General features: G+C 38.1%; 210 protein-coding genes, 4 tRNA genes and 1 pseudogene (2 of these 215 cut by a window edge). 114 read left to right on the top strand and 101 right to left on the bottom strand.

Annotated elements, in window-relative coordinates; genetic code table 11:
- The 3 genes from QF042_RS04575 to QF042_RS04565 form a co-directional block, all read right to left on the bottom strand.
- On the bottom strand, positions 1-2,273 hold the 5' portion of the coding sequence (locus QF042_RS04575; protein WP_307525793.1) for a TAT-variant-translocated molybdopterin oxidoreductase. The gene continues 760 nt to the left of window position 1, outside the view; the window shows 2,273 of its 3,033 coding nt (coding positions 1-2,273); the start codon lies at positions 2,271-2,273; the stop codon falls past the left edge of the window.
- 48 nt (positions 2,274-2,321) lie between these two features.
- Positions 2,322-3,623, bottom strand: a complete 1,302-nt coding sequence (locus tag QF042_RS04570) for a c-type cytochrome (protein WP_307525791.1) — start codon at positions 3,621-3,623, stop codon at positions 2,322-2,324.
- Positions 3,624-3,877: 254 nt separating this feature from the next.
- On the bottom strand, positions 3,878-4,858 hold the full coding sequence (locus tag QF042_RS04565) for a deoxyhypusine synthase family protein (RefSeq protein WP_307525789.1): 981 nt from the start codon (positions 4,856-4,858) through the stop codon (positions 3,878-3,880).
- Positions 4,859-6,348: 1,490 nt separating this feature from the next.
- On the opposite strand from QF042_RS04565, the gene QF042_RS04560 reads away from it, so the two are divergent.
- On the top strand, positions 6,349-7,479 hold the full coding sequence (locus tag QF042_RS04560) for a BamA/TamA family outer membrane protein (RefSeq protein ID WP_307525787.1): 1,131 nt from the start codon (positions 6,349-6,351) through the stop codon (positions 7,477-7,479).
- 246 nt (positions 7,480-7,725) lie between these two features.
- On the opposite strand, the gene QF042_RS04555 is transcribed toward QF042_RS04560, so the two are convergent.
- From QF042_RS04555 to QF042_RS04535, 5 genes are all read right to left on the bottom strand, one after another.
- Positions 7,726-8,061, bottom strand: a complete 336-nt coding sequence (locus tag QF042_RS04555; RefSeq protein WP_307525785.1) for a YbbC/YhhH family protein — start codon at positions 8,059-8,061, stop codon at positions 7,726-7,728.
- Positions 8,062-8,075: 14 nt separating this feature from the next.
- Positions 8,076-9,629, bottom strand: a complete 1,554-nt coding sequence (locus QF042_RS04550) for an N-acetylmuramoyl-L-alanine amidase (RefSeq protein ID WP_307525783.1) — start codon at positions 9,627-9,629, stop codon at positions 8,076-8,078.
- Positions 9,626-9,994 (bottom strand): BlaI/MecI/CopY family transcriptional regulator, encoded by a 369-nt coding sequence (locus QF042_RS04545; protein WP_108197999.1) that lies wholly within the window; start codon positions 9,992-9,994, stop codon positions 9,626-9,628. The genes QF042_RS04550 and QF042_RS04545 overlap by 4 nt, the downstream gene beginning before the upstream one ends.
- Positions 9,995-11,566: 1,572 nt before the next feature.
- Complete coding sequence (locus QF042_RS04540; protein ID WP_307525780.1) at positions 11,567-12,238, bottom strand: DUF1345 domain-containing protein; 672 nt, start codon at positions 12,236-12,238, stop codon at positions 11,567-11,569.
- Positions 12,239-12,242: 4 nt separating this feature from the next.
- Entirely contained in the window at positions 12,243-13,025 is a 783-nt protein-coding gene (locus QF042_RS04535) for an O-methyltransferase (protein ID WP_307525778.1), read from the bottom strand.
- A gap of 44 nt (positions 13,026-13,069) precedes the next feature.
- On the opposite strand from QF042_RS04535, the gene QF042_RS04530 reads away from it, so the two are divergent.
- Positions 13,070-13,933 (top strand): transglutaminase-like domain-containing protein, encoded by an 864-nt coding sequence (locus QF042_RS04530; RefSeq protein WP_307525776.1) that lies wholly within the window; start codon positions 13,070-13,072, stop codon positions 13,931-13,933.
- 18 nt (positions 13,934-13,951) lie between these two features.
- A complete protein-coding gene (locus tag QF042_RS04525; RefSeq protein WP_307525773.1) occupies positions 13,952-15,076 on the top strand; it encodes a glycoside hydrolase family 18 protein in 1,125 nt (374 codons plus the stop codon).
- On the opposite strand, the gene QF042_RS04520 is transcribed toward QF042_RS04525, so the two are convergent.
- From QF042_RS04520 to QF042_RS04480, 9 genes are all read right to left on the bottom strand, one after another.
- Positions 15,071-15,553 carry a CAP domain-containing protein gene (locus QF042_RS04520; protein WP_307525771.1) on the bottom strand — a complete coding sequence of 161 codons (483 nt, stop codon included), beginning with the start codon at positions 15,551-15,553 and terminating at the stop codon, positions 15,071-15,073. The two genes, QF042_RS04525 and QF042_RS04520, sit on opposite strands and share 6 nt — an antisense overlap.
- 68 nt (positions 15,554-15,621) lie before the next feature.
- A complete protein-coding gene (locus QF042_RS04515; protein WP_307525769.1) occupies positions 15,622-16,449 on the bottom strand; it encodes a glycoside hydrolase in 828 nt (275 codons plus the stop codon).
- Positions 16,450-16,715: 266 nt separating this feature from the next.
- The gene (locus tag QF042_RS04510; RefSeq protein ID WP_307525768.1) at positions 16,716-17,531 is read right to left on the bottom strand and encodes a hypothetical protein; all 816 of its coding nucleotides are present in this window, start codon (positions 17,529-17,531) and stop codon (positions 16,716-16,718) included.
- A gap of 12 nt (positions 17,532-17,543) precedes the next feature.
- Positions 17,544-18,458: an alpha/beta hydrolase gene (locus QF042_RS04505; protein ID WP_307525766.1), complete on the bottom strand. Its 915-nt coding sequence runs from the start codon at positions 18,456-18,458 to the stop codon at positions 17,544-17,546.
- Positions 18,459-18,487: 29 nt separating this feature from the next.
- Positions 18,488-18,877 carry a type II toxin-antitoxin system VapC family toxin gene (locus tag QF042_RS04500; RefSeq protein ID WP_307525764.1) on the bottom strand — a complete coding sequence of 130 codons (390 nt, stop codon included), beginning with the start codon at positions 18,875-18,877 and terminating at the stop codon, positions 18,488-18,490.
- Positions 18,859-19,059, bottom strand: a complete 201-nt coding sequence (locus tag QF042_RS04495) for a hypothetical protein (protein ID WP_307525761.1) — start codon at positions 19,057-19,059, stop codon at positions 18,859-18,861. The genes QF042_RS04500 and QF042_RS04495 overlap by 19 nt, the downstream gene beginning before the upstream one ends.
- Positions 19,060-19,133: 74 nt before the next feature.
- A protein-coding gene (prfB, locus tag QF042_RS04490) for a peptide chain release factor 2 (RefSeq protein WP_307525759.1) occupies positions 19,134-20,208 on the bottom strand; the annotation gives its coding sequence in 2 pieces (ribosomal slippage) (positions 19,134-20,147 and positions 20,149-20,208; 1,074 coding nt in all).
- 159 nt (positions 20,209-20,367) lie between these two features.
- Positions 20,368-21,672, bottom strand: a complete 1,305-nt coding sequence (locus tag QF042_RS04485) for an amidohydrolase (protein WP_307525757.1) — start codon at positions 21,670-21,672, stop codon at positions 20,368-20,370.
- 235 nt (positions 21,673-21,907) lie between these two features.
- Positions 21,908-22,417 carry a hypothetical protein gene (locus QF042_RS04480; RefSeq protein ID WP_307525755.1) on the bottom strand — a complete coding sequence of 170 codons (510 nt, stop codon included), beginning with the start codon at positions 22,415-22,417 and terminating at the stop codon, positions 21,908-21,910.
- 156 nt (positions 22,418-22,573) lie between these two features.
- Between QF042_RS04480 and pgi the strand changes: the two genes are divergently transcribed.
- The 7 genes from pgi (at position 22,574) to QF042_RS04445 (ending at position 30,604) form a co-directional block, all read left to right on the top strand.
- Complete coding sequence (pgi, locus tag QF042_RS04475; protein WP_307525747.1) at positions 22,574-24,220, top strand: glucose-6-phosphate isomerase; 1,647 nt, start codon at positions 22,574-22,576, stop codon at positions 24,218-24,220.
- A 170-nt stretch (positions 24,221-24,390) separates the two neighbouring features.
- Positions 24,391-25,704 carry a pitrilysin family protein gene (locus QF042_RS04470; protein WP_307525746.1) on the top strand — a complete coding sequence of 438 codons (1,314 nt, stop codon included), beginning with the start codon at positions 24,391-24,393 and terminating at the stop codon, positions 25,702-25,704.
- Between the two features lie 33 nt (positions 25,705-25,737).
- A complete protein-coding gene (locus tag QF042_RS04465) occupies positions 25,738-27,819 on the top strand; it encodes an insulinase family protein (RefSeq protein ID WP_307525744.1) in 2,082 nt (693 codons plus the stop codon).
- A 390-nt stretch (positions 27,820-28,209) separates the two neighbouring features.
- The gene (locus QF042_RS04460) at positions 28,210-28,563 is read left to right on the top strand and encodes a hypothetical protein (protein WP_307525742.1); all 354 of its coding nucleotides are present in this window, start codon (positions 28,210-28,212) and stop codon (positions 28,561-28,563) included.
- Positions 28,564-28,620: 57 nt separating this feature from the next.
- Positions 28,621-29,163 (top strand): YceI family protein, encoded by a 543-nt coding sequence (locus tag QF042_RS04455; protein ID WP_307525740.1) that lies wholly within the window; start codon positions 28,621-28,623, stop codon positions 29,161-29,163.
- A 6-nt stretch (positions 29,164-29,169) separates the two neighbouring features.
- The gene (locus QF042_RS04450) at positions 29,170-30,117 is read left to right on the top strand and encodes a DUF5777 family beta-barrel protein (RefSeq protein ID WP_307525739.1); all 948 of its coding nucleotides are present in this window, start codon (positions 29,170-29,172) and stop codon (positions 30,115-30,117) included.
- A gap of 34 nt (positions 30,118-30,151) precedes the next feature.
- Positions 30,152-30,604: a ubiquinol-cytochrome c reductase iron-sulfur subunit gene (locus tag QF042_RS04445; protein ID WP_307525737.1), complete on the top strand. Its 453-nt coding sequence runs from the start codon at positions 30,152-30,154 to the stop codon at positions 30,602-30,604.
- Positions 30,605-30,666: 62 nt separating this feature from the next.
- Here QF042_RS04445 and QF042_RS04440 read toward each other — a convergent pair whose 3' ends face one another.
- From QF042_RS04440 to QF042_RS04430, 3 genes are read right to left on the bottom strand one after another with little or no spacing between them, the layout of a single operon-like run.
- The gene (locus QF042_RS04440; RefSeq protein ID WP_307525735.1) at positions 30,667-31,809 is read right to left on the bottom strand and encodes an ABC transporter permease; all 1,143 of its coding nucleotides are present in this window, start codon (positions 31,807-31,809) and stop codon (positions 30,667-30,669) included.
- The gene (locus QF042_RS04435) at positions 31,809-32,870 is read right to left on the bottom strand and encodes a glycosyltransferase (RefSeq protein ID WP_307525733.1); all 1,062 of its coding nucleotides are present in this window, start codon (positions 32,868-32,870) and stop codon (positions 31,809-31,811) included. Before QF042_RS04435 ends, QF042_RS04440 begins: the two co-directional genes overlap by 1 nt.
- A 52-nt stretch (positions 32,871-32,922) precedes the next feature.
- A complete protein-coding gene (locus QF042_RS04430; protein ID WP_307525732.1) occupies positions 32,923-33,900 on the bottom strand; it encodes a lysylphosphatidylglycerol synthase domain-containing protein in 978 nt (325 codons plus the stop codon).
- A gap of 41 nt (positions 33,901-33,941) precedes the next feature.
- Here QF042_RS04430 and ruvC point away from each other — a divergent pair, with 41 nt between their 5' ends.
- Positions 33,942-34,529 carry a crossover junction endodeoxyribonuclease RuvC gene (ruvC, locus tag QF042_RS04425; protein WP_307525730.1) on the top strand — a complete coding sequence of 196 codons (588 nt, stop codon included), beginning with the start codon at positions 33,942-33,944 and terminating at the stop codon, positions 34,527-34,529.
- Between the two features lie 435 nt (positions 34,530-34,964).
- On the opposite strand, the gene QF042_RS04420 is transcribed toward ruvC, so the two are convergent.
- The 3 genes from QF042_RS04420 to QF042_RS04410 form a co-directional block, all read right to left on the bottom strand.
- Entirely contained in the window at positions 34,965-35,858 is an 894-nt protein-coding gene (locus QF042_RS04420) for a DUF4349 domain-containing protein (RefSeq protein WP_307525728.1), read from the bottom strand.
- 1,079 nt (positions 35,859-36,937) lie between these two features.
- Positions 36,938-37,156, bottom strand: a complete 219-nt coding sequence (locus tag QF042_RS04415) for a hypothetical protein (protein ID WP_029278686.1) — start codon at positions 37,154-37,156, stop codon at positions 36,938-36,940.
- A 57-nt stretch (positions 37,157-37,213) separates the two neighbouring features.
- Positions 37,214-37,981, bottom strand: coding sequence for a 5'-nucleotidase, lipoprotein e(P4) family (locus QF042_RS04410; RefSeq protein ID WP_307525723.1), 768 nt, complete (start codon positions 37,979-37,981; stop codon positions 37,214-37,216).
- 174 nt (positions 37,982-38,155) lie between these two features.
- On the opposite strand from QF042_RS04410, the gene QF042_RS04405 reads away from it, so the two are divergent.
- Positions 38,156-38,851 carry a hypothetical protein gene (locus QF042_RS04405; protein WP_307525721.1) on the top strand — a complete coding sequence of 232 codons (696 nt, stop codon included), beginning with the start codon at positions 38,156-38,158 and terminating at the stop codon, positions 38,849-38,851.
- 74 nt (positions 38,852-38,925) lie between these two features.
- On the opposite strand, the gene QF042_RS04400 is transcribed toward QF042_RS04405, so the two are convergent.
- The 9 genes from QF042_RS04400 to QF042_RS04360 form a co-directional block, all read right to left on the bottom strand.
- On the bottom strand, positions 38,926-40,053 hold the full coding sequence (locus QF042_RS04400; protein ID WP_307525719.1) for an ATP-binding protein: 1,128 nt from the start codon (positions 40,051-40,053) through the stop codon (positions 38,926-38,928).
- 202 nt (positions 40,054-40,255) lie between these two features.
- On the bottom strand, positions 40,256-41,140 hold the full coding sequence (atpG, locus tag QF042_RS04395) for an ATP synthase F1 subunit gamma (protein ID WP_307525717.1): 885 nt from the start codon (positions 41,138-41,140) through the stop codon (positions 40,256-40,258).
- A gap of 86 nt (positions 41,141-41,226) precedes the next feature.
- Positions 41,227-42,801 (bottom strand): F0F1 ATP synthase subunit alpha, encoded by a 1,575-nt coding sequence (atpA, locus tag QF042_RS04390; RefSeq protein WP_108197969.1) that lies wholly within the window; start codon positions 42,799-42,801, stop codon positions 41,227-41,229.
- A 156-nt stretch (positions 42,802-42,957) separates the two neighbouring features.
- Entirely contained in the window at positions 42,958-43,497 is a 540-nt protein-coding gene (gene atpH / locus QF042_RS04385) for an ATP synthase F1 subunit delta (RefSeq protein WP_307525714.1), read from the bottom strand.
- A 61-nt stretch (positions 43,498-43,558) separates the two neighbouring features.
- Complete coding sequence (locus QF042_RS04380) at positions 43,559-44,053, bottom strand: F0F1 ATP synthase subunit B (RefSeq protein WP_307533254.1); 495 nt, start codon at positions 44,051-44,053, stop codon at positions 43,559-43,561.
- An 86-nt stretch (positions 44,054-44,139) separates the two neighbouring features.
- Positions 44,140-44,352 carry an ATP synthase F0 subunit C gene (gene atpE, locus QF042_RS04375; protein ID WP_025144011.1) on the bottom strand — a complete coding sequence of 71 codons (213 nt, stop codon included), beginning with the start codon at positions 44,350-44,352 and terminating at the stop codon, positions 44,140-44,142.
- 42 nt (positions 44,353-44,394) lie between these two features.
- Positions 44,395-45,525: a F0F1 ATP synthase subunit A gene (gene atpB / locus QF042_RS04370; RefSeq protein ID WP_307525708.1), complete on the bottom strand. Its 1,131-nt coding sequence runs from the start codon at positions 45,523-45,525 to the stop codon at positions 44,395-44,397.
- Positions 45,526-45,539: 14 nt separating this feature from the next.
- Positions 45,540-45,929 (bottom strand): hypothetical protein, encoded by a 390-nt coding sequence (locus tag QF042_RS04365; RefSeq protein ID WP_307525706.1) that lies wholly within the window; start codon positions 45,927-45,929, stop codon positions 45,540-45,542.
- Positions 45,930-46,115: 186 nt separating this feature from the next.
- Positions 46,116-46,340 carry an AtpZ/AtpI family protein gene (locus QF042_RS04360; protein WP_307525705.1) on the bottom strand — a complete coding sequence of 75 codons (225 nt, stop codon included), beginning with the start codon at positions 46,338-46,340 and terminating at the stop codon, positions 46,116-46,118.
- A 109-nt stretch (positions 46,341-46,449) separates the two neighbouring features.
- Here QF042_RS04360 and QF042_RS04355 point away from each other — a divergent pair, with 109 nt between their 5' ends.
- The 5 genes from QF042_RS04355 to uvrC all read left to right on the top strand — a co-directional run bounded on the left by QF042_RS04355 (position 46,450) and on the right by uvrC (position 54,050).
- Positions 46,450-49,215, top strand: a complete 2,766-nt coding sequence (locus QF042_RS04355; protein WP_307525703.1) for a gliding motility protein — start codon at positions 46,450-46,452, stop codon at positions 49,213-49,215.
- 104 nt (positions 49,216-49,319) lie between these two features.
- Positions 49,320-51,539: a transglycosylase domain-containing protein gene (locus QF042_RS04350; RefSeq protein WP_307525701.1), complete on the top strand. Its 2,220-nt coding sequence runs from the start codon at positions 49,320-49,322 to the stop codon at positions 51,537-51,539.
- Positions 51,540-51,616: 77 nt separating this feature from the next.
- Positions 51,617-51,847, top strand: coding sequence for a hypothetical protein (locus QF042_RS04345; RefSeq protein ID WP_307525699.1), 231 nt, complete (start codon positions 51,617-51,619; stop codon positions 51,845-51,847).
- Positions 51,848-51,849: 2 nt separating this feature from the next.
- Positions 51,850-52,218 carry a type II toxin-antitoxin system VapC family toxin gene (locus tag QF042_RS04340; RefSeq protein WP_307525697.1) on the top strand — a complete coding sequence of 123 codons (369 nt, stop codon included), beginning with the start codon at positions 51,850-51,852 and terminating at the stop codon, positions 52,216-52,218.
- Between the two features lie 29 nt (positions 52,219-52,247).
- Positions 52,248-54,050 (top strand): excinuclease ABC subunit UvrC, encoded by a 1,803-nt coding sequence (uvrC, locus tag QF042_RS04335; RefSeq protein WP_307525695.1) that lies wholly within the window; start codon positions 52,248-52,250, stop codon positions 54,048-54,050.
- A gap of 127 nt (positions 54,051-54,177) precedes the next feature.
- Here uvrC and gldN read toward each other — a convergent pair whose 3' ends face one another.
- The 8 genes from gldN to QF042_RS04295 all read right to left on the bottom strand — a co-directional run bounded on the left by gldN (position 54,178) and on the right by QF042_RS04295 (position 61,957).
- Positions 54,178-55,086 (bottom strand): gliding motility protein GldN, encoded by a 909-nt coding sequence (gldN, locus tag QF042_RS04330; RefSeq protein ID WP_307525693.1) that lies wholly within the window; start codon positions 55,084-55,086, stop codon positions 54,178-54,180.
- 7 nt (positions 55,087-55,093) lie between these two features.
- Positions 55,094-56,626, bottom strand: a complete 1,533-nt coding sequence (gene gldM, locus QF042_RS04325; protein WP_307525691.1) for a gliding motility protein GldM — start codon at positions 56,624-56,626, stop codon at positions 55,094-55,096.
- Positions 56,627-56,668: 42 nt separating this feature from the next.
- Entirely contained in the window at positions 56,669-57,472 is an 804-nt protein-coding gene (gldL, locus tag QF042_RS04320; RefSeq protein ID WP_215132250.1) for a gliding motility protein GldL, read from the bottom strand.
- Between the two features lie 40 nt (positions 57,473-57,512).
- Positions 57,513-58,838 carry an SUMF1/EgtB/PvdO family nonheme iron enzyme gene (locus QF042_RS04315; RefSeq protein ID WP_307525688.1) on the bottom strand — a complete coding sequence of 442 codons (1,326 nt, stop codon included), beginning with the start codon at positions 58,836-58,838 and terminating at the stop codon, positions 57,513-57,515.
- A gap of 221 nt (positions 58,839-59,059) precedes the next feature.
- Positions 59,060-59,830: a uroporphyrinogen-III synthase gene (locus QF042_RS04310; protein ID WP_121284044.1), complete on the bottom strand. Its 771-nt coding sequence runs from the start codon at positions 59,828-59,830 to the stop codon at positions 59,060-59,062.
- A gap of 14 nt (positions 59,831-59,844) precedes the next feature.
- Entirely contained in the window at positions 59,845-60,822 is a 978-nt protein-coding gene (locus QF042_RS04305; RefSeq protein WP_307525684.1) for a DUF4271 domain-containing protein, read from the bottom strand.
- Positions 60,823-60,911: 89 nt separating this feature from the next.
- Positions 60,912-61,508 (bottom strand): mobile mystery protein B, encoded by a 597-nt coding sequence (locus QF042_RS04300; RefSeq protein WP_307525682.1) that lies wholly within the window; start codon positions 61,506-61,508, stop codon positions 60,912-60,914.
- Positions 61,499-61,957, bottom strand: coding sequence for a mobile mystery protein A (locus tag QF042_RS04295; RefSeq protein WP_307525680.1), 459 nt, complete (start codon positions 61,955-61,957; stop codon positions 61,499-61,501). Before QF042_RS04295 ends, QF042_RS04300 begins: the two co-directional genes overlap by 10 nt.
- Positions 61,958-62,146: 189 nt before the next feature.
- Here QF042_RS04295 and hemW point away from each other — a divergent pair, with 189 nt between their 5' ends.
- The 7 genes from hemW (at position 62,147) to QF042_RS04260 (ending at position 68,899) form a co-directional block, all read left to right on the top strand.
- Positions 62,147-63,280 (top strand): radical SAM family heme chaperone HemW, encoded by a 1,134-nt coding sequence (hemW, locus tag QF042_RS04290; RefSeq protein ID WP_307525678.1) that lies wholly within the window; start codon positions 62,147-62,149, stop codon positions 63,278-63,280.
- A gap of 127 nt (positions 63,281-63,407) precedes the next feature.
- Positions 63,408-64,190, top strand: a complete 783-nt coding sequence (locus QF042_RS04285; protein ID WP_307525676.1) for an SDR family oxidoreductase — start codon at positions 63,408-63,410, stop codon at positions 64,188-64,190.
- A gap of 346 nt (positions 64,191-64,536) precedes the next feature.
- A complete protein-coding gene (locus tag QF042_RS04280; RefSeq protein ID WP_307525675.1) occupies positions 64,537-65,088 on the top strand; it encodes a fasciclin domain-containing protein in 552 nt (183 codons plus the stop codon).
- A 320-nt stretch (positions 65,089-65,408) separates the two neighbouring features.
- Positions 65,409-66,290, top strand: a complete 882-nt coding sequence (locus tag QF042_RS04275; RefSeq protein ID WP_307525672.1) for a cupin-like domain-containing protein — start codon at positions 65,409-65,411, stop codon at positions 66,288-66,290.
- A gap of 87 nt (positions 66,291-66,377) precedes the next feature.
- Positions 66,378-67,163 (top strand): DUF3050 domain-containing protein, encoded by a 786-nt coding sequence (locus QF042_RS04270; protein WP_307525670.1) that lies wholly within the window; start codon positions 66,378-66,380, stop codon positions 67,161-67,163.
- A gap of 128 nt (positions 67,164-67,291) precedes the next feature.
- The gene (locus QF042_RS04265) at positions 67,292-68,170 is read left to right on the top strand and encodes a cupin-like domain-containing protein (protein ID WP_307525669.1); all 879 of its coding nucleotides are present in this window, start codon (positions 67,292-67,294) and stop codon (positions 68,168-68,170) included.
- 114 nt (positions 68,171-68,284) lie between these two features.
- On the top strand, positions 68,285-68,899 hold the full coding sequence (locus tag QF042_RS04260) for a sugar O-acetyltransferase (protein ID WP_307525667.1): 615 nt from the start codon (positions 68,285-68,287) through the stop codon (positions 68,897-68,899).
- A 190-nt stretch (positions 68,900-69,089) separates the two neighbouring features.
- Here the strand turns inward: QF042_RS04260 and QF042_RS04255 are convergent, their stop codons facing one another.
- On the bottom strand, positions 69,090-69,515 hold the full coding sequence (locus QF042_RS04255; protein WP_307525664.1) for a nuclear transport factor 2 family protein: 426 nt from the start codon (positions 69,513-69,515) through the stop codon (positions 69,090-69,092).
- A 93-nt stretch (positions 69,516-69,608) separates the two neighbouring features.
- Between QF042_RS04255 and QF042_RS04250 the strand changes: the two genes are divergently transcribed.
- The 7 genes from QF042_RS04250 (at position 69,609) to QF042_RS04220 (ending at position 76,093) form a co-directional block, all read left to right on the top strand.
- Positions 69,609-70,097, top strand: a complete 489-nt coding sequence (locus QF042_RS04250) for a PfkB family carbohydrate kinase (RefSeq protein ID WP_307525662.1) — start codon at positions 69,609-69,611, stop codon at positions 70,095-70,097.
- Positions 70,098-70,101: 4 nt separating this feature from the next.
- Positions 70,102-70,491, top strand: coding sequence for a carbohydrate kinase family protein (locus tag QF042_RS04245; protein WP_307525660.1), 390 nt, complete (start codon positions 70,102-70,104; stop codon positions 70,489-70,491).
- Between the two features lie 574 nt (positions 70,492-71,065).
- A complete protein-coding gene (locus QF042_RS04240) occupies positions 71,066-72,163 on the top strand; it encodes a VWA domain-containing protein (protein ID WP_029274175.1) in 1,098 nt (365 codons plus the stop codon).
- A 60-nt stretch (positions 72,164-72,223) separates the two neighbouring features.
- Positions 72,224-72,517, top strand: a complete 294-nt coding sequence (locus QF042_RS04235; protein ID WP_307525657.1) for a DUF3861 domain-containing protein — start codon at positions 72,224-72,226, stop codon at positions 72,515-72,517.
- A 20-nt stretch (positions 72,518-72,537) separates the two neighbouring features.
- Positions 72,538-74,025: a sigma 54-interacting transcriptional regulator gene (locus tag QF042_RS04230; protein ID WP_307525656.1), complete on the top strand. Its 1,488-nt coding sequence runs from the start codon at positions 72,538-72,540 to the stop codon at positions 74,023-74,025.
- A 36-nt stretch (positions 74,026-74,061) separates the two neighbouring features.
- Positions 74,062-74,781 (top strand): AAA family ATPase, encoded by a 720-nt coding sequence (locus QF042_RS04225; RefSeq protein ID WP_307525654.1) that lies wholly within the window; start codon positions 74,062-74,064, stop codon positions 74,779-74,781.
- A 55-nt stretch (positions 74,782-74,836) separates the two neighbouring features.
- On the top strand, positions 74,837-76,093 hold the full coding sequence (locus QF042_RS04220) for a metallophosphoesterase (protein ID WP_307525652.1): 1,257 nt from the start codon (positions 74,837-74,839) through the stop codon (positions 76,091-76,093).
- Between the two features lie 167 nt (positions 76,094-76,260).
- Here the strand turns inward: QF042_RS04220 and QF042_RS04215 are convergent, their stop codons facing one another.
- From QF042_RS04215 to QF042_RS04200, 4 genes are all read right to left on the bottom strand, one after another.
- Positions 76,261-76,950, bottom strand: a complete 690-nt coding sequence (locus tag QF042_RS04215) for a response regulator transcription factor (RefSeq protein WP_086547960.1) — start codon at positions 76,948-76,950, stop codon at positions 76,261-76,263.
- 93 nt (positions 76,951-77,043) lie between these two features.
- On the bottom strand, positions 77,044-77,550 hold the full coding sequence (locus tag QF042_RS04210) for a sensor histidine kinase KdpD (RefSeq protein ID WP_307525649.1): 507 nt from the start codon (positions 77,548-77,550) through the stop codon (positions 77,044-77,046).
- Between the two features lie 8 nt (positions 77,551-77,558).
- Complete coding sequence (locus tag QF042_RS04205) at positions 77,559-78,719, bottom strand: hypothetical protein (protein ID WP_307525647.1); 1,161 nt, start codon at positions 78,717-78,719, stop codon at positions 77,559-77,561.
- A 3-nt stretch (positions 78,720-78,722) separates the two neighbouring features.
- On the bottom strand, positions 78,723-80,606 hold the full coding sequence (locus tag QF042_RS04200) for a prolyl oligopeptidase family serine peptidase (protein ID WP_307525645.1): 1,884 nt from the start codon (positions 80,604-80,606) through the stop codon (positions 78,723-78,725).
- Positions 80,607-80,834: 228 nt separating this feature from the next.
- Here QF042_RS04200 and QF042_RS04195 point away from each other — a divergent pair, with 228 nt between their 5' ends.
- Entirely contained in the window at positions 80,835-82,658 is a 1,824-nt protein-coding gene (locus QF042_RS04195) for a tetratricopeptide repeat protein (protein ID WP_307525643.1), read from the top strand.
- A 30-nt stretch (positions 82,659-82,688) separates the two neighbouring features.
- On the opposite strand, the gene QF042_RS04190 is transcribed toward QF042_RS04195, so the two are convergent.
- Complete coding sequence (locus tag QF042_RS04190) at positions 82,689-83,291, bottom strand: GNAT family N-acetyltransferase (RefSeq protein ID WP_307525641.1); 603 nt, start codon at positions 83,289-83,291, stop codon at positions 82,689-82,691.
- A gap of 18 nt (positions 83,292-83,309) precedes the next feature.
- The gene (locus QF042_RS04185; protein ID WP_307525639.1) at positions 83,310-83,573 is read right to left on the bottom strand and encodes a hypothetical protein; all 264 of its coding nucleotides are present in this window, start codon (positions 83,571-83,573) and stop codon (positions 83,310-83,312) included.
- A gap of 108 nt (positions 83,574-83,681) precedes the next feature.
- On the opposite strand from QF042_RS04185, the gene QF042_RS04180 reads away from it, so the two are divergent.
- Complete coding sequence (locus QF042_RS04180; RefSeq protein ID WP_307525637.1) at positions 83,682-83,984, top strand: DUF4286 family protein; 303 nt, start codon at positions 83,682-83,684, stop codon at positions 83,982-83,984.
- A 30-nt stretch (positions 83,985-84,014) separates the two neighbouring features.
- Here QF042_RS04180 and QF042_RS04175 read toward each other — a convergent pair whose 3' ends face one another.
- The 3 genes from QF042_RS04175 to dtd form a co-directional block, all read right to left on the bottom strand.
- Positions 84,015-84,341, bottom strand: a complete 327-nt coding sequence (locus tag QF042_RS04175; protein WP_116248788.1) for a nucleotide pyrophosphohydrolase — start codon at positions 84,339-84,341, stop codon at positions 84,015-84,017.
- Positions 84,331-85,872 carry a glycosyltransferase family 39 protein gene (locus QF042_RS04170; RefSeq protein ID WP_307525634.1) on the bottom strand — a complete coding sequence of 514 codons (1,542 nt, stop codon included), beginning with the start codon at positions 85,870-85,872 and terminating at the stop codon, positions 84,331-84,333. Before QF042_RS04170 ends, QF042_RS04175 begins: the two co-directional genes overlap by 11 nt.
- 92 nt (positions 85,873-85,964) lie before the next feature.
- Positions 85,965-86,417 (bottom strand): D-aminoacyl-tRNA deacylase, encoded by a 453-nt coding sequence (gene dtd / locus QF042_RS04165; protein ID WP_307525633.1) that lies wholly within the window; start codon positions 86,415-86,417, stop codon positions 85,965-85,967.
- 30 nt (positions 86,418-86,447) lie between these two features.
- Between dtd and QF042_RS04160 the strand changes: the two genes are divergently transcribed.
- The 4 genes from QF042_RS04160 (at position 86,448) to QF042_RS04145 (ending at position 93,739) form a co-directional block, all read left to right on the top strand.
- A complete protein-coding gene (locus QF042_RS04160; RefSeq protein WP_307525631.1) occupies positions 86,448-87,473 on the top strand; it encodes a hypothetical protein in 1,026 nt (341 codons plus the stop codon).
- Complete coding sequence (locus QF042_RS04155; protein WP_307525629.1) at positions 87,439-89,865, top strand: hypothetical protein; 2,427 nt, start codon at positions 87,439-87,441, stop codon at positions 89,863-89,865. Before QF042_RS04160 ends, QF042_RS04155 begins: the two co-directional genes overlap by 35 nt.
- A 99-nt stretch (positions 89,866-89,964) precedes the next feature.
- Positions 89,965-92,418, top strand: coding sequence for a hypothetical protein (locus QF042_RS04150; protein WP_307525627.1), 2,454 nt, complete (start codon positions 89,965-89,967; stop codon positions 92,416-92,418).
- A gap of 298 nt (positions 92,419-92,716) precedes the next feature.
- Positions 92,717-93,739, top strand: coding sequence for an IS110 family transposase (locus QF042_RS04145; RefSeq protein WP_307525625.1), 1,023 nt, complete (start codon positions 92,717-92,719; stop codon positions 93,737-93,739).
- A gap of 112 nt (positions 93,740-93,851) precedes the next feature.
- Here QF042_RS04145 and QF042_RS04140 read toward each other — a convergent pair whose 3' ends face one another.
- Positions 93,852-94,898 carry a 3-oxoacyl-ACP synthase III family protein gene (locus tag QF042_RS04140; protein WP_215124980.1) on the bottom strand — a complete coding sequence of 349 codons (1,047 nt, stop codon included), beginning with the start codon at positions 94,896-94,898 and terminating at the stop codon, positions 93,852-93,854.
- A 128-nt stretch (positions 94,899-95,026) separates the two neighbouring features.
- Between QF042_RS04140 and QF042_RS04135 the strand changes: the two genes are divergently transcribed.
- Complete coding sequence (locus QF042_RS04135) at positions 95,027-95,308, top strand: ATP-dependent Clp protease adaptor ClpS (protein WP_029274160.1); 282 nt, start codon at positions 95,027-95,029, stop codon at positions 95,306-95,308.
- Between the two features lie 119 nt (positions 95,309-95,427).
- Here the strand turns inward: QF042_RS04135 and QF042_RS04130 are convergent, their stop codons facing one another.
- On the bottom strand, positions 95,428-96,027 hold the full coding sequence (locus QF042_RS04130) for a thioredoxin family protein (RefSeq protein WP_307525618.1): 600 nt from the start codon (positions 96,025-96,027) through the stop codon (positions 95,428-95,430).
- A gap of 367 nt (positions 96,028-96,394) precedes the next feature.
- Positions 96,395-97,180, bottom strand: a complete 786-nt coding sequence (gene rsmA, locus QF042_RS04125; RefSeq protein ID WP_307525617.1) for a 16S rRNA (adenine(1518)-N(6)/adenine(1519)-N(6))-dimethyltransferase RsmA — start codon at positions 97,178-97,180, stop codon at positions 96,395-96,397.
- Between the two features lie 189 nt (positions 97,181-97,369).
- Here rsmA and pdxA point away from each other — a divergent pair, with 189 nt between their 5' ends.
- The 19 genes from pdxA to ade all read left to right on the top strand — a co-directional run bounded on the left by pdxA (position 97,370) and on the right by ade (position 116,356).
- Entirely contained in the window at positions 97,370-98,449 is a 1,080-nt protein-coding gene (gene pdxA / locus QF042_RS04120; protein ID WP_307525615.1) for a 4-hydroxythreonine-4-phosphate dehydrogenase PdxA, read from the top strand.
- Between the two features lie 318 nt (positions 98,450-98,767).
- Positions 98,768-99,946, top strand: coding sequence for a nitrate/nitrite transporter (locus QF042_RS04115; protein ID WP_307525613.1), 1,179 nt, complete (start codon positions 98,768-98,770; stop codon positions 99,944-99,946).
- Positions 99,947-100,037: 91 nt separating this feature from the next.
- Positions 100,038-100,880 carry a sulfurtransferase gene (locus tag QF042_RS04110; RefSeq protein ID WP_307525611.1) on the top strand — a complete coding sequence of 281 codons (843 nt, stop codon included), beginning with the start codon at positions 100,038-100,040 and terminating at the stop codon, positions 100,878-100,880.
- 159 nt (positions 100,881-101,039) lie between these two features.
- Positions 101,040-101,570 carry a DUF177 domain-containing protein gene (locus QF042_RS04105; RefSeq protein WP_307525609.1) on the top strand — a complete coding sequence of 177 codons (531 nt, stop codon included), beginning with the start codon at positions 101,040-101,042 and terminating at the stop codon, positions 101,568-101,570.
- Between the two features lie 15 nt (positions 101,571-101,585).
- On the top strand, positions 101,586-101,777 hold the full coding sequence (rpmF, locus tag QF042_RS04100) for a 50S ribosomal protein L32 (protein ID WP_025143959.1): 192 nt from the start codon (positions 101,586-101,588) through the stop codon (positions 101,775-101,777).
- A gap of 102 nt (positions 101,778-101,879) precedes the next feature.
- Positions 101,880-102,818, top strand: a complete 939-nt coding sequence (plsX, locus tag QF042_RS04095; protein WP_131529499.1) for a phosphate acyltransferase PlsX — start codon at positions 101,880-101,882, stop codon at positions 102,816-102,818.
- A gap of 18 nt (positions 102,819-102,836) precedes the next feature.
- Positions 102,837-103,835, top strand: a complete 999-nt coding sequence (locus QF042_RS04090) for a beta-ketoacyl-ACP synthase III (protein ID WP_307525599.1) — start codon at positions 102,837-102,839, stop codon at positions 103,833-103,835.
- A 116-nt stretch (positions 103,836-103,951) separates the two neighbouring features.
- Complete coding sequence (accB, locus tag QF042_RS04085; RefSeq protein WP_307525598.1) at positions 103,952-104,428, top strand: acetyl-CoA carboxylase biotin carboxyl carrier protein; 477 nt, start codon at positions 103,952-103,954, stop codon at positions 104,426-104,428.
- Between the two features lie 97 nt (positions 104,429-104,525).
- Positions 104,526-105,869 carry an acetyl-CoA carboxylase biotin carboxylase subunit gene (gene accC, locus QF042_RS04080; RefSeq protein ID WP_307525596.1) on the top strand — a complete coding sequence of 448 codons (1,344 nt, stop codon included), beginning with the start codon at positions 104,526-104,528 and terminating at the stop codon, positions 105,867-105,869.
- Positions 105,870-106,039: 170 nt separating this feature from the next.
- Positions 106,040-107,245 (top strand): LVIVD repeat-containing protein, encoded by a 1,206-nt coding sequence (locus tag QF042_RS04075; RefSeq protein WP_307525594.1) that lies wholly within the window; start codon positions 106,040-106,042, stop codon positions 107,243-107,245.
- Between the two features lie 119 nt (positions 107,246-107,364).
- Positions 107,365-108,246, top strand: coding sequence for a twin-arginine translocase subunit TatC (gene tatC, locus QF042_RS04070; protein WP_307525593.1), 882 nt, complete (start codon positions 107,365-107,367; stop codon positions 108,244-108,246).
- A gap of 45 nt (positions 108,247-108,291) precedes the next feature.
- Positions 108,292-108,729 carry a ribose 5-phosphate isomerase B gene (gene rpiB, locus QF042_RS04065; protein ID WP_057931793.1) on the top strand — a complete coding sequence of 146 codons (438 nt, stop codon included), beginning with the start codon at positions 108,292-108,294 and terminating at the stop codon, positions 108,727-108,729.
- Positions 108,730-108,755: 26 nt separating this feature from the next.
- Entirely contained in the window at positions 108,756-110,390 is a 1,635-nt protein-coding gene (locus QF042_RS04060) for a M28 family peptidase (protein ID WP_307525590.1), read from the top strand.
- A gap of 107 nt (positions 110,391-110,497) precedes the next feature.
- A complete protein-coding gene (locus tag QF042_RS04055) occupies positions 110,498-110,707 on the top strand; it encodes a DUF2281 domain-containing protein (RefSeq protein ID WP_307525588.1) in 210 nt (69 codons plus the stop codon).
- Positions 110,707-111,093 (top strand): type II toxin-antitoxin system VapC family toxin, encoded by a 387-nt coding sequence (locus tag QF042_RS04050; RefSeq protein WP_307525586.1) that lies wholly within the window; start codon positions 110,707-110,709, stop codon positions 111,091-111,093. The genes QF042_RS04055 and QF042_RS04050 overlap by 1 nt, the downstream gene beginning before the upstream one ends.
- A gap of 143 nt (positions 111,094-111,236) precedes the next feature.
- Complete coding sequence (locus QF042_RS04045) at positions 111,237-112,622, top strand: LutB/LldF family L-lactate oxidation iron-sulfur protein (RefSeq protein WP_373459060.1); 1,386 nt, start codon at positions 111,237-111,239, stop codon at positions 112,620-112,622.
- A 30-nt stretch (positions 112,623-112,652) separates the two neighbouring features.
- On the top strand, positions 112,653-113,129 hold the full coding sequence (locus QF042_RS04040) for a thiamine pyrophosphate-dependent enzyme (RefSeq protein ID WP_307525582.1): 477 nt from the start codon (positions 112,653-112,655) through the stop codon (positions 113,127-113,129).
- On the top strand, positions 113,074-114,630 hold the full coding sequence (locus tag QF042_RS04035) for a thiamine pyrophosphate-dependent enzyme (protein WP_307525580.1): 1,557 nt from the start codon (positions 113,074-113,076) through the stop codon (positions 114,628-114,630). The genes QF042_RS04040 and QF042_RS04035 overlap by 56 nt, the downstream gene beginning before the upstream one ends.
- A gap of 88 nt (positions 114,631-114,718) precedes the next feature.
- The gene (gene ade / locus QF042_RS04030; RefSeq protein ID WP_307525578.1) at positions 114,719-116,356 is read left to right on the top strand and encodes an adenine deaminase; all 1,638 of its coding nucleotides are present in this window, start codon (positions 114,719-114,721) and stop codon (positions 116,354-116,356) included.
- Here ade and QF042_RS04025 read toward each other — a convergent pair whose 3' ends face one another.
- The 4 genes from QF042_RS04025 to QF042_RS04010 all read right to left on the bottom strand — a co-directional run bounded on the left by QF042_RS04025 (position 116,357) and on the right by QF042_RS04010 (position 120,289).
- On the bottom strand, positions 116,357-116,701 hold the full coding sequence (locus QF042_RS04025) for a DUF5615 family PIN-like protein (protein ID WP_307525576.1): 345 nt from the start codon (positions 116,699-116,701) through the stop codon (positions 116,357-116,359).
- The gene (locus QF042_RS04020; protein ID WP_307525574.1) at positions 116,701-116,937 is read right to left on the bottom strand and encodes a DUF433 domain-containing protein; all 237 of its coding nucleotides are present in this window, start codon (positions 116,935-116,937) and stop codon (positions 116,701-116,703) included. Before QF042_RS04020 ends, QF042_RS04025 begins: the two co-directional genes overlap by 1 nt.
- A gap of 38 nt (positions 116,938-116,975) precedes the next feature.
- Positions 116,976-117,584, bottom strand: a complete 609-nt coding sequence (locus tag QF042_RS04015) for a SprT-like domain-containing protein (RefSeq protein WP_307525572.1) — start codon at positions 117,582-117,584, stop codon at positions 116,976-116,978.
- Positions 117,585-118,021: 437 nt separating this feature from the next.
- The gene (locus QF042_RS04010; protein WP_307525570.1) at positions 118,022-120,289 is read right to left on the bottom strand and encodes a helix-turn-helix domain-containing protein; all 2,268 of its coding nucleotides are present in this window, start codon (positions 120,287-120,289) and stop codon (positions 118,022-118,024) included.
- Between the two features lie 632 nt (positions 120,290-120,921).
- Here QF042_RS04010 and QF042_RS04005 point away from each other — a divergent pair.
- Positions 120,922-122,505 (top strand): peptide chain release factor 3, encoded by a 1,584-nt coding sequence (locus QF042_RS04005; protein WP_307525569.1) that lies wholly within the window; start codon positions 120,922-120,924, stop codon positions 122,503-122,505.
- 92 nt (positions 122,506-122,597) lie between these two features.
- Here QF042_RS04005 and QF042_RS04000 read toward each other — a convergent pair whose 3' ends face one another.
- Positions 122,598-123,635, bottom strand: a complete 1,038-nt coding sequence (locus QF042_RS04000; RefSeq protein ID WP_307525567.1) for a YafY family protein — start codon at positions 123,633-123,635, stop codon at positions 122,598-122,600.
- 598 nt (positions 123,636-124,233) lie between these two features.
- Between QF042_RS04000 and QF042_RS03995 the strand changes: the two genes are divergently transcribed.
- From QF042_RS03995 to QF042_RS03975, 5 genes are all read left to right on the top strand, one after another.
- A tRNA-Ser gene (locus QF042_RS03995) sits at positions 124,234-124,296 on the top strand.
- A gap of 362 nt (positions 124,297-124,658) precedes the next feature.
- Complete coding sequence (locus tag QF042_RS03990; RefSeq protein WP_307525565.1) at positions 124,659-125,645, top strand: slipin family protein; 987 nt, start codon at positions 124,659-124,661, stop codon at positions 125,643-125,645.
- A gap of 173 nt (positions 125,646-125,818) precedes the next feature.
- On the top strand, positions 125,819-126,580 hold the full coding sequence (locus QF042_RS03985; RefSeq protein ID WP_307525563.1) for a nucleotidyltransferase domain-containing protein: 762 nt from the start codon (positions 125,819-125,821) through the stop codon (positions 126,578-126,580).
- A complete protein-coding gene (locus tag QF042_RS03980) occupies positions 126,570-127,631 on the top strand; it encodes a DNA polymerase beta superfamily protein (RefSeq protein ID WP_307525561.1) in 1,062 nt (353 codons plus the stop codon). The genes QF042_RS03985 and QF042_RS03980 overlap by 11 nt, the downstream gene beginning before the upstream one ends.
- A gap of 4 nt (positions 127,632-127,635) precedes the next feature.
- Positions 127,636-129,060, top strand: a complete 1,425-nt coding sequence (locus tag QF042_RS03975) for an RtcB family protein (protein ID WP_307525560.1) — start codon at positions 127,636-127,638, stop codon at positions 129,058-129,060.
- Between the two features lie 104 nt (positions 129,061-129,164).
- On the opposite strand, the gene QF042_RS03970 is transcribed toward QF042_RS03975, so the two are convergent.
- The 15 genes and pseudogenes from QF042_RS03970 to QF042_RS03900 all read right to left on the bottom strand — a co-directional run bounded on the left by QF042_RS03970 (position 129,165) and on the right by QF042_RS03900 (position 142,283).
- The gene (locus QF042_RS03970; protein WP_307525558.1) at positions 129,165-129,455 is read right to left on the bottom strand and encodes a type II toxin-antitoxin system RelE/ParE family toxin; all 291 of its coding nucleotides are present in this window, start codon (positions 129,453-129,455) and stop codon (positions 129,165-129,167) included.
- Entirely contained in the window at positions 129,455-129,661 is a 207-nt protein-coding gene (locus QF042_RS03965) for a DUF2683 family protein (protein WP_307525556.1), read from the bottom strand. The genes QF042_RS03970 and QF042_RS03965 overlap by 1 nt, the downstream gene beginning before the upstream one ends.
- A 293-nt stretch (positions 129,662-129,954) precedes the next feature.
- The gene (locus QF042_RS03960; protein ID WP_307525553.1) at positions 129,955-131,208 is read right to left on the bottom strand and encodes a pyridoxal phosphate-dependent aminotransferase; all 1,254 of its coding nucleotides are present in this window, start codon (positions 131,206-131,208) and stop codon (positions 129,955-129,957) included.
- 27 nt (positions 131,209-131,235) lie between these two features.
- Positions 131,236-132,567, bottom strand: coding sequence for an argininosuccinate lyase (gene argH / locus QF042_RS03955; protein WP_307525551.1), 1,332 nt, complete (start codon positions 132,565-132,567; stop codon positions 131,236-131,238).
- A 122-nt stretch (positions 132,568-132,689) separates the two neighbouring features.
- Positions 132,690-133,022: a DUF5615 family PIN-like protein gene (locus QF042_RS03950; RefSeq protein ID WP_307525549.1), complete on the bottom strand. Its 333-nt coding sequence runs from the start codon at positions 133,020-133,022 to the stop codon at positions 132,690-132,692.
- A complete protein-coding gene (locus QF042_RS03945) occupies positions 133,022-133,243 on the bottom strand; it encodes a DUF433 domain-containing protein (protein ID WP_116248819.1) in 222 nt (73 codons plus the stop codon). Before QF042_RS03945 ends, QF042_RS03950 begins: the two co-directional genes overlap by 1 nt.
- A gap of 61 nt (positions 133,244-133,304) precedes the next feature.
- Entirely contained in the window at positions 133,305-134,372 is a 1,068-nt protein-coding gene (locus QF042_RS03940; protein ID WP_307525547.1) for a M20 family metallo-hydrolase, read from the bottom strand.
- A 119-nt stretch (positions 134,373-134,491) separates the two neighbouring features.
- Positions 134,492-135,304 (bottom strand): pyrroline-5-carboxylate reductase, encoded by an 813-nt coding sequence (gene proC / locus QF042_RS03935; RefSeq protein WP_307525545.1) that lies wholly within the window; start codon positions 135,302-135,304, stop codon positions 134,492-134,494.
- A 307-nt stretch (positions 135,305-135,611) separates the two neighbouring features.
- Positions 135,612-136,442 carry an acetylglutamate kinase gene (gene argB / locus QF042_RS03930; RefSeq protein ID WP_307525543.1) on the bottom strand — a complete coding sequence of 277 codons (831 nt, stop codon included), beginning with the start codon at positions 136,440-136,442 and terminating at the stop codon, positions 135,612-135,614.
- A 112-nt stretch (positions 136,443-136,554) separates the two neighbouring features.
- Positions 136,555-137,529, bottom strand: a complete 975-nt coding sequence (locus QF042_RS03925; RefSeq protein WP_307525541.1) for an acetylornithine carbamoyltransferase — start codon at positions 137,527-137,529, stop codon at positions 136,555-136,557.
- 179 nt (positions 137,530-137,708) lie between these two features.
- Positions 137,709-138,839 (bottom strand): aspartate aminotransferase family protein, encoded by a 1,131-nt coding sequence (locus QF042_RS03920; protein WP_307525537.1) that lies wholly within the window; start codon positions 138,837-138,839, stop codon positions 137,709-137,711.
- A 31-nt stretch (positions 138,840-138,870) separates the two neighbouring features.
- Positions 138,871-139,242: a four helix bundle protein gene (locus QF042_RS03915; RefSeq protein WP_183767535.1), complete on the bottom strand. Its 372-nt coding sequence runs from the start codon at positions 139,240-139,242 to the stop codon at positions 138,871-138,873.
- A gap of 41 nt (positions 139,243-139,283) precedes the next feature.
- Positions 139,284-140,305, bottom strand: a pseudogene (argC, locus tag QF042_RS03910) (N-acetyl-gamma-glutamyl-phosphate reductase).
- Between the two features lie 90 nt (positions 140,306-140,395).
- Entirely contained in the window at positions 140,396-141,583 is a 1,188-nt protein-coding gene (gene argG / locus QF042_RS03905; RefSeq protein ID WP_307525533.1) for an argininosuccinate synthase, read from the bottom strand.
- 1 nt (position 141,584) lies between these two features.
- Positions 141,585-142,283: a GNAT family N-acetyltransferase gene (locus QF042_RS03900; protein WP_307525531.1), complete on the bottom strand. Its 699-nt coding sequence runs from the start codon at positions 142,281-142,283 to the stop codon at positions 141,585-141,587.
- Positions 142,284-142,864: 581 nt separating this feature from the next.
- Between QF042_RS03900 and QF042_RS03895 the strand changes: the two genes are divergently transcribed.
- Positions 142,865-143,566, top strand: a complete 702-nt coding sequence (locus QF042_RS03895) for a DUF4397 domain-containing protein (RefSeq protein WP_307525529.1) — start codon at positions 142,865-142,867, stop codon at positions 143,564-143,566.
- A 114-nt stretch (positions 143,567-143,680) separates the two neighbouring features.
- On the opposite strand, the gene QF042_RS03890 is transcribed toward QF042_RS03895, so the two are convergent.
- Genes QF042_RS03890 through QF042_RS03875 form a run of 4 tightly spaced genes read right to left on the bottom strand, consistent with a single transcriptional unit; the run spans position 143,681 to position 150,105 of the window.
- Complete coding sequence (locus tag QF042_RS03890) at positions 143,681-144,664, bottom strand: DUF5007 domain-containing protein (protein ID WP_307525526.1); 984 nt, start codon at positions 144,662-144,664, stop codon at positions 143,681-143,683.
- A 17-nt stretch (positions 144,665-144,681) separates the two neighbouring features.
- Entirely contained in the window at positions 144,682-145,368 is a 687-nt protein-coding gene (locus QF042_RS03885; RefSeq protein ID WP_307525524.1) for a hypothetical protein, read from the bottom strand.
- 27 nt (positions 145,369-145,395) lie between these two features.
- On the bottom strand, positions 145,396-146,913 hold the full coding sequence (locus QF042_RS03880) for a RagB/SusD family nutrient uptake outer membrane protein (protein ID WP_307525522.1): 1,518 nt from the start codon (positions 146,911-146,913) through the stop codon (positions 145,396-145,398).
- 12 nt (positions 146,914-146,925) lie between these two features.
- On the bottom strand, positions 146,926-150,105 hold the full coding sequence (locus tag QF042_RS03875) for a SusC/RagA family TonB-linked outer membrane protein (protein WP_307525520.1): 3,180 nt from the start codon (positions 150,103-150,105) through the stop codon (positions 146,926-146,928).
- A gap of 452 nt (positions 150,106-150,557) precedes the next feature.
- On the opposite strand from QF042_RS03875, the gene QF042_RS03870 reads away from it, so the two are divergent.
- From QF042_RS03870 to QF042_RS03850, 5 genes are all read left to right on the top strand, one after another.
- A complete protein-coding gene (locus QF042_RS03870; protein WP_307525518.1) occupies positions 150,558-152,987 on the top strand; it encodes a TonB-dependent receptor in 2,430 nt (809 codons plus the stop codon).
- A 67-nt stretch (positions 152,988-153,054) separates the two neighbouring features.
- Positions 153,055-153,765 (top strand): DUF4198 domain-containing protein, encoded by a 711-nt coding sequence (locus tag QF042_RS03865; protein ID WP_307525515.1) that lies wholly within the window; start codon positions 153,055-153,057, stop codon positions 153,763-153,765.
- A gap of 77 nt (positions 153,766-153,842) precedes the next feature.
- Positions 153,843-155,996: a DUF6607 family protein gene (locus QF042_RS03860; protein ID WP_307525513.1), complete on the top strand. Its 2,154-nt coding sequence runs from the start codon at positions 153,843-153,845 to the stop codon at positions 155,994-155,996.
- 391 nt (positions 155,997-156,387) lie between these two features.
- Positions 156,388-157,527, top strand: a complete 1,140-nt coding sequence (locus QF042_RS03855; RefSeq protein ID WP_307525511.1) for a M28 family metallopeptidase — start codon at positions 156,388-156,390, stop codon at positions 157,525-157,527.
- Between the two features lie 152 nt (positions 157,528-157,679).
- Positions 157,680-158,756 (top strand): DUF5694 domain-containing protein, encoded by a 1,077-nt coding sequence (locus tag QF042_RS03850; RefSeq protein WP_307525509.1) that lies wholly within the window; start codon positions 157,680-157,682, stop codon positions 158,754-158,756.
- A 117-nt stretch (positions 158,757-158,873) separates the two neighbouring features.
- On the opposite strand, the gene QF042_RS03845 is transcribed toward QF042_RS03850, so the two are convergent.
- The 4 genes from QF042_RS03845 to QF042_RS03830 all read right to left on the bottom strand — a co-directional run bounded on the left by QF042_RS03845 (position 158,874) and on the right by QF042_RS03830 (position 162,552).
- Positions 158,874-159,878: an LLM class flavin-dependent oxidoreductase gene (locus QF042_RS03845; RefSeq protein ID WP_307525507.1), complete on the bottom strand. Its 1,005-nt coding sequence runs from the start codon at positions 159,876-159,878 to the stop codon at positions 158,874-158,876.
- A gap of 150 nt (positions 159,879-160,028) precedes the next feature.
- Positions 160,029-160,715: a bifunctional 2-polyprenyl-6-hydroxyphenol methylase/3-demethylubiquinol 3-O-methyltransferase UbiG gene (locus QF042_RS03840; protein ID WP_307525505.1), complete on the bottom strand. Its 687-nt coding sequence runs from the start codon at positions 160,713-160,715 to the stop codon at positions 160,029-160,031.
- Between the two features lie 147 nt (positions 160,716-160,862).
- Positions 160,863-162,263, bottom strand: coding sequence for an MBL fold metallo-hydrolase RNA specificity domain-containing protein (locus tag QF042_RS03835; RefSeq protein ID WP_307525502.1), 1,401 nt, complete (start codon positions 162,261-162,263; stop codon positions 160,863-160,865).
- 61 nt (positions 162,264-162,324) lie between these two features.
- The gene (locus tag QF042_RS03830; RefSeq protein WP_307525500.1) at positions 162,325-162,552 is read right to left on the bottom strand and encodes a YtxH domain-containing protein; all 228 of its coding nucleotides are present in this window, start codon (positions 162,550-162,552) and stop codon (positions 162,325-162,327) included.
- 78 nt (positions 162,553-162,630) lie between these two features.
- Here QF042_RS03830 and QF042_RS03825 point away from each other — a divergent pair, with 78 nt between their 5' ends.
- A complete protein-coding gene (locus QF042_RS03825; protein ID WP_307525499.1) occupies positions 162,631-163,254 on the top strand; it encodes an HAD family hydrolase in 624 nt (207 codons plus the stop codon).
- A 667-nt stretch (positions 163,255-163,921) separates the two neighbouring features.
- Here the strand turns inward: QF042_RS03825 and QF042_RS03820 are convergent.
- Positions 163,922-165,601, bottom strand: a complete 1,680-nt coding sequence (locus QF042_RS03820; protein WP_307525498.1) for a DUF6600 domain-containing protein — start codon at positions 165,599-165,601, stop codon at positions 163,922-163,924.
- A gap of 278 nt (positions 165,602-165,879) precedes the next feature.
- Between QF042_RS03820 and QF042_RS03815 the strand changes: the two genes are divergently transcribed.
- Together QF042_RS03815 and QF042_RS03810 are read left to right on the top strand one after the other, a co-directional pair.
- Positions 165,880-166,581: an SAM-dependent methyltransferase gene (locus QF042_RS03815; RefSeq protein ID WP_307525495.1), complete on the top strand. Its 702-nt coding sequence runs from the start codon at positions 165,880-165,882 to the stop codon at positions 166,579-166,581.
- A 786-nt stretch (positions 166,582-167,367) separates the two neighbouring features.
- The gene (locus QF042_RS03810; protein WP_055913183.1) at positions 167,368-167,547 is read left to right on the top strand and encodes a hypothetical protein; all 180 of its coding nucleotides are present in this window, start codon (positions 167,368-167,370) and stop codon (positions 167,545-167,547) included.
- 92 nt (positions 167,548-167,639) lie between these two features.
- Here QF042_RS03810 and QF042_RS03805 read toward each other — a convergent pair whose 3' ends face one another.
- On the bottom strand, positions 167,640-168,164 hold the full coding sequence (locus tag QF042_RS03805) for a DinB family protein (RefSeq protein WP_307525492.1): 525 nt from the start codon (positions 168,162-168,164) through the stop codon (positions 167,640-167,642).
- A gap of 167 nt (positions 168,165-168,331) precedes the next feature.
- Positions 168,332-168,649, bottom strand: a complete 318-nt coding sequence (locus QF042_RS03800) for a hypothetical protein (protein ID WP_307525490.1) — start codon at positions 168,647-168,649, stop codon at positions 168,332-168,334.
- A 306-nt stretch (positions 168,650-168,955) separates the two neighbouring features.
- On the opposite strand from QF042_RS03800, the gene QF042_RS03795 reads away from it, so the two are divergent.
- A complete protein-coding gene (locus tag QF042_RS03795; RefSeq protein ID WP_307525489.1) occupies positions 168,956-169,717 on the top strand; it encodes a M57 family metalloprotease in 762 nt (253 codons plus the stop codon).
- A gap of 85 nt (positions 169,718-169,802) precedes the next feature.
- On the opposite strand, the gene QF042_RS03790 is transcribed toward QF042_RS03795, so the two are convergent.
- The gene (locus QF042_RS03790; protein WP_307525487.1) at positions 169,803-170,474 is read right to left on the bottom strand and encodes an epimerase; all 672 of its coding nucleotides are present in this window, start codon (positions 170,472-170,474) and stop codon (positions 169,803-169,805) included.
- A gap of 105 nt (positions 170,475-170,579) precedes the next feature.
- A complete protein-coding gene (locus QF042_RS03785) occupies positions 170,580-172,712 on the bottom strand; it encodes a S9 family peptidase (protein WP_307525485.1) in 2,133 nt (710 codons plus the stop codon).
- A gap of 418 nt (positions 172,713-173,130) precedes the next feature.
- On the opposite strand from QF042_RS03785, the gene QF042_RS03780 reads away from it, so the two are divergent.
- A complete protein-coding gene (locus QF042_RS03780; RefSeq protein ID WP_307525483.1) occupies positions 173,131-173,994 on the top strand; it encodes a DMT family transporter in 864 nt (287 codons plus the stop codon).
- Positions 173,995-174,490: 496 nt separating this feature from the next.
- Here the strand turns inward: QF042_RS03780 and ppsA are convergent, their stop codons facing one another.
- A complete protein-coding gene (gene ppsA, locus QF042_RS03775; protein ID WP_307525481.1) occupies positions 174,491-177,106 on the bottom strand; it encodes a phosphoenolpyruvate synthase in 2,616 nt (871 codons plus the stop codon).
- A gap of 377 nt (positions 177,107-177,483) precedes the next feature.
- Here ppsA and QF042_RS03770 point away from each other — a divergent pair, with 377 nt between their 5' ends.
- Genes QF042_RS03770 through QF042_RS03760 form a run of 3 tightly spaced genes read left to right on the top strand, consistent with a single transcriptional unit; the run spans position 177,484 to position 179,257 of the window.
- On the top strand, positions 177,484-178,131 hold the full coding sequence (locus QF042_RS03770) for an SDR family oxidoreductase (RefSeq protein WP_307525479.1): 648 nt from the start codon (positions 177,484-177,486) through the stop codon (positions 178,129-178,131).
- Positions 178,109-178,288: a hypothetical protein gene (locus QF042_RS03765; RefSeq protein WP_307525477.1), complete on the top strand. Its 180-nt coding sequence runs from the start codon at positions 178,109-178,111 to the stop codon at positions 178,286-178,288. Before QF042_RS03770 ends, QF042_RS03765 begins: the two co-directional genes overlap by 23 nt.
- 60 nt (positions 178,289-178,348) lie before the next feature.
- Entirely contained in the window at positions 178,349-179,257 is a 909-nt protein-coding gene (locus tag QF042_RS03760; RefSeq protein WP_307525475.1) for an AraC family transcriptional regulator, read from the top strand.
- 19 nt (positions 179,258-179,276) lie between these two features.
- Here QF042_RS03760 and QF042_RS03755 read toward each other — a convergent pair.
- The 3 genes from QF042_RS03755 to QF042_RS03745 all read right to left on the bottom strand — a co-directional run bounded on the left by QF042_RS03755 (position 179,277) and on the right by QF042_RS03745 (position 181,449).
- Positions 179,277-179,361 (bottom strand) — tRNA-Ser (locus tag QF042_RS03755).
- An 88-nt stretch (positions 179,362-179,449) separates the two neighbouring features.
- Positions 179,450-180,880: a pyruvate kinase gene (gene pyk, locus QF042_RS03750; RefSeq protein WP_307525473.1), complete on the bottom strand. Its 1,431-nt coding sequence runs from the start codon at positions 180,878-180,880 to the stop codon at positions 179,450-179,452.
- A gap of 149 nt (positions 180,881-181,029) precedes the next feature.
- On the bottom strand, positions 181,030-181,449 hold the full coding sequence (locus QF042_RS03745; RefSeq protein WP_307525471.1) for an IPExxxVDY family protein: 420 nt from the start codon (positions 181,447-181,449) through the stop codon (positions 181,030-181,032).
- A 158-nt stretch (positions 181,450-181,607) separates the two neighbouring features.
- Between QF042_RS03745 and QF042_RS03740 the strand changes: the two genes are divergently transcribed.
- The 3 genes from QF042_RS03740 to rnc all read left to right on the top strand — a co-directional run bounded on the left by QF042_RS03740 (position 181,608) and on the right by rnc (position 183,943).
- On the top strand, positions 181,608-181,844 hold the full coding sequence (locus tag QF042_RS03740; protein ID WP_008508386.1) for an acyl carrier protein: 237 nt from the start codon (positions 181,608-181,610) through the stop codon (positions 181,842-181,844).
- Between the two features lie 21 nt (positions 181,845-181,865).
- Positions 181,866-183,119: a beta-ketoacyl-ACP synthase II gene (gene fabF, locus QF042_RS03735; protein ID WP_307525470.1), complete on the top strand. Its 1,254-nt coding sequence runs from the start codon at positions 181,866-181,868 to the stop codon at positions 183,117-183,119.
- Between the two features lie 95 nt (positions 183,120-183,214).
- Complete coding sequence (gene rnc / locus QF042_RS03730; protein ID WP_307525468.1) at positions 183,215-183,943, top strand: ribonuclease III; 729 nt, start codon at positions 183,215-183,217, stop codon at positions 183,941-183,943.
- Between the two features lie 200 nt (positions 183,944-184,143).
- Here rnc and QF042_RS03725 read toward each other — a convergent pair whose 3' ends face one another.
- From QF042_RS03725 to QF042_RS03715, 3 genes are read right to left on the bottom strand one after another with little or no spacing between them, the layout of a single operon-like run.
- Positions 184,144-184,854 (bottom strand): hypothetical protein, encoded by a 711-nt coding sequence (locus tag QF042_RS03725; RefSeq protein ID WP_307525465.1) that lies wholly within the window; start codon positions 184,852-184,854, stop codon positions 184,144-184,146.
- Positions 184,855-184,860: 6 nt separating this feature from the next.
- Positions 184,861-185,577 (bottom strand): hypothetical protein, encoded by a 717-nt coding sequence (locus tag QF042_RS03720; RefSeq protein ID WP_307525463.1) that lies wholly within the window; start codon positions 185,575-185,577, stop codon positions 184,861-184,863.
- Entirely contained in the window at positions 185,574-186,284 is a 711-nt protein-coding gene (locus tag QF042_RS03715; RefSeq protein ID WP_307525462.1) for a hypothetical protein, read from the bottom strand. Before QF042_RS03715 ends, QF042_RS03720 begins: the two co-directional genes overlap by 4 nt.
- 70 nt (positions 186,285-186,354) lie before the next feature.
- Here QF042_RS03715 and QF042_RS03710 point away from each other — a divergent pair, with 70 nt between their 5' ends.
- From QF042_RS03710 to QF042_RS03680, 7 genes are all read left to right on the top strand, one after another.
- On the top strand, positions 186,355-187,083 hold the full coding sequence (locus QF042_RS03710) for a 1-acyl-sn-glycerol-3-phosphate acyltransferase (protein WP_307525460.1): 729 nt from the start codon (positions 186,355-186,357) through the stop codon (positions 187,081-187,083).
- A 372-nt stretch (positions 187,084-187,455) separates the two neighbouring features.
- Positions 187,456-188,319: a YicC/YloC family endoribonuclease gene (locus tag QF042_RS03705; RefSeq protein WP_307533252.1), complete on the top strand. Its 864-nt coding sequence runs from the start codon at positions 187,456-187,458 to the stop codon at positions 188,317-188,319.
- Positions 188,320-188,378: 59 nt separating this feature from the next.
- The gene (gene gmk, locus QF042_RS03700) at positions 188,379-188,945 is read left to right on the top strand and encodes a guanylate kinase (RefSeq protein ID WP_086548056.1); all 567 of its coding nucleotides are present in this window, start codon (positions 188,379-188,381) and stop codon (positions 188,943-188,945) included.
- A 68-nt stretch (positions 188,946-189,013) separates the two neighbouring features.
- The gene (locus QF042_RS03695; protein ID WP_307525456.1) at positions 189,014-189,382 is read left to right on the top strand and encodes a four helix bundle protein; all 369 of its coding nucleotides are present in this window, start codon (positions 189,014-189,016) and stop codon (positions 189,380-189,382) included.
- Positions 189,383-189,443: 61 nt separating this feature from the next.
- The gene (gene nadD / locus QF042_RS03690) at positions 189,444-190,037 is read left to right on the top strand and encodes a nicotinate (nicotinamide) nucleotide adenylyltransferase (protein ID WP_307525454.1); all 594 of its coding nucleotides are present in this window, start codon (positions 189,444-189,446) and stop codon (positions 190,035-190,037) included.
- A gap of 136 nt (positions 190,038-190,173) precedes the next feature.
- On the top strand, positions 190,174-191,874 hold the full coding sequence (locus QF042_RS03685; RefSeq protein ID WP_307525452.1) for a glycoside hydrolase family 3 protein: 1,701 nt from the start codon (positions 190,174-190,176) through the stop codon (positions 191,872-191,874).
- 195 nt (positions 191,875-192,069) lie between these two features.
- Positions 192,070-192,273, top strand: a complete 204-nt coding sequence (locus QF042_RS03680; RefSeq protein ID WP_307525450.1) for a hypothetical protein — start codon at positions 192,070-192,072, stop codon at positions 192,271-192,273.
- Positions 192,274-192,376: 103 nt separating this feature from the next.
- Here QF042_RS03680 and QF042_RS03675 read toward each other — a convergent pair whose 3' ends face one another.
- Positions 192,377-192,910 carry a thioredoxin family protein gene (locus QF042_RS03675; RefSeq protein WP_307525448.1) on the bottom strand — a complete coding sequence of 178 codons (534 nt, stop codon included), beginning with the start codon at positions 192,908-192,910 and terminating at the stop codon, positions 192,377-192,379.
- A gap of 260 nt (positions 192,911-193,170) precedes the next feature.
- Here QF042_RS03675 and QF042_RS03670 point away from each other — a divergent pair, with 260 nt between their 5' ends.
- The 13 genes from QF042_RS03670 (at position 193,171) to QF042_RS03610 (ending at position 209,599) form a co-directional block, all read left to right on the top strand.
- Entirely contained in the window at positions 193,171-193,824 is a 654-nt protein-coding gene (locus QF042_RS03670; protein ID WP_307525446.1) for a TatD family hydrolase, read from the top strand.
- Positions 193,825-193,987: 163 nt separating this feature from the next.
- Complete coding sequence (locus QF042_RS03665) at positions 193,988-194,782, top strand: tRNA threonylcarbamoyladenosine dehydratase (protein WP_307525445.1); 795 nt, start codon at positions 193,988-193,990, stop codon at positions 194,780-194,782.
- 247 nt (positions 194,783-195,029) lie between these two features.
- Complete coding sequence (locus tag QF042_RS03660) at positions 195,030-195,452, top strand: endonuclease domain-containing protein (protein WP_307525443.1); 423 nt, start codon at positions 195,030-195,032, stop codon at positions 195,450-195,452.
- Between the two features lie 82 nt (positions 195,453-195,534).
- On the top strand, positions 195,535-198,753 hold the full coding sequence (locus tag QF042_RS03655) for an exodeoxyribonuclease V subunit beta (protein ID WP_307525441.1): 3,219 nt from the start codon (positions 195,535-195,537) through the stop codon (positions 198,751-198,753).
- Between the two features lie 7 nt (positions 198,754-198,760).
- Complete coding sequence (locus QF042_RS03650) at positions 198,761-201,616, top strand: PD-(D/E)XK nuclease family protein (RefSeq protein WP_307525439.1); 2,856 nt, start codon at positions 198,761-198,763, stop codon at positions 201,614-201,616.
- 215 nt (positions 201,617-201,831) lie between these two features.
- Positions 201,832-202,254, top strand: a complete 423-nt coding sequence (gene tnpA / locus QF042_RS03645; protein WP_307525438.1) for an IS200/IS605 family transposase — start codon at positions 201,832-201,834, stop codon at positions 202,252-202,254.
- A 19-nt stretch (positions 202,255-202,273) separates the two neighbouring features.
- Positions 202,274-202,831, top strand: a complete 558-nt coding sequence (locus QF042_RS03640) for a GNAT family N-acetyltransferase (protein ID WP_307525437.1) — start codon at positions 202,274-202,276, stop codon at positions 202,829-202,831.
- A 286-nt stretch (positions 202,832-203,117) separates the two neighbouring features.
- Positions 203,118-203,831, top strand: a complete 714-nt coding sequence (locus QF042_RS03635; RefSeq protein WP_307525435.1) for a DUF4372 domain-containing protein — start codon at positions 203,118-203,120, stop codon at positions 203,829-203,831.
- Between the two features lie 11 nt (positions 203,832-203,842).
- Positions 203,843-204,334, top strand: coding sequence for a transposase (locus tag QF042_RS03630; protein ID WP_373459059.1), 492 nt, complete (start codon positions 203,843-203,845; stop codon positions 204,332-204,334).
- A gap of 420 nt (positions 204,335-204,754) precedes the next feature.
- Positions 204,755-205,741, top strand: a complete 987-nt coding sequence (locus QF042_RS03625) for a pyruvate dehydrogenase complex E1 component subunit beta (protein ID WP_307525433.1) — start codon at positions 204,755-204,757, stop codon at positions 205,739-205,741.
- 437 nt (positions 205,742-206,178) lie between these two features.
- Positions 206,179-206,751 (top strand): pentapeptide repeat-containing protein, encoded by a 573-nt coding sequence (locus QF042_RS03620; protein ID WP_307525431.1) that lies wholly within the window; start codon positions 206,179-206,181, stop codon positions 206,749-206,751.
- Between the two features lie 44 nt (positions 206,752-206,795).
- A complete protein-coding gene (locus QF042_RS03615; RefSeq protein ID WP_307525430.1) occupies positions 206,796-207,170 on the top strand; it encodes an iron chaperone in 375 nt (124 codons plus the stop codon).
- 137 nt (positions 207,171-207,307) lie between these two features.
- A complete protein-coding gene (locus tag QF042_RS03610) occupies positions 207,308-209,599 on the top strand; it encodes a Tex family protein (RefSeq protein WP_307525429.1) in 2,292 nt (763 codons plus the stop codon).
- Between the two features lie 94 nt (positions 209,600-209,693).
- Here QF042_RS03610 and QF042_RS03605 read toward each other — a convergent pair whose 3' ends face one another.
- Entirely contained in the window at positions 209,694-210,782 is a 1,089-nt protein-coding gene (locus QF042_RS03605) for a mechanosensitive ion channel family protein (protein ID WP_307525427.1), read from the bottom strand.
- Positions 210,783-210,980: 198 nt separating this feature from the next.
- Here QF042_RS03605 and pnuC point away from each other — a divergent pair, with 198 nt between their 5' ends.
- The 8 genes from pnuC to tsf all read left to right on the top strand — a co-directional run bounded on the left by pnuC (position 210,981) and on the right by tsf (position 216,825).
- A complete protein-coding gene (gene pnuC, locus QF042_RS03600; protein ID WP_307525426.1) occupies positions 210,981-211,592 on the top strand; it encodes a nicotinamide riboside transporter PnuC in 612 nt (203 codons plus the stop codon).
- 97 nt (positions 211,593-211,689) lie between these two features.
- On the top strand, positions 211,690-212,385 hold the full coding sequence (locus QF042_RS03595; RefSeq protein ID WP_307525424.1) for an AAA family ATPase: 696 nt from the start codon (positions 211,690-211,692) through the stop codon (positions 212,383-212,385).
- Positions 212,386-212,592: 207 nt separating this feature from the next.
- Positions 212,593-213,132, top strand: coding sequence for an ORF6N domain-containing protein (locus QF042_RS03590; protein ID WP_307525422.1), 540 nt, complete (start codon positions 212,593-212,595; stop codon positions 213,130-213,132).
- Between the two features lie 92 nt (positions 213,133-213,224).
- Positions 213,225-213,776, top strand: a complete 552-nt coding sequence (locus tag QF042_RS03585) for a hypothetical protein (RefSeq protein WP_307525420.1) — start codon at positions 213,225-213,227, stop codon at positions 213,774-213,776.
- Between the two features lie 379 nt (positions 213,777-214,155).
- Positions 214,156-214,599, top strand: a complete 444-nt coding sequence (rplM, locus tag QF042_RS03580; protein WP_116248884.1) for a 50S ribosomal protein L13 — start codon at positions 214,156-214,158, stop codon at positions 214,597-214,599.
- A gap of 3 nt (positions 214,600-214,602) precedes the next feature.
- Positions 214,603-214,989, top strand: coding sequence for a 30S ribosomal protein S9 (rpsI, locus tag QF042_RS03575; protein ID WP_025145383.1), 387 nt, complete (start codon positions 214,603-214,605; stop codon positions 214,987-214,989).
- Positions 214,990-215,007: 18 nt separating this feature from the next.
- Positions 215,008-215,868 carry a 30S ribosomal protein S2 gene (rpsB, locus tag QF042_RS03570; RefSeq protein ID WP_116248885.1) on the top strand — a complete coding sequence of 287 codons (861 nt, stop codon included), beginning with the start codon at positions 215,008-215,010 and terminating at the stop codon, positions 215,866-215,868.
- A 111-nt stretch (positions 215,869-215,979) separates the two neighbouring features.
- Complete coding sequence (gene tsf / locus QF042_RS03565) at positions 215,980-216,825, top strand: translation elongation factor Ts (protein ID WP_307525414.1); 846 nt, start codon at positions 215,980-215,982, stop codon at positions 216,823-216,825.
- Positions 216,826-217,055: 230 nt separating this feature from the next.
- Here the strand turns inward: tsf and QF042_RS03560 are convergent, their stop codons facing one another.
- Complete coding sequence (locus QF042_RS03560) at positions 217,056-218,276, bottom strand: metallophosphoesterase (RefSeq protein ID WP_307525412.1); 1,221 nt, start codon at positions 218,274-218,276, stop codon at positions 217,056-217,058.
- 72 nt (positions 218,277-218,348) lie between these two features.
- Between QF042_RS03560 and nagA the strand changes: the two genes are divergently transcribed.
- The 5 genes from nagA to frr all read left to right on the top strand — a co-directional run bounded on the left by nagA (position 218,349) and on the right by frr (position 225,295).
- Positions 218,349-219,443, top strand: a complete 1,095-nt coding sequence (gene nagA / locus QF042_RS03555; RefSeq protein WP_307525410.1) for an N-acetylglucosamine-6-phosphate deacetylase — start codon at positions 218,349-218,351, stop codon at positions 219,441-219,443.
- Between the two features lie 6 nt (positions 219,444-219,449).
- Positions 219,450-220,412, top strand: coding sequence for an MBL fold metallo-hydrolase (locus tag QF042_RS03550; RefSeq protein ID WP_307525407.1), 963 nt, complete (start codon positions 219,450-219,452; stop codon positions 220,410-220,412).
- Between the two features lie 132 nt (positions 220,413-220,544).
- A complete protein-coding gene (locus QF042_RS03545; RefSeq protein ID WP_307525405.1) occupies positions 220,545-223,814 on the top strand; it encodes a carboxypeptidase regulatory-like domain-containing protein in 3,270 nt (1,089 codons plus the stop codon).
- Positions 223,815-223,987: 173 nt separating this feature from the next.
- On the top strand, positions 223,988-224,692 hold the full coding sequence (gene pyrH / locus QF042_RS03540; RefSeq protein WP_086548079.1) for a UMP kinase: 705 nt from the start codon (positions 223,988-223,990) through the stop codon (positions 224,690-224,692).
- Between the two features lie 39 nt (positions 224,693-224,731).
- Positions 224,732-225,295, top strand: a complete 564-nt coding sequence (gene frr / locus QF042_RS03535; protein WP_307525403.1) for a ribosome recycling factor — start codon at positions 224,732-224,734, stop codon at positions 225,293-225,295.
- A 55-nt stretch (positions 225,296-225,350) separates the two neighbouring features.
- Here the strand turns inward: frr and QF042_RS03530 are convergent, their stop codons facing one another.
- From QF042_RS03530 to QF042_RS03520, 3 genes are all read right to left on the bottom strand, one after another.
- Positions 225,351-226,367, bottom strand: coding sequence for a LacI family DNA-binding transcriptional regulator (locus QF042_RS03530; protein WP_307525401.1), 1,017 nt, complete (start codon positions 226,365-226,367; stop codon positions 225,351-225,353).
- 148 nt (positions 226,368-226,515) lie between these two features.
- Positions 226,516-226,660 (bottom strand) — tRNA-Asp (locus tag QF042_RS03525).
- Between the two features lie 71 nt (positions 226,661-226,731).
- Positions 226,732-226,848, bottom strand: a tRNA-Asp gene (locus QF042_RS03520).
- Between the two features lie 156 nt (positions 226,849-227,004).
- Here QF042_RS03520 and QF042_RS03515 point away from each other — a divergent pair.
- Positions 227,005-227,481: an Lrp/AsnC ligand binding domain-containing protein gene (locus QF042_RS03515; protein WP_025145395.1), complete on the top strand. Its 477-nt coding sequence runs from the start codon at positions 227,005-227,007 to the stop codon at positions 227,479-227,481.
- Between the two features lie 1,099 nt (positions 227,482-228,580).
- Here QF042_RS03515 and QF042_RS03510 read toward each other — a convergent pair.
- A complete protein-coding gene (locus QF042_RS03510) occupies positions 228,581-229,564 on the bottom strand; it encodes a nucleoside recognition domain-containing protein (protein WP_307525397.1) in 984 nt (327 codons plus the stop codon).
- A 4-nt stretch (positions 229,565-229,568) separates the two neighbouring features.
- Positions 229,569-230,686 carry the 3' portion of a ferrous iron transporter B gene (locus QF042_RS03505; protein ID WP_307525395.1) on the bottom strand. It continues 4 nt past the right edge of the window, so only the last 1,118 of its 1,122 coding nucleotides appear in the window; its start codon lies beyond the right edge, outside the window — the gene reads right to left on this strand; the stop codon is at positions 229,569-229,571.

Raw genomic sequence — 230,686 nt, 5'->3', positions numbered from 1 at the left:
TCGATTGCCATAACCCAGTTGTTACCTGGTTTTTCGTATTGATCCCAAAGATCGTAATCTTTATGCTCGCCTTTTTCGTTACCAGCTCCAGGGTTTTTCAAGTACTCTTTAAAAGTAGCTTCTTTAATTACTGCACGGCCTTCGAAAGAGTGGTGAGTTTGTGTTTGAGCCAATTCGTAATAACCGCCCGTTGGGGTAATGGTTACCGAAGTAGCATATTGGAAAGTTCCATTTACAAAAGAAACAAAAGGGAAAGCATTTTTACCCACATCGTTACCAGCTTTACCAACTTTGGTACGGCCATAACCTAACGCGATAGATGCAGTTCCCTGTGCTTGTCCTGGTTGGATCAATACCGGAAGATCTACTGAATATCCGTTACTAGCTTTAACCGTTACAACATCAAATTCTTTAACTTTTAATTTCTCAGCAAATTTTGGTGCAAGTGCAACATAGTTATCCCAGGTTACTTTAGAAACCGGATCAGGTAATTCCTGTAAAAATGCATTGTTTGCATTTTTACCATCACGCATCGGGATGCTTTCGTAAACCTGTAATTCTACTTCTTTAGCTAGTGCTTTGCTGCTGCTCACGATTGAAGTAGCAACTTGTGCTAAAGATTGAGTGAATGAATAAGCTGCAGCAGGTTTTGCTGTTGTAGTAACTACACCTTTATCTAAAACTTCTTCCCATTTCAAACCAACAGCCGGTAACATTTTAGCTTCCCAATTGCTGCGTACAAACTGATAGTAGTCTTTAACAGGAGCATCAGCCCAGGTTAATAAACTCTCTTCAGCCTGGCGGCTATTGAAAACAGGATTAATAGTTGGCTGAACGATAGAATAATATCCTTCGTAAGCGTTTGCATCACCCCATGATTCTAAGTAGTTATGGTTAATTGCAATAGCATCACAAGCGGTCGCGGTTTCATCTGCACGATCAGAGAATGAAATTTTAGCAGGAACCTTAGCTAATGCATCGGTAAATGCTTTTGCATTTGCAGTATCGTAAACTGGGTTACTGTTTAAGAATAAAACAGCGCCAACTTCGCCACGGCTCATTTCAGCAATTAAACCATTAAATTCGGCATCGTTGCCTGCATATAAATAACAAGGGTTATCTAAATTAATAGTGGTACCATAACTTCCGATAGCGGCATTAATGGCATTTACCAAAATCTGAGTAGAAACATCGTTCGAACCGCAAACTACCAGGCCTTTACCTTTAGCTTGTACTAATTCTTTAGCCACTAATTTAATTACTTTATCAGCAGTGGTATTATTACCTAACGTTCCGCCAGGTAAAGCACCACCAGTAATTGCATTATATAAAGCAATTAAAGCAGGTCCCTCTTCCGATAATTTAACCGGAACACGGGTATCTGCATTAGAACCTGTTAAGCTCATTCCACTTTCAAACTGAATGTGGCGGCTCATTTTTTTATTTTCTAACGATTTGTAGTCACGATTAGCTGTATATTGAGCAGTAAACTCTTCCCCGCTAATCCAGGTACCTAAGAAATCGGCACTGAAACTTACAATTAAATCGGCTTTATCAAAGTTGTATTTTGGTAATACTGCCTTACCGAAACTGTTTTGGTTAGCCTGGATAATACCAGTATAAGAAACCGCATCGTACTGAACCAATTTAGCAGCAGGATATTTTGCAATAAACTGTGCAATAACGGCATTAGTTGATGGGCTGTTTACGGTTGATGCTACAATACGGATTTTCTTTCCACCCGCCTGTGCTTTTGCCAACTCGCCTTTTACAAAGCTGTCGATTTTTGCCCAGGTAGTTTCTTCAACCTTTCCGTCTTTTACTAAAGCTGGTGCTTTTAGTTTAGATACATCATATAAATCTAAAACCGAAGCCTGCGCTCTTGCATCTGTACCACGGAAAAACTCCCCAGCATTAGGATTTGGTTCAATTTTAATTGGGCGTCCCTCTCTTGTTTTAACTAAAATACTCTGGCCATTAAAGCTCGAAGTATAATAGTTAGGAATACCCGGAGTAACCTCTTCAGGTTTTACCAGGTAAGGAATAGATTTATGAACAGGGGCAGTTTGACAGGCTGCCAAAGTTACTGCACCTAAACCAAAACCTAACGCCTTTAAAAAGTCGCGGCGTGGGGTAACGGTACTTAACCCTGCTTCATTTAAAACATCTTCTATTGGAAGTGGCTCGGCGAATTCGTTTTTGCTATTCTTAACAAAATCGGGTGTATTGTTATACTCCTCTAAGCCTTTCCAGTATTTTTTGTTGCTTTCCATTTAAGCTATATTACTGTTTATTCGAACGTTCTTACTAAACTCTATCTATTAATAGTGGCATTTACCACACTCTAAACCACCCAATAACGCTGGTGTAATTTTCTCGCCTTTTTTAATCTTTTCGTGCGCTTCGATAACCTTAGCGTAGAAAGCATTATTTTTCTGACCAGAAATATCTGTTTCTTTATGGCAGTTAATACACCATTTCATGGTTAATGGAGAATATTGGTAAATTTCTTCCATGGTATTAACCGGACCGTGACAGGCGAAACACACAGGCTCTGTTGGTTGTAAACCTTTTGCTTTACGAATTGCATCTTCTGCAACCACAACGTGTTGTGAGTGATTGAAGTAAGCAAAATCTGGTAGGTTGTGAACACGTACCCACTCCATTGGCTTAGCTTTACTCTCATCATATTTCTGAGTCTCCGGATCGTAACCTAAAGCATTGTAAATCTTTTTAATTTCCGGAGAAATTTCACCTTCATACTTATCTCTTGCCTGCACTGCTTTATGGCAGTTCATACAAACATTTAAGGATGGGATAGTAGCATTTTTCGATTTAAATGCGCCGTTGTGGCAATACTGACAATCGATTTGATTGATCCCAGCATGTAACTCGTGGGAGAATTTAATTGGCTGTACTGGTTGGTAACCGGTGTGAACACCAGTGTTCCACATACCCATCCAACCGAATGAGCCTAAACAGATGATTAAACACAAGATAAAGAACATCACAAATTTCTTGTTTTTGAACATCTTGCGGATACCAACCTTTAATGGTACATCCTCTTCAATCTCGATACCTTGTTTCTGTAAAATTAAGCGCTCTAACAGTTTAGAAGCCCGACCTAAGATTACCAAAACAACAATCGCCAATACAACGATAGCTACAATACCTGCAATTGATAAACCTGAAGTGCCTTCCTCCTTAGCTGAAGAAGAAGAAGCAACAGTTGCATCACCTTTTGGCTTAGGCTCACCTTCTTGAATGTAAGCTAAAATATCTTTAACTTTAGTTTCATCCAACTCAGGGAAAGAAGTCATTGCTACTTTACCATTGTCGTTGAATAATTTAACCGCCTCCGGATTTCCCGATGCGACCAATCCCTGAGAATTAGGAATCCACTTTAAAAGGAATTCTTCTGAATGGCGATCGGTTACTCCAGTTAAGGCTGGACCGACTAATTTCGCATCTAAGGCGTGGCATGACGAACATTTAGCTTTGAAAAGCGTTCTCCCCTCTTTAGCATCCTGCGCGTTAACAGTCGAAACCGCTATTACAGAAATTGCTGAAAATACGAATAACGACTTCCAAACGCTTTTTAAAATCATCGAGATATCTCTCATAATGAACACTTTATACTTATTTAATTTACTTTTTGTTGTGAACTTGATGCCTGAGCTATTGTAGCCCCATCAAAACTTGAACAAAAGTATAACTTATTAATAAATCCCATGACATAATAGTGACTGGAAATACAATTTATAATCATTCTAAACAAATGCCGATTCTGGCCACTGAGACAATAAAAATGCCCATTTTTGACACTTTATCTCAAATGGGCATAACAAAACAATTTTGTTTTATTAAAATGTTATCCTTATTGTTTTAGTATCCAGGCAAACATTAATGGTGCAACGATTGTCGCATCGCTTTCTACAATAAATTTCGGTGTGTGAATATCTAATTTACCCCAGGTAATTTTTTCATTTGGAACGGCTCCGGAATATGAACCATAAGATGTAGTGGAATCAGAAATCTGGCAGAAATAACTCCAGAAAGGAATATTTTCCATTTCCATATCCTGATAAAGCATCGGAACTACACAGATTGGAAAATCTCCTGCAATACCGCCACCAATTTGGAAGAAACCAATTCCCTTACCAGCGCTATTGGCAATATACCAGTTTGCTAACCAGCCCATGTACTCAATTCCACTTTTCATGGTAGTAGCTTTAAGCTCCTCTTTCATTACATATGAGGCAAAAATATTACCCATTGTAGAATCTTCCCATCCCGGAACTACAATTGGCAGGTTCTTTTCTGCCGCAGCAAGCATCCACGAGTTTTTAGGGTCTATTTCATAATATTGTTCCAAATCGCCGCTTAAAAGCATTTTGTACATAAACTCATGTGGAAAATATCTTTCACCCGCAGTATCTGCATCTTTCCATATTTTATGAATATGTTTCTGCAGACGACGGAAAGCCTCTTCTTCAGGGATACAGGTATCAGTAACACGGTTGTAATGGTTCTCTAAAAGATCCCACTCGTCCTGCGGGCTTAAATCACGATAGTTTGGTACACGTTTATAATGTGAATGTGCTACCAGGTTCATAATATCTTCTTCAAGGTTTGCACCAGTACAAGAAATAATAGCCACTTTATCCTGGCGAATCATCTCTGCAAGTGAAATTCCCAATTCTGCAGTACTCATTGCACCAGCAAGTGTGATCATCATTTTACCACCTTCATCTAAATGCGTTTCGTATCCTTTAGCCGCATCCATCATTGCCGCAGCATTAAAATGGAGGTAATTACGCTCCATAAACTGAGATATTGGTCCTCTTGTATTGCTCATTTCGTTTTGTATTGTTTGCCGCAAAAATAGGTATTTAGGCCGAAAGGTTAAAACGTAAAAGCGTTTAGCGTTTGGAGCATGGCGTTTGGAGCATGGCGCTTAGGGCATGGCGCCAATTAACTGATATAAAATTAGCATATCATTCTCTCACAATTCGTCATCCTGAACTTGTTTCAGGATCTTTTATGGAAATTGAGCTAATATCTTTTATTTGAAAAGCAGCTGAAGTAGCATTTATCAAAGCCAGCCCGGCTTTTCGGTACAAGTCCTCGGCTCGTGCCTCACCTGTGGGCTTTCTCCTTCAATCCGGTTTAGGTGGCTGCAGACAGCGGAAATAATGCAGTTGGCAATTGACAGTTTGCAGTTATTAAAGAACAATAACCAGCTAACATGCCAGTTGGAAGTTTGGCGCTTGGAACCGATTTAAACAATTAACACATCTCTAGTGATTGTCATCCTGAGCGTAGTCGAAGGATCTTTTATTTGAAAAAGCTTTGCAGTAGCTTTTATTAAAGGTAGCCCGGCTTTCCGGTACAAGTCCTCGGCTCGTACCTCACCTGTGGGCTTTCCCCTTCAATCCGGTTTAGATGGGACACGTCGTGCTACTATTAAAGCTTCCCCCACCCCACGCTAAAAAGCAATAGCATTATGCGCTCTGCAACCTCAAATAGTAAGATATCCTGGCCACATAAACCCGATCGGAAGCGGTATCCCGATTTTTCATCGGGATTTAGCAGAGAGCGGGACTGAATAGGCCTAAATGCTGCTGTGCCTGCTTTCCAAAAAAATAAGATAACAGTGTCAATAATATAGTTGGCAATTGACAGTTGCAGGTATTAATGAATAATAACCAGCTAACACGTCAGTTGGGAGTTTGGCGCTTGGAACCGATTTAAACAATTAACATATCTCTAGTGATTGTCATCCTGAGGGTTAATTTCTTGTATAAAAATCAATATAAATGACTGCGTGATTTTAGTGGGTTGATAGGCTGCGAGGGATCGTCATTCCCAACTCGATTGGGAATCTTAATGCAAGCGCTTTAAGATTCCCGCCTGCGCGAGAATGACGACCACACTAATGGATTCTGTCAATGGTAGCATATCCTGTCCACCTAAACCCGACCTTAGCGAGATGCTCCCAATTTTTTCAATTAGAGCAGAAGCGTGGGCGGGACTATACTAAAACTAAATGCTACTGTACTTGCTTTCAAAAAAACAATAAAATAACCGTTAATATAAGAATTCGCTTCAAAGTGATTAACTGAACGATTAACCAAAATGTAGTTTTCAATAGGCAGTTTGCAGTCACCAACGAACAAATGACCAGTGAACATCTGAGTTTGGAGTGGAGCGTTTGGCGTTTGGAGTCAGTTAACCAATTTAAAAAATTAACCAAAATGTAGTTTTCAATTGGCAGTTTGCAGTCACCAATGAACAAATGACCAGTGAACTAATGAACTATTACTTAATTTCCTTTTCTTTGCCTTGATGAAAAAATATTATCTAGTTATTTTACTCGCCCTCATCTCAGGAAGTTCCTTTGCGCAAATGAAACTAATCAGAAAGATGCTCTCGAATGAAAAAGATACTACCCGCAAAGCCAGCTTTTTACCACTGCCGGCTTTCGGCTATAGTCAGGAAACAGGTTTCGAATTTGGGGTTGGCGCTATTTATTCCTTTTATATTAATAGAAAAGATACTTTGAACAGGAGTTCTAACTTTTCATTAAATACAACCTACTCCACAAAAAAAACAGCTAATCTTGCCTTAAAAGGTGATGCCTGGACAAAAGGAAATAAATACCACTTTATTGGCGATATCCGCTTCAAAAACCAACCCTTCAATTTTTACGGTATTGGCAATAATGCACAAAAGGTAGATGAGGATAAACTAGATCAAAGGGTTTTCAAGGTGCTTTTCGATGCAGAAAAGAATATTGTACCTAAGGCTTATACAGGTGTTTCGCTGGGTTTTGAAAATTACCGCTTTATAGATAAGGAAGTTGGTGGCATTTTTACCACTAACCCACAGATTTTAGATAAAGATGGTGGCTCTGTAGCCTGGATAGGTGCATCGCAGAGTTACGACACACGGAACAGCAATAATTACCCAACAAAGGGCTTTTTTGGTAGGGCAACCTATCAGTACGCACCCGATTTTTTTGGAGGCGATAGTTTTAACGGCTCGCAGATCAAATTAGATCTTCGTGGTTTCTTCAGTTTGGCACCAAAAGTAGTTTTAGGCGTACAGGGCATTTTTTACACCATCCAAAGCAAAAGCACACCATTTTATTTATTACAACAATTAGGTAACGACCAAATGATGCGTGGTTATTATAGTGGCCGTTACCGCGATGAAAACCTGATGGCCGCACAAGCCGAAATCCGTTACCGTTTTATGAACCGTTTTGGTATCGTAGCTTTTGCCGGTACGGGTAAAGTATTTTCAAATGGCCAATTTAACGGCGACGGGCTAAAACCAAACTTTGGAATTGGTGGCCGCTACTTTTTTGATCCTGCAAAAGGTTTAAGTGTAAGGGTAGATTACGGAATAGGTGAAAAATTACCAAACGAGAAACGCCAAGCAGGATTTTATATCAGTTTAGCGGAAGCGTTTTAGAAGAATGGAAATGGATTGTAAGGGCTTTAGATTATCATCCTGTCCGTTTATACTCGCTTTGTCATCCTGAGCGTAGTCGAAGGATCTTTAACCACAGATTCATACAGATAAAATTATTGCAACGGAAACACAGAAAGCACGCAGAATATTTATTAATCATCAACCTGTCAGATTTGTCATCTACGCTAGTCGGGATTTGTAGTCCCGTTTGCAGAACTAAGGATTAAAAATCCTTAGTTCTGTATATCATTTCCCATGGTAAAGCATCAAAACTTTCCCATCAGACTTCTGTATTTCAATATGTGGCACACCACCATCCATACCTTTTCCTAGGGTTCCATCAACCACCCAAATTTTATCATCCTTCAATGTTGAAATAAAAGGTTTCTTTTCAAGCACTTTCTCTCCATAAATCCTGACAAAAAACACCTGTGCAAGCTGAACCGCGGTTGTACTATCAGGCACATAGCCTTGGCCCATATCCCATTTCCTTGTGTTTACTTCAGGTTTGCATTTCATAAACAATGTAGTCAGGATAAAAGCAATCAAGAATAATGGAATGGCTTTGTAATTTGCTGACATTTCTTTTAATTTATTTAACAACCCCTTTTCGAAAAAGCAACAAAGCCATCTAAAATCAGGTTACTGATCCTTCTGATATTTTTCTCCTGGTTGATATAATCAAGCGTCTTACTGTCGGATATATTTCCAAGCTCAATTAAAACCGCTGGTGCCTTCGATTCTCTCAATAAAAACAGACTTCCGTTTTTTAAAGAATCTCTTACTTCCATTCCATTAAGCTGTTTCAGTTTGCTTAAAATACCGGCACCTAAATCTTCAGCACTTTTAATATTGCTATTTTGTTTAGAAACATACACCTCAATACCATTAAAAGGAACGCTAATACCCGAAAGTACTGCATTGTGGTGGATCGAAATAAATGCAGTAACATCCTGTTTAGGTAAACGGTCTTTAAGTGTTAAAAATTGATCGGTATTTCTGGTTAATATCACCTTAATTCCTCTTTTTGCTGCTTCTTCTTTAAGAATTTTTACCGCCCTTAAATTGAGGTCTTTTTCCTTTTGCCCATCTAATGCAGTAACCGCCCCGTCTTTACCCCCATGCCCGGCATCAATAACCAATATAGGCTCTACTTCATTAAAAGCAGTATTTGGATTAACTTTAATATCGCTATTTAAATACCTCATGGCATAAACATTTGGCTTTATCGGCGCATCTGCCGATGCCTGGTTTCCGGCTAATGTTTTCTCAACCATAATTTCTTTGCGGTTTATAAATGCCATACAGCAAATCATTAAAACCGGAATAATGGCTAAATAGGCAAGCTTTTGCAGCTTTGTGTTTGGTTTTTTATACAACATCATGATTCTATTTTTTAGTGGAAGTTTACTAAAACTATTAATGGCTAAATTTTTAGCTGGCATAGCCAGGTTTAAAAGTAAAGAAGCATAAACCTTCTTATCTGCAATTTTAGCAATTTCACGGTCGGCCAGAAATTCGTGGTTATGATTAATGGCACTCCGCCAGAAATAAATAATAGGGTTAAACCAAAGGATTGCGGTTACGAGATTAACCAAAAGTTTGTCCAATGCATGCAGCTGCTCTACATGGATCGATTCGTGTTTAATTACCAGTTCTTTTTCATCAGATTGTAATGACGAATCGACAATGATCTGATTAAAAAAAGAACAGTTTTTTATACCCGATTGCTGATCAACCAAAATAACAGCTCCATCTCTATTTAAAGTATATTTACGCAGTTGGATCTGGATGCGTGCCATCATAAAGAACATCCTAAAAATCAGGATGGCTAGAATAGAACAATAGCCATACACAAGCAATTGACCCCAGTTTAGGTTATGGTGAGTAACGCTGCCTTCATCTATAAAATCCTGCTCCACAAAACCATCATTGCTATACCCTATTTTTGAGGGAATCTCCTGACTGGCTACCACTACTTCATGACGATTTTCGATGGTAACTGCCGGAATACTAAAGCTAAACACCAGCATCATTAACAAATAAGCACGATTCAGGTTAAAAAACGTAAGCCTGGCCAGCAACAACTGGTAAGCGGCAAAAAATATCAGCGTACAAGCTGAAACCTTTAATAAGTAAATTAAAATCATGGCTTTGGATCTTGGTTAATGATTTTTTTAATTTCTTCTATATCTTTTTCACTTAGTTTTTCCTCTTTTACCATAAACGATAAAAGGCTGGTTGGAGAATTATCAAAATAACCAGAAAACAATTTGGAAAAGGTAGTTTTGGCATATTCATCTTTGGTAATGGCCGGAAAGTATTCGTAAGTTTTTCCATAAGCCTTATAATTAACATAACCTTTCTTCTCTAAAAGCCTAACAATTGAGGAAATGGTATTGTAAGGTGGTTTAGGCTCCTCTTCCAGTTCATCAATAATATCTTTCACAAATGCCTTTTGCAGTTTCCATAAAACCTGCATAATACGTTCTTCTGCTTTGGTTAATTCTTCCATACTCAAATCTATAACTTATTTTTCAGTTTTACAACTAAAAAACAAGTTATATTACTGAAAAACCAGTTTAAAATCATAAAACACTGAATTACAGATAAATAAAAATCTTATATTCTCTATTTGAAAACAATAGGATTGTGATTCCTGGCAATTGAAGCCCTGCCATTCGCTTTATCCCGAAGAAACCTGTGAAACAAGCAAACACACAATAAAAAACAAAAGAATCGTGCTTAAATCGGGATGCTCGCTGCTGGCAGGTTTATAACAGAAAAGCTTGCTCCTGGCATGGAGCCAAAGGTATTTATCCCTTGTTCTTAAACCCGATCGAAGCGGGATGCCGATTTTTTTCAATTGGCAGAAGCGGGAGCGGGACTGAAGCCTGCCAAAAGAGCTGGATTGTACATTTCCTATCCCATCATTAACATTTTTTATTTGAAAACGAACGGCCTTTGGTTCTTGGCTATTGTAGCCCTGCCATACGCTATAGCCCTCATAAAAAATTCGGGGCTACCGCTGCTGTCAGGTTTATAACCGAAAGGACTGCTCCTGAAATGGTGCCAAAAGTATTTATCCCTTGTTCTTAAACCCGATCGAAGCGGGATGCCAATTTTTTCAATTGGCAGAAGCGGGAGCGGGACTGAAGCCCGCCAAAAGAACAGGACTGTTCATTTCCTATCCCATACATTAACATTTTTTATTTGAAAACGAACGGCCTGTTGTTCTAGGCTATTGTAGCCCTGCCATACGCTATAGCCCTCATAAAAAATTCGGGGCTACCGCTGCTGTCAGGTTTATAACCGAAAGGACTGCTCCTGAAATTGAGCCAAAAGTATTTATCCCTTGTTCTTAAACCCGATCGAAGCGGGATGCCAATTTTTCAATTGGCAGAAGCGGGAGCGGGACTGAAGCCCGCCAAAAGAACAGGACTGTTCATTTCCTATCCCATACATTAACATTTTTTATTTGAAAACGAACGGCCTGTTGTTCTAGGCTATTGTAGCCCTGCCATACGCTATAGCCCTCATAAAAAATTCGGGGCTACCGCTGCTGTCAGGTTTATAACCGAAGGACTGCTCCTGAAATTGAGCCAAAAGTATTTATCCCTTGTTCTTAAACCCGATCGAAGCGGGATGCCAATTTTTTCAATTGGCAGAAGCGGGAGCGGGACTGAAGCCCGCCAAAAGAATTGAACCACTCATTTCCTATCCCATACATTAACATTTTTTCTTTGAAAACGAACGGCCTTTGGTTCTTGGCTATTGTAGCCCTGCCATACGCTATAGCTCTCATGAAAAATTCGGGGCTACCGCTGCTGTCAGGTTTATGACCGAAAGGACTGCTCCTGAAATTGAGCCAAAAGTATTTATCCCTTGTTCCTAACCCGATCGAAGCGAGATGCCGATTTTTTTCAATTGGCAGAAGCGGGAGCGGGACTGAAGTCCGCCAAAAGAACTGAACTGCTCATTTCCAAAAAACTACGATTACTAAAGAACCAGCCAAGGCCAGACCAAACTTACGAAGTTCTCCTTCGCTTAGGCCTTTCTAAACTTCGTAAGTTTTTCCAAAAAGAAATTATTTGCTTAAGCCTGCTAATGCATTGATGGTTAAAGCTACAATTACAGTATTAAAGATAAAGGCGATTAAACTATGTAAAAGGGAAAGCCGTCTGATCCTTCTGCTCGAAATTTCGACATCAGAAACCTGGAAAGTCATGCCCAACACGAAAGAAAAGTAGGCAAAGTCAATAAAATCGGGCTCATCATCTCCAGGAAATTCCAGCCCTGCTCCTTTTTTATCCATATGTTTCTTCTTATCGTCGCCATAATAAAGGTGTGCATAACGCATGCTAAAGGTAGTGTGCACCAAAAACCACGACAAAAACATCCCTGTAATGGCCACTACGAGATCGAGCGGTTCAATATCTTTATTCATTAACAGCAGCACTACAGCGAGTAAACCCGCAAAGGTAGATACCACCACAATGGCAAAAATTTCGCCCCGTGTTTCATCTTGCATTTTAGCTTTAAGATGTGTTTCGGCGACTGAGGTATGAAAAAACATATACCAGTGGAGGGTAATGAGCATTAAACAAAACGCATCCCAACCAAACATGATATGCGTAAGCGCACTCATTTTAATAAAAAGCGACACCAAATAAAAAGCAATTCCCGAAAATAAGCTAATCAACAAAATAAACATTGCTGATCTTTTCTGAATACCTTCTAACTGGGGTTCAACATTCATTTTTTTAAAATTTAAGCTTAAAGTGTTCCTTTGCCTGTCCTTTTTTAAAGTAAACCAAACCAATCCAGAATAGATCTACGGTTAACGTAACATCAGGATGGTTTTTAATTTCTGCCCAGGCTTCCTTCATGCCCTCGCTCCAATAAATATCGTCAAAAATGAGCAGCGAATTCTCATTAATTTTAGGTAAACACCATTTAAAATAATTCAGGGTAGCATCCTTACGGTGGTTACCATCAATGTAAACGAAATCTAAACTTGGTTGTTTGGCAATAATATCAGGCAGGATTAAATCAAAATTGCCCACATGAAGTTCGATATTCTCTAAATTTAGATCCTGGAAATTTTTCTTCGCCACTTCAGCCGTTTGCGGACAACCTTCTATCGTGATCACTTCGGTCTGAGGATCTGTCTTAGCAAGATAAGCGGTGGTAATACCCAAACAGGTACCCAATTCTATTGCACTTTTTGCCTGGGTATTTTTAGCTAGCCGATAAATAAGCTTGGCCAACCTCGGACTTTTTAACGCATTCTTGGCAATCTGACTTACCTTCTTTGTACGGTTTTTATTGAGGTGAGAACCCGCCCCAAGGTCTGTAACGGTGATTATCGAATCGTCATTAAAAAGTTTTTTTCGCTGTTCTTCTATGTTTTTGTATTCAGATTTGTCGGTAAAATCGTAAATTACCTCATCAGCGAGCTTGTACACGAATGGTGAGTGCGTTCCATGTCGGCTTTTTGCTGTTAAACGGTGTTTAAGGTAATCTGTAATAAATTGAAATAGCATAATATTGCAAAAGTAATTAAACACTGCAAACGTAGGTATGTTTTATGGAAAATAACGCAGAGATAAGTGCTTTAGTAAAATTGTTGGATGATCCTGACGAGGAAGTATTCCATCATGTAGAGAAGAAACTGCTTGAATATGGCGGCGAAGTGGTACATTTTTTAGAAAATGCCTGGGAACAGTCTTTTGATGGCTTGTTGCAGGAGCGAATTGAAAATATTGTTCATCAAATCCAATTTAAAACGGTTAAAGAAGATTTAAACTTATGGTATTTAAGTGGTGCTTTCGATTTACTACAGGGGGCATTAATTATTAACCGGTACCAATATCCCGATTTAGATGAGCAAAAAGTAATTAACCAGCTGGAAGAAATTAAAAGAGATATCTGGCTGGGCCTTCAACACGAAATGAGTTCGGTTGAAAAAGTAAAACTGATTAATCACGTTTTGTATCAACAGTATGGTTTTGGTGGCAATACAAAAAATCATCACGATCCTCAAAATTCTTATTTAAACCAGGTACTGGAAAGCAAAAAAGGCAACCAGATTTCACTGGCCATTATCTATTCTACCCTGGCACAGAAATTAGACATGCCTGTTTATGGGATCAATTTACCACAGCATTTTATTTTAGGTTATCTAGATGATAGTAAACAGGAAGGAACCGAATACGGCGTACTTTTCTACATCAATGCCTTTAACCGTGGTAATATTTTCGGCAAACATGATGTTGATCAGTTTCTGCGTCAGCTTAATTTAGAGGCCCTGCCCGAATACTATAGACCATGTAGCAATACCGATATTATCCGCCGTGTAATCAGAAACCTGATTTCGGCATACGAAAACGCCGGCGCAACAGAAAAAGTAGCCGAACTAACCGAATTACAAAATATTATTGCTGAAAAATAACCGTTTTAATTTTAGCCCGTGCATAAAAGAAATATCAATTACAACACCACCACATTCAGAGTTACCGCCTTCGTGATGCTGACGCTGCTATTAAGTTTCAATGTAAAAGCGCAAAAACATATAAAACCCAATGTAATTGCATACTATACCGGGCAAAATACAGTGATAGATAGCTTCCCAATTGAAAAACTGAGTCACCTGATCTATAGTTTTGGGCACTTAAAAGGCGATAGCATAAACATTAACTCGGCTAAAGATTCTGCGCTGATTACAAAGATGGTCAGTTTAAAAAAGCGTAATCCAGATTTAAAGGTGATGATTGCCATGGGTGGCTGGAGTGCCTGTAAAAACTGCTCTGAAGTATTTAGCAGGGTTGATGGCCGGAAAACATTTGCTAAAAGCACCAAAGAAATACTCGACTTTTTCCATGCCGATGGGATAGATATTGATTGGGAATATCCGGCAGTGGTAGGCTTCCCAAGCCATAGATATACGGTAGATGATAAACATAACTTCACTTTACTGATTAAAGAATTACGTAAAAAACTGGGTAAAAAAGCCGAAATCAGTTTTGCTGCAGGCGGTACAAAGAACTGTATTGATTCTTGTTTCGAATGGGATAAGGTAATGCCATTGGTAAACCGGGTTAATTTGATGAGCTACGATCTGGTTAGCGGTTATGCGGTTAAAAGTGGTCACCATTCACCTTTATATTCTACCGGCGAACAAGATTTATCGGGCGATTATGGCGTAAAAGCATTGATAAAATTAGGTGTACCTGCGCAAAAAATAGCATTGGGAGCCGCCTTTTATGCCCGTATTTTCGAAAACACGACAGATGCAAACCAGGGTTTATACCAGCCTACCAAATTTATCAGCGGCGTTTCTTTTAAGGATTTTAAAAAGCAGTTCACTACAGAAAATGGCTATACCTACTATTGGGACGAGACAGCCAAAGCCCCCTATTATTATAATCCTCAAATGAAGTACTTCGCCAGCTTTGATGATCCCAAATCAATTTCATTAAAAACCAAATATGTCATTGATCAAAAATTAAATGGCATCATGTTTTGGGAATTGACTGATGATGCTTATAGCAATGGCTTACTGGATGTGATTGACAAAACGATAAAAGAATTATAACGGACTACCAAAGGTTACCACCCAATAATTTTGTACCATACCTGCGCCTGCTTCTTTACTTTTAGCATCCATCATGGCTTTACAATGGCTTACACTATTTTTCCATGCTGTAATTACAAGATCGACCTCAGAATATCCCTTAGCTAAATTTTCCGCTCTAAAATCGCCTTTATAACCTGCGTTTAATGCCCGCTCAGCTGGAGTACCGCCATCTGGAGATAAATGATCAAAATAATTTTGTTGAGCCATATCTTTTGCATGGGCTATTGCAGCATTTTGCAATTGGTTATTTAAAGATAAATCGGGTACCGGGGCCATATATTCAGTACCGCAATTACATCCGCTTTGTCTCAACAGATTAATTTGGTTAATCAATAAACTAACATTGCTTTCTGGCTTCTTTATTTCATCCTTTTTGCATTGCATCAATAAAACGCAGAGCAATATACCAGCAAGCATGATCAGGTATTTTTTCATATTCTATTTACACTACAAATGGAGGCAGCCATTAAGCCACCTCCAAATTAAATATTTGTTTTTATAAATTAAAAAGCTCTTTCTCTGCCCAGATAAATATTTTTACCGGTGTAAAAAGTATTGCCAGACGGACCAGGAGAGCCGCTATCGCCTTCCATTTGCATGTTGATGATTAGCCACATGGGTTTGTTTACCGAATTACTCATGGTATGTTTGGCTACCCAAACGTTATCGATATAATAATGGCAATCTACATCTGTTGCGCTTACTTTGTTGTACCAGCATTTGTAATTATGGTACGAGCCTGCATTAGAAACTGCAGTGAGTTTATTCTCCCAGCCGCCATCATAAGTATTCTGCCAATTGGTATTACTGCCTTTAAATTCCATAATATCACTTTCAGGTGGCCATGAGTTTACCCCTGTAATCCAGAATGCGGGCCAGGTACCTCTGCTTGTAGGCACGGCGAAATCGCCAGAAATGGTATAACTGGGAAACTGATCGTTAATGAGCACCTGCTGTTTGGCGTGGCAGGCACCAGAGTTATACCATATCGCCACGTTAGTAAAACCGTTAGCCGTACTGTTTCCTGGTGATGAAGCCAGGCGCGTAGCTTTAATCGTTAACACGCTTCCACTTAACGAAATTTGATTATGGTTAGAAGAGCTGCCTACCATACGTGCAGATCCATTATGATCGGTACCCCAGGGATAATTATAATTCCATTGTGCCTCAAAATTAGTGTAATTGGCAAAAGAGGTTCCGTCAATCAATGTTTCCCAGGCCTTAACCTCGCCTTTTTCTGTTTTAACTTCTGCTATATCTTTTTTACAAGATAAAAGCGCTACAAACATGCATACCCATAGCATACATAATTTCATTTTTTCATTTCTCATTTTTTTTTATTTAGGTAAATATTTGGTTAGGGCACAAGCATCATTTCAATCTTTAAATTGACATGCTCGTAAACAAATGTAGACGACTTGTTACCAAAAAATAAGGGGCTAAATCGTAAAAAAAGAGTGGTAAAATGAGCGTTTACGCTCTGGTCACATAAATGTTTTGAAAATCATTTAAAAACAAAAGCCAGATCATGGAGCATGATCTGGCTTTTTCTATTTTTATACCTTTATTGTAAGTATTATTTAAATCGAATTTTTGTCTATTTACAATTATACACCAAATTAAAAATTGCAGAAGATTCATTTAATACTGTTCCGTCACTCAATTTCTGTGCACTTTTTACTGAAGTGTATATTGCGTTGCCTTTAGCATCAAATTTGTAACTGTAATCAGAAACCAGCTGAGCATTTAATTTTGCTGAACGTTGTATAGATTTTATGACCACATTTTTAGAATGTTTCCCGAAGTAACCGCCAGGCATATAATCAACAATTACTGAAATTGGATCAGAAGTCTCGTATGGATTAACGGCGAGTTGACTTGAGTATTCGTACGTGGTTGTTTCTACTTCCCCATCTTCAGTATAGGTAATTTTGCTTTGTATCAGGTTTCCATTCGAATAAGTAAGTTCGGCAGTAGAATTTAAACTCTTATCTAAATAACTCTTTACCACACTGAGGTAGCCGTCAGCATTATAAGCATAGGTTCTGGTTACCGGAATACTGACACCGTTTACATTAAAAAAATCGGAATTATAACTTGAAACAGCTTTTCCGCCAGATATGGTTAGCTCTGTTTTTTCTCCGTCAGGTAACACACCCGTAATTTTTGTTTCAGTATAAGTGTATATCCTGCTTTCGCCATCACTGGTAGCCTTAGTCAGTTTACCGGATGCGTCATAAACATAGTTAATAGAATACTGACCCAATATACCTAAGTCAGCATTTACTGTAGTAAGTTTACAGCCATTTCCATTAGGATCGGGTTTGGCATTCCAATTAATTTCTTTTTTACAACTTGCTATTGATATGATAGCAACAAAAGCTACCATAACATATTTAATTGTTTTTTGCATTAAAATTTCCGGTTAAGAGGTTAAAATATCAGCAAAGATATTAAAATTTCTCTTTTTTTTCATCCAGATAGCCAACAGGTTAAACCAGTCTACATCAGAAGTTTTGTTAATCAAACCAAAACCATGGCCACCCTTTTCATATAGGTAAATATCGGTATCTATCTTATTCTGCTTTAGTGCCTCATTCATTAATACACTGTTTTCGTAAGGCACCGTCTTATCGTCTTTAGCATGCACGAAGAAAGTTGGAGGCGTTTTTTTGTTTACATTTTTATTCGCAGAGAAATAATGTTTTAAACTATCCGCAGGATTTGGTCCCAACAAATTTTTCATGGTACCAGTGTGTACAGATTCTTCAAAACTGATTACAGGATAAATTAATGCAGCGAAATTTGGCATAAGATCTATCTTTTCAGGGTTTGAAATTTTAAGATCGTTATAATGGGCAACCAAAGTTGAGGCAAAATGCCCTCCGGCAGAAAAACCCATAATCCCGATCTTGTTGGTTTTAATTCTGTATTTTTTTGCATTTTTTCTAATCAGATAAATGGCTTGCTGTGCATCCTGTAAAGGACCATAGGTCTTATCAACCATAATCTGATCGCTCGGCAACCGGTACTTCAATACGAAAGCGGTAACCCCTATCGCATTAAATCTTTTGGCCACATCAATGCCTTCGTGGCTAAATGCCAAAGCACCATAACCTCCGCCCGGGCAAATGATTACAGCTGTTCCGTTGGCGATATTTCTAGGCGCTTCAAAAACCGTAAATGTTGGCACCGATACCTTGGTAATACTCAACGTACCATTTGCACGTACTTCTGTATTTTCTATATAATCAGCAGGAGTTGGCTTAGCGCCTGGAATTTCTCCCTGGTATAAGGGCACAATTTCCTGGGCATTTGCTGTGATGAAATAAAGAAGCATTATTGGTATTAAAAAAAATTTATTCATAACTATAAAGTACTCGGATTAACACATTTTAAGGATGTAACTTTAACAAAGTCTTTATCATTATCTGCTATAAGAGTAAGGTTATTTACCAAACAAGTTGCAGCTATTAATGCATCAGGCAGTTTTAAGTTGTACGTTTTTCTAACCCTAATCGTTTCAGCAATAATTCCATCCTGCAGGCCTAAAATAATTGAAATTGATACAAATTTTTGATATACAATAATATCATCTGGATTTGTTGGCTTCCATACCTGCAATTCTATTTCTGAAATAAACGACATCACAGATTCTACATCCACAATATCATCCATATATTTCAAACCTTTTGGAGAGAAGGTTCCATTTAAATATTTTATGGCTGCCGACGTATCAATTAAATATCTCTCTGCCATTCTCCACGCAAATCATTTAATTGTGCATCAATGGCTTTCGCATTCATCTGATTTTTAATTTGATTGCGAAGTTCAGAAGTTTTAATGTTTTTTTTAATCACTCGGATAAGATGCAATTCTTCCAATTCCTTCAAAAGTTTATACGCTTTTTGGTTGGTTAATTCTATGATCAATGTATCCATAATGGTTGAGATTAATAAAGCCCCGCTTCAGTCAAATATACAAAATTTACAATTAATTGAGCTGAAGGCTCAATTTAAAACTCCATTAAATAAGCTTTCAAGAAATCGTTTATATCGCCATTTAAAACGGCATCAGGATTTGAAGTTTGATAATTGGTACGGTGATCTTTTACTCTTCTATCATCGAGCACATAACTCCTGATCTGCGAGCCCCATTCAATTTTCTTTTTCGATCCCTCTACAAGTGCTGTTGCTTCATTACGCTTACGTTCTTCAATCTCGTACAATTGCGATTTAAGCAAACGGATTGCATTCTCCTTATTTTGCAGCTGCGATCGCGACTCCTGGTTTTTAATAATAATGCCCGATGGTTTGTGGTATAAACGCACAGCAGTTTCCACTTTGTTTACATTTTGTCCGCCTGCCCCACCAGCCCTGAATGTTTCGAATTCTATGTCAGCAGGGTTAATATCAATCTGTATGGTATCATCAACCAAGGGATAAACATAAACAGAAGCAAAAGAGGTATGCCTGCGGGCATTTGAATCGAAGGGAGAAATCCGAACTAAACGGTGTACACCATTTTCGCCTTTAAGATAACCGTAGGAGAAATCGCCATCAAATTGAAGTGTTACCGATTTTATACCTGCAACCTCCCCTTCCTGACTATCCTGTTCGGTAATTTTATAACCGTTCTTCTCACCCCACATCATATACATCCGCATCAACATATAAGCCCAGTCGCAGCTCTCCGTTCCACCAGCTCCGGCAGTAATCTGTAAAACGGCAGAAAGCTGGTCTTCTTTGCTACGAAGCATATTTTTAAGCTCCAGTTCTTCTACAGCAGTTTTTGCGACCTCGAACTGATCTTGGAGCTCAGCTTCTGAAGCGTCGCCCGATTGAAAAAATTCGAACATCACCGCTGCATCCTCAACCGCACTATTGGTTTGGTTAAAGCCATCCGTCCATTTTTTCTTTGAACTGATTTCGGCAAGAATTTTTTCTGCTTTTTTAGGGTCGTCCCAGAAATCGGGAGCCATTGTTAATTTTTCTTCTTCGCGGATAGCGTAAAGTAGCTCATCAACGTCAAAGATACCTCCTCAGCGACGTTACTCTGTCCCTTAAATCCTGAATATTTTCTTTGGTCATGGTAACAAATATAGGAAATCGCTTTGAGCATAGCGCATGGCGGAAAGCGATTTCAATTAAAAACTGTCCCCTTACTGCATATTAACCAAATTTATTTTCTTTAACCAATCAGGCATGATAACGAATGAACCAATGACTATTGAACTAATGAACCAACTCCTATTTCTTCATCGACATATAATCTAAAGTAAGATTGGAAAGTAATTTAACGCCCAATACGAAGCCGCTTTCATCAAGATAAAAATCGGGGGTATGGTGCGAAGGGGCTTTTAAAGGATCTTTACCTTTTGGCATCCCCCCTAAAAATACAAATAAGCCAGGTACCTTTTCCTGAAAGAAAGAAAAATCTTCTGCTCCTGTAACAGGTGGTTTTAATTTCACATGATCCTTACCTGCTGTAGTTTCCATACTGGGCAGCATTTTTTCGGTTAATGCAATATTGTTAAAGGTAACCGGATAATGATTACTGTAAGGGATTTTAACTTCTGCCGTAGCTCCACCTGCCTCGGCGGTTTTGGTTACAATGGTTTTGATCCTATCGATAAACATGGCCTCATCTTCCTTGCTAAAGTTACGTACCGTGCCCAACATTTCTACCTTTTCGGGAATAATGTTCGAACGTACACCGCCATTGATGGCTCCTATAGTAACCACGCCTGGATTTTCAGTCACATTTAAATTCCTACTTACTATGGTTTGCAAACTGTTAATAATCTGAGCAGAAACCACCACCGGATCGATACTGCTCCATGGGTAAGCCCCATGTGCCTGTCGGCCGGTAACCGTAATCTTCATATCGTTTACAGCAGCCATTGTTCCGCCCGGGCGATAAGTTACATCGCCAACTTCGGTTTGAGAATTGATATGCAAGCCGAAAATCACATCAACTTTAGGGTTTTCGAGCACGCCCTCTTTAATCATTAAAGCAGCTCCACCTTCATCGCCGGCAGGTACGCCTTCTTCAGCGGGTTGAAATATAAATTTCACCGTCCCTTGAATATCTTTTTGCATAGAAGCCAGCACTTCTGCTACGCCCATTAAAATAGCCACATGGCTATCATGACCACAGGCATGCATTACACCTACCTCTTGTCCGTTATATTGTGTTTTCACCTTTGAGGCAAATGGAACATCTACCCGCTCTGTAACAGGCAAACCATCCATATCGGCACGCAAGGCCACTACTGGCCCGGGTTTACCTCCTTTTAGCACACCAACCACTCCAGTTTTCGCTACACCTGTTTTTACTTGTATACCTAAAGACTCCAGGTGTTTTGCAATAATGCCAGCTGTTCTTACTTCAGTATTTCCCAATTCAGGATGTTCGTGAAAATCGCGTCTCCAGGCAATTACTTTTTGTTCGATAGCATCGGCTTTTTTCGAAACCAATGGTCTTAAATCTGACTTTTGGGCAAAAGAATTTAATGCCAGTAGCGAAAAACCGATCAGGAATATTTTCTTCATATGACTATTTAGTTTAGGTGCTCTAAGCTAAACAATTTTAGGGAGAGATGGAATTTGGTCTTAGCTGAACAGATAACAACAGTATTTCTGCAAGTATCGACGCTAAGGTTTCCAAAATGGATTTTAGAGTTGTCAACTTTAATGGCAGGTTTGCTATAAAAGTTGACAGCTCTTCTTAAGTATATATTTTTACGGGTAGATCAAAAGGACATGGATCCTAAAAATCAGTAAATGCTTAATTAAACATTCCCTTCAGTTTATCCATAATACCGCCACCACCGGTTTGGCCAGGTTGCGCCGCCTGTCCACCACCGTTAAACATCCCGATTACATCACTAACATCAAATTTACCGTCATCACCTCCCAAACTTCCCAAAACATCTTTGATGTTAAAAGCACTATCGTTCGGGTCATTTGTTTTTTGGGTAAACCTGGCAATCAGGCCCGGAATAATACTTGCTGCCAAAGACTTTGCCGTATCGGCATTAATGCCCAGGTCACTTAATTTATCCATAAAACTCCCCGTAGCCTGCTCAGCAACATGAGTACCTTCTGCTTTGTTACCGTTAAATATATCGGTTAATGCACCGATATTACCTGATGATACCTGATCTTTCAGCGTATCGAAAATAGAACCAGATGCAGCTTGGATTACGGCTTCATTGTGTTCATTCGGAATAGCTGTATTGTTTACAACACTTTCCTGTACGTTTTCACGCACCATATCATTTAAATTTTCTAACATAACGTAGAATTAAAGGTTAAAATAATTGATGAACCAACAGGGACGCTGTATTAAAGTTAATGTGTTTAATCGACATTAAAAATTCTTATTGATTTAGCACATTAAAAAGACCATTTTAAATTTTTGCTTTATTACTTTTACAAAAAAACAAAGATTATGTTACCTAAAGTAAATTTCACAGAAACTGAGGCCTATAAGTATTTAGCCGATCATTTCATAGATATCAATCAAAAAAGCATTAAAGATCTTTTTGCTGATGATGCAGATCGTTTCAATAAGTTTTCTGTTTTTTTTGAGGATATTCTGCTAGATTATAGCAAGAACCGTATCAGCGATGAAACATTTGCACTATTGATTCAATTGGCTCGTGAGTGTAAATTGGATGAAGCTATAAAATCGATGTACAATGGCGATAAGATAAATGAAACGGAAGACCGTTCGGTGCTTCATATTGCCTTACGTAATTTAAGCAATGCCCCAATTTTAGTTGATGGTAAAGATGTGATGCCTGAAGTAAATGCCGTACTGGCTAAAATGGAGAAATTTAGCAACAGCATCATCAGCGGCGAATGGAAAGGTTATACCGGCAAAGCCATAACTGATGTGGTAAATATTGGTATCGGTGGGTCAGACCTCGGTCCTGTAATGGTTACCGAAGCTTTAAAGCATTATAAAAACCACTTAAATATTCACTTTGTTTCGAATATTGATGGCACACACATCGCCGAAACATTAGCAGATTTGAATGCTGAGACAACATTATTCTTAGTTGCATCGAAAACTTTTACTACACAAGAAACCATGACGAATGCACACTCTGCCCGTACATGGTTTTTAGAAAAAGGTGGTAAAGAAAGTGATATTGCCAAACACTTTGCAGCATTATCTACCAATGCTAAAGACGTTTCTGCTTTTGGTATCGATACCGAAAACATGTTTGAGTTTTGGGATTGGGTTGGCGGTCGTTACTCCTTATGGAGCGCTATCGGCTTATCCATTTCATTAAGTATAGGCTTCGATAATTTTAAACAATTGTTAGCTGGCGCCCATGCAGCTGATAACCACTTTAAAACTGCCGAGTTTGAAAGTAACCTGCCTGTAATTTTAGGTTTGTTAGGCGTTTGGTATATCAATTTCTACAATGCAGAAACACAGGTTATTTTACCTTACGACCAATATATGCACCGTTTTGCTGCTTATTTCCAACAGGGAGATATGGAAAGTAATGGTAAACATGTTGATAGAAACGGCAATGAGGTTGATTATGAAACCGGACCGATTATCTGGGGTGAGCCTGGAACAAACGGCCAGCATGCCTTTTATCAGTTAATCCACCAGGGCACCAGAATTATTCCTGCTGATTTTATTGCGCCTGCACAGAGTTTAAATCCATTAGGTGATCACCATCCTATCCTATTGTCGAACTTTTTTGCGCAAACAGAAGCTTTGATGAACGGTAAAACCGAAGAAGAAGTAACAGCTGAGTTAAGGAAGGATGGTAAATCAGATTCAGAAATCGAAAAAATTGCTCCTTTTAAAGTATTTGAAGGCAATCGCCCAACAAACTCAATATTATTGAAAAAAGTAACACCATATACTTTAGGCAGCTTAGTAGCCATTTACGAACATAAAATATTTGTTCAGGGCATTATCTGGAACATCTTTAGTTTCGATCAGTGGGGAGTAGAACTTGGTAAACAATTAGCCAAAAAGATTCTTCCGGAGCTGGCAGGCAGCGAAAAAGTTTCAAGCCATGATAGTTCTACCAATGGCTTAATTAACCAATACAAGGCCTGGAGGTAAAATATATTTCAAAAAAAAGCGGGTTTAGTGCTCGCTTTTTTTGTTTTAATCCATATTTTAGACCGTCCTTAATATCTATTTCACTCAAGTGAAACCAAATTAACTTATTTAAGAAATCGTTACTTGCTTTTACCTTTGATTTCTATTCATTAAAAACAAATTATATGCTCATGAAAAAAAGAATTCTCTTTGCTTTGGCTATTTCTGGTCTGTGCTTAAGTGCTTCTGCCCAAAAAGTACAGTTTACGGAATTCGACCTGGACAATGGTCTCCACGTCATTCTACACGAAGACAAAACCGCTCCCGTTGTTGCCGTTTCGGTAATGTACCATGTTGGCTCTAAAGACGAAGAAACCCAGCGTACAGGCTTTGCTCACTTTTTTGAACACTTATTATTCGAAGGTTCGGATAATATCAAAAAAGGTGAATTTATGAAATTAGTGAGTAGTAATGGCGGACAGAACAATGCCAATACTTCTCAAGACCGTACTTTTTACTATGAAGTTTTTCCATCAAACCAATTGGAACTGGGTTTATGGCTGGAAAGCGAAAGAATGTTACACCCGGTAATTAATGAAAGCGGTGTAAAAACACAGAATGAAGTGGTAAAGGAAGAAAAACGTTTACGCATAGACAACTCACCATATGGAAAATTTACAGAGAAAATTTTCTCTCATTTGTTTGATGGTCACCCTTACCGCTGGCAACCTATCGGCTCCATGGAGCATTTAGATGCTGCAAAATTGAGTGAGTTTATCGCTTTCTTTAAAAAGTATTACGTACCCAACAATGCAGTTCTAACCATTGCCGGCGATTTAGATGTAGACAAAACAAAAGCTTTGGTAAAATCTTACTTCGCTGAAGTGCCTAAAGGTGCACCAATTGTTCGTCAGGAATTCAAATTACCCGAAATTACCAAAGAAATCATTGATACAGCCTACGATGCCAATATTCAGATCCCAGCTATTTTTGCCGCTTACCGTGTACCAGGCATGAAGAGCAGAGAGAGCAAGGTATTAGGTATGGTTAGCTCTATTTTATCAGAAGGAGGAAGTTCGAGATTAAGCACTAAAATGGTTGATCAAAAGAAAACAGCTCTACAGGTTGCTGCTTTTAACTATTCGCTTGAAGATTACGGTGCATATATTACACTTGCACTACCCAATAAGAATACTCCGCTTAACGATTTATTAAAAGATATTGATGAAGAAGTTTTACGCCTTCAAACAGATTTAATTAGTGAAAGCGATTATAAAAAGCTACAGAACAAGTTTGAAAACAATTATGTAAGTGCAAATAGCAAAATGCTTGGTGTTGCCGAAAACTTAGCTGATGGTTATACTTTCCATGATAAGGATACAAACGACATTAACAAGGAATTAGAAGTAATCAGATCCATTACCCGCGAGGAGATCAGAGATGTTGCTAAAAAATACCTGAACAAAAACCAAAGAGTTGTATTGTATTACTTACCTAAGAAATAAGCTGATCGCTTTTTCATTTTAATTATTAAAAACATGAAGAAATTATTCATTATAGCTGCAGTTTCCTTATTGGCTCAAGGTATTTCAGCACAAACAATAGATCGAAGCCATAAACCAAAACCAGGCCCTGCACCGATTATTACTGTTGGCGATCCTGTTATTTATAAATTAGCAAATGGCATAACTGTTTTGGTGGTAGAAAACCATAAACTACCTAAAGTATCAGCAAGTTACAGTATCGATGCAGGTCCTATTACCGAAGGTGCAAAAGCAGGCGTTGTTGGGTTGATGGGCAATATGCTGAACGAAGGAACCACAACGAAGACAAAGGCACAATTTGACGAGGCCGTAGATCAGTTAGGTGCCGATGTAAGTGCTGGTTCATATGGTGGTAGTGCTTCTGCTTTAACCCGTTATTTTCCTCAGGCATTTGCTTTAATGGCCGAGAGTATCCGTAAACCTGCTTTCCCGGCAGAATCTTTCGAAAAACTAAAATCGCAAACCATCACCGGATTAAAATCCAACGAGAAAAGTGCAAAAGCCATTTCAGCGCGTGTAGTAAATGCATTGGCTTATGGCAAAAACCATCCTTATGGAGAGTTTGAAACGGAGGCTTCTATAACAGGCATCACTTTAGACGATGTAAAAGCAGCTTATAAGAAATACATTACCCCATCAAGAGGTTACTTAACTTTTGTAGGCGATATTAAACCGGAAGCGGCAAAAGCTTTGGCAGAGAAAGCCTTTGGCGATTGGAAAGGAACTGCATTAACTTTACCAGTACTTACTAAAGTTACTAATCCTGCCAAAACAGAAGTAGACATTATCAATGTAAGTAATGCAGTTCAATCTGAAATTACGGTTGTTAACTTAATCGACTTACCGATGAGCAGCCCTGATTATTTCCCGATTTTATTGGCGAACCAAATCTTAGGTGGAGGCTCTGAATCTAGATTATTTGACAACCTTCGAGAGAAACATGGCTTTACTTATGGTGCATACTCAAGCACAGGTTCTGGTCGTTTCCAATCTAAATTTTCGGCTAATGCTGCTGTTAGAAACGAGAAAGTTGATAGTGCAGTGGTCGAGTTCTTAAAAGAAATTAACACTATCCGCACGATAAAGGTTACTGCTGATGAATTACAGAATGCGAAAAATCTTTTTAACGGATCGTTTGCACTGGGCTTAGAAAATCCGGCACGTACTGCAGGCTTCGCTAGTAATATCTTAATTAATAATTTACCAAAGGATTTTTACCGCACTTATTTACAAAAGATTAATGCCGTAACTACCGATGATATTTTAAGGGTAACCAAAAAGTATTATAATCATGATAATACACGAGTAGTTATTGTGGGTAAAACTGATGCATTTGCTGTTGGTTTATTCAAAGCAGGTTTTAAACCACGGGTTTTCGACAACTATGCAAATCCGGTTCAAGAAAATGAAGTAACACTCTCTCCCCCTCCTCCCGTACCAGCACAAATTATCAGCAACTACATCAAAGCAATCGGTGGTGCAGAAGCAATTAAAAAACTTACTTCTTTACAGCAAAATGGAGAGATGGAAATGCAAGGTCAAAAATTAACGGTTACCATTAAAAACATGGCACCTAACTTAAGCAGCATGGAAATTTCTATGGGGGGCCAAACTGCAATGAAACAGGTTTACAATGGTAAAACAGGTTATGCGATGCAGATGGGGCAAAAAGCTGAATTAACTGGCGATGACCTGGCTGAAAAGAAAGATGATAAAGGTTATGGCGGTCAACTGTACTATGCAACTGATGGGACTAAAATTGAATCAGCAGGAACGGCAAAAGTTGGTACTGCTGATGCATTTAAATTAAATATCACTTCTCCTTCAGGCAAAAAGAAAACTGAATATTACGACACCAAATCAGGCTTACTTTTAAAAGACGAAAGCACCACTACCAAAGGTGGAGTTGAAATTAATCAATCTACGGAATATTCAAACTACAAAAAAGTTGGCGATGTATTATTTCCGTTTACTTTAACTCAATCGGTGGTAACCCCACAAGGTTCTCAGGAATTTTCAGTTGTAATTAAAGACATTAAAGTCAATCCGCCATTAAAAGCCGAAGATTTTAACTAGGTTTTAGCTATAATTTATCTCGAAAGCCGTTCCGATGTAAAATCGGGACGGCTTTTTTTTGTGTTTTTTTTTATTGCAGGCAACCAATGCTAAGAAAGCTACGTAACCATTAAGATTTCAACAGGAATCCGATTAAAACCCGGGCTGGACTCAAAAAACAGTGAAGATTTTTAACTAAACAGAACATAAACTTTAAACTACAGAGGCATGACAGCAAAAAAACAAGTTATCGCAATTCTATTTGCTGCATTTCTAATCATGTTATGCATATCGGTAAAAGCAAAAAACAATTCGGCCATCGCCGCAAAAATTTCAATTGCCCTGCACAGCAATCGAATATGAGGATCTAGAAATGAATCTATCACCAATTTTAATCTTAATTAAATATCTATGAAAAAACAAAATTCAATCTTTTTATTAGCCGCAATTACTGCCATGCTTTTTGCCTGCTCTAAAAAACAAGCAGAAGAATTAAAGCCTGCTGGTCCTACCCCGGTAAGCACTGCCAATGTAACCTACACAAATTTTGCCGGAGCACTGTTTCAAACCAAATGTAACAGCTGCCATGGTCCTAATGGGGGCATTAAAGTGGTATGGGCATTAAATGGCTTGGCTTCTATAAAAAATGATGCACGTGTAGCTAATTCAGTTTTGGTTACTAAAACTATGCCTAAAGGCGGGTCTTTAACCGCAAGCGAAAGAGAATTATTACAAGCTTGGGTGGATAAAGGTATGCCAGAATAAATAAGGATTAACGCCAAATCAAGAGGATTCCATTAAAAAATTTAAATAAATACACCGATGCAAAAACTACTTTTCACCTTAATAGCCTTGTTATTATGCACAGGTATAAAAGCGCAGATATGGGTAAGTAAAAATGTAACTTCTTCATTTTTCTCTTCAACACCTGTTGAAGATATCGATGCTTTGAGTAAAACAGGGGCTTCGGCCGTCAATATCAAAACCAACGACATCATTTTCAAAATCAACAATACCTCTTTTCAATTTAAGAAGAAGTTGATGCAGGAACATTTTAACGAAAACTATATTGAAAGCGATAAATACCCAACCTCAGACTTTAAAGGAAAAATTATAGAACAAATTGATTTTTCGAAACCAGGCACTTATCCAATCACCATAAAAGGGAACCTGCAAATCCATGGGGTTACCAAAGAATATCAGGTCAAAGGTTCGCTGGTGATTACAGCTGATGAGGTAAAGGCTACTTCAAACTTTAATGTAAAACTTGTCGATCATAATATTAAAGTTCCAACAATTGTTTTCAAACAAATTGCCGAAACCATACAGGTAAAAATGACGGCTACTTATCAACCTAAAAAATAAAATTTTATGAAATATCATCTGAAATCTCTTATATACCTATTTATTATTGGCTTACCAACTTTGGCTTTTGCCCAAGATTCACTTGAAAATGCGCTGAAAATGCCCATCGAAAAGAAAAATGTGCGGGCTACTTTTAAGGCCACTAAACTCATTAACATACAAACCAATGAAACCATTTACAAAAATGAGATGGATTTCAGGGTAGATCACCGGTTTGGAGATATTGCCGGATCTGGTGGCGGGATTAAGAACTTTTTTGGCCTGGATCAATCAACCGATATCCGTATTGGCTTTGAATATGGAATCAGCGACAAACTTTCTGTAGGTATAGCCAGGGCAAAGGGCGCTGGAGTAGTCACGCAATTATACGAAGGGAACTTAAAATATCGGTTGCTGGAACAAACCGATGATGAAAAAATACCCGTAGCAGTAACATTGTTTGGCAGTACAACCATTGCAGCCGTAAAAGCTTCAACCGATCCAACAACGGTGAATGCTTACAGCGAATTTCAGGACCGTTTGACCTATGTGGTGCAAGCTGTAATTGCCCGTAAATTTAATTCGAACTTCTCCATGCTGGTAATGCCATCATACATACACCGCAACTTTACTGTTTTTGGAGATCAGAACGATATGCTTGCACTGTCGGTTGGTGGGCGTATTAAGATCACTAAACGGATGGCTTTTGTTGCCGATTATACTATTCCATTCAGAGATAAAGATAAAAAAGCCTACCTCGAAAGCACATTGGGAACACAATATTACAAGACACTTGGTGCGGGACTGGAGTTTGAAACTGGTGGACACATTTTCCATCTCAACTTTACCAACGCCACGGCCATTCAGGAATCGCAATTTATTACCGATACTAATACTTCCTGGCTTAAGGGACAATACCGCTGGGGTTTTAGTATTGCCAGAAGGTTCTCCTTTGATAAGAAGAAAGCAAAATAGATCAAATTCAACCAAAAATAAAAACTAAACAATTATGGAACGTAATGAATTTATCAAATCATTGGGACTGGGTGTTGCCATGGTTTGCACCGGAGCTTGTTTTTCTGCTTGCGGTAAAAAAAGTGATTCACCAGAACCAAGCAAGCCAAATGGTGGTGGTGTTCCTTCTGGTACGACTGCAAGTGTAGATCTGGCTACGCAATTACTAAGCGTTGGCGCATCTATCACTGTAAACAGCATATTGTTGATCCGTACTGCAGCGGGGAATACCAGCACCTCATTTGTGGCTACACAAGCTGTTTGCCCACACCAGGGTGGTGCATTAAGTTTTATCCAGGCCAGCAATTACATTCAATGTGGCTTACATAGTTCGAGGTATACCACTTCGGGCAGCATTTTAGCACAACCAAATGATGGTGGCACCACCAGTGCGTTAAAAGTTTATCCGCTTACTGTTTCAGGAAATACACTGACTGCTACAGCATAATTTTTTGTTTTTAAGGGTAAAGCAGTATCGTAATTGGTGCTGCTTTTTTATTATAATAGGATTTAAACGGTCACATTCTGCCCTTTTACATCAAAGGCATCGCGTAAGCCTATGGCCAGCACATTAAAGGCATAAACAGTAAACATAATGGCTAAACCGGGCAAAATAGCCAGGTAAGCTGCGTCCATAATGATATAACCATAATGTTCTTTAATCATACTACCCCAACTGGGCATCGGTGGCTGAGCACCAAAACCTAAAAAGCTTAAGCCAGTTTCTAATAATATAGCTGAGGCAAAATTAGATGAGGCTACCACTAAAATCGGGCCTGCAATGTTCGGTAATATATGTTTGATGATGGTTCTGCTTGTACTAAACCCTAAAGCTCTTGCTGCCTCCACAAATTCGACCTCTTTTAAAGCCATTACCTGTCCACGCACTAATCTGGCAACGTCTACCCAGGTGGATAAGCCTACTGCAATAAAGATCTGCCAAAAACCCTTGCCTAAAGCAAATGATATGGCAATAACTAGCAGTAACGAAGGGAGTGACCAAACAACATTCATAAACCAGCTGATTGTGGCGTCTACACGCCCACCAAAATAGCCAGCAATGGCTCCTAAACTCACGCCAATAAAGAGGGAGATCAGAACAGCCATTAAACCTACCGATAGTGAAACACGGATGCCTAAAATTAACCGGCTTAATAAATCACGCCCGTAAATATCAGTCCCTAAAATATAAGTCTTTTTGTAGATATTATTTTTTTCGAAAAGCCCTTGTGGAGTACCTTTTTTTGAGGGCAATACGCAAGAGGGGCACAAATCCTTCAGTTCATACCTCGTTTCTTTGGCTTTTTCGTCCTCACCAATATATTCCTGTACAAAAACTAACTGATCTTTGATTTTGTACGAGGTAATCGGGATACTTTTAAAAGTTGGTGTCTGCCCGTCGAGCATCCGCCCGAAAAAGTTAAGCTTTTTTACCTTAGGGTTCCTGCTGATAATTAAAAAAGTAAATGTACTCCCGGGTTTCTTTTTGTTTAACTGAAGAATCTGAACATTCGCATTTTGAGAATCATCAGGCATAATTAAATAACCTAAAATACCCATCACCATTAAAAGTAAAATAAAAACCAATCCGCCGAAGGCGAATTTATTCCGTTTAAATTTTAACCATACTTTTTTTGATGGGCTATTATCCATTATCTAACCATTCTGCCTTTCCAATTGTATTTACCACTGTTTCCGGCAATACCGATGTATACCATATAAAGTACATGCAGCACATTTAAAACCGGTATTAAAATGAGCAAACTGCGCCTTTTTGCAAAGCCGGTTACATCCCATAAAAATAAGGTTTCTAAAACCATTTTAACCAATAATTGATAAAATGTGATCGCTAAAAACCCCGGAATAAAAAGTCCTGTGATAAAATTTGCGAGAATAGAAAGGTTAAAGATCCAAATGAGTACCCCCAACACAATAATGGCCTTATTTTTATAACGGGTACTCTTTGAGGCCCAGCGTTTGCGTTGCTGTATAAATGCGCCCAAGGTTTCTTTTGCGTGCGTGTATACAATGGCTTCTCTATTTTTGAGGAAACCAATCTGATCCGGATATTTGGCTGCAATTTTATGCAACAGTAGCTCATCATCGCCCGATGCCAGATCATCTATCCCCTGGAAGCCACCAACTTCATAAAAAGTTGTTTTTTCGTAGGCCAGATTTGCGCCATTACAGGTTGATGGCTGTTTGTTTCCAATGGTAGAAGCACCCAAGCCAATAAGATATAGAAACTCTAAGGATTGCAATCTTTCAAAGAAACTTTTCTCCTGAAAATAAGCTACGGGAGAAGAGATCATTTTATAGTTTTTCTGCTCGTATAGGTTTACAATGGTAGCCAGCCAATCGGGGCCCATCCTGCAATCCGCATCTGTAGTAATAATCAGATCACCAGAGCAGCTACCTATTGCTGTTTGGATGGCTTTCTTTTTGTATGAATTTAAGGCCCTGTCTTCATTTAGCTTAATCAGTTTCACATTCCGATCCGCATAACTCAATACAATTTCGCCGGTACGGTCGGTAGAGTGATCATCAATAATAATAATCTCTGTTAAAGCTTTAGGATATTGCTGGGCAATCAGATCATCAATCGTTTTGGTGATATTTTCTTCCTCATCCCTTGCAGCAACAATTATAGAAACCTTGGTTTGGGGATCTGATTTTTGTGGCGTAAAATAGATCAGGTTATGCCACCCTCTCATAAAATTAAGCACCAAAAAACCATAAATTAAGGTTAAAGCAGCAGATATAAGACTAATTAGATTTAAGATTTCCAAAAAAATTGAGTTTAAAAACGAAATAAGTGCCTAAGATAGCAGGAATTATAATATTTATGAGCCAAATACTTGCAGTACATGCAATAACAGCCACATGTTGATCGGTTACATGTTTAAATAGTTCAACAGCGGTAACACTTCTGATGCCAACATCAAAAAGATCTAAAGATGGCAATGCCGATTGAACCAAAAAGAGCAAACAGGTCATCATTATAATATCGGCATAATGCAAACCCGGTATTAACCAGATAAACAAAATAAAATATTGCGAGCTAAACACCAAATAACGGGCAAAACAATAAGTGATGATTTTAAACAGTTCTCTTTTTCGGTAGCGACCTAAAATGCTGTAAAACTTCTTGTATTTCCTGGTGAATTTAATAGAGAGTAAAATCCCATTTAACCACCGGATGTTAAAATAAAAGATCAGGAAAAACAGGCAGAAAAATACCGCCAGAAATACCACTGCGATAAACAGCACATGATCGATCGGGATAAAACGGTAAACAAAAAAACAAGCTGCAATAGCACCAAAAACATTCGTTAATACCAATTGGCCGATACTACCTACACTCATGGCCACAATACCAACAATTCTTCTTTTGGGTGATAGGAAAAATACCCTTCCTCCATACTCTCCTAGCCTGTTAGGCGTAAAAATAGCCAGTGTTAATCCGCAAAATACCGATTCGATAGCACGATAAAAACCAATGGACTCAATGTGGCTCATTAAGTATTTCCATTTTCCGGCCTCCAAAAACCAATTCACAAACATTAATAACACCACAATACCGATGATGGTAATAATTTCTGTTTGAGGAATATCCTGTAATAATGTACTGAAATCGTGAAGATTTTTATTCGCAACAAGCTTATGGTAAATAAACCAAAAAGCAAATATTACAATTGCAGCTTTGATGATGAATGATAATATTTTTTTGTTCTTGCCTGTCAAGATTATCTTTTTAGTTTGCAAATATGCTTAATATTGCTGTAATGTTGAACGAAAAAAAGGAACGGGTTATTATGGGCATTGATCCAGGAACGGCGGTGATGGGTTATGGCGTAATTTTAGAGAAGGGAAATAATACAGAACTGATCAGTTTAGGGGTAGTGAAAATGACCCATTTAGACGATCCTTTTCTTAAGCTTCAGCGGATTTTCGAAAAAACAGTGATTTTGATCGATCAGTATAAGCCTGATGTTCTGGCCATCGAAGCACCGTTTTATGGTAAAAATATTCAAGTATTGTTGAAACTGGGTCGCGCACAGGGCATTGCCATCGCAGCCGCGCTCTCCAGAAATATCTCGGTTACCGAATATTCTCCACGTAAGATCAAACAATCGATTACAGGCAGCGGTAATGCCACGAAAGAGCAAGTGGCGGCTATGCTGCAACGCTTATTAAATTTTAAGGAAACACCTGAGTTTTTAGACGCTACCGATGGCTTGGCTGTAGCCGTTTGTCATTCGTTCCAAAAAATTGCCACAGGTGGTAAATCTAAAACCTATTCGGGTTGGGAGTCTTTTGTAAGCGATAATAAAACTAAGGTTAAAGGTTTGGCGGTTAAGGCAAAGAAGTAGTTCTCATTTCCAAGTTCCCGTCACCCTGAATTTATTTCAGGGTCTATTTATTTATTAAATTTATATTTTAAAGTGGTCCGTGCGGACACGGACCATGGAGGGCGTTGGTGAACCACCATAATATTAGTTAGTAGATAAAAAAAGGATGTCAATCCTGGGGGGGTATTTATTGTATAAAATCAATATAATGACAGAAGAATTTAAGGTGGTAAATCGCCTCTAAGTGTCGTCATTTCGACCGTAGTGGAGAAATCTTTTAAATTTCATTTCAATAACTGGGTTCAAAGATCTCTCCATTCCGTTGCACTCCAGTCGAGATGACGCCTCTTTTATAGGAGCCTGTCAATGGTAGTGTAGTCGACGGACAACTATCTTTATTTTCAATTATAAAAACGTCTTCGACTACGCTCAGACTGACAACCGATAGAATAATTCTTATTGCCGAGCACGATCAATCATATTTTTTGTAGCCTCTTCCATTGCTAATTTATTCTTACGAACAAAATATTTTATAGTGAAGAAGATTGCAACACCAACCAATATTAACATCCACAAATTGGAAATAGCAATAATGATTTCTTTAAAGATCGTCCAGCCATTTACAATACCTAACCAAAGCCTGTTTATAAATGCCGGGCGGTAGTCGTACAAATTGTCATTGGCAACAATCATCGTTTTAACGGTATTATCCTGGTAAAAATTAAGGGTAATGGTACTGAATTTTACACGACTATCGATTTGCATATTCTCGATTTTCTTATCCACATAATCGTCTTTGATGTAAAGAGAAGATTCAACATTGGCGCTTTTTTTCGAGGCTACTTTATTGATCTTTTCAATCGCATCAACTCGATTCTGAGCTTTTAGTTTATTGGCTAAATAAGCGATACTTTGATCGTCCATTTTCATCGATTGGTGATCTACAAAGACAGCCATTTTTGCGATGGTATTGGTAAATTCGTCTAGTTTCTCTGACGGAACCCTGGCTACCAAATAACCCTGTGTACGATAGGAGGTAATTTCTTTTAATGAATCGGTAGATTGTTTAACCTTATCCGTTTCCTGGATAGAGCTTTCAATAGAAAACTCAGCCACTGTTCCGCCCTCGGCTTTAATGGTTTTGCTAAGCTGTTCTTTGGTGTTTTGAACATCTTTAACCCGAAAACGCATGTCTGCAGTTTTAATGATTTTTTCGGCTGCTGTAGTATCTGCAGATTCTTTGTTCAGCTCCTGTGTGCTGACAGCATCGGCACTTGCATACTTTTCATTTGATTTCTGGCAGCCAAAAATTGTTAAAACTATGGCTATAGCAATAATATTCCTTTTCATGATTGTGTGGTTCTAAATAAATAATCATTTTAAATATTTGCTTCAAATGGCCATAAGAAGTGTAGCGTTTTGGTTAGCTTTTAACGCTGTGTTTTATCTTAATACCATAATCGTATTTAGGTAACCCAATGTTGAGTTTGGGGCAGCGAAAGGGGAGTTTGTAGGGATTTCGCTTAAACACATTGCAGGTTTATTTTTTAAAAATAGTTGCAATTTTCAGCAATAGCCCATTAGATCTGAAACAACATTTTATTTTTTTGGAAAGCAAATCCAGAAGCGGTTGGGTTATAACAGCCCCGCCATTTGCTTTAGTCCCGACGAAAAGTCGGGAGCTGCCGCGGCTGTCGGGTTTAGGATAGAAAGGTCTGCCTAAGTAACTTAAACCTGACAGGAGCGGGCACCGAACGTAGAGAGGTAAAGCGGATGGCAGGACTTTCGGAACCGATGCCCACAGGAATCTGCTTTTCAAAAAAGAAAGCTACATTTTCAGCAAAACAGCTATTAATATCCAAACAATATTTTTATTTTTTTGGAAAGCAAATACAAAAGCGATTAGGCTGTCGGGTTTAGAATAGAAAGGTCTGCCTAAGTAACTTAAACCTGACAGGAGCGGGCACCGAACGTAGAGAGGTAAAGCGAATGGCAGGGCTTTCGGAACCGATGCCCACAGGAACCTGCTTTTCAAAAAAGAAAGCTACATTTTCAGCAAAACAGCTATTAATATCCAAACAACATTTTATTTTTTTTTGGAAAGCAAATACAGAAGCGGTTGGGTTACAACAGCCCCGCCATTTGCTTTAGTCACGACGAAAAGTCGGGAGCTGCCGCGGCTGTCGGGTTTAGGATAGAAAGGTCTGCCTAAGTAACTTAAACCTGCCAGGAGCGGGCAACAAACGTAGAGAGGTAAAGCGGATGGCAGGGCTTCGGAACCGATGCCCACAGGAAACTGCTTTCAAAAAAAAGACTCGCTAATTCTACTTAAACCTATCAGGTTTTTGAAACCTGATAGGTTTGTTTAAAAACAAAAAAGCCGATCATGAATGAATATGACCGGCTTTTATATCTTGATCGCAATTGACTTATGCGTCTAATATTTTGAATACCCCTTTAATGGCAATAATTGCACCGATGAACAAAACAATCCAGGATGCTAAAGATACTTGCCACGAATCGTAAGCGAAACGTGCGTAAGTACCCACCATGCAAACCAGTACACCAAAAATCATTAATTTATAAATTCCTGGCTGGTTAGCCGTTTTCATACTTTCTGTATTGTGCTTTAATTCGTTGTTCTCCATAATGTTTATTTTTATGATGCTGCAAAAGTAATACTTATTGCTGAATAATTATAAAACTTAGTAACTTTTTAATCGTTCAAATCTTTGTTTTGCTTTATCTTTATCACTGAGTTTTTCTCCCTGATACAAAGGCTTTTCCCAATCGCCGTACATTGGGTTTGGTAATACGATATACTTTGCTCCAAATAGGTTCTGATTTGCGTTTACCTGTTCAAAGGTATTTTTATTTTCGCGATAAAAAACATTACTGAAATCGCTTAAATTATCGCCACATAACAGGAGAATATTATGCGTTTCATTAATTTTTTGGCGGCGGGGCTCTTTATTGGAGGTTCCTTTCGAAACCACTAAATGCGCATCATCAGCAAAAGGAAATCCAAAGTGCTGCAGGTTTTTCAGCGTTGCTGCATAATCCTTTTCATCGCGGTTACTCACATAAAAAATTTCGATATGCTTTGATGCTGCAAACTTTAAAAAAGCCAAAGCACCCGGAACGGTATCGGCCTGAGCCAGATTTGTCCATTCTGTCCAATCTGCAGGATTGTAGCTTAAACCTTTTTTAATTTCATAGCCTTGAAAAGCAGAATTATCTAACACGGTTTCGTCAATATCAACAATCACACAATTTGGCTTTTTGCTGGTATCGGCCCATAATGCTTCTTTTAATGATAAACGGGCAAAGTTATAGGCCTGAAAACATAAGGCCCTATACTCGCCCGAAGTTTGCTGCCAAAGCACAGCATTGGTATAATCTCTCGCTGGATTTTGAGCTGCAGCTACAAGTGGTAGCAAAAATGATATAATGATGAACAGGTATTTTTTCATGATTTGGAATTAAGGCTCAAAGATATTAAACTCCTGTAATGCAGCATTCATCTAAACATCATTTAAATCATATCAGATAAATACACAACAAAAAATCTCGAATAATTTAATCTATTAATTTTTTAGTTATAGAAATTTATTAGTTTTGGGTACACACAAATAAAATCAATTACTATGAAATTTAAACACTTACTAGGGGTAGCTATTGCCCTATTTTTCTTTGCGGCCTGCAAGAAAGATAACCCGATTATTGAACCAAAAAACGCATTAGAATTACTTAAAGATTCAGCATCGTACTCTATTGATGGAAAAACCTATAATGCTATTGGTATTGAAAAGAACTGGACTTATACGACACAATCAAATCTTAAAATTACCTCTGGAGTAAACTTCAATTATCAATTAGAAGGAGACAAAGATTCTCTACTATTTGTAAGAGAATATAGCATTAGAGCTCCCTATACTAACATTGCAATTTCATTTGTAAAAATATACAACAAAAATGAAACAGAATTTACAAATGAAAATAATGGCGGACATCTAAATTATCCAAAAAACAAAACAAATATATTTTCTCCTGGTTTATATAAATATTCAACTGAGTTTTATAGAAGCAATTCTACTTCTGGAATTGCATTTACACTAATCAACCAACAAGGAGTATTTAAATCATATAGTCAATCGGATTTAGGGAAACAGGCATCTGTTACACAAAGTGATCAAAATGGCTCGAAATTTGAAATTATTAGTTTAAAAAAACGAAAATTAGATTATCTGTTAGAAGCTAAATTCAATCTAAATGTTTTTGATGAAAATAAAAAACAGCTGAAAATAGAAAATGGATATTTAAGACTAAGTATACTAAAATAATTAATACCCATTATAAAATAAAAAAGTCCACTTCAATTTAAGGAGTGGACTTCTCTGTTTCATTGCCAAAACAATTAACCATTCAAAAAACTTCCTCTTTCCGATTTTGATAAGATTAGCGTTTCTGCTTCCGGATAAGCTTGCGTAAAAGTTACAGGGATTTTATTTTTACCTCTTTCGCTCCATTTAAACTCAACAGCTAAAAATTTCCCTTTCGTTTTTTCAATATAATCAATTTCTTGCTGCTGTGTAGTGCGCCAAAAAAAGCAATCTGCTTCCATTTGATGCTGATGCAAAAACTTTATCCGCTCAGCAATCATATAATTTTCAAACAATGCACCAACATCATTTCTGTTAGCTATTGGGTTAAAATTCCGCGTAATGGCGTTTACAATGCCGGTATCATAAAAATAGATTTTCTTATTCTTTTTGATTTCATTTCGCACATTACCTGCAAAGGCCGGTAAAGTAAAAATCACAAAGGACTTTTCGAGCAAATTGATGTATTTATCTACCGTTTTTTGATCTGCTTTAACCAGCTGCGCCAGTTCAGAGAAATTAACCTCGCTACCGATCTGCAAAGCCAAAGCCTTTACTATTTTTTCGAACAGTAAGGGCTTTTTAACTTCTTCTAAAGCAAATAGATCTTTATATAAATAACTATCTGCAAGTAGTTTTAAATGTTCTTCAGCATTATGCGGATCATTAATTATTTCGGGATAAGAACCGTAAATCAAGCGCTGCTCCAGTGATCTTTCTTCAGTAAGGAAGTCGGTATCGTTTACCAATTCGGCATATGAAAAAGGCAATAGCATCATCTCGTATTTCCGTCCCGTTAAAGGTTCATTAATTTTACCTGATAACTCAAAAGCTGATGAACCTGTAGCGATGACCTGAACGCTTTTAAAACGGTCTACAATAATTTTAATCAATAAACCTACATCATTTATACGTTGGGCTTCATCTATAAAAAGAACCTCATAATCACCAAGCATTTGCGCAATCTGCGTGGCGTTAGGTTTAGCCAGCGTTTCCCTCACATCTGCATCGTCTCCATTGAGGTATAAAGTCTTTTTATCCACTCTAGCCAACAATTGTTCAACAAAAGTAGTTTTGCCTGTTTGCCTTGGGCCAAATATGATAAAAGCTTTTCCTTTAAAAAGCCTTGCAAAAGCATAATCCAACTGTTTTCTTATAATCATGGCCAATTATTATAATACAAAAGTATAATAATTTTGGATTACAATCCATAAAAAACATAATAATTTTGGATTACAATCCATAAAGAACATAATAATTTTGGATTAGGCTAGCAATGGATCACAAAAAAGCCCATTTCAATTCAGAAATGGGCTTTTTATTATTTGACTGAGGACTAAGGACTTGCGACTTTAGACTCAATAACTATCCGTTTAATGCTGCTGCACCACTTACAATCTCAGTTAACTCAGTTGTAATTGCTGCCTGACGTGCCTGGTTGTACGAAAGTTTTAAGGCTTTCAACAACTCTCCAGCGTTTTCAGTTGCTTTATCCATTGATGTCATACGTGCACCGTGCTCAGAAGCGTGAGAATCTAAAACGGCTTTGTATAACTGAATTTTAACAGATTTAGGAATCAATTGTTCTACAATCTCTTCCTGCGAAGGTTCTAGAATGTAATCAACATTGGTGGTTTTAGTTTCAACCTTTGTTTCTTCTGCTTTTGGTAAAGGCAACAACTGCTCAGTAGTAATAAATTGAACGGCTGCATTTTTAAAACGATTGTAAACAACCTCCACTTTATCAAACTCACCTTTAATAAAACCGGCCATAATGGCATCGGTAATTTTGGTTACGTTTTCGAAAGTTAAAGCAGCATACACTTCATTATTATTACCGATTACGTTATAATTACGTTTTTCGTAAAAATCCTGAGTTTTCTTACCGATAGAAATAATACTTACATTACCGTTTTTCAACTGTTCGCTATATTTCTCAGCAATTAAATTGTTGGCCGCTTTAATCACGTTCATGTTAAAAGCACCAGCCAAACCACGGTTAGATGATACTGTTACAATTAAAACCTTATTAGGTTCACGCTCTTGTATAAAAGGCGATGAAGACCCTTCTAAACTTGCTGATAGATTACTTAAAATCTCTTTCAGTTTAGTTGCATAAGGACGTAAAGCGATAATTGCATTGGTAGCACGTTTCAACTTGGCAGCCGAAACCATTTTCATAGCTTTGGTAATCTGCTGTGTTGATTGTACCGATGCAATCCGGTTTCTTACTTCTTTTAAATTAGCCATTTTTTAAGTATCGAGTATTAAGTATCAAGTACCAAGATTGGGTTGTTCACCTATATTGATACTTGATACCCGCTACTTGTATCTAATTAGTATTTACTTGAAATCTCTTTTGCTACTGTATCTAAAACGCCAGTAATGGTATCATCAAATTTACCAGCTTTTAATGCCGCTAAAGTTTCTGGATGACGCATTTCCAATTGAGTTAAATATTCAGTTTCGAATTCTTTTACTTTATCAACCGGTACGCTACGCATTAAGTTTTTAGTACCTGCATAAACAATAGCCACTTGTTTTTCAACTGTAAAAGGAGTAAACTGAGCTTGTTTTAACATTTGTACGTTACGTGCACCCTTATCTAAAACCGATTTCGTTGCAGCATCTAAATCAGAACCGAATTTAGAGAAAGCCTCTAACTCACGGTATTGAGCCTGGTCTAATTTTAATGTACCTGCTACTTTTTTCATCGATTTGATCTGCGCATTACCACCTACACGTGATACCGAGATACCTACGTTAATTGCCGGACGGATACCTGAGTTGAACAAGTTCGACTCTAAGAAGATCTGACCATCAGTAATCGAGATTACGTTGGTTGGGATATATGCTGATACGTCACCTGCCTGAGTTTCGATAATTGGTAATGCAGTTAATGAACCACCACCTTTAACGATATGTCTGATAGATTCAGGTAGATCGTTCATTGCTTTAGCGATATCATCATTAGAGTTGATTTTCGCAGCTCTTTCTAACAAACGACTGTGTAAGTAGAAAACGTCACCTGGATAAGCTTCACGGCCCGGTGGACGACGAAGTAATAAAGATACTTCACGGTAAGCAACAGCTTGTTTAGATAAATCATCATAAACAATTAAAGCTGGTCTACCTGTATCACGGAAAAACTCGCCAATTGCAGCACCTGCAAACGGAGCATAAAACTGCATTGGAGCAGGATCTGCAGCCGAAGCAGCAACAACAACTGTATATGGTAAAGCGCCGTTTTCTTCTAATGTACGTACAATGTTAGCTACAGTAGAGTTTTTCTGACCGATAGCAACATAAATACAGAACACAGGCTGGCCTGCTTCATAAAATTCTTTTTGGTTAATAATGGTATCGATACAAACAGCAGTTTTACCAATCTGACGATCGCCAATAACCAACTCACGTTGACCACGACCGATTGGAATCATTGCATCGATTGCTTTAATACCAGTTTGTAAAGGCTCATTTACCGGTTGACGATAAATTACACCTGGTGCTTTACGCTCTAAAGGCATCTCGTAAGTTTCACCTAAGATTGGTCCTTTACCATCTAAAGGCTCACCTAAAGTGTTCACTACGCGCCCAAGCATACCTTCACCAACTTTAATAGAGGCAATTTTTTTTGTACGTTTAATCGTATCACCTTCTTTGATCTCGTCAGAAGCACCCAAAAGTACCACACCAACGTTATCTTCTTCAAGGTTTAATACAATACCTTGCAGGCCGTTTGCAAATTCAACTAATTCTCCCGATTGAACTTTAGTTAAACCGTAAACACGGGCAATACCATCGCCCACTTGCAGCACGGTACCAACTTCTTCCAGTTCGGTTTCTGATTTGAAGCCCGCCAATTGCTGTCTGATAATTGCCGATACTTCGTCTGGTCTTACCTCTACCATAATTTTACTTTATATCTTTTTGTAAATGTTTAGTGCTTAGCGCAAGGCGCCTGGCATTTATTCGCCATCCGCTTATCGCAATTTTTGTTTTGTGCATAGCGCAGGGCGGTTGGCGTTTTAGTCGCCTATGCCTAGCAATAGCTTATAACTCCGCGCTTACTGCGCAAATTCTTTTTTAAGTTTACTTAAACCGCTGGCAATACTTGCATCAAATTGCTTATCGCCAACTTTTAATATAAAACCACCAATTAATTTCTCATTAATTTTCTCGTTAACAATAACCTGGTTGGCGTTTAATTCTCTTTTTACAATCGCAACAATCTGCTCTTTAGCTGCAGGGCTTAATGCACTTGCAGTCGTTACGTCAGCAGTAACAATACCTTTAATTAAGTTATATTGTTGTATAAACTGTTTTGCTGTAGCAAATAAAATCGCCGAACGACCTTTGCTCACCACAATCTTGAAAAACGAGATGGTTAGTTTACTTACTTTATCAGCAAAAATACCGTTCAAAATACCAGTCTTTTTATCTAAAGGTACAATCGGGTTTTTTAATATTGCTTCTAGTTCAGGGGTTTCATCAACCACTTTTTTAAACAAAACCATATCATTATAAGAAGTTTCTAAGTCGTTGTTTTCAACGGCTAAGTCTATTAATGATTTGGCGTATCTGCTTGCAACTTTAATTTCTGACATATCTTTTGGGTTGGCGTTTAGCGGCTGGCGTTTAACACACTTATCGCTTTACGCAATACGCTTAGTTTAATTCAACGTCTTTTAACAAGTTAGCTACTAGCGTTTCTTGTTTAGTTTTATCATCTAATTGAGTACGTAAAACACGTTCTGCAATCTCTAACGATAAAGAAGAAACCTGGTCTTTAACTTCAGCCAAAGCTGCTTTCTTTTGGTTCTCGATTTCGATTTTAGCTTTCTCGATCAATTTAGCACCTTCAACCTGAGCTTGTTTTTTAGCTTCGTTTAAGATACCATCTTTTAAGGTTTTAGCTTCCTTCAAAATTTCATCACGTTCTGCACGAGCTTGCTGCATCAAATCTTGATTCTGGCTGGTTAAACGAGCCATTTCTTGTTTGGCCAATTCAGCTTTGTTAAGTGCCTCATCAATGCTTTGCTCACGTTCGTGAATAGCACCTAAAATAGGTTTCCATGCAAATTTTCTAAGTAATATCAATAAGCAGATGAATGCCAATGATGTCCAAAAAACCAATCCTATGCTTGGGGTTACTAATTCCATTTTATCTAATTTTAAAAATAATCTTTTTAATAGGGCTGGGTAAATAACCAATCGTTAAATACCCAACCTAATTTCTTCAGTGATTATTAACCGTTTAAGCCTAATAATGCAACTACTACACCGAATAAAGCAGCACCCTCAATAAGGGCAGCAGCGATAATCATTGCAGTCTGAATTTTTGATGCAGCCTCTGGTTGACGAGCAATACCTTCCATTGCTTTACCACCTACTTGACCGATACCGATACCTGCACCGATTACTGCTAAACCGGCACCAATTGCCGCGATTGAACCTACCATAACTAATTTAATTTATATTAATTTGTAAAAAATAGTTTTCTGTTAATGATGCTCTTCTACTGCCATACCTATAAACAAGGCAGTTAATAATGTAAAAATAAAGGCTTGTAAAAATGCTACCAGTAACTCTAACACATCCATAAATAAAACGAATGCGACAGAAACCGGCGCAATAGCCAATGTTTCGAAAATAAAAATTAAGGATATTAAACTTAATACGATAATGTGGCCTGCGGTTATGTTTGCGAATAAACGAACCATTAAAGCAAATGGCTTGGAAATGATACCAATTAATTCAACAGGGATCATAATCGGATATAACCAAAAAGGAACATCTGGTTTAAAAATGTGTTTCCAGTAATATTTGTTACCATTAATATTAACGATGATTAAAGTTCCAAGTGCCATTACAAAAGTAAGCGCAATGTTACCCGTAACGTTAGCGCCACCTGGGAAAATTGGAATCAAACCAAATAAGTTGTTGAATAAAATGAAGAAAAACGTAGTCAACAAATAAGGCATAAACTTAGCGTATTTATGACCGATGTTCGGTTTAGCAATATCGTCTCTTACAAAAACAATAATTGGTTCTACAAAAGATTGTAAACCTTTTGGTGCTTTACCTACACGTTTACGATAGGAAGCTGCCACTGAAATAAATATTACAAGTATTACAAAAATAGCAACGAACATTGCTGCAACGTTTTTAGTAATTGAGAAATCTAAAACAGATTTACTTGCTTCCTCGTCGATTTTTCCATCAGCGCCAACCACTTTAATATGGTCTTCCTCTAAACGATAGTTATTGTATTTACCGTTATAATCTTGTTTACCATGATGGAAATGACCAGAAGAGAAAAACTCTAAACCGTTAGCGGTATATAAAATTACCGGAAGAGGTAATGAAGTATGTCCCCAAAGGTGCCACATATGAGAATCGGCAATGTGCTCCATGATCACTTTAGTTGGCTCGAATTTTTCTTCACCATGTTTAGCAGCACCATGCTCACCAGAAACGGCTTCGGCAGATCCGGCCACAACACTATCAACAGGAACAACAGCGCTATCAACCTGAGCGAAAGTATCAATTTTGATAGATAAAAACGCGATTAAAAGCGCAAAAACAATAGTTAGCCTTTTAACTTTAGACACAAAAACTCGGTTACAATCCATTTATTGGCAGTTTTTTACTTTAAATTTTGGTGGCGCAAGTTACGTAACAAACAGTAAATTTCAAAGGCCGTAAACAATAAATATAAAGAAAAAAAATTAAGCAGAAATACAAGCCCAATTCCCTTCGCTTTTATACTGTAAATCAATACAAAAGCCATACAAAAAATCATCTTCACTGCAATTGATCCCATAATCGCCATAATACCAACTTCAGGATCACGTTTTACACCAATATCAACTAACATATAAGCCACATAAGTGATACCGGCCAAAAAGCCAAACATCACCCAAAAGTTATTTACGAACAATTGTGTATCAGGAAATACGACAGGTAAAACGGCAATTACACCTATTAATAGGCCTACGAAAATGAAATAGATACTGGTAAATTTGGCTAGAGTCAATGTATAATTTCTTAGCAGATAAAAACTTTTGCAAAGATAAGGTTTTTAGTATCAAGTAAGTAGTGCAGGAGAGAAATATTGTAAGGATGGCTTACTGGTTAACTGTTTGAACTGGTTAATCGGTTAATTGAAGAATTGTTTCATAGTTAGTTTGGAACTGAAAATTGAAAACTGCCAATTGAAAACTTACAGCTTAGTGGCCTGCCTAATCGCCTGATATAATGCAATCCCCACCCCTGCCAAAGCAAAAGCAGCAGTAATTAAGTTAGTTTTACTGTTTCTGTGCTCATCGATCTTGTACCCTACAAAAGTAAGCAAACCAATGGTAGCAATCATTTGGAAGCCAATAGCAGAATATTTAGCGGCTGCATTTACCTTTTTCTTAGTATCTTCTTCTTTCGGATTTTCCATTTTTTAATGCAATAATTAAATTAACTTTGAATAATTAAAATTTGTTGCCAAATAAAATATTTTTCTACATATATTGTTTATTGTACATCCACTAAGAGATTTATCATACTTGAAAAATTACGCTAACAAACACTTAAATCCCTTCTTCATCTTTTTTAGTGTCCTCCTTATATATGGCTGTGTCGCAAATAAAGATACAGCAGTAGATCGTAGGTTTCAGAACTTAACGGCAAGGTATAACTATATCTACAACTCCAATGTTTTACTAACGGAATACAATGAAAGCCTACTGCAAAGTTATGCAGATAATTATGAAAAAACCCTGCCCGTTTACCTCGATCCTGAGCCTCAGGTGAATTTGGTGCTTACACCAGGAATAGCCAATAAACAGCTTGATGATGTAATTACGAAAGGACAAACCGTTATCAACGATAAAAGTTTTAGTAATTATATTGATGATGCCTATATGCTTTTAGGCAGGGCAAATTACTTAAAAAGCAACTATTTTATTGCTTCAGAATACTTTGATTATACGGCAAAAACCTATAACAGCGTCCTGAAAACTTTCATTATGGCCATGAACTGGAAAGCACGTAGCCAAATGCAATTAAACAATATGGTACTTGCCGATAAAATCATCGACACCATGTTACGCGCTTCTGATCAATTAAAAAAAGACCTGGCAGAGCCTTTGGCTACTGCCGCTCAGATGCGCATTTATCAGAAACGTTATAAGGAAGCCATCCTGTTTTTAGAATCGGCAATTGCACTCCCAGCCGAAAAACAGCTTCGTATACGCTGGCGTTTTATCCTTGCGCAGTTGCAGGAAAAAGAAAAGAATCTTCAGGATGCCTATGCTAACTTTACCAAAGTAGAAAAAAGCAACGCCCCTTTCGAAATGTATTTTCATGCCAATTTAAACCGCATTAAACTACGTGCATTGTTAAGCGGCGTAAAACTGAACAAGGAAGAACAGCTTCTGGCTTTGTTAAAAGATGATAAAAATTTCGATTATACCGATCAGATCTATTACCAGGTTGGAGAGCTTTTCTCTGCTGAAGGAAACTTTGTAAAAGCTGAAGAGAATTACCATAAATCGATTTTAAAAAGCACAAGAAACCAAAATCAAAAGGCATTATCTTATTTAAGAATTGCTGATTTAAACTTTAAAGAGTTTAATAACTACATCAAAGCAAAACTGTACTACGATAGTACGGTAATGATTTTACCTAAAAACTTTCCTGATTACGACAACATTGTTAAGAAGGCCGATAACCTGAAATATTTAACCGATAGGTACACCCTTATTGCTAAAGAAGACACTGCCCAGGCTATTGCTAAACTTCCGGCAGGCGAGCGTGAGGCTAAGGTTAAAGCTTATTTAACACCGAAAGTTGAGGTGAGCAATACTGGAGGAGTAATCAGCAACCAGTATTTAAACGACCCCGATTTCCCTAATCAATCGTTAAATGCTTCGAACAAAATTGCCGGAAATACCTTTTATTTTAACAATAATGCTGCAATAAGCAATGGCTTTGGAGATTTTAAGAAACGTTGGGGCAACAGGCAGCTGGAAGATAACTGGAGGCAAAGCACCCGGTCTTCTGCTCAGGAAACCAATCAGGTTCTGGCTGGTGGAAATGTAGCCACAGAAATAAAGCCCGCAAATGGAGAAACCAATCAGACTGCACAGGATCAAACTTCGTTAGAAAAACAGTTTTTAGATGGCCTGCCTACTACTCCGGCTTTATTAGCAACATCTGATCAGAAAATTATTGATGCTTATTTCGAAATTGCCAGTTTTTATCAACAGGAACTGAACGATAAACCAGAAGCAAACAAGATATACCTGGAATTGATTAAAAGATATCCTGACAATAATCATTTAGCTGCCATTTACTACAGTTTATACCTTAATTATAAAAGTGCTGATGAGACAAAATCAGATCAGTACAAACAGTTGGTGCTTACGAAATTCCCGGAATCTAATTTTGCCAGAAACATTTTGGATCCATCCTATTCGGCTAAACAAACTGAAATGGAGAACATTGCCATCAACAATTACAATGTAGCCTTTGATGCCTATGCGAAAAAAGATTATGCAAATGTGGTAAAACAGGCTAACGATAACATTACTGCTTTCCCTAATAATGATCTGGCACCCCAGTATGCCTATTTAAAAGCAATTGCTATTGGCCGTACAGCAAAGGTTGATTCCCTTCTTACCGAATTTAACCAGATTACCACACTTTATCCAAACGATAAAATTATTACTCCACTGGTACGCGATCATTTAAAATACATTGAAGCAAACCTCGAGGAATTTAAACAAAGGCCGGTTGCCCTTGTCGATTTTGATGCCAATGCACCACGTTTTGTGAGCCAGGCTACGCCAATTGCCGTTCCAACAAAACCTTTAGTAACCGATAATGCCACTGTAAAATCAGCAGAGCCTGCTCCTGTAGCTAAGCCTGTTGAGGTTAAGCCAGCGGATCCTACCAAACCGGCAAGCATTTTCAGCGCAGCTAAATCAGAAGAATACTATTATGTAATAGACGTTGCCGACGCAACCTTAACCTTAAGTTCATCACGTTTTGGAATAGGTCAATTTAACCGGGGTAATTATCCTGATAATGATTTGGAACATAAATTGGTAGAGTTAGATAACGATCAGCTGATTTATATTACCAGTTTTATCGACTTGGAAGATGCCAAACTTTACGAATCGAGCATTACAGGCCAGTTAAAGAACATTATGAAAGTGCCGGCCAACTTATATAAAGGTTTTATCATCAGTAAAGAAAACTTCGAAAAACTAACAGACCGTTCGCGTATTAACGAATATCTGGAGTTTTTAAAAGACAATTACAAGTAAGGAACATGGTTTAAGCTAATAGCGAAAAACCTATTCTATAAAAAATTAATAAATTTGCATCCAAAATCTTCTATTCTGAAGATTAATGGAAAATACAACACAAAATGAATAAGTCTCTTTCTGCACAAGAAACAAAAAGATATAGTTTAGTTATCTGGAAAATACTGATTGGGGGGATAGCTCTTTTTGCGATTTTCATTTCGATGATCGGCTTAGGCCTTTTTGGTGCACTCCCTTCTTTCAGGGATATCGAACACCCAAAAAGCAATCAGGCTTCAGAAATTATTGCTGAGGATGGCCGTCCGTTAGGCACTTATTTTGTTCAGAACAGATCGAATGTTACTTATAAAGATATTTCTGAAAATGTGATTAACGGGTTGATTGCGACAGAAGATACCCGTTTTAAAGAACACTCGGGCATAGATTTTAAACGTACCTTCACCATTATCGGTTATAATTTAATCGGTAAAAAACAAGGTGCAAGTACCATTACGCAGCAATTGGCTAAAAATCTTTTCCCAAGAGAATCGAACCTAAATTTTTTCTCCCTGGTATTAACCAAATTTAAAGAGTGGATTGTCGCCGTTAAATTAGAGCGCAACTATACCAAAGAAGAAATTATTACCATGTATTTAAATACAGTCGATTTTGGTAACCAGGCTTATGGCATTAAATCGGCGGCAAGGGTTTATTTCAATACCACTCCCGATAAATTAACCTTAACCCAGGCAGCAACCTTAGTAGGTATGCAAAAAGGGATAACCATGTATTCGCCAACGCGTCATCCTGAGCGCTCTAGAGACCGTAGAAATACCGTAATGGCTATGATGGTTAAATCTGAGTTGCTAACCCAACAGGAATTTGATGAGCAAAAAGATAAACCTTTAAACTTGCATTTTAATGCAGCAACTGTTAACGATGGTATTGCACCATACTTCCGTTCGGTATTAAAGAATGATATTAAAAATATTTTTCAGGAACAGTCGATTACCAAACCCGATGGTACACCTTATGATTTAGACCGGGATGGTTTGAAAATTTATACCACGTTGAATTATGACATGCAGGTATATGCCGAAGAAGCGCAAAAAGAATACATGAAAGTACTGCAAGCGCAGTTTATTGCCAGTTGGAAAGGCAGAAACCCGTTTAAGGATAAAGCTTTACAGATTGAACAAGGTGTTAAACGTTCTGACCGTTATAAATCGTTAAAATTGGAAGGCAAATCGGACGACGAAATTAAAGATGATTTTAACACCAAAACCGAAATGAGCATTTTTACCTGGAAGGGTAATATTGATACGGTAATGAAACCTATTGATTCTGTACGTTATTACAAAATGCTTTTGCGTAATGCCATGATGACGATGGACCCAACTAATGGCCACGTAAAAGCGTGGGTTGGCGGGATTAATTACGAGCATTTTAAATACGACCAGGTTAAAATGGGAACCAGACAGGTGGGTTCGACAGCAAAACCTTTTACCTATGCTGTTGCGATCGAAAATGGTTATTCTCCATGTTATACTGTACCAAACGTTCCCGTAACCATTGACGGTTATGGAGAGCCATGGACGCCAAGAAACTCAGGAAAACCACTACCGGGGAGTATTACCCTGCAAAAAGCCCTGGCCTACTCTCAAAATTATGTTACCGCTTATTTAATGAAACAGGTTGGCCCCGTTGCAGTATCTACCTTAGCCACCAAAATGGGGATTCCTAATGTTCCGGCGTTTCCTTCTATCTGTTTAGGTACTTTCGATTCATCTGTTTACAATATGGTAGGCGCTTATGGCGCTTTTGCAAACAAAGGGACTTACACTAAACCGATTTATTTATTGAGAATTGAAGATAAAAATGGTGTGGTGTTGTTTTCTCAGAAAGAAATACCCAAACCGATTATGAGTGAGGAAGTGGCTTATGTAATGACGAGGATGCTTAAGGGTGTAGTAACCAACGGAACAGGATCGAGATTGAATTATAAATATAAAGTTAATGCACCAATCGGGGCGAAAACTGGTACCACTCAAAATAACTCCGATGGTTGGTTTATGGCTATTACTCCTCAACTGGTAACCGGTATCTGGACGGGTTGTGAAGATAGGGCATTCCACTTTATCAGTACCAACCAGGGTGAAGGTGCCAATACCGCGCTACCAATTTTTGCTGGTTTTATCAAAAGAGTATATGCCAATCCGGCCTTAAAAATTAGTCATGCTGATTTCGAGGCACCAAAATCTGGTGTTTCCATCACATTCGATTGCAACCAATACCAGCAGCAGGAAGAAGGTACAACCGAATTGGATGAGAAATTGGGTTTTTAGGTTCTATAATCAAGCGAAAAGTTTTCACCTAAACTATTGGAGATAAATATTAAATTTGTAATAGAAATTGAAATATAATGAGAGTTACACTAGAAATATCAAATTTTGATGAGATGGAAAAACTTCTTTCTTTATTTCAGACTATGAACTTAAAAAATATTAAGATAATTTCTTCGCAGAAGGATCTTAAGTCCAATATATTAAAGGGTGATAAGGCACTCAATCCTAAAGAGCTTTTTGGCATTTGGAAAGATTCACCTAGAAATATAGAAGATATAAGGGATAAAGCATGGGATCGTAAAAGATAATTATGATTTTGTGCGATACCAATATTCTAATACATGCTTTCAATGGTAACACCTCAACCATCGAAGTATTGGAGGAAATAGGTTTCAAAAACATTCTGCTCTCATCCATTACAACAATGGAACTTTTACAGGGCATGGGAAATAAAGTAGAGCTAGCGCAGATGAAGAAAAAGATCAAGTATTACGACATCATCCATTTTGACAGCTATATATCCCAGAAATCTATTGAACTTATCGAAAACTTCAGGCTAAGTCATCACCTTCAAATTCCAGATGCAATTATAGGGGCAACAGCAATTGTAAATAAAATTGATCTGTTTACTTATAATAAAAAGGATTTTGATTTCATGCCAAATATTATTCTTTATTAAAATCAGCATATTTGCTCCTTTAATTTCTCATGAGCAGTTTCGACCATAAAACAGCATTAACCGCAATTCCACATAAACCCGGTGTTTACCAATATTGGGATGCTGATGGAAAGCTCATGTATATTGGAAAGGCGAAAGACCTGCGCAACCGTGTGGGTTCTTATTTTAATAGCGACAGAAACCAGTTTAATGGCAAAACGAGGGTGCTGGTATCCAAGATCCGTAAAATTACTTTCACCATTGTTGATACTGAAATTGATGCCTGGCTCCTCGAAAATAGCTTAATTAAAAAACATCAGCCAAAATTTAACATCAACCTAAAGGACGACAAAACCTATCCCTGGATTATTGTTAAAAACGAGAATTATCCCCGAATTTACTGGACAAGGAAAGTGATTAAAGATGGCTCCACCTATTTTGGTCCTTATGGCTCGATAGGCATGATGCATACTATTTTAGATCTGATTAAAGAAACCTATCCGCTACGTACCTGCAGTTTGCCCTTAACAGAGAAAAATATAGCTGAAGGGAAATTTAAAGTTTGTCTGGAATATCAAATTGGCAACTGTAAAGGTCCTTGTCAGAATTACCAGACCGAAACCGACTACGATAAAAATATAGGTGAAATCAAAGAAATCCTGAATGGTAAAATCGGAAATGTAATTCGCGAGGTTAAAGCGATTATTAAATCGGCATCAGAAAACCTGAACTTCGAAATGGCGCATCAATATGCAAGGAGATTAGAAGTACTGGAAAAATACCAGAGCAAATCAACTGTGGTAAATAGTGCCATCACCAATGTTGATGTAGTCAGTATTGCATCGGATGAACGTTACGCTTTTGTAAATTACCTGAAGGTGATGAATGGAACAATTATTCAGACGCAAACCATTGAGGTTAAAAAACAACTGGACGAGAGTGACGATGAGATTTTAACCTTGGCCATGTTAGAGTTCAGAACGAAATTCAGCAGCACCTCCAAAGAAATTATTGTGCCTTTTGAGCCTTCATTGGAAGATGAAAGTTTAAAATTTACAGTACCTAAGCTGGGCGAAAAGAAAAAACTCTTAGAACTTTCGCAGAAGAATGTACTGTTCTTCAAAAAAGAGAAACTCAATCAATACGAAAAGTTAAATCCCGATTTACGCACCGATCGTATTTTAACGACCATGCAGAAAGATCTGCGTTTAACACAGCTTCCAAAACATATAGAATGTTTTGATAACTCCAACTTTCAAGGGAAATATCCGGTTTCGGCAATAGTTGTTTTTAAAGATGCAAAACCATCAAAAAAAGACTACCGCCACTTTAATGTGAAAACAGTAGAGGGCCCAAACGATTTCGCTACCATGGAAGAAGCCGTTTTCCGTCGCTACAGGAGAATGTTAGATGAGAACCAGGCATTGCCTCAGCTTATCATTATTGATGGCGGTAAAGGGCAGCTTTCATCGGCTGTGAAGAGTTTAAAGTTATTGGGCATAGAAAACAAAGTTACCGTAATTGGTATTGCCAAACGTTTGGAAGAACTGTTCTATCCGGGCGATTCCTATCCTTTGTATCTGGATAAAAAATCGGAAACTTTAAAAGTGATCCAACAGCTACGTGATGAGGCCCACCGCTTTGGAATTACCTTCCACCGCAAGAAACGCGATCAAGGGACACTTAAAACAGAACTCGAACAGATTGAAGGTATCGGCAAAACTACTGCAGATAAACTGCTAACCCATTTTAAATCGGTTAAAAAAATTAAAGAAGCCACTGAGAAAGAGCTGGCCGAAGTGCTGAATAAAAAACAGATGATTACCCTTCAGGCTTATTTTAACCAGGAATAATTTTTAATCGCGATGCTCTTTTAAGAGGAATAAGATTTCTTTTCTGAAGGAGTTCTTTTAGAACACCACAGTCAAAATGATGATATAGCAAAAAAGGCTCCGATTTTTATCGAAGCCTTTTAATATTTTAGTATTCCCAAAGACCTTGTTCGTAATCAAGAACAGATTTTTTAATCCTTTCTGACTCGTACAACCTTTCTCTGGGATCGGTAATAATATCTCTGATCTTGTTGTCTCCAGGATTTGACTCTTTTACAATATAGCTGCTGAATAAGCGACGGATAAAGAAATCATCGAAACTCAGTGAAGAAGCATCGTTATTGGTATTGATTAAACGTTTCTTCGTTAAAATCTCCCTGGCCTCTGGATAATACACCCAAAATACAGGCTGCCATTGTTTAGAAACTTCATTGTATTTTAATGGTGCAATACCTACAATGCGCGGCTCAAAAACAGAACGTTTGGTATCGAAAATCCAGTCTTCTTTAATTCTGAATTTCAAGAATAACTCTGGGTTAAAATCATTAACTACAGTAGTAACCGTTCCGGTTTTATTATTCGAAACCTCTGCTGTTCCTAAAGCCGATTTGGATGCAGAATCTGCCGACATTGGGTTAAGAAAAGCATCATCTTCGTTCAAGGCACTATCAATTGGCGAGTATGCCGTTAATTCGTCTTTCTTAATTGCAGCAATTAATACATCAATTAGTCGGGATTTAGGCGATTTTAGGGCCGAGTTAACCGTGTCACGTAAGTCAATCTCTCTCCAGATCCGTTTTGCATAAAAAACATCCTCTTCTCTTACATCTGCCAAAGGAACCATTTCAGTACTGTCAATGTCCTTACGGGCATAAAAACCATCTTTAGGTGGTACCTTAAGTTTCTTTTTAGCTGTTTTAACCGGGGTTTTCACGGTATCTGCCACAGGAGGTGCAGCAACTGGTGCAGCTTTCGGTGCTAACCTGGTTGGCTTTTTCTGTGCAAAAGCAAACGTAGTTAACAAAACTAAAATAGCAATACTTAAAATCCTTTTCATCTTCTTTTTATTTTACACTAAACGCTAATGAAGGCAAAATTCTTTGACGACCATCTGGCCCTACAGAAACAATATCTTCAAAAAACACCCTTGTACCTGGTGTAATTGAGTTTATTGCACCTTTAACCGCACCAGCGAAATTTCCACCACTACCTGCAATGGTAACAGCATCAGAACGAGGTTTGATAATCGTTAACTTATAACGTTGTATTTTAAACTTAACATCGAAAGGGAAATCATCCAGATCTGCTTCAATTTCAGTTTCGCTTTTTAACTGTACTGAAGCCACATCACCTCCAGCGCGGCCACCAACTTTAGCTACTGGAGCGGGGATAGCTTTAATCCTGAATTTTTGTGAACCTAAGCTAATGGTTTTACCAGCATTACTTGCTGATACATTGATGGATACTTCTGAACCAACCATGCTTCCCGGAACGTTAACATTATAGTTTCCGTTACCACCAGACATTGAACCTCCTGAAATGGAAGCACGAACGCTTTCTAGTGGGAAACCTGCCGCCGATACTGTAAATGGATTAGCAATACCTGCATAAATTACATTCAATTTTGTTGAAGAAACAGATGCAGATGGTTTCGCTACCTGATAAGTTTGTGGTTGAGTTTTGTATTCCTTTACCTGACCATCAGTTTGGCGAACACGTACAGTACCTACCCAGGTAAACTGACCAACACTACTTGTACCGCCGCTATAAGTTCCTTTACCATCTTTAACCGATAATTTACTTCCATTAACGGTAATATCAGGAGTTGATCTCGAATCGCTGGCTGTTAAAAATACTTCAGCAGTATATGGTTGACCTTGAATTACATAAGAAGTAGGTGCTACTGCAACTGCTGCAAACTGATCCAAATTAACCTGTGCTTTATCCATATTTCCGAATAATTTTTTAACTACTTCTGCTTCAGCATTTTTGGTATCTGTTTGCAGTTTGGTTAAAATCGTCATCGCAGCAGTTAAGGGCGTTCCCTCACCAAAGTAAGTTTCCTGCCAGTTTCCTTTTCTTTTTCTTGCCGAATCTTTAGCCTCAAGAGAGAATGAAACATTTGCCCGATCAGCAGGATCTAATAAAGAGATTAATTTTTCGCGTGTGGCGTTAATTCTCTTTTTCAACTCATCTGCTTTCTTTTGATTAATCATGATATTCTGTGCAATATCCTGATTTGATCTATTTACCAAATCTTCAGTTTCCGGATCAATTCCATCACCTGCCTGGGTAAATTCTTTCTTAATGCTTTCAATATAATTATTCAAATCATCAGCAGCCTTCTGTGCTTGTTTTGCCTTATCGTAAATTGGCTGTGCACGGGCTGGCTCTTCTTTCAACTTCGAATTTTCGAAGGCAGAAAATAACTGATTAATACTTGTATTTACATTGTTTTTAGAAGTATCCAAACTATCGTTGATATTTTTGAATGCATCTAAAATGGTATCTGATACGTTTAAGGCGAGCATAGCCAACAATACCAAATACATGATATTGATCATCCGCTGCCTTGTTGTTTCTTTTCCGCCTGCCATGTTTGATGTAGCTTTTCCTTTAAAAATTAAAAACTAAACAAATTATACACGTGGGCCGTTCATAGCCGATAACATATTGCCATAAATTGCATTAAGCGATGATAAGTTTTTAGCCAGCTTATTCACCTCTTCTTTAAACTGCTTCGAATCTTCCATCGATTCGTTAAAGTTTTGCATGGTTAATGATAAGTTTGAATAGAATTTATTCATCGATTTTAGATGCGCGCTAGAATCTTGCAATTCTAATTCGTATACCGCATTTAAAGCTGATAAATTTTTGGCTAAATTGTTAACCTGATCATGGTAAGCCTGAGAATCTACAGTGCTCTCGCCCATTGCTTTCAAATTAGCGGTAGCTTTATCAAAAGATGCACTTAAATTATCGAAACCAGCTGAAGCTGTTTTAATTTTTCCGGTAAATTCATTAGTTGCTGTAGATGCATCTGCAACATTAGAAATCGTTGCCACTTTATCACCAAACGTACGTAAACCAGAACCTAAACTTTCAATCAGTTCAGGACCGATTTTAGCATCTGATAACATTTTATCTAAAGCTGCCGTGTTTGATGCTGATGCTGCAACTGGTCTTGCTGATGCCGTTGGCAACTCCCCTTTAAAATCTGCTTTTAATTCAGGATATACTCTTTCCCAAGCTGGTTCTGGCTCAGGTGGAAAGAATCCGGTTAAAAAGAATAAAATCGCCTCTATTCCAAGACCAAGCCCGATCATATAACTACCTACAATTCCACCAATGTGTAGAATTTTAAATAACGCTCCGATAATTACAATACTTGCTCCCCATGAAATCGCTACGTGTAACCAGCCTGGTTGTTTCTTTGCTGCCATAAAATTTTGATGTTTTTCTTAAGTTTTTAGTTTGTTTGGTTTAATGTCTTAGGTCGGTACCAGGATAAGATGAAACGCATCTGAAACCAATATATGATCTTTGTGTATCCTGATATTCGTATGTTGCTACAGCGTTTTGTAGAAAATAGCCGGTGTCTTTCCACGAACCACCTTTTACTACTTTACGTTTTTTGTATTTGCTGTCGGTTGCACCAGCATCGTATGTAAAATTCGGGTTCAAATCGTGCAGTAATGGGCTTGCACCTTTATTGTAAGCGGTTAATGTCCATTCAGAAACATTACCTGCCATGTTGTACAAACCATAATCATTAGGGAAATACGATCTAACGCCTACTGTATAAATACCACCGTCGCTCGAATAATCGCCACGCCCTGGTTTAAAGTTAGCCTGTAAACAACCTTTTGTATTTCTAATGTAAGGACCGCCCCAAGGGTATTTGGTTTTTGTATTGCCACCTCTTGCTGCATATTCAAATTCAGTTTCGGCCGGTAATCTATAATCTGATCTGGATCCTACAGGCAATTTTCTTGCTGTCGCAACGCCATCATATAGCCTGGTTCTCCAATGAGAGAATGCTTTTGCCTGTTCCCAACTTACGCCAACTACAGGATAATCATCATATGAAGGGTGATTGTAATAACCACGCACCATTGGGTCATTTTGTGAGTAAGAATAATCTGTTTTCCAAACCATTGTATCAGGATAAATAGCAACGGTATAACGATCGATATAATCCTGGCGTTTGCTGTTTGGATCTTTATGCCCTAGAGCAGCTTTCTCCATATTTAATTCGGCATAAGAATATTCGAATTTACGAACATCTAATTCTTTTTTTCCTGGAAGGGCATCTAAACCTGAATAATACATCCCATCTAGTTGACTCACTTGGGCAGCTGCTGCGCCCCTACCTTTATTGCGCCAAATGTTGGCACCGTTTGGTCCAACTTTCCGCCAGTCGATGTATTTCTCCCCACCAACAGCATTTGCGGCATTTCCTTTAGGCGTAACCATAAATTGTTGAGGGTTGCCCATCATCACAATTGCAATCGAATCGCGCACCCAGTTGGTAAACTGGCGGTATTCTGCATTGGAAATCTCGGTCTGGTCCATAAAGAACGCACTAATGGTAACCATTTTACTTGGCCCGTTCTGAGAGAAAGTAATATCTTCATCCGAACCTCCAAGTGGGGTATGCCCTGGTGGCACATAAACCATTCCTAGTGGGATTCTATCGTTTTTAAATTTTCGGTTATAAGCGCCAACCAGCTCACCCTGGCCGCCATGACCACAGCTTGCTAGCATTACAGTTATACCTACAATAGCTAGAAGGTAGATTTTCTTCATATTCTTTATAGTGTGCACAGCACGATTAGGAGCAATTTTATCAAAAATCACTGAAATTATCAACAAAAGCAAATATTTTACGTTAAATCATTACGCAAAGGCAATTAAAGTTAGATTAACATTTCTCCAACAGTCTTATATTTTGCGCAATAATACGCGTAACGCTCTTATTAGTAAAGTTACGCATTTTATTATTGACTTAAAATAAATTATTTAGTGTATTATTTATTAGATATTTTGATGTAATTTTCAATAGCCATGGTCATAGATGGAACGCCTGGGGTTGGCGCAGCAATATCCACTATCAGATCCATATCGGTACAAGCCTTACTCGTGTTAGTTCCAAAAGCAGCAATTCGGGTATTATTTTGTTTAAAGTCGGGGAAATTTTTAAATAACGACTGAATACTTGACGGACTAAAAAATGCAATAACATCATAGAACACTTCAGCTAAATCAGATAGATCGCTCACTACTGTTTTAAACAAAACTGCAGGTGTAAAATCATACCCGCTTTTTTCCAAAAACTTCATTGTGTCTTCGGTAGCCATGTCAGAGCAAGGATATAAAAATTTCTCATTTGCATGCTTCTTTAACACCTCTGCTAAGTCTGCTGCAGTTTGTTTACCAAAAAAGATTTTACGCTTCCTATACTGAATGTACTTCTGCAGATACAAAGCAATGGTTTCAGAAAGACAGAAATATTTCAATTCTGCTGGCACCTCATAACGCATTTCTTCACAGATTCTAAAAAAATGATCTGCTGCGTTACGGCTGGTAAAAATTACCGCCGTAAAATCCGCCAGGTTAATCTTATCCTTTCTAAAGTCTCTTGCGGGTACACCTTCAACGTGAATAAAAGACCTAAAATCAACTTTTAAGTTGTGTTTTTTGGCCAAATCATAGTAAGGAGATTTTTCTGTTTCAGGTTTTGGTAAAGTAACCAAAATACTTTTTACTTTGCGGATTCTAGAGTCGTTCTTTTCTTGCATTTTCCTTTTTCCTGCTACAGTCCTATCGTTTTAATTAGTATTAGGATGGGACATATTTCGAGGGCGCAAAAGTACAAAAATAAATGCATTCTAGAAAACTTATTATTAGAAAGTATCGTTATACCTGCCCGCAGCAGTTGAAAAGCAAAAATGATGCCTAACAACAAGAATGCCAACACAATATAAACCGCGCCATATTTAAGTGGTGATAGGGCAAAAGCAACCACTAAAGGAATAAACAATAGCGATGCATTGAAGTAGCTGAGGTACAAAATTGAGATGTATTCGCCCACTGGCTTTTGCACATTAAACAGGTACCCCAAAAAGCGTAAAAGAACCAATTTGAGGGCATAAAAAACAATTATAGTGATGGATATACTAAAGAAGAACTTAAACCCATCTTTAGCCTGATACATATCATTCCACTGGGCAACCAGAAAAAAGAACATCCCAAAAACGAAACCAAACTGCACAAAAAGCAATAAAAATGGCCACGAACTAAACAGGTTATCTTCTTTGTTAATATTGTTTAAAACCCTATTGCTAAAAAACGATTGTACAATTGCCGATAATTGTTTAGAAAAAGCATTTTTTAGAATCGCAAAGATGATGAGCATACCAAAAATAAATCCCAGCAAACCAACATTACCTTTTGGAATTTTTGTGCCCAGTTGATAAGGATTTGCCTTTTTCTTTAAGTGCTGGTATTTCTTTTGCCAGGCCAGCAAATCAAGTTTAGGAAAAAGGTATTCCTTTTCGATGGTATCAAGTAGCGCCCCTTTATTAATTAAACTATCTGGCAGCACCCAGGTGTGATGAACAAGCGAATCGGTTGAAAATTTCTGCCTGGCAAGTGTTGCCGAATCGGGCCGGTATCTTCGATACTGATATTGATTTACAGCTACGCTATCTGTTTGAACAGGAATTTCCTGTGCTAATAGAAAATTAGCAGACCATACAAACGCGAACAAAAATAAAATAAATTTCGGCATGCTGTAATCAAAACTTAAGGATGCAAAAGTAGTCGAATAATCATTGTTTACCTAAAGAAAATAAATGGATTGATGAATATACAGATCTGTTACGATCGTGCAAACAAAAGAAGTCCACTGTAATCGCCCTTGTCTGCCAGTTTCAATGAATCAAGATACCCTCTTCTATTCTCACTTTCTTTCGAAAGATTTTCTGCTCCCCAGGTGAACACTGCCCCATGAAATAGTTTTTCAACAATAATATCTGCCAATAACCTACTATGCCGACCATTCCCATTAGAAAAACAATGAATGCTTACTATCCGATGTTTAAAGCGGATGGCTATTTCATCAGGAGAAAAAGTATTATTTTCAATCCAGAACCTAGTATCTTCCAATAAACTCTTTAATTCAACAGCAACCTGCCATCTATCTACGCCTATATTTTTATTTGTTTTGCGGAATGCTCCTGCCCATTTCCAAATATCTTTATACATCCGTTTATGTATATCTTTAATAAAGGCCTCAGTTAATAATTTTTCAGGTTTGAACTTCTTGCCTAGCGTCCATTTTATAGCTTCTTCGATATGTTGTTGTTCAAATTCATCAAGTTCTTCTCTGGTTGCAATAGTAGAAATGAGCAAACCTTCCTTTTCTTCTTCATCCAAAGGGGTTTGCCCATCAATATAGTTCAAATCTAATCCCATAAAATTTTAGGCATTTCGTTTTTAATTTCTTCAGTCCTTTCTTTTATAGCCTTCTCAATCCTTTCTTTAGAATTGCCCTGATCTTCCAATTGCATGGTATTTGAGGTACGAAGCACAATTTTTGTAGCCAATTCATTTGACTTTTTTTCAATCATTGCCTCTAATGATCCATCTTTTGGCACAAAACCATAAACCAGTTCCATATCTAAAACCCTACCCAACTCCCTAAGAGACTTAATGGTAATCGAACCGTCGACCTCTCTTTTTTCTATGTCTAAAACTCCTTGTTTACTTATCATTAATTTATTAGCCAATTGCTGCATAGACATACCTAGCGTATTCCGGATCGCTTTAATCCAACCACTCGGTGGAATTGCTATTCGGCTCAAAGGTGCAAAACTTAAAAGTTTGCCATTTAATTGTTGCAGCATTAATGATTTTCTTCCCATAACATTAAAAGTAAAGCTATTACCTTACTTTATCAACGCAAAAGTAAAGTTATTACTTTACAAAAACAACTAAAAAGTAAAGCTATTACTTTACTAAAAACCTAAACAACTTAGTTGTAATTTCAAAGTGCAATCACCGATCATATATTATGACAATAAAGAAAATCTAACTTCACTATCTTTGCCCCAATGTCTGGTATCTATATTCATATTCCTTTCTGTAAAAAGGCCTGTCACTATTGCGATTTTCATTTCAGCACTTCTTTAAAATATGCTGATGAAATGGTTGATGCCATCTGCAAGGAAATCAAAATGAAAAAGGATCGGATTAGCGGACAAGTTGGAAGCATTTACTTTGGTGGCGGAACACCGTCTATCTTATCGCAAACTGCACTACAAAAAATTTTCGATGCCATTAACCACACATTTTCGGTTAATGCAAATGCTGAAATCACCATCGAAACCAATCCAGACGATTTAACGGCCCAGAAGTTAAAAGAGCTGAAACAATTGCCCGTTAACCGCTTTAGTGTAGGTATTCAATCTTTTTATGATGAAGATCTGACCTGGATGAACAGGGCGCATCAGGCAAAAGAAGCTGAAGATTGCATCAGAAGAAGTCAGGATATCGGTTTTGAAAACCTAACCCTCGATTTAATTTATGGTTATCCTTTACTTACCGATCAAAAATGGTTGAACAATATCCAAAAAGCAATCGAGCTTGAGATTCCGCATATCTCGGCCTACGCCTTAACGGTAGAACCCCGCACAGCTTTAGCTCATGCCATAAAAAATAAAAAACAAACTCCTGTAAGTGATAACCAAAGTGCCGCTCAGTTTGTAATTCTGATGGATAAACTGGTTGATGTCGGATTTGAGCACTATGAAATTTCGAATTTTGCCAAACCAGATCAATATGCCGTGCATAACACCAATTACTGGAAAGGAATAGATTATATTGGCATAGGCCCATCGGCACATGGTTTTAATGGACAGAACCGCTATATGAACCCCGCCAATAACGCCCTGTATATGGAAACGTTAGGCCACAACAAGCTCCCTGAAATTGTTGAAGAACTGAGTTTAAACGACAGATTTAACGAATACATTATGACTTCGTTAAGAACCATGTGGGGAACTGATTTACAAAAAATAAATACCGATTTTGGGAAAGACTTTTTAGAAGAAACAAAACATAACCTTAAAAATTTCGAGGATAAAGATTGGCTGATCATTGAAGGAGATAACATTCGTTTGAGCCAGAATGGAAAATTATTTGCCGATCATATTGCTTCAGAATTGTTTATAGTGGGAAATGAATGAGTGAATTGAGAAGGATTGAAGAACAAATTAGAGAATGAGTGAGTTTTGAATGAATGAATTTGTTTTATCGCAGAAACCAACCATTCTCTCATTCAATCATTCTTTAATTCAATAATTATTTTAATATATGTCAAAAATTGTTTGGATTACAGGCGCATCATCAGGTATTGGCGAGGCCCTGGTATATGAATATTTTAAAGCTGGGGATAAACTGATCATCTCGGGAAGAAATCGCGATGAGCTGTTCAGAGTAAAAGGAAATTGCCAAAACTCCTTTAATGTACATGTTTTACCATTCGATTTGAGTGAAACGACTACACTTGAAAGCAAAGCTGCTGATGCGGTCCGCATTTTTGGAAAAATAGATTTACTCATCAACAGCGGCGGTGTAAGTCAGCGGAGTTTAGCCCTCGAAACCAACCTGCAAACAGAACAACAAATTATGGACACCAATTTTTGGGGAACGGTTGTATTGAGCAAAGCGGTTCTGCCTTTAATGATTACCAATGGCGGTGGACAGATCGTTGTAATTAGCAGCCTTGTTGGAAAATTCGGCACGAAATTCCGCTCTACCTATGCAGCATCAAAACATGCACTGCATGGTTATTTCGATTCACTCCGATCGGAAGTTTACGACAAAAACATCGACATTACCATTATCTGCCCTGGATTTATCAAAACAAATGTGACCTACAATGCACTTACCGCAGATGGTAAGCCCTTAAATAAAATGGGTGACGCGCATGAAAACGCCATGACACCTGCTGAATGTGCCAGGCAAATTGTACAAGCTGTTAAAAATAAAAAGGAAGAAGTTTATATCGGTGGAAAAGAAACCAGAGCCGTGTTATTGAAACGCTTTTTTCCTAAGATTTTTTCTAAAAAAGTAAGGATGGCGAAGGTAAATTAGAGAAGCGTTTGGTGCTGGGCATTAAGCGGATCATCGAGTTCCGAGAAATTCACTGGTCGGTCAAATCGCAAGTTTAGTGAAGAACAGACCTTTGCTAAATAAACCCGGTTGAAGCGATATCCTTTTGGCGTTATTCTAAGCGGAGCCGAAGAACAGCCAAAAGATTTAGCGAAAAACGGGACTAGCCCACCAGAAGAACCACCACAGCATCTTTACAAATCAAAAAAAATAAAAATTAAAACACTAACAATCAACACATTAAAAATTATTTTTCATTTCTAAAAACCAAGTATCTGCAAGCCGTCGTAAATGGAATCAAATAACAGAAACTTAAAAATTAGAAATAATGAAAAATTTAATCTTAACTGCATTTGCCGTAATTACCATGGCATTCACTACACAAGTTTACGCTCAAAAAAATCCAATGGTTGGCGGCGCAGCCATGTATTCGAATAAGGATATTGTAGATAATGCTGTAAATTCGAAAGACCACACTACACTGGTTGCAGCAGTAAAAGCAGCAGGTTTAGTTGAAACTTTAAAAAGCGCTGGTCCTTTTACCGTTTTTGCACCAACAAACGCTGCATTTGATAAACTTCCTGCCGGAACTGTAGGCAATTTGGTTAAACCAGAAAACAAAGCAACCCTAACTACTATTTTAACTTACCATGTTGTGGCCGGTAAAATGGACAGCAAAGCAATTGCAAAAGCAATAAAAGCTGGTGGTGGCAAAGCTGAACTTACCACAGTGCAAGGCGGTAAACTTTGGGCCTGGATGGAAGGCAAAAAATTAGTTTTGAAAGATGAAAAAGGCGGAATGAGCACTGTTACAATTGCAGATGTTTACCAAAAAAATGGTGTAATCCATGTAATTGATACTGTTTTAATGCCGAAATAAAATTTAGATATCCTTATAATCAGTATAAAACGTTCTGGCTTTTGTTAGAACGTTTTTGCTTTTGATAATTAAATCAGTTAAAAAACCGCTATGATTTATTTATCGTAAGTATGAGCAGAAAAAGATATCTTATTAAAAATATATCACGTCTCGTGTGATTTTACATAACGTTCTTGTTTAACCGCAAGAGCGTTTTTTATCGATAATTGTCATACTTTCTGACTTTTTTAGATGAATGTCAGGCTTTTTTAAAGTTTTGGCATTTCTAGGGTTTAAGTTTTTTTAACTATTTAATTTTGCTGCATTAATAGTTACTTAACATGAAATTCAATTTATCTCCGATAGATGTAGTTGAAGACATATCTAAGTCAGATTTCGAGCTGAACTACCTTAAACCACGTAAACCTTTGGTAATAAAAAATATGGCCAAAAAATGGCCTGCTTATCAAAAATGGACGATGGAATACATGAAAGAAGTTGTTGGTGATAAAACTGTTCCGCTTTACGACAGTTCTAAAGCTGATCCTTCAAAACCCATAAATGCATCTGCTGCCGAAATGAAATTTGGCGATTATATAGACCTGATTAAAGAAACACCGACCGATCTACGCATCTTTCTGTTCGATCCCATAAAATTTGCACCTAAGCTGCTGGAAGATTATATCGCACCAAAAGATTTAATGGGCGGTTTTTTAGATCGCTACCCCACCATGTTCTTCGGCGGTAAAGGTTCAGTAACCTTTTTGCACTATGACATCGATTTAGCACACATTTTTCATACTCACTTTAATGGACGAAAACATGTGATCTTATTTGATTACAAATGGAAAGAACGTTTATACCAAATTCCATATGCCACTTACGCCTTAGAAGATTACGATGTGGAAAACCCTGATTTTGATAAATTTCCTGCGTTAAAAGGTGTTCAGGGCGTCGAAGCTTTTTTAGAACATGGCGATACTTTATTTATGCCAACCGGATACTGGCACTGGATGAAATACCTGCATGGATCTTTTTCCATTAGTTTAAGGGCATGGGATAAAAGCTGGGGCGTGAAAGCAAAAAGCTTGTATAACTTAACTTTACAGCGTAAATTTGACGACTTTATGAAAGCAAACTACCGCGAAAAGTACATGCAATGGAAAGAAGAACTTGCAATTAAAAGAGCAAGTAAAGCGTTAGAAAACAATTTACCAAAGTAAAATAATGAAAGAATTATTGAATGATAGGATGAGAGAATTAATCTCACACAAAACATTCACTCATTCAATCATTTACTCATTCAATATATGCATCCAAACATTATAAAAATCCAAGAAAGAATAGAAGCACTAAGACAGGAAATTATTAGCCATAAAGTTTATTCGGCCATTAGTGAAATAGAAGATCTTCGGATCTTTATGGAACATCATATTTTTGCCGTTTGGGATTTCATGTCGCTCCTTAAAGCTTTACAAATTAATTTAACCTGCACTACACTACCTTGGTTTCCAGTAGGTGATCCTGTTACCCGGCAATTGATCAATGAAATTGTAGCGGGTGAAGAATCAGATGTGGATGCTAATGGCGCCATTAAAAGCCACTTCGAGTTATATTTAGATGCAATGGAGCAATGCGGTGCCAATACCAAACCCATCAACACCTTTTTACAGGAACTAAAAAACGGAAAAAGCTTTAATGAGGCTTTCGAAATTGCCGGAGTACCTGCAACGGCAAAAGATTTTGTTAATGCAACTTTCGAAACCATTAATAGTGGAAAAACACATTTACAGGCAGCAAGTTTTACTTTTGGTCGCGAGGATTTAATTCCAAACATGTTTTTTAGCCTGGTAAATGACCTGAATAGCACCCAGGCGGATAAAGTTTCGATCTTTAAATACTACTTAGAACGCCATATAGAAGTAGATGGCGATCACCATAGCCATTTGGCACTCTCCATGGCAGAGAAGCTTTGCGAAAAAGATGAAACCTTTTGGGCTGAGGCAGAAGAAACCACAAAACAAGCCTTACAAAAAAGGATCGACCTGTGGAACGCTGCCTACGCCGAAATAGTTAAAAATAAAGTTGAGGCATAATTATTAAATTGTTAAGTATTTACTAATTTTAGATTACGTGATTTTAGTCACATTTACCTGTTAACATCAATTTTGTAAAATAAAATTTACACATTTGTTGTTCGGCACAAATAACCGATTTTAAGCGCATGAGTTTCATTTTAAAACCTGTTGATATCGTTGAGAGCATCACTCCCGAAGATTTTAAGAAAAATTATCTGAAAACTAAACGTCCGTTAGTAATCAAGGGCCTAACCAAAGACTGGCCTGCCAGAGAAAAATGGACGACTGAATATTTAAAGGAAATTGGTGGCGAGCTTGAAGTTCCACTTTACGACAACTCTAAAGCAGATCCGTCAAAACCAATTAATGCAGCTACGGCGCATATGAAATTTGGCGATTACCTTGACTTAATTAAACGCGAGCCAACGGAACTGCGTATATTCTTTTTTAACCTGTTTAAGAAAGTACCAAGTTTAATCAATGATGTAAAAATCCCTAAAGATTTAATGGGCGGTTTTATCGAAAGTATGCCGGCAATGTTCTTTGGCGGTTCTAACTCAGTAACCTTTTTACATTACGATATCGATTTACCGCATATTTTCCATACACATTTTGGCGGCAGAAAACACATCGTTCTTTTCGATAATAAATGGAAAGACAGATTGTATTGCTTACCCAATGCAACTTATGCTTTGGAAGATTACGATGTTGCCAATCCTGATTTTGAAAAATTCCCGGCACTGAATGGTGTAGAAGGTTATGAAGTTTTCCTGGAGCATGGCGATACTTTATTTATGCCAACCGGAATGTGGCATTGGATGAAATATTTGGATGGTTCATTTTCTTTAAGCTTAAGGGCCTGGGATCAATCCATTACACGTAAAGTAGCCAGTGTTTGGAGCTTATTTACCCACGGTGCTATAGACAGTTTAATTAAAATGACTTTCAAAGAAAAATACGCTCACTGGAGAGAAAAAAAAGCAGTTAAAATTGCTGAGAGGGCTTTAGCCAAAGGCAGACCATAGAAAAGTACTGAAAATTAAAATATAGCGGGGCATCGGTTACGATAGCCCCGTTTTTTATTATAATTGTGTGCTAAACTTTTAGTTTTAGCATAAATTCAAAAAGATCAGATACCAATGGAAAACAATATCCTTAGCGAAAAAGAAAAGATGTTAGCTGGCATGGCTTATCAGGCTGGCGGCGGAGAACTATCAAAAGAAAGATTAAAAGCACGTGAAATTGTTTTCGAGTTTAATAACCTTGCACCAAAATTTATCAAACAGCGTAAAGAATTACTAAAAAGATTATTCGGAAAAACAGAAAGAATGTTTTATGTGGAGCAGCCTTTTAGATGCGATTATGGCTACAATATCGAAATTGGTGATAATTTCTATGCAAATTTTAACCTTGTTATTTTAGATTGCGCCAAGGTACGCATTGGCAATAATGTGTTTATTGCGCCAAACGTGGCTATTTATACAGCAGGTCATCCTATCCACTCCCATTTACGCGATCAGGAATATGAATGGGCACAAGAAGTTACCATTGGTAACAGTGTTTGGATCGGTGGTAATGTAGTAATTAACCCAGGGGTAAAAATAGGATCAAATGTGGTAATCGGATCAGGTAGTGTTGTAACCAGGGATATTCCTGATCATGTTTTTGCTGCAGGAAATCCATGCAGGGTAATCCGTCACTTAACAGATGATGATAAGGATTATTATTATAAGGATTTTAAGTTGGGAGAATAAATTAACCATAGCCCCTACCTTTACTTAATTAAACGGCGTCATCTCGACTGAAACGCAGTGGAATGGAGAGATCCATCTAGACAGATTTCTCGACTTCGTTGCACTCCGCTCGAAATGACGACCCGGGGAAGCTTCTTTACCAACTCAACTTTGTCTCCCTCATCCATTTTACATCTAACCTCTTTCACACTTAACTACTATGATCAGCAACCACTTTCCATTCGCCCTTAATTTTTTTAATTAACAAGGTAAAATATCCTTTAAGCTCGTCTTTTTCGCGTTTAACATTCCAGCTGCCCAATACAAAAGCCAAATCAGGCTTTAAAAAATCGACCTTTTTAATTCCGAACACCAAAAAACCCATTGCCGATTTATCCGGGTAGCCTTTTTTATAATTATCCAATGTTTTTTGCCAGCCATAAGTTGGGCCATTTTTACCTACAAAAAGTAAACTGTCTGATTTTTCATAACCCTGCATAAACGCTTCAACATCACCTTTGTTCCAATCTGTACGTTGCTTCTCGAGTAAATTAAGTATGGCCTGTTTATCTTTTGCATTTTGAGCAAATGCGCTAAAAGAAGTTAAAAACAATGCAATTACCAGTATTCTTTTCATGGTTATTTGAGTTGAGGTAAAAATTAAAGATATGAAACAAATTATTTTGTTCCATGCGTAAAAATTCTTTATTTACACATCTATAAATCTGCTATGCAAAATAAAGTAATCACAATTGGGGAAATACTTTGGGATGTTTTCCCAGAGGGCAAAAAAGCTGGCGGCTCAAGCATGAACGTTGCGCTTAATTTACACAAACAAAGTATAGAGGGCAACTTTATTAGCGCCATAGGTAATGATGAAAACGGCAAAGAGCTATTCAATTTTCTAGCCAGCAATCATTTCCCAACTGATTTGATTCAAATAAACACCGAATTACCAACCAGTACGGTTATGGTGCAGCTGGACGAAAATCATCAGGCCACTTATACTATTAAACAACCTGTGGCATGGGATGATATCAAAATCACCGACGAAAATATAGCAGCCGTAAAACAGGCAGATGCATTGGTATATTGTAGCTTAACCTGCAGGGAAGAAAAATCTAAAAAAACCATTCTTGCACTTTTAGAAAATGCCAGGACTAAAATATTCGACATTAACCTCCGCGCTCCATTTTATACCAAAGAATTTAATTGGTGAACTTTTGGCAAAAGCGGACATCCTAAAAATAAATGAAGACGAAATTTTATGGGTGAAAGAATCTTTTGGCTTAAGTGGTAATACAGATGAACAACTTTTAAAGCAACTTTCCAGTCAGTTTAATATTGAAATGATCTGCCTTACACTTGGTGACAAAGGTGCGTGTGTTTTAAAAGATGGAAAATTATTTAAACACGCAGGCTACAAGGTACAGGTAGCCGATACGGTTGGTGCAGGTGATGCCTTTTTAGCCACATTTATTGCTTGTTACCTACAAGGTTACCCCATAGAAACTACATTAGATAATGCCTGTAAAGTTGGAGCCTTTGTAGCCTCACAGGTTGGAGCAAACCCCGATTACAACAAAAAGATTTATCATATGGCATTGGGGTAAGCTTAAGAGACCTTGAAGGTTTTAAAAACTTGCGGGTTACCTAACTGATTTGGGCGTTCCCCAATCCCGCGAAATACGGGAAAGGGTCGGGCTTTCAGGGCTGCGCTTCGCTCCGGTACCGATGAAGACCTGTGAAACAAGCAAGCATACCGTAATTAAATAAAACAGATGCTTAATCGGCACTGAACCCTTACAATCCCTAACGCAGATTTACAGCATAAAATATTCCATACGTTTCAAAACACCCTGCGCGCCTTGGATTAGATTCGTTTTAAACTTAAGAACTACAGGCCCATGTTAAATAAACCTGATAAAGCGGAAAGCCCGGAACGAGGCACGAGTGAGGACTTGAAGCGATAGCAGGACTTTCGCGACCGAAAAGCGCTGAACCATGCTTTTCAAAATAATATCGAGCACCTAAGTTATCTAGCTGATAAGCTTCATTGAATGCGACTATTTTTTTCTCGCATATTCTTAAAATCTGAGAAGTCTAATTTACGCTCCAAATATGACACCGCGCTTAAATTAATGCAAAGCGAAACTTTTATCTTCGATAAATCGTTAATATAAGCACATGAGAGGTTTTCGTTTTTCTGATTATAAGCCGGGCGATGCGCCAAAGGGTGGGTTTGATGAGTTGCTGAAATTATTTAGCGAACTGCTGAATTATACAGCTGGAGACGCAGCAGAGGCTTTAAGCTGGTTGAACGAGCTCGACAAGCAATATAAATTAACCAATAACGATTATGGGATTGGCAATTTTATTGATGACCTGAAAGACAAGGGTTATCTTACGGAAGACAATCAATCCGGGGAATTTAAAATTACAGCTAAAACCGAACAGACGATCCGTAAATCAGCCCTTGATGAAATTTTCGGGAAACTAAAAAAATCAGGGCGGGGAAATCACAACAGTAACCAATCAGGCGTTGGTGAAGAAAAAAATGCTGACAGACGCGAATACAGCTTTGGAGACAGTTTGGATCAGATTGATATGACGGCTTCTATCCACAATGCGCAGATTAACCACGGTATTGGCGATTTTACCTTAACCGACCGCGATCTGGAAGTAGAGGAAAAGGATTTTAAAACCTTAACTTCTACCGTATTGATGATAGATATTTCGCATTCGATGATTCTATATGGCGAAGACCGGATTACCCCTGCCAAAAAAGTTGCCATGGCTTTGGCCGAGCTCATTAAAACAAAGTACCCTAAAGATACTTTAGACATTGTGGTTTTCGGAAATGATGCCTGGCCAATTAGCGTAAAAGACCTGCCTTATTTACAGGTTGGCCCTTACCATACCAATACCTATGCAGGATTAGAATTGGCTGCAGATTTACTCCGTCGAAGGAAAACGCATAATAAGCAGATTTTCATGATTACCGACGGAAAACCAACCTGCTTAAAGGAAAATGGCAAATATTATAAGAATAGTATGGGTTTGGATAGGAAGGTAATTAATAAAACCTTAAACATGGCTGCCCAATGTAAGCGGCTAAAGATTCCGATTACTACATTTATGATTGCCAAAGACCCTTACCTGCAACAGTTTGTTCGCCAGTTTACCGAAATTAATGGCGGCAGGGCTTTTTATAGCTCCTTAAATGGTTTGGGCGAATACATTTTTGAAGATTACATTAAAAACAGAAGAAAGACAGTTAAATAGTCAGGAGTCCGAAGTCCTTAGTCCGGAGTCGGAAGATATAGGATATCAAATAAATTAAGCATGGCTAAACGTACAAATAGATATAAGTTAACACTAGAAGAAATATCTTTAGCAAGAGAAGAAGACATCAGCAATGCGCCTTTAACACTTGAATTTGACAACCACGATAATATATTCAGCATTATCAATGCCATTAAAAGCAAAAACATTTTTGAGGATGAAAATCAGAGTATCGAGTTTGCCATTGGTTTGAAAATGTTTACCGAAGTAGTTTTAAAAAATAGAGACCAAGAACTTTTCAAAGAACTTCAGCCCGCAATTGGTGAGTTTATGAAAAAATTGAAGAATAAATAACGAATAGTATAATCCAATATATGCAAAACACAACATTAGGCGAATTAAAAACCACAGGATATAAATCAAGATCTGTAAAAGAAGAGCTGAGGGAAAATCTGATTAAAGTTCTCCGCGATAAAAAAACCGAATTTGAAGGCATTATTGGCTATGATGAAACGGTGATTCCCGAACTACAAACAGCCATTTTATCACGTCATAATATTTTATTATTGGGATTGCGCGGACAGGCTAAAACACGTATTGCCCGTTTAATGGTAAATTTACTGGATGAATATGTGCCATATGTTGCCGGAAGTGAGATTTTTGATGATCCATTGAATCCAATTTCCTGGTATGCTAAAAACGAAATTGCCATAAAAGGCGATGATACCGAAATTGCCTGGTTGCACCGCAACGAAAGATATACCGAAAAACTGGCTACACCCGACGTTACCGTTGCCGATTTAATTGGTGATGTTGACCCCATTAAAGCCGCCACATTGAAATTAACCTATAATGATGAACGTGTAATCCACTTTGGTTTAATTCCACGTGCACACCGCAGCATTTTCGTAATTAACGAGCTTCCGGATTTACAGGCACGTATCCAGGTGGCCTTATTTAACATGTTGCAGGAGAAAGATATCCAAATCCGTGGTTTCAAACTGCGTTTACCGCTGGATATCCAGTTTGTATTTACTGCAAACCCTGAAGATTATACCAACCGTGGAAGCATCGTTACCCCTTTGAAAGACAGGATTGAAAGTCAGATTTTGACGCATTACCCTAAAACCATCGAAATTTCGCGCAAAATTACTTTCCAGGAAGCAAAATTAACGGCAGATCAAAAAGCCAATATTGAAGCTGATGGCCTGGTAAAGGATTTGATTGAGCAGATTGCTTTTGAGGCACGTAAAAGCGAATACATCGACCAGAAATCGGGCGTTTCAGCAAGGTTAACCATTTCAGCCTATGAAAATTTAATCAGCACTGCCGAAAGACGAATGCTGATCGCCGGCGAGAAGAATACTTTTGTCCGTTTGTCTGACCTTGCAGGAATTATCCCGGCCATAACCGGTAAAATAGAATTGGTTTACGAAGGCGAACTGGAAGGGCCAGCGCATGTAGCCACTACCTTAATCGGCAAGGCGGTTAAAACTTTGTTTGCACGTTACTTCCCTGATCCAGAAAAAGCAAAAAAGAGCAAAACGGCCAACCCTTATACTGAAGTAACCGAATGGTTTACCGAAGGCAATAATGTAGATGTTACCGATGCTTTAACCAATGCGCAGTATAAAAAAGCATTGATGCTGGTGCCAAACCTATACGATCTGGTAAAGAAATTTCATCCAAAATTAAGCGAAAACCAAACTTTATTGTTAATGGAGTTCGTGCTACATGGTTTAGCTGAATACTCGCAGTTGAGCAAAAACTTTTTAAATGGCGGTTTCGGCTTCTCTGATATGTTTGGCAGTTTATTTAATGCCGAATTTGACGAAGAAGAGGATGAAGACGATTTCAGATAATCATATTTAATGGAGTTTAACGGATATCTTTTATCGATGAGATTAAATCAAGACAATGTTCCTGATCGATATCCGTTTAACATTCCATGTATAAAATCTTTTGAAGAATTAGCTTTTCACCCAAACGTAACATTTTTCACAGGCGAGAATGGCGTTGGGAAGTCTACATTAATTGAAGCTATTGCAGTTTATCTTGGTTTCAATGCAGAGGGCGGTAGTAAAAACTTCAATTTTAGCAATGCAGAAACACATTCTGACCTTCATAATTTTTTAACGATATCGAAAAGTTTTAAAAAGCCAAGAGATGGTTATTTCCTTAGAGGTGAGAGTTTTTACAATGTTGCCAGCGAGATTGATAAGCTAGATGAGGACTTTGACGGACCCAAAATTATAAATTCTTATGGCGGGCTATCCTTGCACGAACAATCTCACGGACAATCGTTTTGGGCACTATTTATGAATCGATTTAGCGGAAATGGTGTTTATATCCTGGATGAGCCCGAATCAGCGCTTTCTGCCACCAAGCAAATTGCCATGTTATCTAAAATCTATAATCTGGCAAACAAAAATGCCCAATTTATTATCGCTACACACTCTCCGATTTTATTATCCTACCCTGATGCCTGGATATATGAAATGACTGAAGATAAAATAACCAGGGTTAAATATGAGGAATCGGAGGTTTATAGAGTTTATAAATCCTTTTTAGATCATCCTCAACGAATATTAGATAATTTATTTACCTCAAATACCTAAATTTAGGCATTCAAAAAATTAGCCTGATTATTTACTTAATACACAAACCCGATACATGGGAAGATTACCTTTCATCATTGCCGCCTGCATATTCATCATTGCTTTTGATATTTATTGTTATAAAGCCATTATCGCTGTTTTTAAAAAATGGAAACCAGGCACTAAAAAAGTATTTGGCATTATTTACTGGACTTATAGCGCACTATTGATCATTGGCGTTTTCTGCGGCATTTACCTCAATCTTTTTCTTACGTTAAGGGCCATTATTTTGGTTGCCTTTTTTTTAACGGTAGCCTGTAAACTGGCTATGTTGCCCTTTCTGGTACTGGATGATTTACGCAGGTTATTCATTAAGATTTTTAGAAGGAATAAAAAGAGTGAGGTTTCTACAGCACAGAATTCTGCAACTGTGGCAGAACCCATCTCACGTTCAGAGTTTTTAGTTAAAGCCGGATTGGTGGCCGCAGCAGTACCATTAACTTCGCTGAGCTGGGGTATTATTTCCGGCGCATACGATTACCAGGTGAGACGCGTAAATTTAATCCTCCCTAACTTACCCAAGGCTTTTGACGGCATTACCATGGGACAAATTTCGGACATCCACTCTGGCAGCTTTTACAATAAAACAGCCGTAAAAGGTGGTGTAGAAATGCTATTGCGCGAGAAACCCGATTTTGTCTTTTTTACCGGTGATTTGGTGAATAACCTGACCAACGAAGTAAGAGATTACCAGGACATATTTTCTAAAATAAAAGCACCGCTCGGTGTATATTCATCACTGGGAAACCACGATTATGGCGACTATTATTTTGGTAAAGAATCATCTCCTGCCAAGGTAAAAAACCTGAAAGATATGGTTGATGTGCACAAAGTAATGGGTTACGATTTACTTATGAACGAAAACAGGAGATTAAAAGTAGATGGAGAAGAAATCGGGATTTTAGGTATTGAAAATTGGGGTATGGGTCGTTTTCCGAAATATGGCAAAATGGAACTGGCGGTTCAAAATACAGATGATTTACCGGTTAAACTTTTGCTTAGTCACGATCCTTCGCACTGGCGTGGAGAGGTTTTAAAAAAATACCCGCAAATAGATGCCATGTTTAGTGGTCACACACACGGAATGCAGTTTGGTGTTCGTTTAAAAGAGTTTCAATGGAGCCCGGTGCAGTACATTTACAAAGAATGGGCGGGTTTGTACCAGGAGCAAAAACAACAGCTTTATGTTAATGTGGGTTATGGCTTTTTAGGTTATCCGGGCAGGGTTGGTGTTTTACCAGAAATTACAATTTTTACTTTGAAGAGGGCGTAATAAATAAAATTCGTCATTTCGACTGAAGTGCAACGAAATGGAGAAATCTATAAAAGAGATTTAAGTAAATCACCTCATAGATTTCTCCGCCACTTACAGTGGTGTCAGATGTTACCATCTGACTTGTATATAACCGTCAGATGGCAACATCTGACGGCGCAATATAATTATCCCGCGTTAAAGCGATATCCTACGCCCCTAACGGTTTGTAACAACTGTGGATTATCAGGATTTAATTCTATCTTCTTACGTAAACGTACAATGTGCATATCAAGCGTTCTGGTGTTTACATCAGAGTTATAGCCCCATACCACCAACATCAATTCGTCTCGGTTAATTACTTTACCTGGGTTACGCAAGAAATAAAGCAGGATGCGGTTTTCCAATATCGTTAATTCGATCTTCTTTCCATCCCTGAATAAAGTGTGGATGTTTGGATGATGTTCCATATTACCAAAACGGTGAATTTCGGCGGTATCTTTATTCACGATAAATTTCACTTTACTCTCCAGCATCGCCACCAAAACATCCATATTAAATGGTTTGGTGATATAATCAGATGCACCAAAGTTATAGGCGTCAATTTTATCTACATCCTGTGCTTTAGCAGTCATCATAATGATTAGATTTTCAAAACCCTGCTTGCGCACATTCTCGCAAACTTCTGCCCCCTGTTTGCCAGGCATCATCCAATCTAATAAAACAATATCAGGCTGATCGGCTAAAATCATTCTTTCTCCAGCTTCGCCATCATTTGCTTCAAGCACGGTATAACCTTCAGCCTTTAAACGGTGGGCAACAAGAAAGCGAAGATTTTCATCATCTTCTACGATTAATATTTTTACTTCTTTAGACATTTGTATGTGTTTAATGTGGTTGTATGTTGAAACGTTATAAAGTTCGAATGTTGAACACAACCTTACAACATTTCAACCTTTAACTTTCCAATTTTAACTATTATAAGGCAGTACAATTTTAAATTCAGTACCACTTCCTACTTTGCTTTTTACAGAGATCTCTCCCTCCATAAAGTTAACCAGTTCTTTGCAGAATGCCAAACCCAGGCCTACACTGCCCATTTGGTTATATTCATTCTGAATCCTGAAAAACTTCTTAAATATATTGTTTAATTCTGACGATGCGATACCGATCCCTTTATCGGCAAACCGGAAAACCAGTACCCCTTTAATCAGCTTTGCACTAATGTGCAATTTTTTCTGTTCTGGTTTCGAATATTTGTAGGCGTTCTCTGCCAGATTATCGAATAAACTCCCTAATAATACCGGATCGGTAATAAAGGTTTTAAAGCCCACCACTTCATAGGTAATCATAAAATCGGGATGTTTTAAGGTATGCGATTCGATTGTACTTTCAATAAAATCTACAATATTAACTTCTTCCCGGTTCAGTTTAATCGCCTTATTTTCGATCTGCGTAAAGGCCAGTAGTTTATTCATTAAACCATTTAGTTTGTCGGCTTCTTCATCCAGTATCTATTACCGTAAAGCTGCTGCTCCCTTTGGCTTAATGCGGTAGCACTTTTAATATTGTTTCCTGCAATCTTAATTACGCTAACGGGCGTTTTAAACTCATGCGTAAGATTATTCACAAAATCGTATTGCAACTTAAACATTTTACTGTTGATGTTCAGGTTACGGTAAATTAAAAAAGCAACCAATAAAAGCACTCCATATACCAGCAATAACACCAGTGCAATTGGCATGAAGTAAATAAAAATTTCTTTCTTGATGTAAGATCTTGATGAAATAAGGTAGAGCTTAAAATCAGAAAATGCACCTGGCAGGGCAATTTCGGTATTAATGTTTTCATCAGAAGTATCAATCGGATCATAAGTCAACGGCTCAATCCTGATCGTTTGGTACAATAATGGCCTGGTATTAATAATCTTAATTTTATGCGGATCTAATTTAAAAACCATTACATCCTGTGGATAAACCGGAGCTGGGTTAAGCTTGCGCCTGATCATCTCCTTATAAATCCTTAAATCTTCGCGACGTGGAATATTTAAGTAAGTGATTTTGTTTTCGTTTGAGTTAACGATAGAAAAGTTAGTAAATAGTTCCTCTTGCGTGGGTACTGATGCCGTATCAAGATCTTCAACAAAAGTGGCAAGTTTAATGGCGATTGCATTAAAATCGCTTCCCACGTTAAAAGATCTGGTATCATCTTCGGAATATAATTTTATCGAATCGGGTTTTACGCCTTTACCAAACTGGAAAATGGATTTCGGGCCAATACCCAGGTGGTTTGCATTAATTCCATCTTTAACAGGAACATTCTTTACCTCTGTATCATAAAAAGTAACCTTCGAGATAAAAGGGTATTTTAACATCACCGTATCTACAAATTTCGCTGCAGTAGAAGAATCTAAATAACCGCTGTAATACGAAATCTCGGGCATTTTGTTCTGAAAGAAATCGTTATAAGGTTTAATACTCTGCTCAAGCACATTTACTTTCTCGGATACAAAATCATTCTCAATCGATTTCTTGCTATAGTTAAACGCCAGGAAAAGCGACAGGATAAATAAAATGGAAATGAGTACAATGAAGGTTACACCGAGCGAGAAATTTTTACGATAACCACTTTTTTTATCTAAGGCCATACCCTATTTCTTACCTAGATTTTCCTGTAAAAATTCTTCTAAAGCTTTATACAAAGCAGTTCTGCTCTGTTGGCGCACGATTGGGTTTGGCCCCTCTTCCTTTTCGATATAGGTTACCTGAACATTCCGTTTTTTCAGCTCCTTAATAAACTGAACGCCCTCTGCTACATTAACACGTGGATCTTTAGGATTTTGCGCTATAAAAACAGGCGATTTAAACCGATCGGCGTGGAAAACAGGTGATGCAAACCGCATATAATCGGTATCGGTTACCGGATTGCCAACAATTTCATAATACATCTGCAGGTTCGCTTTTAAAAACGGTGGAATGGTTTTCAGGTAACTAAATAAATTGATTACACCTGAGTTTGATCCACCACACTTATAAAGATCGGGATTTTTATACAAACAATTTAATGCAATATAACCACCAAAACCATTGCCATAAATGGCGATTTTTTTAGGATTGGCAATTTTTTTAGCAATTAACCATTTTACGCCATCATTAACATCTTCTTGTATTTTATCGCTCCACTGCTTAAAACCAGCAGCATAAAAAGATTTTCCATAACCGGTAGACCCACGATAGTTTACCTGCAAAACAGCATAACCACGGTTAGCTAAAAATTGTACTTCTGCATTATAGCCCCAGCTATTTCTCCCTGTAGGGCCATTATGCGGCAAAACGACTACAGGCAAATTAACTGCTTTTTTATTTTTAGGTAAGGTTAAATAGCCGTTAATAGTTAAATTATCAGCACTTTTAAAACAGATTGGTTTCATGGCACTCATATCGCCCTGTTTAATAGATGGGCTAATATCAGTTAGTTTTTTAAGTTTATTCTCGCTAACGGTATAGAGGTAATAAGAACCCGGATTTTTATCGGTAAATGTTCTTACCACAAAAACCTTATCCATTTTATCCTTATCCATAATTTTCCATTCGGTACCTGGCAAAAGCCGGTCTATTTTCGAATAGGTAATCCTGGTACTGTCATCAAGGTAATATTTTTCCTTTTTCCAGGTTTCGCAGGTTACGAATAGCATTTTCTTTTGTGGGCGCGAATATTTTGCATCTACTACATTTAAGGTATCGTTTGCAAAAAGCACCTGTTTTTCTTTACCGGTTTTTAAATCGAGTGCCACTAGTGCATTCTTATCTCTGTTTACATTAGAAATGGCGTAAAGTATATTTGGTTGATCTTCCGAAAAAGCAATGGGCTGCAAAGTGGTTTCAAAATTATTAGTAATTACCGGAGCAAAGGCCTGGTTTTCGTTTTCGCGGTACATTAAAGTTTCGTTCACCCCATCGCTCGCTACAGCAATTTTCAATACCCCCCTATTATCCGTCATCCATTCGGTAATATTGCCTGGATTTTTGGCCGCGATATCCATCTTACCATTCCGAACATTTAAACGATAAACATCAAAAACTGTCGAATCGCGTTTGTTCGATGCAACAATAATGTATTTATCATCAATTAACTGATCTTCTATTACCCTTAGCCTGCTTTTCTCATTGGCACTCAGCTGCACTTGCTTGCTTCCATCTTTATTGATTACGAAAATATCCGATTTACGCTCTTTAGATTCGTCTTCAGTATAATAAATCAACTCATTATTGCTGGTCCAGAAATGGAAACTGATATTCTTTCCATTTAAGTGGGTTAACTGAACACTATTTCCGGTAGCAAGATCTTCAACAAAAAGATCAAGTTTTTTATCATGAAGTTTTAAATAAGAAAGACTTTTCCCATCTGGAGAAATGCGATAATAGGCTTTATCCTGTGTTTTAAAAAAATCGTCTACAGGAATAGTATCATTGTTAGTGCCTTTACAAGCCCAAATCAATGCAACCATTAACAATAGAAAAATCTTTTTTAGCATAAATAAATCCTTTACGGGATGACAAAAATAAGTATCACAACAACTTAACCGCGATTTACACCAACAATGTTACTTATGCAATCAATAATAAGTCGTGGGTCAATTTAGTATTTATAAAATACCTACAAAATAAAATACAGGTAACATTTAAAATACGTTTAATATCAATTGACGCTTTAGCTAAAGATGTATTAAAATGTTACATTTAAAACTTATAATTTAGGGTTTATGAACCGCTTGTTTTTCATTATATTCTTATTCCTATCGCTTGGGGCCAATGCACAAATCTTCCGCCCCAATCAGCAGATTGCACCCGATGAAAGTAGTCTGGCTATCCAATACTATCAGGATGGAGATTATGAAAAGGCAGTTATTTTACTGGAAAAACTCTATGCCATCCCCAATAACGAAGCCTATTTCGATATTTATTTTAATACATTGGTAAAATTGAAGCGTTATGATGTTGCAGAGAAGGTGGTTAAAAGGGAAATCAAAAAAAATTCGCAAAACGATGTTTATCCAATCGCATTGGGCAAGCTTTATCAGGAGAAGGGTGATGTACCGGCAGCAAACAAGATTTTTACTGAGGTAATTAATAAACTTCCGAAAGATGAATTTAAAATCAGGAATTTAGCCAATAGCTTTTACCGGTTCGAAAATTACGACTATGCGGTACAAACCTTTAAACAGGGACGCAAACTCTTAGGTAACGATCAAATGTTTGCCTTTGAGTTATTAAACATGTACCGTTTTAAAAAGGATAAACCCATGCTTATGCAGGAGTATCTTGATGCACTTGGAACAATGCCACAACTTTTACCCCAGGCTGAAGCTGTACTATCTTCTATTTTTGAAGATAAAAACGATTATCAAACCTTTCAGGCGGCCATTTTAAGAAAAGTACAGAAAGAGCCTGATGCAGAAATTTATATTCAGCTGCTTACCTGGAACTATATTCAGCAACAGGAATTTGATATGGCCCTGCGCCAGCTAATTGCGTACGATAAACGTACTAAAGCTGATGGGGGCACCTTATTTAATGCGATCTATACCTTTGTTGATAATGGCGCCTATGAAACAGCGATTAAAGCCTACGATTATCTGCTAACCAAAGGAAAGGATAACCAGTATTATCTACCTTCAAAAATAGAAATGCTGAATACCAAATATAACCTGCGTACCAACGGGAAATATACCGTTGCCGACCTTGATCTGCTAGCGAAAGATTATCAGGCATTATTGGAAGAAAATGGCAAGAACAGGAATACACTTTTTGCCATAAAAAAACTGGCAAACTTGCAGGCTTATTATTTAAATCAACCTGGCAGCGCAGAAAAAGAACTGGAAGAAGCGATAAAAATGCCAGGCATTAACGATCAGGACTTAGGCCAGCTAAAACTCGATTTAGGCGATATTTACATTTTAACCAACCAACCCTGGGAAGCTTTTTTAGTGTACGAGCAGGTAAGCAAACAGTTTGAAGGCCAACCTGTTGGAAATGAAGCGCGCTTCAGGAGCGCTAAACTTTCCTTTTATCAGGGTAATTTCGAATACAGCAATGGTCAATGCCTGGTTTTAAAGGCCGCAACTTCGCAACTCATTGCAAACGATGCCTTGAACCTGAGTTTGCTGATTAACGATAATATTCAAACCCCTGCAGATAGCAATGCACTAAAAATGTATGCTGATGCAGAGATGCTTTTATTTAGAAACCTTCCTGAACGTGCAGTTAAAAAAATGGATAGTATTGCGATAGCCTTTCCACAAAATAGCCTGACCGATGCGATAATGATGAGCAAAGCAAGGATTTTCATTAAAGCCAACGATTATCAAAAAGCAGCCGATATCTTAAAAAAAGTAACTGAAGATTTTAAAGATGGTATCTGGACGGATGATGCCCTTTTTACCTTAGGCGATCTTTATGAAAAGAAATTGAACGACATTGCACAGGCTAAAATTTATTTCCAGAAACTAATTACTGATTACCCCGGAAGCATGTTCAGTGCTGAAGCCAGAAAAAGATTTAGAAATTTACGCGGTGACGGGGTTTGATTAGTTAGTTCATTAGCCATTAGTAGATGGTTAATTGTTGAAATTGGTTAACTGAAAACTACCAACTGACAACTGGTTAATCTTCCAATTCCAAACCACAACATTCCATTCTACCTCACTACTATCGGTATAAGTGTAAATTACTTCAAAGCCGATACGCTTGTGGGCATTCATAGATCGTAAATTGATACTTGCAATTTCAGTGATTGCAAAATCGTATCTTGATTTAAAAAAATCCTTATAAGCATTATAACATTGATCAAATAAACCCTTACCCCGATAATTCTGACCAACACAAACCTGGCCTACAACAATATAGTGATAAGCAGAAACAGGTTTATTCTGATATAGAATATGATCGAAGCTTTCGTACATTTCGGTCAGCCTCGGAATATCATTCTTAGATTGTTCGGTCATCCCAAGTACATAGGCTGCAACCTCTTCCCCATCTTTTGCAATAATGTTGGGTTCATACTGATGCATCTTTTCCAAATCATCAAGCGAATGCGATACAGTAACAAAACCCTGTTCTTTTATTTGCTCAGGTGTTAAATCGTTTTTTAGGTTTTGCTTTTGAAGTTTAAGAATTCCTTCAAGCTCTTTAGTAGTAGATGAATTGGCAATGGAAATCATTTCTAAATGGCAGATGACTTAGGCATCTAATGCAATGATAGTTAACGTTAGTAACAAAATGAAGCAAATGCCTGCTAATATTAAGATCCTCGCACCATGTTGTCTATCGGTTAGTGAATAAGAAAAAACTTTCTCACCAGTACTCAGTGTTCTTTTTTTCTTCATTAAATCCCAGCCTATAACCAGGCCTAAAATGCCGCCGAAAATTGCAGTAAGATAACCAGTGTAAATGTAATTGCGGGTGGAATTATCTATTTTTTGAGAGCCGTTAGTTCGTATCATGCTTAAAAACAATGGGAATTAGCAAATTTAACAGATTAACACCACTTTAAAGAATAAAATCAAACATCATCAATTTTTTAACATTTATATATTATTTACCTTTACTGCATGTTTTTATATAATGTTACGCTCATCATTGATGATGCAGCGGCTGAAGAATGGTTACAGTGGATGCAGGATATCCATATTCCACAGGTTATGGCTACAGGTATGTTTGTTTCTAACCGCTTATTAAAGGTGGTAGATTCTCCTAACGAAGGCGTAACCTATTGCGCACAGTATGTTGCAGAAACAATGGATCATTACAACAATTACCAGGAAGAATTTGCTCCAGCCCTACAGGCAGAGTTAAATGAAAGATATAAAAACCGTTTTGTAGCCTATCGCAGTTTAATGGAATTTGTCGGTTAGACTTCCGACTAAGGACTAAGGACTTCGGACTTATTTAAGCTTCTCGTTATTCTTATGCCTGTCTGCATCGCGGATGCTCTTTTTCTCCAGGTTTTTTTCTAAAGCGTCAGTTAAGTTTATGCCCGTTTGATTAGCCAGGCAGATTAACACGAACATAACATCGGCCATTTCATCGGCAAGGTTTACCTCTTCATCGCTTTTTTTAAACGACTGCTCGCCGTACTTACGGGCCATAATCCGGGCAACCTCTCCAACTTCTTCCATCAAAATGGCGGTATTGGTTAATTCGTTAAAATAACGGATGCCTGTAGTTTTAATCCAACGATCTACCGTTTCCTGTGCTTCATTAATGGTCATTTTTTTCTTCTTCTATTTCTGATTTTATAATGTTGCTCACTTCGGTTTTGGCACCTTCAAGCAAAAACACACCTGCACCTTTTTCTCTCACATAGGGTGTTTTAATTTCACCAATTTTGGTGATCCTGGCAAAATAGGGTTGTTCCCGCTTACGTTGCGGATCTTTGTCGTTCCATTCGGTGATCATGATGAAATCTTTGATCGGTTTATCCATGTTAAACCAATACAGGTAATCGGCATTGTACGATACTGCATTGATGTTTTTATATTTTGAGTAATAATTGATTGCGCCGGCCTGTCCATAATTATCGGCACGTACCAATAGGGTAGATTTATCTTTAACCCTTCCATAAGCAATATCAACCAATGTGGCCATTTCTTTCCAGCCTTGCATATCGGCATAATCTTGCGGCAGCTGGTGGTTTTTCCCGTCTTCCCAGCGTAAGGCACCCACCCGTTCAAATCTTTTATGGTGGGCAACAATTTCATCAGGGCTATAAACCGGCATAATAAGCGGTATCAGATAAATAAAAGAGCCAATAGTAAAAGCAAATAACAATCCGGTTAGCACATACTTTTTTAACAGAAATCGACCTAAATAAACAGCTCCAAAAGCCAGTAAAACTGGATATAAACCTAAGGCATAATAGTCTTTTGCTTTAAAATAGCTAAATACAATAAGGGTAAACAGGTAGGTAAGGATAATCCATCTGTATTTTTGAAAATCTTTACAAAAAATCAAGCTCCAAATTCCCGCTATGAGAATAAAGATCGCATTGATAAAAAAGAGAAGTTGCCCGATAAAAAAATCAATCCGGTTTACATGGACCAATTGTGTGGCCTGCAAAAGTTTCATGTGTGTAAGCACCGGAAAGTGATGGTTAATCTGCCAGATTATATTGGGCGAAATGATTAAAAGCGCAAGTAAAATGGCCAGATAAAAATGTTTATCGGTAAATATTTTTCGTTTTGATGTAATGAGTATAGCTGGCAATAAACCAATGATGAGAAAAAGGATGTTGTATTTATTTAAAAACCCAAGAGCTACAACAATGGCAAAGTAATACAGGTATTTAGCATCATTTTTATCGAAATATTTTATGAGGTAATAGAACATGGCCGTCCACGCCAAAACATCGAAAGAGTTGGGTTGGTAAAGGGTATTTAACCTTAGCAGAGAAGAACATAGACAGGCAACCGCCACCAAACATTTGGCCAATAGATTACCTTTTAAAAAATCGACGATTTTCCAGCAGTAGAGTATGGTAAAGGCACCCAATAATGCAGGAACGAGCTTTACCATAAAAACGCCGTTGCCACAAGCTTTAATCAGCCACGAAAATAGGGAAGTTAAAGGCGGAACGGAGGTAAAACCCGCTGCTAAGTGATTGGCCTGATCTAAATGCAGGAATTCATCACGATGCAGTTCGTAAACGGAATTAACCAAAATAAAAGATAAAACTAATTTTAACAATAGAAAAAACACGAGACAGCTATACTCCGTTAGCCGGTTTAGATTTTTATCATTCATATAACTATGTTCAAAATTTTCTCGAATTAGATTGAATATGATTTTTGACAGTTCGTTGCTTAATTAGTTACGTCTGCGCAATATAAATTTAATTATTCCTTGTTTTTTGTGTCGATAGTAATGGTAACTGGACCATCATTTAATAAAGCGATTTTCATATCGGCACCAAAAATCCCTGTTTTTACTTTTTTACCCAATAAGGCTGATAATTTTTCAATCATTTTCTCGTACAGCGGAATGGCTATATCTGGTCGTGCTGCTCTTGTAAATCCCGGGCGGTTTCCTTTCTTTGTTGCAGCAAATAATGTAAACTGACTGATCAACAAGATATCGCCACCAACATCTGCGAGTGCTTTATTCAGTAATCCGTTTTCATCACCAAAAACACGCATACCGATAATTTTCTGCGCCAGCCAATCTAAATCCTCTAGAGCATCGGCATCTTCTATGCCCAACAACACCAGAAATCCTATTTCAATCGCTCCTGTTATCTCACCATCAACTGTGCAACTTGCCTGGGTAACTCTTTGTAAAACTGCTCGCATTTTATACTACTTTTGCTCAATAAAATTGATATGCGCAAGATAAGTATTTTAGTGATCTCTGTATTTTTCTTCTTTGGATGCAAGCAAAAATCAATTGTTCATCCAACTTTTTACTATTGGAAAACAGATTACCAGAATAAAAAGGAAGAAACCGATTATCTTGATCACTTTAAATCAAAATCTTTATATGTACGGATCATGGATGTAGATTTTAATCCCGATCTGCAATTACCCGTACCCATTTCGCCGATTAAATTTTCAGACCCCATACCCAAGCAGGTCAATATTATCCCAGTTGTGTTTATCGTTAACCAGGTTTTTAATAAGATTGACACCTTGCAAACTGCAGTTATGGCCAATCGCATTGCCAAATTTGTAGCCGCAAAAGTAAAACAGGCCGGAAAACAAAATTATGCGGAATTACAGATTGATTGTGATTGGACTAAAGGCACCAGAAACAGGTATTTTAAATTTTTAGAGCAATTAAGTGCCAATTCACTTTTAAAGGGCAAAACCATTTCGGTAACCTTGCGATTGCATCAAATTAAAAACATTGTGTCGAGTGGAATTCCACCAGTAGAGAAAGGCATTTTAATGTGTTACAATATGGGCAACCTGCGTAAATATGGCGAGCAGAACTCTATATTGGATCAAAACGAAATGAATCTTTACCTAAAAGATTTTCTAGAACAATATCCCTTACCACTTGATGTGGCCTTACCCATTTTCGAATGGGCAGTAGTGTTCAGGAACGAGCAATATGCAGGTATTTCCAGGCGGATTGAGAAGATTCAGATTGAGGATAAAAAACTTTTTAAGCGAAGGGGAAATTCCATTCTTTATGATCTACTTACTGATTATCCTGCCGCAGGACTAAAACAAGGCGATGTGGTAAGGTGGGAAGAGATTTCTCCCGAAGATTTACTTTCTACATCCGAATTTTTATCGCGATATTTAAGTCCTAGGGAACGCAACCTCGTTTTTTACCATTTAGATACCGACCTCTTAAAACATTTCACCGATGAAGACTTTCAAAAAGTTATCGCTAATTTTTAGTGTATTTCTCATCACTTTTTTCGGCGAAATTGCTATAAACCTTGCCTGTGGGCCAGAGTCCGACCCATATGATTACTATCCTACTTATTTCCTTAATAATGTACAGGGCGATGAATACGCTTCGTTTGCCTACAATCAGATGGTTTACTTATACAATGATAGGGATTTCGAAACGGAAGAAAATGTTAACGGCGAGGAGTGGGGTAAATATCTAGGTGTAAAAAAGAGCGATGTAATCGATGCCATGTACGATGTTGATAGCGCGACAAGTGTTTTGCTCAAAACCTTTTCAAAACAGACTTTTAAGAAATTCCCAGACAGTCTCCGAAAAAACCAGTTTCTAACCAGACTAACCGGAAATACCACCGCATCAAAATATTTTCGTTTTGCAAAAAGCTGTGAGCCATACATCGCCATTAATTTTGACTACTGGAAAGTAAAACAGAAAGATTCAGCTGCAATGATCCAGAAAGGTTGCGATGCCTTGGATTCGATAAATAAAGTGAGCACCGATAACTTCTTAAAGCTACGGTATGCCTTTCAGGCGCAAAGAATGTTTAGTTACGCCGGAGACTCTGGTCAGGCCGAATCGACTTATCACCAATTTATCAAAAATGCAAAAACAGTCAGTGCAATAAAAGGCTGGTCGCTTGCCATACATGCAGGATCTGTAGCAGACGGTAACGAATCAGCTTATCTGTTTTCAAAAGTGTTTAACAACAATCCTGAAAAAAGGGTGCTTGCCTATAAAAATTATAGGTATACACATAGTAATGTTAATGAAGTTTTAAAGCTTGCAAAAAACAATGACGAAAAAGCTACTATTTTAGCAATAAACGGATTTGGAGAACCTACCTATAATTTAAAAACGCTTAAGGAAGTATACAAATTAAGCCCGAAAAGCCTGTTAAATGGCGCCCTGCTTGTCCGCGAAGTAAATAAACTCGAAGAAAAAATAATCAGAAGTGAGCAAATCGCAAAAGATTTTCCAACCATCTATTATGAAAGATGGGATAATGCCATAAATAAAGACAGTTTGCAAAATGTCGGCTTATCAAATCTGAAAAACATCAAAGCTTTTGCACTTCAGCTGGCCAATGAAAAAAAGTACCCTCAACCAGAACTTGGTACCTTAACCGCTGCATATTTATTGTGGATGGAAAAAAAAGATGCATTAGCAAATACTTATATAAAAAAATTAAATCCTACAAAGCTTCCTGAAAGGTTAAAGGATCAATACCGCATAATCGATTTATTAATTAAAGCCAGAAACATAAAAGTAGGGAATAATTTCAATGAGGATGAACTTATTCCTACCTTAAAATGGCTTGACAAAAAAAGGTTCGTTGAAAATGCAAAAAAACCAGTTCAAGAATACTACTACAACTGGGGCGATGCCGAAAACCGTTTTACAAAAACAACACGTAATTTTTATCAGCAGATCCTTGCGCCATCATATCTGAAAAAAGGAGATACCGCAAAAGCAGCACTGGCTATGTTAAAAGGAGATGCAGGGCATAGAAATTTTTCAAAGCAGGTTAAACTTAAAGACATGAGCTTCCAAACCATTACTTTTTGGCAAAAACGATTAACGCCCAAAATAATGGCCAGGCTGGCAAAATACAGATCAGGAAGAAATTTTAATGGTATCGATTCGTTATTGGCAATGAGTTCGAAAAGCATTGATCGGGATGATTTTTATGAACTGTACGGAACTGCGTACCTACGCGATCATCAATACGGTAGCGCCTTAAACATGCTCAATAAAATTTCGCCAAAGTACAAATACCTTGATACTGATAATTGGTATGGCAATGATTCTATATTCTATTCAATCCCATTTGTCGAAACCATCAAAGATTATCCAAAACAACATGTGAGCGCTAAAGGAGCATTCAACAAGAAAACCTTTGCCAAAGAAATGGTCCGTTTGCAGAGGTTAACCGTAAAGGACAAAAAGAATGCCGCAAACTATTATTTTAAGATGGCAAATGCGGTTTACCAAACGGGTTATTTTGGCAATAGCTGGTTTTTGATCAGTTACGATTGGACGAGTTTTGAGAATTTTAATCTTGTACAATATCCATATGAAATGGATTACAAAAAAGCCTACATGGCAAAAAAATGGTATACAAAAGCAAGGGCGTTAAGTACAAATATAGATTTTAAAGGAAAATGCACCTTTATGCTAGCTAAATGTGCACAACATCAGATTCTCCGATCAAGTGAGAGCGGTTATTACATGCATGGCAAAGATTACAAAATTTTTATACGCGCAAACATTAATAACCCATATTTTGAGGAATTAAAACAGAAGTATGGCAAAACACCGTTTTATCAAACTGTTTTAGGTGAATGCAGTTATCTGAAAGATTTTATTGCAGGAAAATAAAACAAACTACCTCTAAATTTTTATCACGATATTTAGCCCCCAAAGACCGGAATCTTGTTTTCTACCATTTAGACACCGACCTATTAAAACATTTTACCCATGACGACGTTCAAAAAATTATCGCTAATTTTTAGTATATTCCTGATTACATTTTTCGGCGAAATTGCTGTAAATCTTGCCTGTGGCGGCGAGATCGATCCCTATGATTATTATATTTCTTATTTCCACAACAACATTGAAGGGGATGAATATGCTCCGTTCGCCTACAACCAGATGGTTTACCTCAACAGTGAAACGGATATAGAAAGCGAACCTGACATTAACAGCCGCGAATGGGCAAAATACCTCAATGTAAAAAAAGACGATGTGCTAAAAGTAATGTACAAAACCGATAGCGCTACAGATGTAAAACTGGTGAATTTTAATGGCAACATTTCGCTATTACCAGATAGCTTGCAACAGAACAGTTTTATCCAGGCGTTAGGCAAACACAAAGAACCATTAAAGTATTATCAATTTGCCAAAAGCTGTGAACCATTAGCCAATGTAGAATTCAGTCTTTGGGATGCAACTCCACGCGATACGGCTGCAATGGCTACCAAAGCTAATGAAGGTTTAAAATTGACAGAAGGCGAAAAAGATGGTTTTCTAAAATTACGCTATGCTTATCAGGCTGAACGGATGTTCCATTTCGCAGGATTGCACACCGAAAGCAAATCGACTTACGAAAAGTATATCAAAACCAGCAAGCTAAACAGTTCAGTTAAAGGTTGGGCATTGGCTTTATATGCAGGGTCTACCCGTAGGTTGGGCAATCCAGAAGAATCGGCCTTTTTATTTTCGAAGGTTTTTGCAAGTAATCCGGAACGGAGAGTGCAGGCTTATAAAAATTATTATTATACCAGTTCGCCGGTTAACGGCGCATTAAAATATGCGAAAACCAATAACGAGAAAGCCAATATCTGGGCAATAAACGGGTTTGGTGATGCTGATTCGGGTATAGAAAGCTTGAATAAAGTTTATCAGTACGAACCAAAAAGCCAGCTCAACGGCACGCTGCTGGTACGCGAAGTAAATAAATTAGAGCAAGATCTTATCGAGGCAAACGACATTGCCAAAATTGGTTATAACTATTACTTTTCGGATAATGGCAATCCCAAATACAAGGACAGTTTAAAAAATATTAACTTAAAACACCTGAATGAAATCAGGAACTTTGCAGTAAAACTGGCTACCGAGAAGAAATATCCACAACCAGAACTGGGTACATTAACCGCAGCGTACTTATCGTGGATGGAGAATAAAGATTTTTTAGCCTCAAATTACCTGGCCATATTAAAACCTGATAAATTACCAGAAAGATTACGCGACCAATATCGCATTACCGATTTATTAATCAAGGCGAAAAATATCAAAAAAGGAAATCCTTTTAATGAGAGCGATTTATTGCCCACCTTAAAATGGCTTGATGAAAAACGTTTTGCAGAAAACAGCACCCAACCAAAAGAGCCCTATTATTATGATACCGACCGTGCCAGCAAGCGTTTTAGCAGAACCACCAGAAACTTTTATCAGCAGATATTAGCTCCGGCTTATTTGAATATGGGCGATACTGCAAAAGCGGCATTAGCAATGGTTAAAGGCGACCTGGAATACAAAACGTTAAAAGAGAATTCGCTTTTCCAGAATATGAGCTACCAAAGCATCGCTTTTTGGCAGAAAAACTTGAGTCCGAAAAGTATGCAGGGCTTAGCTGTTTACAAAACAAAAGCAGCGGGCAATGATGTTACTGCTTTATTGGCTTCAGCTTTAAACCAGCTTAAAAACGATGATTTTTATGAGCTTTATGGCACCACTTATCTGCGAACGCATCAGTATGACAAAGCTGTGCAGATGTTTACAAAGGTTTCGCCGGGCTATCAGTATTTCAATCCACAGAATTGGTATGGCCCTGAATCGGATTCAAAATTGTATGCCAATCCTTTTATCGAAACCATTAACGATTACCCTAAGAAATATGTAACGGCTAAAGCATCGATTACCAAAAAGGCTTTTGCTGCAGAAATGCTGCGTCTGCAGAAATTAATCGTTAGTGATAAAAAGAATGCTTCACTTTACTATTATAAAATGGCCAATGCGGTTTATCAAACCGGTTATTTTGGCAACAGTTGGTTCTTAATCAGTTACGATTGGTCATCGTACGACAACAGCAACCCGGCAAGATATGTATATGATGGCGATTACAAAAAAGCACAAACGGCAAAAGCCTGGTATTTAAAGGCGAGAGCACTAAGTACCAATGCCGATTTTAAAGCAAAATGTACTTTTATGTTGGCAAAATGTTTGCAAAAGCAGATTATCATGAATGCCAACCCATTATCATTTTATTATTACGATAAAAAAGATGTGAAATGGAGAAACTTTATCAAAGCTAATTACAACAACCCTTATCTTAAAGAATTAAGGTTTAACTACAACAAAACTCCTTTTTATACTGTTGCAGCAGGAGAATGCAGTTATTTAGGAGATTTTATCAGGCCAAAAACGCAATAACCCTTCGACTACGCTCAGGGTGACACACAATGCAGAAGAATGGTCGTCCTTTAGATTTGTTTTGATATTTTATTTAAGGATAATAACTATTTACTTTGCTTAAATTATAAATCAGATTACCTAAAACGGTAGCGGCACATTAAAAGTTCGTCAAGGTTTTTATACCTATGAGATGATGCAATCCGCTACCGTTTTTTCCCTTAGTGACCAGATAACAATTAGGGCAATACCCATTATTAAGGACTAGGATCGATGGGGTAAAAATTAGGTAACCACTACAAACATAAAAAATAACAGGATGATTGGCACTACAAAATTTTTTATCGGGATTGATGTTTCCAAACCTTACTTCGATGTTGCATTGATGGCCGTTGTGAACCATGTAAAACAGGAGATAGCAACCGCACGGTTTGACAACACAGCACCAGGGATAAAGCTATTTGAGAAGTGGTTGAAATCGCAGAAAACCACGTTCAATGAGGACTCCTTGATTGTCATAGAAAATACCGGGATCTATCACCGTTTAATATGGACTTTCTGCAGCAACAGAAATCTGCCCATCCATATTGGCAATGCAGCCCATATCAAATGGAGCTTTGGGATAGCAAGGGGTAAAAATGATAAAATAGACAGCATACGTTTATGCAACTATGCATTTAAGGAAGCGGATGATCTAAAGGCGACAGCTGCCCTGGATCCCGAGCTGATGCTCCTGAAAGATCTGATATCAGCTCGGACAAAGCTGCTCAAACAAAGGTCTGGCATTAGCGTTTCGGTAAAAGAACTTGGTAATGTCAATGGTAAAGAACATCAGAAACTGATTGAAAAAGCACTTAAAAATGCAATTGAGGGTATAGCCAAATCAATCAAGAACCTCGAAGATCAGATCAAAAAAATCATTACAGGAAACCAGGATTTCAAGCAGAACTACAAATTATTGCTCAGTATCCCTGGGATAGGGCATGTTACAGCAGTATACCTGATTGGCTGCACGGGAAATTTTGCAGGGCGGCCCAGCGGAAAAGAACTGGCCTGTTATGCAGGGGTTGCTCCATTTGAACACAGCAGTGGTATAAGTATCAAAGGTAAATCCAAGGTACACCGGATGGCCAATAAAGAACTTAAAAGATTGCTGCATATGTGTGCATTATCTCTAATTCAACACAATCAGGAATTCAAGACATATTACAATAGAAAAAAGGATGAAGGGAAGCACAGCATGAGCATAATTAATGCCGTTAGAAACAAGATAGCATTAAGAGTTGCTGCAGTTATAAAAAATCAAGCTAGCTATAAAAATAATTATAATATAGCTGCTTAAAATTTGTTTTTATCATAACAATCATCTCGACTGGAGCGCAGCGGAGTGGAGAGATCTTTGGATATAGATTTCTCGACTTCGTTGCACTTCGCTCGAAATGACGAATCTATGGTTACCACCTAATCAGTGCACTGGCCCAGGTAAAACCTGATCCGAATGCGGCAAGGCAAACCAGATCGCCATCTTTAATTTTACCGGCTTCCCAGGCTTCGCATAAGGCAATAGGAACAGAAGCGGCCGTGGTATTGCCGTATTTTTGGATATTATTAAAAACCTGATCGTCATTTAAGCCTAACAACTGCTGCACATACTGGCTGATACGTAAGTTTGCCTGATGTGGCACCAACATATCAATATCTTTCTCCGTTAAATTATTTGCAGCCAAAGCCTCTTTAATTACTTCAGGAAATTTCACCACTGCTTTTTTGAAAACCGACGGGCCATCCATATAAGGCAAAGCCGCGCCACTGTCTAAAATTTCCTGCGTCATAAATAACCCACCTAGTTCCTGTTCCGGATAAGCAGGCTTATCTTTCAACCATTTATTGGCATGAGAACCTGGATAATACATGGCCAGAATTTCGGCATCTGCACCATCGCTATGCAAATGCGTACTTAAAATCCCTTTCCCAGGCTCATCTGTAGGCTGCAGTACAACAGCACCTGCACCATCACCAAAAATCACTGATACATTACGACTACGGGTTTCAAAATCCATTGCAAACGAATGTTTTTCGCTCCCCACTACCAGCACATTTTTATACATGCCGGTTTTCACAAACTGATCGGCCACCGAAAGTGCATATACAAAGCCTGAACATTGATTCCGGATATCCAAAGCACCAATCTCACCCATGCCCATTTCTCGTTGCAGCAGTACACCACATCCCGGAAAATAATAATCAGGACTGAGCGTAGCAAAAACAATAAAATCAACATCCTTAGCGGTAATCCCTGCCCTTTCAATTGCAATTTTGGCTGCTTCAATGCCCATTGTAGTGGTAGTTTCCTCATTACGATCGGCAAAACGACGTTCTTTAATACCGGTACGTTCCTGGATCCACGCATCATTCGTATCCATAAAACGACTTAAATCATCATTGGTATATACATTTTTCGGAACGTAGTAACCTATTCCGGCAATTTTAGACTGGTGCATACTCGCTGTTATTTATCATTTGGTTAAACAAAGTTAATCAATTATTGCCTAAGCTATTATTATTAACAAAGGAACAAAATCTTGTTACTCGATACTAAATACTTGATACTAATGTTTATTTTTGCACCATGTCTACAGAAACCAAAGAAGAGACCTTTACGCTCGAAGAAATTTTAACTTCCCTAAAAACCGTACATCGCCTTATTTTGTGGAATGATGATATCAATACTTTCGATCATGTGATTTATTGTATGATGAAATACCTGGATTATAACGAATCGCAGGCCGAAAAAATTGCCTGGAAAGTACATAATGATGGGAAATGCCCCGTTTTAGAAGGCTCATTTACCGAAATGGAAGTTTACCGCAAAATTTTACAGCAAGAAGGATTAACGGTGTCTGTTGATTAAATTTACGAGTTAAGGTTTCGTCCCGTAAATCGTCATGCTGAACTCGGTTCAGCATCTGTTTAAAAAGAAGACCCTGAAATAAATTCAGGGGGACGACCGCCTAAAATGAAACTATAAGATTATAACTCCAAACCCTTCAAAAGTTCATTTAATCCAGCCTGTGTAGTCTGCGTTTTATCTTTAGCATACCATCCGTGAAGTTTTTCTGCCAAAATTGGCATTTCGGTAGTTTCTTTTCTCCACTCCTTTAAAAGCTCCTGCAAAATTTGTGGTCTTGGTCCCCAGGTCGCTAAAACCCGGTCTGCTGATTCATTTAATACAATTAAAACCGGAATTGCCCTCCCACCATTGGTTAAATGCGCATCAATTAATGGCAAATTTTTGTCTCTAAGCACAAATTTCAGATCAATTCTACCTAAGGATGCGGTCGCGATTTTATTAAACACCGGAACAATCTGAGCAGCATCTCCACACCAACCTTCAGTGATCACTAAAAATTTGTAATTTTCTTTTAAACGATCAATGGTAGAGGTTAATTCTTCAGTTAAGCTAACGGTTTTGTCAACCCGGCTCATGCGTTGCACATTCATTTTAGTATAGTGCAAATCGTAAGTTACATCACCAGTAGCTTTTCCCTCTAACAGAAGTTGATCAACCAATGCACGATAGGTTTGATAATCCATTCCCTGCTCGCTGAAAATTTCGCTGTAATTAACCATGATGTTTAAAATTATGTCGCAAAGGAAAGGAGAAATTCAAAGAAAATAATCACGGATTTGCAAGAAAGCGCAAGCGGATGATTACACAGATTTTGGGATTACACAGATGTTTTTTTCACCCCCGTCGTGCTAAGGCACGAAGCATTTGAGCCTTTGAAATACTTGCCTTTTGCATCTGAGAATAATAGGCTACTGATACCATCTGTTGTTAAATAGCCCTGATGGCAATGAATCCCGATTTTTCATCGGGAGCAATGTACAGCAGGACAGAACCCCTCCTATTGACTACAGGATTCGCGCTTCAAAAAAAGATTTGCTTCGCAGAGCCTTCGGGCTCTTCATTGCATTCAGAATGACAACAGGTATATTAAACCTCCATTAACTTACTCACATGCTGTGTTAAAGCCACAAAATCTGCCACGGTTAACTGCTCGGCACGCTTTTCGAAATAAATATGATCGTCCATTTTATCTTTAGGCATCACTGCAGAAACCGCATTACGCAACGTTTTTCTCCGCTGGTTGAAACCTGCCTTAACCACCCGCCAGAATAATTTTTCATCGCAATCTAAAGTCTCCACTTCATTTCTGGTTAAACGGATCACTGCCGAGTGCACTTTTGGTGGTGGATTAAACGTTCCCGGTTTAACGGTAAACAAATATTCAATTTTATAATAGGCCTGAAGAAATACGCTCAGAATCCCATAATCCTTAGTTCCAGCAGGCGAAGCACAGCGTTGCGCAACTTCTTTCTGGAACATGCCTACCATCTCGACAACTTTATTCCGGTTATCTAAAATCTTAAATAGAATCTGAGAAGATATATTGTATGGAAAATTACCAATAATGGCAAACTGACCTGGAAAAATGGCATCAAAATCGAGCTTCAAAAAATCGCCATTAATCAGTCGATCGCCAAGCTGCGGATATTTTTCATTTAAAAAATGGAAAGATTCGGTATCGATATCGATCAGATAAGTTTCTAAGTCTGTACGCTGCAACAAAAAATCAGATAAGATTCCCATCCCTGGTCCTACTTCTAAAACCTGATTATATTTATCAGTATTCACTAAAGCCTCAACAATGCGGTTAGCTATGCCTTTATCGGTTAAAAAATGTTGCCCTAAATGTTTTTTCGCTTTTACTAAACTCATCTTTACGTTTTATTTTGCCACGGAGGCGGCACAGAAAAAATATATTTAAGATTGTGGATAACCCTAATTCTTTTCCTTGTAAACCGTGTTTCCGTGGCTACTCTATTTTGTACAAAATAACTAATTTTTATCCGGTAAGCACCTGTTTAAACGAAAATCAGTAATTTGCGCTAAAATTTTCCAGTAATTATGAGCGATAAACTTAAAATTGGCATCAGTATAGGCGACGTGAACGGCATAGGTTTAGAGGTAATCATTAAAACATTATCCAATCCTGCCATTTTAAATTATTGTACTCCAATTGTTTATGGCCACACCAAGGTTTCATCTTTTCATAGAAAAGCAAATAATTTGGGCGATTTCAGTTTTAATGTAGTTAGCCATGCCAACCAGGCACAGCCAAAAAAAGCAAACATGATCAATTGCTGGGAAGAGGATGTGAAAATCGAATTGGGTCAGGTTACGGCAACAGGAGGAAAATACGCCCTTTTATCACTAGAGCGTGCAACAGCCGATCTGGTAAACGGCGATATTGATGCCCTGGTTACTGCCCCTATCAATAAACATAACATCCAATCAGAAACTTTTGCTTTTCCGGGCCACACAGAATATCTTCAGGAAAAAAGTGGAAGTAAAGATGTGCTGATGTTCCTAATTAGCGAAAATTTACGCGTGGGCGTAGTTACTGGTCACATCCCTGTAAAAGACGTTCCGACAGCCATTACAAAAGATAAAATCATCAGTAAATTAAAGCTGATCAACGAAAGTTTAAAAAAAGACTTCTGGATCGAAAAACCAAAAATTGCTGTTTTGGGTTTAAATCCTCATGCCAGCGATAATGGCTTATTAGGCACCGAAGAAGCTGAAATTATTACACCAGCTATTCAGGAAGCCTACGATAAAGGTATCGTTTGTTTTGGCCCGTACCCTGCCGATGGCTTTTTTGGCAATGGTAGCTACAAACAGTTTGATGCCGTTTTGGCCATGTACCACGACCAGGGCTTAATTCCTTTCAAAACATTAGCTTTCCATAACGGCGTAAACTATACCGCTGGTTTAAACTTCGTTCGTACTTCTCCCGATCATGGAACAGGGTACGATATTGCGGGTAAAGATTTAGCAGATTCTACTTCATTTACCGAAGCTTTATTTTCGGCCATCCATATTGTGAAAAACCGTCGGGAGCAAGAAGAAATGCTAGGCAACCAGTTACGCTCAGGTGGAAAAGTGGTTGAAACGCAGTTTGATATTAAGGATGATGCTTCTTAAGGTAAAAGGCTCAGGGGTTTAAGGTTTATAAGAGCTAAAAGACTAAAGCTGAAAGAGCAAAGCAATAATCGCTAGCCATAACACGCCTGGCCTCCGACTTCGGACACCCAACCTCTGACTTTCTAAAAACCAGGATATCTAAGGTGATTAAGCTTTTTTTTGCAAAACAAGGCCATGTGTTTCATCAGTCCCGAAAGTCCTGCTATACGTTTCAATCTTTTTCAAACCCATAAGGTTTTGAAAACCTTATGGGTTTAATCAAAAGTATTTCCACTGCTATCAGGTTTATTTTAGGTAAAATTGTGCATCAAATTTAAAATGAGCGGCACTAAAAAAACCAATTACATCCTACCCACAATCGTTATTGCACAGTTTCTCTGTACCTCGTTGTGGTTTGCTGGCAACGCGGTATTGCCCGATATTGTTAAAAGCTTTCCTAATGAAACGAACCTCTTAGCCAATCTCACCAGTATGGTACAGTTTGGTTTCATCAGCGGAACATTAGTTTTTGCTTTCTTTGCCATTTCCGATATTTTTTCACCCTCAAAAGTGTTCTTTATCTGTGGCATTGCAGCTGCGTTGTTTAATCTGGGCATCTGTTTAGAACTACCAGATGTCCATTTACTATTGCTTTTTCGCTTTTTAACTGGTTTTATGCTGGCTGGAATCTACCCCGTTGGCATGAAAATAGCATCCGATTACTTTAAAGACGGGCTAGGAAAATCCTTAGGGTTTTTAGTTGGTGCTTTGGTTTTGGGCACTGCCTTTCCGCACTTATTAAAAACATTTACAGCAAATTTTCCCTGGCAATATGTAATCTTTGCTACATCGGCGTTATCTGTAACCGGAGCTTTGGGAATTTTATTGTTTGTGCCCAATGGTCCGTTTAGAACAGCCGGACAAAAATTCAATTTCCGTTCTTGTTTTAATGGCTTTAAAAATCCGCATTTCAGATCCGCCGCTTTCGGTTATTTCGGACACATGTGGGAACTTTATACATTTTGGGCTTTTTTACCAGGCATGCTGCTGCTTTACAATACTAAACATGCTCATGCAACTTTAAATATCCCGCTATTTTCGTTCTTAATTATCGCATCAGGTGGTCTATCTTGCATGATCGGCGGTCTGCTCTCACAAAAATTTGGCGCAAAACGGATTGCCACCATTGCCCTTTCCATTTCGGGCCTGTGCTGCTTGCTCTCTTCCCTCTTTCTATTCAGCAGTTCAGTTTATCCTTTTCTTATATTTTTATTTTGCTGGGGTTTATTCGGCACGGCAGATTCGCCATTATTTTCTTCTTTAATTGCCAAGCATGCACCCGAAAGTTTAAGAGGAACTTCGTTAACGTTGGTAAATTGTATCGGCTTTGCCATTACAATTATCAGCATTCAGACGGTTAATTTACTATCAAAACAGCTAAATATTCAATATCTTTATATGGTGCTTGCAATTGGCCCAGTATTGGGACTATGGGCGTTGCTAAAAAAAACAATTTAAAAATGCGACTAACAGGAATTGCATTAATTATTGTGGCTTCTAACATTAATTGTTGGAATTATAATAACATCAGTTACCCAAAAAAACAAATATGAGTACAAAATTACCACCCATCATAAAACCAGCAGAATTAACCTGGTTAAACCAAGACGATGAAATCGTAATTATTGATGCGAGCGCCGGATCAAAAGCCAGATATGATGAACAGCATTTAGCGGGCGCGCACTTCGCTGATGAAAACAATGATTTAGCCAACATTGGCGATTTTGCAGTTGGCGGAAGGCATCCTTTACCTACTTTCGAGCAATTTTCAATTGTTTTACAGAAACTCGGCATCACAAAAGATAGCCATGTAATTGTTTACGATGATAAAAACGGCGGTAATGCAGCTGCAAGGCTCTGGTGGATGCTAAAAGCCATCAGTCATGAAAAAGTACAGGTAATTGATGGGGGCTTTCAGGCGGCTGTTAAAGCAGGCTTCCCGACAACTGATAAAGTAGAAATCCCGAAATCTGTTGAAAAATACGAAATCACAGCATGGAACTTACCACTATCTGATATCAATGAAGTAGAAAAAGTGGCCAAAACCGACGATTATATTGTGATCGATGTGCGCGATGCCAACCGTTTTGCAGGCCTCACCGAACCTATCGATTTAATTGCAGGCCATATCCCTGGTGCGGCAAATATTCCCTATACTGAAAATTTAAATGCTACGGGTGCTTTCCTGGCCCCTGAAATATTGAAAGAAAAATATGCCGAAGCTTTGGCCCACGTTAAACCCGAAAACGTAATTGTACACTGTGGCTCGGGTATTACCGCCTGCCATACGCTACTGGCTATGGATTATGCAGGTTTACCCATCCCTAAACTTTATGTAGGCTCATGGAGCGAATGGAGCAGAAATAACAAAGAAATGGTATTGGCAGACTAGCCTTCTTATAGGCCTTACAGGTTTCAGAAACCTGTAAGGCCTTTCCGTATTTCGATTAACATTCTGAAAACCTGTCCGATTAACATCAACAATTTTCAAAAAACATTTTTAATCTAATTATTTTATCCCTACATTTGCAGGCTAAAATTTTACAGTACTTTGAACCCACTAAAACAATTTTCATTACCGTTTACCGGATTAAAATTGGGAACCCATCAGTTTGATTATGAGCTTGATGATGCCTTTTTTAACGCATTCGAGTACTCGTTAATTAAAAGCGGAAATTTAAAGGTAGGCCTGGAACTTGAGAAACAAGAGACCATGATGCTTCTAAAATTCAAAGTTATTGGTATAGTTAATTTAGATTGCGATAAATGTTTATCTGAGTTTTCATTACCAGTAAACCTGTACGAACGTCAGATCGTAAAATTTGCAGAAGCCGAAATGGAAAGCGATGATGAAGAAATTATCTCGCTCAGCCGTAAAGATACCGAGATTGATATATCGGGTCCTTTATACGAAATGATTAACGTAGCGGTACCTTATATCAAAAACTGCGAGCAGGCAGGTAAAGATTGTGATCAGGAAATGATTGATCGCTTAAATCAGTTATCTATCCAGAAGCAGGCTGAAGAAAATGAACAAACAAGCGACCCACGTTGGGAAGCCCTTAATAAGTTAAAAAAATAATTAGATTATACACCAATGGCACATCCAAAACGGAAAATCTCGAAACAGAGAAAAAATAAAAGAAGAACACACTATAAAGCTGTTACTCCTTCTTTAGCAACATGCTCGGCAACAGGTGCTATTCACGTACCTCACCGTGCTTACAACGTTGATGGTAACTTATACTACAACGGCAAACTGGTTATCGAAAATACTCAGATTGGGTAATTTTCTTAAAAAATTGTTTGTGTTTTCAGCGGCTTTAGTCATACCTTAGTCAACTGAAAAATTCAGGATTACACCTGACTTAAACACAAACAGATTTTTTCTATGAAAATAGGCCTCGACATAATGGGCGGAGACTATGCTCCCAAAGCAATTGTTTTGGGAGCAATAGCTGCTCATCAATCGCTTAACGCTGGAGAGCATTTAGTTCTTATTGGCGATACCGAACAGATTAAACCCATTCTTGCAGAAGAAGGTTTTAATCCAGATCATTTTGAATACGTTCATACTGATGAAGTAATTGGTATGGGCGAACATCCCACCAAAGCAATCGTTCAGAAACCAAATTCGAGCATAGCAGTTGGTTTTAACCTTTTAAAAGAAGGCAAAATCGATTCTTTCGCTAGTGCTGGTAACTCTGGAGCCATGTTGGTTGGCGCAGTTTTTAGCGTTAAAACCATCCCGGGCATTATCCGCCCTTGTTTATGTACAATTCTTCCGAAAATTAAAGGCGGTACCGGCTTATTATTAGATGTAGGTGCAAATGCCGACTGCAAACCCGATATTTTATTACAATTTGGCGTTTTAGGCAGCTTATATGCAGAAAATCTTTTGCAGATTAATGACCCCAAAGTTGCCCTGATAAATATTGGCGAAGAAGATGAGAAAGGAAATATGTTAAGCATGGCTACTTTCCCGTTAATGAAAGAAACCAATCTCTTCAACTTTGTTGGGAATGTGGAAGGAAGAGATTTATTTAACGATAAAGCAGATGTAATTGTATGTGATGGTTTTACCGGAAATATAATGCTAAAATTAGCAGAATCGTTTTATGTATTGACCATCAAAAAGGGACTTAAAGATGAGTTCTTCGATCGTTTTAATTATGAACAATATGGTGGAAGTCCGGTTTTAGGTGTTAACGCTCCTGTGGTTATCGGACATGGAATTTCTAGTCCGTTAGCCGTTAAAAATATGGTTCTGCAATCCAGAGAAATGATCACCACAGGTTTGGTAGAAAAAATTAGAATTGCATTTAAATAATTTATTAAAATTCTTAAAATGAGTAAAATTCACGCTGCTATTACAGCAGTAAATGGTTACGTTCCCGACTATGTGCTTACAAACGCAGAGTTAGAAACCATGGTTGATACTTCGGATGAATGGATTACCAGTAGAACAGGGATTAAAGAACGTAGAATTTTAAAAGGAGAAGGTTTAGGTACTTCCGATATGGCTGTTCATGCCGTAAACGGTTTACTTAAGAAGAGAGGAATTGATGCAAAAGAAATTGAACTGATTATCTTTTGCACCACTACTCCGGATTTTACTTTCCCTGCAACGGCAAACGTTTTAGCAGATAAAATTGGTGCTACAAATGCATGGGGTTACGATTTACAGGCAGCCTGTTCTGGCTTTATTTTCGGACTTTCTACAGGCGCATCATTCATTGAGTCGGGAAGACACAAAAAGGTTTTAGTAGTTGGTGGCGATAAAATGTCGTCAATCATCAATTACGAAGACCGTACAACCTGTATCATTTTTGGAGATGGTTGTGGCTGTGCCTTATTAGAACCAAACGAAGAAGGTTTAGGTATCCAGGATTCTATTTTAAGAACAGATGGTTCCGGAAGAGATTTCTTAGGGATGAAAGCAGGTGGTTCGGTTATGCCGGCAACACATGAAACTATTGACGCAAGATTACATTTTGCACACCAGGAGGGCCCAACAGTATTTAAATTTGCGGTAACCAATATGGCCGATGTTGCTGCAGAGATTATGGAACGTAACGGCTTAACTGCTGATGATGTTGCATGGTTAGTGCCTCACCAAGCCAATAAACGCATTATCGATGCCACTGCAAACCGCATGGGCGTAACCACCGATAAAGTAATGATCAACATTGAACGTTACGGAAATACAACCAACGGAACTATTCCTTTATGTTTATGGGAATGGGAAAGCAGGTTGAGAAAAGGCGACAACATCGTTTTAGCGGCATTTGGTGGTGGTTTCACCTGGGGTTCAGTATACCTTAAATGGGCTTACGATACTAATTAGTCAGAAGTCTTTAGTCGGGAGTCAGAAGTCCTATACTACGTAGAAAAAAATAAAACAAAAAAAGTATAACTTAGTTAATTCAATAAACACTATTTTTTACATAACTAGCCTAAAAAATGGATATCAAACAAATACAGGAACTGATTAAATTTGTTTCTCGTTCTGGAGTAAATGAAGTTGCTATTGAGCAGGAAAACTTCAAAATCACGATCAAAACAAACCAAGCGCCAACAGTTGTGCATGCTACCGTACCACAGGCTCCGCTTGTACAGGCTGCTGCCCCTGTTGCTATAGCTCCTACTGCTCCAAATGCAGCAACACCTGCTGTACCAGCTGCAGAAGACACCTCAAAATACATTACGATTAAATCGCCAATGATCGGTACTTTCTATCGTTCAGCTAGTCCAGATAAACCAATGTTTGTTAATGTTGGTGATGAAATTAGCACAGGTAAAGTAGTTTGTATTATCGAGGCAATGAAACTTTTTAACGAAATTGAAAGTGAAGTTTCGGGCCGTATCGTTAAAATCCTGGTTGATAATGCATCGCCGGTAGAATATGACCAACCGTTATTTTTAGTAGAACCTATTTAGAAGCTGATTTCACAAATTAATTTGATTTACAGATTATTGATGATGCCACTAAATCAGTGTAATCCTATAATCGGTGTAATCATCAATTAAAAAAATTATGTTTAAAAAAATACTAATTGCCAACAGGGGTGAAATCGCTTTGCGTATTATCCGTACCTGTAAGGAAATGGGCATCAAAACGGTTGCTGTTTACTCTACCGCAGATCGCGAGAGTTTACACGTACGTTTTGCTGATGAGGCTGTTTGTATTGGCCCCCCACCTAGTAAAGATTCTTATTTAAATATTCCAAATATCATTTCGGCCGCAGAATTAACTAACGCCGATGCCATACACCCAGGTTATGGTTTCTTATCAGAAAATGCTAAGTTTTCTAATATTTGCCGCGAGTACAACATCAAATTTATTGGTGCTACCCCAGAACAGATTAATGGCATGGGCGATAAAGCTTCTGCAAAAGAAACCATGAAAATTGCTGGTGTACCAACCATTCCAGGATCTGAAGGCTTGCTGAGCAGCGTTAAAGAAGGTATTGCAATCGCCAATGAAATGGGCTATCCTGTTATCCTAAAAGCAACTGCCGGTGGTGGTGGCCGTGGTATGCGTGTAGTTTGGAAAGATGAAGATTTTGAAAATGCATGGGATAGTGCCCGTCAGGAATCTGGTGCAGCCTTTGGTAACGATGGTTTATACTTAGAGAAATATATCGAAGATCCACGCCACATTGAAATCCAGATTATCGGAGATCAGTTTGGTAAAGCCTGCCATTTATCGGAGCGCGATTGTTCTATTCAGCGCCGCCACCAGAAATTGGTTGAGGAATCTCCTTCTCCTTTCATGACAGATGAACTTCGTGTAAGAATGGGTGAAGCAGCTATTAAAGGTGCAATGGCTGTAAATTACGAAGGAGCAGGAACAATCGAATTTTTGGTTGATAAACACCGTAACTTCTATTTTATGGAAATGAATACCCGTATCCAGGTAGAGCATCCGGTTACAGAAGAGGTAATCAACTTCGATTTAATTAAAGAACAGATTAAAGTTGCTGCCGGAATTCCAATTTCAGGTAAAAATTACTTTCCTAACATGCACGCAATTGAGTGCCGGATCAATGCAGAAGATCCGGCAAATAACTTCCGTCCATCACCGGGACGAATTACCAATTTCCACTCTCCGGGTGGCCATGGTGTTCGTGTTGATACACACGTTTATGCTGGCTATTCAATTCCATCTAACTACGATTCGATGATTGCCAAATTAATCTGTGTGGCACAAACACGCGAAGAGGCAATTTGTACGATGGAACGCGCTTTAGGTGAATTTGTAATTGAAGGTGTAAAAACAACCATTCCTTTCCATCTGCAGTTGATGAAAGATCCGAACTTCAGAGCAGGAAATTTTACTACGAAATTTATGGAAACGTTCGAGTTTTCGGAAGGATAAACGATTTCTATACTTAATAATATAAGGAGGCTATTCAAATAATTTGGATAGCCTTTTTTATTGTTTTAGATTTTAATTACTGCCGGATAAATACCTGATAATTAATATTTAACTCTAAACTGTAGCGATTATTTAATTCGTTACGTTTATATATTAAAACCACTCCAAATATGAAAAAAAATCTGATTAACGCAGTACTCCTTCTACTTGTTTTCACTGTATTTACGAACTGTAAAAAAGATGAGTACGAAATGATACAGATTGCAAAAAGGATATCTGTTCAGGAAATGAGGGCGCTGCCTGTAGGATTGACCAAAGCCATTCCAGCCAAAAGAACCGGGAAAATTTACATTTACAACGATTATCTCTTCATTAATGAACCCAATGAAGGTATTCATATCTACAACAATACCAATCCGAGTGCGCCAGTAAACATGGGTTTTCTGAAAATTCCGGGAAACGTAGATTTAGCCATTCACAACAATATCCTTTACGCCGACAGTTTTATTGACTTACTGGCTTTTGATATCTCGAACTTGAACGGTATCAAACAAGTGAAAAGAGTAACTGATGTTTTCAATCAATTGTATTCGGCGGGTGCTCAAAAATACCTTTACACTTATAAAGATACCCTGGTAAAGAAGCAAACTTACAAAAAAGGGATATTTAAGGATGCCGCTTACAGCAGCAACTCTTTATCGCAAAGTAGTTCTACCGGGCAAGGTGGCTCGATGGCCAGATTTACCTTAATGAATGACTATTTATATACTGTTGGCGTGAATAATTTAAGTCTGTTTGACGTTAAAACCGCATCAAACCCAACTTTCCTGAAGGCTATTAATTTGGGTTGGGGTGTTGAAACCATCTTTCCTTACGAAAGCAAATTATTTATAGGTACCAATAGAGGCATGCACATTTTTAGCGCTACCGATCCGGCCAACCCGATACAGTTATCCACATACAGCCATATTTTTGCCTGCGACCCCGTAGTGGTGCAAGGAAAATATGCTTATGTTACTTTACGTACCGGCAATATGTGCATGCAGGCAAGCAACCAATTAGAAGTTGTAGATATTGAAGATCCAACGAAACCGAAACAGGTTGCAGTTTATCCCATGCAAAACCCACACGGCCTAAGTACAAGTGGCGATCATTTATTTCTCTGCGAAGGTAATTATGGAATAAAGAGCTTTAATATTGCCAATAAAATCAAAATAGGCAATAACATGCTTCAACATTTAATTAATATCAAAAGCTTTGATGTTATTGCAGGTCCTAAATCTTTAATCGTTACCGGAGAAGATGGCGTATATCAATTTAATTATAACGATGCGGCAAATTTAAAGCAACTGAGCATAATTAAAGACCAACTTTAAAACTACTACCAGGGCTACCTTCTATTTTTAAAGTCATTTCTCATAATAATATAAACTATTTCTATATTTAACACGTAAATACCATTCTATTCAAATAGAATGGTATTTTTGTTTTCAACATGAGCGACACTAAAAAAACTTCACTTACAAAAGCTATCGGGCAAAAGAGCACCACCTTAGAGGCAGAAATGTCTTTTTTCGATCACCTGGATGTTCTCCGTAAACATTTAATCAGAGCCGTAATTGCCATTGCCGTTTTTACGGGTATCGCTTTTTACTTCAATGAATTCATCTTAGATAAAATCATATTTGGCCCAAAAAAGCCCGATTTCTGGACTTACAGGATGATGTGCAAACTGGTAGAAAAATTTCCTTCACTTGGTGCAGATATGTGTATCACTAAAATTAATGGAGAGATTATTAACACCGAAATGGCAGGTCAGTTTAACCTGCAATTGAATGTTTGCGTAATGTGCGGTATCGTGGTTGGTTTCCCTTATTTATTATGGGAAGTTTGGCGTTTTATTAAACCAGCGTTACACGAAAATGAACGTAAATCGGCAAGTGGCTTTGTATTCTTCGCCTCGGCACTTTTCATTATCGGTATCTTTTTTGGCTACTTTATAGTATGCCCATTATCAGTTAACTTTTTAACGGGTTATACGGTAAGTGCCGAAATCAAAAATACATTCACAGTTGATTCGTATCTATCATCTGTTGCAACTTTAACTTTAGGTACCGGAATTATCTTCGAGCTTCCGGTTATTATTTTCATCCTATCGAAACTTGGCTTGATGACACCAAAGCTCATGAGGTCAAGCAGAAGGTATGCCGCCGTAATCATCTTAATTATTGCCGCCATCGTTACGCCAACGCCTGATATTATGACGATGCTGATTGTAGCTACGCCATTGTTCTTACTTTATGAACTGAGTATTTTTGTTTCAGCCTACATAGAAAAAAAGAAGAAAAAGGCCGATGCTGCTTTCTACGCTAACTAACAAAAACATTACGAATAGATTTTATAATTCTCTATAAATTTGACAATGTCTGATACAAAAATTAAAATTGCTATTGGAGCGGATCACGCCGGGTTTGAATACAAAGAAATATTAAAAGATTTTTTACAGGATTACGAAGTAAAAGATTTTGGTACTTACTCAGAAAATTCTGTTGATTATCCAGATTTTGCCCATCCTGTTGCTGCTGCTGTAGAAAATGGAGAATTTACTTACGGGATTTTACTTTGTGGATCGGCAAATGGTGTAGCCATCACCGCGAACAAACATCAGCATATCAGGGCAGGTTTATGCTGGGAAAATGAAGTTGCTTCTTTAGTCCGCAAACACAATAACGCAAACGTTTTGTGTATACCTGCAAGATTTGTTTCAGAAGAACTGGCCAAAGAAATTACCACAACTTTTTTAACTACTGAATTTGAGGGCGGCCGTCACCAGAACAGGGTTGAAAAAATTTCGTGTTAACAAGAAAATAACTAACTATTATCATAATGAACAAAAAGTTTTTAACCCTTGGCTTGGCATCGCTTGTTACGGCAAGTTGCTTTAGTCAGGTAAAGCCCCTTATACCGAATAAGGATGCCATAAAATTCAGTAAGGCCATTAGCCCTGAAAATGCGTATAAACACCTTTCAGTATTGGCTTCTGATGCCTACGAAGGCCGTGAAACAGGAACAAAAGGCGCCTGGATGGCTGCTGATTATATCCGTGATTATTTCAAATCATTGGGTTTAAAAGCGCCAGTAAATGGCAGTTATTTCCAAAAAATTGATTTGGTAAATGTTACCTTAAAAGAAAGCCATTTAACGGTTAACGGTCAGCCTAAAGAATACCAGAAAGATTATTTGGTATCTCCCAGCTTAATCAGCGATAAAGGTTTTACTCTCTCAGCCAACGAGCTTGTATTTATCGGTTATGGTTTAAAGAAAGACACTTATAACGATTTTTCAGGTACCGATATTAAAGGAAAAGTGGTTATCATGTTCAACGGTGGAGATCCGACCGTAAAACCGGGTACAAGAATTGATAGGGCAGCTTATCGTGCTACACTTGAGGCCAGGGCAAAATATTTCGCAGAAAATAATGTTAAAGCCATTATCCTGATCGATCCGGCTGTTGATAGAATAACTGAAAACACCAAGCAAACCCTTAAAAATGGCAAGGTAATGGTGAAAACCAATGCTGCTATCGAAGCTCAAAAACAAAACGATATTCCACGCATCTCGATATCTGTTGCTTTGGCAAACGATCTGTTAAAGGCCTCGAACACTACTGTGGCTGATCTGCAAAAGAAAATAACAGATAGTCAGGCTCCTGCCTCGCAAGTATTAAACGTACCTTTCTCAGCAAGTGCTGCAAAAACAGAAACACCAGTTAGATGCGAAAATGTTCTGGGTTACTTGGAAGGTTCAGATCCGGCACTTAAAAAAGAAGTATTAGTCCTTACCGGTCACTATGACCATATTGGCTTAGTAACTGATCCGGATGCAAAAGATAAAGTAAACAACGGAGCTGATGATGATGGATCGGGAACTACAGGTGTTTTATTAATGGCAAAAGCATTTACTGACGCCAAAAAAGCAGGAAAAGGTTCAAAACGCAGTCTCCTTTTCATGACTGTTGTAGGCGAAGAAAAAGGACTTTGGGGTTCTGAATGGTATTCGGAGCATCCGGTTTTCCCTGTTGAAAACACCATTGCTGATTTAAATACGGATATGATTGGCCGTACGGGTGAAGAATATTTAGGTACGCCAGATTCAGCAAACTACATTTACTCAGTAGGCTCAAAAATGTTGAGCAGCGATTTAGCAAATATTAGCGAACAGGTTAACGCAACCTATACCAAAATGAAACTGGATTATAAATACGATGATCCAAAAGATCCTGAGCAGATTTATTACCGTTCAGATCACTACAACTTCGCAAAGTTGGGCATTCCAATTATCTTCTATTACGATGGAATGTTGCAACAAGATTACCACAAACCTGGTGACGAAGTAAGCAAAATCAATTTTCCACTTTTAGCCAAAAGAGCTAAACTAACCTACTTTACCGCATGGGAACTGGCCAACAGAGCTAAACGCCCGGCCGTAGATATGGACGGAAAAGGAAATCCAAAGAAATAATTAATTCAAAACACTTAGCCTCGACAAAATGTCGGGGCTTTTTTATGCACAATGATTTACAACTTTATATTTCAATATTAAAATGCTATTTTTGATTAAAGCGAGTTATGGATCAGTTGCATATTTTAGAAAAAATTAAAATGATCCCTGTTGCCTATCAGCAAGAGGTAGAAGACTTTATTGATTTTATTTTACAAAAGAAAGTAAAGAAAAAAGATGAAGAAAAAACCAAAAGAAAACTTGGCTTACTTAAAGGAAAGATGAAAATGGGTGATGATTTTAATGCCCCGCTGGATGATTTCAAAGATTACATGTAGTGAAAAAATACTTGCTTGATACCCATGTTTTACTTTGGATGCAAGATGATAATATTGCATTATCTAAGCCCGCAAGAAAAATTCTAGAAGATTCAACTACTCAACTCTACTTAAGCATAGCTAGCCTGTGGGAAATTACGATAAAACAATCTCTTGGGAAATTACGATTAGAATATTCATTAGATGAACTCATAGATTCCTGTAATACGAATAACATTACCATTCTTCCAATAGATTACGGAACATTGAAAATACTTAAAGATTTACCATTTATACATCGTGATCCATTTGACAGAATTATGATTGCAACCAGTATGGAATTAGATTTAGATCTCATTTCCAATGATGAAATAACTAAAAAATATACAACCAGAATTGTCTGGTAGTAATCTATTCGAAAAATAACAATTTTCTTTGTTTTAATTTCTAAAAATAAACTCAACAGGGTTTCCTATCTTTGATGTGATAACGAAGTAGCTAAAAACTAAAATCAGTTAATATTCGTTACCTTATTACAAAATAACTATTGATGAATATCGCCGAGGAATTTTTAGAGAAATCTGACGAGAAAGCTTTCGATTTACCGCATCGTAAAACCATAAATTATAATATTGGGAAATACAATGCGGCTGTTGAACGGGGCTTATCAAAATTCGAAAATTTAGAGGCATCCAAAAAAAAGGCACACGTAATTAAATGGCGTGTGATGGAAAACCTCGATAAATTCTTACCAGAGTTCGAATCAAATTTTCAACGGCGCGGCGGCAAGGTGATCTGGGCAAATAATGCCGAAGAAGCACAACAGGAAATCCTCAACATCATCAAAAGAAACAACGGTAAAACAGTTATTAAATCAAAATCGATGACCACCGAGGAAATTCACTTAAACGATTTTCTGGAAAAGAACAACATCGAATCTTTAGAAAGCGATTTGGGCGAGTACATTGTTCAATTGCTTGGTCAGGCGCCATATCATATTGTTACCCCGGCCATGCACCTCAGTGCAACAGATATTGCACAATTATTTCACGATAAATTTGGCACACCTATCGATGCCACTCCTCCTCAGCTCGTACAAAAAGCAAGAGAATTACTCCGCGATAAATACCTTACCGCTGATATCGGTATTAGTGGTGGAAACTTTTTAATTGCCGATACCGGAAGTATTGCGCTTACCGAAAATGAAGGCAATGCACGTTTAAGTACAACTTTCCCTAAAATTCATATTGCTATTGTAGGCATTGAAAAGGTAATTCCTTCTATTGCTGATCTGGATCTATTCTGGCCTTTATTGGCATCGCACGGAACCGGGCAAAACTTAACGGTTTATAATACTATTTTAAGCGGTCCACGCCAACCCAATGAAACAGATGGGCCAGAGGAAATGTATGTGATTTTGCTGGATAATGGCCGTACCAATTTATTGGCACAAAAAGACCAGCGGCAGGGCTTGTACTGCATCCGTTGTGGTGCCTGCTTAAATGCTTGCCCGGTGTACAAAAATATTGGTGGCCATACTTATAATACAACCTATAGTGGCCCAATTGGTTCGGTTATTACTCCCCATTTAAAGGGCATGGAAGAATTTAAACATTTAAGCTATGCATCTAGTCTTTGCGGCAAATGTTCAGAGGTTTGCCCGGTAAAAATCGATATCCATAAAATGCTCTTACTTAACCGTAGAGATGCTGCCGCAGGACACGAAAATGGCAAAAAAGAAGAAATCGGCTGGAACATGTTCAGCAGAATGATGCTAAAACGCAAATGGATGGATTTCTTCGGTGGAAAGTTTAAAAACTTTATGCTCAAAAGATTCTTCAAAAAGAGCTGGGGCAAATACCGGGAGATGCCTAAAGTTGCCGATAAATCTTTTGCAAAACAATGGGAAGAATTGAAAAAAAGTAAGGAGTCTTAAGTTAGGGCTAATTAGTCAGAATAACCAGATATGCAATTTAACAGAGGTGATAAAGACGACAAGTTCTTACTGAACTTATACAGAAGATTACTTTACCCTCGGATGGTTGAAGACAAAATGCTCAAGCTTTTGCGTCAGGGCAGGATTGGCAAATGGTTTTCGGGCATTGGCCAGGAAGCCATTGCAGTTGGTAGTGCCTTGGCCATGCAAAGTGATGAGTACATTTTGCCCATGCACCGTAATTTGGGTGTTTTTACTTCACGAGATATTCCCTTAAAAAAATTAATGGCGCAATGGCAGGGCAAAATTACCGGCTTCACCAAAGGCCGCGACCGCTCTTTTCATTTCGGCACACAAGAATATAAAATTATCGGCATGATATCCCACCTTGGTCCGCAGATGGCCTTAGCTGATGGTATCGCGCTGGCTGATATTTTACGCAATCAACCCCATGCTACTTTGGTTTACCACCGGAGAAGGGGCAACCAGCGAAGGCGATTTTCATGAGGCGGTAAATGTTGCCGCAGTTTGGAACCTTCCTGTTATTTTTCTGATCGAAAATAATGGATATGGCCTTTCCACTCCAAAATCAGAGCAGTTCAGGTGTAAAAATTTGGTAGATAAAGCCATTGGTTATGGCATAGAGGGTATTCAGATAGACGGGAATAATATTTTAGAGGTTTATGATACCATCAACCAGCTGGCTATGGAAATCCGAAAAGATCCAAGACCGGTTTTGGTAGAATGTCTTACTTTCCGAATGCGAGGGCATGAAGAAGCATCGGGCACTAAATACGTTCCGCAAGAACTGTTTGACGAGTGGGAAAAGAAAGATCCGCTAAGTAATTACGAAGCGTATTTAATTGAACAGGGTATTTTAACACCGGATACCGTTATTGATATTAAAATTCAGGTTAAAAGAGATATTGAACTGGAAATTGAAGAAGCTTTTAACGAAGATGAGCCGATTGCTAATGCTGAGCAGGAGCTAAAGGATATGTATTTCCCCTACGTGCAACAGGTTATCCAACCCAATCAATCTTCCATTGAAAAAAGATATTTAGATGCTATAACCGATGGTTTGGACTTGGCCATGCAAAAGTATCCTAACCTGGTTTTAATGGGCCAGGATATTGCTGATTATGGTGGCGCTTTTAAAATTACGGGTGGTTTTACCGCTAAATATGGCAAAGGCAGGGTGCGTAATACGCCTATTTGCGAATCGGCCATTGTGGGGGCGGCTTTGGGCCTATCCATAAATGGTTATAAAGCTGTTGTAGAAATGCAATTTGCCGATTTTGTAACCGTAGGCTTTAATCAGATTGTGAATAACCTGGCCAAAACACACTACCGCTGGGGCGAAAAGGCCGATGTGGTGGTGCGCATGCCTACAGGTGCCGGAACAGGCGCTGGGCCGTTTCACTCCCAAAGTAATGAGGCCTGGTTTACCAAAACACCAGGATTGAAAGTCGTATATCCCGCTTTCCCCGAAGATGCTAAAGGTTTACTATTGGCTGCAATCGAAGATCCAAATCCAGTGCTTTATTTCGAGCATAAATACCTCTACAGAAGTTTAAGCGCTCCTGTTCCTAATGGTTATTATACTACGGAGATTGGCAAAGCGGTTAGGCTTGCCAAAGGAGATAAATTTGCGATTATTACTTATGGCCTCAGTGTACATTGGGCCTTAGATTACCTGAAGCAACATCCTGAAAGTGGTGCAACATTACTTGATCTGCGCACACTACAGCCCTGGGATAAAGAAGCTGTAAGGGCAGCTGTTAAAGCAACCGGAAGAATTTTAATTTTGCATGAAGACACCTTAACAAACGGTTTTGGTGCAGAATTATCTGCATGGATTGGAGAGCACTGTTTCGCTTATCTGGATGCTCCGGTAATGCGCTGTGCGAGCTTAGATACCGCCATTCCAATGAGTAAAGTATTAGAAGAAGATTTTTTAGCTAAAGCAAGGTTAGCAGAAACAATTGATAAATTATTGAAATATTGAGAAGGTTAATTGTATAAACTGTTTAAATTGGTTAATTGTGTCATACAGTTAACCGATTTGTACAATTAACCGGTTAAACAAAAAATACATGGGCAATTTTAAAGTCGAAGGAAATATCATCAACATTACAAAGCGAAATATTTTCTTTGGCGAAGTAGAGGTCGAAGATGGAAAAATAAAATCAATCTCTAAAATCTCTGAACAGAAAGAAGGTGCTCATTTTATTTCGCCAGGCTTTATTGATAGCCATGTGCACATCGAAAGTAGCATGTTAATTCCAAGTGAATTTGCGCGGTTGGCAGTTGTTCATGGAACCGTTTCTACCATCAGTGATCCGCACGAAATTGCCAATGTTTGCGGAATGGCAGGCGTAGAATTTATGATCGAGAATGGCAATACCGTCCCTTTTAAATTTAATTTTGGCGCACCGAGCTGCGTTCCCGCTACGATTTTCGAAACTGCTGGTGCTGAATTAAATCATGATGATGTAAAGGCCCTTTTAGAACGTCCTGAAATAAAATACCTCAGCGAAATGATGAATTTTCCAGGTGTGCTTTATAAAGACGAAGAAGTTTTAAAAAAGATTGCTGCTGCCCACCAGTTAGGTAAACCTGTTGATGGACATGCCCCGGGCTTACGTGGCGATGCTGTTCAACAATACATCAACGCCGGAATTTCTACCGATCATGAATGTTTTACCGCAGAAGAGGCGCTGGATAAACTGCAACGTGGTATGAAAATTCTTATCCGTGAAGGAAGCGCAGCCAAAAATTTCGAAGCACTGATCGATCTACTGAACGATTGGCCGGAAATGATGATGTTCTGCAGCGACGATAAACATCCTGATAGTTTGGTCGAAAACCATATTAATCAGCTTTGTGCAAGGGCAGTAGAAAAGGGAATCGATATTTTCAATATCCTACAGGCAGCCTGTATCAATCCAATTCTTCATTACAAACTAGATGTTGGTTCATTGCAGATTAATGATGATGCAGATTTTATCATTCTAGAAGATTTAAAAAATTTCAAGGTTAAACAAACCTATATTAATGGCTTATTGCTTGCCGAAAATGGAAAAACAGTGGGCAATTGGGTAAAACATGTCGAAGATCGCGAATCGGTAAACCATTTCGATTGCAGTTTGAAAAAGGAGGAAGATTTTATTTATCCTTTTACCAGACAAAAAGAAATTCCGGTTATTGAAGCATTAGACGGGCAATTGATTACCAACCGGATATCTGCCAAACCAAAAGTTTTAAATCAAAACATCATTAGTGATCTGGAAAACGATGTTTTGAAAATGGTGGTCGTAAACCGTTATCATGATGCACCGATTGCAATATCTTTCGTAAAAAACTTTGGCCTAAAAGAAGGTGCCATTGCCTCAAGCGTTGCCCATGATAGTCATAACATTATTGCAGTTGGTGTAGATGACAAAAGTATCTCTGAAGCTGTAAATTTGGTAATCAAAGAAACAGGCGGTATTGCCGCTTTGGGCAATGGGAAAAAAGAAGTTTTAGCCTTACCAGTAGCAGGCTTAATGAGCAACCATAACGGTTATCAGGTGGCTGAAAGTTATACCTCCATAGATCAGTTTGCGAAAGACCTGGGTTCTACCTTACTTGCACCTTTTATGACGCTTTCTTTTATGGCTTTATTGGTGATCCCACGCTTAAAATTAAGCGATAAAGGTTTATTTGATGGTGATGAGTTTAAGTTTGTGTAATTACTTCACTCCCTCAATTCGATCAGAAAACACGTTGATTAACTTAAAATCTTTGTTAAGCTCAATTACTTGTGGCCAGAGCTTATTTAGAATTTCATGAAATTGCTTCATTTTCATATTACCAACTTTGATATGAATCACTTTTGGCGGTGGATTATGAAGTAAAATTCGAGAAGAGAAATCGCTATCTTTAGTTATAATGGTTAAATTTTCAGATTCAGCAAATTTCCAAATTTCTGTATCAGACCATTCATCACCAAGATCATATTGATGAATATATTCCACAGTATTCCACAAAGAAAAGAACCGGGGCAAATTTACATCAATCAAGAAAATCTTTTGCATTAAGCTACAGCTTGCTTGATTATAAAACTATGGTTCATTAATTCAGTTGCATAAAGCATACAAGCCGTAATATCTTCTGTTTCTAAAGACGGGTATTGCTTTAAAATTTCTTCTTGAGTTTCACCTGCAGCCAAAAATTCCATTATAGTTTGTACTGTAATCCGTTTACCTCTTATAATAGGTTTTCCGCCGCAAATATTTGCATCTATATATATACGGTCAAAAATCTTTTCCATACCTTAAAGTTAATCAATTTGTTTAAATTACTGTAATCTTATTCCACCACAAAAACTTCGGCCAAAGGATTAAATAAGTATATTCGTTTATCATCTAAACAGATACAACGGTATCGTTTTCTGATCCTTTCGCCTTTGGTAAAACGGCGACCATCTTTGATTTTAAAGTTGGCATGAATAGGAAGCTGCTCTAAATGTAAAGTTTCCGTTTTATTACTATCATACTTTTTTAAGGCACGCGATAAATGTAGATCGGAACAGCTGGATGCCGCAGGGTTCGCCATATAATTATCAATCGCTTTGTGAATATCGGCTGGAAAGATATTCATGTCAAAAAAGGGAACCATCATCCGCTGGAAGTTCTTCTTCCACTCTGTGCCATGCGGTTTCACTTTATTCTTGAAATCGTTCCAGGTGAGTAAATGGGCAAACTCATGCACTGTGGTAACCAGAAAAGCGTAATGGTTGAGATTGAAATTTACCGAAATGCGGTGGCCTTTACCTTGATAAGGATGTCGATAATCACCCAGTTTTGTAGAACGGGTTTTAGCAATCTTAAATTCACACTGAAAATAATCTATCCACTTTGCAATTAGCGGTGCCGCTGGTTCTGGCATGTACTGCGCTAAAACTTTAACTTTCTCCACAATTGCTAAGATAAATATTTTTAGGTTTTTAACCACGGAGCACACAAATATTTACCTAGAAAACAGATTTTTAATGGCTTAAACACAGAGTTAACGGAGTTTACATAGAGAAAACAGAGGCAAGTTTAATAACCATTTACAACAAAGTTTATAAACTCAATAGATAAATAATCTGCTTTGGGAAAAATGTTCTGTAAATACTTAAACATACAGTCGTCACCCTGAATTCATTTCAGGGTCTATCTGGCAGGAAAGATGCTGAAACAAGTTCAGCATGACGATCAGATTTATAGAACAAACATTCTTTACAAGCACTCTCCAGTAATCCTGACCCAGGAGCTGTATGAACATCTATAGCCAATCATATAATGGTTCTTGTTAATAAATCTTCTTCCATAACGCTTTCTGCTCTCTGCTTTCTCTGTGGTTAAACCATTTTATTCTTCGGATGGAAACAAAGATGCCAGCACCAATTTAATCTCACCAAAAGAATAATCTTTACCTAAAAACTCCCTTATGGTAGCCATGGATTTTGTTTTCTGACTTTCTATTGCATCGCTAATGTTTTTGATTTTATTGGCCTTTACCAGTTTGGTTACATCCAATTGTTGTGTAGAAACATAATAGGCCAGATGGCCTTCAATGGTACCGACAGAAAAACCTCGTTCTTTTGCAACTTCTTCTATGGTTTTGCCTTGCTCGTAAAGCTCGAAACTTACCAGTTTTGTATCTATTTTTGGCTCTTTTTTCTTTTTCTCTGCTGCAGATTTTACCTTAAGTGTTTCTCCTTTTAGCTGGATTGCTTTTTGGAGCTGATTGTTTCTTTCAACCGTATTTAACAGTGCATCGGTATCGGCCTTGCTAAACTCTTTCCCTGCAATGAGCGCCTGCAACAATGCTTTGCTTTTATGCATTTTTTTTAGTTGCTCGTACACTAAAATTTCGAGTTCTAACAGTTCCGTAACATAGGTTTTAATTTGCTTTTCTTCCTTTATTACCTCAATTTGAGCCAGAAAACGATCTGAAATCTCCTTAACCAGCGGATTAAAATATTTTAAGGCAGCCTCCACCCTTTTCGATACATTAAATAAAGTATGCTCGGTTTGTTGTGCGAAGAGATTTTTCAGCTGATTAACAAAAGTATCTGCTGTGGCGGTTATTTTTTGAAAGTCGGTATAAAGGGTATCAGTCCAATCTTCATGCCTTTGCTTGGCTGATTTTTCACTTTTATCGAAAGTCTGACGGTGTTCTTTTAAATAGTAACGGATCAGGTTCAGATCAAATGCAGCAAGCAGATAACTGCGGATAAAAGTATAACTTTCAATACTGATCTGCTCGTTGAGCACCTCTGAAGGTTGTTTCGTTTTAGAAAAATAATGCACATTCTGATCCTGTTGCAAACCACTCTCGCGAAGATGAGAAGTTAAAACCAAGCCCTTCAAAGAGCGTAAACGCGACAAGGCGACATAAGCCTGTCCAGGTGCAAATGCATCACCTACGTCAATAATGGCCTTATCAAAGGTTAGACCCTGGCTCTTGTGTACGGTGATTGCCCAGGCCAGCTTAATCGGGTATTGGATAAACGAACCTGCTACATTTTCTTTGATTTCGTTGGTTCCTTCATCCAATTTATATTTTACGTTCTCCCAAGTGTAAGGCGAAATCTGGATTACTACTTTGTCTTCAGGCAATTCAATTTCAACTACATCCTTTTCAATATGGTGCACCACGCCGATCTTACCATTATAATACCGCTTTTCAGCAGTCATGTCATTTTTAATGAACATTACCTGTGCACCTACCTTTAATTCTAAACTTTTATCATTCGGGTAAGCATATTCATTGAATTCACCCTGAATCTTTGCATCAAAAAAGTAAGATTTGGTTTTCAGCTGGGTTAATCTTTCACGGTTAATGCTATCCGCTTTATTGTTATGGGTGGTTAAAGTAATATAATTTTCATCTGCCGAGGGTTTAAAATCCTGTTTGAAATGCTGTCTTAGTAATGCGGTATCTTCAGCAGTAATTTTGTTGTTCCTTAGGTTGTTCAGCAGATCGATAAAAACAGCATCATCCTGACGATAAATTTTATCCAGTTCAATGTAAACCGGGGGATTATCCTGCAGGGCCAGTGCATCGAAAAAATAAATGCTCTTGTAAAACTTGGCCATAATGCGCCACTCATCATTTTTTACCACGGGCGGCAACTGGTGCAAATCGCCAATAAATAACAACTGTACCCCTCCGAATGGAAGATTTCTATTCCGGCGAACATACCGCAAAGCAAAATCAATGGCATCGAGCATATCGGCCCGCAGCATACTCACCTCGTCGATTACGAGCAGCTCCAGTTCCTGCAGCATGCGGCGTTTATTGCCCTGCATGTTTAAATGTTTTACTAATGTTTTGGGCGTATTGAAGTTGAAATTGATATTTTCATTGATCAATCCTCCTGCAGCATCTGGAAAGAAAGAACCGAAGGGGAGCTGAAAAAGCGAATGGATGGTTACTCCTGACGCATTGATTGCAGCAATACCCGTTGGTGCTACAATTAAGGCTTTTTTATGCGTAAGTTTAATCAGTTTCCGTAAAAAAGTTGTTTTACCTGTACCTGCTTTTCCGGTCAAAAAAACATGTTTTGAGGTATAATTAACAAATTTAGCCGCAATTTCTGCGGGCATAGAAGTTTCTTCCAAAGTAGGCATCGGCAGTAAAATTTTAGTTTACAATAAACGGAGGGATGAATAAAGCTAAACATTTTAGCACAAAATTAAACAATGATTGATAAGAAATTTTATTTTTTGGCCGATAATTTTCAGTTAGTACTTATTCAATCCACATTTTGGATCTCCAAAACCTTATTTACTTTAAATGCAGGAGTTGTCAGTCTGAGCCTCCCGAATAGTCGGAACAAGTAGTCGAAGACCTCTTAATAGTTAAACAAATAAAACATTTGCCCTTCAACAAGCTCAGGATGACAATGCTTTTTTATTTATCAAAAGGCTGAACAGTTCACTATATCTCAATTATCGGAATTAACTACCTCAAATAGGACTGCCAGAGAAGTTCTCTAAACCTGACAGAAACGGCAGCCTCCGTCCCGATTTCACATCGGGATATCGGAGCTATAGTGTATGGCAGGGCTGCAATAACAAAAGAACCACTTTCGCTGCTTTTCAAAATACCCACCCCCACAACAAAACAATACAACAACCTAACAATTAATGATAAAGCTTTTTATTATCTTTGCGGCCTGATGAAACAACAATATTCAAATCTTATCGCTGTTAAATTCCTTTAACAAGGTTTCATCACTCTTTACACCCAAAATTTTATTATGCTTAACCCTGAAATAGAAAAACGTAAAACCTTTGCCATTATTAGTCACCCCGATGCGGGCAAAACCACACTGACAGAAAAATTTCTGCTTTTTGGTGGTGCTATCAACACTGCTGGTGCGGTAAAAAGGAACAAAGCGAACCAAAGTAATACCTCCGATTTTATGGAGATTGAAAAGCAGCGTGGTATTTCAGTGGCTACTTCGGTAATGGGTTTCGAATACAGTGGCAAACGCATCAATATTTTGGATACACCCGGTCACAAGGATTTCGCTGAAGATACCTACAGAACTTTATCAGCGGTTGATAGTGTGATTTTGGTTGTCGACTGTGTAAAGGGTGTGGAGGAACAGACCGAAAAACTGATGTCGGTTTGCCGTATGCGTAACACTCCGGTAATCATTTTCATCAACAAAATGGACCGTGAAGGTAAAGAGGCTTACGATTTACTGGACGAAATTGAAGAGAAATTAAACATCAGTCTTTGCCCGCTTTCATGGCCTATCGGTCAGGGGCACACTTTTAAAGGCGTTTATAGCATTTATAACAAACATTTAAATTTATTCAATTCGGATAAAACCAAAGTAACCGATTCGGTTGTGGCGGCCAGTGATTTAAATGACCCATCTTTATTAAATTACCTGAAAGAAAACGAAATCAATACGTTGAAAGATGATGTTGAATTGGTTGATGGCATTTATGGTAAAATTGATAAGGATTTATATACGGATGGTTTAGTGGCTCCTGTATTTTTTGGCAGTGCCATTAATAACTTCGGGATAAAGGAACTTTTAGATACATTTATTGATATCGCTCCAAGCCCTCGTCATCGGGAAGCAGAAGAACGTGATGTACTGGTGGAGGAGAAAAATTTCAGTGGTTTCGTATTTAAGATCCACGCCAACTTAGACCCGAAACACCGCGACAGGATTGCCTTTTTAAGGATTTGTTCTGGCAAGTTTGAACGCAATAAATTTTATTACCACACTCGTCAGGATAAGAAACTGAAATTCTCCAACCCGATGGACTTTATGGCGAACGAAAAAAGTATTGTTGAAGAGGCATGGCCAGGCGATGTAGTGGGCTTATACGATAGTGGCAACTTTAAAATCGGCGATACCTTAACCGAAGGTGAAAAACTGCAATTTAAAGGAATCCCTAGTTTCTCTCCATCTATTTTTAAGGAGGTAGAAAACATGGATCCAATGCGTACCAAACAACTGGAAAAAGGCATTGAGCAGTTAACGGATGAAGGTGTTGCACAATTATTCGTCATGCAGCCGGGAAACAGGAAAGTGATTGGTGCAGTTGGTGAGCTTCAGTTTGAGGTAATCAATTTCAGGTTAGAGCACGAATACGGTGCAAAATGTCGTTTCCGTACGTTGAGTTATACCCGATCGAGTTGGGTAACTTCTGCCGACAGAAAGAAACTGGATGAATTTGTGAAACGTAAACAACAGCACATCGGTTTCGATAAGGAAGCTAATCCAGTTTATCTGGCGGATAGCGAATACATGATTAATTTAACGAAACAGGATTATCCTGATATCGATTTCCATAAAACAAGTGAGTTTAAGAGCTAGAATTGAATGAGAGAATTTGAGAATGATTGAATGAGGAAATGTTAGATGAGAGAATTTATTAACAGAGTTGCCTATATTCAATCATTCAAAATTCAATTATTTATATCCATCTCCTCTTTAGTTTCGTATTGACTAGAAGTTTGTTCCAAACGCCTTTTAATTTTCGAAATCAACAATCGTGGCGAAAGCACTTTAACACACTCTCCAAAGCCTAAAATTTCGCGTTCCAGTTCGTAGTTTAGTACAACATCGATCCTAAAAGTTGTTGTTTTCTCGTTCTTACTTAATACTACCTGCGATTGATGCATCGGTTTCGTTACGACGTAGGGCGCATGATCATTTGTAAATTCGAGGATTACTTTTTGTGCACGGTCACTCTCGTTTTTTGTTACACCAATTAAATCATCGTAATATCGATCGAAATCTACACCTTGATAACTTACAAATTCTTCGTTAGGCAATTCCTGAAATTCTACTATCCTATCCAATGCCAAATTTAAAATCCCTGGCCGCTTTTTCGCTTTACATATTAAAAACCATCTGTTGCGATATTCTTTCAATAGATACGGATAGTAAATTCCCTGTTGAGATTGTTGCGCCTTGAAAGATTTATATTCTATTAATAAAGATCGTTTATTTAAAACCGCTTGATACAAAGGCGGGATACATTCTAAACCTTTAACCAGCTTATTACTCTCCAATTGAATATTATTGCCACTCTGTTTGGTAGATTTGTAGAGGTTATTTTCTAAACGGGCAATCATATCACTCATTTCGTCGAAATAATTGAAGGCATTAAACTGTTTCAGTACACCTACAATCTCTTTCATTTTATCTACATCAGCGTTATTGATCGGCGCTTTGGTAATGCTAAAACCAGAATCTTCGTAGGTATAAAAGCGTTTATCCTTCACCACAATCGGCGCATTGTAGCCAAGCTTGTCACTCCGCATAAGTTGGATATCTGCCTGAATGGTTCGTTTACTTACTCCCGTAGTAATTCCCTCCAATTCATACAAGGTTGCTGATACCTTTTCGATAAGATCCTCCAATGTCCACTTACGGTAACGGTTCTTCAAACAATCGTCGATGGTTTTATACCGGATAAGCGCCAATTTATTTACTGCCATTTTTAATCAATTTGAGTTTCAAACTAAACATCTGATCGGAAAGCTTAACTAAATATAGCAAAGCATTTATCATCTACGCAATACAACTGCGTAATTAGAAGGCAAACGAAAAAATATAACGAAAAAATTAAATTTATATATCTAATTATCAGATAATTAATTATTTAATACTAAAATAATTTTTACTACGCAAATCAGCCGCGTAGTGGTGGTGGCATCTTTGTAATGTCGCCAGTCGATAAAGTTCTTTGATAAATATTAATAACAACAATCTGATTGACAGAAACAATTTACTGTTCTAAATGATATGCGCGCTCAGTTATGCTGCTCCGGTTTTAACTGGATCAGCATTCACTAACATGAAGCCCCTGTTCGGGATACGCCGGACAGGGTTACATTAGTAAAGATTGTCACAATTAGATTAATATAAAGAAATCCCGAAAGGGATGGCAATACTAAATAAAACTTATCCAATGTTGTGGGTTTCTGAATAGCCCTAAAGTATTCGGGCAAATTGCGTAGAATATGCTGATAAGAATTATAATAGATTGTCTAAACACGTTGTGTGTCGTGGGTTCGAATCCCACTTCCGATATGTCGGAATAACTCAGGGGTTAGAGTAACAACCAAAGTTGCAGGTTCGAATCCTGCTTTCCAACCATTTTGGAAATGCTAATTGGTAAGCCGTGATGGGCTCAAAATCCATTACAAAAAAGAAGAGATCCTTTAAATTTCTCAAAACCAGCGTTGCGCAACTGCATTTGGCTCAAGGATTTTTCGAAATCCAAAAAGCAAATTTGTGTTTTGCCCAGTAAGGATCAGTGCTTAAGAAAGGATTTAAAAATCAAATGAGTTAATCGAAAAGAAAAATGCGCCAAAGAGCACATACCAGAATAGAAAGACCTGATTTCATTTTTAAACAAGCTTAATAAACTTTTACTTCCGCAGAAAACAGGTAAATGTTCTTCCGCAACGCTTTTAAAATAGTAAATAATAACAGAAATAACTTAAACATCAGAAAACATGAAAAGAGTAACAATTAACACCAATTATGTTGGATTGGTGTTTAAAAAAGGAAAATTAAAAAATGTTTTAACAGCGGGAACTTACTGGTTAGGTTTCGGTGAAGACATGACTTTGTACGATATGGCAAAAGAGTATTATTACACGGTTGCCGAATTGGATATCTTATTAGAAAATGCAGATTTTGTAAATTTGATTCACCTGGTAAGTGTTGTCGATAATGAATTGGCCTTGGTTTATCAAAACAAAAATTTCAAGAACGTTTTAACGGCTGGCAGACATGTCATCTGGAAAGGTTTGTCTGCATATGATTTTATTAAAGTAGATATTAGTAACATCAAAATTGATGAAACCATTGATAAAAATTTGTTAGAAAAAGCACCATTATTGAATTACATCAGGGCTTATAAAGTAGAATCTTTCGAAAAAGCTTTGTTATTTATCGATGGTAAATTTGAAAACATATTGGAAGCAGGAAACTATGTTTACTGGAAAAATAGCACTACTGTTCAAGTTTTGAAAACCGATATGAGGCAATTGAATATGGAAATTATCGGACAAGAAATTTTAACCAAAGATAAAGCGCAATTGAGGGTAAACTTCAGCATTCAATATAAAGTTGATGACATCATTAAGGCCTTATTAGAGAACAAAGAATTTGAAAAACAATTGTACATCACTATGCAGTTGGCATTAAGAGAATGTATTGGCTTAATGACTTTTGACGAATTGATGGAAAGCAAAGAAAAAATTGCCGAAATGGTAATGGCCATCACCTTGGATAAGGTTGAAAATTTGGGTGTAAAATTAACCAACTGTGGTGTTAAAGACATCGTTTTACCTGGTGATGTTAAAGAAATTATGAATCAGGTTTTAGTTGCCGAAAAAAGGGCCCAAGCTAACATCATTACACGGAGAGAAGAAACTGCATCGACTAGAAGTTTATTGAATACAGCCAAATTGATGGAAGATAATGCTATGTTATAAGTTGAAAGAGATGGAGTATGTAGAGAAAATCGCAGAAAAAATCAACAACATCAGCTTATCGGGCAGTGGACAAATTGTAGATCAATTGAAACAAATCTTCGTAAAATAAATTAAATTTAGAAACCCCCTCGGTTAGGTGAGTATTACCTGCCGAGGATTGAACAAGAAATAAAATGAAAACTACAATAATAAACAGACTTGCAGAAATAGAAAGATCAAATGAAATCAAAATATTATTTGCATGTGAATCAGGTAGCAGGGGATGGGAATTTCCATCACCAGACAGCGATTTTGATGTACGTTTTATTTATGTCCGTCCAATTAATTTCTATCTTTCTGTTCAGGATAAAGATGATCAACTAGGTTTCCCTATTAATGATGAACTGGACATTTACGGATGGGATATCAGGAAAGTGCTTAAACTGATCCGGAAATCGAACACCACTCCTTTCGAATGGTTACAATCGCCAATCATTTATAATGAACTGGGTAATTTCAGAAATGATTTATGGACACTCTGTCAATCTTATTTTTACAGAAAAACAAATATCAATCATTATTTAGGGATAGCACATAGTGCATTAGAAACCGTAGTAAATGAAAATGAAATTAAGATAAAAAAGCTTTTTTATGTTCTTCGTCCTCTACTTTCGGCTAAATGGTGTTTAGAAAAAAACACGATAGCACCAATGACCATTGGACCACTTTTGAACTTAATGCCAGAACATCTCCAAACTTTAGTAAAAGACTTGATTGTACTAAAGGCAACCTCTGCAGAGGGATATATTATTAAAATACATCCAGAGCTAAGTAGCTATATTGATGATGAATTTAAAAAGTGTACCGAAGGCGCTAAAGATTTACCAAAAGAAAGTTTTGATACGGAAATGCTTGATATCTTTTTTAGAAATACAATAAACCATTATGACGATTAAAGATATAAAGGATAAAAACCTACTCTTATTTGAGTGTTTAAGTGGTAGCAAAGCTTATGGATTGGATACTCCACAATCAGATACCGATATTAAAGGGATTTACTATATACCAAAAGAGATGTTTTTTGGTCTGAAGTATATCCCACAGATCAGCAATGAAACTAATGATGAGGTTTATTATGAAATTGGCCGTTTTATTGAATTATTGATTAAGAACAATCCAAATATTGTGGAAATCTTGGCAACACCGGAAGAATGCATCCTATACAAGCATCCGATAATGGGGAAGCTAAATATTGACATGATTTTATCCAAGTTATGTAAGGATACTTTTGGTGGCTATGCTTTAACACAAATTAGAAAAGCAAAAGGATTAAACAAAAAAATATTAAATCCGATGCCTAAAATCCGGAAAACAATATTGGATTTTTGTTTCATCACAGTAAACTATTCATCTGTAAAAGCGAAAACCTGGCTTGCAAAAAATGCTATTTCGAAAGCTGATTGTGGATTATCGAAAATTCCAAATGCTAAAGATCTGTATGCTTTGTTTTATGATCCGGAGAAGAAATTGAATTATAAGGGGATTGCAAATAAGGAAACGGCAAATGAAGTATCGGTCTCGTCAATACCTGCAGGAGAACAAGAAATTGCCTATTTGTTTTTCAATAAGGATAGCTATTCATCTTACTGCAAAGAGTACAATGAATATTGGGATTGGGTAGAAAAACGAAATGAAGACAGGTACAGCTTAAATAAAAGCCATGGCAAAGATTATGATGCCAAAAACATGATGCATACCATTAGGCTTTTGCAAGTAGCGCTCGAGATTGTACGCGATGGAGAACTAAATGTAAAAAGACAAAATCGGGATGAGTTGCTTTTAATAAAAAGAGGAGAACTTGATTACGAGGAAGTATTAAAAATGGCAGAAAAACTAATGCTACAAATAGAACAAGAAACAACAAAAAGTAAGCTTCAGGATAAACCACATGCTAAGTTAATTGAGATGCTACTTATTGAGATGAGAACTGAGCTATATGCCAATTAAAACAATGAACAATAACATAACAGGAAAAGACCTGATCGAATTAGGTTATTCCGAAGGAAAAATAGTCGGCCTGGCTTTAGGTATCCTGAATGAAAAGTTCACGGATATTGAAGAAAAAGAATTATTGGCCTTATTTAAAAAAGTAAAAGATTATCCGGAAAGTTTTTTGGATGACGAGGTATTAAGTGTATTGGCAACGGCAGTGATCGAGGAAGCCAATCCAAAATCAGACGGGACCATTGAACTGATCGACAACGCTAAAGATTATTCAATTTTCGGTGCCGATTATATAGAAGAAGGTGCCCGAAACCAAATGGATATTGCCATGAAACTGCCTGTTTCGGTAGCTGGGGCATTAATGCCCGATGCCCACCAAGGCTATGGTTTACCAATTGGCGGTGTATTAGCGACTAGAAATGCAATTATCCCTTATGGTGTAGGTGTAGATATCGGTTGTAGAATGGCTTTAAGTATTTTTGATATTCCAGAGAAACATTATTTCGGGAAAGATGCCATGTATAAACGCGAATTAATTGCTTTCACCAAATTTGGTGCGGGTCAAAATTTTAAAGGTAATGAAAGAGCTGATCATGATGTTTTAGAAAACGAGGCTTTCAACGCTACTTCTTTTCTTAAAAATTTACATGGAAAGGCTTGGGCACAACTGGGTACTTCGGGTGGTGGAAATCACTTTGTAGAATGGGGGATTATTGATTTTGCCGAGCGTGATGAAATTTTGAATATTGATAAAGGCCGTTACGTTGCGTTACTTACGCACTCAGGATCACGTGGATTTGGGGCAACCATTGCTGTCCATTATACCAAACTGGCGAAAGATATCTGTAAGCTTCCTAAAGAGGCAGCAAATCTGGCTTATTTGGATCTAAATTCTGCCGAAGGACAAGAGTATTGGATTGCCATGAATTTAGCCGGTGATTATGCCTCTGCCTGTCATGAGGTGATCCATAAAAGATTAACCAAAGCCATTGGTGCTAAAGTTTTGGCCAAGGTAGAAAACCACCATAATTTTGCCTGGAAAGAAATGCTAGATGGTGAAGAAGTAATTGTTCACCGAAAAGGTGCTACACCAGCAGGAAAAGGCGTAATGGGAATTATTCCAGGAAGTATGACGGCACCGGGGTTTTTAGTGCGTGGTAAAGGTGAAATGAGCGCGATCAATTCAGCCTCTCATGGTGCGGGTAGACAAATGAGCAGAACCAAGGCTATTCAATCGATAACGAAATCGGATATAAAAGCGATTTTGAAGGCTCATAATGTTACTTTAATTGGCGCAGGTTTAGATGAAGCACCAATGGCTTATAAAGACATCAATAAAGTGATGGCTGCGCAAACCGAACTGGTTGATGTAGTGGCAAAATTTGAACCTAAAATGGTGAGAATGGCTGATGATGGAAGCAGGGAGGATTAGTTGGGAGTTCTGAGTCTTAAGTCCAAAGTCATTAGTCGGAGTCTAAATTAACTTCATGGGTTTTAAAAACCTACGAGGTTTTTTGCCTTATTTCGAATAAAAAGTTAGAGGAACATCGGTTCTTGCCTATTATCCCAAAAGAAAAGAACTTCAATTCTATTGGGCTTAATCTCATAAAACACAGAGGAGAGCTTTTTAATTAATCCTTGCCTAATATTAGGGTCAAATTCAGTTTCTTTAAAAATATAAGGTGAATGACCAATTAGCTCTAAGGTTTTAATGGTATTCTTTTTAAAATCACTTACTGCTTTTGCTCCTAGTCTTTCATGTATTTGAGCACAGATTGACTCAAAAGTTTTTAATGCTGTTTCTGATATGACTACAGACAGGGCCATCAGATTGTCGAGATTTTTTCTTTAAATTCTGCTAAAGAAAAGCTTTTTCCAGCTTTGATGTCATCTTGTCCTTGCCTTATTCCCGACTTAACATGCTCGGGCAAGGCATCGTTCTTTTTTATTTCATAAGGAACTTCTAAAGCTTTAAGAAATGCCTTTAAAGCTTTTTCTTGCATTTTATCTGGGTGTACAAGGTAAGTTTCCATATAAATGTGATTTTAAACTAATATACAAATTTAAGGATTATTAAATAAAACCTTCAAACTTAAATAGTGTCTATCAAAAGATTCAAAAGCAAAAAACCTCCTCAATTAATTTTGAAGAAGTTTTTTGATACATTTTACTGAAACCGATCAGTACAACCTTAAGTTAAATAAACCTGATTGAAGTGGAAACAACAGCTTTTTCAGCTTTTGTTGGAACAAAAAGCAGGGCTATAATAACCTATTAGCACTACAATTGCTTTCCAAAAAAAGCGCTTACATTGATCTATAGGTAATTATTTCAACTTACTCAAAGCCGTTTTAATTCTTGGCAACATGTCTTTAATATCCTGCAAAGTACAGGCACCAACCGATGCCCTAAACCATGGCATGCTATCTTCATTTCCGAAAGCAGAGAATGGGACCAAAGCTGCTCCTGCTTCTTTGATCAGATAGAAGTTTACATCTGCACTGTCTTTTAAAATCTGACCGTCTTCAGTAGTTTTCCCGATATAATCGATTTTAATGGTTAAATAAATGGCCCCCATTGGCTCCACGGCATCAACGTTAAAACCTTCACTTTTCAACTCGTTAAACCCGTTGTAAAGCGCATTTAAACTGTCTTGGATCTGACCTTTAAAACTGGTTAAAAAAGTATCAACCTGTGTTTTATCATTAAAATAGTTTGACATGGCTACTTGCTCAGCTTTTGGTGCCCAGGCACCCATATGGCCAACCAAAGCCTTCATTCTATTGATAATATCCTCCGGACCAAAACCCCAGCCTACACGTACACCCGTTGCAGCCAAACATTTCGAGCTACCATCAACAAAAACAGTAAATGGTCTCATTGCCGGACGTAAAGAAACTGGATTTACATGCTCTTTTCCGAAAGTTAAAAGCGAATAAATTTGATCGTACATCATGTACAATGGCTTTTCATCAGCACCCCTTGTTGCATTTTCCTCTAAAACTGCATCGCAGATTTCAGCTAATGAATCTGCATTGAACATGGTTCCTGTTGGGTTTAATGGCGAACACAAGGCCAATAAGGTTGCCCCTTTTAAATGTGGTTTTAATTGCGCAGCCGTTGGCATAAAATTATGCGTAGCATCGGTTTCTACCGCAATTGTCTTTGCAGAAGTTAAGTGCGAGTAGTGGTTGTTGTTCCAGGATGGAGCGGGGAAAACCACGGTATCTCCAGGATCAATCAACGCCAGATAAGTAGCATAAATTAAAGGGCGTGAACCACCGGAAACTAAAATGCTACTGGTGTTATACTCCAACCCAAATCTATCTTTTAATAATTCCGAAACCGTTTCACGTAAAGGTAAAACACCATCAGCAGGTGGATAATTGGTTTGGTTGGCATGGTATGCCTCCACAATCCCGGCCTTTAATTCGGTTGGGATTGGGTAAATGTTTGCGTCAAAATCGCCTATAGTTAAGTTAGCGATCGAAGCACCTTTGCGCTTCATTTCGTTAACCTCATTACCGATTTTTATAATTTCTGAGCCAATTAATGAATTGGCCAATACTGAAACTTTCATATATTATTATTATTATCGCCTTTATAATTAGCGAATTAAATCTTCTATAGCTTTATTCACTTTTCTGAAACCAAATTGAGATAAAACATCGTGCATTGCTGCAGTAATCTGCTCGTTACAAAGGTTGCCAATGCTCCCCTCATGTGTATGATTTATTTGGCCAGAAGGTGCAAAAGTACCATTTTCTATCTGTTCGCCAACAATTTTATAAGCCTCTCTAAATGGAATACCTTGCAAAGCCAGATCATTCACCACTTCAACGCTAAACAGGTAGTCGTATTTTTTATCTTTCAAAATATCATCTTTTATCGTGATGTTCTGGAACATAAAAGTGGCGATCTCCAAACATTCGTTTAATGAAGTAATCGCTGGGAAAAGATTTTCTTTTAGCAATTGTAAATCACGGTGATAGCCTGATGGCAAATTGGTAATCATCATGGCAATTTCGTTCGGTAAAGCCTGAATTTTATTGCAACGCGAACGGATCAACTCAAAAACGTCAGGGTTTTTCTTGTGCGGCATAATACTCGAACCTGTGGTCAGTTCTGCCGGAAAACTAATGAATCCGAAATTCTGATTGATGAACAAACATACATCCATCGCCATTTTAGCTAAAGTTGCGGCAACAGCACTCATCGCCTGTGCTAAAATTCTTTCTGTTTTACCTCTGCCCATCTGCGCATAAACTACATTATAGTTTAAGCTTTCAAAGCCTAATAACTCGGTAGTTAAGGTTCTATTTAACGGGAATGAAGAGCCATAACCTGCTGCAGAGCCCAAAGGGTTTTTATTGCAGATTTTCCACGCAGCCAACATCAGCTCCATATCATCTGCCAGGCTTTCCGCATAAGCACCAAACCATAGTCCAAAAGACGATGGCATGGCAATCTGTAAATGCGTATAACCAGGAACTAATTTATCTTTGTGTGTATTGCTTAATTCAATTAACTGGTTAAATAGTGTTGAAGTTTGGCCAACCATATCTTCTATACAGGCCCTAAAGAACAGTTTTAAATCAACCAGAACCTGATCGTTACGCGAACGGCCACTATGGATTTTTTTACCTGCTTCGCCAATGCGTTGCGTAAGTAACCATTCAACCTGCGAGTGCACATCTTCTACGCTGTCTTCGATGGTGAAGTTTCCAGTTTCAATTTCAGCATAAATATTTTTCAATTCTTGCTGAACCATTTTTAGTTCTTCAGCTGTGAGCAAATTAATGGTTTCTAACATTTGGGTATGTGCCAAAGAGCCCAAGACATCAAATTTTGCCATCTGCAGATCCAGTTCGCGGTCTTTACCAACTGTAAAGTGCTCTACAAACTGATTTACATCTATATTTTTTTGCCAGATTTTCATTATTAATCTTTATTTTTTCAACGGTAATGAGGCTTGCTACGCAGGTTTCATTCTAATTTATTTAACCGCAAAGGGCGTCAAATTTTCACGGATTCCGCAAAATATTTATTATAAAACAAGCTTTATTGTATTTCCAAGCAAGAAAACTCATCTTGATTTATGAAATCATTTATTAATTCTCTTTTTTCTACTAAGGTTTTTGCAATCCCGGTGGTTGTATTATTTCCGAACCTAAGCCAAATAATTTTAGGAGGATGGCCATACAGATTTGAAAATTCGTAGAAATCTGCGTCGAAAGTTACAATAACATAACCATTTTGGCCAGCAAAATTCCAGATTTCCTTATCCGCTTTGTTTTCTAGCTTTAACCTTCGTATTTGGTCACAAGCTGAGAAATCGGCCTCCAAAAGTTTTATGATTCTATGGGAAATGTTTTGGTCAAATAGCAGTTTCACTAGGCTACTCTTATTTTATGCTCTCTATCTGCTGAATAAGCAAGACAGGATAAGATCTCTTCTTCAGTAATTTCAGGAAAATCAGTCAATATACTTTGCATAGTCATGCCATTTGCTAGCCATCCCAAAACATCATACACAGCAATTCTGGTTCCCTTTATGCAGGGCTTGCCAAAACGTTTGTTAGCGTCAATTTCTATGAAATTAGAATAAGTTTTCATAACGTAAAGATAAACAATATTATAAGAATTTTGATTTGCCCATTTTTGGAGAATTCTATTTTTATCCTCGTATAACCGGTTTTAACATATTAACATATCCTTCAACACCCTCGGCTACTTCTCTAACATATAAAAATTCATCGGCCATGTGCGAGCGACCAGAAAACCCCGGACCACATTTTACCGATGGGATATCTAATAGTGCCTGATCGGATGTAGTTGGCGAACCATAAGTAGTTTTTCCAAGTGCTACTCCGGCCTGAACAACCGGATGGTTTTTATCAATCGACGATGGTTTTAAACGGATAGACCGTGGGGTAACATCGCAATCAACATTTGCCCTGATAATATCTAACACTTCTTCATTGGTGTAGGCATCTGTTACACGAACATCAACCGTGAAAGTACAATTCGCAGGAACAACATTATGCTGCGAACCTGCATTGATTATGGTAACCGTCATTTTCAAAGGGCCGAAAACCTCCGATACTTTGGGGAACTGGAAGTTCCTAAACCATTCAATATCTTTCAAAGCCTTATAAATGGCATTTTCCCCTTCTTCACGCGCAGCATGCCCGGCTTTACCATGCGATACACAATCTAAAACCAACAACCCCCGTTCAGCAATCGCTAAATTCATTTCTGTGGGTTCACCAACGATACCAAACTCAAGTGTTCCTAAATCTGGCAAAACCAATTCTAAGCCATTATTTCCAGAAATTTCTTCCTCTGCTGTCGCCGCCAAACAAATGTTATATTTTAAGCCTTCTTGTTCGTAGTAGTATAAAAACGCACCAATTAATGAAACTAAACAACCGCCTGCATCGTTACTGCCCAAACCAAACAGCTTATCGCCCTCAATTGCCGCATCATAAGGATCGCGGGTATAACCAGAATTTGGCTTAACCGTATCGTGATGTGAATTTAAAAGCAATGTTGGTTTTGTGGCATCGAAATGTTTATTGTAAGCCCAAACGTTGTTCATTTTACGTTGAGTTTTAACCCCTCTCTCCTCCAAAAACTGGGCGATTAAATTCGCAGTCCGATCTTCTTCTTTACTAAAAGACTGGATACGAATCAACTGTCTCAATAAATCCAGGCTTTCTTTTTGTATATTTTCTAATAACATAGTATCAAGTAATTAGTATTAAGTATCAAGACTAAACCCGTCTTTAAACTTTCTACCCTTTATTTTGCTTTTAGCTTATTCTCTGAGGTTTCATGATTAAGGCCTTAAACCCTACACCCCTAACCTTCTTTGGTATACAAATTCCCAGCTTTTAAAGCCGAAAGTTTAATACCTTTTATCAATGATGAGCTAAAACCGTTGTGTTCCATTTCATTTAAACCCGCAATGGTACAACCTTTCGGCGAAGTTACTTTATCTATTTCTGATTCTGGGTGCGTTCCGTGTAATAAAAGCAAGTCGGCCGCTCCTTTTGCCGTTTGAACAGCCATTTTTAAAGCTTCATCCGCATGAAAGCCAATTTCTACCCCACCTTGCGATGCTGCCCTGATGGCCCTTAGAAAAAAAGCAATTCCGCAAGCGCAAAGTGCCGTTGCAGAAGTCATTAAATCTTCATTAATCTTAACAACAGAACCAACCGTTTCGAACATCTTGGTTACATCTGCAATATTTTCTACTGATGCATTATCGCTCGCTATGCAAGTCATGGACTGACCAATGGCGATTGCCGTATTTGGCATTACACGAACCACTTCAACATGATTGCCCAATTTTTCTCTAACCGCAGCACAGCTCACACCCGAAATTACCGAAATAACCAAATGTTTAGCCGTAACGACTGAAGTTTGGATTTCATCCAAAACTGTATTTAATTGTTGAGGCAGAACCGCCAAAATCACAACATCCGCATCAACTACGGCTTGTTTATTGTTATTGCTAACTGTAAAACCTGCTTCGGCAAAAGATTTTAAGTGCTCGGTATTTCTACGGGTAAGCGTAATGTCGGCGGCTTGAGCAAAGTTAGCTTTCACCAAACCTTTCGCTAAAGACAAACCGATATTTCCGCTACCAATTATGGCTATTTTTTTTGTCATGATTCTTAATTTTCTTGCCGGTTGATTATACAGATTATTTGATTACACTGATTTATATTTTTATTGGAAAAGCAATGTCTGTAATTCTATTGATGTTCAGTCCTGCTATCCACTTCAATCTTTTTAACTTCTGCCATTCCATCCATTTATCGTCGTTGCGAGGAGGAACGATGCGGCAATCTTTTTCGTTCGGGCATAAAAAGTATTTCCATTTCTATCAGGTTTAGATGCCAAAGCCAGTACTAATCGGTTTCTTTTCCTTTCTAATCCTAAAACCCTCCGCCTTCAACCTTTCTATCCTCTGCCTTTACTTCAGCATTTTTGTTCCAAAAGTTCCCTCAGCAAGCTCAGCAAGTTCATCAGCTTTACCGATATATACTGCTGACACTCCTTTTTTAATTGCTTCAAAAGCATTGTGCAATTTAGGGATCATTCCACCTTGCACAGTTCCATCAGCTTTTAAAGCTTCAAATTCATCAGCTTTGATTTCTCTCACCACCGAATCATCATCGTTCACATCTTTAAGCACACCTTTTTTCTCAAAGCAGTATACCAAACGTGTTTCGTATAAAGCAGACATGGCCACTGCAACAGAAGAGGCAATGGTATCGGCATTGGTATTTAGAAGCTGAGTATCACCATCATGTGTAATGGCACATAAAACCGGAACTAAGCCAGCTTTCAATAGGCTATTTAATGTTGTCGAAGACACAGAATTTTCGTCCAAATCACCAACAAAACCATAATCAATTACAGCTCCTGCCATTGGTCCACTTTCAGCACCGTAAGTTTTGGTACTAACCGGCCTTTTTTTTGCTTTGATCACATTACCATCAGCACCACTTAAACCAATGGCATTACTACCTTTGGCCTGTAACTGGGCAACCATATTTTTATTGATCAGTCCGGCATAAACCATTGTTACAATACGCAGGGTTTCGATATCGGTAATTCTTCTGCCCTCAACCATTTTGGCTTCAATGCCGAGCGATTCGCTAAGTTCAGTTGCAATTTTACCGCCGCCGTGCACCAGGATCTTATCCCCAGGCAGTGCCGTAAAATCCAACAAAAACTGATGCAGGTTTTCGGAGTTATCGATTACGTTTCCACCGATTTTTATGATCGTGAGTTGTTTCATAGTCTATTTTAATAATTAACCACAGATGTGCACAGATAAACACAGATTAGAAAAACAGACATCATCTGTGTTCATCCCTTTTATCTGTGGTTAAAGTTTCGAGCAACAGTTATTATTTCAATTCTTCCAACATCGCTTTAATTACAGCTTGTGCCGCCCATAAACGATTTCCTGCTTCGTGAATGACCAATGAATTTGGTCCATCTAAAATCTCTGATGATAGTTCCAGATCGCGACGCACAGGCAAGCAATGCATTACTTTAGCATCGTTTGTGAATTTTAATTTCTCATTATTCATCATCCAGCCATCGGGATAAGTTAACACTTTTCCGTACTCTTTATAACTACTCCAGTTCTTCACATATACATAATCAGCACCGGCTAAAGCTTCTTCTAAATTATACTGAATATCGGCATCAGGCGTAAAATCATCCGAAAGCTCGTAACCTTCTGGATGAGCGATTGTAAAATCGATCATACCTTCTGACTGAGCTTTGCACATCCACTCCGCAAAAGAATTCGGTACGGCCTGAGGCAATGCTTTAACATGAGGTGCCCAGGCCAAAACTACTTTGGGTTTGCGGCCATCGGGTTTCTTCGCCCAGGTTTCGTGAATGGTAATAATATCGGCAAAGCTTTGTAAAGGGTGACGTGTTGCACTCTCTAAGCTCACCACAGGTACCGCACAATATTTCACAAATTTATTGAAGAAATCTTCGCTATAATCCTCCTCACGGTTATTCAGTTTTGGAAAGGAACGCAAGCCTAAAATATCGCAATATTGGCCCATTACCGCAGCAGCTTCACGAATGTGCTCAACAGTCGAACCATTCATCACCACACCATCCTGTGTTTCTAAGGCCCATCCCTCTTTATCCAGGTTCATTACCATTACATTCATGCCTAAGTTTAAGGCGGCCTTTTGCGTACTTAACCGTGTACGTAAACTGGGATTCATAAAAACCAAACCTAAGGTTTTGTTCTTACCTAAATCTTGGTGCGCATAAGGATTTGCCTTTAATGCAAGCGCATCATTTACAAACTGTTTGATGCTTGGAACATCGTGTACGGAAGTGAACAAGTTCATCTTTTTATGAGGTTAAAGGTTGAGGGTAAGAAGGCTGAGGGTTTACCTCCCAATCTTCTCACACTCAAAATTTATAAAATGCGATTAAAACCGCTTGATTAATGTTATTTATTTACAGTTATTTTGACTTTGCACCCAGACATTTCAGCCTTCTACCTTACAACCTTCCTGTCTTTTAATTATTTTACCAATTTACTAAAAGCTGCCAAAAACTCGTCAGCATGTGCTTTTGTTAAATTTAGCGCTGGTAATAAACGGATCACATTCGGTTTTGCCTCGCCGGTAAAAATATGGTGTGTAAACAATAATTCTTTTTTAACATGCGCCAGTTCTGCAGGTAGCTCGATACCGATCATTAACCCACGACCACGCACTTCTATCACCTGCTCAAATTTCTTCAATTCAGCAATTAAGTAGCTTCCCACTTCTTCGGCATTTTTCATTAGGTTTTCTTGTTGCATCACTTCTAAAACCGCTAATGCTGCAGCACAGGCCAAATGGTTACCACCAAAAGTTGTACCCAACTCTCCATGCCAAGGTTTAAATTTTGGCGCGATAGAAATCCCCGCTACCGGAAATCCATTACCCATTCCTTTTGCCATGCTATACACATCTGCTTCAACACCAGCGTAATCGTGAGCGTAAAACGATCCTGTTCGTCCATAACCGCATTGTACACTATCGGCAATGTAAACCGCATTATATTCATCACATAATGAACGGATTTTCTGCAAGAAACTTTTCGAGGCTTCTTTAATCCCGCCAACACCTTGAATGCCTTCAATAATAACAGCCGAAATTTCATTGCCCTGTGCTTTAAAAGTTTCTTCTAAAGCTATCTCATTATTAAAAGGCAAAAAGATTACATTTTCGGTCTGATTAACCGGTGCTACAATTTTAGGGTTATCGGTTATGGCAACGGCTAAAGATGTACGTCCGTGAAAAGCACCTGTGAAAGCAATTACTTTTTTTCTTCCATTGTAAAATGAAGCCAGTTTTAAAGCATTCTCATTTGCCTCGGCTCCAGAATTACACAAGAATAGTTGAAAGTCTTTTTTACCAGAAACAGTTCCCAATAATTCTGCAAGCTGAACCTGCAACGGAATTTTTACTGAATTTGAATAAAAACCAACTTTATTTAATTGATCTGTCAAGCGATTTACATAATGCGGATTGGTGTGCCCAATTGAAATCACAGCATGACCGCCATATAAATCTAAATATTGTTGTTCGTTAGCATCCCAAACATTGCTGCCTGCTGCTTTCGTTATTTCTATATCGTTAAGTGGGTAAACGTCGAATAAGTTCATATTTTGAGGTATAAGGTTTGAGGTGTAGGGCTTAAGGTTTTTTCCCTCCACTTCTCAAAAATTTTAAAAATGAAATTAGCATAGCCCTAACTTCGTTAATTGATTGGTTTACCTTTAGATAATCATCTTCACTTATATACTTTAATTCAGAAGCACATAAGCAACAATAGTCAATCTCATTGGCAGAACCTAAAGCATTATCAAGAAAATGTGCAAAATCTTTATCTGTAAATCTTCCACATCCTTCAACAATATTCAAGGGAATAGATAAAGAAGCCCTGGTAAGTTGTGAGGTTAATTCAAATCGCTCTTCTTTTGGAAATTGTGTCGCAATATTTTTCTTAATGAACATATTCAACTCATGTGCTTTCTTCCAAACGTCAAGTTTTTTATAATCTCTCATACCTGTACCTTACGCCTTAAACCTTACACCCTTTACCTTAATTAAAAATTGGCGGCCTTTAACTTAAGTCCCGCTGTTTCATCTAAACCGAACATTAAATTCATATTCTGAACCGCTTGTCCGCTGGCACCTTTTAACAGGTTATCAACAATGCTGATGATAAATAATTTACCATCATGTTTTTCTATATGAACCAAAGCCTTATTGGTATTTACAACCTGTTTTAAATCGATATTTTTCCGGCTTACATGCGTAAAAGGATGAGCACTGTAATATGCTTCGTAAATGTTTTGTGCCTCTTCTAAACTCAAATCACTTTCCAGGTACATGGCAGCTAAAATACCTCTGGGTAAATGCACCACGCTGAGGAATAAAATTTAAAGCTTCAGAAAGTGATGGTTGCAACTGCAACAAACTCTCGCTAATCTCATTCAAATGTTGGTGCTCAAATGCCTTATATACTGAAAGATTATTATTTCTCCAGCTGAAGTGCGAAGTGGTAGACAAACCCTGTCCTGCGCCGGTAGAGCCGGTAGTTGCATTGATGTGAACCTCATTTTGAATCAACCCCTTAGCGGCCAATGGCAACAGACCTAGTTGGATACAAGTTGCAAAACAGCCTGGATTAGCAATATTTTTCGCTGATTTAATTTTATCTCGGTTTAATTCAGGAAGGCCATAAACAAAGTCTTTGGTCGAAAAGCTGGCATTGGCATGCAACCTGAAATCCTGAGACAGATCGATAATTTTAATGGTATCATTAATTGGGTTGGCAGCTAAAAACTTTTTGGCATCGCCATGGCCAACACATAAAAACAACACAGCCCCCTCTAAATCTCCCCCTGCTGGGGGAGACTTCAAAAAGTGTATCAAAATCTACACTATCAGTAAAACGTAAATCCGTATCACCGATTAAATCAGTATGTACATCGGAAATTAAGTTTCCGGCGTTACTTGTGCTATTTACGAAAGCAATTTCAACATTAGGGTGGTTAACCAAAATACGTAGCATTTCGCCACCTGTATAACCCGCGCCACCAATTATTCCTGCTTTAATTTTCATATTTAAAAAGGTTTAAGGTTTGGGGTTTAAGGCTTAAGGTTTGGGCGCTTTAACCTTACGCCTTCAACCTTATACCTCAAACCTCCGAGGCTATGCCTCGTTATTTACTTTATGCCAGATCATTACCTGGTTACCAAATATTTTAGAGAAACCTTTAACATCTTCTCCACTCCAGGCATTGTTCATTTCGCCATAGCTGCCAAATTTATTGCTCATTAAATCATGGTTAGATTCAATTCCGATAATCTGGAAACGGTATGGCAATAATTCTACAAAAACTTTACCACTCACAAATTTCTGTGTATCAGTTAAAAAAGCCTCAATATTCCGCATAATCGGATCGTGGAACTGACCTTCGTGCAACCAGTTACCATAAAAAGATGATAGTTGTTCTTTCCAGCTTAACTGCCACTTGGTTAAGGTGTGTTTTTCTAAAGTATGGTGTGCTTTGATAATGATAATGGGGCCAGCAGCCTCAAAACCCACACGGCCTTTAATACCAATGATGGTATCACCAACGTGGATATCTCTCCCAATCCCAAAAGGCTGAGCAAGGGCCTGTAGTTTCTGTATTGCTTTAACAGGTGCTAATTTTTCACCGTCAATGGCTATCAGTTCACCTTTTTCGAAAGTTAATTCAACTTTACGCGGCTCTGTTTCTGAAACCTGGGTTGGCCAGGCACTTTCTGGTAAAGTTTCGTTTGAAGTTAAAGTTTCCTTTCCTCCTACCGAAGTTCCCCATAAACCTTTGTTGATTGAATATCTTGCCTTTTCTGCACTGTATTCTACTCCATGTGCTGCTAAATATTCTATTTCCGCCTCGCGGGATAATTTTAAATCTCTGATTGGGGTAATGATTTCAACACCTGGAATCAGAATGTTAAAAATCATGTCGAAACGAACCTGATCGTTACCTGCACCGGTACTTCCATGAGCTACATAATCTGCACCAATTTTTTTCACATAGTTAGCAATAGCAGTTGCCTGACTCACGCGCTCTGCACTTACCGATAATGGATAAGTAGCATTTTTTAATACGTTACCAAAAACCAGGTACTTAATGCATCCTTCATAGTAACTTTCAGTTTCATCTACAACAGCATGCGATTTTACGCCCAAAGCATATGCTCTTTTCTCAATTTCCTGTAATTCTTCATCAGAAAAACCACCAGTATTTACAATTACTGAGTGAACTTCTAATCCACGATCTTGTGCTAGGTAAATACAACAAAATGAGGTATCTAAGCCTCCGCTAAATGCTAAAACAACTTTTTTCATGCTATTTAAATAAAAAGGTAAATAAAAATAAAAGGGCTTTTAAGCCATTTTTTGGCTTAGGTTTAACAACTAAGCGCTGTTTAATGCGCATAAAACGCTCGTATAATTTGGGTTTCTTTTGCAGTTCTTCGGCAAATTGCTTGGCTACTTCGTGTTTTTTTTCAGCCGGATCGTAAAGCATAGCTGTACACATACAGTTTTTACGTTCCTTCATTTTTAAAATCTCGAAGTTTACGCAGCTTTGGCATCCTTTCCAAAACTCTTCATCCTGGGTAAGCTCGCTGTAGGTTACCGGCTCGTAACCTAAATCTGAATTAATTTTCATTACGGCCAAGCCAGTTGTTAAACCAAATATTTTTGCCTTTGGGTACAACCTTCTCGATAAACCGAAAATTTCATTTTTAATGGCTTTTGCTAATCCCGCTTTACGGTATTTAGGGCTTACTACCAAACCACTATTGGCCACAAACTGTCCGTGGCTCCAGGTTTCTATATAGCAAAATCCTGCCCAGGAACCATCTTTGTGGAAAGCAATAACCGATTTGCCCTCTAGCATTTTATTAGAAATATATTCTGGCGAACGCTTAGCAATGCCTGTTCCACGAGCTTTTGCCGATTCTGCCATTTCTGTCACTATTTCCTCAGCAAATACACGATGTTCAGGAAGTGCAACCTGCACTATAAATTCGTTAATATCCATTCGTTTTCTAACGAAAAATTATAAGTATTCTTGTTAATTGGGTTTTTAGAGAGGATCAATTCCTCATTACGTTTAGTGCGGGTACTAAATACGTGGAGTGAAATTTTGCCGGCTTGTGGGATAATAAAATACGGGCTGAAAATGATTAATAAACAAACCCTTCCCAGACACCATTTGTGCTGAGGAAATTGAAAGTTTATGTAAAATCTGTTTAATCATTTCTTGCGTATTAAAACGGCTTTAACTCTATTGAGGTGCAAAGGTTTAAATAAAAATCGAGTTACACAATATTATCGTCATTTTTTTATGTTAAGCTTTTAGTTTTATTGAACTAATCTGACTTAACAGGCCTCTGCAGTACTTTGAACCTTCCAGGAATTTCCCTTACGCAATTGCTTCTGACAGTGAATGATGCTGTCAATTTACCATTGTTAAAAAAAGACAACAAACTTTAACATCTGCTTAACATCATTTAACATCCGGTAATACCGCTTAAATCCAATATTTGTATGTCTGTAGCGAATGTTATCCGACTATCGTTTTATGGATATTCCTTAAATATTAAATCAAATTTTAACCGTATGAAGAATTTTACACCATTTCATTTCAAATCGATCACTTTATTTGTTCTAATTGCTTTTACAGCATTAACGTCATGTAAAAAAACCGAAACTGCCGATCCTACCATATCTTATTTAAGGGTAATCAATGCATCACCTTCTATGGCTACCTATAATGCTTACTTTAATGGGAGCATGGTTAATTCAGCAGCTTTACCTTTTGGTGGCTCTGCTGCTTATCTTTCTTCTACCGCAGGCGCTTACAGTTTAAAATTTACAACGGCCAGTAGCGCAGAGAGTTTGTTAACCAAAACCGTTACTTTAAATGCAAGCACCTATTACTCTTCTTACTTAATTAATAAACCGGCTGCGCTAGATGTTTATACGATTAATGATGATCTTTCTATTCCATCAACTGATAAAGCTTATATCCGTTTTATCAATTTATCGCCTGATGCACCAGCTTTAGACCTGGCCAAAACGAGCGCAACTACCACGCTGGCTACCAATAAAGCCTATAAAAGTGCGAGTGGTTTTATTGCTGTAGATGCAGGAACTTATACATTGGATGCAAAAGAAACTTCATCAGGAACAGTTAAAGCCACTTCCGCCAGCACCAGTTTTACAGCGGGCTATCATTATGACATTATTTGTGGTGGTTTGGTAACACCTGCAAATGAAACTGAACGTCCTTTAAGTTTACAGGTTATATTGATCAAATAAAAAGAGGCTTTGTGTTAGCCTTTCATAAAAAACGGCAATTTTCATGTTGAAAATTGCCGTTTTTCTGTGGCATTAAAAAGGAAATTATTTTCCAGTAAAGAGAGCTATTCTCTTTTATTTTTTGATCACATCAGTAAATTTCACCTGTATTATATAAGTACCTTCTAATTTGAGTCTCCAAGACCACCTTGGGTTTACAGAGAAACCTGGTGATGATGGAAAGCCATCTATTGACTTTATAAAAGTACTTGGTATCCTGTAATACATCAAAAAGCCCCAATCGGTAGTTGGTGTAACATATTTTGTTAGAGGAAACGGTGCTACCTCAAAATCGCAGATCATAGCGGTATCCGTTTGAATAACCGGGTTGAATTTAGCATAGTTTTCAAAAATTGGCCTATCTCCCCTGGCTATAATTTCTTTTGCTTTAGGATTAAAGACATTTCCATTTTTATCCACCATTTTCAGTATAGCTCTTGCACCTACAGATGAAATTTTTGTACAGGTAATGATTGGGTTTTTCATTGGCGTTGCTACACCTGTAACATCATTAAAGCCGTTAGCTACATTATCAGTAATCTCAAACAGGTCATCTATAGTGGGATCTACCACATTAATTGTTGCTAATTTAGGAAATAACTTGGTACCAGTACCATTAGTCATTTCTACATCATATACATATCTTCCCAAGGGTAAGAAACCAGATGCTTTGTTAAAGGTAAGCTGCCCGCTCAACTCATTAAACTCCATTGGCTTCTTTTTCACTACCTCCCTTTTTTTATTTAGCAACTCCAGGGTTACATCTGTTTCAGGATCAAAATTGGCACCAGTTTTAAAAACAGTAATTTCGTATTCCTTCGAAAACTCTGCCGGTGCAGGAGAACCATCTTCTTTTCTTAAATTGAGTAATTTATAGGTAAAAGGCGGTGTAGAACCATCTGCATTAATTCTATCTGATTGAAAAAGAGGCAAGCCTCTTTTCGCATAAATATTATTGTCTTTATATCGAATGGTATCACTTAGAAAGCCATTTTGTATTTTTTTACATGCTACTACGCCTAACAAGAGTAATAAGCCTAAAATATATTTCATTTTCATAATTAATTGCGATTAAATTAATTGCCCGAAGACTGTGCATTAAAAAATAACCTGTGGTTTCCATTTAATACATGAACAATACCATTTATGGTAATGATTCCTGACGTTTGGCAATCCACAGCCTTATCTTTTTGCGAGTCGGGAATAGCACTCTGATCAGCCTCCTGATCGTCGCGGGTTCCGATTACTTTGGTATAGGTTACATAATCCACATAATTAACATACTGTGTATATTCATAAGAACGTCTCAATTTGATCAAATATTGAACATTTGGAATAGAACCCAGTAAACTATTATAAAGCTTACCGCTAACGGTCATCTGGTCTCTGTTGATCTTGCCCGCAAATAAATAGGTCTTTAATGAATCATTTAATTCCTGTGCCGGAATATCTTTGATACCGAAGTCAAAGTTTTCTGTTCCAAGCTGGATAGATTTCTGATATTTTTTGGCTTTCACATACGCAGCTATGCCATAATTTGTAGTTGCAAAAAGGGTTACATTGCCATTTACCGCATCTTTTAAACCTGCCCTGTCTATCACTTTCACTAAGGAATCGAAATTGCGGTTAGACTTTAAGTAATCGTAAGTACTTAAGTTTACATTGGGGTCACTTGGGCCGCCATCCCTTTTATAATCATTTTTTTTACAAGCCGTTAGCGCCAGTAATATTAATGAAAGATATACTAATATATTATTTTTCATATTTTTTAATCTCTTAATAAAAACAACTTATACTTTACCCAACCAATATGGTGTTTGTTTCAATAACGGATTGTTTCTAAACAATGCAGGGTCTACAGGCCAATAAAAACCTTCTCTTCTAAACCTGCTTTCTGTAAGCCAATCTACGATAAGACCGTATCTTCTAGTCCTAAGCAAATCATAGAATAAATGTCCTTCCAGATACATTTCTTTACCACGCTCATAAGCATATTCATCCATTACCTGATCTACGGAGCTTCCAGCAGGAATTAATACCGGATTTGGGTCATTTCTTTTTCTGAAATCATTGATAATACCAATAGCTGTTGCTGCATCCTTCTTATAAAGTGCAATTTCCGCCTTAAGTAGTTTCATATCGCCCAGTCTGAAAATGATAATGTTATTGCTTAGATAAGGGTCTAATTTTTGCCCAGGATTTCTGTACGTTACATTACTGTACTTTATACTCATTGGTTTATCTGGGTTAGCAAGGTCAAAGCCCTTTTTATAACGGATATCAGTGGTTGTTTCGAAATGATTATTAAGATACAGAGGCGTGGTATAAAAACGTGGATTGTTTCCATAACCTTTAATATAATTCTCATTTAAAAAATAAGAACCTATGGAACTATTAGAACCTTCCAATGTATTCTCGCTGATGTTAATTTCGAATATCCCTTCGGAAGAACGACCAATAAAAGTATTTTTATAATTAGCGGTATCTGTTAAAGCATAGCCTCCTTTGCTAATTAATGTATTTATGGTCGTATCGGCATTGTTCACATCAGTCAAATTAGGCGCATCAACTGAAACGTCAGACATGGTTGCTCTCCAAAGATACAAATGCGCTAAAAGGGCATACACTGAACCTTTATTTGCAGTAACCTTTGCGTCTCCGGTATTGGCATAATTCCAGCTTAATAGATTAATGGCTTTGTGACAATCATTTTCAATCAATTTCATAACCTCTGATTTTGAACTTCTTGGCAATTGTGGCGCATTGATCGGATCTTCGTAAGACTCTGTAACCAACGGTACATCACCCCATACCCTTACCATCATAAAGTAACTTAATGCACGAAGGAAATATGCCTGGCCAATCGCTGAATTCCGGAATTGTGCAGGATCGTCTTCAGCAGACAATTGCGCATCGCTCATGGCATTAACTTTTTTCAAAATCAGATTAGACATGGCAATACTTTTATAATATAAAGTATAATTTGCCAGCGTATTAAGATTGTATTGAAAGGTAAAATCTCCACCCTGAATTCCTTCTAAACCATCTCCAGAATATTGGATCGTAAAATAGTTTTTGGCAATCGCATCACCATACATAAAATAACGATTGTTTTTGTAGGTAATCGCACTACGCATCATGGCATAATTACCGGCGATGGCACTTCTCACATCCCTTGATGACTGCCAGAATGTTTGTTCGTAAGGTGCGTCCTTAGGTTCCTCATATAATAATTTTTTACAGGAACTTACGGTAACCGCTGTAGCCATTGCGATAAGTACACCGATTTTTGTGATTATATTTTTCATTTATTGACGATATTAAAATTGAACTTGTACACCTAAAGTATATTTTCTTGGAATAGGATACCCGGTTCCATTATACTCCCCATATCCGCTAACAGCTTCTGCATCTGGTAATTTTTTTGATTGCTGGAACATATATACGTTATCAGCAATAGCGTATAATTTCAGCTGACTTAAGCCTAATTTTCTTACGATTTTAGGGCTGAAATCATAACCAAGATTGATACTTCTGATCCTTGCATAACCACCCTTTTCGAGGAAAAAGGATTGTGCAGCCGTATAATAATATCGATAGGATCCCAAATCGAGTTTTGCATACTCAGCCTGATCTCCAGGGTTTCTCCAGATGTTCAGGCGACTTAGATCTGGTGAAGAGACACTGGCAAAATTATATACTGCATTAGCATCAGTTGCGTTCGTAAAACGATCTGAATCAAATAGATTTAGTACGTCACGTTTAAGAGTGAATGTTACAAAAATCCCCAAAGAGAAATTTTTGTAAGAAAAGTTATTGGTCCAACCACCGGTAAAACGTGGGTTAGGATCGCCAATTGGAGCTTTATCCGGATTGATACCATCATTAAAAACATCTATAAAATAATCTCCATCCAAATCTGCCAGATAAAAATCACCTGCACTAAATGTTCCATTACTGTTTCGATATCTTTCTCCGGTGTACGGATTTTGAGGAATATCGGCTGAAGTAGAAAATACGCCTTTTGTGCGGTATAAATAGAAAGCATTTAGTGGACTACCTACAGAAAGCACGTGGTTTTTATCAAAACGATCTCCACTCAAAATAATATCACGGCCACCATTCGGCAAACTCATGATCTGATTTTTATTATAAGAGATATTAAAAGAGCTATTCCACTTAAATTCCTTGCGGAAAGGATTTGCAGTTAAAGTCAACTCCAAACCTGCATTACGAACCGCAAATGCATTGGTGAAAGCATTGTCATAGCCTGATGTAACCGGCAAATCAACATTAAAAAGTTTTTGTTTGACTTCTTTATTATACACATCGAACGAAATGGCATATCTACCGTTATCAATTTCCATATCGGTACCGATATTCCATTGTATCGATTTTTCCCAGCTTAAATCCTTTTGAGCCACACCATTTCTAAAGTTTGGTGTAATTGCGGTTACACCGTTATATGAGGTTGCGCCATTATTCCCACTAAAAAGACCATTGTTAACCTGGTAAGTATTATATTGCACATAAGCATTTCTTTTATCTTCATTTCCTGTTACGCCATAACTTCCTCTTATTTTAATCAGTGTAAAAGGGTTATTGGATATGTTCTTCATAAAATTTTCTTCTGAAAGAAGCCATCCTGCTGAAATGGAAGGGAATACCCCATATTTATTATTTTCTCCAAAACCAGATGAACCGTCCGTTCTAATCGTACCGGATAAAAGATATTTGCCATCATAATCATAATTAAAACGGCCATAATAAGCTATCAGTCCATGTGCAATGTAATTTGAATAGACAGAGATATTCTGCTGCTTAAAACCAGTAACGGTTTGGATATTATCTGATGCGCCTCCATAACCCGATGCCTGGGTAGATTGGAATAAACTATACTCTATATCCTGACCCGCTACCGCACTAATAGAGTGTTTTTTAATGGAACCATTATAAGCCAGGTAGTTCGATGTTCTTAAGCCAAAAGCACTGGAAGAGAAACTGGAAGAGCTGTTGCCAAAACCATTATTTAGCAAACTGCTCATACTTACATCCCTACGGGTATTGTCATTGGTATAGGAAGTCTGGGAATTTAACGTAAAGTGTTTATTAAATTCATAAGCCAGGTTGAGGTTAGCTCCAAATTGGTTCGACACATTTCTGTTTAAGTTTTCGCCATCCTTACTTACGAAATAATCCAGTTTTTCGGGAGAAACACTAAACAATGAGGAAGGTAAATTCCCGGAACCGACTTTAGTAGGCTTAGATGGATCATTTGGATCTTCATTACCCCTGCCTCTGCTGGCGCTTGAATAATAAAATATAGGGTTAATCATCAATTTTTTATTCATTGCCCTTGAGGTAAGGTTTAAGCGTGTTGTATAACGTTTAAAACCTGTTCCTTTTACAATACCATCTTCATCATAATAGCCTCCACTGAAACGAAAGGTTGTTCCATTATCGGTACCGCCGCTTATACTCAGGTTATTATCATTGATTTTACCCGTCTGATAAAATAAATCCTGCCAATCAGTATGACCGTTAAAAGCTGGATTTAAACTATCTGTAAGTATATAAGGTAGCTGCACACGCTGATCATAATTAAGCTGTCTTTGAAGCACTTCCATTTTTTGCCTACGCTCTGTAATACCCATGGTAGCCTGCCTTAAGTTAGGACGCTCCACCATGCCGTAATAAGAGTTAAAGCTCACTCTTGTATCGCCACCTGTACCTTTTTTTGTGGTAATTAAAATTACACCATTTGCTGCACGAGATCCATAGATGGCTGCTGCCGAGGCATCTTTTAATACGTCTATAGATTCAATGTCATTCGGATTAAGTCCGGCCATGTAATTGGTTCCTGTACCGGTTCCTGGTGGAACATAATCATCAGATGATTGAGGAACTCCATCTACCACATAAAGCGGTGATCTCACTACATTAAATTGATCATAACCTGTACTACCTGTAGAGTTACCCCTTACGGATACTGTAGGCGCCACACCTGGCTGACCAGTAAAGTTTTGAACATTTACACCGGATAAACGACCTTGCAACAACTGATCAAAACTTGCCGCAGGTAAGTTAGCCAGTTCTTTACCTGAAATACTGGATATTGCAGCTGTAGTTTTCTTTCTGGTAATTTTTTGATAACCGATAGTAACCACTTCATTCAGCGTATTATTATCCTCTTCCAAAGAAAAGTTTAATGTACCACTTGCCGAAACCGCTTTCTCTGCCCAACGATAACCTACTATTCTAGCGGTAATAATTGCACCGTCGTTTTGAACTGTTAAGGCGAATTTTCCATCGGCGTTTGTAGCGGTGCCATTCTTGGTACCTTTTTCGATAATAGAAACCCCTGGTATGGGTTTGTTGGTTTGATCTAAAACAGTTCCTTTAATTGTTTTCTGCGCAAAAGCGAGCCAGGGAATGAGTAAATAAAAGAATGTTGCCATCAAAAATTTCACATAGCAATGTCTTGTAGAAGTTTTTTCCATTGATGATTAGTTAGTTGGTTTGGTTTGATTACAAACTAAAAGTATCAACATTTTTCATTGCCATTTAATTACTTTTTAGCAAAATGAAACCATATTTTAACCTAAAAATTTAACATTATTTAACATTTAATTCTTTAACATCTCACTTTTTCAACACAAAATACGCCTCCATTATACGTAATGGCACTTTTAACTGAAATTATATCATATTTTCAGTCATTTTTGGAATACATTTTACTAATTAATTAACAAGCAGATTTTATCAGAAAAACCGTATAAATTTACAACTAAAACGATAAACTAATGTTTTAGGCAATGAGTTCCTGCTAATTAAAATCTTTGCCAATACAGATCGTTCCAACCCTATTTAGAATAATTCAAAATAATTTGGATAATACGATTTTCTACCGTTATTTTGCAGCAGTTTAGAATTAATCCAAATAAATATTATCATGCCTAAAATCAGACTTTTCTGTATAACGTTTTTTTTAACTTTTGCCAGTCTACTCTCCTTTGCCCAACAGTTTTCGACCATAAGCGGCACAGTTACCACTTCTGATGGTAAACCTGCCGCTTACATTTCGGTTGGTTTAAAAGGAAAAGGCCTGGGGAATGTAACCAACGAAAAGGGTATTTTCGAAATCCAAAGAGTTAAACCAGGCGCTTATATCTTGAGGGTATCGGCTGTTGGAATCCAAAATATAGAAAAACCAGTGGCTATTACCGCTGGCGAGAACAAAACTGTCGATTTTGTAATCAACCAAAATTCAAATCAACTTAACGAAGTAAATATTAATCAAGGGGTAAATAAGTATATCACTAAGAAAAGTGAATTTGTTTCGAAAATGCCACTTAACAACTTAGAAAATCCGCAGGTATATACTACGATTACGAAAGAAACAATGGCCGATCAGCTGGTATTTTCGGTTGATGATGCTGCCCGCAATGCCACCGGTGTTCAAAAAATGTGGGAATCGACCTCTCGTGGAGGTGATGGTGGTGCTTATTACGCATCAAGAGGTTTTATTGCACAAGCGAAACTGAGAAACGGAATTGCCGGTAACGTAACTGGCCGTAACGATGCCGCTAACTTAGAAAATGTAGAGTTTATTAAAGGTCCATCTGCTACTTTATTCGGTAGTACATTAACCTCATACGGTGGTTTAATTAACCGCATTACCAAAAAACCTTTTGAAGGCGTTGGAGGTGCGGTAAGCTTTTCGACAGGCAGCTACGATTTTAACAGGGTGAGTACCGATTTCAATTTTCCTGTTGATAAAGATAACCACATTTATGCCCGTTTAAATACTTCTTATAATTATAAAGGTTCTTTTCAGGAGAATGTTTATGATAAAGGTTTCTTTATCGCACCAAGTTTATCATACAAAGTAAATGACAAATTGGACTTTGTTTTTGATGCAGAAATTGCCAATGGTAGAAATACGTTAAAACCTTTTGTTTTCTTTTATTTCCCAATCGCACAACTCGGTTTTGATAGAGCAGACCAAGCAGGAATAGCTTATGACAAATCTTTTACGGGTGATGCCATGAAACAGAAATACAATAGCTCAAACTTCTTCGGACAGGCTAATTATAAGTTTAATGATAACTGGTCGTCGCATACCAGCTTCTCGAGCAATTATAGTTTCTCTAATGGCCGCGGCACATACCTGTTCCTGGTTCCGAACAGCTACTTCGATCCTAAGGCCAGTCCTGGTGCCGATAATTTATCCAGAGCAGATCAATCTACTGATAATAGCAAAATCTTTACTTACGAAGTACAGCAAAACTTTAATGGTGCTTTTAACCTAGGTTCAATTAAAAACAGAGTTGTTTTAGGTTTGGATTTTTTACGTCAGAATTCTGATCAGTTATTTTATTCGATCGATACTTTTGACATCACCAATAAAAATGGAACTGGCGCCAACTACAACAACTTTACCGAAACTAATTTAGCAGCATTTTATGCAGCACTTCCTAATGTTTCTAAATATCCATATAACTTCAAAACCAATACATATAGTGCTTATGTTTCTGATGTAATTAGCGTAACAGATAGATTAATCGCCTTAGCAGCTTTAAGAGTAGACAGGTTCGACAACAAAGGTAATTCTGATCGTGCAGGCTCGGCTCCCAAAGGTGCTTACAAACAAACTGTTTTTTCTCCAAAATTCGGTTTGGTATTTCAGCCGATTAAAGATCAGTTATCGTTATTTGCCAATTACCAGAATGGCTTTAACAACGTTAATGGCATCGATTATAAAGGTGATTCTTTTAAAGCCGAACAGGCAAACCAAATGGAAGGCGGTATTAAAACGAATATCTTTAACGGCAAATTAACTGGCTCTGTATCTTACTATTATATTAAAGTTAAAGATATCGTTAGGGGTTATAATCAAGATGCTAATAATCCCAATGCACAAATTCAGGATGGCAATAAAATTAGTAAGGGTATAGAAGCTGAAGTTATTGCAAATCCTGTTGACGGTTTAAATATTATTGCAGGTTTTGCTTATAACGATAACCATTTAGAAAATGCATCGCCAGATGTAGAAGGCAGAAGAGATGCTTATTCAGCAGCACCCTACTCAGCAAATTTATGGATCAGTTATAAATTCAATGCTGGCTCGCTTAAAGGTTTTGGACTAGGTGCCGGTGGTAATTATGCCAGCGACAATAAAATTGTAAATAGTGTAAGCCAGGGGGTATTTATATTACCTGCTTTTGAGGTTTTCAATGCTTCAGTATTTTACGATCATTCAAGATTCAGGATCGGAGTAAAAGCAGACAACTTTACCAATCAAAAATACTGGACAGGTTACAGTACTATGAACGCTCAGGACCTGAGAACCTTCACTGGAAGTATTACTTATAAATTTTAATTAAATCAATCAGGAGAAGCTGAATCAGATCAGTCTCTCCTGATTTTCAAAACCCAACCCAGAAAATATGAAAACTAAAATCTCATTACTATTTTTCTTCCTGGCCTTTAGCATTTCGAGTGTATTTGCTCATGCTTTATGGATAGAAACAGCCTCAACAGGCAAAAAAGGACAGGCACAGGAAGTGAAAGTTTTTTTCGGAGAATACGAAAGCAACGAGCCTGATTCTGCAGCAAAATGGTTTAGTAACTTAAAAGAATTCAGCCTGATTTTAACGGCTCCAAACGGAACAACTAGGGCTTTAACCACAGCTCCTGATATACGTTTCTTTAAAGCAAGCTTCACTCCAGATCAAGAAGGCACTTATAAACTTTCTGTAGTTCATGAAGTTGCTGACATTTATGAAAAAGCTAAAATTGAATATTATGCTTTTGCAGATGTTGCTGTCGGAAATTCAAAAATAAACAGTGCTTTCCCTGCAACTGCAGCATTAACCATCAGACCGGATAAACATGCTTTGAAAGTAGGCGAAACCTCGGTTCACCAGGTAATCTACAATAAAGCTCCTTTTGCGAAACAAAAATTAACCCTTGTAAATGCCGAGCGAAAAGCACAGTCTACCGAAACCGATGCAGAAGGAAAATTCACTTTCAAGCCGGAACAAAAAGGAAACTATTTTCTAGAAGCTTTTACAGAAGATAAAACCCCTGGAAAATTAAATGGAAAAGATTACGATAAAGTTTGGCATTTAGTAACCTACACTACTGAAGTTAAGTAGTCGTAATTTTTTATAAAATTTAAAGCCAATTGGTCCTGAAAGGGGCTAATTGGTTCTTTTATTCATACAGCTTGCTAATGGCACCAACAATAAAATCAAAAAACAAAAAATCGCGACTACGTCGGATCAGCGACTGGCTGCATCTGTGGCTGGGCATAACATCGGGCTTAATTGTATTGATGTTAGGCGTTACCGGATGCATGTACGTTTTTCAAAAAGAAATTACTGAGCTCATCCACCGCAAAGCATATTTTGTTGATGTTCCTTCAAATGCTAAAACCTTACCATTAAGCTTACTACAAACCAATGCCGAAAAAGCATTAGGCAATAAAAAGAAAATTGGTTTTATTTCTACTTACAAGGCGCCAGAAAGGGCATGGGAATTTAGCACCTATAAAGCAGGCGATCCTAAAGCCTTCTGGTACTTCGATTCAATTGATTACTACGACCTGGTACTGGTAAATCCATATACCGGAAAAGTAACCCTGGTTACCGATCATAAATATGAGTTTTTTTCAGTTGTTAAAATGATCCACTGGAGTTTACTGATCAATCATCCCATTGGTCAACAGATTATTGGTTGGTCTACTTTCATCTTTGTATTTCTACTCATTTCAGGCATGGTGATGTGGTGGCCGAAAAATCTCAAAAAATCGAACTTTGATAAGAGTTTTAAAGTAAAATGGAAGGCCAAATTTAAACGCATTAATTACGATATGCACAATGTGTTGGGCTTTTATGCAATGTTAATCTGTTTAATGCTGGCTTTAACTGGTTTGGTTTGGGCATTTCAATGGTTTCAGGCAACCGTTTATGTAGTGGCATCTGGAAGCACTACCCCACCAAAAGTGGTAGAAATAAAATCAGATTCAACAAAAACCATTAGAGCTGTTCCATTCGATATCGCTTTTGATCAGGCTAAAAAGATCTTTAAAAACGAAGACCGCATTGGCATGTCGCCAGCGGGAGGCGGTACAGCAACCATTAATGCCACAGGTTACCGTGGCGAAGAAACTTATTGGAATTACGATGTTTTACAGTTCGATCAGTACTCGGGCAAGTTATTACATAGAACAAACCAATCTGAAAAAAATGGGGGCGAAACTGTTATTGGCATGAACTACGATATTCATGTAGGGGCCATTTTAGGGCTACCAGGAAAAATATTGGCCTTTTTTGCCAGTTTAATTGCAGCAAGCCTACCCATAACCGGATTTATTATCTGGTGGGGAAAAGGAAAAAAGAAAAACCGCATTGTCAGTAAACCAAACACACACCTAATTCATAATAAAATGAAATTTTTAAACCTAATTTTAGTATTAACCGGTTTGATTACCCTTAATGCTGATGCACAAACAAAAGTTGACACTCCGGAAGAAAAACTGGAAAAGGATAGAAAAGCAATAAAATCTTTAGCTGGTTTTTATGAAGTGAATTTCAACTATGGTGAAGTTACCGCTCCGGATCCAAACTACAAATTCAGTAAGCCTTACGAAAGCCATGGCAACGAATGGGCAGAAATTATTGTAGATGAGCCAAAAAGAATTGTAATTCAACACATGCTGGCCATTAACGATAGTACGGTTATTAAACACTGGCGCCAGGACTGGACTTATGAAGATACCAACATTATGCTTTATACCGAAGGTAATGCATGGAAAAAAGGCAATTTAACTCCTGCTGATGTGAAAGGAAAATGGACACAAAAAGTTTATCAGGTTGATGATAGCCCACGTTACCAGGGCTATGGTACATGGAGCCATGTTGGAGGTCACGATTCTTGGTCAAGCGAAACCGATTCTCCATTACCAAGAAGAGAATCTACTGTGCGTAAAGATTACAATGTATTAAACCGTGGTAGCAGAATTACCATCACTAAAAATGGTTGGATGTTTGAGCAGGACAATAAAAAAATTGTGCGCGCTGCCAGTGGTGATAAACTATTGGCCGTTGAAAAAGGTTATGAGGAATTTACGAAAATAGATCCTAAAACTTTTGCTTATGCGCAAAAATGGTGGGCCAGTCAGCATACTTTTTGGGCAGACGTACGTGGCGTTTGGGCTGACATTATTGATTCGCAAAGTACATTTAAAGTACAGACGATGGCCAATGGTAAATTGCTTTACGAAACCCTTTTTAACCTGGGCGATCAATCTATCAAAGAAAAATGGACAGCCGCACAAAACAAAGAAAAAATTAAAACTGCTTTACAGCCTTATCTGGTAAAGTAAAACAATTGTTTTTATAATTAATGCTTGATGGTTAATCGCATTGCCATCAAGCATCTTTTTTACTAAATGCCTCATTATCCATTGCGCTATGATGGTTTAAGCGGTCAGTTACTATGAAAATCAAAGTTCGGCGCACTTCGGTTGCTAAAGTCCTGCTATCGCTGCAAGTCCTCACTCGTACCTCGTTCCGGGCTTTACGCTTTATCAGGTTTATTTAACTTGGGTCTGTAGTTCTTTGGATTAAAGACCAAACGTAATGTTAGTCGAGATTTGCAATTTCGGCTGGATGAATTGTGGATTTGTAATCCACCTAAAAGATTAAAAATCCTTAACTCCAATATCGGGATTACAAATCCCGACCAACAACTACTTTATTTTATTAAATTTCGGGATGAAAAAATTTGGCTTCATCATCTTCCTGTTTTTAGCAATCAACACTTTCGCCCAAGATTCTACCTATACCAGAAATGTAATTAATACACTTACTTCAAAAGAATTTTGGGGCAGAGGTTGTACCAAAGACGGAATGAAAAAATCTGCCGCTTACCTCGCTGAAGCTTATCAGAAAATCGGTCTTTTGCCGATGGGGCCGAATTATAAACAGACTTTTAATTTCCCTGTAAATACTTTTCCAGGAAAAATGATGGTAGCCGTTAATGGCCAAAAACTCATTCCCGGTAAAGATTTCATTGTGAATAACGAAAGTCCCGGTGTTAAACAAAAGGCAGCGTTAACCCAGCGCGACAGCGTTCACTTTCAGGCCGCACCTACTTTACAGGTTTTACTAAAAGATAAATTAACCTGGTCTGTAGCTACCGAAGTTGGAGATATAACAACAATCCAGCTCAATAAAAAGAACTTTACAGCAATACCAAAAGAAATTAATGTTGATATTGAAAATAAATTCATTCCGAATTTTGAAGCTGCCAATGTTTGTGGTTTAGTTAAGGGTACTAAATTTCCTGATTCCCTGTTAATCATTACCGCGCATTACGATCATTTGGGTGGCATGGGTGCAGACACCTATTTCCCCGGGGCAAACGATAACGCTGCAGGTGTAGCCACTTTATTGAGCCTCGCCAAATATTACGCTGCCAATCCTCAGCCCTATTCCATTGGCTTCATCTGTTTTGCAGCCGAAGAAGCTGGACTGTTGGGCTCGAGGTTTTTTGTAGAAAACCCTTTAATTCCTTTAAGCAAGATTAAATTCCTGATCAACTTAGATTTGGTTGGAACCGGTGAAGCCGGCATGACGGTAGTTAATGCATCCGTTTACCCCAAAGCATTTGCGCTGCTAAACGCAATCAACAACCAAAATCATTATATCCCAAAAATAAACTCCAGAGGTAAAGCAGCCAACAGTGATCACTATTTCTTTACCGAAAAAGGTGTTCCGGCATTCTTCATCTACACCCAGGGTGGTCCGTCTGCCTATCACGACGTATTCGATAAATCTGAAACGTTGCCGCTTACCGAGTATAAAGATCTGTTTAAACTGATCGTTGGATTTAACCAGAAACTAATGGAATAACTTCATTTTTATGACGAAACCCTTAAATCACGATACAAACCGTTAAATTGTGAATTTCTCCGATTGGGATAATATAATAAGCCATTGGGATAATTAAATATAACAGCAAAGTGTGTATGCTCATCTTTGAATCAACAAAAACAAGATTCATTATGACAACTATACAAAAACTCAGCTTGGTATTTTTATTGTTAATCGCAGTTGCGGTTAAATCGAATGCCCAGAACCAAATCGAAATTGTAATAGTAGGCTCCGCCCACGACAATTCTAAATCGACACAAAACTTTCAGACGATCATTGATAAACTTAAAAACTTTAACCCGGATATGGTTTTTGGCGAATACCTGCCCCAGGGCGATTACGCTAAACTGGAAGAAAGCAACTGGGCAAAAAAATCGTTTAGAAAAGGGCATGATTATTTGGAAAAATTAAATCTGGCATCACCAAATAATATTAATGCACAAATAAAAAAAGATCGGAAAGCACTCGCCTCATTCGCTTACTACCATAAAACCAGAATGAATTTAGCCGTTAATTATGCTAAAAACTGGGACAGGGGAAATGCCGATTACCAGATTTTTGTACTCGAAAATTATATGAAACAAAGCTTTGGTAAAGAAGAACAGGTTGAATATGCAAAAATGTTCGGAAATACCGATTCATTAAAGAAAAAAGGGTTCTGCAGACCTGGAAGTGAGTATAGCAAAATCTATTTTCCCCTTATTTACCAATTAAAACAAGATCGAATTTACAACATGGATTGCCAAACTTATGATAAACCATGGAGTGAAGCCTGGGGTAAAACAGATTCTTTATATAAAATTCTGTTAAATAAAGCCAAGGCCGACACCATCTCGCCAGAAGCCCTTACCGTTAAAGCAATAGAAAAATACTGGAGCTATAATGCTGATGAAGAGAAGGTTTTTAGTGCAGATCCATATGCAGGAATGAATACCGTAAAATATGGTGTATTGGATGAAGCCTGGAATTTTTATGGTGGCCGTCACTTTTATGGTTATGCAGGTTTCCCTACCGAAACGGTAAAAGAGATGATTGCGCAATGGACTTTAAGAAACGAAGGTATGTGTAAAAACATTATCGATCAGGCAAAGGCGAAAAAAGCAACAAGGGTTGTGGTTGGTGTTGGTGCCTCGCACCGCAAATGGATGGAAGAAATCTTAGCCAAAAACCCCGAAATTAAAATTATCAACTATAACGATCTACGCTAATTTAATGATACGCGCATTCTCAGCCTAATTGCATTAGCAATGGGGCTTTTTTTAGTTTTAATCAACAGCAGTCTTGCTTTGGTCTTTCCGTTTCAACCGAACTAACAACTTATATGTTTACAAAAACATCTCCGCAAGTAACTCATAAGATTTTATCCGGTCTTCAAAATGCTCGGTAATGGTAACGGCCATCAGTTCATCTACATCATAATCAGCAGCAAGTTTGGTAAGCCTTTCTTTAATTACCGCTGGTGTACCATAAATCATTCTGGGTTTATTGGCGTTAATCCGTTCCTGCTCTGTAGCATTATAACTGATATCTTTAATATCGTTCCAACCCACCGAAGTTAATCCTCCACCCTTTTCTAGCTGAAGAAAACGATAAGCCATTAAAGCCTCCTGCTGTTTTACCTTTTCTTCATCTTCTGAGCAGAAAACAAAAAGCGCTACATTTTCAACTGGTTTTGACAAATCAACCGAGGGCTTAAAATGTTCCCGGTAGTATTGAACAGCCTGCGGTCCTCCATGCGGGTTAATAAAATGTGCAAAAGAAAAGCCCATTCCAAAGTGAGCCGAAAATAAAGCACTTTGTCCGCTACTGCTCAAAAGCCATTGCTGTGGAACGGTTTCGGCAATCGGAATAGCTTTTATTTTCGCCTGAATACCGCCATCCGAGGTGTCGTGCAGGTAATGTTGCAGCTCGCGCAGTTGTTCTACAAAGTCCTGCTCGCTCCAATTATTTGAAGGGTTAAGCATCGAAGCCGTAATACGGTCCGTACCTGGTGCACGGCCCATCCCCAGGTCGATCCGGTTAGGATGCATCACCTCTAACAATCGAAAACTTTCTGCAACCTTTAATGAGCTATGGTTAGGCAGCATAATGCCTCCAGAACCTATTCTTAAAGTTTTAGTGTGATTGGCCAGGTGCGCAATTAAGATCTCGGGGGTAGAACCCGCTAAACTGGTGGTATTATGATGTTCTGAAACCCAAAAACGACGATATCCTAACCTTTCAGTTTCTTGTGCAAGTATAGTGGTTTCTTCAATAGCACGACGGGCAGTAACGCCCTTGCGCACCGGTGATTGATCTAACACACTTAGTTTTATTTTTGTATTACTCATATTCGTATTATACAAATTTATGAGCCTGCTCATTTAAAACAGGAGTGCGAAAAGCTTTATGACTTTTAGATTACCCCCTACCCCCTTAAGGGGGACTAAAGCGAAAACAGAAAAACACTAAAATTCAATTTAAAGAAGAATAAAGCCCCTTTAGGAGTTTGGAGTTAGTTTGACCAAATACTGATCTTCGCCATCATCAAAAATCAATTCAGTATCCCATCCCGTTTCTTTCGCAATCTGTTTAATGGTTTCTTCATCTATATAAATCCAGTTAAACCAATTGCCTTTTTCGCCTTTATATTCGTACTGATAAGATACCTCGCCATAATATTGGTTCTGCGGTTTCGGCATATCTTCATATAAATAAGCAATATCAGAAGAATCGAAAATTACCTGTCCGTTAGGGTTGATGAGGTCTTTTAATTTGAGGAGGAAATCCTTAAAACCGGGCAAAGTTCCTGTTAAACCAATGCCGTTCATGAGCATAATAATGGTATCGAATTTCTCCTGATAGGTAAAAACATCTTGTATGAATGCTTTTTTTACACCACGGTCTTTCATAATATTTACTGCTGCTTCAGAAATATCAATAGCCGTAACATCAATATTAAAAGCCTGCAGAAGTAAAGCATGACTGCCTACTCCGGCACCGATATCCAACACCTTACCGCTGCACATGTGTAACGCCTGAAGTTCCAGAACGGGCATATCTTCATCATCACGAAAGAAGAATTCTAAAGGCATTTCTTCTGGCTCCCCATATGAATTATGCAACCAAAGGACATCAGCCTCACCTGTTCTGTAAATATCTGTTAACGCTTTACCAAAAACATCCATGTAGGCAAAGATAGGGAGGAAAGCTGAAAGACTAAAGTTTAAAGAAAATGAGCAATCAAAAAACCATCATTACAGCAAATAAGTTATAAGTTAGTCAATTACAAATCATGAAGGTCCGGATTACAAATCCAGACCAGCACCTTAAAGTTACTCAATTTCAAATACCTGATGGTATTCGGGAATGGCCACATGTTTAAAGCCTGCATCTTTCAGTTTGCCGGCAAAATGTTGTTGTACTTCATATTCGCCATGTACCAAAAACAGCTGTTTAACTTTAGCCGGATCCTGTCCTGATAAGAAATGTAATAAATCTTCATAATCACCATGTGCACTCATCGATTTTATCGATTGTACTTCGGCTTTAACGTCATATTCATCACGGAAAATCTCCACTACTTTTTGTCCGGCAATTAATTTACCACCAAGCGAGTTAGGTTCGCAATACCCCACCATTAAAATGGTATTTTTCTGGTTACTGATGTTATTCCTGATGTGGTGTTTTACCCGGCCAGCCTCTGCCATGCCCGATGCCGAAATAATTACACACGGTCTTGGATCGGCATTTAAAGCTTTCGATTCTTCTACACTTTCGATAAAACGCAAGCCTTTAAAACTAAATATATCATGATCTACCTTTAAAATTTCTTTAACACCGTTATTGTATACTTCAGGATGGTTTTTAAGAATTTCAGTTGCTTTTGATGATAAAGGACTATCTACATAGTAAGGAACATCAGGTAATTTACCCTTTAACTCCAGCCCATTTAGTGCATAAAGTAACTCCTGAGTACGGCCAACGGCAAAAGCTGGAATAATTAGTTTCCCTTTTTTAATCTTGCAGGTGTTGTTAATGATCTCTAAAAGCATGTTTTCAATTGGATCGAGATCTTTATGCAGAGAATCGCCATAGGTAGATTCCATTAAAATATAATCGGCCTGATCAAACTGTTGCGGGCTTTTTAAAAGCAGATCGCCATAACGGCCAACATCGCCTGAAAAGGTAATCCGTGTAGGTTTTCCGTCTTCTGTAATGGTAAGGTGAACCGCAGCACTACCTAAAATATGGCCTGCATCGGTAAACCTTAACCGAATGCCTGCTTCAATCTCGAAGTCCTCCTCATACTCCACAATCTTCATCTGACTAAGCGTTTTGGTAACGTCTTCTTCTGTATAAAGTGGCTCTTCCATTTCTTCACCCTTGTGCAGGTGGCGGTTAGAAAACTCAGCATCCTGCATCTGGATTTTTGCAGAATCCATCATTAAAATACGGGCAAGATCCATCGTTGCTGAGGTACAGAAAATTCTTCCTTCAAAGCCCTCTGCAACCAATTTGGGCAGTAAGCCACAGTGGTCTATATGTGCGTGAGATAAAACGAGATATGTAACCTTTTTTGCCTCGAAACCAAAATAATCGTTTAATTTATCAGTAACGTGGCCCATCCCCTGGAATAAGCCACAATCTAATAATATTTGAGTGCCGTTTTTTAAAGTAATAAGGTGCTTACTCCCCGTAACGGTACGGGCGGCACCATGAAAAGCAATGTTCATTTAAATGTTGGTTAGAATTTATAGCATAAAAATGCCGGATATTTCCGGCACTTCCAATTCTTTACGCATTTATTTCTGCTGCTTTATCTTTAACCTTGTCTACAACACTGGTGGCTTTCTCCGCGAGTCCTGTTAATTTATCTTTGGAAGCATCTAAAATATCAGCTAACCACTCTGATACTTTACCTTTTAAATCGCTGGTAGAATCTGAAGATAATGCCAACGCGATTGTTGCACCAAGTGCTGCTCCAGCTAATACGCCTACTATAATTTTTGTTTCCTTTGTCATAACTTTAAATCTTTAATAATTAAACATTAATTGGCACTTGTTGTTTTGGTTTATTACAACATAAATCATTCCACTTACATGAAACATATTTTTTTTATCGATTTAGACAATACCATTTATTTTACCAGGCCCAACGAAGAGCTGTTAATGGGTGAGTTATACACTTTCTTAGAAAGTTTGGATTTAGGGATCAGTAATGAAAATTTTCAGCTTGCCAAACAGGAAATGCTCAGAACACCTTTTCAAAAAGTGGCCAAAAAATATGGTTTTAGGGAAGAAGTAATGCCCGATGTGCTTTCTTATCTGCAAAACCGCGGAGTAACTAAACCACTAAAGATAAGTAATGATTACCATTACATTAAAAGCCTTAGCGGCCGGAAATTTATTGTAACGGCGGGTTTTTCAAAACAGCAAACTTCAAAAGTAAAGATGTTGGGCATCACTGATGATTTTGAGGAAGTACACGTTGTGGATGTTTCAACCACCAACAAAAAGGAAGCTTTTAAACTGCTGATTGACAAATATGGCTTAAATCCAGATGATATTTTAATTATAGGTGATGATGCGGAATCGGAAATTAAATTCGGACTGGAACTCGGGATAAGTACTTTTTTACTCGATCCGGAAAATCTGTATCCAAACGCCAAAAGCACTTTTAGGGGAACTGATTTGAGTAATCTTCACGCCGCAGCAGGGCAGTAATTAAACCATATTTTTCTCGGAGTGTCGTCATTTCGAGCGGAGTACAACGTAGTCGAGAAATCTAACGGGTATAGATCTCTCCATTTCGCTGAGCTACAGTCGAGATGACGATTTTTCTATAAGAATCTGCAATGGTAGCGTAGTCGAAGGGCAAAACTGGTAGAGCTAGTATATAAAGTGCCTGCTGTTTCCCAACAGCACTGAATGTTCATTTACACTCTTGATAAAGATATAAAATGACTAGGAGAGCGGCTTCCTACAACTATTTGGGTGTCTTCCCGCTTTCCGTTTTACTTATCCCAGTTGAAAACTGGGATTGCGTGCTCACTCCAATCGGGTCTAGATAGGTCTGATCATGCTACTATTAATAACTGGGCGTTAAATTAATACCTCATCCATATGGAGAACTGCTATTTTTTGCACAAACCTTTGTTTCTAAACCCGGTAGCAGCGGCAGCCTCCTCCCGATTTTACATCGGGATTCATTGGAGCTATAGCGGATAACGGGACTGCTGCTTCCGAAGCAGTACTGAACGTTCATTTTCAAATAAAGATTATAAAACGATTAGGAGAGCAGTTTTCTGCAACTAACTAATTTTCAACACCTTGCTATTAAAGTTATAGCCTTTTAAATAAAAAAGTCCCGATTTTCATCGGGACTATCAATCTATCCTCTACCACCTCTTGATGGTCTTCCTCCTTCAGAGCCGCTTCTTTCACCACCTCTTTGTTGCTGTTGTTGTGGTGGTGCTTCTGTTCTTCGTTGTTCCTGTCTTTGCTGCATTTGTTGCTGCTGTTGCTGTGCTCTTTGTTGTTGAGCCTGGGCATCACGCTGTGTACGTTCCTGCTGCTGTTGTTGCGCACGTTGCTGTTGTGCCTGAGCATCGCGTTGTGCTCTTTCCTGCTGTTGAGCCTGGGCCTGTTGTGCACGTTGTTGTTGCATTTGCTCACTGCGCTGTTGTTGCATCTGTGCATCGCGTTGGGTCCTTTCCTGTTGTTGGGTCTGGGCTTGTTGCGCACGCTGCTGTTGCATCTGCTCATTACGTTGTTGCTGTACCTGAGCATCACGTTGTGTTCGCTGTTGTTGAAACTGCTCGTTACGCTGTGCTCTTTGTTGCTCCATTTGGGCCGCACGTTGTTGCTGATCTATCTGACCACGTTGCTGTGTTTGCACATCGCGCTGTGTACGTTGCTGATCCTGGCTCATACGGTCTTGCTGAGTACGCTGTTGCCTCATCTGCTCCAAACGTTGTTGATCCTGACCACGGTTTACATTTTCTTGTCCGTTTCTTCCGTCTATACCATTGGCATTTCCACGATTAGCACGTCCATTAGCATCTCTGTTATAAACTTCACCCCTGTTATTAGGTTGATTATTATTATCTCTGCTTATGGTACCGTTGTTCCGATCAGGTTGTGCAGTACGGTTATCTCCTCTCGATCCAAAACGGTTGTCAGTAGTATTGTTATTACCGCCTCTTTGATCGCGATTGGTATTACCTTCATTCCTTCCGCCTCTGCTAATGCCAGCATTGCCTTGTTCAAATTTGCGGGGAGCCGCACTACGGTTGTCAGCATTACGCTCTGGTCTAGGTCTGTAAATAGATACCTCCCTGCTATTAATCCTGCTTGCGCCTGGTCTGGAACCTTGTGAATATCTATAAACGGTTACATCCCTGTTGGTTGCACGTCTAATATCTTCAACTCTCGGGCCACCATAATATGTTCTTCTGTTATATACATAAGTATTATTGATAATGGTGGTATTGCGGATATATACATTGTTGCGACCGTAATCATACCTAGGAAACACATTGATGTAGATATTACGCTGTGGAATAAAGTTCCAGCAGAATTCTGGTACCGAGTAACGACGGCCAAAGCTCAAATTAATATTGATACTTGGCGCCATTGGAGCCCATCCGTAATAACCATCACCACTTCTCCAGTCTACCCAGGCAGGTCCCCAATTGGTATCAGGTAACCAGATCCATTGCCTGTAACTGTTAATTACCCAACGGCCATAATGGAAAGGTGCCCAACCCCAATCGTAATTGGAAACCCATGTATTACCGTATTCAGTCATGGCCCAACGTCCGTTTGTATAATATGGACGAAATTCGTTTTGATCTACATCCGGGCGCCAAACATATCCATATTGAGGATCTTGTATCCAGGTGCCATAAGGCGAAAGTTCATCGTAAAAAGTCTGTAAAGAAACATTGCCAGTGCTATAACCATCGTCCTGGTAATCGTTTTGATAGTCTTGTGCCCTGACGAGGGTTGTGGTTCCGGCAAGGAGCGCAAATAGCCCCAGCACAAGTGCCGTAGATTTCAGTGTTTTCATTTGTGTGTTTATTTTAATAACCTAATGTGTGTGTATCAATTAGAGAACCAAAAATGCAGAAGGTTTAATATGCATGCATAGTTTCTGTATTTTCCTTCAAATATTGCCATACAAGGCATATTTAACTAATATTTAACGTTTTAAGCCAAGTTTAATTGTGCAGAAAATAAGTCAGTTAGAAATAAAATTTGCTACACCACTGTTTACAAAAGAGATTATATTGCCAGTACCACAAACTTTAGAACTTAAATTCTATTTTTTGTGAGTATTTTTGTAGCATGCAAAAAGGCACTTTATACCTTATTCCCGTACCATTGGCTGAAGAGGTAGCTCACAAAACTTTTACCCCTTATTTGGTTGATACCATTAACCAGATTGATACCTACATAGTAGAAAATAGTAAAACAGCCCGTCGGTTTTTAAAAGAGGCTGGTTTAAAAACGCCACAGAAAGATTTAATCGTGCATGACTATGGCAAACATAACCGGACAGATTTAGGTCAGTTTTTTGTTGAGCTTTCCGCCGGAAAAGATGTAGGCTTAATGAGCGAAGCCGGTTGTCCTGGCATTGCCGATCCCGGGGCTGATATTGTTGCCGAAGCACATAAACGCGGTATTAAAGTGGTGCCATTGGTAGGTCCAAGTTCAATTTTACTGGCATTAATGGCATCGGGTTTTAACGGACAGAGTTTCGCATTTTGGGGCTATTTACCAATTGATAAAGAACAGCGCACCAAACGGATTAAAGATTTAGATTTATCGGCAAGCCGTTACAAACAAACACAGATATTCATCGAAACACCTTTCCGCAATAACCAGCTTTTTGAAGAAGTGCTGAAAAGCTGCAAACCCAATACACAGGTTTGTGTAGCCAGCAACCTCACCGCAGAAGACGAATTTATTAAAACACAAAGTGTTTACAATTGGCGTAAAGAGGAAATTGATCTTCATAAACAGCCCACTATATTTTTGTTGTACTAGTAATTTGGTTCATTAGTCATTAGTTCATTGGCCATTGGTTCATAACAGTATTCATTGCGAGAAGGCTTTTCAGCCGACGAAGCAATCTTAAACCAGGATTATCGCCACGGTGTTAAGATTGCTTTCCACAAAAATCGTGTGGACACATCTTTTTAAGAATGGTTTGTGCATCATGCTAGCTAGCTTTAATAAAACCACAGTCTTTACCAAAGGACGCCGTCAATCCCAAGTGGCGGGAGAATCAAAAAAATAGGTGCACAATGGTCCAAATAGCATTACCAAACCTGAAACGCAGTGGTTTTGTGTTCATTAGCACTGAATTCAAAGTTTAATATATATTGAACACAAAACGAAGTGCCACTGTTTTTTTGATGAGCGTGGGGCGATGAGAAGCCACATTGCTGGATTGACAAAGCGCTTTGGGTACTTTGGCGCTCCAAAGTACCATGCCCCCGCGGCAAAGAGCGGAATAAATCAATATTTGTCCCCAAAACTATGCTTCTTAAGGAATCAGTACCAGTTAATGGCGGGAAAGATGCTGATCGCGAAGATTCGGGACAGCATGACGATCGCTTAGGAATATGTGCTATAAAAACAAATGCAGCTAACAGAAATGTGTCCACACAATAGGAAAAGCTGGAAGGCTTTCATTCTTTCTTGCAATGACGAATATTCGCGCTGCTCTCCGCTCGAAATAACAAACAAATTCAAAAAATCAAAACATATCCAATCCCACATTGGTTGTTACCATAGCGCTCCGCAATTTATTCACTAAATCTTTGAGTTATGAAAAATACGAGCACACCCAAAAACAATCCAACGGTTCAAGGCAGTTCAATAGCTGATCGGGCTAATCACGATTTTAAAACGGATAAAAAAATGCAGGGGATAACCAATGGCGGTGGTCAACGGTCAGATCAAACTTCCAACAAAGACAATCAAAGAAAGTACGATAATAAAAAATAATTAGCACCTGAATGAAAGATGCCGGAATAACCTTGTCGAAAGTTCATGGAATATGATGAAACTTTCGACAAGGTTTGGCTTAATTAACGATTTTATTTCGCCATTACATTATAGAAGTTATAATCCGTCATAGGAGCACCTGTTATTCCTAAATTATGGCAGATGGTAATAATCTGGCCACGGTGGTAGGTACTGTGATTGAAAACGTGTAACACATATTCAAAATTCTGAAAGTCGGAAGTAAACCAGGGACTTTGAATTTCTGTTTTTTCATTAAATCTATCTTCACTGATTGCAGTAATATAAACGGCTAAGTTTTCTGACTGTTTTAACAGCGCATCAAAAATATCGGTCAAACTTCCATATTCGCGAAATTCAAATTCGGTTTTAGTAAGAATTGAATACCAATATTCCTGTGCCTGCAAAATATGGGCAAGGGTTAACTTTACACTTTTAAAACTCGATAACACCTCCTGGTCCAATAGTTGTTCCGCATGTTTTTTTAACCAATTTACCAGGGTTAAATTTGCCCAGAAATTATAGTTTGCATAATTTTTCATTAAATACACAAGGGAAGTTTCTTCCATTGTTTCTGCGAATAATTGTTCCTGTACCATATCTTTTTTGTTTTAGTTACACAAAGAAAATACAGGCCACTGACAACCCTATGGCAGTGTAAAAATTCATCTGAAAAAATTTTTCTCCAGCTAAATTTACTGCGATTAAGGGATATATATATATATATTCTTAAAAGAATGCTAAATAATTCCGCGTAATGCCAATCTTACCTAATCACCCTGTCAGGAGAAAAGGCGATAAAATATTCTGATCCGGTTTGGATACTAACATTAAGATCGGGCACATTAACTTTAGGTTGCTCTTTAAGCTGCGATAATACACTCGCTGCAAAATCATGTATCTTTTTTGGATCTACCTGAACAGAAACAGTAGGGAAGAAATTGTGTTCGATGTCAGCCTTTCCCTGCTCACTTACCTGACTAAACTTCCACGATTCTTTAGCCCGAAGGCCATTTTCGTTGTTGGCATTATTTAAATGATATAAAAATACCTTAGCCTGCAAGGCTATACTCTCATTTTGCATACTATAAAATTTGGGCTTTTGGCCATAATTTGGTAAGGTAAGAAGAATTAACTAGTACTATGCTTTTTTTCCGATTTACCAGCGGTACCGTTACACTTTATTTTCGATTATAAATTAATCCGGCTAAAATATCACCACATAAAACAGACTGTTGGTGTAAATTTTTAAATACAAATTTAACTTTAAAACATTACACACTATACTAATTAAGTTTTCGTGTAAAATAATACTTAGGCCGGATATTAATGTAACATGTTCTGTTACATTTGTTTTATCAGCTATTAAGGACCAACTAACTTAAACTTCATGAAAAAAAACCTAAAACAGATCGCTATTATTGCGATGGTTGCAGTAACATTTGCAGCCTGTAAAAAAAACCAGGAATCATCAACAACAGAACCACAGGAAACTGTAAAAAACGCCGATAAGGTTTTACAGTACATTAAAGATCTTGGTTTCCCTGCATCGAGCATTGTTGACAATGGAAATGAATTTATTGTAGAAGAAGACATTACATTTCCAAAAAACATGGAAATCCCATCTAGTGGCACTGGCACAAAAACAGAGCAGTATTACACCGGGAGCATTGTAAACGCTACGAAAAAACTGAATATCAGGATTTTTGTAGATGCATCTATGACTTCTATGAGCAGCGAGATCAACAGTGCAATTGCGCAATGGAACGCTGTGCCAAATTCTACTTTGCGATTCAGCACCGTAACTACAGCTCCTTATGACATCCTGATCAAAGATGAAAATTTAGGAAATGGTGTTTGTGGCTCAGGGCAATTCCCATCTGGCGGAAGTGCAGGTGCTTTGGTTAGAATCAATAAAAACTATATTGCAGGCAATTCATTTGCTCAACGTGCAAGAACAATATGCCATGAATTTGGTCATAATATTTCCTTGCGCCATACAAATTGGTCAGCTCAGGGCGAATCTACAGCTACAAATGTTCCTGGTGTTACCGGAACAGATGCTTTATCACTGATGAATGGTGGCCAATGTGGATCGGGTGCTACTGTATTATCTACAAAAGATAAAAATGCTGTTGCAGCCTTATATTAAACCTTTAAAATAAACAACCAAACCTAAACTAGTCCTTAATCAGCTGAGGATTAATAAGCCCAGGAACTCATTGCAGTACCTGGGCTTATTCTTTTGATAAGGTAATAATGTCTTTTCCTTCTAAAACTCTCCGCTCGCCATTATGGCTTAAAGTATTAATCATGGCATTCGCCAGCTCTGCCATGGTGCAAAATCCACCTGGAAAAACGGCTCTTCCAATAGGAAATAACCAATTGATATATTTATAAAATTTATGTGCGTATTTTTGTCCTGGCAGTGGCTTAATAAAACCCGGGCGAAAATTAAACACCTGCCCGAAAGGTAATTTCATTAAATCATTCTCGGTTTTACCTTTTACCTGCGCCCATTTCAAACGGCCGTTCGCATTGGTTCCCCCTCCAGAAACATAACAAAAAGTCATATTATCGTTCAGCTTGCTTAATGTTTCAGCAACATGCATGGTTAGTACATAAGTCATTTGGTAATAAGTATCGCTATCAACACCTACTGAGGTAATTCCTAAACAAAAGAAACAGGCATTATAACCCAAAAGCTGATTTTCAATCTGCGAATAATCAAAAAAATCGGAATGGATAATCTCTTTTAGTTTTGGATGAGTATAACCACAAGGCTTGCGATTGATGACTAAAATACCGTCTATTTCGGGACTGTTCAAACATTGCATCAATACGCCTTCGCCAACCATGCCTGTAGCACCGGTGATGATTACGTTATTCTGATCTCTGGTTTTTCCCATAATATGATTTGCTTATTAACAAAAACTTAAAAGAAAGCGCTTTGTTTCATCGCGAAGGTAATATAAATAAAAAAAGAGCAACTGATTAAGCTGCTCTTGTAAACGTTATTTCGTATTGGCTTTCATTTCATAATCTTTAGGCGGTTCTGCTCCTAAAAGATGTTGTACAAAGTAATCCCAACGGCGGCGGGTCATATAAGGTGAATACTCACCATAACCATGTGCACTATTTGGAAAAATAACCAGATCGAAAGATTTATTTGCTTTTTCTAATGCCTCAACTACTAATAGCGTATTGTAAGGTGGCACATTATCATCCATCATACCATGTACCAGCATCAGTTTTCCTTTTAAATTTTTCGCATAATTCTGGTTGGCCTGCGCTTCATAATCAGAGTTTTCTACCAAACCATTGTAACGTTCGCCCCAATCATCCTCGTAGTTTCTGTTGTCGTGGTTACCTGATTCTGAAATCCCTACTTTAAAGAAATCCGGATAACGGAACATGGCCGCAGCAGTGGCAAAACCTCCACCCGAATGCCCCCAGATGCCAACTTTTGTCGTATCGATAGGATATTTAGCAGAGAGTTGTCTGATGGCTGCAATCTGATCGGGCAAGGTATTCTCGGCCATATTGCCATAACTCATATCATGAAAACTTTTAGAGCGGTCAGGGTTACTGGTTCCTTCTATTACCACCACAATAAAGCCCAGTTCGGCTAAAGCCTGATTATCACCACGTGAGGCCGCAAAAGACCAACTGCCTACACTACCACCCTGAGGACCTGGATAAATATAATCGATAACCGGATATTTTTGCCCTGCATGCATTTTGGTTGGTGTAAAAACCAGTCCATAAATATCGGTTTTACCATCTTTAGCTTTAACAGCAACCGGAATAGGTGCTTTCCAACCTATAGCGGTTAATCGAGATACATCTGTTTTCTCTAAGGTGTTGATCAGTTTTCCGCTGATACTTCTTAAAACCGTAACGGCTGGCACATCCGGTTGCGAATAGGTATCTACAAAATATTCGAACGATGGAGAAAATACCACCTGATGATTACCTTCTTCAGGGGTTAACAATGCTAGATTTTTTCCGTCGAAACCGATTTTGTATAAATGACTAAAATAAGGATTTCCTTTTTCGCGGCCGTTGGCCATGAAGTAAAGCATGCGTGTTTTTTCCTCTACTTTAACTAAACGGGTAACCACGAAATCGCCTTTGGTAATCTGGTTTTTCAATTTTCCGTTGGTTGCATCGTATAAGTATAAATGCCCCCAGTTATCTCTTTCCGAATACCAGATAATCTCTTTAGACGCAGGAAGGTAACGCCAATTGATGGCTCCCTGACCAGATTCGTACTGCGTTTTTACCGTTTCTTCGAAAACTTCCCGAACGGCACCCGTTGTGGTATTGGCAATACGGAATTTTTCATTTTTATGATCGCGGGAAGTAGACACAAATGCCACTTCGGTACCATCAGCTTTCCAATCGATGTCATCAAAAGTACCACTGCTCGAAATATCATCGCTTAAAGTAGCACGGTGTTGATCTGCAGGGATGTTTAGCGAAACCATCTTCGCGTTTTCTACATCAATAACTACTCTTCTAATGGTTGCAATCTGTTTATCACCAGGTAAAGGATATTTCCAGGCTTTTAACTCCGGCGCACCAACATTAGTGGTTACCAGGTACATATCGTTCGAATTCCGTTGATCTTGCTGAAAAGTGGCTATCTTTTTCGAATCTGGCGACCAGCGCAAAATTGGTGCATCGCTATGTTTCCATCCTGCATTATCGGTAGCATAACCATAATCTTTAATGCCATCAGTGGTCAATTGTGTTAATTTTCCGGTGGTCACATCTTTAACAAAAAGGTTATAATCTTTAATTAAAATGGCTTTTTTCCCATCAGGAGATAGAACTTCATTCCGGCTGGCCCCACGTCGAGATGGTGTTGCACTGCCTTTATAATCGGTAGTTAAAGTTTTTGTTTTCTTTACCGGATCTACCAAAAAAGTTTGTTCAGCACCATTCGCCTTAGCAGTGTACCAGAATTTATCACCTTCCAGCCAGTTAGGTTGCACGCCGGCATGGTCGATGTACTTTGCGGTGTTGTAGCCCATAAAACTTTCCGCTCGTTCGTAATCTTTAACGGTTAAAGCTTTATGCTGAGCATTTGCGGTAATGGCCAAAGTACAAGCCGTTACAGTAAGCCAATATTTATTCATCATGTTAGTTAATCTTGCGCTAAAAATAAGACTGTTTTAGGAAATGACAGGTATTAATCTTGATATAAACTTAGATGATATATAGCTTAACCACAAAGAACATAGAGAGAAGCGCGAAGGACACAGAGCTGCCAGCACATAATCTTCTTCAATCTGCGGCAATTTTAACTTCGTGTACTTAGTTGATTTCGCAGATCATCGTAGAGGCAAATCCACCCATTCTCCCTCTTATATTTTTTATTATCTTTACCTCAAACAATAGATATGAACAGAAAGAGCTGTCTTCCTCCCCCTAAACCTTAATAAATAGCATAATTGTATGCAATAATCGAGTTGCCGGTTTATTTTATTGGCAGTTAACATTGCGTTTATTTATTAATTTTTAATTCTTGTCCTTTTTCAGGACGGCAGATAACTCTTTATGAAAAAATCATATTTGGTATTACACTTTGCTGTAATACTCGCAGGTTTTACCGGCATATTCGGTAAGCTTATATCCCTTAATGAAGGTCTTTTAGTTTGGTACAGGGTCTTTTTCTCTGCAATTATTTTATGGCTGGTTTTAAAACTATTCAAGGTAAAAACAGATATTAAACTAAGAGAAAAATTTAATATTTCAAAAATCGGGATGTTTATTACGGTGCACTGGGTATTTTTCTATGCCAGTATTAAGTATTCGAATATCTCAGTTGGTGTGGTGTGCTACTGTTTAACAAGCTTTTTTACAGCAATTTTTGCACCCCTCATTAACCGGCACCGGTTTAATTTATCAGAAATATTATTAAGCCTGCTAACCTTGTTTGGCATCGCTTTGATTTTCCACTTCGATTCGTCATATCAATTGGGTATTGGTTTAGGCATAATATCTTCTGCTTTTGCCGCACTTTATACCATTTATAACGAAAAACTGGTAAAAGTTTACGATAGCAAACTCATCAACTATTATCAAATGCTTGGCGGGACAGTAGGTTTGGGCATTTTACTCCCTATTTATTTGCATTTCTTCCCTGTCGAAACCATAATTCCAGATTTGAAGGATACAGGCTACCTCATTTTATTGGCCTCTTTTTGTACGGTTGGCCTGTATGTTTTGTTTGCCGAATCTTTAAAACGAATTTCTGCTTTCACAGTTAATCTCAGCTTTAATCTGGAACCTGTTTATGCGATCATACTCGCCTTTATATTTTTTAATGAGGGCAAAGAACTGAACCTATCTTTTTATATCGGTTTGGCTTTCGTAACAATATCGGTTATTTTACAAACCGTGATTTCGATGAGGAAATAAATTGAAGTTATCAATGCAAATGAGGCTGTATCATAATATAGATTGTCATCCTGAGCCTGTCGAAGGACCTGTTTAAATGCCCCACAAAGCGTTTCGACAAGCTCAACGTGACAAGTTCGAATGGAATCACAACTTATGATACAACCCCATTTGTTTAATGTTTTAATATTTCCATATATCCATCCGTTCCGTTCAACCTAATCCGCTGCTCATCTCTTTTCTATAGTGCTTACAAAGTTTAATTTCATACTTCTTTTTTTTGAAAAGCAGGTTTCTGTGTATATCGGTTCCGAAAGTCCTGCTCATTCGCTCTACTTCGTGCTGCTGCGATCAGGTTTATTTAATCTGGTTAGGTGATTCTTAGGGAAGATCTCACAGATAAATACGCTGAAATAGTAGCGATTTTACTTACCAATTCATAAAAACTTTTTTGTTAGTCTGAGTATCGTCGAAGGGCAAAAAAAATTCATTATTCACCAACAAAACCCTGTTCTTCTTACAGTATCTCTACAAACCCCTCCGTTCCGTTCAGCCTAATCCGCTGCCCGTCTGTGATTAGTTTAGTAGCACTTTCTACGCCAACAACAGCTGGCAGGCCATATTCTCTTGCAATCACAGCGCCATGCGTCATTAATCCGCCAACTTCGGTAATCAGGCCTTTTATGGAAACAAACAATGGTGTCCAGCTGGGATCGGTAAATGCGGTAACGAGTATATCTCCATCTTCCAGACTGGCATCTTCCATGTTTAGGATTACACGAGCCCGCCCTTCAATCACTCCTGAAGAAACTGCTAAGCCTACAATGGCTTCGACTGGAAGATTTTCGCGTTTGTATTTACCCCTTATAATTTCCCCATCGGATGTAATTACCCTTGGTGGAATTAGTTTTTCGTCCTGTTTAAAAGCTTCTTTTCGTTTGTTTACCAGCTGAATATCTAGTTTATTGGTGCTTACCGCTTCATGCAATTCCTGAAGGGTGAGATAATAAATATCTTCTATCTGGCTGATCACTTCAGCTTTTAAAAGCTGTTCGGCTTCTTTCATTAAGGCTTGCTTATAAATAAAGAAGCGGTTAACTATTCCGTATTTTGGATATTCGCGATAACCTGCAAAATTCCGGAGCAGGCTAATCATTTGTTTTGTTTCTCTTACTTTTTGTTCGCTCTCTGGCAATGTCGCCAATCTAGCCAGTAATTCATTTTCCTTTTTTAAAGCTTCCTGTTGCCCCTGCTCAAATTTTCGCTTGCCGGCATTGGGCTCGAAATTTTTGATGTTGCTAAGTATTAAGGGAATAAGTATCGATGGCTTTTCGCTCCAGCGTGTGTTCGTAATATCAATTTCTCCTGCACACCGCATCCCATATTTCTCCAGATAAGCATAGATAGCGTCCTGGGTTTCCTTACCGCCATTAAATTGAATCAGATCATCTAAAAAATTAGCCTCCTTTGCCTCTTGTAAATAATTAATTACCTCGGGATAAGGGCGAATCACATCTGCAACATCCAATAGTGCCAAGCCCATTTCTGAAGTGATATTGTTGGGCGCAGACTGAGACAGGGTGTCTGCCGGATTCTTTTCACCTAACCATTCGTCCATCTTTTCATTGATCCACGATGAAGCATTCATCGCGGCGATGATCACACCCATGTGTTTCGAATCAAATATCATCTTCTTTGATTGCCCGATGTCTTCCAGAATAAAATCAAATAGATCAGGCCCTGATTTCGTTTGGATATTTTGCTTTAGTGTTTCTACCGATGCCTCATTCTGTTTAATCAGATCAGCAACGATTGCCGGGTCATTTCCAATTTGCGCTAAAATATCGGCAGCCGACAAGCCTTTGGTACTCTTAACCAGCACTGGTCCTTTTCCATCATCTGGTAGTTGTTTTACAAAGTCTCCTCTTTCTGTGATGGTGACCAATGCATCTTTGATGAGCGGATCATGTTGCTCCATAGCATCAAATAGATTTCCTCTGCCAGTTATGGTGGCTAAACTATCCGTTACATCAACAAACAACCTTCCGCCAGCACTAAACATTGGCCTGGCAGCTCTTAATTGCCATAAAGTTAATCCCAGTGATCTCATGGGGTCAGTCATCATTTGCTGATGTCCGACAGAAATGTAAACATGATTTTCCTGATCGTTCCCTTCAGGGATTGGGTATAATGTAGTGATTGGCCTACTCTGAACGATATGAAAGCCATCATCAACCAAACACCATTCAATGTCTTGAGGTTGGCCAAAATGTGTTTCGATTTTTCGCCCCAATTGCTCAATCTGTAAAATCTGTTCGTCAGTTAGCACTTGCTTGTTTTGGGCTTCTGCCGAAAGCTCCTGAGATGTTGTACCCCCATCTTTTAAGGCATAAATGGCCAGCTTTTTGACTGATATTTTTTTATTGATAATCCTGCCATTGCACACCTGATAATTATCGGCATTTACCAGGCCCGAAACCAGTGCTTCACCCAGCCCAAAACTGGCATCAATAGATAACATCTTCCGATTTCCCGAAACCGGATCTGCCGTAAATAAAATTCCTGCTGCCTGCGGAAAGACCATTTTCTGCACAACGACAGATAATTGCACTTTACGGTGATCAAAGTCATTCTGAATGCGATAAATTATAGCCCTATCCGTAAATAATGATGCCCAGCACTTGCTGATGTGTTTAAGGATGTTTGTTTTTCCGATTATATTCAAATAGGTATCCTGTTGCCCCGAGAAGGATGCGGTTGGCAGATCTTCAGCGGTAGCGCTAGACCGTACAGCAAAGGCATCTTTTTCTCCTAGCTTATTCAGATGAACCTCAATATCTTCAGCAAGATCTTCAATAAAAGGTGTGTTTTCTATAAGCGCTCTAATTTCCGAACTGATTCTGCTTATCGCTGAGCGATCGTCTGCCTTAAGAAGCGCCAATTCATCCAATAAGCTATTTAATTCCTGATTGTTTTCAGTTATCTTTTTATATGCTTCAGTAGTTACACAAAAACCGTTGGGCACCTGTACGCCGTTAATCTTAAATAGTTCACCCAGATTGGCGCCTTTGCCTCCTACAACTAAAACAGCTGACCTGTCGATTTCCTCAAAACCAATTACGTATTTACTCATATCATTCCTCTTTTTATCTAATAGAAATTCCGTCTTTGTTCATTATGCCAATATTGCTTTTAAACATTGTTTATCAATCATTTAACAACAATTTACACAGAGACGAAAAGCCAAAAGTATAAGGTATAAAACACGAAAACAACGTTTTTAAACTATATTTTTCTACCCGCAATAAGGGTAGAAGTATTAGCGTTATCCTTACAACAAAGCGACAATAATTAAGGTAAAATTATCACGAATTTTCTCCCAAACAAGGCGCTTTAACTTCTTTCTTTAAAAAGAACAGCCGTCATTTAGACTACAAGCAAACTCAATTTGGCTACATCAGCACATGCTCTTTGCCTCAACTTTGTATTGTTAATTTAAAACAATAGAAAATGCAAAAGACAATTTTTATTACAGGAGCTTCTACAGGTTTGGGAAATGCTGCTGCCAAATTATTTCAGAGCAAAGGTTGGAATGTAATTGCCACCATGCGTAACCCTGAAAAAGATACAGAATTAAGTGCATTAAGCAACGTTACCGTACTTCCTTTGGATGTGACCGACCTTGCTCAGATCCAATCGACTGCAAAAAAAGCAATTGAACATGGTGTAGATGTAGTATTTAACAATGCTGGCTATGGCTTAATTGGACCATTAGAAGTACTGAGCGACGAACAGATCGTAAAACAACTTAACACAAATCTGTTGGGTGTAATCCGTGTTACGCAGGCATTCATTCCTTATTTCAGAGCAAAGAAAGAAGGTTTGTTTATATCTACAACTTCTATCGGCGGATTAATCGCTTTCCCACTAGGCTCAACCTATCATGCTACAAAATGGGCATTGGAAGGCTGGAGCGAAAGCATGGCTTTTGAGCTAAACACTTTTGGTGTAAACATCAAAACCGTATCGCCAGGTGGTATTGCAACAGATTTTTCGGGCCGTTCTCTAGAACTGGCAAGCAACGAAGATTATGATCCGATGGTACAATCAATGATGGCGCGGTTTTGGTTCAATGATGGAAACGGCTTCTTCTCCTGAGCAAATTGCTGCAGTTGTGTACGAAGCAGCTACAGATGGCAAAAACAAACTGCGTTATGTAGCTGGTGAAGATGCCAAGGCCTTATATGCACAGCGACTGGCACAGGGTGATGAAGCTTTCAGGGCCGATTTTGCCAAGGTATTTTTAGGTAATTAATTATTAAGGGCAATGCAGCCTCAATGATTTGTGTTGCCCTAATATTTGTACTTTTATATTATGGAAAAGAAAGTCCCTTTACGCATTTCAACAATCTCTGAAATACATGCGTTACTGCAGGTTCCCAAACCTGTCCATCCGTTGATCAGTTTGGTCGATAATTCGCTGCTGGTCACCAATACAGAAATATTGGACCGCCCGTTTTTTTTCAACTTTTATAAGATTTCCTATAAATATTCAACAACGGGGCGAATGGGCTATGGACAGGGTTATTACGACTTTAACGAAGGCGGTATGATGTTTACTTCACCAAATCAGTTGATTTCTGCAGATAATGAAGCTAAATATTACGGAGCTACACTTCTGTTCCACCCCGACCTCATCCGGAACTATCCGCTAGGATCGACCATAAAGAAATATGGTTTTTTCTCGTACGAAACCAATGAAGCGTTATTTCTATCAGATAAGGAGAAGAAAATAATTTTAGGGCTTTTCGATAATATTAACGACGAGCTGGGCACTTCAATTGATGAAATTAGCCAGGATGTGTTAGTGTCTTACATCGAAGTGTTGCTCAATTATAGCAACCGTTTTTACAAACGTCAGTTTATTACCCGCAAGGTGGTTAATAATGATGTATTGACTAAAATAGAGCACTTATTGGAGGATTATTTTGCTGATGAAAAATCTTTGGTTAGCGGATTGCCAACAGTCGAATATCTAGCCGCAGAAGCAAACCTTTCGCCACGTTATTTAAGCGATATGCTCAGGGCTTTGACCGGGCAAAATACCCAGCAACTTATTCACGAAAAGTTAGTTGAAAAAGCAAAAGAAAAACTTTCGACGACTGAATTGTCTGTGAGTGAAATTGCCTACCAGCTGGGTTTTGAGCATCCACAGTCATTCAGTAAGTTCTTTAAAACAAAAACACATTTATCACCTTTGGAGTTTAGGCATTCTTTTAATTAGAAATGGGATAGATCTAAAGCGGAGAGGGCGGGATTCGAACCCGCGGTACCTTGCAGTACACACGCTTTCCAAGCGTGCTCGATCGACCACTCTGACACCTCTCCGTGCTGGATTGCAAAAGTATATTTTTTATTGATAAAAAAAATGCTCCCGATTAAAATCAGGAGCATTTTATAAATATGATATTACAAATTAATCTATAACCGTAATTTTTAACATATTGGTTTTACCTTTTGCTTCCATTGGGATAGCCGCAGTATTGATGATGATATCACCTTGTTTAACCAATTTCTTGCTTTTTAAGAATTCGTTTACCTCAATAATGGTGTTATCGGTACTTTCCCACTTATCGTAGTAAAAACCTCTTACACCCCAAAGTAAACTTACCGCATTTAATAACGCTCTGTTACTGGTAAAAATAAAGGTTAAAGCTTCCGGGCGGTGACTTGAAATTTCGAAAGCAGTATAACCGCTTAAAGTCATCGATACAATACCTACCGCGTTGGTTTGTTTAGCTAAGAAACAAGCTGAATCGCAAATGGCATCGCTTAAGAAAGATGGAGATTTTGGTTTTAAAAACTTATCAGGATTGAACGGATAGTTGTTCTGCTCAATGTTCTGAATGATTTTTTGCATAGTTTCGATCACGATCAATGGAAATTCTCCAACTGAAGTTTCGCCACTTAACATCACGGCATCAGCGCCATCCAAAACAGAGTTGGCCACATCATTCACCTCAGCACGTGTTGGACGTGGGGTAGTGATCATGCTTTCTAACATCTGCGTTGCTACAATTACAGGTTTAGAAGCTGCCCTACATTTAGCAACGATCATTTTCTGTAACAATGGAACTTCTTCCATCGGACATTCAACACCTAAATCGCCACGGGCAACCATAATCCCATCAGAAACAGCGATAATTTCATCGATGTTAGCGATAGCTTCCGGTTTTTCTATTTTAGCAATTACACGGGCAGTTTTTCCACGCTCTGCAATAATCTTTTTAAGTTCGATAATGTCATCAGCCTTACGCACAAAAGATAAACCGATCCATTCTACGTCGTTTTCCAGTACAAACTCTAAGTTTTCGCGGTCTTCTGGTGTTAATGAAGGGATAGAAACTTTAGTATTTGGCAGGTTTACACCTTTTCGTGAAGTTAAAATACCACCATGAACAATCTCGCAAACTACTTCATCCTTTAAGTTGGTAGAAATTACTTTCATTTGAAGCTTTCCATCATCCAAAAGGATAATTTCGCCAGCCTGAACATCCTGAGGGAAGCTTTGGTAAGTGATGTAAATCCGTTCCTCATTACCTATACATTCGGTAGTGGTAATTACGGTAGTTTTACCATTGATCAGGTTAATACCACCTTCTTTTACTAAACCGATACGGATTTTAGGACCTTGTAAATCGGCAAGGATACCTACATTATAATCGTATTTTTTGTTTAATTCGCGGATGGTATCCAAAACCGCCTGGTGATCTGCTTGTGATCCGTGTGAAAAGTTTAAGCGGCAAACATCTAAACCTGCGTTAAACATACTATATAATACATCTGGTTTTGCTGATGCAGGCCCAAGCGTGGCAACAATTTTAGTTCTCGAATGAAAAGGTTTCATTTAATTAATTGATTTTAGCAAATGCAGTTTAAGAAAGCAAATTATTATCTAAAATAATCAAACTGCATTAAATTTTATATATTTTGTTCTTTTGTTCTTTGTTTGTAACCGTCAAATATAGTGTATTTAATACACCAAGTATATAATTTTTATATTACCAAATTCTCACGGCTCTTTAACTTGGTTGGATCTATCTTTGCAGCTACCTGTATATCAGGCAGTTTATTTAAACCACTGATTAAATAATCCAAATCTTCCTTATCAATAAATTCTTTAATAATAATAAAGAAATCTACTTTGTTCATCTCCGGAATCAGAAAACCATCGCTGCTTTTGTTGCAAATTAAGTAATATTCGACCTCACCCTGCTCAACAAAAAAGTAATATTTAGAGAAAGACCAGGCTGGTTCGTCGATATTAAAAAATATTTCATGGTCTTCTATTTTTTCAAATTGTGTATTTAACCGGGTATTAATTTTGTGGCAAAGCACATAGTCTTTTAGGGGTGCTGTGATCGCAATTAGTATAAAATCAAGGTCTAAGGTAAGTTTTAGGTAAGTCTTATTCAAAGCGAAATAAATTATTTACAGAACGAAATTAAAAAACTAATTCTATATTCGCTGTGTTATTGAGATACCAAAATTACGTATCGAAATAAAAACATTTGAAAATTGTAAGAATTTATTTTTCTTTGCACAGAATTATTTAACCATTAAATTATAAAATTATGTCTGATATTGCTTCAAGAGTTAAGGCTATTATCGTAGAAAAACTAGGTGTTGACGAAAGCGAAGTTACGCCAGAGGCTTCATTCACCAACGATTTAGGTGCAGATTCTTTAGATACCGTAGAGTTGATTATGGAATTTGAAAAAGAATTCAATGTAGCTATTCCTGATGATCAGGCTGAAACCATCGGTACTGTTGGCCAAGCGATTGCTTATTTGGAAAAAAACGTTAAATAGAATTACGCTTTTTCAGTATAAATGGAATTAAAAAGAGTAGTAGTAACAGGGTTGGGTGCGCTCACTCCTATAGGCAATAATGTTCCTGATTTTTGGGAAGGATTGACTAACGGGGTGAGTGGCGCTGCTCCTATTAAAGGTTTTGATACTGAAAAGTTCAAAACCAAATTCGCATGCGAGGTTAAAAATTTTAATCCTGAAGACTTTTTGGAGAAAAAAGAAGCCCGCAAGCTAGATCCGTTTGTACAATATGCTCTTGTAGCAACAGATGAAGCTGTAAAAGATGGTGGTTTTGATTTTGAAAAATTAGATACCAACCGGATCGGTGTAATCTGGGGTGCGGGCATAGGTGGATTGAAAACTTTCCTGGATGAAATTTCGAATTTCGCCAAGGGAGATGGTACGCCAAGATACAATCCATTTTTTATTCCTAAAATGATTATTGATATTGCTCCAGGGCATATCTCGATCAAATACGGCCTGCGTGGGCCAAATTTTGCAACTGTTTCGGCATGTGCTTCTTCAACAAACGCAATGATTGATGCATTTAACTATATCCGTTTGGGTATGGCTGATGTAATTATCAGTGGCGGTTCTGAAGCGATCATTAACGAAGCGGGTATGGGTGGTTTTAACGCCATGCATGCATTATCAACACGTAACGAAGATCCGGCAACGGCATCACGTCCTTTTGATAAAGATCGTGATGGTTTTGTAGCTGGTGAAGGTGCAGGAACTATTATTTTAGAAGAACTTGAACATGCAAAAGCAAGAGGTGCAAAAATTTATGCAGAGCTTGTTGGCGGTGGTATGAGTGCCGATGCTAATCACATTACGGCACCACATCCTGAAGGTTTGGGCGCTAGAATGGTAATGACCAATGCACTAAAAGATGCTGGTTTAACAACTGCTGATATAGATTATATCAATGTACACGGTACTTCTACACCACTGGGTGATATTAGTGAAACCAAAGCCATTGGTACATTATTTGGTGAAGATGCTTATCGTTTAAACATCAGCTCAACCAAATCGATGACTGGCCACCTTTTAGGTGCAGCCGGAGCTATTGAAGCTATTGCAGCAATTCTTGCTGTTAAAAATGATATTGTTCCTCCAACGATCAATCACTTTACAGACGATCCTGCATTTGACCCTAAATTGAATTTTACTTTTAACAAGGCGCAAAAACGTACCGTTAGAGCTGCTTTAAGTAATACATTCGGTTTTGGCGGCCATAACGCTTCTGTTATTTTTAAGAAATACGAAGATTAATTTAAAACAGCCCTGCTATATAATTTTGTATGCTAATTAAAAATAGATAACTTAGTTCAATATGCTAATTAGCCGTTAATTGTGTTATTTATTTAATGCCGATATTCAAATTATATAAACTTTATCTCTCTCCTGAAAAGGAGTTTGTTAAAAAGCTGAGAAATATTTTAGGCTTTGTTCCAGGCAATGTTACGCTCTATAAAATGGCGTTCAGACATCGTTCTGTAGCAAAAGTGCTAAAAAATGGAAGCAGGAGCAGCAACGAACGCTTAGAGTTTTTAGGCGACGCTGTTCTGGGTTCGGTGATAGCAGAGCTGCTTTTTAAACATTACCCCTACAAAGAAGAAGGTTTTTTAACCGAAATGCGCTCGAAGATTGTGAACCGGGCTAATTTAAACCAGTTGGCAAAGAAAATTGGTTTTGATAAGCTTATTCAGTTTGATCAGCGTTCAGTTAGCATACAAACCAAGCACAATTCAATGCTGGGCGATGCTTTCGAAGCCATTATTGGTGCCATTTATATGGATAAGGGATACAATTTTACCAAAGAATTTTTATTACGTAGAATTGTAAAACCGCATATCGATATCCATACCCTGGAACTTACTGAAACCAATTTTAAAAGTAAATTAATTGAATGGTGCCAACGCCATGGCAAAGATGTAATGTTCGAACTGGCTGAGAACAGCGAAGGTGAAAGTGCCAAGTTATTTACCATCAGCGCGGTAGTAGAAGGCGAAAAAGTGGGTACCGGACGGGATTATAACAAGAAAAATGCAGAAAAATTAGCCGCCGAAAAAGCTTGCGAAGCATTGAGTATATAAGTTCATTGGTTTAATAGTCATTTGTTTATTGGGTTACTGGGTTAACTGTATAAACTGGTTAATCGGTTAATTGTCCAGGTGGATTAAATTTTCCGCTAAACGCACAACGCTAAGCTAATTGTTTATTTGATCCATTCACGCCCAAAACTCAGCACTCCAAACGCTAAACTCCAAACTGACTTAGGACTCCAAACTAAAACCTACTTCCCCTTCCCTAGCGTATCTGTAAATTTCTTTGAAGATTCTTTAATGTATTTGATGTAATCGTAACTGTTCCAATACTGTGCTTTATCAAATTCAGGGCGACAGTTTAGCATGTATTTTTCTAAGGTATCGCCTCTTAATTCGGTATTGTTTTTAATAATACTCTGGTTAAAGTATACATCAATTTGTGATTGTTTAATTTCATTATCAGCATACCGGCCAAATCTCCTTGCGTTTTTAGGATCAGTACCAAATAGGTTATAGAGCGCATTTAACGGACTGAATATAGCCGACAAAACTGTCGTTTTACCTCCGTTGTATACACCCTTGTTTTTAAACTCTCGCTTAATTTCATCTAAATCCTCTTTTTTGGTATTTCCCCTAATGGTTACATCATCCAGCGTAGTACTTCCCCTAACTAGATAAATTACCAGATCTTTTTCGCTGTTCACCACAACACGCTGATCGATCAGATCCCTTTTAATGACCAGCAGTGTATCGCCAATTCTGGCTTTTAACTGAAACATGCCAATATCATTACTCCCCACACCAATTCTAGTACGCAGGTTGGTAATTTCTGATAAGGCAATCCTGATATTTGAACCTTTTTCGATCACTACACCTTTTAAAATAAAATCCTGAGCCTTTGCGAAAAAGCTGACTGAGGTAAAAACGAAGAGTATAACGGCAAATTTAAAGTTTCTCATGGTGTGTTAATTTGTGTGTTTCAAGGTATCGGTATATTTTTTAGCCGATTCTTTGATGTATTTAACAGCATCGTAATTGCTCCAATTAATGGTCATGCTGCGTGTTGGGTAATAATCGAGCAGAAATTTGTCGAGATCTTTCCCTGTTAATGTAGTATTGTTCGAGACTAAACTTTTATTAAAAAACTTGTCTACCTCAATCAAACTTAGCTCCTTTTTATAATAACGGTTAAAATTACGCGCTCTTGCCGGTGTTTTTCCAAAAAGCTCATAAAAAAATGTTATCGGACTTCCACCAAATGGGTTTAACAAAATTAATGGCGGTTTACCTGCATAAAATGAGCCATTTCTTTTCAGATCTCTTTTTAAACTTTCCATTTCCTGCTTTTTGGTCTGGCCTTTAACCGTCACCTCCTCTAACATTGTGCTTCCTCTAACCAGATAAACAACCAGATCATCGTCTGTTTTAATGACTACTTTTCGATCAGTTAAATTTCTTTTTTGGATCAGCAGGGTATCACCAATACGGGCACTTAACTGAAACATTCCAATATCGTTACTGGTTGTGCCTATTTTACTACGGATATTGGTAATCCCAGCCAGGGCAATCCGCACATTTGAGCCTTTTTCAATCACCACACCTTTCAGTACAAAATCTTGTGCCTTAATTTTTAGGCCTTGTGTTAAGATGAGCAGTAAAAGAATAAGTTTTAAATGCTTCATGGTGTACTTAAAGTATCTAAATATTGTTTAGCCGATTTCTTAATGTATCCAACGGCATCGTAAGTATTCCAATCTTTAATCTGTTTATATTTTGGCCTGTAATCCAACATAAACTTATCCATTTGCTTAGCTGTTAATGTTGTATTATTTTTAACAATCCTAATGTTAAAAAATCGGTCTATCTCTAATTCTTCTGTTTCTTTATCATAATAGCGATCAAACCGTCGGGCATTTTTCCGTTCCGTACTAAACAATTCCATAATGGCCGCCAAAGGATACCGCATATAATAGAGCGGGTTCCTTTTTTTTCCATAAAAATAAGTTTTCTTACGGTGTTCTAACCTAACAGCAGATAAGTTTTGTTGTTTGTTCTCTGCCTTAATTGTTACATCTTCCAACAGCATATCGGCCCTAAGAAGTTTTACAACCAAATCCTGATCATTGATTACCACAACAGTAATATTATCAAAGTGCCTTTTACTGATGACCAGGGTATCACCAATTTTGGCCCTAATCTGAAAGAAACCCATATCATTACTGCCGACTGATTGCTTGTTGCTAATATTGGTCACCACAGCCAATGCAATGCGGATCTGTGTTCCCTTTTCTAGAATAACGCCTTTGGCCGAAGTAATTTGGGGGAGCGTTTTTTTAGGCAAAATGAACAATAGGAATGAAAGTGATAGCGTAATCAAAAATGCTTTCATATCTATAAGAAATTTTTTGTAAAATTAACACTTGTTAACCTTGCAAACTGTTAAAGAAACGTTAATAACCATGAGAAAACTATTGGGCGGATTTTACTTAATGTGTTCGGCAATTGTATTTTTTATACTCATGCTTATTGTTTGCCCCTTTATCCTGATCAGTACAGGTATTTTTAAAGAGAGAACAGGAAGAAAAATCGCTTTCTATTTTTTAAAATTCTGGGCATGGAGTTTTAGTCTTTTCACTTTTTTATGGTTTGCTGCCGGTGGAGAGAAAATTGATACCTCGCGGGCTTACATCTATGTTGGCAATCACAGTTCGTTTTTAGATGCTGTTGCCATTGTAATCTGCATTCCACAGGCTTTTAGTCCGCTGGGGAAGATAGAAATGCTTAAAATTCCTGTATTTGGATGGATTTACAGGCGTTTGGTTGTGATGATTGACCGAAGCAGCAGAGAAAGCCGCGACCATTCTGTAGCCGAACTGAGAAAAGATTTAGCCGATGGTCAATCCATATTGATTTTCCCGGAAGGCACGATGAATAAATCAGATCAACTTTTAAACCCGTTTTACGATGGCGCATTCCGTTTGGCGATAGAAACTCAAACACCCATTTTACCTTTTGCCATTTTAAATAGTAAAATCCATTTACCAAGAACAGATCCGCTGATGCTTAACCCAGGAATAATTAGAACCGTATTTGGAGAAGCCATTGAAGTGAAGGGTTTGGTTGCAGAAGATTTGGAAGAATTGAAGGAAAAAGCTTTTAATGCCATTTTGACCTTGTTAAAAAAGTAGCATAATGTGCATTTTATTAGGAAATGAAGGCTCCGACACTTTTGGGCTAAATCAATCCTGCTGTCCATTTTATCCCGATGGAAGAATCGGGATGCTCACTCCCATCAGGTTTAGGAACAAGGGTTCTGCACCTTGCAGGTAACAGGCCTTGCCAAAAGCTAGCCAACATGTACATAAACCCGATAGAGCGGAATAGCCCGGAGCGCAGCGAGGACTATAAGCGAAAGCGGGTCTACAGCTTCCGAAGAAATACTGAACTTTGGTTTTCTAAATGTTAAGGTATTTTATGCCGGTATGCTACAACTCTGACTCCTTGCCCATTATTATTTTTCCTTTCCGCTTAAAACCCTATCTTTGCGCATGATAAAATCCATGACAGGATACGGCTTAGCAACAGCCGATTATGCAAATGCAAAGTATAGTGTCGAAATCAAATCGCTCAACAGTAAATTCCTGGAGCTGAATTTAAAATATCCTAAAGCTTTTTCTGATAAAGAGTTAATTCTGCGCAACATCTGCAGTAAAGACATCGAAAGAGGAAAGGTAAGTTTAAGTATCAATATAGAACGCACCAATGGTGAAGTTACAGGCGCCACCATCAATACTGCACTATTAAGTCACTATTACAAGCAGCTTATTGCTGTTAACAACGAACTGGGCGCTGACAGCAGTAACTTATTGCAAACCGCATTAACTTTTCCTGATGTAATCAGTTACAAGGAAGAAAGTGTGAGTGAAGATGAGTGGAACCATTTATTCGAGATTTTCAATTCGGCTTTGGCCAACTTCAATAAATTCAGGGAAGATGAAGGTGCTGTTTTAAAGGCGGATTTAGAGTTGAGAATTAAAAACATTCTTTCTTATTTCAAATCTGTTGAGGAGCTGGAACCTAAAAGGATTAGTGCAATCCGCGATAAATTTACCCAGTTTTTGGATGATGCGGTAGGCAAAGTAAATATTGATCAGAACCGTTTCGAACAGGAACTGATTTATTACATCGATAAAATTGATATTACGGAAGAAAAAACACGTTTAAAAAGCCATTGCGATTATTTCTTGCAAACTTTAGCTAGCAAAGAAGCAAACGGTAAAAAAATGGGTTTCATTTCTCAGGAAATAGGAAGAGAAATTAATACCATGGGCGCTAAGGCAAACGATGCCCAGATGCAACAGTTTGTTGTAGGTATGAAAGAAGAATTAGAAAAGATAAAAGAACAGTTACTGAATGTGTTGTAGCGTTAGGCGGCAAGCGATAAGCGCTTAACGCCAGACGCCCAATCGCAAAACTTTTAAAAATGCAAGGCAAATTAATCATATTTTCAGCACCATCAGGAGCAGGTAAAACCACTATAGTACATCATTTATTAACGAAATTTCCTGAGCTAAGCTTTTCTATTTCTGCAACCACCCGCGAATTGAGAGGCGCTGAAACACATGAAAACGATTACTATTTTATTAGTAAGGAAGAGTTTTTACACAAAGTTGCCCGCCAGGAGTTTGTGGAGTTTGAAGAAGTTTATAACGGAACTTTTTATGGCACCTTACGCTCCGAGATCGAGCGCATCTGGAACGATGGCAAACATGTTATTTTCGATATTGATGTAGAAGGCGGTATCCGTTTGAAAAGAAAATACGAAGAAGATGCTTTGGCCATTTTTGTTCAGCCACCATCTTTAGATGTTTTAAAAGAACGTTTAAGTGGCCGCGGGACAGATAGTCCTGAAAAATTACAGGAACGTTTTATCAAAGCTGAAAAAGAATTGCTTTATGCAGATAAGTTTGATGTGATTTTAAAAAATTACGATCTGGCTACAGCTTGCGCAGAAGCGGAGCAATTGGTAGGAGATTTTTTAAAAAGTTAGCAGTTTATAGTTTCCAATTTTCAGTTTTGGATGTATAAGAAGTTATTCAATAAATATAAAATCAATTTATGGGCGATTTTTCTGATTTATTAGTTTATAAAAAGTCATTTGAATTGGCCATGGATATTTTTGAAATCAGTAAGACCTTTCCTAAGGATGAAACGTATTCACTAACTGATCAGATAAGAAGATCATCCCGATCTACAAATATTTGCTTAGTAGAAGCCTACAGAAAACGTAGATATAGAGCTCACTTCATCAGTAAACTTTCAGATAGTGACATGGAAAATAGTGAAACCAAAGGCTGGCTAAAGTTTGCATTCGAATGTAAATACCTTGCCATAAACCATTATGAGAAATTAACATTACAAAGCGACGAAGTTGGGAAATTGTTAAATCACATGATAAATTTTCCGGAGAAGTATGGTGTTCTTTAAAGAATTGTCAATTAGCGTGATCCAACTGAAAACAGCCAACTGTTAACTGAAAACTAAAAAAATGTCAGCTGTAAACTATAAACTGAAAACTGGTCTTTTCTTCGGTTCATATAACCCCATCCATACCGGACATTTAATTATTGCCAACTATATGGCGAACCATACCGAGCTTGATGAAGTATGGTTGGTAGTTTCTCCACATAATCCCTTAAAAGACAAAAGTGGTTTAACCAACATGTATGATCGTTTGGAAATGGCCAAACTGGCTACAGAAAATGCCGAACATATCCGTGTGAGTGATATTGAGTTTGCATTGCCGCAGCCATCGTACACCATCGATACCTTAACCTATCTTCATGAGAAATATCCTGAAAAGGAATTTGTGCTGATTATGGGTGCCGATAATTTGGTATCGTTCAAAAAATGGAAAAACTACGAGGTGCTTTTAAAAAACTACCAGATTTACGTTTACCCAAGACCTGAAGCAAATGTGAACGAGTGGGAAAATCATCCTTCCATCACTTTTACCAAAACCCCTTTAATGGAAATTTCGTCAACTTTTATCCGCAGAGCCATTAAAGAGAAAAAGAATGTTCAGTTTTTCCTGCCCGACAAAGTGGTCGATTTTATTGAAGGCAAAGGGATGTACAAATAACACAATACCCTATAAATTTTACTATTAATAAAGCAAGAGATTTACAACATATTGTATTAAATCGATTACTTGGATTGGTTTTTGTTTAATTCGCCTTTTGATTATTAATTTAGCGCCAGCTGATACAACAAAACACGTGAGAAAAAACTTATTTATATTTATTGCCCTTTGTGGCACCGCATTTTCTGCAAGTGCACAACAAAAAACTTATTTAGAATTATTGGCCAATCAACCCAAATGGGTCGATTCGGTTTTCAACAAACTTAATCGTAGAGAGCGTATTGCGCAGATGTTCTTTGTTAGAGCGCATACCAACCTGGGTAAAAAATATACCGATTCAGTTGGTCAGGTAATTAAAAAAGAGCAGTTGGGCGGAGTTATCTTTTTTCAGGGAGGTCCCGGCCGACAAGCTTTAGCCACTAATGCCTATCAAAAATTAAGCAGGATACCATTAATTGTAGCCAACGATGGAGAATGGGGTTTAGGAATGCGTTTAGACAGCACCATTGCTTATCCTTATCAAATGGCGCTTGGCGCAATCCAAAACAAAGAGCTGTTGTATAAAATGGGTTTAGAAATAGCCAAAGATTATAAGCGCATGGGTATGCAAATGAATTTGGCACCCGATGCTGACATCAATAACAACCCCAAGAATCCGGTTATCAATTACCGCTCTTTCGGAGAAAACAAATACAATGTAGCAAGCAAGGTTGCCGCTTATATGAAAGGCATGCAAGATGGCGGTTTATTAACCACATTGAAGCACTTCCCTGGTCATGGCGATACCGATGTTGATTCGCATTACGATTTGCCTCAACTTACTTTCTCTGCTACACGTTTGGATACTTTAGAAATGTATCCTTTCAAGGAGCTGATTAAACAAGGTGCCTCTGGAGTAATGATTGCGCACATGAACATTCCCTCGTTAGATAATACTCCAAATTTACCTTCTACGCTTTCCAAGCCGATTGTTACAGGCATTTTAAAACAGAAATTAGGTTTTAAAGGATTGATCATTTCGGATGCAATGGATATGAAAGGTGTGGTAAAATACTTTAAAGATGGCGAAGCTGATTTAATGGGCATTATTGCGGGTAACGATATCATAGAACTTTCAGAAAATAGTGATAGGGCGATTAAACTGGTGCGTAAGGCCGTAAGGCAAGACCGTGTGAGCATGGCCGAAATCGATCAAAGCGTACGTAAAATATTAACCGCAAAATACTGGGCTGGTTTAGCCAAGCGCGATACCATTGTAACCCAAGGCATTATTGCCGGGGTTAACCGCAATGCGAGCAATGCTTTAGTACAGGAGTTGGCCAATGCATCGGTTACTTTGCTAAAAGGTAAAGATTATATTAAACGCCTTATTCCGATCAGAAGAACAGCCATTATCAGTATTGGTGTACCTTCAGTTACCACTTTCCAAAAAGAGATTTCGAAAGGTTATTATAATTCAGTTTATTATGTGTTGGATAAGGATGCAACTGCCACACAGATTTCGAACATTGCCCGCGAAATCGGCGCATTTGATCAGGTGATTGTGGGTATTCATGATAGCCGTGCCAGACCAGCAAACAATATCCCATTAAATGCAGGTGTAAAGAATTTTATTAAAGAATTATCAGCCAAAAATGCGGTCTTCGCTTTGTTTGCAAACCCTTATAACCTGGCAGGTTTATCCGGACTGGAAAACAGTAAAGGTTTGGTTGTGGCGTACCAAAAAGAAGATTACATGCAAATTTCAGCTGCTGCTGTAATCAATAACCGTATGGTGCCTACAGGCAAGTTACCAGTGAGTGTGGCTCCGTTTTATAAGTTCGGAGATGGGTTGTAGTTGTTGACACCAAGGCACAAAGAATTATTGTTTGTCATTCTGAGCGCAGCGAAGAATCTTATAAAAGCAGTTTTTAGCCAAGGAAACACAGATTTGCACAGAGCATTTTCTCACTGGTCTTGAGCTTTGCTATTTTAGCTTTTCCTAAAACAATTTCCCATTCAAAACGATTATCTAATAATAAATCTTAATGTTATGATAGATCCTGAAGATGACAATTATTCGAATGATCCGAACGATGCTTTACGCAGAGAGGATGATGTAGAAAATATCAATGAAATTAGTGGTGATGACACCAACATTGAGCACGATAAAGATCTGCTCGAGCAAGCCGACGAAGCATCAAGAGCCTCTTACGAGTTAAACCTCGACGATGAGGACGACGATTTAGACGATTAAAAAGAAAGCCGTCCTGATGTAAAAATCGAGACGGCTTTCTTATTTTTTTAGGATTCGGTTATTGTCGTTAGGCCTTAAACCTTACACCCTCTACCTTAAACCTCTATTTGGCCTTAGGTTTATAAGTTTCAGGATTAACCGCGGTTGTTGTCCATCCTTTTAAAAACGAGGTGATTTTCTTTACATCATGTCCGACTTTCTTTTTACCGTTAGCGCCAATTTCTTCTGTTTCTAAGTAAGAGGAGTTTTCGATGTGTAATACTTTCCCTTTCCCATCAAGAATTAAAAATACCGGAAAGCCAAAACGCTGAGGGTAACCTAAACTAGCCAAAACACTTTCGTTTTTGTTTTCAGGACTGTAATTAACCAGAACGGTTTCAAAATTATCGTTAATGTATTTTTTTAGCGTTGCTGTGCTGTCAACCAGATTATGGAAGGCAATACACCAGCTGCACCAGTTCCCGCCAACCTGTAGCAAAACATGTTTATTTTCTTTGGCAGCTTTTGCAACCGCAACAGCAATTTCAGCTTTAGCGTCCGCTTGAGGGTTATAGATATGAACGCCTTCTTTTTTCGCCTGACTAAACGCCGCTGTCGAAATCAATACAGCCGTTAATAAAATGACTAATTTTTTCATGATTTTTTTGAATAATAATTAAGCAAATTTAATAAAGTATAGTGTTATAATGAATTATTCGCGAGTTCTTTACAGTGGGAACATAGTCCATAGTCCATAGTCCATAGTCCATAGTCCATAGTCCATAGTCCATAGTCCATAGTCCATAGTCCATAAAATGGATTTGAATTTGGAAAGAAGGTTTAATTGATTTTAAAATAAGTTTGCCATCATACATCTTACGTTCCACATCATCCATCAATATATTATCTTTGATAACAATGGATTTTTTAGACATACATACCCATCAAACTGCTACTCAACCTGGGGTAATTAGCATTCAAAGCCTATCGTTAACCAGCGATGTCTTTTTAGCAATGCCTAAAACAAAGCCAATTTCGGTTGGCTTACACCCATGGTTTGCCAAAATTGATCACTTGGAGCTCCAAATGAAGTATTTAACTGTTGTGGCTAATCAACCCAATGTGAAACAGATCGGCGAATGCGGATTAGATCGGCTAAGGGGCGAAAATCTGGAAAACCAGACCATAATCTTAGAAAAACAAATCGAATTGGCAGAAAAAATTAATAAACCATTGATTTTGCATTGTGTCAAATGTTTTCCAGAATTAATTGCAATTAAAGACCGGTTAAAAGTTAAAGTGCCCATGGTTATTCACGGCTTTAATAAAAATGAAGAACTTGGCAAACAACTGTTGGATAAAGGATTTCTACTTTCTTTTGGTTTGGCTGCGTTGAAGGAAAACTCAGGTGCGGCAAAACTGATTCAAAGTACCAATAACTTCTTCCTGGAAACAGATGATGCTGATGTTTCGATTGAAGAGATTTACCAGGCCGCAGCCATTTTAAAAAAATGTACAGTTGATGAACTTAAAGCTCGTATTTTTGCTGACTGGAACAATTTAAAAAGTTAACCACTGGGACGGAAACCACGGAGAAAATATTTTCATGTTATCCGTGTCTCCGTGGCAAAAATATAGTAAAAAACTACCCACAGATTAGTACAGATACACACAGATTAAAAATCCAAAATCTGTGTTCATCCTTTTCATCTGTGGTTAAATATAAAAAATTGATATGTCTGATGTTACCTGGCTTTCGCGCTCTGCCCTACTTGTTGGAAACGACGGAATAGAAAAACTCCAATCGAAACATGTTCTGGTGATCGGTCTAGGTGGAGTGGGTTCTTTTGCTGCCGAATTTATCTGCCGTTCTGGAATTGGCGAAATGACCATTGTGGATGGCGATGTGGTTGATCCAACCAACAGGAATAGGCAGCTGCCTGCTTTGGCTACCAATCATGGTGTGAGTAAAGCCGCAATTATGCAAGAGCGTTTATTGGCCATAAACCCCGAATTAAAGCTTCATGTGGTGAATACCTTTCTTAGCCCGGAGAAATGCAGGGAAATTTTAGAATCGGGTTTCGATTATATTATGGATTGCATCGATAGTGTAATGCCAAAAATCACTTTGTTAGGAACTGCATTAGAAAAGAACATTCCTATAGTGAGTTCGATGGGTGCAGGTGGTAAAATGGATCCCACCAGAATAAGGATTACGTTGCTCCCTGATACTTATCAGTGCGTTTTTGCCAGTTATGTTCGGAAAAGATTGAATAAACTCTCCAATGCCAGTAAAATCAAAGCTGTTTTCTCCACAGAGGAGATGGATAAAAATTCGATGATCATGACTGATGGAAGCAATTTCAAACGCTCTGCTTATGGTACAGTTTCTTATCTGCCCGCAGCATTTGGTGGCGCATGTGCATCGGTAGTGATCCGCGATCTGCTTGGTCTTCCCATAGAAATGGCCGAACGCCCTGCAAGGATCAGCCATAAAACACTCAATAAAAGAAAAAGTAAAAAAGCTTAATCCCTATGAAATGTTGATATCATGATTTCGGGAAAATTTTAAATTGTTGTAAGTTAGGGTAAGGTTAAAACTAAATCAAAATAGCGAACATACTTAACCACCCCGCCCTGCGGGCACCCCTCCAAAGGAGGGGAATGAAACCCAAAGCAAAAAAATGCAAAGGAAAACTCACACACCTGCCGATTTAGGCACCCAGAATTCCCCTCTCCCAGAGGGGTGTCCGAAGGACGGGGTGTTAAAAAACATTTTGCAAAAAGAAATTGTAGTAAATGGGATCACTTTAACTACAACACCAATTACTGATTTACCTTATCAACCTCGGTTAAAAGAAAGGGCAAAAGCCCTTCGTCAAGCTGGCAATTTACCAGAAGTATTATTTTGGATGCAGGTAACTAAAAAACGCTTTCATAAAATTGATTTTGACAGGCAGCGTATAATTGGCAATTATATAGTTGATTTTTATATCAAACACCTAGGTTTGGTAATTGAAATTGATGGCTGTAGCCATGATGACAAACAGGCTTACGATAAATTAAGGGAAGATTATTTAATCTCACTGGGATTAAAAATATATCGTATTACTGTTGATGATATAATGAAAAAAATGGATTTTGTAATCATGGGTTTAGAAGAATATATCATAGCAGAATATGGGGTTAAATCAACCTAATATTAAATTAAAAGCACTAATTAAACCACCCCGCCCTGCGGGCACCTCCCGATTTACAATCGGGAGGAATTAAAAAAACGATATGCCCCAACCACTTAAAATTCTTCAAGCCTCCGCTGGTTCAGGTAAAACGTTCAGTCTTACTGCACATTACCTTACGCTGCTTTTTAGTGGCGAGAATAAATACCGCGAAATTTTAGCGGTAACCTTTACCAATAAGGCAACGGAGGAAATGAAAACCAGGATCCTTGAAGTGCTACTTGGGCTGGCAAAGGGCAGTCCATCGAAAAAAATTGAAGATTACAGAAAACTGATCTTATTGGCTTACCCGGCACTAAGCGCTGAGGAGTTACAGTTTAAAGCAGATAAGATCTATCGTAAAATTTTGCATGATTATAGCCGCTTTTCGGTAAGCACCATTGATGGTTTTGTGCAAAAAGTAATCCGCGGTTTTGCTTTCGAGTTGGGACTAAATGCCGATTATAATTTAGAAATGAATTATGATAAGGTTAAAGATGACCTTGTAAACAAACTCGACGAAGCCTTAGACCACAACAAACAGCTTCTACAATGGATCATCGATCTTGCCATAGAACGCATCAGCGATAACAAAAGCTGGAATTATAAATTCGAGCTTTATAATTTAATTGGAGAGATATTTTCTGAGCGTTTCCAGATTTTTGAAGATGCGGTAAGCGCACTTGGGTTAGAAAACATCGATGAATTATTTAACAAATATATCAGTATTACCAAAGCAGAAATTAAAAACTTTGAAGAGGAGCTGATTGCATTAGCTACCGAAGCGAACGAAGCCATGAACGTAATCGGCGTAGAAACCGAGCACCTCAAAGGGAAATCGCGCAGTCCGCTTGCTAAAATCATCCTGGTTGCCAGAGGCGATTTTTCTAAGATAGAACCGCTTTTCAATTTAATTGACGAACCCGATGAGTGGTTTCAAAAAAATGTAAATTTCCCTGAGGCTTACGATACGGTAAATCCTATCCTACAGAAATTAAAAACGCATTATTTAGCACATTTACCAAATTACAGTCTCGCCATCGCTTTTAATAAGAACCTTTATTATTTAAGGTTGATGCAGGAAATTGCCGTGTTACTGAAACAATACCGGGCTGAAAATGACAACCTGCTCATCAGCGATGCCCAAAAACTGATCTCAGGTATTACCGAAGATGCAGGCGATAACCCTTCTTTTATCTGGGAAAAAGTAGGCAATCGTTACCGCAACTTTTTGTTCGACGAATTTCAGGATACCTCCACCAGCCAATGGGGAAGTTTTAAATCGCTCTTAACAAACGCAATGGCTACGCCTAGTCAGGATTTAATTGATCACCTGATTGTTGGCGATACCAAACAATCTATTTACCGCTGGCGCAATGGCGATTGGAACATCCTGCATAAACATGCCAAGCTGGATGTTGGCGCAGAAAATGTATTGGAAGAAAGTTTGGAAGAAAATTACAGAAGTGCGGAGAACATCATCACTTTCAACAATTTCCTTTACAAGGCTATCCCACTGACGCTGCAGAATGAGCTGAACGAAAACCTGGCTACCAAACCAGAAAGTATTTCTTCGTGGTGGCAACAGCAGCATTACCAACACATTATTACTGATATTTATAGAGGTTCGACCCAGAACTTTGCCACCAATACCTTAAAAGGTGGAACCATAAAGATTAAAAAGTTCGGTAAAGATCATGCACCGAATGAAGCGCGGTTTACGGAAACTGTTTTCAGGGATATTGCTTTAGACGATATCCTTGAAGAAATAAACAACCTCAAAAACGAACAGCAATATGCACTAAAAGATATTGCCATTTTGGTTCGTTCAAACAGCGAAGCCTTACTGACCGTTAAAAAATTAATGGGGCATAACTTACCGGTTTTATCGGGCGATGCTTTATTAATTTCGAACAACTCGGCCATACAGCTCATCATTAATACCTTGAAGTTGCTCATCGGTTTAGAATCGCAAACGGCATTATATAAAGCCAATTGTATTGCGCTGTATCATTCCCTGCACGATAAAGAGATCAATGCCAATCATTACCTGAACCTTAACAATAAGCCTTTAAATACACTCACAGAAGTTTTACCTGTAGCTTTGTGCGAGAACTGGCAAAGCTGGTTACAACTTCCATTGCCTGAACTTGTTGAAATTTTAATTGAAAGTTATAGTTTAAAAAACCTGACCGCTAATTTGCCATATCTATTGGCTTTTAGAGATTTAACTGCTTCTGCTGGTAAGCTTGGCGAAAAAGGAATTATTTCATTTTTAACCTGGTGGGAAGAAGATGGTATCAAAAAATCATTACCCTCGCCCGAAGGTGCCGATGCAATACAGATTATTACCATCCACAAATCTAAAGGATTGGCCTTTAGAGCTGTTTTTGTCCCATTCTGCAACTGGGAAATTAAGGGCAAACCCAATGGCACTTTTTGGGTATCCTCAGAAGAAACGGTTTACAAAGAGTTAAAAGGGATTCCATTAAAATACAACGAAGCACTGGCCGATTCGGCAATTGCAAAAGCATATTATGAGGAATTACTTTATAACAACATGGATGCCCTGAATATGCTTTATGTGGCTACTACACGCTCAAAAGATTTTTTGTACATCGCCACGATGGCAAAAAAGGAGCTAAAGCTCTCCAATATGGGTGATGTAATTAACTTCACTTTTGATGAGCAGTTTGATGAAAATGGAGTGTACGAAATTGTTGATTATGTAACTGTTGGAAGTAAATCAGAGGATTCGAACTTTATCAATTTAAAAAGTTACCCAACCACTACCCGATTATCAGAGCTTTATATCCCTTCTGAAGACAAACATCTAAAGCATTTAGTCAACATCGAAAAATCAGGAAGAAAAGGTTCCTTATTACATGATATTTTGGCCAGTGCCAGTACCGAAAAAGAGGTGAGTGATTATAGCGCCAATCTGGTTCTGCAGGGCATTATCAAAGAGGAAGAAAAGCAGAAATTAATCGATTCAGCACTTGAGGTATTAAACAATCCCGAACTTAAGGCCATTTTGAGTAAAGCGAGCGAAAACATTGTAGAGAAAAATATCATTGATGCCCATGGAAAACTCCACCGTCCGGATCGAGTTTTGATTAATGCAGATGAAGTAATTATTCTTGATTATAAATTTACGCTGGAAGAAAGTGATAAACACATCGAGCAGGTAAATAATTACAGAATATTACTTACTGAAATGGGTTATCAGAACATTAAAACCTATCTTTTTTACGCAGTTAAAGGCAAGTTGAAATTAGTATAATATGCAGATGAAACCATTTTTACAGGAAGTTGCCGAAGATTTAGTAGCCAGATTTGGAAATCAGCTGGAAAACTGTGCCATTGTTTTTAATAATAAGCGTCCATCAGCCTATTTACAGAAACACTTCGCCGATATTATCGACAAGCCTTTTTTCAGTCCCTCATTTTTTACCATCCAAGAATTTTTCGCCAGTTCTACCAGTTATAAAATAGCCGATTTTTACCTCCAGTTTTTCACTTTACACCGTATTTATAACCAACTGCTTGCTGAAGAAAAATTAGAAAGTATTTCGAGCCATAAGTTTTTTCCACTGGCTAAGATCATCTTAAGCGATTTTAATCAGATTGATGCTGATTTGGTTGATGCAGAAAAATTGTACCGCGATCTGGAAGATATATCGGTTATCAATAAAGATTTCGATTATTTAAGTCCCGAGCAGTATGAATTTCTTTCCCAGTTCTGGACATCCTATTCCGAAGGAAAACACAAAAAACAACAAGAACTGTTCATCAAGATGTGGCGAAGGATGCCCAAGCTTTACCATAAATTCCATGCAACACTTAAAGAACAGGGATATTTAACCAATGGCGCTGTTTACCGCCACCTTGCCGATGATATTACCAATCACCAGGAATTTATTTCGAATTTTGATAAGGGAAAGATCATTTTTGTTGGTTTTAATGCATTAAGCAGCGCCGAAGCTAAAATATTTACGCAACTGCAAGACGCCGACAAAGCATTGTTTTATTTTGATGCCGACACTTATTATTTAGATGATGCATCGCAGGAAGCAGGTTTATTCTTAAGGAAAAACATCAACCAGCTAGGCTTAAAAAATGTATTTGCTGAGCAGGAAAGTTTAATGAAATCAACAAAACATCAGGTAAACGTCTTCAAAGTTCAGGGGCAATCGGCTCAGGCTAAAATCTTAAACAATATATTAGAAGAAGATTATACAGATGCAGCAACCGTTGGGAAAACTGTGGTGGTTTTAGCAGATGAAAGTTTGTTGATTCCTACTTTACAGACTATTCCAACCTCCCTTAACGGAAAAGAAATCGACCTCAACGTAACCATGGGTTTTGCCTTATCAACCTCAAGTATTTTTGGCTTGGTTGATTTATGGTTGGGCAGCCAATTAGAGATTTTACAGCGCGATAAAGTAACTTATAAAAATGTCGAGGCGTTTTTAACCCACCCCTTAACAGGTTTGACGCAGAAAATGCGTGATAAAATTTTAACCGCATTACTGGAAGAAAACGAAGTGGAGATAGACCATAAGCGTTTATTGCGCCAAAGTGGGTTGTTTGAAGCCTTCTATAAAAAAATCGACGATCCACGGCATGTGGTCACCAATTTATTGGATGTGCTCGATTATGTGTTAACACGTTTATCCAATGCTAAAACACTAAAAAAAATCGACGCAGAATTATTTGTAAAAACCATTCAGGAATTAAACAGACTGCACGATACCTTTAGCAACCACATCGGCAAAGAAGAAATTCCTTTCGTAATTTACCTGGTTCAGAAATCACTACAAGCCATCGCCGTCCCGCTTTCCGGCGATCCGTTAAACGGCATCCAGGTGATGGGATTGCTTGAAACCCGAAACTTAAACTTCGATAAAGTTGTCATTTTAGGCTTCAATGAAGGCATTATCCCAAAATCATCCATAGGAAACAGTTTTATACCAGACTCCATCCGCCGTGTTTACGGCTTGCCTGTACTCGAAAACCTCGATGCCATTTCATCTTATATGGTTTACCGCCTGATGCAAAGGGCAAAGAATATCAACTTTGTTTATAACAGCTTAACCGACGAATCTACTTCGGGCGAAGCCAGCAGAATTTTAAAGCAGCTCGAATATGAAAGTGGCTTCGATTTCACTTACAATGAACTTAATCTCGAGGTAAAAACCGAAGCCTTTAAAGAAGTAAAGATCGAAAAAACTAATAATGCTTTTATTCAGGAAACGCTTCAGAAATACTTAGATAAAAAGAAAGTACTTTCGCCATCGGCACTTACACAATACATCTCCAATCCGATAGATTTCTTCTTTAATTACATTGCTGGTATTAAAGAACCTAAGGATGTAAGTGCTGTGGTTGAAGCCAATGAGATCGGGTCGATTTTACACAAAGTGATGGAATATTTTTATGTAGATTTAATGTCTGCCGAAATTACAGCAGACCGCATTAAAGAAAAACGCAAAAAAGTTCCATCGCTGATACAAAAGGCTTTTAATGCAGTAATGTTCAAAAATCCAGATAAGGTAATGGAATATAAAGGCATGCAAAAGGTGATTTTATCCATTGTAGATGCTTATGTAAACATCATTTTAAATCAGGATGAAGCACAAACGCCATTTACCATCATTAACCTGGAGCAAAAAGTAGAGGCAGAAATCAGTTTTCCGTTAAAGGGGAAAGAAGCAAGTGTCAAAATTTTTGGTTTCATCGATCGTGTGGATGTAAAAGATGGCATTACCAAAATTATCGACTACAAAACCGGGAGTGATAAATTAACTTTTAAAGATATCCCCGAGTTGTTTAATTCTGATGGCAAGCATATCAATAAAGCCTTAATCCAAACCTTATTATACACCTATGCTTATGAACAATTCTCGGGCAGAACTTTTGTAGAGCCCAATCTATACGTAGTGAAAACAATGAGCGTAGATGGCGTTTGGTTTAAATCAGGGAGGCAAAGTCTATCGGGGGCTTATTTGGAAGAAATTAAACCGGAGTTTCTTGCTGAGCTAAGAAAAAAGTTGACAGAACTTTTCGAAGCACCTTATTTTGTAGCCAGTGCAGTTGAAGATAATTACAAATATTCTATTTATAAAACTTTGTTTGGGAAATAAATTTCATTGCGATTGGCTAAAGCCAATTGCAATGAATAGCAAAGTTCCTTAACATCATGGAACAAGCAGCTTGCACTTCCTCGCAGTCCGCTTCAGCGGACCGCATTAGAGATATCGTTAATGGCTTTAGCCAAAAAATAAACCTGACCAATTAGCAATGGTTTGGTTAGTCTAATTCAAAAAATCCTTATATTAGACTAATAAAACCATCAATTATGTCGTATGTAAGAATTTGGGTTCACCTAGTGTTCTCAACCAAAAACCGACATCCCTATTTAACAAAAAACATCCGCTATAAAGTTCAGAAGCACATTATGGAAAATTGTAGAGAAAAATCTATTTTTCTACAGGCAATTAATGGGCACACCGAACATATGCATTGTCTAATATCCTTAGGAAGAGAACAAACAATTGCAAAAGTAGCACAGCTCATAAAAGGAGAATCATCATTTTGGATCAATAAAAACATGTTAACCGATAAACCTTTTATGTGGCAAGATGACTATTTTGCCGTATCCATTAGCGAATCCGGTTTGCAAGCAGTTACCAATTATATTAAGAATCAAGAAATCCATCATGCAAAAAAATCTTTTGAATTTGAGGTCAAAGAATTTGCAGACAAGTATGGATTTCCTTAGAAAAAGATGATCTTTAAAAATGCTAACCTTAAATTTCACAAATTTCCCTGTACTCGAAACCGAACGGTTAATCCTCCGCGAACACGACCTCTCAGACGCCGAAGCACTTTTTGCCATGCGTACCAATGAAACAGTAATGAAATATATTGATAGAGAAAGGCCAAAAGATATTTTCGAGATTAAAGATTTTATCTCACGTTTCAGAAATGGCTACGAAAATGGTGATAACCTGGCCTGGGTAATTGCCTTGAAAGAAAATCCTAAACAAATGATAGGATCAGTAGGTTATTGGCGGACAGATTTTGCCAATCATAGAGCTGAGATTGGCTATATGCTCTATCCTGATTATTGGAGAAAAGGAATTATTTCCGAAGCACTCAAAAAATCAATTGCATTTGGCTTTGAAGAAGTAAATTTACACACCATCAGCGCTAATATTAACGTAGAGAATGATGCGTCAAGACAAATGCTGATCAAACACGGTTTTGTAAAAGAAGCACATTTTAAGCAAGATTATTATTTCAGAGGCCAGTTTCTCGACAGTGAGATTTATGGATTACTAAACCCAAATCATTAACCTGGCGCTGTTTAGAACTTTACTCCGAGTATACTATACTTAGCAAGGTGTAATTTCATCCAAACAGGAACTTAAAAATATGCCCTGGGGATGCGGTAGTTTCAATTTAAGACAATAGTGACTATAAACTTGAGTTCGATTATTTTCTTACCCAACTAGGCGTTACGTCATGCTGAACTTGTTTCACTGTTGTCCGGAGAAATTATTTTTTATTAATAAAAAAAGGTAGCGATTAAAGCTACCCTTTATGCTGTTATATTTGAGTTACGACGCTTAAACCAACAGCATGAGCAAAAATACATTTTTTACCGGACAGCCGATCTTAAACCAGCTATTAAGTTTGATCGACCGGAATTCTGTGAGGTCATTGTCACGCCGTGGCGGTTACGACCATTATTATAAGTATTTTGATACTTTTTGCCACTTGGTTACAATGCTCTATTGTAGCTTGAACAATTGCACCAGCACCCGCGAAGTGGTCAGCGGGATGCACGCATGCCACTCTAAACTTCTTCATTTGGGTATAAGCAGCCCCCCGGCAAGAAGTACCCTGTGCGATGCCAACAGTAAAAGGCCTTTCGATGTTTTTCAACAGATTTACGAGCTTTTATACAAACGGCACCGGCATCTTTTACCGGACAGCCGATTAAAACAGTATGATAAGCTCTTCATTGCGGATTCATCCACCATCACGCTTTTCCAACGGATACTCGATGCGCCCAGCCCTGGGAAGATGAACGGAAAAAGAAAGGGCGGGATCAAGGTTCACACCCTGATCGGTGCAGCTGAGCATGTGCCCTTAAAAATCAGTTTTACTGCCGCTAGTGCGAATGACATGCCCTTCCTGAAAGAGATAGACCTTGAAGAAGGGTCATTTATTGTTTTTGACAAAGGTTATGTGGATTATTCGGAGTATGAGAGAATCGGAAAACAGGGCGCTTTTTTGTCACCAGACAGAAAAAAGATGCAAGATATGAGATCGTTGAAAGTAGGGAACTGACCCTGCAGAGCATGATGGCAGGTGTGCAGAATGATCAGATATTGATACAGGGGACACGTACGCAACGGGAAAAGATCAGGCTGAACGTACGTATGGTTACCTTTTTTGATGCGGAATCGGGACGGACATTCGAATTCCTAACCAACAATTTCTCCCTGTTGCCCGAAGAAATCGCAGAAATATACAAAAAGCGCTGGCTCATCGAGGTGCTCTTCAAAAGGGTAAAGCAGAACTTTCCCCTTAAATATTTCCTTGGGGACAATGAAAACGCAATCAAAATCCAGATATGGTGTGCTTTTATATCCGATCTGCTGATAAAAGTTGTACAGGTACAGCTCAAAAGAAAATGGGCATTTTCCAATTTAAGGTCAATTATCAGGCTACACATGATGAGCTACATTAGCTTGTACAAATTCCTCAACAATCCTGAAAAGCTAAGTATGGGAAAAGGTAATAACAACCAGCTAAAATTGGGGGCCTTGGAAATAGATTTTAAGACATAAACACCTCTAGAATGCGGATAAAACTTGTTTTATCGTTAAAATCTATTTTTACCGGACAACAGTGAACTTGTTTCAGCATCTTTTTAGGCAATTAAGACCCTGAAATAAATTCAGGGTGACGACCACCGAATACAAAATGCCAATATCATGAACCAAACCCACATTATTAATCGAACTCAAGTTATAAAACTCATTTTGTAGAAGAAATTTCGGAAAAAGCTTAAGCTTTAATACAATAAGCTTATCAAAAACACAATTGCCCAATATTATTTCTTCCTTTTACAGATAAACAAAAAATACGGCTACAAAAAAGCCACATAATTAGTCAGATTACCTATAATTATTACAAAACATAGGCGTTTTAGCCTTTGGTTTCAAAGCGATTAATAATTATATTTGCCACCGTTATTAAAATTTACAATGAGAGAAATCCAATTTAGAGAAGCACTACGCGAAGCCATGAGCGAAGAAATGCGTAAAGATGACCGCGTTTTTTTATTAGGTGAAGAAGTAGCAGAATATAACGGTGCGTACAAAGTAAGTCAGGGTATGCTTGATGAGTTTGGTGCGAAACGCATTATCGATACCCCGATTGCCGAACTAGGTTTCGCAGGTATTGCAACTGGTGCAGCAACAGCAGGCCTTATTCCAATTGTGGAATTTATGACCTTTAACTTCTCATTAGTAGCTATCGATCAGATTATAAATGGTGCTGCTAAAATTTTATCAATGAGTGGTGGTCAGTTCTCATGCCCTATGGTTTTCCGCGGTCCAACAGGTAACGCAGGTCAATTAGGTGCACAACACTCTCAAAACTTCGAAAACTGGTTTGCAAATACACCAGGATTAAAAGTGGTAGTTCCAGCTACTCCTTACGATGCAAAAGGTTTATTAAAACAATCAATTATAGATCAGGATCCAGTTATTTTCATGGAGTCTGAGGTAATGTACGGCGATAAGGGCGATGTTCCTGCAGAAGAGTACTATATCGAATTAGGAAAAGCAAACATAACCAAACAAGGTACTGATGTAACCATCGTAACTTTTGGTAAAATGTTAACCCGCGTTGTAAACCCAGCTGTAGAAGAATTAACTAAAGAAGGAATCAATGTAGAGGTGATCGATTTACGTACAGTACGTCCTATCGATTATGATACCATTATCAATTCTGTTAAAAAAACAAACCGTTTGGTTGTTGTAGAAGAGGCTTGGCCTTTGGCATCTCTTTCCGGAGAGATTGCTTTTATGGTACAAAAACATGCATTCGATTATTTAGATGCACCAGTTTTACGTATCACTTGTGCCGACGTTCCACTTCCATACTCACCAACTTTAATCGCAGCAAGCTTACCAAATGCTGAGCGTGTGGTTAAAGCAGTAAAAGAAGTAATGTACGTTAAAAAATAAAATTGTCAGTCTGAGCGTAGTCGAAGACCAAAAGATATAAATCCTCCAAAGTAATTTGGGGGATTTTTTTATTTCCCTCCTTATAGGCCTAAAGGACGAGTATGTTAAACATTGTCATTCTGAGCCTGTCGAAGAATATCCATTCCGATATTTTCAGAAAAGGAATTCTGGCAATGCTTCGGTTCCATTAGCCCTGCCATTCATTGCAATCTTTTTGACAAACTTTGTCATGCTGAGGCACGAAGCATCTGGGGCTATGAAACAGATGCTTCGTGCCTCAGCATGACAGTAATTCAAGGTTGCTGCAACCAAAAAGTATTTCCATTTCTGTCGGGTTTAGTTAACCATGGCCTGTACAATAAACACAATTCAGTTCCTTGCTCAAACCAAAAACTGCATGATAATTTTTATATTCGTTGCATAAAAAAATTCCTCCAATGTCCGAATACATAGCCGACCAAACATTTGAAAAAGCCGATTTTACCATACGAGCACTCCCAAAAGCAGAATACGAAAACTGTAAATTCATCAATTGCGATTTCGCCAGTTCAGACTTAAGCGGTGTTAAATTTTTAGATTGCGAATTCATCTCCTGTAACTTAAGTCTTGCCAGTCTTACTAAAACCTCATTTATTGATGTCAATTTTCAGGATTGCAAAATGTTGGGAATAAGGTTCGAAAACTGCAACGATTTTGGTTTGGCATTCAATTTTAACAACTGCAAACTAGATCACTCATCTTTCTACAAACTAAAGCTCAAGAAAACGGACTTCAAAAGTTCACAATTGCACGAAGTAGATTTTTCAGAATGCGACTTATCAAGCGCAGTGCTCCATAACTGCGATTTGTTGAACGCTACCTTCGACAAGACTATCCTTGAAAAAGTAGATTTCAGAACTGCCTATAATTATTCAATCGACCCGGATAACAATAGGATCAAAAAAGCAAAATTCTCAAAATCGGGCATTGCAGGCTTACTACAGAAATACGACATCCTGATCAGCGAATAGTTTTTTAAGAAGTTTTGTAAATTCATCTTACAAAACGATCAGTCATGGATCAGCCTAAACCAGAAAATATCGATCAGTATATTGCCAACTTTCCTGTAGAAGCACAGAAATTGCTTCAGCAAGTCCGCGAAACAATCCACAAAGCCGTACCAGAAGCTAAAGAAGTAATCAGTTATGGCATGCCGGCCTTTAAACAAAATACCGTGCTGGTGTACTTTGCCGGTTATGCAAGACATATCGGCTTTTATCCAACATCTTCAGGAATCGAAGCATTTAAAGATGAGTTTGCCAATTACAAATGGAGTAAAGGAGCCATCCAGTTTCCTTTAGATAAACCTTTGCCTTTAGATTTAATTACGAAAATAACAAAGTTTAAAGCAGAACGGGATTTAGAAAAAGCTAAAAAAAAGAAAGTATAATCTGGGAAACAGTATGCATTATTGCTTCCATGGCAAGAAACTTACTCACAAATTTCGGTGGAAAACTTCATTCTAAAAATCATTAAATCCCGCAAATCCTGATTAGCTTTGCTTCCTTTAATTTTTACCTTTAGAATATGTTAACCCACCATAAAATAATTGCAGCCGAATTAAAAGTTGCAGAAAAACAAGTAACCGCAACCATAAACCTGTTAGATGAAGGTGCAACCGTACCCTTTATTTCACGTTACCGTAAAGAAGCAACAGGCAGCTTAGACGAGGTTGAGGTAGCAGCAATCCGCGATCGGGTTTTGCAATTGCGCGATTTAGACAAGCGCCGGGAAGCGATTTTGAAATCGATGACAGAGCTTGGCAAGTTAACGCCCGAACTGGAAAAAAAGATCAACGAAGCCGAAACCATTTCACTTCTGGAAGACATTTATCTGCCATTTAAACCTAAACGTAAAACACGTGCCTCGGTTGCAAAAGAGAAAGGCTTAGAGCCTTTGGCCTTACAGATATTTGAACAGAATGCTTTTGATTTAGAGGCATCAGCAGATAAATTTATCGATGCAGAGAAAGGTGTAAATTCGCTTGATGAAGCTTTAGCGGGCGCACGGGATATCATTGCTGAAATGATTTCTGAAAATGTAGAGGCACGTACCAAAATGCGAACTTATTTTCAGGAAAAAGCTGTTTTTAAATCAGAAGTGATCAAAGGAAAAGAAGAAGAAGGCATTAAATATAAAGATTATTTCGAATGGAGCGAGCCGGTTAAAACAGCTGCATCACACCGTGTGCTGGCTATGCGCCGTGGTGAGAAGGAACTGATTTTAAGATTAGATGCACTTCCACCAGCAGGAGATGCTATTGCCATTTTAGAAAACCAGTTTATTTTGGGCAATAATGCTGCTTCAAAGCAGGTTCAGCAGGCTTTAGAAGATGGCTATAAACGTTTGTTGGAGCCGGCAATGGAAACAGAGCTCCGTGTATTTACCAAACAAAAAGCAGATGAAGAAGCTATCCGGGTTTTTGCCGAAAATGCACGTCAATTGTTATTGGCAGCTCCAATGGGACAAAAAAATGTACTGGCTATCGATCCCGGTTTTCGTACCGGTTGTAAAGTGGTTTGTTTAGATAAACAAGGTCAGCTGTTAGAAAACACGGCCATTTATCCGCATACCGGACAAGGGAATGTGAAAAATGCCGAATTTACCATTCAACAGCTCTGCGAGAAACACAACGTTGAAGCCATCGCCATTGGTAACGGTACTGCAGGAAGAGAAACCGAAGCGTTTGTTCGTGGGTTGAATTTACCGCACATCACCATTGTAATGGTTAACGAAAGTGGCGCTTCGATTTATTCGGCATCAGAAGTAGCCAGGGAAGAATTCCCTACACAGGACATTACCGTACGGGGAGCCGTTTCAATCGGTCGCCGTTTAATGGATCCATTGGCCGAACTGGTAAAAATTGATCCAAAATCGATCGGTGTGGGCCAATACCAGCACGACGTTGATCAGCATAAATTACAGGCAAGTTTAGATGATACCGTAATCAGTGCGGTAAATGCTGTAGGTGTAGAATTAAACACCGCCTCAAAACAGATCTTAGCCTATGTTTCTGGCTTAGGACCAACTTTAGCACAGAATATCGTAGACTATAGAAATACTCATGGTGCTTTTAAAAACCGTGAAAGCTTGAAAAAAGTATCTCGTTTGGGTGACAAAGCTTACGAGCAGGCGGCAGGTTTCTTACGGATCCGCAATGCAGAAAATGTTTTGGATACCAGCGGTGTACACCCTGAGCGTTATGCAGTAGTAGATAAAATGGCAAAGGACCTGGGCACTACCGTTTCTGCTTTAATGAAAGATACACAATTGCAAAAGCAGATTAAACCACAGCAATATGTAACGGACGAAATCGGTTTACCAACACTAACTGATATTTTAAAAGAACTGGCAAAACCTGGCCGCGATCCGCGTGAACAGTTTGAGGCCTTTAGCTTTACCGATGGTGTGAATGAGGTTTCAGATTTAAGAGTAGGTATGAAGCTTCCTGGAATTGTAACCAACATTACCAATTTCGGTGCCTTTGTTGATATCGGTGTGCATCAAGATGGTCTGGTTCACACCAGTCAGCTTGCCAACCGTTTCGTGGCTAATCCAAATGATGTGGTTAAAGTGCATCAAAAGGTCGAAGTTACGGTTATGGAAGTTGACGTAGCCCGTAAAAGGATTTCGCTATCAATGAAAACTGAAGCCAGTCCGAAATCGGAAGTCCGTAGTCGGGAGACTAAGGAGCATAAACCGAAACAAGATTTTAAACAGAATAACAGTAAATCCAATTTCAAGCCCCGCAATGAGCCAAAAGATGCTGATGGCGATCTGCAGGAAAAATTAGCAAAACTGAAAGGCATGTTTAAATAATATAAATTTTAAAAAAAGATCGTCATTTCGACTGAAGCGCAGTCCCGAACTTTCGGGAGAGAAATCTTTCAACAACACCTTTGTAGATTCTCCACTACGGTTGAAATGACGATTTTTCTATATCCTTAAACTCCAGCCTTCTCTTGGGCAAACTCTCTGGATAATTATTTTGAATAAAAGTAATCATCGCTTCTCTTACATGACAACGCAGATCGAAAGTTCTTGAAGAGTTAGAAGCACTCATCAAAAAACGAACTTCAATAACACCATCTTTTGTGCTATCTGTAACCTGTACCACATTTACACGTTTGTCCCAAAGCGGATCAGCATTTAAAAGCCGGGTTAATTCCTGTCGCAATGGTTCGATCGGGATGGTATAATCAAGATATAAAAAAACCGTTCCAAGCAAATCAGCAGAAACGCGTGTCCAGTTTTGGAAGGGCTTTTCTATAAAATAGGTAATCGGCAGGATTAACCGTCGTTGATCCCAGATATTAACCACCACATAGGTTAGGGTGATCTCCTCTACCTTACCCCATTCACCTTCTACAACTAAAACATCATCAATCCTTATTGGCTGGGTAAAAGCGATCTGAAAGCCTGCCAATAAATTTCCAAGCGATTTCTGTGCTGCAAAACCGATGATAATCCCTCCTATACCAACACCAGTAAGCAGTCCGGCTCCGATTTTACGCATACTTTCAAAACTCAATAAAATAATAGCCGCAGTAATTAAAATAATAAGCGAAACAATAAATTTTCGAACAAACTGCAATTGCGTTCTGATTTTACGCTCTTTCAGGTTATTTTCTTTGTTAAGATCATATTTCAGGTAGAAATAATCTTCCAAAACGTTAATTGCCCTCACCAAAATCAGTGCAAAAGTAGTCGTTAGGGCAATTTCTAATATTTTGGTTATTGGAAGGCGATATGTTGGCGCCATCTCCATCAGCGTTAACGAGAAGTTAAGGATCAATAATGGAATAAAAATAGCAACAGGTCTCCTTAAATGCTTTACTGTCGATTTTATAATGATAAAATCCCACCAACGCGAAAGCAGGATGAAAGTTCTGTGAATGATAAACTTGATTAAAATGCCAAGAAATACAGCTATTAAGCCAATGATTAGGTTCTTAAAAAACAAAGGGATAGGATAACCGAAAACATGGTCGAGATATTGCATAACGAAATCTGCTGGTTAATAAATACGGCGATTAGTCATTAGATATTGTTATAACAGCTATATTTTTGGATTGTTTTCCAATAGAAAACCAATAGCCGCAAATAAATTATTTACATTAGTATTTTTTAGATTCCTCAAAAAGAAAAAATGGATTTTTTCGATGCCCACACTATATTTTTCACGGTTCTTGGCTATAAAATGAGCTATTTAGAATTCTTTGCTGTAATTACAGGGATTATTTCCGTTATACTTTCAGCAAAAGCCAGTGTTTGGAGCTGGCCTGCAGGCATTGTCAATGTATTCTTATCGGCATTTTTATATTATCAAAGCCAACTTTATCCCGATATGTTTTTGATGGTTTTCTTTTTTATAACCAACATTATGGGCTGGTGGCGATGGACTAATCCAAAACCTGGAGAAGAAGATAAAAACAAGGAGCTTAAAATCAGTTTTATGCCGTTAAAGCAATTTCTAGTCTTACTGGCCATTGGCATCATTGGCACATTATTAATGGGTACTTTGGCCAGTCAGTTACACAACTGGCTGCCACTATTATTTAATTTACCTAGCGCTTATCCTTTTATTGATTCATTTATTTTTGTAATGAGTGTGATTACCACTTTCCTGATGATCCAGAAAAGAGTAGAATGTTGGATTATCTGGCTGATTATCGATATTGTAGCCACTTACCTGTACTTTTTAAAAGGCATCAAGTTTATGGGGGTAGAATATTTCATCTTCACCATTATTGCTGCTTTTGCATTGTGGCATTGGATAAAAGAATACAGAAGCTACCCTAAAACGGCATGAAAAGGGGTTTAGTGATTGGCAAATTTATGCCCATTCATAACGGGCATATTGCATTATTAATTTCGCTGCTTCACATTGCGATGAATTGATTGTTTCGATGAGTTTTACTCCTGCCGATGAGATTGATCCGGCTGTGCGTTTCAAATGGATCAAGGAAATATTTAAGAACCAGCCGAATATCAAACCCGCCATTATTACTGACGATTTTGATGACGAAAGCCTTCCTTTAAACGAGCGTACAAATATTTGGGCGATTAAAATGCGGGAGGTTTACTCTAAGATCGACATTCTTTTTAGTTCAGAATTTTATGGGGAGCCTTTTGCTTTCAATTTAGATGCTGAACATATTTTGTTTGATGAACCAAGAAAATTTATCCCCGTTTCTGCTACCTTAATCAGAACTAAGCCATTCCAATACTGGGAATTTATCCCGAAAGAAGTGCGCCCATATTTTGTAAAGAAAATATGTTTCTATGGACCAGAAAGCACAGGAAAATCGACTATGGCCGAAAAAATGGCTTTGCACTATCAAACTACCTTTGCTCCTGAAGTTGCGCGCGAATTAATCAGCTCGAACGATATCACAATTGATGACATCATCGAAATCGGGACAGCACAAACCGAAAGGGTAAAAGAAAAAACCATTAGCGCCAATAAGGTTGTTTTTTGTGATACCGATCTGATTACTACAAAGATTTATTCGCAATATTACCTGAATGAAGTTCCACAGATCCTGAATGACCTGGAAAACGAAATCTGTTATGATCTATATTTGCTATTGATATTGATGTAGAATGGGTAGCCGATCACCTCCGCGATTTTGGAGACAAACGTTTAGAAATGTTCAGCCTTTTTAAAGGTGAACTAGAAAAACGTGGAATTGCCTATATTCAGATCAGCGGAAATTATAAAGCGCGGGAAGAAAAGATTAAGAAAATTATTGATTCGATTTTGGTTTAAAGAATCTATTTTTTTATCTTCAACTTAAATCCAAAATGATATGACGGCGAAACAAATGCTTCCTATCATCCCTGATAATATTGTAGTTAATAAAATTTACGAGTTAAGAGGCCTAAAAGTCATGCTAGATAGTGATTTAGCTGAGCTTTATGGTGTAGAAACTAAAGTTTTAAATCAAAGCATCCGCAGAAACATAGAACGTTTCCCAAATGATTTCATGTTCCAACTAACTAGTGAGGGATGGGAATCTTTGAGGTCACAATTTGTGACCTCAAAAAAGGGAAGAGGAGGAAGAACCTATTTACCAAATGTTTTTACCGAGCATGGCATATTAATGCTTTCGAGTGTATTAAACAGTAAGCAAGCCATTCAGGTAAATATCCAAATTGTAAGGATTTTCTCACGTATCCGTCAATTCATTGTGGATAATGGCGAACTCAAACTTGAAATCGAAGAGATTAAAAAGACGCTGAATAATCACGATAAAAACATCGAATTGGTTTTTACCTACTTGGATAGACTTATTGATAAGAAAATTGGACCAAGAAAAAGGATTGGTTATATGCCTGATGATTTGTGATTTTTTTTAAGAAAATACTATTAGATATTAATCAGATAAACCCTGTAACAACATCGTAACTAAACAAATACTAAGCCTTGAACTTCATTAAAATGAAAAAAATCTTTATTATCATCTTCCTAACTTTAGCATTCAGCAAAATAATATATGCTCAAGACGATTACATTGTTAAGTTAAATGGCGATACCATAAAAGGAAAAATTCGCGAACAGGCCCTTTTAGGGAAAGAAATCATAAAAATAAAAGCAATAGGTGAAAAATCGTTTGTTAAAATTGATAATAGCGAGATAAGGGAATACTACAAAGAAAAGATCCAATCTACCTTTACAAAGAAAGTTTTACCCAATACTACAGATACTGTTTATTTAAAAATATGGGAAAAAGGTAAGGTAGATTTTTTTAGTTATTACAGGTCTTCGGGTCAGTTTACTCATGTTGACTATTATGTTTCAAAAGGTAACTCCCCATTATTAAGAGTAAAAACTAATGGGATTTTCACTTCATCAAGAAATGAAAGACAACGAAGTTTATTTGACCTAATTAGCGATAGACCTGATTTAATTGAATCCTTTAAATCTATTAATGAATATAGTTTTCAATCAATACAGAAATTGATCAAGGCTTACAATGATTCTTTCAATTAGAAAATAAACCAGAAGGTATTCGTTTACTGTTATAGTAAAACGTTCATGAAGATTTAATATGAAGTACCTTCTTTAATAATCTCACTCTGAGGCACGAAGAATCTGCAGCCGACGAAACAGATGCTTCGTACCTCAGCATGACAGCAGCGTTTAAAAGATTTAGCGTAAAGCCCGACTGGAACCAACCGAAGAACTACAGTATTTGCTTTACAAAAAAATCACCAATTAGATTGCCACATCGCTGCGCTCTTAGCAATGATGATAATTTTATATCAAAAATTTTCTCTCCAACTATTTGATAATAAAAGTATTCTATCTATCTTTGCAGTCCCAAATTTAATGGGAATAATAAATTGTTTAATAAATTAAATACAAGCAAGTGAATACGTTAAGTTACAAAACTGTCTCGGCCAATGCGAAAACTGTTAACAAACAGTGGATTGTTGTTGATGCGCAAGGCGAGATTTTGGGGCGCTTGTCATCGAAGATCGCTATGATCATCCGTGGTAAAAACAAGCCTGAGTACACCCCACACGTAGATTGCGGAGATAACGTAATTGTTATCAATGCAGACAAGGTTAAATTGACAGGAAACAAATTCAGCGAAAAGCAATATGTTTCTTATACTGGTTATCCAGGTGGTCAACGTTTTATTTCTCCTAAGGAGTTAATGGCGAAACACCCTCAACGTGTAATCGAGAAAGCGGTACGTGGTATGTTACCGAAAACTAAATTGGGCAAAAAATTGTATACCAATCTTTTTGTGTATGCTGGTGAAACTCATCCACATTCGGCTCAATCTCCAAAAACCATTAAACTTTAAGAAATGTCAGTTACTAACACTTCAGGAAGAAGAAAAACAGCTGTTGCACGCATCTACTTAAAAGATGGTGCTGGCGCAATTACCGTTAACGGTAAAGATCACAAAGTATATTTCCCTACTTTACCTTTGCAATATATCGTAAACCAAAGTTTAGAAGTTTCTGAACTTACCGGCCGTTATGATATCACTGTAAACGTACAAGGCGGTGGAGTAAAAGGACAAGCAGAAGCTGTTCGTTTGGCTATTGCTAAAGCGATTGTTGAACTAGATGCGGAGAAAAAACCTGCTTTACGTGCTAAAGGTTTAATGACACGTGATAACCGTATGGTTGAGCGTAAAAAACCAGGACGTGCTAAAGCCCGTAAGAAATTCCAATTCAGTAAACGTTAATCACAGGAGGCAAAGACAATGGCAAGAACAACTTATCAAGACTTATTGGATGCAGGTGTACACTTTGGTCACCTTACCCGTAAATGGAATCCAAAAATGGCTCCTTACATTTTCATGGAGCGTAATGGAATTCACATTATAGATTTAAATAAAACTTTAACTAAAACTGAAGAAGCTGCGGCTGCGATTAAACAAATCGTAAAATCAGGACGTAAAGTATTATTCGTTTCTACAAAGAAACAAGCAAAAGGAATCGTAGCTGAACAAGCTAAAAAAGTAAACATGCCTTTCGTAACCGAGCGTTGGTTAGGTGGTATGTTAACCAACTTTGCTACTGTTCGCAAGTCAATCAAAAAGATGTCTAACATCGATAAAATGACTAAAGACGGTACTTATTCGATCTTATCTAAAAAAGAGCGTTTAATGATTCAACGTGAGCGTATTAAATTAGAATCACTTTTAGGTGGTATTGCTGATTTAAACCGTTTACCTGCAGCTTTATTCTTAATTGATGTTAAGAAAGAACACATTGCAGTTACTGAAGCGTTAAAATTAAACATCCCTACTTTTGCGATGGTTGATACTAACTCTGATCCTTCTAACATCGATTTCCCTATTCCAGCGAATGATGATGCTACAAAATCAATCTCTTTAATTACTGATGTAATTATCAAAGCTATTGAAGAAGGCTTAGATGAGCGTAAACGCGAAAAAGATGATGAAGCTGAAAAAGAAGCAGTAGCAGCGAAAGTTGCAGCTGATGCTCCTGAAGCAAAAGAGCCTAGAGCAGCTGGTGAAAAAAGACCAACTACTAAAAAGGTAACTGCTGAAGCAGAAGTTGAAGCGCCTTCATCAGAAGAAACTAAAACAGAAGAATAACCCCATCCCCTAAAGGGAAGTAATAAGGTTACAAATTCAAAATTCATAAATTATTTAATCACTCGCAAATCCCGATGCTAAATCGGGATTTGGGGGTAAAAAGGAAATAAAATGTCTACAGTACAAATTACTGCCGCAGATGTAAATAAACTACGCCAACAAACTGGCGCTGGTATGATGGATTGCAAAAAAGCTTTAGTTGAAGCTAATGGCGATTTCGAAGCAGCTGTTGATTTATTGCGCAAAAAAGGTCAAAAAGTATCTGCCGCCCGTTCTGGTAATGCTACTTCTGAAGGTCTGGTATCAATCAATGTTTCAGCGGATGGCACAAATGGTAAATTAGTTGCTTTAGCTTGCGAAACTGAGCCAGTTTCTAAAGTTGAAGATTTCCGTAATCTAGCTCAGGCTGTTTTAGCTGCAGCAGTTGCCAATAATCCTGCTTCTACCGAAGAATTATCAGCGGTTACTTTGGAAGATGGACGTACTGTTGCCGAAACCATAACTGAACTAACAGGTAAAATCGGAGAGAAAATCGTTATTCAAGATTACGCAAATATCTCTGGTGAGAAAATTGTTTCTTATATCCATTCTAATGGTAAAATGGGTGTTTTAGTGGTATTTGAAGGTACTAATGGCGTAGATATTACGGAAGCTGGTAAGGATGTTGCAATGCAAATTGCTGCAATGAACCCAGTTGCTGTTGATAAAGAAGGTGTTGATCCTGCTACTATTCAACGCGAAATTGAAATCGCTAAAGATGTGATCCGTGCTGAAGGTAAACCAGAAGAAATGGTTGAGAAAATAGCTGCTGGTAAATTGAATAAATTCTACAAAGACAGTACTTTATTAAACCAAGAGTTTGTTAAAGACAGTTCACTAGATGTTCGTAAATTTTTAGATAACACTTCTAAAGGTTTAACAGTAACGGCTTTCAAACGTGTACAATTAGGTGCATAAGCATTAAAAATATGTTTAAAAAGCTCCAAGAAATTGGGGCTTTTTTTATGCGTGGTATTCCTACAATTCCCTTCCTCTCTCCATTCCAATACCATTGTGCATTTCAATAGAAGGCATCGTCATCTCGACTGAAACGCAGTGAAATGGAGAGATCTAATTCAAAAACGCTCTCTAGATAGATTTCTCGACTACGTTGCACTCCGCTCGAAATGACGACCACTTGGGCTTGCCTACTTTCTAAGTGCAGTATAAGCGCCCACTTCCTTACCCGAATCATCGAGCATACTCACCACCACTTTATTTTTATCTGCTTTTATCTTGGTGATTGTTCTTGTCCCTGTTTTAGGGCCGCCACCAATAATTAAAGGATAATGGTTTAGCGCTTTATCGGGTCGGTGTACCATATATTTATGGGTATGGCCACTTAAAACTAAATCTACTTTACCTTGATTCAAAAAAGGTTCAAAAAGTTCGGTGCAATGTTTTGGTCCGTGTGCATCGCCAGAAAAGCGTGGCGGAATATGCATCAATACCACTCTAAATGGCGCTTTTTTAAACTCCTTTGAATTTATTTCTGTTTTAAGCCATTCTGCCTGCTGAACTCTATAATCGTCAAAATCTACAATCCCTGCATACACCGGATGTGCATCTTCTTTATCTTCACCGGTGTCTAAAATTACAAAGCGCACAGGCCCTAAGGTAAAAGCGGCATGCCCAACATGCATGTAATATTGTGGAAATTCGCGTGCAAATTTACCACGTGTTTCGTGATTACCCCTTACGTAGATAAAAGGCGTATGCTTTGCAAAATTATCTACACAGGGCTGAAGCATATGTTCTATAATCTGTTTCTCATCGGTTTGATAATCGAATATGTCTCCATTAAAGAAAATAAAATCCTGCTTCTTATCGGGAACAAGCCCTAACAACTGAGGGATTGATTCCGGGCGATCATGTGTATCATTCAGCATTAAAAACGAAACTTCTTCTTTACGAAGATCGGCATTCACAAATTCTTCGACTGAACTGCTTACCGTTCCCCCATAGGTTAATTTATAAGGCTGAAAATCTTTAATTTCTTTCGAAACAATTTTATAATAATATTTTGTTCCTGGTTTTAAATTTTTTAACGTTACTGCATTCAGCTTGCTATTGGCTTGCATTAAGCCCAATTCAGCTTTCCCATAAGCTTTTTGATTCAACTGATCAGCCTGTTCACCAAATTCTACCCAACCTGCAGCATTTTTATTGGTTAACCAAAGAATGGTCATTGAGTTATTAAAGTTGGTTTGTAAATAAGGGCCAACTGCTATTTTAAATTCATCTTCACTAAGGGGTATGCTTGCAATGGCTGCAGATGGCGCTACTAAGGTAGCAGCGCTTAAAGTTAGGCCGGCCTTTAAGAAACTTCTTCTATTTGGCTGATTTTCATTCATTTGGTCAGGATTCATCTTATTAATCAAATATATAGTTACAATATTTAACTTTGACCGTGTAAGATTAAATTTACTCAAACGTTTGATATGTCAAAAGTAATTACCAATACCTCCTACTTTCAGGATAACGCTATAAAAAGAAATCAGGATATTTTAATTGAAGACGGTACAATTTCTTTTATTAACCATTCCGAAAATAAAGAAACGAATCAATCCTTAACTGTTCCTGGATTTATTGATCTACAGATTTATGGTTCAGGGGGAAGGTTATTCTCTGCCGATCCAACTGTCGAATCATTAACCATAATGGAAGATGATCTGCTTAAAAAAGGGACTACAGGATTTTTAGCCTGTATGGCAACAAATTCTCCCGAAGTTTTTGATGAATGTATCAAAGCAGCTAAAGAACATCGATCATCTGCAAAAAATTGTTTGGGATTACACTTAGAAGGTCCGTTCTTGAATCCAAAACGTTTAGGTGCCCATGTACCCGCATTTGTACGCAAGGCCTCGTTAGACGAAATTAAGAAACTAATTGATTTTGGGGATGGCGTAATTAAAATGATGACAATAGCGCCAGAGATCCAAGATGATGAAGTAATTCAATACTTGTTAGACCATGACGTTGTGGTTTCATTAGGGCATAGTAACGCAACCTTTAATGAGGCAACAGCTGCTTATAACAGGGGTGTACAAACCACTACACACCTTTTTAACGCCATGAGCCCCATCCACCATCGTGAGCCTGGAATACCAACGGCTGTTTTTAATCATGATAAGGCAATGGCCAGCATTATTGCCGATGGGCAGCATGTAGATTTTGAAGTGCTTAAATTTGCACAGAAACTTTTAAAAGAACGTTTATTCTTAATTACTGATGCGGTTACCGCTTGTTCTACTGGCCCATATCAGCATGTTAAAAAGGGGAATAAATATGTGATGCCCGATGGTACACTTTCTGGTTCGTCGCTCACGATGTTAGAAGCTGTTAAAAACTGTGTAACACACTGTGGTATCAGTTTAAATGATGCGATCAAGATGGGGACACTATATCCAGCTAAGTTAATTGGGATCGAAAACCTAACAGCAAACATTGAGATTGGACATCAGGCAAATCTATTGGTCATTGATGAAAGCTTAAATTTAAAAGAGGTCCTATTTAGGGGAGAAACGATTAATTAATTCAACATGTTCAAAAAAATCCTTTCAGCGCTAATATTCTTATTTGTTTATGGCAGTAATTCCTGGGCACAAGAAATAAGTACTTCTTTTACCGTTATACCACTTGGTATTAAAGGCGGCGATGATGAGAGCAATTTATCTTCTTATATGATTGCCCCAAAAGGCAGTGAAAAATATATTTGTCTTGATGCAGGTACCATAAAAGCAGGTATTCAAAAGGCAATAGATCATAAATCATTAAAAGGAGTAAGTGAGGAAATTCAGCGTACACAAATAAAGGGTTATCTGATCTCACATGCGCATTTAGATCATGTAGCTGGCTTAATTATCAACTCACCAGCAGACACTGCAAAAAACATTTACGGCTTGCCCTCGGTGCTGAATATCTTAAGGGACAAATATTTTACATGGGATGCCTGGGCTAATTTCGCAAATGAGGGGGAAAAACCACAATTAAAAAAATATACCTACTCACCGCTACTTGAAAGCATTACCTATCCACTTGAGGGAACAGAAATGAAGGTTAGGGCATTTGAACTAAGCCATGGAAACCCTTACAAAAGCACCGCATTTTTAATCAGTCATAATGAAAGTTACGCTTTGTATCTCGGCGATACCGGAGCAGATGAAATTGAAAAATCAGATAAACTTGCTAAGTTATGGCGTGTTATAGCACCAATTGTTAATTCAGGACAGCTAAAAGCAATTTTTATGGAGGTTTCTTTCCCTAATGAACAGCCTGATAAACAATTATTCGGACACCTTACCCCAAAGCTTTTTTATAGTGAATTATCAAAACTCGAAAGTTTAACAGATGAAAAAGCTTTTAAAAAAATATCTTTTATTGTAACCCATACAAAACCGCCACAGAAAACTGCCGAAAAAGTAAAAAAACAATTGATTTCAAGGAATTCGAATAGTATAAAGCTAATATTTCCTCAACAGGGCAAGCGCTTAACAATTAATTAACTTTAAATAGAACATTAGCAGTATTAAGTCATTGTATTTTTGTGGAAAAGTGAATGAAACATCATAATTTTAGAGCCATATGGGCAATAATAATTATAATCGCTTCATCACCAATAAAAAAACCATAAAATAATGAAAAAACTACTACTATTATTCTCATTTATGCTTGCAATAACCGTTTATGGTTTTGCTCAAGGCGTTACAACTGCATCATTTATCGGTACGGTTAAAGATCAAAAAGGGGTGATACCAGGTGCAACAGTTACCGCGGTACATATTCCATCAGGCACAAAATACGCAACAATTACCAGGGCGGATGGTAGGTACAATTTACCTAACGTGCGTGTGGGTGGGCCATACACTGTTAAAATAAGTTATATCGGCTACAATGAACTGGTTAAAGAAAATCTGAGTACAACCATTGGAGAAGATTTAAGGGTTGATGCTTCCTTAACCGAAACATCGCAAAACTTAGCTGATGTTATGGTAAAGGGGACGCAGGATAAAGTGATCAATTCATCCAGAACCGGAGCGCGGGAAACCATTACAAGACAGCAGATTGATAATTTGCCAACGATTAGCCGTTCATTATCCGATTTCACCAAATTAACCCCATCAGCAAACTCTACAACAGTTGGCGGTTTAAGTTTCGGTGGAAGAAGCGGTTCTTATAACAACTTAACCGTAGATGGTGCTTTGTTTAACAATTCGTTCGGACTATCAGGTAGCTTGGGCGGACAGGCCAACTCTCAACCGATTTCATTGGATGCGATCGAACAGATACAGGTAGATATCGCGCCTTATGACGTACGCCAGGGATCGTTTACCGGAGCAGGTATTAATACGATTGTAAAATCGGGAACGAATAACTTTAAAGGCTCGGCTTATTACTATACGAGAGGGACCGATTTAACAGGCTATTCTGCAGGAGTTACAAAAATACCAATTGTAGACTTTAAATATAACCAACGTGGTTTAAATATTGGCGGCCCCATCATCAAAGACAAATTATTCTTCTTTGTTTCGGGCGAACAAGAGCGTATCAGTACACCCGCTACATCCTTCGTAGCTTCAAGACCAGGTTTATCCGGAGCCAATGTTTCCACAGCAGATGCAGCAACCTTAGATAAATTATCGAACTATTTAATGAGCAAATATAATTACGCTACAGGTCCATACGAGAATTATCCATACGAGACGCAAAGTGATAAAATAACTGCCAAAATCGATTGGAACATCAATGCCAATAATACTTTAAGCGCAAAGTATTTTTATTTAAAATCGAACAGACAGGTTGTGGCCAGTGGTTCGGGTATCCCGGCAGGCTTAAACGGCAGCCGTTCACCTTCTTCAACCTCTATGCCCTACTTTGGATCCAGCTATACCATCAACAACAACTTTAACATCGGTATAGTTGAGTTGAACACAAGGATTGGCAACAGCATGTCGAACAAGTTAACACTTGGGTATTCAGCCTTGAGAGACTTTCGGGCCTCTAATGGCGCAGAATTGCCAATGGTTGATATCGGTAATGGAAACGGCGGTATTTTAACCAGTTTTGGTTATGAGGTTTTTACCGCAAACAACTTATTAAACTCAGATATCTACCAGTTTTCTGATGATTTCTCCATCTACGCCGGCAAACACGAAATCACCATTGGTACCAGTAACCAGCTGAATAAATTTTTAAATGGTTTTGCGCCTAACTACAATGGGTTGTATTATTTTAGAACTGCCGATGATTTTATGAACAATGCGCCTGCAGTAAGTTATTCTTACCGCAATTCTGCATTGGCTGATGGTGCTTTCCCGTTCGCAAAAATGTCGTCCTACAACCTCAGCTTATACGCACAGGATAAATATCAGGTTAGCGATAATTTCAAATTAACCTATGGTATACGGGCAGATTATACCTATTTTCCTACCAAATTAGATCCGAACCCCAATTTAGCGGCACTAACCTTTCAAAACGGTTTACAGGTAGATATTTCTAAATTTCCGAACAAAAAATTATTATTCTCTCCACGTGTAGGTTTCAATTATGATCTTTTTGGTGATAAAACCACGCAGCTAAGAGGTGGAACGGGAATTTTCACTGGTCAGGTTCCTTATGTTTGGATATCCAACCAGGCCTCAAATACCGGAACATTGTTTAGTTCAAGCACTGTTTCAACCGTTGGAGACCCACGATTGATCTTTAATCCGAATGTAAATGCAAACCGCCCCGCACCAGGTACGGTTAATGCCAATACTTCATACGAAGTAGATGCGACATCAAAAGATTTCAAATACCCTCAAATCTGGAGAACCAATGTTGCGGTTGACCAGAAATTACCAATGGGTATCATTGCCACCATAGAAGCATCTTACACGAAGGATATCAATGCTGTAAATTTCTCCAATGCAGCATTGCCTAATAATTCTACAGGTTTAATTACCCTTCCAGGCATTGAAGGACAACAACGTTATACTGTAAAATCTACACAAACAGGTACAACTGCGGCAAACCCTTCTATATCGCCGTTTATTTATATGCAGAATACCAAAAAAGGTTATTCGTATTTCATCACGGGTCAACTACAAAAATCTTTTTTAAACGGATTTAATGCCAGTGCGGCCTATACCTACAGCCAGTCGCGATCGGTTAATGATGGTGGTTCTACGGCAAGCTCAATCTGGTCGCAAAGGGCCATTGCTGGTGATGCAAATTCAGATGTTTTAGCCAATACCAATTTTATTCAGCCAAATAGGGCTATTGCTTCATTAAGTTATAAAAGAGAATATTTTAAACATGCCGCAACCACAATCGGTTTAATTTTTGAATCAGCCAATAACGGTGCATTCAGTTATGTTTCATCAGGCGATATCAACAATGACGGTGGTGCAAACGATCTGCTTTACATCCCACAAAATCAGGGCGATATCACCTTAGTTCCCGATTTTGTTGGCGATACCCGCACCCCTGCGCAGATTTGGAATCAACTAAATGCTTACATCAGCCAGGACAGTTACCTGAGCAAACACAGAGGCGAATTTGCCAAACGAAATGGCGCGATCATGTCGTACTTCAAAAGAGCCGACTTACACATTGCACAGGATTTCTTTGTTGGTCCGAAAGGAAAAAGAAATACACTTCAGTTTACATTGGATATCATCAACTTAGGCAATATGTTAAATAGTGATTGGGGCCTCTACCAAACGCCAAATATTCCACTATCTACCTATAACACGGCGGTATTATTAGCTTATAAGGGTTTGGATCCTGTTTCAGGAAAAGCCACATACTCTTTTCCATACCAGGATAAAGCTAATTTAACTCCATATACCACCACCTATAAAAACATTACCGATCAGATTTCGCGCTGGCAGGCACAATTTGGTGTCCGTTACATCTTTAACTAAGGTGAAACGGGTCACTAAGGCGAACCGTAGTGCAATAAAAGTAATATAATAAGAGGAGCAATATTTCAACGTATTGCTCCTTTTTCTTAAAATCCGTATTTCTATTTAAATAATTACATCAATTGTTAAAAAGCATAGCCAGGTATTAAAAAATTGTTAATATTTTTGAGGTCATGAAATACAAACGCATCCTACTTAAGCTTAGCGGAGAATCGCTAATGGGCGACAAACAATACGGTATTGATAATGAACGCGTTAAACAATATGCTGAAGATATCAAAGCGGTACACGATAAAGGTTTAGAAATCGCAATCGTAATTGGAGGAGGAAATATTTTTAGGGGCTTAAGCGCCGAAAAAAGTGGTATGGACAGGGCGCAGGCCGATTACATGGGCATGTTGGCTACGGTAATCAACTCTATGGCCTTGCAAGATGCTTTAGAAAAAGTTGGTATTAAAACGCGTTTACTTACTGCAATTAAAATGGAGCAGATCTGCGAGCCGTTTATTCGCAGAAGGGCTGTTCGACATTTAGAAAAAGGCCGTGTGGTTATTTTTGGTGCAGGAACCGGAAATCCATACTTCACAACCGATTCTGCTGCGGCTTTACGTGCTATCGAAATCAAAGCCGATGTTGTTTTAAAAGGAACACGTGTTGATGGAATTTATACCGCAGATCCTGAAAAAGATCCATTGGCCACTAAATATGAAGAAATTTCTTTTAGAGAAGTTTACGATAAAGGCCTTAATGTAATGGATATGACTGCCTTTACGCTTTGCGAAGAAAACCAAGTGCCGATTATTGTGTTTGATATGAACAAACATGGTAATTTCATGAAAATTGCTAATGGCGAACCTATTGGAACCCTGGTTAAATAAGGAATAAAAATTATTATTTTTGTAGAAATACACACAATTATGAACGACCTCATACAATTACAATTAATGGATGCTCAATCTGCAATGGAAAGGGCCATCGATCATTGTGAATCTGAATTAACTAAAATCAGAGCTGGTAAGGCATCAGCTGGAATGTTGGATGGTATTTTCGTGGATTATTATGGCGCAGCTACAGCATTATCACAAGTATCCAGTATTAATACGCCTGATGCCAGAACAATCGTAATCCAACCTTGGGAAAAATCACTTTTAACTGCAATTGAAAAAGCTATTCAAGTAGCTAATATTGGCATCAATCCACAAAATGATGGTATTGTTATCCGCCTGGTTGTGCCGCCTTTGACAGAAGAACGTAGAAAAGACCTGGTGAAAAAAGTGAAGGAAGAAGCCGAAAGAGGCCGCATTACCATTCGTAATATCCGTAAAGATGCCAATACCAAAATTCAAAAACTGAAAGGTGAAGGGGTTTCTGATGATGAAATTAAAACAGGTGAAGGTGAAGTGCAAAAATTAACCGATGCTTATATCATCAAGATTGATAAACATGCTGAAGCTAAAGAAAAAGATGTAATGACAGTTTAATCTGTATAAATACAAGAAGGGGAATGGACTTAAATCTATTCCCTTTTTTATTGCCTTATTTCTTTGCGCTTGAGCCCCTAACGTTTAAAATGGTGGGTAACGATACCTGCGTATTTCCGATAGGCTTTCCAGCCTTTTTAAGCTTGTTCAATAAAATCTTCATCACGTTTTCTGCAATGGCCTCAAGAGGCTGTGCAATAGCCGTAACCGGAGGCTCACAAAACGCTAAGATTTCGAAATCGTCAAAAGAAACAACAGCGATATCCTTATGGATCTTAATACCCAATTTTCTAAAAGTTCTTAAGCCATCTAAACAAATATAGTTAGCCGCAAAAACAACCGCATCAAGCTGCTTCTCTGATTTAAAAAACTTTATCATCTCCTCAATTGATTCGGCAGAGTTTACATATTTTATCTTCTTTACAATTGAAGGCAATTTATATTTTTCGACAGCGCTTTCATAACCAGCCAAGCGGTCTACCATCTGTTGCTGCAAGGTATCGATGGTTACAAAACCTATTCTTTTATAATTATTTTTAATAAGGTGCTCCGTAGCTTCATATGTGCTGCTCTGGTTATCAATTATTACATAATCCGTTTTAACATCCGGTACATACCGATCAAATAGTACCACAGGCGCATCTGTTTGAATCAATTTTTTAACTTCTTCTTCCAATCCCTCAGGCAAGGCCATAATGTAGCCATCAACATGCCTGTCTTTAAAAATCTGCAGCAATTCTATTGCTTTTTCGGTATCGTTTCTGGTACTGCTAAACAGGATTTTATAACCAAGGCTCGAAGCAATTTCATCAATTCGGCGTGCTATCCCAGAGAAAAAAGGTTCAGAAATATCATCAACTAAGAAACCTATAATTTTTGTTTTACCTGTTCTTAAACTTGTAGCAAGGGTATTGGGCTGATAATTTAATTCAGCTACCAGGTCTAAAACCTTTTTGGTAAGCGATTCGCTGATATTTTTTTCTCTTGCTTTCCCATTAATTACAAACGATACAGTTGTAATGGAAATATTTAATTGTTTAGCGATATCTTTAATCGAAACGCGTTTCTTCATCACAGGCATTGAACGAATAAAATTTTGATTGGTAATATAACAATATATCTATAAATATAGGAGGGATATGAAAAAAACTAGTCTAAAAAGAAAAAGAGCAACCTATCCAGGATTGCTCGATTAACTAACTTATTATTCATAAAAAATGCTGTTGGGGAAGGAGTCGAACCTTCAAGGGGTAGTTAGCTACAGTTCAAAAAATTAATTTGTGGTCAACCCAATAAACTGCGTTTGTCCCATTATTCCCCACCACCGAGACAAGGAGGCGTGTCTGCCAATTTCACCACCCAACATTTTAAAAGTTAACAGTTTTCAATTTCCAATTTTCAGTTTTTAACTGCCAACTGTAAATTGCCAACTGAACTGGCTGTAGGGGAAGGAATCGAACCTTCAAGGAGTGGTTAGTACCGAAACCGGTATATTCCCATTATTCTCCGCCACCGAGACAAGGAGGTGTGTCTGCCTGTTTCACCACCCTACATTATGTTATGCAATTTTGAAAGAACGTTTCCTTTTTGTTAATTGCTTGATACAAATGTAAAGGAACAACCAATACCTTGCAAATATTTTAAACATTTAATTTTATTTTTATAATATTGATAAATATTTGTAAATTCGCTTATCATAATTCAAAAATATGCTTAAAAAAGACAATTCCAATTTAGAAATTGACAACCTCGATATCGATATATTGAAACAATTGATGCAGGATGCCACTAAACCCTATACAGAAATCGCTAAAGATCTGATTGTTTCGGGCGGAACGATACACGTTAGGATGAAGAAACTGCAAGAAATGGGCATTATAAAAGGCTCCCACCTCATCATCGATCCGCAAAAGGCTGGATATGATATTTGTGCCTTTTTGGGTATTTACCTGGAGAAAGGGATCCAGTATAAAGATGCAGTTGCACAATTGAGCAAGATTAAAGAGGTAGTAGAATTGCATTATACCACAGGTGCCTACAGTATGTTTGCCAAAATTATTTGCAGGGATACCAATCATTTACGCCATGTTTTAAACGAAGAAATTCAGGCCGTGAACGGAATCCAGCGTACAGAGACTTTAATCTCATTAGAAGAGAGCATTAAGCGTCAGATTGAACTGGGGTAAGACCAAAGCTGAAAGACTAAAGGTGAAGGCTAAAGTAAAAAAGATGCTATTAAGCACATAGCTTAAATGATCTTATATGCCTTATATGGTAAAACGCTATTAGTTATTCTTAATAATCAGGAAATGAACGCTCAGTGTGATTTCGGGAACAGCAGTCCCGTTATTCGCTATAGCTCCGATAAGGATCGGAGGCTGCCGCTGCTATCGGGTTTAGAAACAAAGGTTTGTGCAATAAATAGCAAATTGCCTATTGGCCCTTCGACTCCGCTCAGGGTGACAACCGAGAATGTAATACTTTTATATCGGAGGCTGCCGCTGCTGTCGGGTTTAGAAACAAAGGTTTGTGCAGCTAAGCGCCCAACCAAAAAATAGCACTACCTATCGGGCCACCTAGACCTGATTGGAGTGAACACGCAATCCCGATATTTCATCGGGATAAGTAAAACGGAAAGCAGGAGCAAACTCAAATAATTATACAGACCCTGCTCTCCTAATCTTAATCATCATATTTATAACGAGGTCCTTCGACTACGCTACCATTGACAGATTCCTATAGCAAGGTCGTCATTGCGAGGAGGAACGACGAAGCAATCTTTCCTGCTAGTAATCCTGCTATAAAGATTGCTTCGTCGGCTGAAAAAGCCTTCTCGCAATGACGATAATCTGAGGAGATTTATCTCCTTAAATCTCTTGTTATTTATATTGATTTTTATTAAATAAATTATCCCTCAGGGTGACAACCGAGAAAGTAATACTTTTATATCGGAGGCTGCCGCTGCTACCGGGTGTAGAAACAAAGGTTTGTGCAATAAATAGCAATTCGCCTATTGGCCCTTCGACTCCGCTCAGGGTGACAAATGCAACAACCTGTTCAAGATAAGTACTCGGAAAAAGGCACATATGCTCCTAGCCAAAAATAGCACCACCTCAAAAGCCACCTAAACCCGATTGGAGTGAACACGAAGCCGCAGGCAAAGTAAAACGGAAAGCGGGAGCAAACTCAAATAATTATACAGACCCTGCTCTTCTAATCTTAATCATCATATTTATAACGAGGTCCTTTGACTCCGCTCAGGGTGACAACCGAGAAAAGATTAAGCTACTTCAACAACTGATAAGCAATCAGTGCAGCAACATAAGCCATCGCCGTCATATAGGCCAATTGGATTACCGGCCATTTCCAGCCTTTGGTTTCGCGGTAAACTACAGCAACTGTGCTCATACATTGCATGGCAAAAGCATAAAAAAGCATCAGTGAAATACCTGTAGCAAAAGTATAAACAGGCAAACCAGTGCGGCTATTAACCGAGGCTGACATCCGTTCCCGAATGGTGGAGGTATCTTCATCACCGCCATCAACACTATAAATGGTGGCCATTGTACCAACAAAGGCTTCGCGAGCCGCAAAAGAGGTAATTAAACCAATACCAATCTTCCAATCGTACCCCAAAGGGCGGATGGCAGGCTCGATCCAATGACCAAGAATACCTACATAAGAGTTTTCCAACTTCTCGGTAGCCACCAAGGTTTTAATGTGATCGGTATTTTTTGTTGTATCAGCCAGGGCAGATTCGTATTTTTTATCAATGCTTTCAAAGCGGTTTCCTGGTCCGAAAGAAGCCATTACCCAAAGGATGATGGAAATGGCGATGATTACTTTACCGGCTTCGAACACAAAGGTTTTCGATTTTTCGTACATGGTGTAGAACACATTTTTCCACCTTGGCATGCGGTAAACCGGTAACTCCATAATAAAATAAGACCTTTCTTTGGTTTTGATTATGAATTTCATTACCCATGCTACCAATACCGCAGCAATAATACCTACCAGATACATCACCATTAGCGCCAGTCCTTGCAGGTTAAAAACACCTAGAACGGTTTGAGAAGGAATAATTAACGAAATGATTAAAATATATACGGGAAGCCTTGCCGAACAGCTTACCAATGGGGTAACCATGATGGTAATCATTCTATCCTTCCAGTTTTCGATATTTCTGGCAGCCATAATAGATGGAACTGCACAGGCCAAACCACCAATCATCGGCACCACCGACTTACCGTTAAGGCCAACCTTGCTCATAATTTTATCCATCATAAAGGTAACACGGGGCCATATAACCCGTATCTTCTAAAATGGATATGAATGCGAAAAGAATGGCAATCTGTGGAATAAAAACAAAAATACCACCTAAACCCGCAATTACACCATCCAACAACAGATCAGTAAGCATGCCTGCTGGCAAATATTCGTGCCCAATACTGGTAATAAACCCAAAACCAGTCTCAATCCAATCCATTGGATAGGACGACCAGGCAAATATAGCATTGAAAATTACAAAAAGGATAAGCAAGAAAATGGCAAATCCCCATACTTTATGAGTTAAAATAGCATCTAATTTATCACTGAAAGAAAATTTATTTGCAGTTCCTTTGTCAATAACCACATCAGATAAAATAGTGCTGAGGTGTTTATATCTGGCAATAGTTTCTGCAGCCTGAATTTTAGAAGATTCGAAATGGTGAGATTGTTCTATATGTTCAATTTCTTCCTGCTCTTTTTCAGTAAAGAAAGTTAAATGTTCATGCTGGTGCAAAACTTGCAGCGCATAATAATCGTTGTCGGAATTAAGTTTCGATTTTATGGCATTAATAGCTTCTGGAGCCAGAAAATTTACGTCTACATCCTGAAACTGCGTGGCAATTTTATTGGTATTGGCAATGGCCTGTTTCAGTTTATCAATTCCGATATTATTCCTGGCCGAAATGGAAACCACCTGGATGCCCAGTTTTTCAGCCAGTTTATCCAGATTAATCTCGATCCCCTGTTTAGTAGAAAGATCGATCATATTCAAGGCCAGAATCATAGGGATACCTAAATCTGCCACTTGCGAATACAAAAGCATGTTGCGCTTTAAATTGGAAGCATCGGCAATGAGTACAATAACATCAGGATGGCTATTGTTTTTTTTATCGGCAAGTACTTGAAAAACGATGCTTTCATCAGCACTTTTCGGATATAAGCTATACGTTCCTGGTAAATCGATTATCTCGGCTTCTTTACCGCTGGCAAGTTTGGTAAAACCTGTTTTCTTATCGACAGTGATGCCTGGAAAATTTCCAATTTTTTGATTTAACCCTGTTAAACGATTAAATAAAGTAGATTTACCTGTATTGGGATTACCAACTAACGCAACTTTAATAT

This window comes from Pedobacter sp. W3I1, from assembly GCF_030816015.1.
In the GTDB taxonomy this organism is placed as follows: domain Bacteria; phylum Bacteroidota; class Bacteroidia; order Sphingobacteriales; family Sphingobacteriaceae; genus Pedobacter.
The sequence above is the reverse complement of the archived record's forward strand: the minus strand, read 5'-3'. Positions and strand labels throughout refer to the sequence as shown.

What these genes read in the sequence shown, in the direction of transcription:
- QF042_RS03970 (WP_307525558.1), bottom strand. Translation starts at nt 129,455, where the DNA reads ATGGCCCTGTCTGTAGTCATATCAGAAACAGCATTAAAAACTTTTGAG.
- accC (WP_307525596.1), top strand. Translation starts at nt 104,526, where the DNA reads ATGTTTAAAAAAATACTAATTGCCAACAGGGGTGAAATCGCTTTGCGT.
- QF042_RS04505 (WP_307525766.1), bottom strand. Translation starts at nt 18,458, where the DNA reads ATGCTTCTTTATTTCATCACAGCAAATGCCCAGGAAATTGTGCCCTTA.
- QF042_RS04530 (WP_307525776.1), top strand. Translation starts at nt 13,070, where the DNA reads ATGGAAAATAACGCAGAGATAAGTGCTTTAGTAAAATTGTTGGATGAT.
- QF042_RS03975 (WP_307525560.1), top strand. Translation starts at nt 127,636, where the DNA reads ATGAACAATAACATAACAGGAAAAGACCTGATCGAATTAGGTTATTCC.
- QF042_RS04300 (WP_307525682.1), bottom strand. Translation starts at nt 61,508, where the DNA reads ATGGGATTAGATTTGAACTATATTGATGGGCAAACCCCTTTGGATGAA.
- QF042_RS03960 (WP_307525553.1), bottom strand. Translation starts at nt 131,208, where the DNA reads ATGAAAGTTTCAGTATTGGCCAATTCATTAATTGGCTCAGAAATTATA.
- QF042_RS04020 (WP_307525574.1), bottom strand. Translation starts at nt 116,937, where the DNA reads ATGGAAAAGATTTTTGACCGTATATATATAGATGCAAATATTTGCGGC.
- QF042_RS04515 (WP_307525769.1), bottom strand. Translation starts at nt 16,449, where the DNA reads ATGAGAAATGAAAAAATGAAATTATGTATGCTATGGGTATGCATGTTT.
- QF042_RS04440 (WP_307525735.1), bottom strand. Translation starts at nt 31,809, where the DNA reads ATGGATAATAGCCCATCAAAAAAAGTATGGTTAAAATTTAAACGGAAT.
- pyrH (WP_086548079.1), top strand. Translation starts at nt 223,988, where the DNA reads ATGAAATACAAACGCATCCTACTTAAGCTTAGCGGAGAATCGCTAATG.
- QF042_RS04435 (WP_307525733.1), bottom strand. Translation starts at nt 32,870, where the DNA reads ATGAGAGGGTGGCATAACCTGATCTATTTTACGCCACAAAAATCAGAT.
- gmk (WP_086548056.1), top strand. Translation starts at nt 188,379, where the DNA reads ATGCAAGGCAAATTAATCATATTTTCAGCACCATCAGGAGCAGGTAAA.
- rpsB (WP_116248885.1), top strand. Translation starts at nt 215,008, where the DNA reads ATGGCAAGAACAACTTATCAAGACTTATTGGATGCAGGTGTACACTTT.
- QF042_RS03695 (WP_307525456.1), top strand. Translation starts at nt 189,014, where the DNA reads ATGGGCGATTTTTCTGATTTATTAGTTTATAAAAAGTCATTTGAATTG.
- QF042_RS04305 (WP_307525684.1), bottom strand. Translation starts at nt 60,822, where the DNA reads ATGCCGAAATTTATTTTATTTTTGTTCGCGTTTGTATGGTCTGCTAAT.
- rpsI (WP_025145383.1), top strand. Translation starts at nt 214,603, where the DNA reads ATGTCAGTTACTAACACTTCAGGAAGAAGAAAAACAGCTGTTGCACGC.
- QF042_RS04055 (WP_307525588.1), top strand. Translation starts at nt 110,498, where the DNA reads ATGGATCAGTTGCATATTTTAGAAAAAATTAAAATGATCCCTGTTGCC.
- QF042_RS03885 (WP_307525524.1), bottom strand. Translation starts at nt 145,368, where the DNA reads ATGAAAAATAATATATTAGTATATCTTTCATTAATATTACTGGCGCTA.
- QF042_RS04140 (WP_215124980.1), bottom strand. Translation starts at nt 94,898, where the DNA reads ATGCACCAGTCTAAAATTGCCGGAATAGGTTACTACGTTCCGAAAAAT.
- gldM (WP_307525691.1), bottom strand. Translation starts at nt 56,626, where the DNA reads ATGGCAGGCGGAAAAGAAACAACAAGGCAGCGGATGATCAATATCATG.
- QF042_RS03620 (WP_307525431.1), top strand. Translation starts at nt 206,179, where the DNA reads ATGTCCGAATACATAGCCGACCAAACATTTGAAAAAGCCGATTTTACC.
- tnpA (WP_307525438.1), top strand. Translation starts at nt 201,832, where the DNA reads ATGTCGTATGTAAGAATTTGGGTTCACCTAGTGTTCTCAACCAAAAAC.
- QF042_RS04230 (WP_307525656.1), top strand. Translation starts at nt 72,538, where the DNA reads ATGCAAAACACAACATTAGGCGAATTAAAAACCACAGGATATAAATCA.
- QF042_RS03610 (WP_307525429.1), top strand. Translation starts at nt 207,308, where the DNA reads ATGTTAACCCACCATAAAATAATTGCAGCCGAATTAAAAGTTGCAGAA.
- dtd (WP_307525633.1), bottom strand. Translation starts at nt 86,417, where the DNA reads ATGCGAGCAGTTTTACAAAGAGTTACCCAGGCAAGTTGCACAGTTGAT.
- QF042_RS03850 (WP_307525509.1), top strand. Translation starts at nt 157,680, where the DNA reads ATGACAACTATACAAAAACTCAGCTTGGTATTTTTATTGTTAATCGCA.
- QF042_RS03795 (WP_307525489.1), top strand. Translation starts at nt 168,956, where the DNA reads ATGAAAAAAAACCTAAAACAGATCGCTATTATTGCGATGGTTGCAGTA.
- QF042_RS04285 (WP_307525676.1), top strand. Translation starts at nt 63,408, where the DNA reads ATGTCAAAAATTGTTTGGATTACAGGCGCATCATCAGGTATTGGCGAG.
- QF042_RS04555 (WP_307525785.1), bottom strand. Translation starts at nt 8,061, where the DNA reads ATGTCAGCAAATTACAAAGCCATTCCATTATTCTTGATTGCTTTTATC.
- QF042_RS04280 (WP_307525675.1), top strand. Translation starts at nt 64,537, where the DNA reads ATGAAAAATTTAATCTTAACTGCATTTGCCGTAATTACCATGGCATTC.
- tsf (WP_307525414.1), top strand. Translation starts at nt 215,980, where the DNA reads ATGTCTACAGTACAAATTACTGCCGCAGATGTAAATAAACTACGCCAA.
- QF042_RS04450 (WP_307525739.1), top strand. Translation starts at nt 29,170, where the DNA reads ATGAAATATCATCTGAAATCTCTTATATACCTATTTATTATTGGCTTA.
- QF042_RS03785 (WP_307525485.1), bottom strand. Translation starts at nt 172,712, where the DNA reads ATGATGAATAAATATTGGCTTACTGTAACGGCTTGTACTTTGGCCATT.
- QF042_RS03705 (WP_307533252.1), top strand. Translation starts at nt 187,456, where the DNA reads ATGACAGGATACGGCTTAGCAACAGCCGATTATGCAAATGCAAAGTAT.
- QF042_RS04380 (WP_307533254.1), bottom strand. Translation starts at nt 44,053, where the DNA reads ATGGAATTAGTAACCCCAAGCATAGGATTGGTTTTTTGGACATCATTG.
- QF042_RS04275 (WP_307525672.1), top strand. Translation starts at nt 65,409, where the DNA reads ATGAAATTCAATTTATCTCCGATAGATGTAGTTGAAGACATATCTAAG.
- QF042_RS03770 (WP_307525479.1), top strand. Translation starts at nt 177,484, where the DNA reads ATGCAAAAGACAATTTTTATTACAGGAGCTTCTACAGGTTTGGGAAAT.
- QF042_RS04240 (WP_029274175.1), top strand. Translation starts at nt 71,066, where the DNA reads ATGAGAGGTTTTCGTTTTTCTGATTATAAGCCGGGCGATGCGCCAAAG.
- QF042_RS03725 (WP_307525465.1), bottom strand. Translation starts at nt 184,854, where the DNA reads ATGAGAAACTTTAAATTTGCCGTTATACTCTTCGTTTTTACCTCAGTC.
- QF042_RS04315 (WP_307525688.1), bottom strand. Translation starts at nt 58,838, where the DNA reads ATGAAGAAAATCTACCTTCTAGCTATTGTAGGTATAACTGTAATGCTA.
- QF042_RS03790 (WP_307525487.1), bottom strand. Translation starts at nt 170,474, where the DNA reads ATGGGAAAAACCAGAGATCAGAATAACGTAATCATCACCGGTGCTACA.
- QF042_RS04110 (WP_307525611.1), top strand. Translation starts at nt 100,038, where the DNA reads ATGAGTACAAAATTACCACCCATCATAAAACCAGCAGAATTAACCTGG.
- QF042_RS03900 (WP_307525531.1), bottom strand. Translation starts at nt 142,283, where the DNA reads ATGGATATTAACGAATTTATAGTGCAGGTTGCACTTCCTGAACATCGT.
- QF042_RS03635 (WP_307525435.1), top strand. Translation starts at nt 203,118, where the DNA reads ATGAGCAAAAATACATTTTTTACCGGACAGCCGATCTTAAACCAGCTA.
- atpA (WP_108197969.1), bottom strand. Translation starts at nt 42,801, where the DNA reads ATGGTAGAGGTAAGACCAGACGAAGTATCGGCAATTATCAGACAGCAA.
- rpmF (WP_025143959.1), top strand. Translation starts at nt 101,586, where the DNA reads ATGGCACATCCAAAACGGAAAATCTCGAAACAGAGAAAAAATAAAAGA.
- QF042_RS04445 (WP_307525737.1), top strand. Translation starts at nt 30,152, where the DNA reads ATGGAACGTAATGAATTTATCAAATCATTGGGACTGGGTGTTGCCATG.
- QF042_RS03840 (WP_307525505.1), bottom strand. Translation starts at nt 160,715, where the DNA reads ATGGATGTTTTTGGTAAAGCGTTAACAGATATTTACAGAACAGGTGAG.
- uvrC (WP_307525695.1), top strand. Translation starts at nt 52,248, where the DNA reads ATGAGCAGTTTCGACCATAAAACAGCATTAACCGCAATTCCACATAAA.
- QF042_RS04250 (WP_307525662.1), top strand. Translation starts at nt 69,609, where the DNA reads ATGCAAAATAAAGTAATCACAATTGGGGAAATACTTTGGGATGTTTTC.
- QF042_RS04410 (WP_307525723.1), bottom strand. Translation starts at nt 37,981, where the DNA reads ATGAAAAAATACCTGTTCATCATTATATCATTTTTGCTACCACTTGTA.
- QF042_RS03595 (WP_307525424.1), top strand. Translation starts at nt 211,690, where the DNA reads ATGAGTTTTACTCCTGCCGATGAGATTGATCCGGCTGTGCGTTTCAAA.
- QF042_RS03835 (WP_307525502.1), bottom strand. Translation starts at nt 162,263, where the DNA reads ATGAACATTGCTTTTCATGGTGCCGCCCGTACCGTTACGGGGAGTAAG.
- QF042_RS04060 (WP_307525590.1), top strand. Translation starts at nt 108,756, where the DNA reads ATGAACAAAAAGTTTTTAACCCTTGGCTTGGCATCGCTTGTTACGGCA.
- atpG (WP_307525717.1), bottom strand. Translation starts at nt 41,140, where the DNA reads ATGGCTAATTTAAAAGAAGTAAGAAACCGGATTGCATCGGTACAATCA.
- QF042_RS03650 (WP_307525439.1), top strand. Translation starts at nt 198,761, where the DNA reads ATGAAACCATTTTTACAGGAAGTTGCCGAAGATTTAGTAGCCAGATTT.
- QF042_RS04010 (WP_307525570.1), bottom strand. Translation starts at nt 120,289, where the DNA reads ATGCCTACTTTGGAAGAAACTTCTATGCCCGCAGAAATTGCGGCTAAA.
- pgi (WP_307525747.1), top strand. Translation starts at nt 22,574, where the DNA reads ATGTTACCTAAAGTAAATTTCACAGAAACTGAGGCCTATAAGTATTTA.
- QF042_RS04035 (WP_307525580.1), top strand. Translation starts at nt 113,074, where the DNA reads ATGCTACTTTGGTTTACCACCGGAGAAGGGGCAACCAGCGAAGGCGAT.
- QF042_RS04145 (WP_307525625.1), top strand. Translation starts at nt 92,717, where the DNA reads ATGATTGGCACTACAAAATTTTTTATCGGGATTGATGTTTCCAAACCT.
- QF042_RS03985 (WP_307525563.1), top strand. Translation starts at nt 125,819, where the DNA reads ATGAAAACTACAATAATAAACAGACTTGCAGAAATAGAAAGATCAAAT.
- QF042_RS03515 (WP_025145395.1), top strand. Translation starts at nt 227,005, where the DNA reads ATGCTTAAAAAAGACAATTCCAATTTAGAAATTGACAACCTCGATATC.
- pdxA (WP_307525615.1), top strand. Translation starts at nt 97,370, where the DNA reads ATGAGCGATAAACTTAAAATTGGCATCAGTATAGGCGACGTGAACGGC.
- QF042_RS03545 (WP_307525405.1), top strand. Translation starts at nt 220,545, where the DNA reads ATGAAAAAACTACTACTATTATTCTCATTTATGCTTGCAATAACCGTT.
- fabF (WP_307525470.1), top strand. Translation starts at nt 181,866, where the DNA reads ATGGAATTAAAAAGAGTAGTAGTAACAGGGTTGGGTGCGCTCACTCCT.
- QF042_RS03560 (WP_307525412.1), bottom strand. Translation starts at nt 218,276, where the DNA reads ATGAATCCTGACCAAATGAATGAAAATCAGCCAAATAGAAGAAGTTTC.
- QF042_RS03925 (WP_307525541.1), bottom strand. Translation starts at nt 137,529, where the DNA reads ATGAACTTGTTCACTTCCGTACACGATGTTCCAAGCATCAAACAGTTT.
- QF042_RS03980 (WP_307525561.1), top strand. Translation starts at nt 126,570, where the DNA reads ATGACGATTAAAGATATAAAGGATAAAAACCTACTCTTATTTGAGTGT.
- QF042_RS03585 (WP_307525420.1), top strand. Translation starts at nt 213,225, where the DNA reads ATGAAAAAAATCTTTATTATCATCTTCCTAACTTTAGCATTCAGCAAA.
- QF042_RS04570 (WP_307525791.1), bottom strand. Translation starts at nt 3,623, where the DNA reads ATGAGAGATATCTCGATGATTTTAAAAAGCGTTTGGAAGTCGTTATTC.
- QF042_RS04175 (WP_116248788.1), bottom strand. Translation starts at nt 84,341, where the DNA reads ATGACCATTAATGAAGCACAGGAAACGGTAGATCGTTGGATTAAAACT.
- frr (WP_307525403.1), top strand. Translation starts at nt 224,732, where the DNA reads ATGAACGACCTCATACAATTACAATTAATGGATGCTCAATCTGCAATG.
- QF042_RS03625 (WP_307525433.1), top strand. Translation starts at nt 204,755, where the DNA reads ATGAGAGAAATCCAATTTAGAGAAGCACTACGCGAAGCCATGAGCGAA.
- QF042_RS04350 (WP_307525701.1), top strand. Translation starts at nt 49,320, where the DNA reads ATGAATAAGTCTCTTTCTGCACAAGAAACAAAAAGATATAGTTTAGTT.
- QF042_RS04500 (WP_307525764.1), bottom strand. Translation starts at nt 18,877, where the DNA reads ATGGCAGAGAGATATTTAATTGATACGTCGGCAGCCATAAAATATTTA.
- QF042_RS04470 (WP_307525746.1), top strand. Translation starts at nt 24,391, where the DNA reads ATGAAAAAAAGAATTCTCTTTGCTTTGGCTATTTCTGGTCTGTGCTTA.
- QF042_RS04460 (WP_307525742.1), top strand. Translation starts at nt 28,210, where the DNA reads ATGAAAAAACAAAATTCAATCTTTTTATTAGCCGCAATTACTGCCATG.
- atpH (WP_307525714.1), bottom strand. Translation starts at nt 43,497, where the DNA reads ATGTCAGAAATTAAAGTTGCAAGCAGATACGCCAAATCATTAATAGAC.
- QF042_RS03825 (WP_307525499.1), top strand. Translation starts at nt 162,631, where the DNA reads ATGAAACATATTTTTTTTATCGATTTAGACAATACCATTTATTTTACC.
- QF042_RS03915 (WP_183767535.1), bottom strand. Translation starts at nt 139,242, where the DNA reads ATGAGAGATTATAAAAAACTTGACGTTTGGAAGAAAGCACATGAGTTG.
- QF042_RS04155 (WP_307525629.1), top strand. Translation starts at nt 87,439, where the DNA reads ATGAAGACTTTCAAAAAGTTATCGCTAATTTTTAGTGTATTTCTCATC.
- QF042_RS04185 (WP_307525639.1), bottom strand. Translation starts at nt 83,573, where the DNA reads ATGATACGAACTAACGGCTCTCAAAAAATAGATAATTCCACCCGCAAT.
- QF042_RS04255 (WP_307525664.1), bottom strand. Translation starts at nt 69,515, where the DNA reads ATGAAAAGAATACTGGTAATTGCATTGTTTTTAACTTCTTTTAGCGCA.
- QF042_RS04485 (WP_307525757.1), bottom strand. Translation starts at nt 21,672, where the DNA reads ATGAAGAAAATATTCCTGATCGGTTTTTCGCTACTGGCATTAAATTCT.
- QF042_RS03640 (WP_307525437.1), top strand. Translation starts at nt 202,274, where the DNA reads ATGCTAACCTTAAATTTCACAAATTTCCCTGTACTCGAAACCGAACGG.
- QF042_RS03815 (WP_307525495.1), top strand. Translation starts at nt 165,880, where the DNA reads ATGCAAAAAGGCACTTTATACCTTATTCCCGTACCATTGGCTGAAGAG.
- QF042_RS03530 (WP_307525401.1), bottom strand. Translation starts at nt 226,367, where the DNA reads ATGAAGAAACGCGTTTCGATTAAAGATATCGCTAAACAATTAAATATT.
- QF042_RS03720 (WP_307525463.1), bottom strand. Translation starts at nt 185,577, where the DNA reads ATGAAGCATTTAAAACTTATTCTTTTACTGCTCATCTTAACACAAGGC.
- QF042_RS04180 (WP_307525637.1), top strand. Translation starts at nt 83,682, where the DNA reads ATGTTTTTATATAATGTTACGCTCATCATTGATGATGCAGCGGCTGAA.
- QF042_RS03675 (WP_307525448.1), bottom strand. Translation starts at nt 192,910, where the DNA reads ATGAAAAAATTAGTCATTTTATTAACGGCTGTATTGATTTCGACAGCG.
- QF042_RS03945 (WP_116248819.1), bottom strand. Translation starts at nt 133,243, where the DNA reads ATGAAAACTTATTCTAATTTCATAGAAATTGACGCTAACAAACGTTTT.
- QF042_RS04000 (WP_307525567.1), bottom strand. Translation starts at nt 123,635, where the DNA reads ATGGCAGTAAATAAATTGGCGCTTATCCGGTATAAAACCATCGACGAT.
- QF042_RS04465 (WP_307525744.1), top strand. Translation starts at nt 25,738, where the DNA reads ATGAAGAAATTATTCATTATAGCTGCAGTTTCCTTATTGGCTCAAGGT.
- QF042_RS04040 (WP_307525582.1), top strand. Translation starts at nt 112,653, where the DNA reads ATGCAATTTAACAGAGGTGATAAAGACGACAAGTTCTTACTGAACTTA.
- QF042_RS03670 (WP_307525446.1), top strand. Translation starts at nt 193,171, where the DNA reads ATGGATTTTTTAGACATACATACCCATCAAACTGCTACTCAACCTGGG.
- QF042_RS04480 (WP_307525755.1), bottom strand. Translation starts at nt 22,417, where the DNA reads ATGTTAGAAAATTTAAATGATATGGTGCGTGAAAACGTACAGGAAAGT.
- QF042_RS04260 (WP_307525667.1), top strand. Translation starts at nt 68,285, where the DNA reads ATGGAAAACAATATCCTTAGCGAAAAAGAAAAGATGTTAGCTGGCATG.
- QF042_RS04495 (WP_307525761.1), bottom strand. Translation starts at nt 19,059, where the DNA reads ATGGATACATTGATCATAGAATTAACCAACCAAAAAGCGTATAAACTT.
- plsX (WP_131529499.1), top strand. Translation starts at nt 101,880, where the DNA reads ATGAAAATAGGCCTCGACATAATGGGCGGAGACTATGCTCCCAAAGCA.
- rpiB (WP_057931793.1), top strand. Translation starts at nt 108,292, where the DNA reads ATGTCTGATACAAAAATTAAAATTGCTATTGGAGCGGATCACGCCGGG.
- pyk (WP_307525473.1), bottom strand. Translation starts at nt 180,880, where the DNA reads ATGAAACCTTTTCATTCGAGAACTAAAATTGTTGCCACGCTTGGGCCT.
- QF042_RS04210 (WP_307525649.1), bottom strand. Translation starts at nt 77,550, where the DNA reads ATGAATAAACTACTGGCCTTTACGCAGATCGAAAATAAGGCGATTAAA.
- QF042_RS03865 (WP_307525515.1), top strand. Translation starts at nt 153,055, where the DNA reads ATGAAAACTAAAATCTCATTACTATTTTTCTTCCTGGCCTTTAGCATT.
- QF042_RS03875 (WP_307525520.1), bottom strand. Translation starts at nt 150,105, where the DNA reads ATGGAAAAAACTTCTACAAGACATTGCTATGTGAAATTTTTGATGGCA.
- QF042_RS04170 (WP_307525634.1), bottom strand. Translation starts at nt 85,872, where the DNA reads ATGAATGATAAAAATCTAAACCGGCTAACGGAGTATAGCTGTCTCGTG.
- QF042_RS03965 (WP_307525556.1), bottom strand. Translation starts at nt 129,661, where the DNA reads ATGGAAACTTACCTTGTACACCCAGATAAAATGCAAGAAAAAGCTTTA.
- QF042_RS03765 (WP_307525477.1), top strand. Translation starts at nt 178,109, where the DNA reads ATGGAAACGGCTTCTTCTCCTGAGCAAATTGCTGCAGTTGTGTACGAA.
- QF042_RS04235 (WP_307525657.1), top strand. Translation starts at nt 72,224, where the DNA reads ATGGCTAAACGTACAAATAGATATAAGTTAACACTAGAAGAAATATCT.
- QF042_RS03740 (WP_008508386.1), top strand. Translation starts at nt 181,608, where the DNA reads ATGTCTGATATTGCTTCAAGAGTTAAGGCTATTATCGTAGAAAAACTA.
- QF042_RS04510 (WP_307525768.1), bottom strand. Translation starts at nt 17,531, where the DNA reads ATGCAAAAAACAATTAAATATGTTATGGTAGCTTTTGTTGCTATCATA.
- QF042_RS04200 (WP_307525645.1), bottom strand. Translation starts at nt 80,606, where the DNA reads ATGCTAAAAAAGATTTTTCTATTGTTAATGGTTGCATTGATTTGGGCT.
- QF042_RS03715 (WP_307525462.1), bottom strand. Translation starts at nt 186,284, where the DNA reads ATGAAAGCATTTTTGATTACGCTATCACTTTCATTCCTATTGTTCATT.
- QF042_RS03920 (WP_307525537.1), bottom strand. Translation starts at nt 138,839, where the DNA reads ATGAACTTATTCGACGTTTACCCACTTAACGATATAGAAATAACGAAA.
- QF042_RS04045 (WP_373459060.1), top strand. Translation starts at nt 111,237, where the DNA reads ATGAATATCGCCGAGGAATTTTTAGAGAAATCTGACGAGAAAGCTTTC.
- QF042_RS04115 (WP_307525613.1), top strand. Translation starts at nt 98,768, where the DNA reads ATGAGCGGCACTAAAAAAACCAATTACATCCTACCCACAATCGTTATT.
- QF042_RS03830 (WP_307525500.1), bottom strand. Translation starts at nt 162,552, where the DNA reads ATGACAAAGGAAACAAAAATTATAGTAGGCGTATTAGCTGGAGCAGCA.
- QF042_RS03680 (WP_307525450.1), top strand. Translation starts at nt 192,070, where the DNA reads ATGATAGATCCTGAAGATGACAATTATTCGAATGATCCGAACGATGCT.
- QF042_RS03615 (WP_307525430.1), top strand. Translation starts at nt 206,796, where the DNA reads ATGGATCAGCCTAAACCAGAAAATATCGATCAGTATATTGCCAACTTT.
- QF042_RS04565 (WP_307525789.1), bottom strand. Translation starts at nt 4,858, where the DNA reads ATGAGCAATACAAGAGGACCAATATCTCAGTTTATGGAGCGTAATTAC.
- QF042_RS03655 (WP_307525441.1), top strand. Translation starts at nt 195,535, where the DNA reads ATGCCCCAACCACTTAAAATTCTTCAAGCCTCCGCTGGTTCAGGTAAA.
- QF042_RS04075 (WP_307525594.1), top strand. Translation starts at nt 106,040, where the DNA reads ATGAAAAAAAATCTGATTAACGCAGTACTCCTTCTACTTGTTTTCACT.
- accB (WP_307525598.1), top strand. Translation starts at nt 103,952, where the DNA reads ATGGATATCAAACAAATACAGGAACTGATTAAATTTGTTTCTCGTTCT.
- QF042_RS03860 (WP_307525513.1), top strand. Translation starts at nt 153,843, where the DNA reads ATGGCACCAACAATAAAATCAAAAAACAAAAAATCGCGACTACGTCGG.
- QF042_RS04455 (WP_307525740.1), top strand. Translation starts at nt 28,621, where the DNA reads ATGCAAAAACTACTTTTCACCTTAATAGCCTTGTTATTATGCACAGGT.
- QF042_RS03880 (WP_307525522.1), bottom strand. Translation starts at nt 146,913, where the DNA reads ATGAAAAATATAATCACAAAAATCGGTGTACTTATCGCAATGGCTACA.
- QF042_RS04150 (WP_307525627.1), top strand. Translation starts at nt 89,965, where the DNA reads ATGACGACGTTCAAAAAATTATCGCTAATTTTTAGTATATTCCTGATT.
- QF042_RS03605 (WP_307525427.1), bottom strand. Translation starts at nt 210,782, where the DNA reads ATGCAATATCTCGACCATGTTTTCGGTTATCCTATCCCTTTGTTTTTT.
- rnc (WP_307525468.1), top strand. Translation starts at nt 183,215, where the DNA reads ATGCCGATATTCAAATTATATAAACTTTATCTCTCTCCTGAAAAGGAG.
- QF042_RS03550 (WP_307525407.1), top strand. Translation starts at nt 219,450, where the DNA reads ATGTTCAAAAAAATCCTTTCAGCGCTAATATTCTTATTTGTTTATGGC.
- QF042_RS04195 (WP_307525643.1), top strand. Translation starts at nt 80,835, where the DNA reads ATGAACCGCTTGTTTTTCATTATATTCTTATTCCTATCGCTTGGGGCC.
- QF042_RS04310 (WP_121284044.1), bottom strand. Translation starts at nt 59,830, where the DNA reads ATGCAAGAAAAGAACGACTCTAGAATCCGCAAAGTAAAAAGTATTTTG.
- QF042_RS04545 (WP_108197999.1), bottom strand. Translation starts at nt 9,994, where the DNA reads ATGGAAGAATTAACCAAAGCAGAAGAACGTATTATGCAGGTTTTATGG.
- QF042_RS03590 (WP_307525422.1), top strand. Translation starts at nt 212,593, where the DNA reads ATGACGGCGAAACAAATGCTTCCTATCATCCCTGATAATATTGTAGTT.
- QF042_RS04005 (WP_307525569.1), top strand. Translation starts at nt 120,922, where the DNA reads ATGCTTAACCCTGAAATAGAAAAACGTAAAACCTTTGCCATTATTAGT.
- QF042_RS04160 (WP_307525631.1), top strand. Translation starts at nt 86,448, where the DNA reads ATGCGCAAGATAAGTATTTTAGTGATCTCTGTATTTTTCTTCTTTGGA.
- argB (WP_307525543.1), bottom strand. Translation starts at nt 136,442, where the DNA reads ATGAAACAACTCACGATCATAAAAATCGGTGGAAACGTAATCGATAAC.
- hemW (WP_307525678.1), top strand. Translation starts at nt 62,147, where the DNA reads ATGTCTGGTATCTATATTCATATTCCTTTCTGTAAAAAGGCCTGTCAC.
- QF042_RS04225 (WP_307525654.1), top strand. Translation starts at nt 74,062, where the DNA reads ATGAGATTAAATCAAGACAATGTTCCTGATCGATATCCGTTTAACATT.
- proC (WP_307525545.1), bottom strand. Translation starts at nt 135,304, where the DNA reads ATGACAAAAAAAATAGCCATAATTGGTAGCGGAAATATCGGTTTGTCT.
- ppsA (WP_307525481.1), bottom strand. Translation starts at nt 177,106, where the DNA reads ATGAGTAAATACGTAATTGGTTTTGAGGAAATCGACAGGTCAGCTGTT.
- QF042_RS04400 (WP_307525719.1), bottom strand. Translation starts at nt 40,053, where the DNA reads ATGATTATAAGAAAACAGTTGGATTATGCTTTTGCAAGGCTTTTTAAA.
- QF042_RS03820 (WP_307525498.1), bottom strand. Translation starts at nt 165,601, where the DNA reads ATGAAAACACTGAAATCTACGGCACTTGTGCTGGGGCTATTTGCGCTC.
- QF042_RS03630 (WP_373459059.1), top strand. Translation starts at nt 203,843, where the DNA reads ATGATGGCAGGTGTGCAGAATGATCAGATATTGATACAGGGGACACGT.
- atpB (WP_307525708.1), bottom strand. Translation starts at nt 45,525, where the DNA reads ATGGATTGTAACCGAGTTTTTGTGTCTAAAGTTAAAAGGCTAACTATT.
- QF042_RS04215 (WP_086547960.1), bottom strand. Translation starts at nt 76,950, where the DNA reads ATGTCTAAAGAAGTAAAAATATTAATCGTAGAAGATGATGAAAATCTT.
- QF042_RS04135 (WP_029274160.1), top strand. Translation starts at nt 95,027, where the DNA reads ATGTCTACAGAAACCAAAGAAGAGACCTTTACGCTCGAAGAAATTTTA.
- argH (WP_307525551.1), bottom strand. Translation starts at nt 132,567, where the DNA reads ATGAAAATCTGGCAAAAAAATATAGATGTAAATCAGTTTGTAGAGCAC.
- ade (WP_307525578.1), top strand. Translation starts at nt 114,719, where the DNA reads ATGGGCAATTTTAAAGTCGAAGGAAATATCATCAACATTACAAAGCGA.
- QF042_RS03940 (WP_307525547.1), bottom strand. Translation starts at nt 134,372, where the DNA reads ATGTTATTAGAAAATATACAAAAAGAAAGCCTGGATTTATTGAGACAG.
- QF042_RS04560 (WP_307525787.1), top strand. Translation starts at nt 6,349, where the DNA reads ATGAAAAAATATTATCTAGTTATTTTACTCGCCCTCATCTCAGGAAGT.
- QF042_RS04360 (WP_307525705.1), bottom strand. Translation starts at nt 46,340, where the DNA reads ATGGAAAATCCGAAAGAAGAAGATACTAAGAAAAAGGTAAATGCAGCC.
- QF042_RS03845 (WP_307525507.1), bottom strand. Translation starts at nt 159,878, where the DNA reads ATGAGTAATACAAAAATAAAACTAAGTGTGTTAGATCAATCACCGGTG.
- atpE (WP_025144011.1), bottom strand. Translation starts at nt 44,352, where the DNA reads ATGGTAGGTTCAATCGCGGCAATTGGTGCCGGTTTAGCAGTAATCGGT.
- gldL (WP_215132250.1), bottom strand. Translation starts at nt 57,472, where the DNA reads ATGGCAGCAAAGAAACAACCAGGCTGGTTACACGTAGCGATTTCATGG.
- QF042_RS04535 (WP_307525778.1), bottom strand. Translation starts at nt 13,025, where the DNA reads ATGCTATTTCAATTTATTACAGATTACCTTAAACACCGTTTAACAGCA.
- QF042_RS04025 (WP_307525576.1), bottom strand. Translation starts at nt 116,701, where the DNA reads ATGCAAAAGATTTTCTTGATTGATGTAAATTTGCCCCGGTTCTTTTCT.
- QF042_RS04270 (WP_307525670.1), top strand. Translation starts at nt 66,378, where the DNA reads ATGCATCCAAACATTATAAAAATCCAAGAAAGAATAGAAGCACTAAGA.
- QF042_RS04220 (WP_307525652.1), top strand. Translation starts at nt 74,837, where the DNA reads ATGGGAAGATTACCTTTCATCATTGCCGCCTGCATATTCATCATTGCT.
- QF042_RS03710 (WP_307525460.1), top strand. Translation starts at nt 186,355, where the DNA reads ATGAGAAAACTATTGGGCGGATTTTACTTAATGTGTTCGGCAATTGTA.
- QF042_RS03665 (WP_307525445.1), top strand. Translation starts at nt 193,988, where the DNA reads ATGTCTGATGTTACCTGGCTTTCGCGCTCTGCCCTACTTGTTGGAAAC.
- QF042_RS03510 (WP_307525397.1), bottom strand. Translation starts at nt 229,564, where the DNA reads ATGAGCAAGGTTGGCCTTAACGGTAAGTCGGTGGTGCCGATGATTGGT.
- QF042_RS04405 (WP_307525721.1), top strand. Translation starts at nt 38,156, where the DNA reads ATGAAATTTAAACACTTACTAGGGGTAGCTATTGCCCTATTTTTCTTT.
- pnuC (WP_307525426.1), top strand. Translation starts at nt 210,981, where the DNA reads ATGAGCTATTTAGAATTCTTTGCTGTAATTACAGGGATTATTTCCGTT.
- gldN (WP_307525693.1), bottom strand. Translation starts at nt 55,086, where the DNA reads ATGAAAAGGATTTTAAGTATTGCTATTTTAGTTTTGTTAACTACGTTT.
- QF042_RS04190 (WP_307525641.1), bottom strand. Translation starts at nt 83,291, where the DNA reads ATGATTTCCATTGCCAATTCATCTACTACTAAAGAGCTTGAAGGAATT.
- QF042_RS03800 (WP_307525490.1), bottom strand. Translation starts at nt 168,649, where the DNA reads ATGCAAAATGAGAGTATAGCCTTGCAGGCTAAGGTATTTTTATATCAT.
- QF042_RS04345 (WP_307525699.1), top strand. Translation starts at nt 51,617, where the DNA reads ATGAGAGTTACACTAGAAATATCAAATTTTGATGAGATGGAAAAACTT.
- nagA (WP_307525410.1), top strand. Translation starts at nt 218,349, where the DNA reads ATGTCAAAAGTAATTACCAATACCTCCTACTTTCAGGATAACGCTATA.
- rsmA (WP_307525617.1), bottom strand. Translation starts at nt 97,180, where the DNA reads ATGAGTTTAGTAAAAGCGAAAAAACATTTAGGGCAACATTTTTTAACC.
- ruvC (WP_307525730.1), top strand. Translation starts at nt 33,942, where the DNA reads ATGTTGAACGAAAAAAAGGAACGGGTTATTATGGGCATTGATCCAGGA.
- QF042_RS03870 (WP_307525518.1), top strand. Translation starts at nt 150,558, where the DNA reads ATGCCTAAAATCAGACTTTTCTGTATAACGTTTTTTTTAACTTTTGCC.
- QF042_RS04205 (WP_307525647.1), bottom strand. Translation starts at nt 78,719, where the DNA reads ATGGCCTTAGATAAAAAAAGTGGTTATCGTAAAAATTTCTCGCTCGGT.
- QF042_RS04295 (WP_307525680.1), bottom strand. Translation starts at nt 61,957, where the DNA reads ATGGGAAGAAAATCATTAATGCTGCAACAATTAAATGGCAAACTTTTA.
- QF042_RS04130 (WP_307525618.1), bottom strand. Translation starts at nt 96,027, where the DNA reads ATGGTTAATTACAGCGAAATTTTCAGCGAGCAGGGAATGGATTATCAA.
- QF042_RS03780 (WP_307525483.1), top strand. Translation starts at nt 173,131, where the DNA reads ATGAAAAAATCATATTTGGTATTACACTTTGCTGTAATACTCGCAGGT.
- QF042_RS03890 (WP_307525526.1), bottom strand. Translation starts at nt 144,664, where the DNA reads ATGAAAATGAAATATATTTTAGGCTTATTACTCTTGTTAGGCGTAGTA.
- QF042_RS03990 (WP_307525565.1), top strand. Translation starts at nt 124,659, where the DNA reads ATGAAAAGAGTAACAATTAACACCAATTATGTTGGATTGGTGTTTAAA.
- QF042_RS03760 (WP_307525475.1), top strand. Translation starts at nt 178,349, where the DNA reads ATGGAAAAGAAAGTCCCTTTACGCATTTCAACAATCTCTGAAATACAT.
- QF042_RS03810 (WP_055913183.1), top strand. Translation starts at nt 167,368, where the DNA reads ATGAAAAATACGAGCACACCCAAAAACAATCCAACGGTTCAAGGCAGT.
- QF042_RS03855 (WP_307525511.1), top strand. Translation starts at nt 156,388, where the DNA reads ATGAAAAAATTTGGCTTCATCATCTTCCTGTTTTTAGCAATCAACACT.
- QF042_RS04415 (WP_029278686.1), bottom strand. Translation starts at nt 37,156, where the DNA reads ATGGAGAACAACGAATTAAAGCACAATACAGAAAGTATGAAAACGGCT.
- QF042_RS04090 (WP_307525599.1), top strand. Translation starts at nt 102,837, where the DNA reads ATGAGTAAAATTCACGCTGCTATTACAGCAGTAAATGGTTACGTTCCC.
- QF042_RS04540 (WP_307525780.1), bottom strand. Translation starts at nt 12,238, where the DNA reads ATGAATGTTGAACCCCAGTTAGAAGGTATTCAGAAAAGATCAGCAATG.
- QF042_RS04420 (WP_307525728.1), bottom strand. Translation starts at nt 35,858, where the DNA reads ATGAAAAGGAATATTATTGCTATAGCCATAGTTTTAACAATTTTTGGC.
- QF042_RS03895 (WP_307525529.1), top strand. Translation starts at nt 142,865, where the DNA reads ATGAAGAATTTTACACCATTTCATTTCAAATCGATCACTTTATTTGTT.
- QF042_RS04340 (WP_307525697.1), top strand. Translation starts at nt 51,850, where the DNA reads ATGATTTTGTGCGATACCAATATTCTAATACATGCTTTCAATGGTAAC.
- QF042_RS04265 (WP_307525669.1), top strand. Translation starts at nt 67,292, where the DNA reads ATGAGTTTCATTTTAAAACCTGTTGATATCGTTGAGAGCATCACTCCC.
- tatC (WP_307525593.1), top strand. Translation starts at nt 107,365, where the DNA reads ATGAGCGACACTAAAAAAACTTCACTTACAAAAGCTATCGGGCAAAAG.
- QF042_RS03805 (WP_307525492.1), bottom strand. Translation starts at nt 168,164, where the DNA reads ATGGTACAGGAACAATTATTCGCAGAAACAATGGAAGAAACTTCCCTT.
- nadD (WP_307525454.1), top strand. Translation starts at nt 189,444, where the DNA reads ATGTCAGCTGTAAACTATAAACTGAAAACTGGTCTTTTCTTCGGTTCA.
- QF042_RS04520 (WP_307525771.1), bottom strand. Translation starts at nt 15,553, where the DNA reads ATGAAAAAATACCTGATCATGCTTGCTGGTATATTGCTCTGCGTTTTA.
- argG (WP_307525533.1), bottom strand. Translation starts at nt 141,583, where the DNA reads ATGAAAAAAGTTGTTTTAGCATTTAGCGGAGGCTTAGATACCTCATTT.
- QF042_RS04550 (WP_307525783.1), bottom strand. Translation starts at nt 9,629, where the DNA reads ATGATTTTAATTTACTTATTAAAGGTTTCAGCTTGTACGCTGATATTT.